This is a genomic window from Streptacidiphilus cavernicola (assembly GCF_042510955.1).
GTDB lineage: Bacteria > Actinomycetota > Actinomycetes > Streptomycetales > Streptomycetaceae > Streptacidiphilus > Streptacidiphilus cavernicola.
Genome location: NZ_JBHFAB010000004.1, coordinates 110,255 through 337,307, shown reverse-complemented (window position 1 = coordinate 337,307; position 227,053 = coordinate 110,255). Strand labels below are relative to the sequence as shown.

The following is a 227,053-nucleotide window of genomic DNA, read 5'->3' as shown; positions in this document are numbered from 1 at the left end:
TTGCCGCCGAGCACGATGGCCGCGCCGACGCCGTCCTCGACCCAGAGCAGGACGAAGTCGGAGACCCCGACCGCCTGGCCGACCCGCTGCTCGGCGACCGCCGCCAGGTTCACGTCGTTCTCCAGCGCGACCGGGACGCCGAGGCCCTCGACCAGCTCCTCCAGCAGCCGGGGCGAGTGCCATCCGGGCAGGTGCGGGGCGTAGCGCAGCTTGCCGGTGGCGCCGTCCAGCGCGCCCGGGGTGCCGATCACGATCTGCCGCAGCGCGGACCGGTCAAGACCGGCCGCCGCGGCGGCGGCGTCCACCGCCTCGCGGACCCGGTCCACGGTGCCGCTGGCCTGCCGCCCCGGGGTGGGGTGCCGGTGCTCGGCGACGACCTGGCCGGTGATGTCCGCGACCGCGACCCGGATCCGGGCCGGGTTGACGTCCAGCCCGGCCACGAAGGCCGCTTCCGGGTTGATCTCGTAGAGCTGGGCGCCGGGGCCGGGGCGTCCGGCGGTGGTGCCGACCGGGACCACCAGCCCCGCGCTCTCCAGCCGGGCCAGCAGCTGCGAGGCGGTGGGCTTGGACAGCCCGGTGAGGCCGCCGAGCTGGCTCCGCGACAGCGGGCCCTGCTCCAGCAGCAGCTCAAGCGCCGCGCGGTCGTTGATGGCCCGAAGGAGTCGTGGCGTGCCGGGCTGCGCCGGGTTACCGTTGCCTGCGGCGGTCATCTGCCTCGTCACTCCTCACGCCGGACTCATGGATGCTGGGACATCATCACGCACGCCCCGCACCTGAACTAATAGGAAAGTTTCCTAACGGTGTGCAGGAACGTACGGCCCCCGCCGAGAAGCTGTCAATGCCCTGATCGCCTTCGCCCGCCCAGGAAACCGAAGCGTTACCTTGCGCACACCAAAACGCCCCACCGCGGATCCGCGATGGGGCGCTTATGTAGGCAAATGTCCTACTCGTGCGGAGCTGCCGCCGCCGGAGGCGCCGGAGCCGCCGCCTCAACCGAAGCCACGACCTCAGCCGGCGCCGCAGCCTCGGTCGCTGCCGCCGCCGGAGGCGAGACCTTGCCGATCTGGACGCCGTCGGCCTCCAGCGCCGCCTTGATCCGCTGCCGCAGCTCCCGGGCCACCGGCACCGCCTTGCCCGGCATGGTCTTCGCGGCGACCTGCACCACCACCGTGTCCGCGCCCAGCGAGTCCACCCCGAGCACCTTGGCCGGCTCCCACAACTGCTCGCTCCACGGCTCGTCCTTGGCCATGTCCTCGGCCGCGCGCAGGATCAGCTCCTGCACCCGGACCAGGTCCTCGTGGTAGCCGAGCGGCACCTCCACCGTCGCGGTGGCCCAGCCCTGGCTCATATTGGCGATCCGCTTCACCTCGCCGTTGCGGATGTACCAGATCTCGCCCCCGGCGCCGCGCAGCTTGGTCACCCGCAGCCCGACCTCCAGCACCTTTCCGGTGGCCACCCCGGTGTCGATCTCGTCGCCGACCCCGTACTGGTCCTCCAGGATCATGAACACCCCGGACAGGAAGTCGGTCACCAGGTTCCGCGCCCCGAAGCCGATGGCGACCCCGGCCACCCCCGCGCTGGCCAGCAGCGGAGCCAGGTTGATGCCCAGCACCGAGAGGACCGTCAGCGCGGCCGTGCCCAGCACCAGGAAGGACGCGACGCTGCGCAGCACCGACCCCATCGCCTGGGAGCGCTGCCTGCGCCGTTCGGCGTTCTCCAGCAGGCCCGATATCAACGCGGGCTGGTTGTGCCCGTTCCCCTGGGCCATCCGGGAGACCATCTTGCTGATCATGCTGCGGATCACCGCGCGCAGGATCAGCGCGATCACCAGGATCAGGACGATCTGGACCAGTCCGGTGACCCAGGACTCCCAGTGGCTGCCGAGATATCCCACGGCCTGGCCCGCGCTCGTGGTGGCGCCGTCGAGCGACGGATCGGGGGCTGGGGTCTGCGCGGTCATTCCGTCACCCTATCGAGACCTGACGGGTGCCCCGGCACGGGAAGTGCAATCAGCCAAGATCGTGGGCATGAACTGTGGGGTAGGACACACCGGTCCTGTTCCCCTGGATTGCTGGCGCTGCGGGGAGGCCTGCGGCGACACTGGGGGAGATCGTCCAGCACGGAACCGCAGGGAACCGCAGCACCGGCGCGAGCCACGCGCCGTCGGCGTAAAGGGAGGCCTCGTGCCCTATGTCCTGGTCCTCAACGCGTCCTACGAGCCACTCGGCGTCGTAACGATGCGCCGCGCCCTCGTTCTGGTCCTCGACAAGAAGGCTGTCAGCCTTGAGGACTCCGGGGTCTATATGCACAGCGCCACCAGCGCCCTCGCGGCGCCTTCCGTCGTCCGCCTGACCCGCTTCGTGCGGGTCCCTTTTCGTGGTCCCGTCCCGCTGACCCGCCGCGCGCTGTTCGCCCGCGACGGGGGACGGTGCGTGTACTGCGGTGGCGTCGCAACCAGCGTCGACCACGTGGTGCCGCGCAGCCGCGGCGGCCAGCACCAGTGGGACAACGTGGTGGCGGCCTGCCGCCGCTGCAACCACGTCAAGGCCGACCGCCACCTCGCCGACCTCGGCTGGCGGATGAAGCGACCACCGGCCCCGCCCAGCGGTCTCGCCTGGCGGATCATCGGCACCGGCCACCGGGACCCCCGCTGGCGCCCCTACCTGGAGCCCTACGGCTCCCGTGAGGAGGTCTCCCACGTCGCCCCCGACGTCCCTCCACGCGAGGCTCCGGCCGAACAGCTGTCCGCCTGACCCGACGACACCCTCCGCCCTGCCCGGCAGGCTCCGGAGGGTGTCCCGCGTTCAGGCCCGGCGGGTCACCCGGGTTCGCCGGGGTTCAACGGTCCGACCGGGTCCGGCGCCGGCGGGGCCGCGGGCGCGCTCGGCAGGCCGCTGGGCAGCCCGGTCGGCAGCCCGGTCGGCGGCGCGCTCGGCAGCACCGGCGGGGGCACGCTGACCGGAGTCCCGACCGGGGCGGTGCCCGCGACGGCGTAGAGCTCGATCCCGTACAGCGAGTAGCCGAAGCGGGTGGCCCGCTGCACCCCCTGCATCCGGACGTACCGCACGTCCGGCGCGTCGAAGTGCACCGTCTCGTCGCCGCCCGCGCCGTTCAGCACGGTCGCCGCGGTGGTCCAGTGCTGCCCGTCGGCCGAGGTCTGGATCAGGTACTGCGCGGCGTAGGCGTCCTGCCAGTGCAGCACCGCCTCGCCGAGCGTGGCCGGCTGCGCCAGCTGCAGCTGGACCCAGGCGTCGTCCTGCGCCGGGGAGGACCAGCGGGTGTCCGCCGAACCGTCGTTGACGGCCGAGGCCGGGAAGTCCGGGGTCTCGTCGCCGGACGAGGTCGCGGTCGCGGTCAGCGCCAGGTCGGGTCCTTCGGTCCGCGGGTAGACGTGCACCTGGACCTGCTGGGTGACGGTGTGCCCGGCGGCGGTGAAGCCCACCGGCACGGTGTACGTCCCCGGCGCGGTGCCGTCGGCGGCCCGGAACACCAGCGGCAGCGCCTGGCTGCCGCCCCGGGACAGCGCCACCGCTCCGGGGGCGCCCACGGTCAGGCCCTTGGCGCCCTTGGGCGGCGCCGCCGCGACCGTCCCGCTGGCGCCGCCGACGCCGAGCGCCTGCAGCTCGCCGGTCAGCGTCACCGGAGCGCTGCCGACCTCCAGGTCCACGCTCTGCTCCGGCAGCCGCAGCGCGGCGGTGGGCGTGTCCGCGTACCAGGGCACGATCTGGTTCACCACCGGCGGCGGGCCGCCCGCCGCCCACACCAGCCGGATCCGGTCCACCGGGGCCTTCGGGTCCACCGGCAGCTCGGTGTAGCCGTCCGCGAGCGCGCCGACCCTGACCCAGCCCTGGCCCGGGGCCGCGCTCGCCGGGTGCACCTCGACCGAGCCCACTGACGCCACGTCAGGATCGGTGAGCACCACCACCCGGTCCATCGGCCGGGCGCTGCCCAGCGTCATCGTCAGCGCGTCCCCGGCCTGCGGCGAGGCCACCGCGCGGTAGGGGGCGGCCAGGTCGCCGTCGGCCACCTGGGCGGCGGAGGCCCCGGGCTGCCCGGCCGGGCCGCCGGTGACGGTCGCGGTGGTGCTGCTCGGCGCGGACACCGAGAACTCGCTCACCGCCACCGCGCTGGTCTGCGTCGCGGTGGCGCGCAGGCGCAGGTAGCGGGCCACCGTACCGGCCGGCAGCACCGCGCTGACGGTCCGCTGCCCGGAGTACGCGCCGACCCGGTGCCAGCCGCCGTCGCCGGAGGAGTACTCCAGCACCGCGTGCTGGAGGTAGTCGCCCGCGGCGGCGCTGCCGTCGTCCGCGCCCATCCGCACGGTGACCGTGCCGACCGGCTGGGCGCTGCCGAGGTCGATCCCGACGGTGTCGTCGACCTGCGGCGGGGCGTCGCTCCAGTAGTAGGTGTCCGGGTCGCCGTCGACCATCTGCGACAGGTCATGGCCCTGGGTCGCGTCCATGCTGCTGCTCGGCACGGCCTGCCCGCCGCCGACCCCGGACCAGCTGTTCGACGCGGCCAGCGCGCGCTTCAGGAACGGGTCGAGCACGCCCTCGCCGACGGTGACCCGGGCCTGGGCCAGCTGGGTCACCAGCCGACGCAGCGTCACCTGGGCCGACCAGGCCCGCGCGCCGTCGCCGGAGCGCTGCGCCGCCAGCATGTCCACCGCGGCCTGCCCGGCCTGGCCGTAGGCCGAGAGCTGGGCCAGCCAGGGCGCGTCCTCCGCGCCGAGCGGGGAGTGCGCGGCGGCCAGCACCTGCGGCGCGGTCGCCATGGTGGTGAACGCGGCCCGCAGCGCGGCGGTGTCGGCTGCACTGCCCTGCCCGAGCCGGAAGGCCGCGACCAACGGCCGCAGATAGGCGGACTCCGGCCCGCCGCCCGCCGCCGCCGACGCACTGTTCCCCGCCAACGCCGAAACCGCAGCCGCGGCCTGCTCCGCCGCACCCTGCGTCTGCGGCTCCGCCGCCGTGCCCTGCACCTGCGGCTCCGCCGCTGCCTCGGCCCGGGTCGCCGCCTGCCAGGACGCCGCCGGGTCGTACGCCGCCGGGTTCCAGGCGTAGTCCGCCGCGGTGGCCAGCGGGATCCGCGAGGCCTCCGGCTGCTGCATCGCGTTGACCAGCAGCGCCGCCGACCCGGTCGCCACCCCGGCCTCCCGGCCCAGGTACGGGCCGAGGTAGAGCCGGTCCGGGGCGGAGTCGTTGACCACGTAGTTGTCCTGGGTCACCAGCGGATGCCCGAACGCCTGCGCCGCGGCCGCGGTCTGCGCCGCGGTGATCGTGCCCGGCTGGACCCCCACCCCGGTCCAGGCGACCTGGACCGACGGGTCGAGCCGCTCGGCCAGCTCGCTCCGGTACGGGGTCGCGCCGTCCTGGTAGAACTCGGTGGGCAGGACCGACAGCGGCGCCGCACCCGGGTGCTTGCCCAGGAACCGCTGCAGCACCAACTGCACCAGATCGCTCTGCGCGTCCGCCGTCGCGGCCGGTCCCAGGCCGTAGCGGTCGTGGTCGGCGTCGCAGTGCCAGTGGGTGAAACTGCTGTCCTGGAACTGCAGTTGGAACGAGCGCACACCGAGACCCCAGAGCTGGTCCAGCTTGGCCAGCAGCGCCAGCTTGTCCTTGGCCGAGGTGAAGCAGACCGAGCCGCCGAGCGCCAGGCCGTAGCCCAGGGTGACGTGGTCCAGCGCCGCCTGCTGGGCCAGCGCCCGCAGCTGCGCCTGCTGGGCGGCCGGGTAGGGGTCGCGCCAGCGGCTGTTCCGGTACGGGTCGTCACCGGGGGCGTAGAGGAAGTAGTTCTGCTTGCTGCGGCCCAGGAAGTCGATCTCCGAGCGGGTCTGCTCGGGCGTCCACGGGGTGCCGTAGAAGCCCTCCTCGGTGCCGCGGACCGGAGTGGTCGGCCAGTCGGTGATCCGGACCCCCGGCAGCGCCGGGCCGTGCGCGGTGCCGACCACCAGCTGCCGCAGCGACTGCGCGGCGTTGAAGGTCCCCGCGGCGTCGACCCCGGCCAGCACCACCGCGCCCGCGCCGTCGGCGCCGGTCCGGCCCGCCGCCAGCACGTAGCCGCCCGAGGGCAGTCCGGACGGGCTCAGCGGGGCGTCCTGGCCCCCGGCGGAGGCCAGGTCGCGCAGCGCCCGGTCGGCCCCGCCGCCGGCGCCCTCGGCAAGACCGCCCAGATACACCGTCAGACTCCCGGCGGCGGGCGCCCCGGAAGGACCGTCGGCGGACTCGTCGATCCGCCGCGCCCCCGCGCCGGTCAGCACCTCGCGCACGGCCTGCACCGCCCCGGGGTCGGCCTTCGCCGCGAGCACCAGGGTCACCTGCGCCGGGACCGCGACCGCGGCCCCGTACGGCTGCTGCGCCTGCGGTCGCGGAAACACCTGAGGCACCGTCACCGCGGCCGGAGCCGCCGACCCGGCCGAAGCCGCCGCCGACCCCGTCGGGCTCCCCGGCACCGCCGCCGCGCCGACCCGTCCCACCGCCGGGACCGCGTACGCGCCCTGGGCCCCGGTCACCATCCCGCCGCCGACCACCGCCGCCACCGTCAGCGCCGCGCTCGCGCGCAGTGCCGCGCTGCGCCGACGGCCCTGCCCCGCGGCCGACCTGGCCCGGTCCAGCAGCGGCCGGGTGCCCTTGAGCTCCGAGATCAGCCGATCCGCGGTCTCCGGCGCCAGCCTGCGCGCCGTCCTGGCGGCGGTCCTGCGGGCACTGAGGACGGGCCCCGAGGACACCATCGACTGCAGTGCGGCGTGCTGCTCCAGCTGCCTGCGCAGTCCGCCGCCGACGGCGGCGGGGAGGGAGGGCCGGTGCTCCACGCGGTCTCCTCACAGCGCTGGTGCTGACGTTCGCTAAGACCATCACAGAGAGTGCGGTGCACTGTCAACGATCGAGCAGACCCCGGTCGTTATGTCCGACCAGCCCATGAATGCCGGGTGAACGGCGCCGGACCGCGGCTCGACCCACCCCAATGGCCGGTGTCAGAGCGGACCGGATCCGGGTAGGAGGATCCGTGCCTGCCGCCCGTCCCCACCGCGCCGAGGAGCCTCCGTGGCCACAACGTCCCAACCGTCCGCCGAAGCCGCGGCCCCGGGCCAGCCCGCGGCCCTCGCCGAGCTCGCCCGCGCGCACGGCGTCGACACCGTCCGCGAGGGCCCGGACGGCCCCGCGCCGATCGCCCCGGACACCCTGGTCGCGGTCCTCGCCGCGCTGGACGTGGACGCCTCCACCCCGGACGCCGCCGCACAGGCGCTGGACCGGCTGCACCGGCGCCGGGCCGACCGGCTGCTGCCGCGGCACCTGGTCACCCGCGCCGGACAGCCGCGCGACCTGACCGTCCCGCTGGACACCGAGCTGTGGATCGAGTTCGAGGACGGCCGCCCGGCCCGCAGCCTGGACCACCACCCGGCCGCCGGGCGGATCCCCGGCGACCTGCCGACCGGACGGCACACCCTCTGCGCCCGCCGCTACGGCCGTGCCTCCGCCGCCCCGCTGCTGGTCGCCCCGGCCCGACTGCCGGGGCTGCCGCGGCGCAGCTGGGGCCTGCTGGCCCAGCTCTACTCGGTGCTGTCGCAACGCTCCTGGGGGATGGGCGACCTGGCCGACCTGGCCGAGCTGGCGCAGTGGGCCGGACGCGCCCACGGGGCCGGCTTCGTCCAGGTCAACCCGCTGCACGCGGGCGTCCCCGCGATGCCGGGGCACGGCTCCGACCCGTCCCCGTACCGGCCCTCGTCGCGCCGCTTCGCCGACCCGGTGCACCTGCGGATCGAGGCCGTGCCCGAGTACCCCTACCTGGAGCCCGCCGCCCGCGAGCAGGTGGCCGCGCTGGGCCGCCGGGGCGCAGCGCTGCGCGACGCGGTGCTGCTGCAGGACGGCCTGATCGACCGTGACGCCACCTGGGCGCTCAAGCAGGAGGCGCTGACGCTGCTGCACGCCGTCCCGCGCGGCCCCGGACGCGAGGCTGCCTACCGGGCCTTCCTGCGGCGCGAGGGCACCGCCCTGGACCGCTACGCCACCTGGTGCGCGCTGGCCGAGGTGCACGGCCCGGCCTGGCACTCCTGGCCGGCCGGGCTGCGCGACCCCGGCTCGGCCGCGGTGCGGCGGGCGGCGGCCGAGCTGGCCGAGCGGGTCGAGTTCCACCGCTGGCTGACCTGGCTGGTCGACGACCAGCTCGCCGCGGCCCAGGCGGCGGCGACCGGGGCCGGGATGGCGGTCGGCCTGATCCACGACCTGGCCGTCGGCTGCCACCCCGAGGGCGCCGACGCCTGGGCGCTCCAGGACTGCCTGGCCACCGGCATCTCGGTCGGCGCGCCCCCGGACGCCTTCAACGCCCACGGCCAGGACTGGGGCCTGCCGCCGTGGCGTCCGGACACCCTCGCCGACGCCGGCTACACCCCGTACGCGGGGCTGCTGCGCGGGGTGGTGCGGCACGCGGGCGCACTGCGGATCGACCATGTGATGGGCCTGTTCCGGCTCTGGTGGGTGCCCGAGGGCCGCCCGCCGACGGAGGGGACCTACGTCCGCTACGACCACGAGGCGATGCTCGGCGTGCTGGCGCTGGAGGCCGAGCGCGCGGGCGCGGCCGTCATCGGCGAGGACCTGGGCACGGTCGAGCCGGGCGTGCGCGAGCAGTTGGCCGAACGCGGCATCCTCGGCACCTCGGTGCTCTGGTTCGAACGGGACTACGCCGACGACGCCAAGGGCACCCCGCTGCCGCCGGAGCGCTGGCGGGCCGAGTGCCTGGCTACGCTGACCACCCACGACCTGCCCAGCACCGCCGCCAGGCTCAGCGGCGAGCACGTCGAACTGCGGCACCGGCTGGGCCTGCTGGCCCGTCCGCTGGCCGAGGAGCAGGCCGAGGCCGAGTCCGACGTCGAGGAGTGGCTCGGCGAGCTGGCCGGCGAGGGGCTGCTCGCGGTCTCCCCGTACGGCGAGGGCCCGGCCGCGGACCTGGCCGAGGCCGCGCCGCCCGGCGCCGCGGCGCTGCCGGACGCGGTCGCGGCGCTGCACCGCTACCTGCTGCGCACCCCGGCCGAACTGGTCGGCGTCTGGCTCCCGGACGCACTCGGCGACCCGCGCCCGCAGAACCTGCCGGGGACCTCGTCCGAGTACCCCAACTGGCGCCTCCCGCTGGCCGATGCCACCGGCCGCCCGGCCTCCCTGGAACAGCTCACCGCGGCCCCCCGCACCGCGGCACTGGCCGCCGTCATGAACGAACCGCAGCAGCCCGAACGGAGCGGCTGAACGGTGCCGCCCCCGCCGGGAAGCCCGGCGGGGGCGGCACCACACTGATGACGACCCGTCAGCCCGCCTACCGTCAGGCAACCCTGCCGTCAGGCAACCTGCCGGGCAGGCAACCCTGCCGGGCAGGCAACCCTGCCCGGCAGGTGGTCTGCCCGCCGGGCGTCAGCCCGGACCCGCGGCAGAGGCGTCAGGCGCCCCGCGCCGCCCCGCGGTCCGCCGCCTGCGCCCGCAGCGCCCGTTCGACGCCCGCGCGGGCCTCGACCACCATCCGCCGCAGCGCCGGAGCCGGCTCGGCCTCGGCCAGCCACGCGTCGGTCGCGTCCAGCGTCGCCTGCTCGACCTGCACCGCGGGGTAGAGACCGACCACGATCTGCTGCCCCATCTCGTGCGAGCGCTCCTCGAAGATCCCCTTGATCGCCGCGAAGTACTTCGCGGTGTAGGGGGCGAGCAGCTCCCGCTGGTCGGTCTGCACGAAGCCGCCGATGACCGCTTCCTGGACGGTGTTGGTCAGCGTCTCCGCCTCCACCACCGAGGCCCAGGCCGACGCCTTGGCGTCGGCGGTCGGGCGCGCCGCCCGGCAGGTTGCCGCGTGCGCCTGCCCGGCCGCGGTGTTGTCGCGCTCCAACTCGGCCAGCACCGCGGCCTCGTCGGCCTGCCCGGTGGCGGACAGCCGGACCAGCAGCGACCAGCGCAGCTCGGTGTCCACGGTCAGGCCGCTGATCGGGGCGCTGCCGTCGAGCAGTCCGGCGACCACGGCCAGGTGCTGGTCGGTGGTCGCGGCCGAGGCGAACGCCCGCGCCCAGGCCAGCTGGTGGTCGCTGCCGGGCGCGGAGGAGCGCAGCAGCCCCAGCGCGGCGTCGGCGTACCGGGTCAGGCCCTCGGCCCGCCAGGCCGGGTCGGCGTAGAGGTCCACCGCCAGCTTGGCCTGCCGCTGCAGCGACTGGACCACGCCGATGTCGGACTCCCGGCCGATGCCGCTGAGCACCAGCGACAGGTAGTCGCGGGCGGCCATCTCGCCGTCCCGGGTCATGTCCCAGGCCGAGGCCCAGCACAGGGCGCGCGGCAGCGACTCGGTGAAGTCGGCGATGTGCGCGGTGACGTTCGCCAGCGACTCGGCGTCCAGCCGGACCTTGGCGTAGGAGAGGTCGTCGTCGTTGAGCAGCACCACGGCGGGCCGCTTGCGCCCGGCCGGTACCGGCACCTCGGTCAGCTCGCCCTCGACGTCCAGCTCGATCCGCTCGCTGCGGACCAGCGCGCCGCTCTCGTCCAGGTCGTACAGGCCGACCGCGATCCGGTGCGGTCGCAGCACCGCCGCGCCCTTGGCGCCGGCCGGCAGCGCCGGGGCCTCCTGGCGGATCGCGAACGAGGTCAGCACGCCGTCGGCACCGGTCTCGATCTCCGGGCGCAGCACGTTGATCCCGGCCGTCTCCAGCCAGGCCGTGGACCAGGCCTTGAGGTCGCGGCCGGAGGTCTCCTCCAGCGCGCCGAGCAGGTCGGACAGCCGGGTGTTGCCCCACGCGTGCCGCTTCATGTAGGCCTGCACGCCGGCGAAGAACGCGTCCTGGCCGACGTACGCCACCAGTTGCTTGAGCACCGAGGCGCCCTTGGCGTAGGTGATGCCGTCAAAGTTGACCTGGACGTCCTCCAGGTCGTTGATCTCCGCCATGATCGGGTGGGTGGACGGCAGCTGGTCCTGCCGGTAGGCCCAGGTCTTCATGGAGTTGGCGAAGGTGGTCCAGGCCTGCGGCCAGCGTCCGCCGGCCACCTCGGACTGGCACAGCACCGAGGTGAAGGTGGCGAACGACTCGTTCAGCCACAGGTCGTTCCACCACTCCATGGTGACCAGGTCGCCGAACCACATGTGCGCGAGCTCGTGCAGCACGGTCTCGGCGCGGCCCTCGTAGGCGGCGTCGGTCACCTTGGAGCGGAACACGTACTGGTCCCGGATGGTGACCGCGCCCGCGTTCTCCATCGCGCCGGCGTTGAACTCGGGCACGAACAGCTGGTCGTACTTGCTGAACGGGTAGACGGTGTCGAACTTCTCCTGGAAGTAGTCGAACCCCTGCTTGGTGACCTCGAAGATCGCCTCGCCGTCCAGGTACTGCGCCAGCGAAGGACGGCAGTAGATGCCCAGCGGCACGTGCTGCCCGTTCGGGCCGTCGTAGCTGTCGAACACGCCGACGTACGGGCCCGCGATCAGCGCGGTGATGTAGGTCGAGATCCGCGGCGTGGCCGCGAAGCGGTGCAGCTCGGTGCCCTCGGCGGGGCCCTGCTCGGGCTCGGGGGAGACCTCGTTGCTGATCACCTTCCACCCGGCCGGGGCGGTCACGGTGAACTGGAACGTCCCCTTGAGGTCCGGCTGCTCGAACGAGGCGAACACGCGGCGCGCGTCCGGCACCTCGAACTGGGTGTAGAGGTAGGTCTGCTGGTCGACCGGGTCGACGAAGCGGTGCAGCCCCTCGCCGGAGTTGGTGTACGCACACTCCGCGACGACCCGCAGTTCGTTCTCCGCCGCCAGGCCCGGCAGCGCGATCCTGCTGTCCGCGAACACCTCGGCCGGGTCCAGCGCGGTGCCGTTCAGCACGACCTCGACGACGGCCGGGGCCACCAGGTCGATGAAGCTGGACGCGCCAGGGGTGGCGGCCGTGAAGCGGACCACGGTGGTGGACCGGAACGTGCCCCCCTCGGTGGCCGTGCTCAGGTCGAGCTCGATCTCGTACGCGTCCACGTGGAGGAGCTCAGCCCGGGTACGGGCCTCCTCACGGGTCAGATTGGTGCCAGGCACGCTGCGTGACTCCTTCGTTGACTCTTGCCGCACGCTTGCTACGCGCTTCTCGGCATCCTCCCACGTCGGCCTGTCGGCGCAGCCGCAGCCCGACTCGCGGCCCGGGGGTCAGAGGTCGTACGGGTGCAGCAGGATCCTCGACGTGCGGAAGGCGACGGAACCGCCCGGGGCGAGGGCGCGCCTGGAGTCGTCGGTCTCGACGAGGAGAATCCCGTCCCCCACCCGTAGTTCCACCACCGGGTCGTCCTCCTCTCCGACACCGATCACCGTGCCGGTGACCGTCACGGTCCCGCCCTCCGGGCCTTCGATCGAGCCCGGTGACGGCGGAGCGACCGTCCAGTCGGTGACCTCCTCCGGGACGTCGATCTCCACGTCGAAGTCCCCTTCCCGGGCAGGCGTGGGTCCGGCCCAGAAACCGGCGGCCTCACTCGTCCCGTAACGGAAGACGACCTTTCCCTCGGCGGGGTCAAGGACCCGGAGGACTCTTACTCGCACTCTTCAATCCTAGGGGGACGCGGACCATCGTGTTGCCGACGATCCATTCGTTGGACGGTGAGACGAAGTCCCAGGTCTCCATGTGGAAGTGGAACTTGGTCGGCTTGCTGTTCATCTCGTGGTTCCCGATCCGGATGCTGCGCCGTCCGTCCGCCGAGACCAGGCGGTTCGGGTCGGGAACGCCGGTACGGGGATGGATGTTGGTGTACGGCCCCGGGCCCAGGAAGTCGGTCATCGCCTGGTCGGCGTCCTGCGGTTTGAGCGGCTTCGGAGCGGTCGTCTCGGGCAGCTCGGTGACCTTCTGGTGCGGCGAGAGGCCGAGCGGGTCGCTCCAGGTGTGCGGGTTGTGGACGTAGGTGTCGGGGTTCGGGGCGGGGACCAGGCCCAGCGGGTCGGGGGTGGTGTAGCGGGCGGTCTCGGGGTCGTAGTAGCGGTAGACGTTGTAGTGGAGCCGGGTCTCCGGGTCGAAGTACTGGCCCGGGAAGCGCAACGGCGTGTACGTGCTGCTGTCGCTGGGCCAGGTGGTGTTGCCCCACAGGGTGGGGGTGGCCCGCCAGGCGATGGCGGCGGTCTCCGGGTCGACCAGTTCGGTGGGGGTGCCGACCAGGTCGGTGACGATGGCGAAGAAGCGGCGGTCCACCTGCTCCTGCGCGGTGTCGTCGGAGCCGCCGGGAACGGTGATCGTCTCGGTCTGCGCGAGCGGGCTCAGCCCCTCGTGGTCCCAGCTGAGCGTGTGCGGTCCCGGCAGGTACGGGGCCAGGGTGGTCTGCTCGGCCAGCGTGGACCCGTCCCAGCTGAAGTCGGTGCGTTCGACCACGGATCCGCCGTCCTCGGACAGCCGCAGCTTGGCGGTGCGTCGGCCCAGCGGGTCGTAGAGGTAGCGCCAGACCGCGCCGTCCGGGGTGGTGACCTCGGTGAGGCGGTCCTCGGCGTCGTAGCGGTAGTGCCAGTTGTCGGGTTTCCGGGAGAGCCGGGTGACCTGGCGCAGCACGGTCCGGCCCGCGCCGTCGTAGCCGTAGCGGACCCGCCCGGCCGCGGCCAGTCGACTCCCGGTGTAGGTGCGGTCGCCGAGCGCGGGGCGGGTGGCGCCGGTGGCGGGCCAGTCCGCTTCGGTGAGGTTGCCCGCCGGGTCGTAGGCGTAGCGCTCGGTCCAGCCCTCGGCGTGCACGGCGGTGACCCGGCCGACCGGGTCGAGGTCGAAGTCCCGGCGCCCGGTCAGCCGGTCGTCCACACCGACCAGGTTGCCGTCGGCGCGGTAGCGGTAGTCGCGCTGCTGCAGCGGTGCCGGTGATCCTTCCGGCCCGCTGACGCTCCGCCCGCTCAGGGTCTGCCCGGTGAGGCGGTGCCTGCTGTCCCAGGAACTGGTCAGCGTCAGCGTGTCGCCGATGCCGCGCCGGAGTTCGCGTCCGAGCGCGTCATAGGCGAAGTCCAGGCTCCCGCCGGGGGTGTGCAGCGCCAGCGGCAGGCCCGCCGCGTCGTACGACCAGGCGCTGATGTGCCCGCCGGGCGTGCTGCGCCGGGTGCGGCGGCCCAGCGGGTCGTAGCTGTTGGCGAGGGTACGGCCGTTGCTGGTCTCGGTGAGCAGGTTGCCGAGGGCGTCGACGGTGCGGACCAGGTCGGTGTCCGGGTCGGTGGCCCGGACCAGGTGTCCGGCCCGGTCGTAGGCGTAGCGGGTGACCCGTCCGTCGGCGTCCTTGCCCACGGTCAGCCCCAGGTCGTCGTGGCTGAACCGGGTCACCTGCCCCAGCGGGTTGGTGACGGAGGTGATCTGCCCCGCCGCGTCGTACTGGTAGCCGACGGTGCGCTGCTGGAAGTCGCTCTCGCCGACCACCCGCCCGGCCGCGTCGTAGTGGTACTCCCAACTGCGGCCGAGCGCGTCGGTGACGGCGGTCAACTGCATCTGCGCGTCGTGGGTGAAGGAGATCCTGGCCCCGTCCGGGCCGGTCCTGGCGGCGAGGGTCTCGAAGTGGGTGTACTCGTAGCAGGTGGTCCGTCCGAGCGCGTCGGTGTGCCCGAGCAGGTTGCCCTCGCCGTCGTAGGTCCAGCGCTCGACGCTGCCGTCCGGCGCGGTGCGGACGGCCGGGTAGCCCTCGACGGTCCAGCCGAGCCGGGTGACCGCGCCGGTGGCGTCGGTGACGGCGACGGCCCGGCCGAAGGCGTCCCGTTCGTAGCGGGTGGTCGCGCCGGTCTGGTCGGTGACCTCGGTCGGCAGCCCGGCCGCGTTCCGGCGGATCCGGGTGGCACCGCCCAGGGCGTCGGTGACGGAGACGAGGTGCCCGGCCGGATCGTAGGCGTAGCGGGTGGTCGCCCCGAGCGGGTCGGTGACCGAGGTGCGGTGTCCGGCCGCGTCGTAGGTCTGCTGCCAGACCGCCCCGCCGGCCTCGGTGACCGTCGACGGGAGACTCGACTCGCCCTCGTAGACGGCGGTGCTCTGCTCCCCGTCCGGACGGGTCACCGCCACCAGGTCGCCCGCGCCGTCGTAGGTGTAGCGGGTGGTGCGGCCCAGCGGGTCGGTCACGGACAGCAGCCGGTCGTAGTCGTCGCGTTCGTAGCGGGTGGTGTTGCCGAGCGGGTCGGTCTGCGCGGTGATCTGGGCGTGTGCGTTGACCTCGTAGCGGGTGGTGTGGCCCAGGGCGTTGGTCTCGCTGTGCACCTTGAGGCCGGTGGCCGGGTCGGGATCGCCGTAGTGGAACCGGAACCGCAGCGAGCCGTCCGCCCCGCCCTCGTCCACCACCCGGCCGAGGTGGTCGTAGCTGTACGTGTAGTGGCTGCCGTTGCGGTCGGTCCAGGAGACCACCCGGCCCTGCTGGTCGTTGGCGAAGCGCATCGGCAGGCCGGAGGAGTTGTAGACCTCGCTCAACTGCCCGTCGGTGTAGCCGTAGCGCAGCAGGGCCAGGTCGCCGCCGTCGTCGGCCGCGCCGGCCAGCAGCAGGGCGGTGATCCGGCCCTCCTCGGTGTCCACCAGCAGCCGGTAGCCGCCGCTGTGCACGATCTCGCGCGGGGTGCCGTCGGCGTCGTAGCGGAAGTCGATGCTGTCGCCGGAGCGGTTCCGCAGCCGGGTCAGCAGCGCGGTCGCCCCGCCCGGACGGACCGTGAACTCCCGTTCCAGGCCGGTGGAGGCCTCGGTCAGGGTGTAGTAGCGCTCATGGGCGTCGACGGACAGGTCGAGCCGCCGTCCGGCGCTCGCCTGGACCGGCGGCTGCCCCGGCTCGGGGTGCGGGTAGGCCTGCGAGACCCGGTCGGCGCGCAGGTGCACCACGCCCTCCGGGTCGACCTCCAACCGCTCGTCGAAGCTGCACACCCAGCGCTGCCCCATCCAGCGCCCGGCCCGGTAGCCGGACTCGAAGCAGCGGGTGAACAGCAGCGGCAGCGTCCCGGGCAGCGAGACGTCGGTCTGGTCGATGAACATCCGCCCGGTGGCCATGTCCACCGGTTCGCCGCCGTCGCAGACCGCGTCGTCGTCGCGGCCCGCCTCGCGCGGGTCGGCGACCTGCTCCCGGCCGGTGCCGGGGCCCTGGTGCCCGTCGCCGCCGGACGGCTCCCGGCCGGGCCGGGGTTCACCGCCTCCGCCTTCGTGCGGGACGTGGGGTTCGTCGTGCTTCCCGTCCTCCATCAGCTTCTTGAGCTCGCCGGCGTGCTTGGCGTCGGCCTCGGCGGTGTTCTCGGCGACCTTCTTGAGGTTGTTCCCGGTCGAGTGGTAGAAGTCCTTGACCGCTTTGCCCGCGTCCTCGCCCAGGGTCTTGCCGAGCTTCCGCGCCCCGTCCTCCAGCGCCTGCACGATCCTGTTGGTCACTCGAAGCTCACCCCCGCGAGCTTGGCCTGGAAGGCCTGTGCGTGGCCGGCCACGGTCTCGGCGTGGCCGTGCATGGTCTGCGCGTAGGTCTGCAGCATCTGCGGGTGGATCGAGAAGCCGTCACCCGCGCCGCCCCCGCCCGCACCCCCGCCCGCGGTGACCCCGAGTGCGCCCTCGGCGGCCTGGAACACCAGCCCGGTGACGGCGTTGCCCACGGTCTCGATCAGCGGGCCCATCGCGGCCTCGATCACCTCGCCGATGATGTACTGCTCCAACTGCTGCTCCAGGAAGTCCATCACCTTCTCCGCGGCCTTGACCACCAGCGCCTCGGCGGCCTCGGCCAGCCCGAACGTCGCCACCGCGGCGGCCTGGTCGGCCACGAACGTGGCGGCCAGCACCACCAGTTCGGCGATCGCCTCCAGCTTCATCGCGACGATCACGTCCGCGGCGGCGTCCAGCGCGGCGGCCACCACCTGGCAGGCGTTCACCAGTTCGGTCATATGGCTGTTCGACAGGGCAGCCCACTTGGCCAGCAGCGCGTCGTAGGAGGCACCCTGGTAGGCGTCGGACATCTGCTGGACGGTCGCTGTGGAGTCCTGGTGCGTACTGTCCACGCTGGTGGCGAACTCGGTGATGTGCGAGGAGAGTTCCCGTACCTTGTCCTCGTTCACCTGGGGCCAGTTGACCCCGATGAACTGAAGGAACGACACCACTTCCCCCGGCAGCTCGATCGCCACAGCGCCCCCCAGGCATCAGCGTGCACATGTCGGGACCAAACCTAGTACAGGCCGCCTCCGACACCAGCGGGATGCCGCGATCTAGGGTCGACCCATGCACACGCTCGTCAGCACACCGGCCGGTGAAGCCCGCTACACCCTGTTCCCGGCGTTCCCGGCGTTCCCGGCAACGAAAGGGGCACGAACCCCGCCCCGCGCCCTGCTCGCGCTCGGCCATGGTGCGGGCGGCGGCATCGAGGCCGCCGACCTGCGGGCGCTCGCCGCCGCCCTGCCGCCGCTGGGGATCACCGTCGCGCTGGTGGAGCAGCCCTGGCGGGTGGCCGGCAAGAAGCTCGCCCCCGCCCCGAAGACCCTGGACGCGGGCTGGCTCCCGGTCGTCGCCGCCCTGCGCGCGGCCCACCCGGCCGGGCTCCCGCTGCTGGTCGGCGGTCGCAGCGCCGGGGCCAGGGTCGCCTGCCGCACCGCGGTCGCGACCGGCGCGGCGGGGGTGCTGGCGCTGGCCTTCCCGCTGCATCCTCCGGGCAAGCCGGAGCGCAGCCGGGCCGCGGAGCTCCTGGACTGTCCGGTGCCGACCCTGGTGGTCCAGGGCGCGAAGGACCCCTTCGGCGGCGGTGACGCCTTCCCGCCGCTGGGCGCGCACCAGCGGCTGCTCGCGCTCCCGTACGGGAACCACTCGTTCGCCGTACTGAAGTCCGCCCCGATGAGCGAGACCGAGTTGCTGGCGCTGATCACCGACGGCGTGGGGGAGTGGGCGACGGAATTGCTCTCCGGCCGCTGAAACCCGCCGACGTTGCGGTGGCCGGAGGCTCCGTACCCGTACTTGTCGTATCGGCAGGTGACGCCGAGGATGGTGGTGAACCGGGAGCCGGTCGAATGAGCACTTGATGTGGTCATTATGATGGCCACGGTTTATATGCCTGCAGGGGCGGCGTCATGGCGGACGCCGAAGGTGGCTGAACGGGGAGCGGATCATGACTGGAACCGGCTACGAGGTCGACCTCGACTACCTGAAGTCGACGATCACCAAGCTGCAGACCGTGGTGGACGGCATGGACGGCGCCTGCACCAAGGTCAACTACAACACGAACCTGACGCGCAAGCAGTTCGGCTCCGAGGCGTTCGCCGAGTCCGGGACGCTCTACTCGGCGCACGAGTCGATGAAGACGCAGATCCTGGGCATGATCACGACGCTGCAGAGCATGGTCCAGGAGTTCACCAACAAGACCGCCGCGGTGCACACCGCGTACTCCGACCACGAGACCACGACGAGCGGGCACTTCAGCGCGTCCTGACGGGGTCGACCGGCAGATTCGGAGAGAAACGGGAGGGCACGACAGTGGCGGGAATCAGTGATGCTGCGGCCTACCAGCAGCAGATCGCGGAACAGCAGAAGCGGCAGAAGGCCGCCGACGCGCAGTGGAAGAAGGTCCAGGCGGCGAACGCCGGCGGGAAGACCGGCACGGACGGTTACACCACGGACTTCGAGGCCGCCGGGGGCCTGGTCAACCTGCAGAACATGATCAAGGATGCGGACCCGGACGCCATCAGCCATGTGGCGACCCAGTGGACCACGATTGGCAACGCCCTCGGTGAGAGCGCGACAGACCTCGGCACGCACGTCAACAATCTGCTGCAGAACTGGACCGGGGCGAGTGCGGACGCGTTCCGGGAGAACGCCACCGCCCTGAATACCAGCCTCAACAACGGTGCGCAGTACGCCCACCAGACGTCGTCCGCGATGACCGACGCCTCGATCGCACTGTCGGCGGCGCAGTCCGAGATGCCGTCGATGCCCAGCCGCTGGGACCGCTTCTCCCGCGCGATGACCAGCGAACAGGGTGACATCCAGTTCAAGCAGGACGCGGCGGCGAAGGGGTTGGACTACGCCGTCCAGCACGACGGCTCCCAGCTCTCGGCGGTCGAACAGGCCCACCAGAAGGCCGTCCTGGTGATGGAGAAGGTGGGGGTCCAGTACAACGCCGCCGCCGCGAAGCTGGACGCGCCGCCGAGTTACACCGGCGGCGACGGCTCCTGGCCTCCTCCGCCTTCTTCGAACCCGGGCTCGCCGGTGACCCAGCCCAAGGGCACGGTTCCCGGATCCCCGGGGCAGGGCGGAGCACCGGGTAACGGCGGCGACAACGGGGGCAAGGTCAAGGCGATCCAGGGCGGGGTCACTCCCGAGCCGCCGCTGAAGCTGACGCCGGTCGACGACCCCAGCGGGGTCAACGGCGGTATCGACGGCGGCAAGACGTCGGGCACCGTGCCGCCGTTCGGCAGCACCCTCGACGGGGTGAAGGGCGGTCCGACCACCGGGATCGGCACCGGCGGCGTGGGTTCCGGCGTCGGCGGTGTGGGCGGTGTCGGCGGTGTGGGTTCCGGCTCCGGCGGTGGGGGCGTCGGCGGCGGAGCCTTCGGGGGCGTCGGCGCCGTCGGCATGGGCAGCGCCTTCGGCGGAGGAGTCGGCGGGGGCGGCGGTCGGCTGGGTGTCGGCCTCAACGGCAAGGGCCTCGGCGGCTCGGCCCTCGGCGAGGGTGGCCTCGCGGGTGAGGGCGCAGCGGGTGAGGTCGGCGCCCTGGGCGAGGGCGAAGGACGCCTCGGTGCTGCGGGCGCCGAGGGCGAGGGCAAGTCCGGGACCGGCATGGGCATGGGTATGGGCGGTGCCGGACGCGGCGGGAACAACAAGAAGAAGCGCAAGGCCCGTGCGGCCTACCTGGTCGAGGACGACGAGACCTGGGCGCAGGACGCCGCGCCGAACCCCCCGGTGATCGGCTGACGCGTACTGGTGGGCGACGATGGCATGACCGAGCGCTGTACCGGTTGCCCTGTGGGTCCTCGTACCCGCAGGGCAACCGGCCTGGAGTGAGTGAGACGGGTGACATGGGCTTCAAGCGGGCATTGAGTGCATTTGGCGGAGCGGTGCTGGCAGGCACCCTGGTGCTGACCTCTGCTCCTCTGGCAAGGGCGGACGTGACACGTGACGCCCAGTGGCCGCTGCAGGCCTACAAGATGTCGACGGATGTCTGGCCGCACTCCGAGGGCAAGGGCGTCGTCGTCGCGGTCATCGACTCCGGGGTCCGGGCGACCCATGTGGACCTCACCGGACAGGTGCTGCCAGGAACGGACCTGGTCAATGGCGGCAACGGACAGACCGACTACGCGGACGACGGCCACGGCACGGGTGTCGCCAGCCTGATCGCGGGTCATGGACACGGGAGCGGCGACGCATCGGGTGTGATGGGGATCGCTCCGGAGTCGAAGATCCTTCCGGTGGGGATCGACCCCGGCAAGGGGGACACCCTGACTGTCATCGCGAAGGCCATCCACTACGCGGTGGACCACGGCGCCAAGGTGATCAACATGTCGTTCGGCTCCCCGACCGGAGACTCCGCCGTCGTGGAGGAGGCGGTCGCCTACGCGGAAGCCCATGACGTCGTCCTGGTCGCGGCCTCCGGGAACGACGCCAGGGCGGTGGACAACTATCCCGCCTCGTTCCCCGGGGTGATCTCGGTGGGCGGCGTGGACCAGAACGGGAAGCTCTGGAACGGCGAGACCACCAGCTCGCATCTGACCGTGGTGGCGCCTGCGTTCAATATCGTCCGGGACGGTGGCAGCAGCGACACCAAGATGTACCAGAGCAAGGGCACCAGTTTCGCCGCGGCCTATGTCTCCGCTTTCGCCGCGCTGATCCGCTCCGCCTACCCCAAGCTGACGCAGGGCCAGGTCGTCAACTTCATCATCAAGGGGGCCGACCACAGTCCGGTCGGGTCCGCCGCTCACAACTCGACCTGGGGATACGGGCTCGCCCGGCCCAACTTCACGCTCTGGGCCTCGATGGCGAAGAACCCCGGTCCGGCCGCGGGCCCGCTGCCGCAGGCGACTCTGGCTTCGGCCGCCACCCCCGCGCCCGGGACCGGCAGCAGCAGCTCCCACCCGGCGACCGGCGTCGCCTCCGGCGGTGGGAAGTCCGGTAGCAGCAGCGGCCTGGTCCTCGCCGTCGTCGGCGTGCTGGTGCTGCTGGTGGTCATCGTCGTGATCGTGCTGATCGCCCGTCGGAAGAAGCAGACCCCGGGCGGCCCCGGTGGCCCCGGCAGCGGCGGCACTCCCGGCTACGGACCGCAGACGCCCCCGCCCTACCAGCAGCAGCCGCAGCAGCCCCAGGCCCCGCAGTACCGGCCGCCGTCGTCGCCGCAGCCGTCGCAGCAGCCGCCGTACTACCAGCCCCAGCAGCCGCAGGCCGGTGGCGGCGGACAGCAGCCTCCGCCGTCGGTCTACCAGAACAACCCCTACGCCCAGCCGACCCAGCCCCAGCAGCAGCCCCCCTACTACGGCGGCAACCCCCAGGGCTGACCCGGCGGGTCTCCCGCACCTGCGCCGACCCCGCTTCTGCGACGGCATCGCACCTGGTCACAGCCGGTATGTCGGCAGTGGCTGCAATGCGTCCGGTCTGCCACCGTGGCCCCATGGAGCAGTCCACGCACGCCCACGAGCACCCCCACCCGCACGGCCACGAGCACCCCCACCCGCACGGCCATGCCCACCCGCACAGCCACCCCCACCCGCACCCCCACGCCGACGGTCGCCCGCACACCCCCGGCCCGCACACCCCCCGCCTCCACAGCCACGACCCGGCCGACCGGATCGACCCCGCGCTGACCGCCTCCGCCGAAGGCCTGCGGACTCTGGCGGTCTCCCTGGCCGCCCTCGCGGCGACCGCCGTCGCCCAGTTCGCCGTGGTCGCCGCGAGCCACTCGGTCGCGCTGCTCGGCGACGCCGTGCACAATGCCGCGGACGCGCTCACCGCGCTGCCGCTCGCGCTGGCCTTCCTCCTCGGCCGCCGCCCGCCGACCCGCCGCTACGGCTACGGCTTCGGGCGCGCCGAGGACCTGGCCGGGCTCGCCGTCGTCGCGGTGATCGCCGCCTCCGCCGGGTTCACCCTGTACGCCGCCGTCGAACGGCTGCTGCACCCGCGCCCGGCCACCCACCTGGTCGCGGTGGCCGCCGCGGCGCTGGTCGGGTTCGTCGGCAACGAGTGTGTCGCCCGCTACCGCATCCGCACCGGACGGCGGATCGGCTCGGCCGCCCTGGTCGCCGACGGCCTGCACGCCCGGACGGACGGCTTCGCCTCCCTCGCCGTACTGCTCGGCGCGACCGGCACCGCCCTCGGCTGGCGTCAGGCCGACCCGCTGGTGGGGCTGCTGATCACCGCTGCCGTGCTGCTGGTGCTGCGTGACGCCGCGCGGGCGGTGTTCCACCGGCTGATGGACGCCGTGGACCCGGCACTCCTGGACCTGGCCGAAGCCGCCCTCGCACACCTCCCCACCGACCCGGCCGCCCCCGCCAACCTCACCGCCCCCGCCGGGCCGGTCGAGGTGGGCGGGGTCCGCCTCCGCTGGGTGGGGCACACCCTCCGCGCCGAGGCGGAGCTCGCGGTCGCCCCCGAGCTCAGCGTCGGCACCGCCCGCGACTTCGCCGACCGCGCCGAGCAGGCGCTGCACGCGGCCCTGCCGCACCTCGCCGCCGCGACCGTCCGCCTCTCGGTCCGCCGCCCGCAGCCGACGGACCGTCAGAGCAACGCCGCCTACTTGGACTTGCTGTAGTACTCGATGGAAGGCGTCGACGGGTTCTGGTAACCCGCGACCAGCGTCAGCAGTCCGCCGTTCGGCAGCGCGTAGAGCACGTCCTCGCTGACGAACCAGTCGTTGGCATCCGAGGGCAGCGCGCCGATGATGGTGGACTTGCCCGTCACCGGGTCGAGTTGGACGAAGTGCGGGGAGCCGCTGTAGGTCCCGGTGGAGATCGCGTACACATTGCTGCCGCTGGTGGTCTGCACCAGCACCGCGCCGTGGTCGCTCTCGCCGTTGTAGCGCCACAGCTGGTCGCCGGTGCCGAGGTCGAACGCGACGACCTGGCCGGCCGTACTGGTCGAGTCGGAGAGGTCCTCGGCGCTCTGCGCCACCAGGGTCTGGCCGAGTTTCACCGACGTCGGACTGTTGTTGTCGAGGGTGAAGTTCGACATGTCCAGCTGCTTGGCCGTGCCTGTGCTGCTGTAGATCGACACCGGGCCCTTGGAGTTCGACGACAGCATGGCGACCAGCGGGGAGCCGTTGAGGAAGTACCCCTCGATGACGCTCTGCGACTCCGTCTTCCGCCACAGCCGCTTGCCGGTGGCCGGGTTCAGCGCGGTGAGGGTCTGCTCCGGGGTGACGTCCGCGCAGAAGTCGTTGACGACGACGGCGCCGGTCGTCCCGAACGCCTCTTCGTTGCAGTACTTGCCGCGGGCCGGATTGAGCCAGATCTCCTTGCCGGTCTTGGTGTCGAAGCCGCCGGCCCGTCCGAGGCTGAGCACGGTCGCGACCGAGCCCTGGACGAAGGTGTCGGCGCTGCTCGCCGTCGGATCGGAGCTGTCGGTGAGGTCGACCTTCCAGAGGATCTGCCCGGTGGCGGTGTCCACCCCGGCGACGTAGCTGCAGGAGTGCGTGTCGGTGCCGAAGCCGATGGTGCCGATGCCCGCGCTGTTGACCGTCGGCGACATGGTGCAGGGCTTGGTCGCGTCGGACGGCGGGGTGAGCGTCCAGAGCTTGTGGCCGGTGGCGAGGTCGTAGGCGACGACTCCGGTCCCGGTCCCGGCGCGGACCAGCTCGGTCGAGGTCACCCAGGAGCCGACCATCTGGTCGCCGCTCCCCATCGAGGCCACGGTCCAGGCCGCGTTGAGCGTGTTGGCGTCCTTCCCGTGGCTGCCGCCGCTGTTGTTGACCACGGCGATCACGGTGCCCACGATGGCCAGCGCGAGGACGCCGCCGATGATCCCGAGAACCGCGCCCTTGCGGATGCCGCGGCGGGGGGCGGGGGCCGCCACCGGGTAGCCCTGCTGGGGGTAGCCCTGGGTCTGCGGGTACCCCTGCATCGGCGGTGGCACCGGCGCCGGGTAGCCCTGACCCTGGCCCGCCGGGTATCCCTGCGCAGGCGGAAACCCCTGCTGCGGTGAGGCCTGCGGCGGCGGATAGGAACCGGGCTGCTGCGGATACCCGCCCTGGCCCTGCGGGGGATACCCACCGCCCTGCTGCACCTGCGGGTAGCCGTAACCACCCCCGTACGACGGCGCGGGCGCCTGCGGCTGCCCCTGCGGCGGGTACCCCTGCGTCGGAGCGTAAGCGGGCCCGCCCTGCGCGGCCGGGTACGCCGCCTGCCCGCCCTGCGGCGGCTGCGACGCCGCCCCAGCGGCCTGCACGGGCGCATACGCCTGCCCGCCCTGCGGAGGTACCCCCTGCGCCTGCGGCGGGACGCCGCCCCCCTGCGCGGGCGGGTAGGCCTGCCCGCCCTGCGGCTGCGGCTGCGGCTGCTGCGCCTGCTGCGCCGCCCCGGGGTACGCCTGCCCACCCTGCAGGGCCTGCCCGCCCTGCGGCGCCTGCGGCTGCCCCGCCTGTGCCTGCGGCCCGCCCTGCGCCTGCGGCTGCCCCGCCTGCGCCTGCGGCCCACCCTGCGGCGCCTGCCCCTGCGGCGGCGTCGCGAGCTGCGTAGGCGTGTACTGCGGCTGCCCGCCCTGCGGCGGCTGCGCGGGGCCCTGCGGCGCTGCTGCCGGAGGCTGGTACAGCTCGGTCGGGGTGTACCCGGGCGGCGGCGCCGCAGACGGGCTGGCCGAAGGCGGGGTGACCGCAGGTGAGTCGGCCGCAGATGAAGTCACCGCAGGCGGGGCGTCCGCAGGCGCGTTCGCCGACGAACCGTCAAGCACCGTCTGCGGGTGGTCCTCCGGCGGCTGCCCACCCTGTCCCGTCGTGTTCTCCGCCATCCCCCGCACGCACCTTTCCCGACTGTCCCGAGCGAATTCCGCCACAACTCGGACGACATCGTAGGCCGCAGCCGCACCGACCCGCGCCACCGCCCAGCTGAACCGGCCCACGACCACCGAGGGGGCGGCGCCCCTTTCGCGCCACCCCCTCAACCCACCGTCACCCCGCGGCCCGCCCGCTGCACCTACCGCTACGCACCACCACCGGGCGACGCGCCACCGCGCCCCGCGCCACCCAGCTACACGCGCCCACCGCGCCCACCGCGCCTACCGCCGTGCGTCGCACTCCTGCGCCCGCAGCGCCCTCGCCAGGTCGTCCCTGGCCTCAAGTACCAGTCGCCGCAAGGCCGGTGCCGCCGTCTCGTGCTCGGTCAGCCAGAGGTCGGTCCGCGCCAGCGTCTCCGGCGTGGTCACCAGCTTCGGGAACAGCCCGCTGACGATCCGCATCGCGATCTCGATCGAGCGCTCGCCCCAGACCTTCTCCAGCACGTCGAAGTACGGCTCCGTGTACGGCGTGAGCAGATCCCGCCGTCCGGCCGACTGGAACCCGCTGATCTGCGCCTCGACCAGCGCGTTCGGCAGCTCGTCCGAGTCCACCACCAGACGCCACACCTTCGCCTTGGCCTCTGCCGTGGGCCGTGCCGCCAGGCACGCGCTCCGCAGCCGCCGACCGCTCGCGGTGTCGTCCCGCAGCAGCTCGGCCGCCAGTTCCTCCTCTCCGGCCTCGCCCGCCGCGACCAGCGTGTGCAGCAGCGTCCAGCGCAGCTCCTGGTCGACGTCCAGGCCGTCGATCCGCGCCGTCCCGGCCAACAGGCCGTGCACCAGCTGCAGTTCGGTCGGCGACGTCGCCGTCTGGGCCAGGAATCGGGCCCAGGCCAACTGGTGGTCGCCGCCCGGCTCCGTCGCCCGCAGCTCGCGCAGCGCACCCTCAGCGAGCAGCCCGGCCCACTCCGCCCGCACCCCGCCGCCAGCCGCACCAACCCCACCAGCAACGCCACCAACACCGACGCCACCATCAGCCACATACACATCCAGCGCCGACTTCGCCTGCAGATGCAGCGACTGCAGCACGCCGATGTCGCTCTCCCGCCCGGCGAACCGCAGCACGATGTCCAGGTAGTCGCGGGCCGGCATCAGCCCGTCCCTGGTCAGGTTCCACAGCGCGGACCAGCACAGCGCTCGGGCGATGGAGCCTCCCCGGCCGGAGGTTGGGGAAGGGTCGGCGATGTCGCCGAGCCCCTCCCGCAGGGTCTCCAGTGACGCCTCGTCGAACCGGATCTTGCAGTACGTCAGGTCGTCGTCGTTGACCAGCACCAGCGCAGGCCGCTCAAGCCCGACCAGCTCCGGCACCTCGGTCCTGGCCCCGGCGACGTCGATCTCGACCCGGTGGGTGCGCACCAGCGCGCCGTCCGCGTCCCGCCCGTACAGGCCGACCGCGATCCGGTGCGGGCGCAGCGTCGGGAAGGCCTCGACGGCGTCCTGCAGCACCGCGAACGAGGTGATCACTCCGGCCGCGTCGGTGACCACCTGCGGGGTCAGCGCGTTCACCCCGGCGGTCTCCAGCCAGGCGCGGGACCACTCCGCCATCGCCTCGGCGCCGCGCCCCGAGGTCTCGGCGAGCACCGCGAGCAGGTCGGCCAGCGTGGTGTTGCCGAACGCATGGCGCTTGAAGTAGCGCCGCGCGCCCTCGAAGAAGGCGTCCCGCCCCACGTACGCCACCAGCTGCTTCAGCACCGACGCGCCCTTGGCGTAGGTGATGCCGTCGAAGTTGAGCTTGGCGTCCTCCAGGTCGCGGATGTCGGCCGTGACCGGGTGGGTGGTCGGCATCTGGTCCTGCCGGTACGCCCAGGCCTTCCTGCGGTTGGCGAAGGTGATCCACCCGGCGCCGTACTTGGTTGCCTCCACCTGCGCGAACGCACCCATGAAGTCGGCGAAGGACTCCTTCAGCCAGAGGTCGTCCCACCACTGCATGGTGACCAGGTCGCCGAACCACATGTGCGCCATCTCGTGCAGGATGACGTTGGCCCGGGCCTCGTAGGCGGCCTCGGTCACCTTGGAGCGGAACACGTACTCCTCGCGGAAGGTCACCAGGCCCGGGTTCTCCATCGCGCCGAGGTTGTACTCGGGGACGAAGGCCTGGTCGTACTTGCCGAACGGGTACGGGTAGTCGAACTCCCGGTGGAAGAAGTCCAGGCCCTGCTTGGTGACGGCGAAGATCTCGTCCGAGTCGAAGTGCTGCGCCAGCGAGGCCCGGCAGAGCGCGCTCAGCGGGATCTCCAGCCGCCGCCCGTCCGCCAGCTCCTGGGTGTGGTGGTCCCTGGCGACGTGGTACGGCCCGGCCACCACCGCGGTGATGTAGCTGGAGATCCGCGGGGTCGGGGTGAAGTTCCAGGTCAGGCCGTCCTGCACCGGCTCGGGGTCGCCGCCGGCAGCGGAGTTGGAGAACACCTGCCAGTGCTCGGGCGCGGTCACCGAGAAGGTGTAGGCGGCCTTCAGGTCGGGCTGCTCGAAGGTGGTGAACACCCGGCGGGCGTCGGCCGGTTCGTACTGGGTGTAGAGGTACGTCTCCTTGTCCACCGGGTCGGTGAACCGGTGCATGCCCTCACCCGTGCGGCTGTACGCGCAGTCGGCCTCGACCACCAGCTCGTTGTCCGCGGCCAGGCCGGGCAGGGCGATCCGCGAGCCGTCGAACACCTCGGCCGGGTCCAGTGCCCGCCCGTTCAGCACCACGCTGCGGACCTCGGGGGCGAGCAGGTCGGCGAAGCTGTCCGCGCCCGGCTCCGAGCAGCGGAACCGCAGCACCGTCCGGGAGTGGAACCGGCCGGCCCCCTCCCCCTCGCGCACCGATTGCACGGCCGAGCGCAGGTCGAGGTGGACCTCGTAGCCGTCCACGCTGAGGATGCGGGCCCGTTCGCGGGCTTCGTCGCGGGTGAGATTGGTCCCGGGCACTGCGGTTCTCCCTACCTGGTGCACTGCGGCTCGGCGCGGCCGGGTGAGGGACCGGCCGTCGTTCGAGTCGTCGTTACCCGCATCTCTATCACGGGCCGCCGCCACGGTGGACGGATCCGCCCTGGCGGGAATGCCCGGAGGCGGTGCCGTGTTCGCCCGGGAGACCGTACGTCCCTCGCCCCGGAGGACTCATGTCCGCACCTTCCGCCACCCCCGTGACCGCCGACTTCTGGTTCGACCCGCTCTGCCCCTGGGCCTGGATGACCTCGCGCTGGATGCTGGAGGTCGAGCAGCAGCGCCCGGTGCGGGTGAAGTGGCATGTGATGAGCCTGGCCGTGCTGAACGCCGACAAGGACATCCCCGAGCAGTACCGCGAGTTCCTCAAGGAGGCCTGGGCCCCGGTCCGGGTCTGCATCGCCGCCGCGCAGGCGCACGGGGACGAGGTCCTCGGCGCGCTCTACACCGCGCTCGGCACCCGCTTCCACAACAACGCCGAGCCGCGCACCCGGGAGACCATCGAGGCCGCGCTGGCCGACGCCGGGCTGCCGGTCGAGCTGGCCGACGCCGCCGACTCCACCGACTTCGACGAGGCGCTGAAGGCCTCCCACAAGGAGGGCATCAGCCTGGTCGGCGAGGACGTCGGCACCCCGGTGATCGCGGTGCCGGGAGCGACCGGCGAGCAGGTCGCCTTCTTCGGCCCGGTGGTCACCCCGACCCCCCGCGGCGAGGCCGCCGCCCGCCTCTGGGACGGCACCCTGCTGGTCGCCTCCACCCCCGGCTTCTACGAGATCAAGCGGACGCGTCAGGCCGGGCCTAGCTTTGAGTGAACGAGTTCATCCTACGTCGCGTCTCGCTGACCAGGAAGAACCCAGGATTTCGTCACACTGAGTAGGCAAGAGCCCCGGCCGTCACCTCTGGCCGGGGCTCACTCGTAGGCCGAATGAATGAAGCCCCGACCAACCGCACGGGGGAGCGGAAGGCCGGGGCCGATCAGTGGCGCTCCCTGAGCCAGGGAGCACGGGTCAAGCTGCCTTGGAACGTCCTGGGCGGCGGATGATCCGGTGGAGTCACCCGGAAGTACGTCCCGCACTTGGGGCACCAGGGCAATCGGTTCTCTGGGTCCTCTGGGCTGTCCGTACCGCACAGTGGGCAGGATTCCACCGGATCACTCCCTCAGGCCGTGTGGTCGTACTCCCCGGCCTTTGCAGCGGCCACGTGGACCGCCCACGACTCCGGGCTCATGGTGACGACGGTATCCGGCCGCTCGCTGTCCCGGAACGCGACGATGCCGGGGACGTTGGTCGCCACCTCCGGGCAGTTCCCAACCTTCTGGTCACGGCACGCTGCCGCGCCGACGAACACGAACTCAGGACTCTCCATGCTGGCGAATCTCCCTGCTCGGTCCTACCCCGGCCACGGACATGGCCGGGGGCTGTAAGGCCCGCCCCGTGAGGGACGGGTGCATGTGGGCTCGGCGCTCAGCCAGGGCCAGGCGGTGGGCTCGGGAGGCGTCGAACGCTATTCGCAGCCGCTCCGCTCGCTGCCAGAGCGGGAGATCGGCTTTCATCCGGCCCTCAGCTCGGCAGGAGCGGCGGCAGGTCGGCACCGAGGGCAGGAGCACGGCGGCAGAGCCAGGGAGCCAGGCACGTGGTAGACGTTCGCGCTGCTCGGCTCGTACTGCTCCACTTTCAGCTCCCGCTCCTCTCCGGTCTCGGCGTTCTTGAGGTACACGCGGAAGGTGATCACTGAGACCTCCGGGAGGCTTCGGAAGCAGGTGCGGGGGCGGCACTGCCATGGGCCGCAGCAAGGTGTCTGGCCTGCATCACGCGGACATCGGCGGCACGGGAGTGGTCCCCGGTGAGGACCGCTGCTTGGCCCTGCTCGGCCAGCCGCTGGCACTCCTGGCAGACCGGCTGCCTCGTCCTCCGGGTCACTGCTCACACCTCGCCCCGACTTCTGACAGGGCAGCGCGCAGCGAGGCAGCGGCAGCGCGGCGGGACACCTCTCCGCTCAAGATCTCGCAGAGCGTCCAGACATGGGATGTGGCCACGGTTCCGAGGCGCACCCCGTCATCGCTTCCGGTCGTCCGTACCGAGGTGATCTCTATCCCGAGATCGCTCAGGACGTCGATCAGCGCCAAGGACGCCGCTTGTGCTCCGCGATCAGCCTGCTCCTGCTCAGCCAACCTCAGACACTCTGCGCGCTCGTCCATGGCATGTCCCTCTGCTCTCCGCCGATGTCTCTACGGCGAGAATGGCGCGGAAGGACGTTGTGCGGAGTGGCCACCCATAGTGGCCAGTTGGCTACGCTGCTTCGATCTCCGCCATGAGCAGGCGGAGCGTCAGGGAGTGCTTCTCGGGCGGCAGGGCGTTGAGCGCGGTCCGGGCGTAGGCCACTCCGCCCGACTGGTCGCCAGCACGGGCCAGCATCAGCCCACGGTGCATCTCAAGGTGCGTGGCGAACCTGGGCAGCGTCGGGGGCAGCAGCCGACGGGCAGTGTCCTGTGCCTGAACGGCCCCCTTCTCGTCGCCGAGCCTGGCCAGGAGCAGGGAGGCAAAGACGTTCATGCGCCATTCCGGAACGGCGTAGTCGGATGCCTCGGCGTCCGGGGAAGCCACCTGCTCAAAAGTCCGCCAGCCCTCGGCCAGCAGGGTGAGCGCTCCACGGCGGTCCCCTCGGATGGCGGCAGTGTGCGCCTTGCCCATGAGGGCGTTCAGGCGTCCCAGAGAGGGTTTTGAGGACAACGCCAGTGCCTGGTCGGCCAGTTGGTCTGCCGTGGACAGCGAGGCACCCTCGTAGCCCAGGGCGATGGCAGCACGGCCACGCACCCAGACCCGCGCCGACGTGTTTTCGGACCGGTCGGCAGTCTCGGCAGCTGTGTAGTACCAGTTGGCTGCCTTGGCTCCATCCGACCCCGGGAACGTCTTGGCGTACAGCGTGGCCAGTCGTGAGGCCACGTCCCACATGCCCGGCCTCTCCAACTGCTGCTGCAGGACGACCAGATCAGCGGCCAGCCGTTTCTGGATCTCCTCGGCTCCGGTGGACATGTAGTCCTGCCCGTAGGTCACCAGCCGCTCTTGCCAGTCGTCCACGGTCGGGCTGGTGCGGAGAGCGGCTGAGAAGCCGTGCCGCAGTAGATCGGAGGCCACCACGGGAGCTATCGCCGTCGCGGCAACGTTCGTCAGAAATGATCTTCTATGCACGTCGTCAGGCTCCAGGTCGTCCATGGGTACCTGCAAGGCAGTGGCCAGATGACGGAGCCAGAACGCTCCCGGCTTGCGCTTCCCGGTCTCCCACCGGCTGACTTCCTCGCGGGTCATGGTCGTGCGACCGGACACCTCGCACAGACGCGCTGCCAGCTTGCCCTGGGACCACCCAAGCGCCTTGCGCAGGCGGGCGATTGACTGCCCTAGCTCATTGCACACGGCATTCAGCGTACGACTCCGCCCCCCGCTGGGGCGGGCTCCAGCTTCGCGTAGCCACCCCGCAGCGCGGCCCCGTATCCACACAGGTACCGGGTCGCTGCCATGTCCAACACACTGACCTGCGGTTTTGTGGGGATCGCCCAACGCGCGGCCGGGGCCGCAGCCGATAGGTTCACAGTCGTTCACATCCCACCGGGCGTACCAGCCCCGTCACCCGCACCACCCACCCTCGCCCCGCCCCACCCTCGCCCCGTTCGAACCCGCGGAGATCCTGATGACCCTCGCCACCGCCGCTGTCGCCCGCCCCGGAATCCCCGGGACCGTCCCCGGCGCCGTCCTGGCCGACCTGCTGCCCGCGTCCACCCGGGCCCGTGGCCGGGTCCGGGACGTGGCCCTGGTCGTCGGCGGGGCCGGCTTCACCGGCGTAGCCGCACAGCTGGCCGTGCACGTCCCCGGGTCACCCGTTCCGGTGACCGGGCAGACCCTGGCCGCGCTGCTGGTCGGCACCGCCCTCGGCACCCGGCGCGGGGTCGCCTCGCTGGCCCTCTACCTGCTGGCCGGTCTGGCCGGGCTGCTCTGGTTCGCGGCCGGCAGCTCCGGCACCGGTGCGACCCTCGGCTACGTCATCGGCTTCGTCCTGGCCGGGGCCCTGGTCGGCGAGCTGGCCCGGCGCGGGGCCGACCGCAGTCCGCTGCGCACCGCCGCCGCGATGGTGCTCGGCAACCTCGCCATCTACGCCGTCGGCGTGCCGTACCTCGCCGTCTCGCTGCACACCGGCCTGGCCAAGGCGGCCTCGCTCGGGCTGTACCCCTACCTGCTGGGCGACGGGCTCAAGATCGTCCTCGCGATGGGACTGCTCCCCGCCGCCTGGAAGCTGGCCGGCCGCCGCGCCTGACCCGCGGCCCCTGCGTCGGCAGCCGCCCCTGAGCCGTCCCCGCCCTGCCGCCCCGCCCCCGCCCCGCCCGCAAGGCCTGGGCGGCGCCCCGCCGCCGCCTCGTGACACACTGGCGGCATGCGCGTGTACCTGGGATCCGACCATGCCGGATACGAACTCAAGCAGCACCTCGTCCAGTGGCTGACCAGCGCCGGGCATGAGCCGGTCGACTGCGGCCCGCACATCTACGACGCGGTCGACGACTACCCCCCGTTCATCCTCCGCGCCGCCGAGCGCACCGCCGCCGACCCGGACGCCCTGGGCATCGTCATCGGCGGCTCCGGGAACGGCGAGGCCATCGCCGCGAACAAGGTCAAGGGCGTCCGCGCGGCGCTGGCCTGGAGCACCGAGACCGCCGAACTGGGCCGGGAGCACAACAACGCCAATGTGATCAGCATCGGCGCCCGGATGCACACCCTGGACGAGGCGGCCAAGTTCGTCGAGGTCTTCGTGGGCACCCCGTTCTCCGAGGACCCCCGGCACATCCGCCGGATCGACATGATCAGCGAGTACGAGACCACTGGCGAGCTGCCTCCGGTCCCGGCGCACCACCCGCAGGGCTAGACCCCGCCGACCATGCCCGAAGGCCACACCCTGCACCGACTCGCCGCCGCCTACCTGTCCGCGTTCGGCGGCGAGTCCGTGCACGTCTCCAGCCCGCAGGGGCCGTTCGCGGCCGGTGCGCTGCGGCTCGACCGCCGTCCGCTGACCGCGGCCGAGGCGCACGGCAAGCACCTCTTCCTGGGCTTCGGCGAGGCCGGGTGGATCCACGTCCACCTCGGCCTGTACGGGAAGGTCCGCTTCGGCGAGGGGCCCGCGCCCGCCCCGGTCGGCCAGCTGCGGCTGCGGCTCGCCAACGACGACCACTACGCCGACCTGCGCGGCCCCACCACCTGCGAGCTGCTCAACGACGCCGCCAAGCGCGCGGTGCAGCGCCGGCTCGGTCCCGATCCGCTCCGCCCCGGCGACACCGGCGACGCCGCCTGGGAGCGGATCAGCCGCAGCGGCACCACCGTCGCCGCGCTGCTGATGGACCAGAAGGTGCTCTCCGGGGTCGGCAACATCTACCGCGCCGAGGTGCTGTTCCGGCAGGGCCTGGACCCGCACCTGCCCGGCCGCGGCCTTAGCCGGGCCGAGTGGGACGCGCTGTGGGCCGACCTGGTCGCGCTGATGGCCACCGGCGTCCGCGACGGCTGGATCGACACCGTCCGCCCCGAGCACATGCCGGAGGCGATGGGCCGACCCGCCCGCGACGACGCGCACGGCGGCGAGGTCTACGTCTACCGCCGGGCCCAACTGCCGTGCCTGGTCTGCGGACATCCGGTCAGCGCCGAGACGCACGGCGGCCGCAACCTGTTCTGGTGCGCCCGCTGCCAGCCGCCCCGCTAGGCCCGGGATCTGATCCGGTGTCAGGCCCCGCGTCCGATCCGACGCCCCGTCCGTTCACCGACCCGACACCCCGTCCGACCGTCGACCGCGTCACCGATCACATCACCGACCGGACGACGGATCCGATCGACGATCCGGTACCCGATCCTCCGGCAACCATCGACGCGCGCCCGGTCCGCTCGGTAGGGTCAGCGGGCATGGCAGTCGGCGCACCCGGGGGATCCCCTCGGGAGACATTCACGGCACGGGGGCGGAGAGCGCTCTTCCGGGCCCGCCGACGACTGCGCCGTTCCGCCGTCGACTACTTCCGCGGCGACGCCTCCGACTGGTTCGCCTTCGCCGGACTGTTCGCCCTGGTCCCGCTGATCACCGTGGTCACCCTGGTCAACGCGGTCTGGTGCCCGCCCACCGCGCTGGTGCTGCCGGTCCTGGCCGGGGCGCTGCTGCTGCGCCCCAGCAGCCTGGTGCTGCTCTACGCCGCCTCGGCGTCCGCGCTGGGCGTCGAGTCCGCGCTGCTCGGCCCGTACCACCTGGGCCCGGGACGGGTGACGCCCGGCAGCGTCCTGGTGGTGGGCGCGGTCGGCGCCGCGGGACTGCTGGTGGCCCAGCTGCGCAGCCGGGTCGGCGTGCCCTGGCGCGGCGGCGGCACCATGCTGTTCGACCTGCGCGAGCGGCTCAAGGTGCAGTCGCAGATCCCGCCGCTGCCGTCCGGCTGGCACGCCGAGATGGCGCTGCGCCCGGCCGGCGGGCAGTCCTTCTCCGGCGACTTCCTGGTCGCCGCCCGTACCGGCGACGGCAAGCGGGTGCTGGAGGCGGTCCTCGCCGACGTCTCCGGCAAGGGCATGGACGCGGGCTCGCGGGCGCTGCTGCTGTCCGGGGCGTTCGGCGGCCTGCTCGGCTCACTGCCCCCGCACGACTTCCTGCCCGCCGCCAACGGCTATCTGCTGCGGCAGGAATGGGAGGAGGGCTTCGCCAGCGCGGTCCACCTGGTGCTGGACCTGGACACCGGCGAGTACGAACTGCTCTCGGCCGGGCACCTGCCCGGCATGCAGCGCTGCATGGGCCAGGGCAACTGGGAGACCAAGGAGGCCGAGGGGCCGCTGCTGGGCATCGTCGACGGTGCCAAGTTCACCGGCCTGCGCGGCCGGCTGGCCCGCGGCGACGTCCTGATGCTGTGCACGGACGGGATGGTCGAGGCGCCGGGACGCGACCTCTCCGAGGGCATGGACCGGCTCATGGGGGAGGCCGACCGGCTGATCGGATCCGCCTTCGCCGGGACCGCCTGGCGGCTCATCGAGACCGTGGCGAAGGACCTCAACGACGACCGGGCCCTGCTGCTGATCTGGCGTGAATAACCGCACCAACGTGCGCAGTTCAGCTCACCTGTACCATCAGTCACAAGATCTCCGGACACTGTTCGGCCAATATCGGCCGGATAGGGATCACCGGGTGACCTTTGTCCCTGAAGTGCTTTACGGAGCCGTTCGCTCCGGAGACACTGTTGGTCGGGCGTGGGGAGGGAGGGGGGCAGTGCCGAGATCGGCGCGGCGGACCGGCCTGCCGGGTGGCCCGGGCCCCGAGCACGTCTTGAACGAGGAAGTGGAACAGAGTGACGACCTTCTCATTCTCCGCCGTGGTGCTGCTCGGCATCCTCCTGATCGTCTTCATCAGGAACAAGAGCGTCAAGCTCAGTTACGCGCTGCTCGCCGCGCTTTTCGGGTTCTTCCTTGAGAAGACCTCGGCGGCCGGGCCGATCCAGGAGTTCCTCAACCAGATCGCCAGTACCATCAACACGTTGACGAAGTAACAGCGGCCACAGCCCGCCACAGCTGACGCATCGTCACCTCTGCTGCAGCCAGCGCCGCAGCAGAGCCGTCCCCGGTGCACCCCGCCGATCCGGCCGGGGCTCCCCGGCCCGCTCGATCCCCGCCAACCGCTCGGGATCCGCGGCCAGCAGAACGAAGCAGCGTACCCAGGCCAGCCGTTCACCCCTCGGCCACGGCAGTGCGCGCAGCGCCGCCGACGCGGCGGCGACCGGTTCGCCGTTCACCCGCACCTCGGCGACCTCGTCGCCCTCCCGGCCGCCGAAGAAGAACTTCACCCCGTTCACGGCCGGGTCGGTGAGGAACGGCAGCACCGCGTCCGCGACCGCGGGGAGCAGCTGGTGCTCGGCCACCCAGTCGCCCAACGGCCCGCTGCGGAAGCCGAAGACGCACGCCGGGCCCTGCACCGCGTGCCAGCCCGCGACACCGCCGGCCGTGCCCGGCGCGAAGTGGTCCCCGTGCAGGCCGCGGCCCTCCAGTAGCTCCACCACGGCGGACGCGGTGGTGGTCCGCCACATCCGCACCGCGTTCTGCAGCTGCTCCTCCTCGGTCCGGCCGAGGCCCACGCTGCAGTCCCAGACGACCGGGCCGTCGCCCTCGCCCAGCCGCAGCGCGTAGCCCAGGTCGACATGCCCCCCGCCGTGCCCGCCGTGCTCCCGCACCGCCACCGCGGTCGTCCCCGGCCCCCGGACGACGCTGCCCTCGACCCGGAACTCCAGCCCCAGGCACGCCATCTCCCGCACCACGCTGCGCTGTATGACCTTCATCCGCTGCGGCCCGCGCAAGGCGTCTCCAAATGTGCAGTCGCGGTGAACGCTTCACCACCCCCGGAGCGTACCGGCGTTCGACCACAACTCCACCACGATTCCCGCACCGGAACCGCCACCCGGCGGAGCCGCGGCGGCCCCCGCGGAAATTCGAACGCACGTAGCCGACGGAATTGATCCGTCCGCAGCGGCGGTACGCCACCATGGGCGGATGGCCGGTATGGGTGACAGTCTGTGGAACAGCGCCGTCGGTCCGTCGAGCGGGGGCACGGCGACGGGCGGGTACGAGAAGGCGGTCCTGGAGCAGTACAAGCTGTGCGTCGAGATGGCTGACCGGGTCAGCGCCCGGCGCAACCTCACCAACACCTTCTTCCTCACCTTCAACAGCGCGGTGGTCACGGCCCTCGCCGCGACGTCCGGGGCGGCCTGGCGCCACGGGTCGGTCGGGCCGCTCCTCGCCGCTCTGGTGATCCTGCTGACGCAGTGCCTGGCCTGGCTGGTGATGATGCGCTCCTACCGCCAGCTGAACGGGGCCAAGTACACCGTGATCAACGCGCTGGAGCTCAGACTCCCGGCGCGCGCGTTCACGGGCGAATGGGACGCCCTGAGAGCCGGGACCGTCTGGCGGCGCTACCTGCCGCTGACCTACGTGGAGCAGAGCATTCCGGCGATCTTCGCCGCGGCCTACCTGGTGGGCTTCTTCGCCGCCGTGCTCTGAGGCCGCCCGTCAACTGTCGAAAGGACGGGAACGATGACCACCGGCGGTAGTGGAGCGGCCTGGCCCGACGGCCTTCCCGTGGCGGCGCCGGCGTTCCCCGGCTGGACGTTCGTGCCCCAGCCCGGCGCCGTGCCGCTGGGTCCGCTCGACGTCAACGACATGGTCCGCGGAGTCTTCACCACCTTCCGGCGCTACTGCCTGCCGCTGTACCTCCCGCTGCTCACCGTCGCGCTCGGCTGCACCGCCGTGGTCAGCGGCTGCGCCTACGCCGCTTGGCGACTGATCGCCTCCCTGCACCTGCGCGGCCACTGGGAGACCACGGGCCGCCTGGTCGAGGTGTCCGCTGCTGCCGCCGTCGTCGTGGTGCCCTCGGTGGTCTGTGCCGCCTTCGCCTACGCGGTGGCCACGACCGTCAGCCTCACGGTCCTCGGCCACCACGCGGTCCTGGGTACGCAGCCGCTGCGGGCCCGTCAGGCCTGGGCAGAGGCCCGCCCCCACCTGCGGCGCACGCTCGCCACCCAGGCGCTGAGCACGCTGGCCGGCTCCGCTGTCCTGCTCGTCTCCCTCCTGCCAGGCATCGCCCTCGGTATCGCCCTGCACAGCGTTGTCGCCGCAGCGTTCGGCCTGCTGCTGCTCGTTCCCGGCCTGGTCGGCACGGCGTACGTGACAGGCCGGCTCTACCTCGCCGGACCCGCCGCGGTACTGGAGGGCCTGCGGCCTTCCGCCGCGATCCACCGCTCCTGGCAGCTGAGCCGCGGTGCCTGGTGGCGCACCTTCGGCATCATGCTCATCCCCACCGTGGTCGGCAGCACGGCGACCCAGGTGGTCAACACCTTGGGCGGAACCGTGGCCTCGCCGTTCGTCCCCTCGGGACTCCTCGACCGGACGCAGCCCGGCCGACCGCTGCACCTGGAGCTCGCCGCCCTCGTGCTCCCGGCCGCCATCGTCGTCCTCGCCGCCATCGCCGCCGCGATCACCAGGGCCCCCCTGAAGCCGCTCACCACGGGACTGCTCTACCTGGACCGCTGCATCCGGAGAGAGGGCCTGCAGATCCCGCTCACCGCGGTGGCGGCGGGCGCCGCGGTCGGCCCAGCCCCCTTCCCGCTCCTGCCCTTCCCGCCGCGGAACCCGCCGCCCAAGCGGCGCCGCGAGCAGGACCGGGAACGGCCCACGGACACGGCGCCCCCGCACAATGACCAGCGACGGGTGACGGGGTACCGGCTGATCGGAATCGGATGGGTGCTCCGGATTGCCGGTACCTGCCTGGGAATGGCCGGCCTGGCAGTGTTCAGAGACTCGCTCGGGAACGAAGTCAGCGGCTCCGGCGGCTTATCGCCCTGGCTGGTCAGGGCGGCCGGGATCCCGGTCTTCTACCTCGGCCTGCGGATGTGGGCGCGCGGCCGGATCATGGTCGCACGCGGGCGCCAGCACACGGTCAAGGTGATCGGCTCCCTCACGAAGCTGGTGTTCTCGCGCTACGTCCTCTATCTGCGCCCGTTCTCCCACGACCGGGAAATGTCGGCCCTGCCGACACAGTTCTCGGGTGGACATTCAGGCCAGCTCGCCTTCTTCCTGTCGGGGCTGACCCAGGAGGAACTCCTGGTGCGCCGCTTCGGGGGCATCGGCCGGGTCATCGCCATCGGCGAACCGGAGGAGTCCCTTCCCCTCCCCGGCGCCATGCGCGGCTACCTTCCGCTCGACGACTGGCAGGGCCCCGTGAGCGGACTGATCCGCAACGCCCACGTCGTCGCGCTCGCCGCCGGAACCGGTCCCGGAACACTGTGGGAATTCACCGAGGCGGTGCGGGTACTGGATTTGCGACGACTGGTCCTGCTGGTCTACTGCGGTCCGGAGATGTACGACGCATTCCGCGAAGCGGTGCGCACCACCTACGACGAGCGAAGCTCCCCTGGGCCGGGGGACCCGGCACACGGGCGGGACGCATGGCCTCCGCTTCCCGAACTCCCGGACTTCCCACCGCTGTTCCGACCGCGCCGGAAGCAGCGGAAGATCATGCGGTACCTCGGCGCCGCGCCCGCGGACTGGGACTTCCCGCTCAAGGGGATCGTGGTCTTCGACGAGGAGGGCCGGGCGAGGTTCATCCGCTTCGATCCCACGGCCCAGGTGCGCACCCCCTGGAATCTCTGGCGCATGGTCAGACGCCAGTTCGCCCCCGTCATCTCCGGGTTGGAAGCGCTGCCCCGCCAGTGGAACGGTTTCTGACCAGGGCCCGCGATACGATCGGAGCCTGCTTGCTGTCCGCTTGCTGATCGCACGCCGCCTGCTCGTCGTCCGGGAGGAGTAGCTGTGACCACCTTGGCCGTGACCGGACACATGGATCTGACCAGTGACTCTGTCTCGCTGGTCCGTGCGGCCCTGCGCAGCCTCCTGACCGAGCGGCTCGCGGCCGGACCGCTCACCGGGTACTCGTGCATCGCTGTTGGGTCGGACAGCCTCTTCGCTGAGGAACTCCTGGCGGCCGGCGGTGACCTCGTGGTCGTCGTGCCGTCGGAGGACTACCGCCGCAACGTGGTCGGTCCGGATCACGCCGCACTCTTCGACAGGCTGAGCACCGAGGCTGCCAAGGTCATCACCCTCCCGTTCGAGAAGGCGGGCCGAAGGGCCTACGAGGCGGCGAACCAACTCCTCCTCGACCGTGCCGACGGCCTGGTAGCCGTGTGGGACGGCCAACCACCGACAGGGGGCGGCGGCACCGGAGACATGGTCCAACGCGCCACAGCAGCAGGCGTCCGGGTCTTCCGCATCTGGCCGGAGGGCACATCCCGGTCCTGACCCGCCCCCTGGCGACCGTCGGAGACCTTCGGATGTGCGGCTCAACGTGGCAGGCCTGACTGGAGACCAGGCAGGCCGCTCGGAACCCGCTGTCGCAGATAGTCGCGTGAACGGTGGTCCGAAACAGTGAGAGCCGGTGTCCGCGTATTGCGGAAACCGGCTCTCACTCGCACGTGCCCAACGGAGCGGGCGACGGGAATCGAACCCGCGTAGTCAGTTTGGAAGAGTCCTAGCCCGGACCCCGGCTGACCTGGCGAACCGCTGACCTGCGGCGCAGCGCTGATCGTACTGGCGTTCCCCCTGATGCCCCGCTGATTCCTCCCCAGCCGGGCACGCAACGGGCACGCCTTTACTCACGGAAGCTCTGCGAGCACTGCTTGCAGATGTCGTCCCGATGCTCCCAGCCCTCCGAGAACGGGATGTCATCAAAGTCAGCTGACTTGCCACAGAGAGTGACCGAATCATTGGCCGAGGTGATGTGCCAGATACCATCGGCAGCGCCAGGCATCGCGCCTTCCTGGCGTTCCATGCGGAGCCGGAATTCCTTGAAGTCCATGCCATCCACAAAATCACTTCTGAGTGATTTTCGCCTGTTAGGGCCTGGTTGCTCTCCTTGTGGTCCGGCGCATCCTTGTCGTCAGCTCCGCAGGAACCACACTCCTCCCCGCTGCCATCCCGTCTGCCGTCGTCCCACACCTCGGTGGAGCGGGCTTGCCCCCTGGTGTCCAGGTGGAGCGCGCCACTGTACGAACGACCTGGACACCAGGGGGCAAGGCTGCTCGGCTCTGCCTGGGACGACGGCAGGCGGGATGGCAGCCCCACCTCAGCCACGTATGGCCCGTAGACGCGCTCGAAGGCCCTATCCCGGAGTCGGAGCGCCCCCGCCGGAGGCATTGGTTTCAGTAGCCTCTGATCGCCGCTATGGCGCCGTGAGGGTTCGCGCTTCATGCCTTCGGGCCTATCTCTTGCGGGCGCGCAGCCGCCACGCCGCGCCAGCGCGGGGCGAAGACAGGAGCGCGGGCGCGAGCGGGGCGAGCGGCGCGTCCGGCGGAGCGTCAGCGACCGCCGGGTGCCTTGATGAAGTAGAGAAAGTCGTCACCGTGTCAATGCGTGGCCCGGCGGCTCACGCCAGTGCCCTGATCTCTTCGACGGCATCCCTGGCAAGGGACGATCCGTGGAACGGCGGATTGGTCAGCATGTCACTGAACCGATCCAGGCGTTTGCCGATCCATGAGATTTTGCGCTCCTCTGGGAGATCAAGGATCGGGCGAATTGCCGACATGCCGCCGTCGAGTTCACCGAGTTGGAGTCGTGCCGTGCCGAGATAGATATGGGCGAGCGCTTCGTCATCGAGTGATCGTGTCTCTGGCGGCTCACCCTCCCACATGGCGATTGCCAGCGAGGCTTCTCGTTCCGCGCGCTCTGCGTCTTCTCGACCGTCAAGCCAAATCAGACTGCTACCGGCGTAGTAGTGCTGTTTCGCCTGAGAGAACTCGAACAGCCCTGGCATGGAATCTGTGTTCCTCGACTCCGCCCGTGCGCTCTCTGCCGCGTTGAGTGCCTTGTTCGCCTCATTGGAGTTGCCTAGGTTCGCCATGCACTGAGCGAGTCCGCAGAGAATTCGCGGTCCGGAAGTTCCGAGTGTCGCGTACTGCTGGCCGCTCTGGATGAACTGAAGCGCTCGTTCGTAGTCGCCCTGGAAGCGCGAAATCAAGCTTTGTGTTCCTCGGGTCCACGCTCGAAGTTCATTATCACCGACGCGATCGGCACACATCCACGCAGCGCGGGCGTGGGCAAGCGCTGCGGTCGGACTGCCAAGGTCAAGTGCCGCGTATGAGAGCACCCCAGAGAGTTGCCCCACGGCTAGGAAAAGATCCTTCTCGTCCCCTGCGTGGACCCCACCCTTCTTGATTCGATCGACCAATCCGGAACGCACTTGGGTGGCCTGCGCAAGTATCGGAGCGGGAGGGGTGCCAAGGTAGGCAACGGCGAGAGCACGCACGGAGTCGCTGACCCCCGCAATGTCCGGCTGGCTGGCACAGAGTAGACCAAGGGCGTCGGACTCCCTTACGGACGCTGCGAGCAAGCGGCGAGTACGCTCTGCTTCGCGCTCCTCTTCCTCAGCCAGCCGCCAGGCGCCGAGAAGTACCCCGTGCCCCTGGAGAGCTTTGTCAGCCAGTTCGGCGAACTGTCGAGTGGGAAACTTCGTCCCATGTTCCACGTTGCCGATGTAGCCCCGGCTGAAGTGGATCGTTCCGGCGAGATCGGCCAGCGACTGACGTCGGCTCGTTCGCAACTCCTGCAGCAGACTGCTGAATGTCGTCCTCATAGGACCGATCGTTCCTGCTGGAGTGCTCATCCGCGGTGCGCCCCCTGTCGCCTACTCGTCGCCGCACTGCCTAGGAGACAGCAGTCCCAGTGTGCACGCTGACTTGTCGTCACATCATGTAAGCAGTCGAACATATGTGGGGGAAGTGGCGATGACATCAACGGACAGGGAACTTACGATCATGACCGCTCGCCTGGATGCCGTGGCTGTCGGGCTGCGGGAGTTGGCCGATCGCACAGCCACTCTCAGTCGCCGGATTGCAGCGCATCCACAGTCTGCTCAAGCTCTCGAACGCGGCCGTCGAGTCGCCCCAGCTCGGCAATCACCTTGTCAAGGCTCGACATGACGGCTGCGAACTCGGCCGATGGCCGCTGGTCGGCGGACTCACCCGGGTTCGCGCTAACGAAGATCCCTCGGCCTTGCTGGGTAATGACCAACCCTTCTTCCCGGAGCAGGCGGATGGCGTTCTGGACGGTCATGATCGCCGCGCCGTACTCCTTCGCGAAGACCTTGGCCGTGGCCAGACGCTCCCCAGGGCCGAACGTGCCGTCCAAGATCTTTCGCCGAAGGTCTCCGGCGATGACGACGTACGGCGGCTGGGATTCACTCTGCATCGGCTCCACCGACTCAGACTAGCTGCACTAGTTGACGCAGGTCATTAGTCAGATCAAGTCGAAGCCTTGCCAAGGTGCATCAACCTAGGTAACCTAGATCTAGGTCAGCCAGTAAAGCTAGGCTGATATTGGCGGCGGAAACCCGCCGACCTGAGGAACAGCGCCACCAACGCACATGCGTTCCGGTCCTCGACTCAAGGAGTGGGCAGATGCCTTCCTTCAAGATTGACCTCTCTACCGCCGTGGCGTTCGTGGCGGTTCCGCCGTCGTACAAGGTCGTGAACCGGGAGACCGGTGAGATCGCGATCGACCGGGAGACCAAGGGCAAGATGATGACGGTCGGGCTGACGATTGCCGACGACGGCACGGCCGACCTGCTGACGGTGAACGTCCCGGAGTCCGGGGTCCCGGCGAACCTGGGTGTCGGGATGCCGGTGGCGGTGACCGGGCTGCGGGCTCGGGACTGGGAGAACGACTTCAACGGGCAGAAGCGGCACGGGATTTCGTTCCGCGCCCTGGCGGTCACCTCGCTGGCTCCCGTTGCGGCGAAGGGCTGATCGTCGTGAACCAGATCTTGGCCCTACTGGAGACGGCCACCCCGTTAGCCGCGGTCGGTGGGGGCGCTGTGTACGCCCGTGAGCGGCACCCGCGGCTGTACTGGTCCACGGTCGGTCTTCCGCTGACGGTGGCTCGGATCCGGCACGACTGGGCGGAGACGATGGAGGCGTGCGGGCTGTCGGCCGAACCTCCGATGTGGAAGGTGTTCGCCGCCCGGCAGGGTCCGGGAACGATCAAGCCCATGCCTCCGACGCTGCGCGGCGTGTCGGCTTCGACCATGGGTCTGCGGCTTCGGCTGCGTCTGCCGCGCGGCCTGGCCACGGAGGACATGGCGAACGCTGCCGAGGGGTTGCGGCATGCCTGGCAGGTGCACGCGGTGCACGTGTCCGAGGTGCGCCCCGGGATCATCGAGCTGCGGATCACCGGCTTCGACGTGCTGCGCCGGGTGGTGCTTCCCTCCCGGGCGACCTCGAAGTCAGCCGGTGTGATGCGGGTCCCGGTGGCGCTGGGTGCCGATGGCCGGGTGGTGGTGCGTGACTACCGGGCCGCGCCGCACGGTCTGACGCTGGGGGCGAACCAGTCGGGCAAGTCGATGTACGCCCGCAACCTGTTCCACGGCCTGGCCACCCAAGACGTCGCCCTGGTGGGGATCGACTGCAAACAGGGTGTCGAACACGCGCCGATGGGGCCGCGCCTGTCGGGCCTGGCAGTGGATCCGGATTCTGCCCTGGACCTGCTGCGGGTCCTGGTGAACGAGGTGATGACCGAGCGGTTCGACCTGATCCGCTCCTACCTTGGGATACCCGGCCGCGTGCCCGGTTCGGACATCACGGTGGACATCTGGGGGCTGCCGGAGAAGATTCGCCCGGTGCCGCTGGTGCTGGTGATCGATGAGGTCGCGGAACTGTTCCTGGCCTCGACCGCGGCGGAGAAGGCCCGGTGCGCGGAGACGATCACCCTGTTGATCCGGTTCGCGCAGATGGCCCGCGCCGCGGGCATGTACCTGGAGGTCATGGGCCAAAGGTTCGGCTCCGAGCTGGGCAAGGGCGCGACGCTGCTGCGCTCCCAGCTCACCAACCGGGTCGTGCACCGGGTCAACGACGTCGAAAGCGCCAAGATGGGCCTGGGGGACGTGTCCGAGCAGGGTGTTTTCGCCGCCACCCGGATCGCCCCGGACCTGCCCGGGATGGCCATCGTCGGCGATACCTCTGGGGCCTGGCAGCGGATCCGCACCCCGTACCGCAAGCTCTCGGACACCGCCGCAGTCTGCGCAGCAACGGCTCACCTGGTCCCGGACCTGCCTGCGCTGGACGCCTTCCGCCCTGTCCCCGCGGTGCGCCCGGCGGCTCCCGAGGATGCCCCGGTCTACGTCACCGACCCGGCTCCCGCGTAGTACCTCATCCCCTGTTCTTCCTGGTCGGCGCGGCCTCCTCGCGCCACGTCCCTACCCGGGCCATGCCCGCAACCGACCCGACAGGAGAAAGCCGTGTCCATGAGCATCGGCGTCACCCTGGAGTCCGACGCCTGGATCACCTGCCACGACTACGGCACCACGCGCACACCGATCCTGGCCGTGCACAGCACCACCGGCGGCCTGACCCTCCACACCGCTCCCGACGCCCCGGCCCGCGAACAGGTCGAGATCGCCCGCCAGTTCGCCAACGCCGCCGCGCAGATGCTCGCGCTCACCGAGAAGTGGGCTGCCGCCCGCACGGTCAGCCTCGTCAAGGACCGGTGAGCGGCGATGGCAACCACGCGCAAGCGCCCCGCCCCGACCCCGCCAGCTCCCGTGGCCTGTGAGCCCTGCGAAGGAACCGGTGTGGTCGAGTTGCCGGTCCGGGTGGGTCGTCGTCGGCGTCACGTCGGTGCCCAGCGAGGGGCCTGTCTGGCCTGCTGGGGCAGCGGCGAAGCCCCCGCACCGAGCCCGCTTGATCCACCCGAACCGCCGGTAGCGGGCGGCAGGCATCACCTCGCCCCGCCCGGTACCGGCCCCAACTCCTGAAGGAAGAAGGAAGTACCCATGTTCTGTGAACACTGCGGTGACGAGAACGGCCAGGAGACCGGTCTCGACCACGACGAACGCGACTGCCCCTGGTACAGCACCAACCCGGACACGGACCCGGACGCGGACTGGGATGAGTGAGCGTCATGCGCCGCTTACTCGCCCGCGTGGACCCGGTGCTCGTGCAGGCCGTGATCGCCGCCGCCCTGTCCTTCGCCCACCTGCACGACATCGCAGACGCCGCCGGACAGACCGGCTGGAAAGCCTGGGCCTACCCCGTCTCCGTGGACCTGCTGCTCGTCGCCGCCTGGCGCCGCCTACGGCAGGGCCGCGCGGCTGGGACCGCGGTCCGCCTGGCCTGGATCTGGTTCACCACGGCCCTGTTCGCCTCACTGGGCGCCAACGTCGCCACCGCCGGACTCCTCGACCTCGGACAGGTTCCGACCTGGCTGCGGATCCTGGTCGCCGGCTGGCCCGCCGCCGCCTTCCTCGGCGGCACCCTCCTCGCCCACACTCCCACCCCGGGACCCGCCGCGCAGGACAACACGACCGGGGAGCCTGCGGAGTCGGTCTACCTCGAACCAGTCGCACCCGCGCCCGCGGCGCCCGCGGCCCCGGCGCTGGTCGAACCGGACCCCGCCCCGGCCCTACCCCCGGCACCGGCCCCGGTCGCCGCGGTGATGGAGGTCCCGGCCGCGCTGCTGGCCCACGCCCGCACCCTCGCCGCAGCCCACACCGCCCGCACCGGATCCGCCCCGGACCCCGGCGCCCTGCGCGCGCTGCTCGGTGTGCCCGAACCCCTCGCCGCGGCCATAGCCGCACAGCTCTGAGAAGGAGACCCCGCTGTGAACGTGACTCTGCCCCTGGTCGTGGTCCTGGGCATCGCCGCCTGGCTGATCGTCAAGTTCTTCCGGCCCAAGCCCTGGGCCGTGATCGCCCTGCTCCTGTTCGGGTTCTACCTCGCCCACACCTTCATGGCCCCCGCCATCGACTCCGGCACCCGCACCGGCGTCCGAATCGTCAACAACCACCACTGACCCGAAAGGACACCACCGCCATGTTCCTGCGACCCACCTACGCCCCCAACCCCACCGAGGTCCACCAGACCACCCCCCTGACCCACCCCCCGGCCGTGTACCTCCCGGCCCCGGTGCTGGCTCAGGGTTGCGGGTGCCAGCACCACGGCCCGGCCGCGGCTCCGGCGTCCTACGCCCCCGCCCCGGCGCCGCGCCCCTCGATCGCCCCCTACGTCGCCGCGGGCATCGGTGCGGTCGGGTCGGTGGTCGTGGTCGGGGTGGTCCTGGTCGGCCTGCTCGTCGCCTTCGCCGCCAGCGCCCTGGCCATCGCCGTCGTGATCGCCACCCTGCGGAGCCTGCTCAACTCCGGTCCACAGCAAGGGCGTTCGCGCCGCTTCTAGCTCTACCTCGGGACGGCCGACTACCGGCCAAGGACACCGGCCGTCCCGAGCACCCGCCCGCCCAACAGACGAGACAGGAGTCTCCATCATGCCCGCCAACAACCCTCCCGCGCACACCATGCGGCTGTGCCCGACCTGCGACGGCTTCCCCGTCGTCGCCGTCACCACCAGCACCCGCCGCCGCCCGGACGGCACCCTGCCCACCCTCGCGGCCACCTGCCCCGACTGCCGCGGCACCGGCCACGCCCCGGCCCGTCCCGCCCGCGTCCTCGTGGCCCGGTGACGTGATGCCCTTGCTGAACTGGCGCGACTCCAAGCACTGGTCCGACACCCCGGCCCCCTGCGTGCTCTGCGACAAGCCCACCAACCTGCGCTCGGACCGCGCCAAGCCGGTCCACAAGGTCTGTGCAGAGGACTGGATCGACTCCCATGCTGCTGCCTCCGCGGAGCCGGGGAACGACCGTGGCTGAGCTACGCACCTTCAGTTGCGTCCAACTCGCCCTGTACGAAGACGACGACGGATGCGACAACGGGTGGTGCCACACATGACCACCCCCACTCTCACCTCAGCCGCTGAACGCGAGCACGCCGCCGCCCTCGACCTCGCCCGGCTCTCAGCACGCGGGGACCTGCCCCAGCTCGTGGACCAGCTCCGCCGCACCTCCGGGTGCGCCAACCCGGTCCACCTACAGGGCTTTCGCACCCTGCTGCACGCCCCGACCGGGCAGATCCTGCACCGCTACGCCACCGACACCGAACCCGGCCACCGCCTCCGCGTGGCCTGCGGCAACCGGCGCGCCTCACGCTGCCCCTCCTGCGCCCACACCTACGCCGGAGACACCTTCCACCTGATCCGCGCTGGCCTGGTCGGCGACACCACCAAAGGCGTCCCGGTCTCCGTCCGCGACCACCCCCGCGTGTTCGCCACCTTGACCGCACCCTCGTTCGGGCCGGTCCACAACCGACCCGACCACGCCCCGTGCCGCTGCGGACACCAACACCAGGTGACAGACCCGCTGCTCGGCACCCCGCTGGACGTCGAGCGGTACGACTACCCGCGGGCGGTGCTGTGGAACAACCACGCCCCCGAACTGTGGCGCCGCTTCACGATCTACCTGCGCCGCGACCTGGCCCAAGCCGCGGGCCTGACGCGCAAGGAGTTCGCTGACCACGCCCGCGTCTCCTTCGGGAAGGTGGCCGAGTACCAGCGCCGCGGAGCCGTCCACTTCCACGCCGTGATCCGCATCGACGGACCCGACGGCCCCACCACCGCGCCCCCGGCCTGGGCCACGGTCGCCCTGCTCGATCGCGCCATCCGCTCAGCCGCGCGCCGCACCTTCGTCCCCCTGGAAGCGGCAGCCGACATGCCCGCCCTGGTGCTGCGCTGGGGCACGCAGGTGGACGTCCGCCCGATCAAAGCATTCGGAGACGGCTCCGCGATCACCGAACAGGCCGTGGCCTCCTACGTGGCCAAGTACGCCACCAAGAGCGCTGAGGCCACCGAAAGCGTGGACCGCCGGATCACCGAGAGGCACGACCTGGCCCGCCTCGGCCTGCCCGAGCACACCCGACGTCTGATCGAAACGTGCTGGGACCTGGACGACCTGTACCCGCACCGGCTGCTCGCGCACTGGTCCCACATGCTCGGCTTCCGCGGCCACTTCTCCTCCAAGTCCCCCTCCTACTCCACCACCCTCGGCGCCCTGCGCCAGGTCCGCGCCGACTTCCGCGCCGAACAAGCCCGCGCCGACCTGCGCGAACGACTGCTGGCGGACGGGCTGCCGGGCCTGGACGACCTGCCCGAAGCCGAAACCCTCGTCCTCGCGCACTGGGCCTACTCCGGCTCCGGCCTGACCCCCGGCGAATCCCTACTCGCCGCGGGCATCGCCGAACAACTCGAACACAACCGCACCACCGCCCGAGAGGAGTCACAACGCCTCGCCCAAGACAAGGAGGAACACCCGTGAACCGCATGCTCACCGTCGCTCAGGTCGCCGAACTTCTCGGCACCACCGAGCGCTTCCCGCGCCGACTGATCGAGGAACGCCGGATCGAGTTCGTCCACGTCGGCCGACACGTCCGGATCGCCGAATCCGCCGTCCACGCCTACCTGGCCGCGAACACGGTCCCGGCCTCGCCGCGTCGTCGGATGGGGGTGGCTGCCTGATGGCCACTCGGAAGCGCGCGTTCGGCCGGGTCCGCAAGCTCACGTCCGGTCGCTGGCAGGCGCGTTACAAGGGACCGGACGGAATCGACCGTCCCGCTCCCAAGACCTTCCGCACCAAGAAGGAGGCAACAGACTGGTTGGCGGACAAGCAGGCGGAGATCGGTTCCGGTGCCTGGATCGACCCGGACGCCGGGAAGATCCCGTTCGGGGTCTACGCCGCCGCGTGGATCAAGCAGCGCCGGTTGGCGGAGACCACGCGGGACCTGTACGAGATGCTGCTCCGGCTCCATCTGATGCCTGGCTTCGGCACGGTGGCGGTCGCCGACATCACCCCGGCGTCGGTGCGGCTGTGGCGCGCCGCCCACCTCGAAGTGGCTGGCGCTCCGACCGTGGCCAAGTCGTACGCGCTGCTGCGGGCCATCATGAATACAGCACTGGAAGACCTGCTCATCGTGCGGAACCCGTGCCGGATCAAGGGCGGCAGCGTCGCCGACACACCCGAGCGTCCGATCGCCACCGTGGCGGAGGTATTCGTCCTCGCCGAGAAGATCCAGCCCCGGTACCGGCTCATGGTCCTGCTCGCTGCGTTCCTCGGCCTGCGCCTGGGCGAGCTGATCGGCCTGCACCGCCAAGACGTGGACCTCGACTCGGGAACCGTCCGGGTGCGCTCCGCCGTGGCCGAACTGAGCAGTGGGAAGCAGATCACCAAGCTGCCCAAGAGCAGGGCGGGCATCCGGACCGTGGCCGTCCCGGACGCCATCGTACCGGCGCTCCGCGACCACATGGCCACCTTCGCCGAAGCAGGCAGGGACGGCCGGGTCTTCCTCGGAGCGAAGGGCGGCACTCCGCGGCAGAACCAGTTCAACCGGGTCTGGCGGAGGGCCTGCCGGGACGCCGGGATCAAGGGACTGCACTTCCACGATCTCCGGCACACCGGCAACAACATGGCGGCCGCAACCGGTGCGAGCACCAGGGAACTGATGTCCCGCTTCGGCCACTCGACCGGCCGTGCCGCACTGATCTACCAGCACTCCACCGAGGAACGGCAGCGCGTGATCGCCGACGGTCTCAACGCACAGATCGTCAACGGCCTGAAACGGGGCTCCGGTCGGATCGGGCACGGAATGGGCACGGCGGGGGAGTAGGACCCGAAACGAAGATCGGCCCCAGTCCAGCGATCATGTCGCTGAGCTGGGGCCGAACTTGTTGGAGCGGGCGACGGGAATCGAACCCGCGTAGTCAGTTTGGAAGACTGGGGCTCTACCATTGAGCTACGCCCGCGGAGCGCGCGCCGGAGCAGCGCGTTCGAGGAACAGAGTACCGGACCGGGGCGGGCGGATGCACACCACTTGATCGCGCGGCGGGTTGCCGCGGTTCGGGGCGGGGCGCGGGGGCTCGGGGGCAGGTCGCGCCCGCCGCCGCGGGTGGTGGAACGGGTGCGGCGGGGGATCAAGCGGTAAAGCGTCCGGGGCTCCGCCGTTCTGCATGTACGCTACGTGTCGTCCAGCCACTGGACGGTACGGGGTGTGGCGCAGTTTGGTAGCGCGTCCGCTTTGGGAGCGGAAGGTCGTCGGTTCGAATCCGGTCACCCCGACCAGGAACACCGGGAATAGCTGAGCTGTCAGATGTTGTTGGGCCGGTCATGCCCGCAGCCCCTTCAGCCCCCGCGGCCAGGATCCAGATCACGCCCAAAGCCGCCGTGGCCGTCGTCTTCGTCGCCGCGCTGTTCATGTCGATCATGGACACCACCATCGTCAACGTCGCACTCCCCGCCATCGGCGACCGCTTCCACGTGGACGCGGCCTCGGTCGGTGTGGTGAACGTCGGCTACCTGGTCAGCCTGGCCGTGTTCGTGCCGCTGTCCGGCTGGGCCGGGGACCGCTTCGGCACCCGCAGGGTGTTCCTGTTCGCGCTGGCGCTGTTCACCGTCGCCTCGCTGCTCTGCGGCACCGCGCAGAGCCTGGACCAGCTCAGCCTCTACCGGATCCTGCAGGGTGCCGGCGGCGGGATGCTGACCCCGGTCGGGATGACCATGCTGTTCCGCGCTTTCCCGCAGCAGGAGCGGATGCGGGCGACCCGGGTGCTGATGGTCCCGACCGCGGTCGCCCCCGCGCTCGGCCCGGTGCTCGGCGGTTGGCTGGTGGACGCCTTCTCCTGGCACTGGGTCTTCATCGTGAACGTCCCGATCGGCATCGCCGCCATGGTCTTCGGCCTGCTGTTCCTCCCCGACTTCCGGTCCGAGCGGGCCGGACGCTTCGACGCCGCCGGCTTCCTGCTCGCCGCGGTCGGCTTCGGCCTGGTGATGTACGCCCTGGCCGAGGGCGCGGGCCGGGGCTGGGGCACGCCGCGGATCGTCTCCGCCGCGGTGCTCGGCGCCGCCGCCGTGGTCGCGCTGGTGCTGGTCGAACTGCGGATCACCGACCCGATGCTGGACCTGCGGCTGTTCCGGGACCGGCTGTTCCGCACCACCAACCTGGTCAGCCTGATCTCCGGCGCGGCCTTCCTCGGCATGCTCTACCTGTTCCCGCTCTACTACCAGGACGCGGTCGGCGCGAGCGCCCTGCAGACCGGCCTGAACACCTTCCCCGAGGCGATCGGGGTGATGATCGCCTCCCAGGTCGCCAGTCGGCTCTACCCGCGCTTCGGCCCCAGCCGGCTGATCGCGGGCGGTGCGGCCGGGGTGGCACTGATGATGGCGCTGATGGCGCTGCTCACCCCGGACACCAGCGTCTGGGCCGCGCGGGCGCTGATGTTCGCCACCGGTTTCTCCATGGCGCATGTGTTCATGCCCGCGCAGACCGCCGCGTTCGCGACGGTGTCGCCCGCCGCGACCGGACGGGCCTCCACCCTGTTCAACGCCCAGCGCCAGCTCGGCTCCGCGATCGGGGTGGCCCTGCTCGGCACGGTCCTGGCCGCGATCGGCACGGTCCGCGCCGCCGCAGCCACCGCGACCGGCGCGCCCGCCGCCACCGCGCCCGTCGCGAACCTCACCGCCTACCACGCCGCCTTCCTGGTGGCCGCGGGGCTGGCGGCGGTCGCCGCGGTCGTCGCCCTGTTCATCTCCGACCGCGACGCCGCGGCGACCATGACCACGCGGTCGGCGGTGGCGGCCGAGGAACCCGCGAAGCGGGAACCCGCACCCGCCCCGGCCGGATAACCGGGGCCCCGGAAGTGCCCTCCCGGCGCCCCCGGGCCGATCCGGGACCAATGCCGTTTGTGGTACCGGTAGGATGGACCGCTGGCGGCTGTCTGCGTGTGCGCGACCTCAGGAAATGCCCAGGGAAACCGGGGGCGGAACCCAGGGGAGTGGCACCGGGGACGCCCGCCCGAGGGCGAGGAGCGAGCTCACCGTCCACCACCCCGGCGGGTGATGTCGCCTCTGACCTATCTCCCGTCTCGCCGTGCGCCCTTGGAAACGGGTGCGCGGCGGACACCCCGACCGCAAAGCCCCCAAGGAGACCCAACCGTGAAGAGCGCCGTGGAGACTCTGAACCCGACCCGGGTTCGACTCACCGTCGAGGTGCCCTTCGAGGAGCTCAAGCCCAGCCTCGACGCGGCGTACAAGAAGATCAACCAGCAGGTCACGGTTCCGGGCTTCCGCAAGGGCAAGATCCCGGCTCGCGTCATCGACCAGCGTTTCGGCCGGGCGGTCGTGCTGGAAGAGGCTGTCAACGACGCCCTGCCGCGCTTCTACACCCAGGCCGTCGACGAGAACAAGGTCGACGTGCTGGGCCAGCCCGACATCGACGGCCTGGAGGGCGTCGAGAAGATCGCCGACGGCGGCGACCTGAAGTTCACCGCCGAGGTGGACGTCCGCCCCGAGATCACCCTCCCCGACTTCACCGGCATCGAGGTCGAGGTCGACCCGATCACGGTGACCGACGAGGACGTCGAGGAGAAGCTCAACGAGCTCCGCGACCGCTTCGCCTCGCTCAAGACCGTCGAGCGCGCCGCCGCCGAGGGCGACGTCGTGGTCGTCGACCTGGAGGCCAAGGTCGACGGTGAGGTCCCGGAGGACGGCACCGCCACCGGCGTCAGCTACGAGATCGGCTCGGGCAAGCTGCTCGACGGCATCGACGAGGCGCTGACCGGCCTGGAGGCCGGCGGCACCGCGACCTTCACCACCGAGCTCAAGGGCGGCTCCGCCGAGGGCAAGGACTCCGAGGTCACGGTCAGCCTGACCACCGTGCAGGAGAAGGAACTCCCGGCCCTGGACGACGACTTCGCCCAGCTCGCAAGCGAGTTCGACACCCTGGACGAGCTCAAGGAGGACTCGCGCAAGCGGCTCGTCCGGATGAAGGAGTTCGACCAGGCCACCCAGGCCCAGGAGCGGGTGCTCGACAAGCTCATGGAGCTGGTCGACATGCCCTACCCGGAGAAGCTGCTCGCGGACGAGGTGGAGACCCGCAAGCACAACCTGGAGCACCACCAGCTGCCGCAGATGGGCATCGACCTGGCCGGGTACCTCACCCTCCAGGGCAAGACCGCCGAGGAGTTCGAGGCGGAGCTGGTCGACCAGGCCAAGAAGGGCATCAAGACCCAGTTCGTCCTGGACGCCATCGCGTCCAAGGAGGAGCTCGCGGTGAACCAGGAGGAGCTCACCGAGCACCTGCTGCGCCGTGCGGCCGGTTCCGGGATGACCCCGGACCAGTTCGCCCAGCAGGTGGTCGAGGGCGGCCAGGTTCCGCTGCTCGTCGGTGAGGTCGTCCGCGGGAAGGCCCTGGCGGCCGTCGTGGAGTCCGCCAAGGTGGTCGACACCGAGGGCAACGTCGTCGACTTCGAGGACGACGAGGACGAGGACGAGGACGGCGAGGAGGCCGCGGTCGAGGCCGCCGCCGAGGCCGACGAGACCGTCGAGGCCTGACCTCCGCGGTCACCGCACGACACCCGCAGGACACCGCGCCCACCAGCGCGGGAAGGGCCCGGACGCATGCCGCGTCCGGGCCCTTCGCCGTCCTCGTCACCCTGCGCTCACAGCGAACAGTTCTGTGTAGGGGATGGCCAGGCCCTGCCTGCGCGTTAGGGTCCTTGGTACGAGGGGCAGGGTGACTGTCGGTCCATCAGGACCCCTCGTAAGAGACGCAGTGACGGCGGACGACTCAGCCGTCCGGACACAATGAGCGGGTGGATTACGTGACGACTCCCCAGTTCCAGATGCCTGGCCTTATGGCGCCCCGTGCCGCCGGTGACATCGGCGGTGGCGGTCTGGGTGACCAGGTCTTCAACCGTCTGCTCAACGAGCGCATCATCTTCCTCGGCCAGCAGGTAGACGACGAGATCGCGAACAAGATCACCGCTCAGCTGCTGCTGCTCGCGGCCGACCCCGATCGCGACATCTTCCTCTACATCAACTCGCCCGGCGGCTCGGTGACCGCCGGCATGGCGATCTACGACACCATGCAGTACATCAAGAACGACGTGGTGACCATCGCCATGGGCATGGCCGCCTCGATGGGCCAGTTCCTGCTCACGGCCGGCGCCAAGGGCAAGCGCTTCGCGCTCCCCAACGCCGAGATCCTGATGCACCAGCCCTCGGCCGGCCTCGGCGGCTCCGCCACCGACATCCGGATCCAGGCCAAGCAGCTGGTCCGGCTGAAGCACCGGATGGCCGAGCTGATCGCCGAGCACAGCGGCCAGACCGTGGACCAGGTCACCAAGGACTCCGACCGGGACCGCTGGTTCCAGCCGCAGGAGGCCATGGAGTACGGCCTGATCGACGCCATCATGCACAGCGCCGCGGACGTCCCCGGCGGCGGCGGCACGGGCGCCTGAACCGCGCCAGTCATCGTCAACGACCACGTTCCGTACGCTTCCGGAGGCATACCGTCATGAACATCCCCAGCCTTTCCAGCGCCGAGCGGCGCCTGGAGGACATGCGCGCCGAGGGGCGCTACATCGTCCCCCGCTTCGTGGAGCGCACCTCGCAGGGCGTCCGCGAGTACGACCCCTACGCCAAGCTGTTCGAGGAGCGCATCATCTTCCTGGGCTCCCAGGTGGACGACGTCTCCGCGAACGACATCATGGCCCAGCTGATCTGCCTGGAGTCGATGGACCCTGACCGGGACATCTCCATGTACATCAACTCGCCCGGCGGCTCCTTCACCGCGCTGACCGCCATCTACGACACCATGCAGTTCGTGAAGCCCGACGTGGCCACGGTCTGCATGGGGCAGGCGGCCTCGGCCGCGGCCGTGCTGCTCGCGGCCGGCGCCCCCGGCAAGCGACTGGCGCTGCCGAACGCCCGCATCCTGATCCACCAGCCGTACACCGAGACCGGCCGCGGCCAGGTGTCCGACCTGGAGATCCAGGCGAACGAGATCCAGCGGATGCGCGAGCAACTGGAGGAGATGCTCTCCAAGCACTCCAACCAGACTCCGCAGCAGGTCAGCGAGGACATCGAGCGCGACAAGATCCTCACCGCGGCCGAGGCGCTGGAGTACGGGCTGATCGACCAGATCACCTCGACCCGCAAGAGCTCGCTCTCCGACTGAGACCCGACCGGGGCTCGACTGAGACGAGCACCACCCGGACTGGCGGCCCCCGGCTCTTGGAGCCGGGGCCGCAGCCTGGCACCATCGGGTAGTACCACCCGTGCACCGCCCACCCTGAGAGCCGACGCGGATTCGCGCTACGCCCAGGGCGGAAGAGGCAAGACCGCCGAACACGGCGGATCGGGGGTCCTGACGGAGTACCGTCGGAAACCAAGCACCAGGCTCCTGTCCCCACGGAGCCATTGGCGAAGGGGAAGCACCTCGTGGCACGCATCGGTGACGGTGGCGACCTGCTCAAGTGCTCGTTCTGCGGTAAGAGCCAGAAGCAGGTGAAGAAGCTCATTGCCGGGCCCGGCGTGTACATCTGCGACGAGTGCATCGACCTGTGCAACGAGATCATCGAAGAGGAGCTCGCGGAGACCTCGGAGGTGAGGTTCGAGGAGCTGCCCAAGCCGCGCGAGATCTACGAGTTCCTCGACGGCTACGTGGTGGGCCAGGAGGCGGCCAAGAAGTCGCTCTCGGTGGCCGTCTACAACCACTACAAGCGGGTCCAGGCCGGTGAGAACGGCGGCGCCAAGCACGGCCGCGACGAGGGCATCGAGCTCGCCAAGTCGAACATCCTGCTGCTGGGCCCGACCGGCTCCGGCAAGACCCTGCTGGCGCAGACCCTGGCCCGGATGCTGAACGTGCCGTTCGCCATCGCCGACGCCACGGCGCTGACCGAGGCCGGGTACGTCGGCGAGGACGTCGAGAACATCCTGCTGAAGCTGATCCAGGCGGCGGACTACGACGTCAAGAAGGCCGAGACCGGGATCATCTACATCGACGAGATCGACAAGGTCGCCCGCAAGAGCGAGAACCCGTCGATCACCCGCGACGTCTCCGGCGAGGGCGTGCAGCAGGCGCTGCTGAAGATCCTGGAGGGGACCACCGCCTCGGTGCCTCCGCAGGGCGGCCGCAAGCACCCGCACCAGGAGTTCATCCAGATCGACACGACGAACGTGCTGTTCATCGTGGGCGGCGCGTTCTCCGGCCTGGAGCGGATCATCGAGTCCCGGGCCGGCAAGAAGGGCATCGGCTTCGGCGCGACCATCCGCTCCAAGCACGAGATCGAGTCCAGCGACCAGTTCCGCTCGGTGATGCCCGAGGACCTGGTGAAGTTCGGGATGATCCCGGAGTTCATCGGCCGGCTCCCGGTGATCACCAGCGTCCACAACCTGGACCGGGACGCCCTGCTGCAGATCCTCACCGAGCCGAAGAACGCCCTGGTCAAGCAGTACCGGCGGCTGTTCGAGCTGGACGGCGTGGAGCTGGAGTTCACCGACACCGCACTGGACGCCATCGCCGACCAGGCGATCAAGCGCACCACCGGGGCGCGCGGGCTGCGCGCCATCATGGAGGAGGTGCTGATGTCGGTGATGTACGAGGTGCCCTCGCGCAAGGACGTCGCCCGCGTGGTGGTCACCGAGGACGTCGTGCTGGAGCACGTCAACCCGACCCTGGTGCCGCGCGACCTGCGCACCCAGCGTGAGCGCCGGGAGAAGTCGGCGTAGCGGAGAGACTGCGAAGGGCCCCGGTACCGCAAGGTACCGGGGCCCTTTGACGTTCCGTCAGCTGCAAGGGTCTACTTCTTGACCTCCATGACCAGCCGTAGCGCCCGCACCTCGGCGGCCAGGGCGGTCAGGTCGGGATGGGTGCTGGTGATGTGCGCGGTGTCCATCACCCCGGTGAAGGTGCTGTTGTCGGCCCAGACGCAGGTCGGGAAGTAGACGGTGTCCTCCTTCACCAGCGCGCACTGCATGGTGCCCTTGAGCGGTCCGGCGTCCTCGTTCTCCTTGAGCGTCACCGTGTTGCCGGAGCCGGCCCCGGTGATCCCGCTCCAGAACTGGCTGAGCTGCAGGCTGGCCAGCGGGAGCTTGCCGTAGCCGCCGATCACCAGCAGGCTCGGCAGCTTGGCGGTGGGCGAGGTGACATAGCTGGTGACCAGGGGAGTGGCCCCGTCCTTGGCCATGCTGTCTGAGGCGCCCTGCATGGACTTGGTGATCGAGTTGTCGTCCTGCCGGCTCAGGCCCTGGAACGTGGCCGGGGCGACCAGCTTGTAGTCGCCCATCCCGGCGGTGGCCCGGCTCACCGCGTAGGCGATGCCGCCGCCGACGACGAGGATCACCACGGCGACGATGCTGAGCGCGATCTTCAGGCCCTTGCGGCGCTTCGGCGGCGCCGAGAAGTTGTTGAAGTTCTCCCAGGCGGCGTCCGGCACCTCGTACCCGCCGGCCTGCGGTGGGGCCGGCTGGTACGGCGGGGCCTGTTCGTACGACTGCTGCTCGTACGGGGCCTGCGGGGCCTGCTCGTATTGCTGTTCGTACTGCTGCGGCTGCTGCTGCTGCCCGTAGTCGGCCTGCGGGTAGGGCTGCTGGCCGTACTGCGGCGGCGCGTACTGCTGCTGCCCGTACTGCTGCTGCGGCTGGCCGTACGGCTGCTGCTGCGGCTGCTGGCCGTACTCCGGCTGCCCGTACGGGGGTTGCTGGCCGTATTCCGGCTGACCGTACTGCGGCGGCCGGTACGGTTGCTGCGGCTGCCCGTAAGGCGGCTGCTGACCGTAGGGCTGCTCGGGGGGCGGCGGGTACGTCATAGTCGATAATCAGACCAGTGTCATCAGCGCCTGTCCATCACGTTCTGCTGTGACCCTTCTTTTCGTCCGCTTTACCCCTGCTTGGCCACCGGCACGCTGTTGATCACCACGGTGTCCTTGGGTGCACCGTCCCCGCCGCCGTCGGCGGTGCCGTCCGCGGCGATCCGGGTGAGGATGTCCAGCCCGCCGGTGATCGTGCCGAAGGGCGTGTACGAGGGCGGGAGCTGGGTGTCCTTGTAGACCAGGAAGAACTGCGACCCGTTGGTGTTCGGGCCGGAGTTGGCCATGGCCACCGTTCCGGCCGGGTAGGTCGCCCCCGTGAGGTTCTCGTCGGGGAAGGAGTAGCCGGGGGTGCCGCTGCCGGTCCCGGTCGGGTCGCCGCACTGCAGCACGTAGAGGCCGCTGGTGGTCAGCCGGTGGCACTTGGTGTGGTCGAAGTAGTCCTGCCCGGCCAGGAACACGAAGCTGTTGACGGTGACCGGCGCGGCCTTGGCGTTCAGCTTGAGGGTGACGTCGCCGCAGGAGGTCTTCAGCGTCGCGGTGTAGGTCGCCGCGGTGTCGATGCTCATCGCCGGAGCGGTCTTCCACTGCTTGCCGTTGGGGCTCCCTGACACCACGTCGCCGCAGAAGCCGGACGCGGTCTTGGTGGAGGAGCCAGAGCCGGAGTCGGAGTCGCTCACCGCCCAGGCGATGCCGCCCGCCACCAGCGCCGCCAGCACGACCGCGCCGATCACCGCGTAGGTCCGCCGCTGCCTGGCCTTGGCCTGCTCGGCCGCCCGCAACTCCGCGATCCTGGCCCGCCGCGCCGAGTTCCGCTCGTCGCCGCTGCCGTCGCCGCTGCCCGTGCTGCCGCTGCTCACCTGGTGCCTCCATCGTCCCTCGCCGCGGCCGCCCCACCGGAAAGCCGTTCGTGACCATGCTCGCGGCCTCGTAAACTGTGTGCCGTGACCGACACGAACCAGCGCCCCGATCAGACCGGGGACCACGGCGCCCACGAGACCCTGCCGACCCAGTACTCGCCGGCGGAGGTAGAGGGCCCGCTGTACGAGCGCTGGGTCGAGCGTGGTTACTTCGAGGCCGACGCCAAGAGCGACAGGCCCCCGTACACCATCGTCATCCCGCCCCCGAACGTCACCGGCGCCCTGCACCTGGGCCACGCGTTCCAGCACACCCTGATGGACGCGCTGACCCGGCGCAAGCGGATGCAGGGCTACGAGGCGCTGTGGCTGCCGGGCATGGACCACGCGGGCATCGCCACCCAGAACAAGGTGGAGCAGCAGCTCGCCGAGTCCGGCCTGTCCCGGCACGACCTGGGCCGGGAGGCCTTCACCGCCAAGGTCTGGGAGTGGAAGGAGCAGTACGGCGGCCGGATCCTCGGCCAGATGCGCCGCCTCGGCGACGGCGTCGACTGGTCCCGTGAGCGCTTCACCATGGACGAGGGCCTGTCCCAGGCCGTCCAGACCATCTTCAAGAAGCTCTTCGACGACGGCCTGATCTACCGCGCCGAACGCATCATCAACTGGTGCCCGCGCTGCCTCACCGCGCTCTCCGACATCGAGGTCGAGCACGAGGAGCTGCCCGGCGAGCTGGTCTCGATCCGCTACGGCGACGGCGACGACTCGATCGTGGTGGCCACCACCCGGGCGGAGACCCTGCTCGGCGACACCGCCGTCGCGGTCCACCCGGACGACGCCCGCTACGCGCACCTGGTCGGCCGCACCGTCGCGCTGCCGCTGACGGACCGTCGGATCCCGGTGGTCGCGGACGAGCACGTCGACCCGGAGTTCGGCACCGGCGCGGTCAAGGTCACCCCGGCCCACGACCCCAACGACTTCGCCATCGGCCAGCGGCACGGCCTGCCCAACATCACCGTCATGGACGAGCACGGCGTGATCACCGTGCACGGCCCGTTCCTCGGCCTGGACCGGTTCGAGGCCCGCTCGGCGGTCGTCGGCGCGCTGCGCGAGCAGGGCCGGATCGTCGCCGAGAAGCGCCCGTACATGCACGCCGTCGGCCACTGCTCGCGCTGCCGCACCGTGGTCGAGCCGCGGCTGTCGCTGCAGTGGTGGGTCAAGGTCGCCCCGCTGGCCGCCGAGGCCGGGACCGCGGTCCGCGACGGCCGGGTGAAGATCCACCCGGAGGAGCTGGAGGGCCGCTACTTCAGCTGGGTCGACAACATGCACGACTGGTGCATCTCGCGGCAGCTGTGGTGGGGCCACCGGATCCCGGTCTGGTACGGCCCGGACGGCGAGGTGGTCTGCGTCGGCCCGGACGACGCCGCGCCCAGCGGCGAGGGCTGGCACCAGGACCCGGACGTCCTGGACACCTGGTTCTCCAGCGCGCTCTGGCCGTTCTCCACCCTCGGCTGGCCCGAGCAGACCCCGGACCTGGAGAAGTTCTACCCCACCGACGTCCTGCTGACCGGCCACGACATCATCTTCTTCTGGGTCGCCCGGATGATGATGTTCGGCCTCTACGCGATGGACGGCCGGGCGCCGTTCCACACCATCGCGCTGACCGGCCTGGTCCGCGACCAGTTCGGCAAGAAGATGTCCAAGTCCTCCGGCACCGCGGTCGATCCGCTGGACTGGATGAACGAGTTCGGCGCCGACGCGGTCCGGTTCACCCTGGCCAGCGGTGCCAACCCGGGCGCGGACGTGCCGATCGGCGAGGACTGGGTCAAGGCCTCGGGCAAGTTCTGCAACAAGGTCTGGAACGCCACCCGGTTCGCGCTGATGAACGGCGCGACCCTGGACGGACCGCTCCCGGCCGCGGAGCAGCTGACCGCCGCGGACCGGTGGATCCTGTCCCGGCTGAACGCCGTGGTCGCCGAGACCGACGCGTTCTACGACGATTACCAGTTCGCCAAGCTCAGCGACGCGCTCTACCACTTCGCCTGGGACGAGGTCTTCGACTGGTACCTGGAGCTGTCCAAGACCACGCTGCTCGCGGGCGGCCCGCAGGCCGACGCCAGCCGCCGGGTGCTGGGCGAGGTGCTGGAGGTCACCCTGCGGCTGCTGCACCCGGTCATCCCGTTCGTCACCGACACCCTGTGGACGGCGCTGACCGGTCGGGAGTCCGTGGTCGTGGCCGCGTGGCCGACGGTGGACCCGGGGCGGGCCGACGCCGCGGCGGAGGCGGAGATCGCCCAGCTGCAGCAGGTGATCACCGAGGTCCGCCGGTTCGGGGCGGACCAGGGCCTCAGTCCGAGCCAGAAGGTCCCGGCCCGGCTGGACCTGTCCGGGACCGGCCTGGCCGCGCACGAGGACGCGCTGCGCGCCATGGCCAAGCTGCAGCCCGCCGGGGCCGACTTCAGCGCGACGGCCACCCTGTCGGTGGCCGGGGCGACGGTGGCGCTGGACCTGTCCGGCACGATCGACGTCCCGGCGGAGCGGAAGCGGCTGGCGAAGGACCTGGCGTCGGCGGAGAAGGAGCTGGCGCAGGCCGAGACCAAGCTCGGGAACGAGGCGTTCCTGGCGAAGGCGGCGCCGGTGGCGGTGGAGAAGATCCACGGGCGCAAGGCCAAGGCGGAGGCGGACATCAGCCGGCTGACGGCGCAGCTTGCGGCGTTGCCCGAGGGGTAGGCAGCTGCGGGGAGCTGTCTGCTGAGCGTGCACGGAGGTGCGTGGTCGGCAGCGCAGTTCCCCGCGCCCCTGGGGGGCTGCCGGGCTGGGCGCGGGCGGTGTGCGGGCGTCCGTAGACTGGGGGTGTGAGCGACGCAGCCAGCAGCACCCCGCAGTCCGACCTCTCTCCCGCCGAGCAGCTCCGTGCCGTCGAGGTGGAGCTCGGCGCGCGGTGGCCGGAGACCAAGCTGGAACCCTCGCTGGACCGGATCACCGCGCTGCTGGACATCCTCGGCCAGCCGCAGCGCGCCTACCCGTCGATCCACATCACCGGGACCAACGGCAAGACCAGCACCGCGCGGATGATCGAGCAGCTGCTGCGCCACTTCGAGCTGCGCACCGGCCGCTACACCAGCCCGCACGTGGAGTCGGTGACCGAGCGGATCAGCCTGGACGGCGAGCCGGTCAGCCCCGAGCTGTTCGTCGAGACCTACCGCGACATCGAGCCGTACCTGGCGATGACCGACGCAGGCCAGCCGATCCCGCTGTCCTTCTTCGAGATCATGACCGCCATGGCCTATGCCGCCTTTGCCGAGGCGCCGGTGGACGTGGCCGTGGTCGAGGTCGGCATGGGTGGTTCCTGGGACGCCACCAACGTCATCGACGCCCCGGTGGCGGTGATCGCCCCGATCTCGCTGGACCACACCGACAAGCTCGGCGACACGCCGGGCGAGATCGCGGTGGAGAAGTCCGGGATCATCAAGAAGGGCGCCCTGGCCGTCGTCGCGCACCAGCCCGCCGACGCCGCCGAGGTGATCCTGCGCCGCGCGGTGGAGCAGGACGCGGTGGTGGCCCGGGAGGGCCTGGAGTTCGGCGTGGTGCACCGGGACATGGCCATCGGCGGCCAGCTGCTGACCCTGCGCGGGATCTCCGGCCACGAGTACACCGACGTCTTCGTCCCGCTGCACGGCGCGCACCAGGCGCAGAACGCGGCGCTGGCGCTGGCCGCGGTCGAGGGCTTCTTCGGCGTGGGCACCGCGCGGGAGGAGCCGCTGGACATCGGCAAGGTCCGCGGCGCCTTCTCCGGCGTCAGCTCGCCGGGCCGGCTGGAGGTGGTCCGGCGCAGCCCCACCATCGTGCTGGACGCCGCGCACAACCCGGCCGGGGCCCGCGCCACCGCCGAGGCGATCGGCGAGTCGTTCGGCTTCACCCGGCTGGTCGGGGTGATCGGCACCAGCGGCGACAAGGACTCCTCCGGGCTGCTGGAGGCGCTGGAACCGGTGCTGGCCGAGGTGGTCATCTCGCGGAACTCCACCCAGCGCGCCACCGACATCGACAAGCTGGCCGAGGCCGCGGTGGAGATCTTCGGCCCGGACCGGGTGCTGGTCGAGCCGCGGCTCGACGACGCCATCGACGCCGCGGTCGCCCTGGCCGAGGAGGTCGGCGACCTCGGCGGCTCGGGCGTGCTGATCACCGGCTCCATCATCACCGTGGGCGAGGCCCGCATCCTGCTCAGCCCCCGCTGAACCCCTGCTTCCGCCCCCTCCTCCGGTCCCACCCCGAGTCCCGCCCCGAAAGGCACCCGCCGTGCGTACGCTCTGCTCGTCCACGCTGATCGCCGAGGCGATGGTGGTCGGCTTCGCCGCCCTCGTCGCCATGCACCTCTCCGACGTCTCCTCGACGACCCTGTGGACGGTCTGCGGCATCGCCATGGCGGTCTGCGTGCTGCTCTGCGGCGTCATCACCCGTCCGGGCGCGGTCGCGGTCGGCTGGGTGCTGCAGGCGGCCCTGATCGCGTCCGGCGTCGTGGTCGGGATGATGTACGGGCTGGGCGTGGTCTTCGCCGCGCTCTGGTGGGCCTCGGTGCACTACGGCCGCAAGATCGACACCATCAAGGCCGCCCGCGCGCAGACGGCCTGACGTTCGAACGAGTCACCCGCTCGGGTAGGCTCACATCCCAATCCCCACCCCGTTCCCAGCTGCCGTGTCCGACCCACCCCGGAGCCGCTCCATGTCCCAGCGCACCCTTGTCCTCCTGAAGCCCGACGCCACCCGCCGCGGCCTCATCGGCGAGATCATCAGCCGGATCGAGCGCAAGGCGAACTGGACCGTCGCGGCGATGGAGCTGCGCACCCTGGACACCGCCACCCTGGAGAAGCACTACGGCGAGCACGTCGGCAAGCCGTTCTACGGGCCGCTGATGGAGTTCATGGCCTCGGGCCCGGTGGTGGCGCTGATCGTCGAGGGCGAGAGCGTGATCGAGGGCGTCCGCGCGCTGGCCGGGAAGACCGATCCGCTGGCGGCGGGCCCCGGCACCATCCGCGGCGACTACGCCACCATCACCCGGGAGAACCTGATCCACGCCTCGGACTCGGAGGAGTCGGCGGCCCGTGAGATCTCCATCTTCTTCCCGGGATTTTCGCTCGTTTGACGATGTGTCGAACGGGTAGCCGGTTTACTGGAACGTACCATTCCGGAGAACCGCGCAGCCGACATGAGCGTCCCAATAACGGGAAATGTGATCGTCTGCCATGACAATGGCAGTGGCCCGTGGAAGCCTCGACGGTAACCCTCGGTGCCTGCATGGCTACGATGGTGGCCTGTCCTGCGTGTCCCGCCTCCACCCTCGACCTCGGGAAGGCCCCCTATACCCATGGCGAACAACATGTCGTTCATCGGTCGTGACATGGCTGTCGACCTCGGCACCGCCAACACGCTCGTGTACGTCAGGGGTCGCGGGATCGTCCTCAACGAGCCGTCGGTGGTCGCGGTGAACACCCACACCGGCGGCATCCTCGCGGTCGGCTCCGAGGCCAAGAAGATGATCGGCCGCACGCCCGGCAACATCGTCGCCATCCGCCCGCTCAAGGACGGCGTGATCGCCGACTTCGAGATCACCGAGCGGATGCTCCGCTACTTCATCCTCAAGATCCACCGCCGCCGCTACATGGCCCGTCCGCGGGTCGTGGTCTGCGTGCCCAGCGGCATCACCGGGGTCGAGCGCCGCGCCGTGATCGAGGCCTCGCGGCAGGCCGGCGCACGCCAGGTGCACATCATCGAGGAGCCGATGGCCGCCGCCATCGGCGCCGGGCTGCCGGTGCACGAGGCCACCGGCAACATGGTGGTGGACATCGGCGGGGGCACCACCGAGGTCGCCGTGATCTCGCTCGGCGGCATCGTCACCGCGCAGTCCATCCGGGTGGCCGGGGACGAGCTCGACAACGCGATCATCCAGCACATCAAGAAGGAGTACTCACTCCTGCTGGGCGAGCGCAGCGCCGAGAACATCAAGATGACCGTCGGCTCGGCCTACCCGGTCGAGGGCGACGCCGAGGAGCACAGCGAACTCCGCGGGAGGGACCTGGTCAGCGGCCTGCCGAAGACCATCGTGATCTCCGCGGCCGAGGTCCGCCAGGCCATCGAGGAGCCGGTGAACCAGATCATCGACGCCGTCAAGACCACGCTGGACCAGTGCCCGCCGGAACTCGCCGGTGACATCATGGACCGCGGCATCGTTCTCACCGGGGGCGGCGCACTGCTCCGCGGCCTGGACGAGCGGCTCCGCCGGGAGACCGGGATGCCGGTCCACATCGCCGAGGACCCGCTCGACTCGGTCGCCCTCGGCTCCGGCAAGTGCGTCGAGGAGTTCGAGGCGCTGCAGCAGGTCCTGGACTCCCAACCCCGCCGCTGACCCGCCGTCAGGCGCCAAGACCGAAGGGCTCTGCCGAGGACCGTGAGGGACACACGAGAGAGCCGGCTGCTGCTGGTCCTGCTGGTCGCGATCGCTTTCGCGCTGATCACCGTGGACATCCGCGGTGGCGACGACTCCCCGCTGAACGGGCCGAGAAACGTCGCCGCCTCGGTCTTCGGTCCGGTCGAGAGCGGCGTGTCCGGCATGGTCAACCCGGTCGCCGACGCCATGCGCACGCTCCGCGAGTCCGGCACCAGCGGTGACCGGATCCGCTCGCTGGAGCAGCAGAACGCCCAGCTCAAGCAGCAGTTGTCCAGCTCCGACCTGGCCACGGGCCGGGAGGCCGAGCTGGACAAAATGCTCGGCGCCGCCGGGGCCGGCCGCTACACCGTCAAGGCCGCCCAGGTGGTCGCGATCGGCGCGGCCCAGGGCTTCTCCTGGACCGTCACCATCGACATCGGCAGCAACGACGGCATCCAGCGCGACATGACCGTCATCAACGGCGACGGCCTGGTCGGCCGGATCACCACGGTCGGCCCCGGCACCTCCACCGTGCTGCTCGCCAGCGACCCCGGCTTCACGGTCGGGACCCGGATGGAGGGCGACGGCGAGATCGGCTTCGCCACCGGCCAGGGCACCGAGCCGATGCGGGTGGAACTGCTGAACGGCCAGGCCGCGGTCAAGGCGGGGGACCGGATGGTCACCTTCGGCTCGGAGAACGACCGCCCGTTCGTCCCCGGCGTCCCGGTCGGCACGGTGACCAAGGTCGAGGACACGCCGGGCCAGCTGACCCGGACCGTGCTGGTCCGACCCTTCGTCAGCTTCACCCGGCTCGACCTGGTCGGCGTGGTGGTCCAGCCCCCGGCGACCGACCCCCGGTTCGCGCTGCTGCCGCCGCGGCCGACGCCCGCGCCGGCCGCCAAGGCCCCGGCGAAGCCCGCCGCCAAGCCGAAGAAGCCCACGCCCACGGCGACTCCCACGAAGGGGCACTGACATGAGGCTGCACCGCGTCCTGCTCTCGGCCGTCCTGGTCGTGGTCGCCCTGGTGGTCCAGGTCAGCGTGCTGTCCCGGCTCGGCCTGCCCGGCGCGGTGCCGGACCTGCTGCTGCTCGTGGTGATAGGGCTGGCCCTGGTCTACGGGCCGGTCGGCGGCTGCCTGGTCGGCTTCTGCGCCGGGCTGCTGGCCGACCTGGCCCCGCCGTCCGACCACGCGGTGGGCCGGTACGCGCTGGTGCTCTGCGTGCTCGGCTACGGCGCGGGGATGCTGCGCCCCGAGGGCGGCCAGATCCGCTCGGTGCTGCGCCCGCTGCTGGTGGTCGCCGCCGCGGCCTTCACCGCCACCCTGCTGTACGCCGGGGTGGGCGCGCTGGTCGGCGACACCGCGGCCCGGCACGTCGGCATCGTCAGCCTGCTGCTGACCGCCGTGCTCTACGACGTGCTGCTGGCGCCGTTCGTGGTGCCCGCGGTGATGGCGATGGCACGCCGCTCGGTGGCCGAGCCGGTGAGCAGCGGCGGCACCGGCGGCGCCCCGCGCAAGCAGGCCCGTATCCGCGGCGGGCTGAACCGCCGCGGCTCGATCTTCGGTGAGGGCGGCAGCCGCAGCGGGGGAGCGGCCGGGCTCGGCACCGTCCCCGGCTTCGGTCCGCGCGCCAAGGCCGGCAGCAGCGCCAAGAACTGACCCACCTTCATCCCAGACCCCAGGGGCGGGAAGCGATATTCCATGACCAACATCCCGCCGACCGGGCGCAACAGCCGGGTCACCGGACGACTGATCATTCTCCAGGTCCTCGTGCTGTCGCTGCTGGCGACCCTCGGCGGGCGGCTGTGGTACCTGCAGATCCGCGAGGGCCAGCACTACGTGAACCAGGCCTCGTCCAACCACATCAGAACCGTGCTGGTCCCGGCCGTGCGCGGGGAGATCCTGGACGCCAACGGGGTCGCCCTCGCCGACAACGCCACCAAACTGGTGGTCTCGGTCAGCCGCACCTCGCTGCTGCAGCAGAAGGACGGCGGCACGGCGGTGCTGGACCGCCTCGCCCAGGTGCTCGGGCTGCCCGCGACCGAGGTGCACGACAAGGTCCGGCTGTGCGACGCGAAGACCCCGCAGCCGTGCTGGAACGGTTCGCCGTACCAGCCGATCCCGGTGACCGACAAGGCCACCACGCAGCAGGCGATGCAGATCATGGAGCGCAGCGAGGACTTCCCCGGGGTCACCGCCGACCCCACCGCGGTCCGCCAGTACCCGGGCCCGGACGGCGTCAACGCGGCCCAGGAGCTGGGCTACCTCTCCCCGGTCACCCAGGACGAGATCGACGCCGCCACCGGCCCTGACGGCAAGTCGGCCTACGCCCCGGCCGACCAGATCGGCCGCTCCGGCCTGGAGTCGGTGTACGACAGCGCGCTGCGCGGCAAGCCGGGCACCACCGACCTGGAGGTGGACAACCTCGGCCGGGTGATGGGCACCGCCGGCGGCACCGCGGAGGTCCCCGGCGACGACGTGGTGACCAGCATCGACGCCAGGATCCAGGGCATCGCCGAGAAGCAGCTGCAGCAGGCGATGCTGACCCTGCGGAAGAGCTACGACCCGGTCAGCCACGAGAACTTCAAGGCCGACTCCGGCGCGGTGGTGGTCATGGACGTGCACACCGGCCGGGTGATCGCCATGGCCAGCGCCCCGACCTTCGACCCCAACGTCTGGACCGGCGGGATCTCCTCCAAGGACTACGCGGCGCTGACCAGCACCAAGTCCGACTACCCGCTGCTGAACCGGGCCATACAGGGTCAGAGCGCCCCGGGTTCGACGTTCAAGGTGGTCACCACCTCCGGCGCGATCAACGCGGGCTACACCTACAGCGACACCTTCCCCTGCACCTCGGCGATGACCATCGGCGGGCGGGTGTTCAAGAACTTCGAGGGCGAGAACTACGGCATGATCGACATCTCCAAGGCGTTGGAGGTGTCCTGCGACACGGTCTTCTACAACATCGCCTACCAGCAGTGGCTCAAGGACGGCGGCACCAAGCCGAAGAAGCCCAACGACTGGCTCTACAAGGCGGCGCACGCCTTCGGCCTGGGCCAGAAGACCGGGATCGACCTGCCCAGCGAGGTGCCCGGACGGGTCCCGGACCGGGCCTGGCACCAGGCGTACTACGACGCCATGAAGGACACCTGGTGCAAGCAGGCCAAGAGCGGCAAGAACGACTACGCCACCGAGATCGCCAAGGAGGACTGCGTCGACTTCGCCACCCTGCGCGCCGGTGACGAGGTCAACTACGCCATCGGGCAGGGCGACACCCTGGTCACCCCGATCCAGATGGCCCGGATCTACTCCGCCCTGGCCAACGGCGGCACCCTCTACCAGCCGCAGATCGCCAAGGCCGTGGTCTCCCCGTCCGGAAAGGTCGTCAAGGACATGGCCCCGGTGGTCCAGGGCAAGCTCCCGGACAGCCAGCGGACGCTGCAGTACATCGACCAGGCCACCGCCAACGTCATCACCCAGGGCACCGCCGCCTGGAAGTTCGAGGGCTGGCCGCAGAACCAGGTCCAGCTGCACGCCAAGACCGGTACCGCCGAGGTCGTCGGCAAGCAGAGCACGTCCTGGTTCGACACCTACACCAAGGACTACGCGATCGTGATGACCATCTCCCAGGGCGGCACCGGCTCCGGCGGCTCGGGACCGGCCGTCCGCAACATCTACAACGCGCTCTACGGCATCCAGGCGAACAACACCATCGACCCCAAGAAGGCGCTGCTGCCGACCCCGCAGAAGTCGCTGCCGGCCTTCAACCCGGACGGCTCGGTGGTCCAGCGGGCCGGCTTCGACGGGACCGTGGCCGGGCCGGTGCTTGCCGCCCCGGTGCAGCCCGCGGCGCTGCTGACCGCCCCCGCGGCGCCGGGCGCCGCGCTCGCGCCGGTGACCGCCTTCGCCCTCGCCCCGGAGCAGCGGAGGTTCATCGCATGACCGGCTACACCGGGATCGGCGCCCAGTACCGCGCACCCCGCTACGCCCCGCAGCGCAGCACCCTCGGGCGGCTGTTCTCCCGGGAGTCGCCGCTGCGCCGGATGGACTGGCTGCTGGTGCTGGCCGCGCTCGCGCTGTCCGGCGTGGGCTCGCTGCTGGTCTGGTCGGCCACCCGCAGCCGCACCGAGATCAACCACGGCGACCCGCAGTACTTCCTGGTCCGGCACCTGCTGAACCTGGCGATCGGGGTCGGCCTGTGCGTCGCGGTGGTGCTGACCGGGCACCACCGGCTGCGCACCGCCGCGCCGTTCCTGTACATCCTGGCCGTGCTCGGCGTGCTGGCCGTGCTCAGCCCGCTGGGCTCGACCGTCAACGGCGCGCACTCCTGGATCGTGCTCGGCGGCGGCTTCTCGGTGCAGCCGTCCGAGTTCTGCAAGATCGCGATCATCCTCGGCATGGCGACCATGCTGTCGGCCCGGGTGGACGCGGGGGAGCTGACCCATCCGGACAACCGCTCCATCGCCCGGTCGCTGGCCCTGGCCGCGGTGCCGATCGGGATCATCCTGCTGATGCCGGACCTCGGCTCCACCATGGTCATGGTGGTGATCATCCTGGCCGTGCTGATGGCCTCGGGCGCCCCGAAGCGCTGGCTGTTCGGGCTGATCGTGGTCGGCACCGCGGGCGCCTTCGCGGTGGTCCAGCTGCACCTGCTGAAGCAGTACCAGATCGCCCGCTTCGCGGCCTTCGCCGACCCGGGCCTGGACCCGGCCGGGGTCGGCTACAACACCGCCCAGGCCCGGATCGCCATCGGCTCCGGCGGCCTGCTCGGCAAGGGCCTGTTCCACGGCACGCAGACCACCGGCCAGTTCGTCCCCGAGCAGCAGACCGACTTCGTCTTCACCGTCGCGGGCGAGGAGCTGGGCTTCGTCGGCGCGGCCCTGATCATCCTGCTGCTCGGCGTCATCCTCTGGCGTGCCTGCCGGATCGCCCGGCTGGCCTCCGACCTCTACAGCACCGTCGTCGCGGCCGGGGTGGTCGCCTGGTTCGGCTTCCAGGCCTTCGAGAACATCGGGATGACCCTCGGCATCATGCCGGTGGCCGGCATCCCGCTGCCCTTCGTCAGCTACGGCGGCTCCTCGATGTTCGCCATCTGGATCGGCATCGGCCTGCTCCAGTCGGTGAAGATGCAACGCACCCTCGGCGCCTGAGCGGTCGGAGGTCCGACCCGGGGCGCGTTATCCTGAGGGGTCCGACCTGCGTCCACACCGAAAGTCCTCCTCTATGTCTGTCGAGTCGGTCTTCCCGCGCCTGGAGGCCCTCCTCCCGCACGTCCAGAAGCCGATCCAGTACGTCGGCGGCGAGCTGAACTCCACCGTCAAGGACTGGGACGCCTGCGACGTCCGCTGGGCCCTGATGTACCCGGACGCCTACGAGGTCGGGCTGCCCAACCAGGGCGTCATGATCCTCTACGAGGTGCTGAACGAGCGCGAGGGCGTCCTCGCCGAGCGCACCTACAGCGTCTGGCCGGACCTGGAGGCGCTGATGCGGGAGCACGGCGTCCCGCAGTTCACCGTGGACGCGCACCGCCCGGTGAAGGCCTTCGACGTGTTCGGGCTGAGCTTCTCCACCGAGCTGGGCTACACCAACATGCTCACCGCGCTGGACCTGGCCGGCATCCCGCTGATGGCCGCGGACCGCACCGTCGACGACCCGATCGTGCTGGCCGGCGGCCACGCCGCGTTCAACCCGGAGCCGATCGCGGACTTCCTGGACGCGGCCGTGGTCGGCGACGGCGAGCAGGCCGTGCTGGACATGACCGAGATCATCCGGGCCTGGAAGGCCGAGGGCCGCCCCGGCCTGGACGGCCGCACCCCGCGCGACGAGCTGCTGTTCCGGCTGGCCCGGACCGGCGGCTTCTACGTGCCCAAGTTCTACGACGTCGAGTACCTGCCGGACGGCCGGATCGGCCGGGTCGTGCCCAACCTCTCCGGCGTGCCGTGGCGGGTGTCCAAGCACACCGTGATGGACCTGGACGAGTGGCCCTACCCCAAGCAGCCGCTGGTCCCGCTGGCCGAGACGGTGCACGAGCGGATGTCGGTGGAGATCTTCCGCGGCTGCACCCGCGGCTGCCGCTTCTGCCAGGCCGGGATGATCACCCGTCCGGTCCGCGAGCGCAGCATCACCGGCATCGGCGAGATGGTCGACCGCGGGCTGAAGGCCACCGGCTTCGAGGAGGTCGGCCTGCTGTCGCTGTCCTCCGCCGACCACACCGAGATCGCCGACATCGCCAAGGGCCTCGCCGACCGTTACCAGGAGGACAAGGTCGGCCTGTCGCTGCCGTCCACCCGGGTCGACGCCTTCAACATCGACCTGGCCAACGAGCTGACCCGGAACGGCCGCCGCTCCGGGCTGACCTTCGCCCCCGAGGGCGGCAGCGAGCGGATCCGCAAGGTGATCAACAAGATGGTGTCCGAGGAGGACCTCATCCGCACCGTCGCCGCCGCGTACGGCAACGGCTGGCGGCAGGTGAAGCTGTACTTCATGGTCGGCCTCCCCACCGAGACCGACGAGGACGTGCTGCAGATCGCCACCATGGCGAAGAACGTGATCCAGAAGGGCCGCGAGGTCACCGGCCAGAACGACATCCGCTGCACGGTGTCCATCGGCGGCTTCGTGCCCAAGCCGCACACCCCGTTCCAGTGGGCCCCGCAGCTCGGCGTCGAGGAGACCGACGCCCGGCTGCTGAAGCTGCGCGACGCCATCCGCAACGACAAGAAGTACGGCCGCAACATCGGCTACCGCTACCACGACGGCAAGCCCGGCATCGTCGAGGGCCTGCTGTCCCGCGGCGACCGCCGGATCGGCAAGGTCATCCGCGCGGTCTACGAGGACGGCGGACGCTTCGACGGCTGGCGTGAGCACTTCTCCTACGACCGCTGGATGCGCGCCGCGGAGAAGGGCCTGGCCGGCACCGGCGTCGACGTCGCCTGGTACACCACCCGCGAACGCCAGTACGAGGAGGTCCTGCCCTGGGACCACCTGGACTCCGGCCTGGACAAGGACTGGCTCTGGGAGGACTGGCAGGACTCGCTGGAGGAGGTCGAGGTGGACGACTGCCGCTGGACCCCCTGCTTCGACTGCGGCGTCTGCCCGCAGATGGACACCCAGATCCAGATCGGCCCGACCGGCGTCAAGCTGCTGCCGCTGACCGTCGTCAAGTAGCCGACACCGCGTCAGACCTGGCTCTGCCGCCCGGAATACCGGGCGGCAGAGCCGTGTTGCAAGCACAGCCGTGTTCCCACTGGTGCCCTAGCAGGCGCAGAGGCAGAACGGGTGCCCGTCCGGGTCGGCGAAGACCCGCCAGGTCTTGCTGCCGGACCAGTCCTCCAGCAGGGTCGCGCCCAGCGCCAGCACCCGGCGCTGGCCTTCGTCCAGGTCGGTGACGCCGATGTCCAGGTGGGCCTGCTGCGGCTGGTCTGGGTTCGGCCAGGTCGGCGCGCGGTAGTCGTCCACCCGCTGGAAGGCCAGGCCGGGGCTGGAGTCGCCGACCAGGTCCACCCACTCGTTGCTGCCGTCCTCGTCCTCCACCTTGCCGCCGACCAGTTCGGCGTAGAACCCGGCCAGCGCGGTCGGGTCGGGACAGTCCAGTGCGAACGTCTTCAGCGTGCCGATCATGCCTCTGCCTCCGTTGTGTGCGTTCGTGGCCCCATCGGACCCGCGTACCCTGGGAGCAGTACCGCTACACACCCCTACTCCCTAAGGACTGAGCGCCCTGGCACGCCGCACGCCCGACGGTCCTCCCCCCGCCCCGGTGGTCCAGCGCATCCGACTGCGCTACACCAAGCGCGGCCGTCTGCGCTTCACCAGCCACCGCGACTTCCAGCGGGCCCTGGAGCGCGCCCTGCGCCGCTCCGCCGTCCCCATGGCGTACTCGGCGGGCTTCTCGCCGCACCCCAGGATCAGCTTCGCCAACGCCGCCCCCACCGGCTCCGCCAGCGAGGCCGAGTACGTCGAGCTGGCCCTCAGCGCCCCGCGCGACCCCGAGCTGCTGCGGGCGCAGCTGGACGAGTCGCTGCCGCCCGGCCTCGACGTGGTCGACGCGGTCGAGGTGCGCACCCCCAACTTCGTGGAGCGGCTGGAGGCCTCGGTCTGGGAGCTGCGGCTGAGCGGTGTGGAGCCGGCCGCGGCGTCCGCCGCGGTGGCCGCGTTCCTCGCCGCCGAGGCGGTCGAGGTCCAGCGGGAGACCAAGAACGGCGTGCGCACATTCGACGCGCGCGGGGCCGTGGTGGCTCTTGAGGTGGTCGAATCGCAGGTCGCCGCAGGTGCGGACGGCCCCGTCGAAAGTAGTACCGATATCGCCGCAGGCCGCGCTTGTGCGATACTGCGGCTGGTTGTTCGGCACGCCACACCCGCCGTCCGACCCGATGACGTCCTGTCCGGTCTCCTGGTGACGGCCGACCTGGCGCTGCCGGTCCCCGCTGGGGCGACCAGGCTGGCGCAGGGGCCGCTAGACCAGGAGTCCGGTGCGGTGACCGACCCGTTCGCGCCCGACCGCGGCGCGGCACCGGCCCTCCCATCCGAGGCGGCCGAGCCGCAGCCCGTGTAGGCAGCGGCGGCCGGTCAGGCCCGCGCCCTGCACCACCGGTGCATCGCGGCTCCGTCGTCGGCGCCCGTCCAGGGCCCCTGGGAGCCACCCGGGGCCCGGACAAGACTGGCTCGAAAACCCAAGACTTTTCGGCGTACCGCGCAGCGGAGCGTCGATCGACATACGCAAGCCCCTGTGCGGCGCCCGCTGAGAAGCGCGGCGCCCGGGGGCATGAACGGGAGAAACCCCCGGATGCCCGATATCAACGAACAGAACGAACAGAGCAGCGCGCAGGGCGCCGAGGCGCCCGCGGAGGGTGCGGCCCCCAAGGCCGCCCCGCGCCGCCGCCGCGCCGCGAGCCGTCCCGCGGGGCCCCCGCAGGGCGAGGACGCCGCGGGCTCGCCTGCGGCTGAGGCCGCTGCCGCGGTCGCGCCCGCCGCTGAGGCCGCCCCTGCCGTTGAGGCGGTTGCGGCCGAGCCGGTGAAGCGCGCTCGCCGTACCCGCAAGAAGGCCGAGCCGGTCGCCGAGAGCGCGGTCGTGGAGACGCCCGCCGCGGAGGCCCCGGCTGCGGCCCCGGTCGCCGAGGTCCAGGCTGTCGAGGCCCCGGCCGCTGCCGAGCCCGCCGCTGAGGCGGTTGCCGCCGAGCCGGTGAAGCGCGCTCGCCGTACCCGTAAGAAGGCCGAGCCGGTGCAGACCGCGATCGAGCTGCCCGAGCCGCCCGCCCCGGTGGAGCCGCAGGTCGAGGAGGAGCCGGAGGAGGAGACCCCGGTCGCCGCCGAGCCCGCTCCGGCCGCCGAGCCCGCCCCGGTCGTCGCCGAGGAGCCCGCGCCGCGGTCCCGCCGCCGCGCGGTCCGGCCGTCCACCGCCGTGTTCCAGGCGCCGGTGTTCCAGGAGCCGGCCGAGATCGTGGTCGCCTCCCGTTCCGCCGCCCCGGCCGCGGCGTTCACCCCGCCGGCCGCGTTCACCCCGCCGAGCAACACCCCGGCGGCCGAGCAGGGCGAGCCCGAGGACGGCCGCCGCCGCAACCGCCGCCGGGCCACCGCGCCGGTCGCGGCCCCGGCCGCGGACAGCGCCCCGGCCGTCGTCGCCGAGCCGCCCGCGACCGAGTCGGCCCCCGCCCGCCGCACCCGGTCCTCCGCGCCCGCCGCGCCGACCGCGCCCGCGGTGTTCCAGCTCTCCACCGGCCGCGCGCCGCTCGGCACCGAGCCGCCGGCCCCGGTCCGGGCCGCCGCCCCGGCCCCGGCCGAGCCCGCCGCCGACGTCCCGGACGAGGACGACGCGCCCACCGGCCGCCGCCGCAACCGCCGCCGCGCGGTCTCCCAGGCCCCCGCCTTCACCGCCCCGCAGCCGGTCGAGCCGGAGGAACTGGACGAGGAGCTCGACGACGCCGCCGACGAGGCCGACGGCACGCAGCACGCCCAGGACGGCTACGCCGACGACGAGGGCCGTCCCTCGCGCCGCCGCCGCCGCGGTGGCCGCCGTCGCCGCCGTGGCGAGGGCGACGACGCCGAGGCCCCCGCCGAGCAGGCCGCCCAGTCGGCCGAGGCAGCCGGGGCCGATGAGGACGACGAGGAGGAGGACGACGACCTCGGCGAGGCGCTGTCCGCGTCCAGCCGTCGGCGTCGCCGCCGTCGCCGTCGCAGCGGTGACGGCGGGTCCGAGGGCGAGGCCGCCGCGTCGACCGACGACCCCGAGCGCACCGTGGTGAAGGTCCGCGAGCCGCGCCGCCGTGCCTCCGGCGGCGGCGCCGCGGCTGACGCCCCGTTCGATCCGGACGAGGTGCAGTCGATCAAGGGCTCCACCCGTCTTGAGGCGAAGAAGCAGCGCCGCCGCGAGGGCCGCGAGCAGGGCCGCCGCCGGGTCCCGATCATCACCGAGGCCGAGTTCCTGGCCCGCCGCGAGGCGGTGGAGCGGGTCATGGTGGTGCGTCAGCAGGGCGAGCGCACCCAGATCGGCGTGCTTGAGGACAACGTGCTGGTCGAGCACTACGTCAACAAGGAGCAGGCCACCTCGTACGTCGGCAACGTCTACCTGGGCAAGGTCCAGAACGTGCTGCCGTCGATGGAGGCCGCCTTCATCGACATCGGCAAGGGCCGCAACGCGGTGCTCTACGCCGGTGAGGTCAACTTCGCCTCGTTCGGCTCCAAGGGCGGCGCGCGCCGGATCGAGTCGGTGCTGAAGTCCGGCCAGTCCGTGCTGGTGCAGGTCTCCAAGGACCCGATCGGCCACAAGGGCGCCCGGCTGACCAGCCAGATCTCACTGCCCGGCCGCTACCTGGTGTACGTGCCCGAGGGCTCGATGACCGGGATCAGCCGCAAGCTGCCGGACACCGAGCGGGCCCGGCTGAAGAACATCCTCAAGAAGATCGTCCCGGACGACGCGGGCGTGATCGTGCGCACCGCCGCCGAGGGCGCGTCCGAGGAGGAGCTGACCCGCGACGTCCAGCGGCTGCAGCAGCAGTGGGAGGACATCCAGAAGAAGGTCAGCAGCGGCAACGCGCCGACCCTGCTCTACGGCGAGCCGGACATGACCGTCCGGGTGGTCCGCGACATCTTCAACGAGGACTTCACCAAGGTCGTCGTCTCCGGCGACACCGCCTGGTCGACCATCCAGGAGTACGTGGCCGGGGTCGCCCCCGACCTGGTGCCCCGGCTCACCCGGTGGACCTCCGAGGTGGACGTCTTCGCCACCTACCGGATCGACGAGCAGCTGATGAAGGCGCTGGACCGCAAGGTCTGGCTGCCCAGCGGCGGTTCGCTGGTGATCGACAAGACCGAGGCCATGATCGTGGTCGACGTCAACACCGGGAAGTTCACCGGCCAGGGCGGCAACCTGGAGGAGACGGTCACCCGGAACAACATCGAGGCGGCCGAGGAGATCGTGCGCCAGCTGCGGCTGCGCGACCTCGGCGGCATCATCGTGATCGACTTCATCGACATGGTGCTGGAGTCCAACCGGGACCTGGTGCTGCGCCGGCTGCTGGAGTGCCTGGGCCGGGACCGGACCAAGCACCAGGTGGCCGAGGTCACCTCGCTCGGCCTGGTGCAGATGACCCGCAAGCGGGTCGGCCAGGGCCTGCTGGAGTCCTTCTCGGAGACCTGCGTGCACTGCAACGGGCGCGGCGTCATCGTGCACATGGAGCAGGCCCCGCCGGTGCCCAAGGGCTTCTCCGGGCCGATGGGCGAGGAGTCCTTCGCCGGGGAGGCGGTCGAGGGCGGCGGCGGTGGCGGGAGCAAGCGCCGTCGTCGCGGTCGCGGCGGCGACGCCCAGGCCGAGTCGCACACCCACGAGCACGACCACGGCGGCGAGGAGAGCCTGGACGAGTTGGCGCAGCAGGTCGTCTCGCACGGGCTGACCGCGGAGGAGGTCGAGGACCTGGAGATCACCGGTCCGGAGACCCCGGTCGAGGCCGTCACCGCCGAGGCCGTCGTGGTCGCGGAGCCGGTCGCCGCCCCGGCCGCCCCGGCTCCGCTGGACGCCGCGGTGCAGGCCGAGGCCGAGGAACTGGCCGAGGCCATGATCGAGTCCTCGGCCCGTCCGGCGCGGACGCGCCGTCGCGCGGTCCGCAAGGCCACCTCGCCCGCGGGCCCGCCCGCGGCGCAGGAGGCCGCGGTGCTGGTCGTCCCGTCCACCGCACCGGCCGCCGCCGAGGCCCCGGTGGCCGAGGCTGTCGCCGCCGAGGCCCCCGCCGCCGAGGTCGCGCCGACCGAGCCGGTCACCGCCGAGCCTGTCGCCGCCGAGGCCGAGGCCCCGGTCGAGGAGGCCGCCCCGGCGAAGGCTCCGCGCAAGCGGGCTCCGCGCAAGACCGCTGCCAAGAAGGCCACCGCCGCGCAGCCGGAGGGCGAGCCCGCCGCTGCCGAGGCGACCGGTGCAGCGACCGGCGAGGCGGCTGCCGAGGCTCCGGCCCCGGCGAAGAAGGCCGCTGCCAAGAAGACCGCGACCAAGAAGGCCGCGGCGAAGAAGGCCCCGGCCAAGCGGGTCGCCAAGAAGGCCGCAGCCACCGAGGCCGCGGCCGAGTAGCACAGGCCGAGCAGTACCGGCCGCGCAGCAGCCGCAGGCGCCGTCCACGGCGGCCCGTCCCGCACCGTGCGGGGCGGGCCGCCGTGCTTTCCTGCCGGTCGGGCCGGTGCGACCCGTCCCACCTGGGCTGGTTTGACCCGCAGGCCGTGCTTCCGTAGCCTTGACCCTCGGTGCAAATTTGCATTCTGCAATGTCGCACTTGCTCCTGAGCACACACCCTCCCGGTTCGAGGCGTCAGCCTCACCTCACCGGGGGAGGCCGCCCGCCGTTTTCGCTGCGGGAAGGCTGGCGTCAGGAGTTCCGTCCTAGTGGAGAGTGGGTTCGCGGTGTACGCGATCGTGCGTAGCGGCGGTCGGCAGCACAAGGTTGCCGTCGGCGATGTTTTCGAGTCCGACAAGGTCGACGCCAAGGTCGGCGAGACCGTCGAGCTTTCGACGATCCTGATCGTCGACGGTGAGGCCGTCACCAGCGACCCCTGGGTCCTGGCCGGTGTGAAGGTTCGCGCCGAGGTGGTCGACCACCACAAGGGCGAGAAGATCAACATCATGAAGTACAAGAACAAGACCGGTTACCGCAAGCGCATGGGCCACCGTCAGCGCCACACCGCGCTCCGCGTGACCAGCATCGACTCGGCGAAGTAAGGGGAGGCGGAAATGGCTCACAAGAAGGGCGCAAGCTCTACTCGTAACGGTCGTGACTCGAACGCTCAGCGCCTCGGCGTGAAGCGCTTCGGCGGCCAGAAGGTCAACGCCGGCGAGATCCTCGTCCGCCAGCGCGGCACCCACTTCCACCCGGGTTCCGGCGTCGGCCGTGGCGGCGACGACACCCTGTTCGCGCTCAACGCCGGTGCGGTCGAGTTCGGCACGCACCGCGGCCGTCGCGTCGTGAACATCGTGCCGGTTGCCTGATCCAGGCAAAAGCTCACATACGAGGGTGGATCGGAACATTCCGGTCCACCCTCGGTGTTTGCACCACTGCATTCCTTCCCCTGCTCAGAGAGGCACCCATCACCATGACCACCTTCGTGGACCGCGTCGAGCTGCACGTCAGCGCGGGTAACGGGGGCCATGGCTGCGCCTCCGTGCACCGGGAGAAGTTCAAGCCGCTGGGCGGTCCCGACGGCGGCTCCGGCGGCCGTGGCGGTGACGTCACCCTGGTGGTCGACCCGCAGGTGACCACCCTGATCGACTACCACCACTCGCCGCACCGCAGCGCCACCAACGGCAAGCCGGGCGCGGGCGACCACCGCACCGGCGGCGAGGGCCACGACCTGGTCCTGCCGGTGCCGGACGGCACCGTGGTGATGGACAAGCGCGGCAATGTGCTGGCCGACCTGGTCGGCAACGGCACCAGCTTCGTGGTCGCCGCGGGCGGTCGCGGCGGTCTCGGCAACGCCGCGCTGGCGTCGGCCCGCCGCAAGGCCCCCGGCTTCGCGCTGCTCGGCGAGCCCGGCGACAGCATGGACATCGTGCTGGAGCTCAAGTCGGTCGCCGACGTGGCGCTGGTGGGCTACCCCAGCGCCGGCAAGTCCTCGCTGATCTCGGTGCTCTCGGCGGCCAAGCCGAAGATCGCGGACTACCCGTTCACCACCCTGGTCCCCAACCTGGGCGTGGTCACCGCGGGCGACAACGTCTACACCATCGCCGACGTCCCCGGGCTGATCCCCGGCGCCAGCCAGGGCAAGGGCCTCGGCCTGGAGTTCCTGCGCCACGTCGAGCGCTGCGAGGTGCTGGTGCACGTGCTGGACTGCGCCACCCTGGAGACCGACCGCGACCCGCTGGCCGACCTGGACACGATCGAGGCCGAGCTGGCCCAGTACGGCGGCCTGGACGACCGGCCCCGGCTGGTCGCACTGAACAAGATCGACGTGCCGGACGGGCAGGACCTGGCCGACCTCACCCGCGCCTCGCTGGAGGAGCGCGGCTACGAGGTGTTCGAGGTCTCCGCCGTCTCCCGCAAGGGCCTGCGCGAGCTGAGCTTCGCCCTGGCCCGGATCGTCGCCGCGGCCCGCGCCGCCCGCCCGGTGCAGGAGGCCACCCGGGTGGTGCTGCGCCCGGTCGCCGTGGACGACGCCGGCTTCACCGTCACCTACGACGCCGCCGAGGACCTCTACCGCATCGTCGGCAGCAAGCCGGAGCGCTGGATCAAGCAGACCGACTTCTCCAACGACGAGGCGGTCGGCTACCTCGCCGACCGGTTGGCCCGGCTCGGCGCCGAGGTCGCGCTGGCCAAGGCGGGCGCCAAGGAGGGCGACACCGTCGTCATCGGCGAGTCCGACAACGCGGTGGTGTTCGACTGGGAGCCCAGCATGGCCGCCGGCGCCGAGATGCTCGGCCGCCGCGGCGAGGACCACCGGATGGAGTCCCCGCGCGACGCGGTCACCCGCAAGCGCGAGCGGGAGGCCATCCGCGACGACGCCGCCTCGGAGTTCGCCCGGTTCGACCCGCTGCCCAGGCGCGAGGTCGAGCCCGCGCCCGAGGAGTACGAGATCGACGACGAGGAAATCTGAGCATGCTCCCCCCTCTGCCCAAGGCGGAACTGCACCTGCACATCGAGGGCACGCTCGAACCCGAACTGGCCTTCGCCCTGGCCGAGCGCAACGGCATCGACCTGCCGTACGCCACGCCGGAGGAGCTGCGCAGCGCGTACGCGTTCAGCGACCTGCAGTCGTTCCTCGACCTGTACTACCGGCTCACCGACGTGCTGCGGACCGAGCAGGACTTCACCGACCTGGCCGAGGCGTACCTGGTCCGCGCCGCCGCGCAGGGGGTGCGGCACGCGGAGGTCTTCTTCGACCCGCAGGCGCACACCGCGCGCGGGATCGAGCTGGGCACCGTGGTCCGCGGCCTGTCCAGGGCGCTGGACCGCAGCCGGGAGCGGCACGGCGTCTCCACCGGGCTGATCCTCAGCTTCCTGCGGGACCTCTCCGCCGAGGACGCGCTGCGCACCCTCGCCGACGCCGGTCCCTACCTGGACCGGATCACCGCGGTCGGCCTGGACTCGGCCGAGGTGGGCCACCCGCCGGCCAAGTTCACCGAGGTCTACGCCGAGGCCAAGCGGCTCGGCCTGCGGCTGGTCGCGCACGCCGGCGAGGAGGGCCCGCCCGCGTACATCACCGAGGCGCTGGACCTGCTCGGGGTGGAGCGGATCGACCACGGCATCCGCTGCATGGAGGACGACGCCCTGGTCGCCCGGCTGGTCGCGGAGCGGATCCCGCTCACCGTCTGCCCGTTCTCCAACGTCCGGCTGCGCTGCGTGGACACCCTGGAGCAGCACCCGCTGCCGGCCATGCTGGCGGCCGGGCTGCTGGTCACCGTCAACTCGGACGACCCGTCGTACTTCGGCGGCTACGTCGAGGACAACTACCGGGGCCTGCAACGGGCGCTGGGGCTGACGGACGGTCAACTGCGGCTGCTGGCACGGAACTCCTTCCTGGCGTCGTTCGTCGACGAGGAGCGCAGGGCCGAGTTGCTGGCCGAGCTGGACGCGCACCCTTCCAGCAGCTGATATCCAGGTGAGCACCGGCTTCCGGTTCGCGTAGATTGCTGCGCGGCGGACGGCAACCACTCGAATCCGGGAGCGACGGCGTGACAGGCACCCTGCGGGAAGACGTGCTCGGCGCACGCAGGATCGTCGTGAAGGTCGGCTCCTCCTCGCTGACCACCGCCGCCGGCGGCCTCGACGCGGACCGGGTGGACGCCCTGGTCGACGTGCTGGCGAAGACCAGGGACGCGGACACCGAGATCCTGCTGGTCTCCTCCGGCGCCATCGCGGCCGGGCTGGCCCCGCTGGGCCTGGAACGGCGCCCCCGGGACCTGGCCCGGCAGCAGGCCGCCGCGAGCGTCGGCCAGGGCCTGCTGATGGCCCGCTACACCGCCTCCTTCGCCCGGTACGGGCTGCGGGCCGGGCAGGTGCTGCTCACCGCCGAGGACGCCAGCCGCCGGGAGCACTACCGCAACGCCTTCCGCACCCTGGAGCAGCTGCTGGTGATGGGCGCGGTGCCGGTGGTCAACGAGAACGACACGGTCGCCACCGCCGAGATCAAGTTCGGCGACAACGACCGGCTGGCCGCGATCGTGGCCCACCTGGTCCGGGCCGACCTGCTGGTGCTGCTCTCCGACGTGGACGGCCTCTACGACGGCGATCCGAGCAAGCCGGGCAGCCGCAGGATCGCCGAGGTGCGCGGCCCGCAGGACCTGGCCGGGGTGGAGATCGGCAGCGCCGGCAAGGCCGGGGTCGGCACCGGCGGCATGGTGACCAAGGTCGACGCGGCCAGGATCGCCACCGGCGCGGGCATCCCGGTGGTGCTGACCGCGGCCCGGTTCGCCGCCGACGCCCTGTCCGGACGCGACACCGGCACCCTGTTCCACCGCACCGGACGCCGCTCCGCGGACCGGCTGCTCTGGCTGGAGCACGCGAGCGCGCCGCGAGGCGCGGTCCGGCTGGACCCGGGCGCCGTACGAGCCGTGGTCGAACGCCGGACGTCGCTGCTGGCCGCCGGGGTGACCGGGGTCGAGGGTGATTTCGCCGCCGGAGATCCGGTCGACCTTCTTGATGAAAACGGCTGCATCGTGGCCCGGGGGCTGGTCAACTTTGATGTGAGGGAGCTTCCCCGGCTGCTCGGACGGTCCACGCCCGAGCTGGCGCGGGAGCTCGGTCCTGCGTATGAGCGCGAGGTGGTGCACCGTGATGACCTGGTGGTTCTCCCCGTGCCGCTGGGCAGGGCCTGAGCGCTACTGAGAGCGCCGAGAGGAGGCCGCAGGGTGGCACGCAGGCGTCAGGGCACGCAGGGCACGAGATCTGCGGATACGGTGCTCACCAGCATCGAAGGGGGCGCGTCGCACACGGCGCGCGCCGACCGCACGATTCAAGCGCCCCCGGGCGCGGTCCGGGCCGCGGCGTCGCCCGGGGGAGACGAGGACGCCGGCCGCTCCCGGCTCTGGCACGTGGTGCTCAGCGTCGCCGGCCGACCGACCCCGCTCACCGAGCTGAAGCGCGGGCTCGAACAACTGGCCCATGACCACACCCCGTTCATGACCGCGCGGTACGCCGTCGACCACGGCGAGATCCGCTACTGGGAGCAGGCCGAGGACCTCCAGGACGCGGCGGCGATGGCGCTGCGGCTCTGGGGCGAGCACAAGGCCAGCGCGCAGCTGCCGCCCTGGGAGATCGTCGGCCTCGAAGTCGTCGACCGGCCGACCTACCACAAGCGGATAGCGGAGGGGTACGGCGAGTCCCGGGCCTTCCTGAGCGGCGTGCACCCGTACTGAGCGAGTCTTCTCAGTCCCTGGAAGGGCGGGGCCCGGTCCCGGCCCGGACGATTACGCTTGCCGCCATGAGCAGCAGCAGCCCCGAGCACGACTTCGAACTCACCGCGTTCCCCTCTCCCGACCTGCCGTCGCCGATGCCGCAGTCGCCGGTGCTGCAGGCCGCGTACCGGGCCAAGGCGGCGGCCACCGACCTCGCGCCGCTGCCGCGTACGCCGAAGGACGAGGCGCTGCTCGCCATCGCCGACGCCCTGGTGGTCAGGACCAGGGAGATCCTGGAGGCCAACGCCGAGGACGTGGCCAGGGCCCGCGAGGCCGGGACGGCCGAGTCGGTGGTGGACCGCCTCGCGCTGACCCGGGAGCGGGTGGCCGCCATCGCCGCCGACGTCCGGCACGTGGCCGGGCTGCCCGACCCGGTGGGCGAGCTGGTCCGCGGCTCGACCCTGCCGAACGGCCTGGACCTGCGCCAGGTGCGGGTGCCGCTCGGGGTGGTCGGGATCATCTACGAGGCCCGTCCCAATGTCACGGTGGACGCCGCCGCGCTCTGTCTGAAGTCCGGCAACGCGGTGCTGCTGCGCGGTTCGGCCTCGGCCTACGCCTCCAACCGCAAGCTGGTCGAGGTGCTGCGCGACGCGGTCGGCGGCGCGGGGCTGCCGGCCGACTGCATCCAGCTGGTGCCGGGGGAGTCCCGGGAGTCGGTGAACGAGCTGATGCGGGCCCGGGGCATGGTCGACGTGCTGATCCCGCGCGGCGGCGCGGCGCTGATCCGCACCGTGGTGGAGAACTCCACCGTCCCGGTGATCGAGACCGGCACCGGCAACTGCCATGTCTACGTGGACGCGGACACCGACCTGGCGATGGCGGTGCGGATCCTGGTCGACTCCAAGGCCTCCCGCCCCAGCGTCTGCAACGCCGCCGAGACGCTGCTGGTGCACCGGGACGTGGCCGGGTCCTTCCTGCCGCTCGCCCTGGACGCGCTGGCCGAGGCCGGGGTGACCGTGCACGGCGACGAGACCGTGCTGGAGTACGCCGAGGGCTCCAAGGCCACCGTGCTGGAGGCGACGGTGGACGACTGGGAGACCGAGTACCTCTCCTACGACATCGCGGTCCGGGTGGTGGACTCGCTGGACGCCGCGGTCGCGCACATCCGGCTCTGGTCCAGCGGCCACACCGAGGCGATCGTGACCACCTCGCAGGCCGCCGCCCGCCGCTTCACCCAGTTGGTGGACGCCACCACGGTCGCGGTCAACGCCTCCACCCGGTTCACCGACGGCGGCCAGTTCGGCTTCGGCGCCGAGATCGGGATCAGCACCCAGAAGCTGCACGCCCGCGGCCCGATGGGGCTTCCCGAGCTGACCTCGACCAAGTACGTCGTCACCGGTGACGGGCACGTCCGCGGCTGACCGCGCCGCCCGGGGCGGGCGGGGCTGCCACCCGTGCGGGTGCGGCCCTGCCCAAGCCGGAGACAAGCGGGGATCCCGGCGCTACGCTGCTGAGAAGTGGTGCGAACAGGCTGTGGTCCTGCAGATACCGGGGGGTGCCGTGAATCCCGATGGCTTCGACACGGGTGCCGGGGACGCGGTGCCCGGAGAACCGGAGACGTCCGAGGCGGGTACGCCGGACATCTTCGCCGGACTGGTCCTTGACGAGGCGTTCGTCCTCGCCGCGCTGATACACGAGCCCACCGCCGACGAGCGGCTGCGGGCGCTGCGGGCCGGGGCCAAGCGGCGCGGGCGCGCGGTGGCCGGTCCGGCCCGGCACGCCGATCCGGAGGTCGGCCGGTCGGCCGGGATCATCACCCGGCGGGGCCGCTACCAGGCCGCCCCCGGGCGCTGGCAGCGGGTGGTGGCCCGGATGATGCTGGTGGTGATCGGCATGCTCGCGGTGCTGGTCGCGGCGGCGGCGGTGTACCGCGGGGCGGCTCCCGGCAGCCAGCCGGTGCCGGGTCCGAGTAGCGGGGTCGGCAGCAGTTCCAGCGGAAGCGCGGCGGCCGGAGTTCCGCGCTGAGTGAACTTGGTCTCATTTCGTTCGGCCATTGCGGCGTTATGTCTGCTTTGCCGGTAAACGTCCGCGTGCGGCCATGACGGATTGAGAACGTGACCCCTGAGGGCCTTTCACTCCCGCCGACGCGACATACCCTTGCTTCATGGGTGGCCGGGCAGAGCCTCCGGAGGGCACGCCCGAGGGCGGTCCCGGGGGCGAGGACGAGTTCCGATCCGTCGTGTTCGACGAGTCGTTCGTGAGGGCTGCACGCATCCAGGAACTCTCGGCGCAAGAGCGGATGTCCTCCGGCACCCGGCCGATCCGCCGCCGCGGACTGCGCGGGAACGGGCTCTCCCGCCAGGCGCTGGCGCTGATGCTGCTGGTCTCGATGGCCTTCGCCGCCGCGGTCTACCTGGGCACCAAGCACCCCTACCCGCCGGTGCGCGGCAACGCGGCCGAGCTGAGCGTCTCGCTGATCCCGCTGACGGCGGGCCCCGCCGGGGTCCCCACCCTGGTGCCGGTCGCGGCCGACCCCAGCGCGTCGCCGTCCGCGTCCGGCTCGGCCTCGCCCGCCGCCTCCGGTTCGGCGTCGGCGTCGCCCTCCGCCGGGGCCTCGCCCACCGCGGAGATCCAGCCGGGGGACTACCCGTCCGGCGTCAGCGGCCTGGTGCTGCCGAGCCCGCACCACACCGACAACTTCAGTACCGGCCAGGTGATCGCCGCGCTCAAGCTGGTGCAGAACTACCTCACCGTGTCCTCGCTCAACCCCAAGGTGCTGACCGGGGGCGACACCGACGCGGTGCGGGCGCTGCTGGCGTCGGGCCAGTACGCCCAGTTCGACCAGAGCATCTCCAAGCCGACCGACGACCGCAGGCACGAGACCACCGGCTGGATGGTGCGCTTCGACCCGCGGCAGGTGCGGCTCGCGCCCGGCGAGCCGATCCGGGTCCAGGGCACCATGGGCTTCACCGAGGTGGGCTCCAACACCCTCCAGCTGACCAGTGACTACACCTTCATCTACGCGCTGATCCAGACCCCGTCGGCGATAGCCTCCGCCTCCGCGTCCGAGGCGGCGTCCTCCTCGGCGTCGAGCACGGCCAAGGCCGGCGGGGTGCCCGCGCCGCGTCCGACCGTGCTGTTCACGGTCCGCCGGGCGATCACCTACCAGGTCACCGCGGCCGACATAGACGACGGCCACCTGGAGCTCTCCGACTCGGTGGCCCAGCTCGGCGCGACCAGCTGCGGCGCCGACCAGAGCCGCTTCCTGCAGCCGGTCTTCCCGAAGCCGGGCACCCCGGCCTCGGCCTTCGCCCCGTCCACCGCGCACCACGGCGCGAGCGCCACAGACTCCCCGTCGCCGACGGCCACCGCGACCGCCTCGCCGACCCCGGGCACCGGGACCGACCCGTTCGACCAGAGCCTGCCCGCCTGGGACGTGTGCGGGGTGATGACCGGGCCGACGGCCCTGAGCCCGCAGCAGTAGCGCTGCGGGGCGGAGGGACCGTCGGCCCGGGGTCGGTCGCGGTGCGCGGTGACCTGGTGTCAGGCCTGCGCGGGCGGCGGCTCCTCGGCGCCGCCGGCCGGGGCGGAGTTGCGGTTCCCGGCGAAGACGTCCCGGAGCTTGCCGCCGAGGTCCCCGGCGCCGCCGGCGACGTCCCGGATCAGGCCCATCAGCGGGTCCTTGGTCTCCTTGAAGGACTGCGCGTAGGAGTCCGCGGCGGCCTTGAACTGCTCGCCGACGCCGGCCTCGCCGTCCTGGTCCCGGCGCGGGTAGGCGCCGGCCATGATCGAGCTGTACTCGTCGCTCTCGGCCCACTTCTTCAGCTTCTGCACCCGGACCGCGACGAACGGGTGCGTCTGCGGCAGCACCTGCAGCAGCTTTATCACGCCGTCCCGCAGGTCCCCGGCCCGGTCGTACTCCTCGGCCTGCTCCAGGAAGGCGTCGGTGTTCATCTCGTGCAGGTGGTGGCCGCCGGCCAGCTTCATCAGGCCGCGCATGGACGCCTGCAGGTCCTGGCCGACCAGCAGCCCGGCCCGGTCGCAGGACAGCTCGGCCTTGCGGAACCACTCCTTGAGCGCGGTGATGATGGCCAGGATGGCGAGGTTGCCCAGCGGGATCCAGGCGATCTTGGTGGCCAGGTTGGTCAGGATCAGCAGCATGGTCCGGTAGACGGCGTGGCCGGACATGGCGTGGCCGACCTCGTGGCCGATCACCGCCCGCATCTCCTCCTCGTCGAGCAGGTCGACCAGGCCGGTGGTCACCATGATCACCGGGGTGTCCATGCCGATGCAGTAGGCGTTGGGCTCCGGGTCCTGGCTGACGTAGAGCGGCGGGACCTTCTCCAGGTCCAGGGTGTAGGCGGCGTCCCGCACCATGTCGTACAGGTGCGCGAACTGACGCTCCGAGGTGCGCACGGCGGAGGCCAGGAACAGCAGCCGGACCGAGCGCTCGGAGACCAGGCCGCCGAGCTTCTTCAGGATGTCGTCGAAGCCGCTGAGCTTGCGCAGCGAGACCAGCGCGGAGCGGTCCGCGGGGTGCTCCCAGGCGCGGGTGGAGATGCCGGGGAAGCGCTTGCGGGTGCGGCTCGGCACGGCGCCGCTGTCATTGGGTTGGGTCATCGTCCTGCGTCCTCCCGATCGACGGCGGACCCCGGCCTGGCGCCGGCCCCCGCCGTCCTGTTGTCCGTCCTCTGCTGCCCTGCGTACTGCCGCGCTCGTCCCCACAGCGACTGACTCTGTCCGACACCCTACGCGCGGGCGGTGACACCGAGCGGCGATCCCGCCGACAATTCACGCGGGCGCCCGGTCTAACCTGAGTTGTCCGGCCGTCCCCCGAGGGAGTCACACCCGATGCGTACCACCACCGCCCTGCAGCAGCTGGCCGCCATCTCCGACGGCGCCGGCCCGGGGATGTTCCTGCGGATCATCGTCATCGTCGCGATCGTCGGGGTGGTCCTCCTCGCCTTCGTGCTGCTGCGCGGCTACCGCGAATGAGCGCACACGGAGTCAGACGCGTGGAGCCGCTGAGCGGTTGCCCCGGGGGTGCCCGTACCATGAGCACGATCCAACCGCCCCCGGTACGTCCCCGAGCCAGAAGGTCCAGCCACCGATGAGCCTCAACGCCGCCGCACCCGCTCTCGCCCAGCTCGCCGAGGGGAACGGCAACCACAACAGCCTGAACCCGGTCATCACGGGCGGCGGCGCGCTGCTGATCCTGCTGATCCTGCTGTTCCTGACCACGCGCTTCAACAAGGACCGCTAGACCGCCGGCACCGCGACCCGCCCGTGCACCCCGGCCGTTCCGGAGCCGTCCGGTCCGCGCCGGGACCGGGCCCCCGACGAATCACGTAGGGTGAGCGCTCATGGAGCAGCCTCAGCCCGGTGACGGACCGGTGAAGAAGCGCCTGGGCGTGATGGGCGGCACGTTCGATCCCATCCACCACGGGCACCTCGTCGCGGCCAGCGAGGTCGCGAGCCTCTTCGCGCTGGACGAAGTGGTCTTCGTCCCCACAGGTGAGCCGTGGCAGAAGGACGGCCGGCCGGTCTCCGCCGCCGAGGACCGCTATCTGATGACGGTCATCGCCACCGCCTCCAACCCGCAGTTCTCGGTGAGCCGGATCGACGTCGACCGCGAGGGCCCGACGTACACCACCGACACCCTGCGTGACCTCCGGGCCGCACACGCGGACGCCGACCTCTTCTTCATCACCGGGGCCGACGCCCTGGAGCAGATCTTCTCCTGGCGCGACGCCGAGGAACTGTTCGACCTCGCCCACTTCATCGGAGTGACCCGCCCGGGGCACACTTTGACGGACCCCGGGCTTCCGGCCGGCGGCGTGTCCCTGGTCGAGGTGCCCGCGCTGGCGATCTCCTCCACCGACTGCCGCCTGCGGGTCGCCCGGGGCGAGCCGGTCTGGTACCTGGTGCCGGACGGCGTGGTGCGCTACATCGACAAGCGCAGGCTCTACCTCGAAGACCAGGACGACCACCGCGAGGGCACAGGGACAGGGGCGGCGTGACCGGGACCGGAGACGGCAGCCAGCCGCAGCAGCAGTACGACGAGTGGGGCCGGCCGATACCGCCGTACCCGGAGATCCCGCAGCAGTACGGCTACCAGCAGCAGCCCCAGCAGTACGAGCAGGCGCAGCAGTACCAGCAGGCCCCCTACGAGCAGGCCCCGTACGGCTACGACGCCTACGGGCAGCCGCTCCCGCAGCCCCGGCAACAGCAGCAGTACGCCGATCCCGGCTACGGCTACCAGCAGCCGCAGCAGTACGACTACGGCCAGCAGCAGTACCAGCAGCCGGCCGGCTACGGGCAGCAGCAGGGCTACCAGGAGCCGCAGCAGTTCGCCCCGCCCCCCGCGTCCGCCCCCGCGCCGGAGCAGCGCCCCCGGTCGGTCTACACGCCCCCCGCGCCCGCCCCGTCCCCGGTCGTCCCCGGCCCCGCCCGCCCCTCCGAGCGGGTCGGCGGCGACCGCAGGCCGACCCAGCCGGAGCCCGGTGAGCCGGGTTACGGCACCGAGGAGTTCACCTTCGTCGACGACGCCGAGGAGTCGGCCGACGTCATCGACTGGATGAAGTTCAGCGAGACCCGCGGCGAGCGCCGCGACGAGCGGCGCAAGCGGCTGCGCCACCGTGCGGTGTCGCTGCTGGTGGTGCTGGTCCTGATCGGCGGCGGCGCGGGCGGCTACCTCTGGGCCAAGGGGCGGCTGTTCGACAAGGCGGCGGCCCCGGTGGCCGCGTCCACCGAGCGCACCGTGGTGGCCGTGCACCTGCACGACCTGAACCAGAACATCCTCACCGCGCTGCTGGTCTCCGACCCGAGCGGGGGCCAGGGCGCGACCGTGCTGATCCCGGGCGCGCTCGGGGTGCCCACCGACGGCGGGGGAGCCCCGGAGCCGCTCGGCTCGTCGTCCAGCGGCAAGGGCTCGGTCGACGTCCAGGGCAACGCCGCGACCAGGGACGGGCTGAACACCCTGCTCGGCGCGAACATCAGCTCGACCTGGGGCCTCTACACCCCGTTCCTGCAGAAGCTGTGGGACATCGTCCAGCCCGCCGGGATCGTGGTGGACGCCAACACCACCATCACCGTCGGCGGCAAGACCCTGGTCAGCCCCGGCAAGGCGGCCCTGCACGGGGACGCCGCCACCGCCTATGCCACCTACCGGGCCAAGGGCGAGAGCCCGGGAGCCCAACTGGCCCGCTTCGGACAGGTGCTGACGGCCCTGGTGGCGGCGATGCCGCAGGACGCCGCCACCGCCTCCAGCGACATCACCCAGATGGGCGCGGTGCCCGACCCCTCGCTCCCGGACAGCACCCTGGGCGCGGTGCTGGCCGCCCTGTCCACGGACGCCAAGGCCGGGAAGCTCTCCACCCGGACGCTCGCGGTGAAAGGCGACGGCACGCTCGGCCCCGGCGCCGGAGACCTGGTGAAGCAGCTGCTCGGCGGCAAGGTCAGCGACAGCGGCAGCACCGCCACGGTGGCCCGGGTGGCGATCCAGGACGCCACCGGCAGCGCCAACCTGGCCAACCTGGCCGACGCGGACATGGTCAACGGCGGCTTCACCCTGGTCCCGGGCACGGCCAAGGCGGCCACCCGCGCGGCGAGCACGGTGAGCTACTCCGATCCGGCCCGCGCGGCGGACGCCAAGCAGGTCGCCCAGGACCTGGGCCTGCCGGACTCGGCCGTGAGGAAGGTCACCACGACCCAGTCCGTCGACGTGATGGTGGTGCTCGGCCAGGACTTCAAGGGCTGACCCGGCGCCGCCCGCCACCGCCCGCTCCGGAGCCGCAGGGAACTCCGGAGCGGGTTGCCGGCCGTCCATGAGATCCTGGAGGGTACCTGTGCCCCCGAACCGAGAGCATCCTGTGACCGCGACAGACCGCGCCGTAGAACTCGTCACCACCGCCGCCCAGGCCGCGGCGGACAAGCTGGCCCACAACATCATCGCCTTCGACGTCAGCGACGTGCTGGCGATCACCGACGCCTTCGTGCTGGCCTCCGCGCCCAACGACCGGCAGGTCAAGGCCATCGCGGACGGCATCGAGGAGGCGCTGCGGGAGCAGTGCGACACCAAGCCGGTGCGCCGCGAGGGCGAGCGCGAGGGCCGCTGGATCCTGCTCGACTTCCTGGACGTCGTGGTGCACGTGCAGCACTCCGAGGAGCGCTCCTACTACGGCCTGGAGCGGCTCTGGAAGGACTGCCCGGAGATCGAGCTGCCCGAGGACGCCAAGGCCAGCCGCAACCGCCCGGACGCGGACGAGTACATCCGCGAGCCCAACGAGTTCGACCACGTGGAGGCCGTGCTGGCGGCCGAGGCCGATCGGGACCTGCGCTGAACGGCAGCCCAGCCGTCCGCCGGGTGGTCTTCTGGCGGCACGGCCAGACCGCCTGGAACCTGGAGGGGCGGTTCCAGGGCACCACGGACATCCCGCTGACCGAGACCGGCACCGCCCAGGCCCGCCGCGCCGCCCGGCGGCTCGCCGCGCTGTGCCCGGACGCGCTGATCTCCTCCGACCTGCGCCGCGCCGCCGCCACCGCAGCCGAGCTGGCCGCGGTGACCGGCCTGGAGCCGGTCCACGACGCGGGCCTGCAGGAGACCTACGCCGGCTCCTGGCAGGGCCTGACCAACGAGGAGATCCAGGCCGCGTACGGCGAGGAGTACCGGGCCTGGAAGCTGGGCGAGCCGGTCCGCAGGGGCGGCGGCGAGCTGGGCACCGAGGTCGCCGACCGGGCCGTCCCGGTGGTCCTGGACGGGGTGAAGAACCTCCCCGACCGGGGCACGCTGGTGGTGGTCAGCCACGGCGGCACGATCAGGATGGCGATCGGCCGGATGCTCGGGCTCGACCCGTCGCACTGGGAGGCGCTGGGCGGCCTGTCCAACTGCTGCTGGTCCGTGCTGGGCGAGGGCGCGCGCGGCTGGCGCCTGCTGGAGCACAACGCGGGGACCCTCCCGGAGCCGGTGATCGGGGACGACACCTGAGCGGTAGCCGGGGGAAGGGGCCGGATTTCGCAGTTCGGCCCCCCTGCCGCTAAAGTCTTCCTCGTTCGGACCGCGCGAAATCCGGTGCCGGGCAGCGGGGCTGTAGCTCAGTTGGTAGAGCGCTTGCATGGCATGCAAGAGGTCCGGGGTTCAATTCCCCGTAGCTCCACGCGGTAAAAGCGGTAAAGGCACAGATGAAGTTGCACGGGGCTGTAGCTCAGTTGGTAGAGCGCTTGCATGGCATGCAAGAGGTCCGGGGTTCAATTCCCCGTAGCTCCACAGAAGAACGAACCCACTCAGTGGGTGTGGTCGACCACCGGGAGTCCCGGGTGGTCCATCAGCCAGGCGATGCGGTCCCTGCTCTGCTGGTCCATCGGTGAGTAGACCACCATCCGTGCCTCCGGCACCCCGGTCACGCCCAGGTTGGTCGCCGTCAGGCGTACCTCGCCGACCGCCGCGTGCCGGAACACCTTCTGCCGGGCGGAGTGCGCGGCCACGTCCTGCTGGGCCCACAGCCGGGCGAACTCGGGGCTGGCGGCCAGCAGGTCGCGGATGAACTCCTCCCAGTACGGTTCGCCGAGGTGCTGCCCGTAGCCGGAGCGCAGCACCGCGACCATCCGCGGCAGCTCCTGGTCGCGGTTGAGGAAGGCGTTGCAGCAGGCCGGGGTGGTCGCGGTGGCCCACATGCTGTTGCGTCGGGACTTCTCACCCAGCATCAGCCCGGGGAACAGCGCCTCGTAGGCGGAGTTCCAGCGCAGGATGTCGTAGCGGGAGTTGCTCACCGCCGTGGGCAGCGGGTCGAGCGCGTCCAGGACCGTCTGCAGCTCCTCGGGGAACGGGCACTCGATCGCGGGCGGGCGGCCCGGCTCGTGGCCGGCCAGGCGGTAGAGGTGGGCCCGTTCGACGGTGTCCAGCTTCAGGGTGCGGGCGATGGCCCCGAGCACCTGCTCGCTGGCGTTGATCGGCCGCCCCTGCTCCAGCCAGGTGTACCAGGTCACGCCGACCCCGGAGAGCTGCGCCACCTCCTCCCGCCGCAGCCCCGGGGTGCGGCGGCGCAGGCCGGGCGGCATGCCCACGTCCTCCGGGGTGACCCGGCCCCTGCGGGCCTTGAGGAAGGCGGCGAGCTCGGTCCGCCGCGGCGCGGCCCGCGGCCCGGCGTCGACGGGCCGGGCTGAGGGGGTCGGCGTCGGCTCGATCAGGCTCATGCTGCCATCGTGCCGCAGATCCGGACCGGCTGACAGGTGCTGCCGGTACCAGGATCAGCAGGCTCTCACTTCCGGTACCGGAAGCGCCCCAGGATGGTTCCATGACCGCCACCGAGACCCCGCAGAGCATCCCAACCACCGTACCCACCACAACAGTTCACCAGAACGGATCAGGTGCCGCACCCCCGCCGCCGGCCCGCCCCGGGCTGCTCCTCGGCCTGCTGCTGACCGGCCAGTTCATGGCGGTGCTCGACGTCTTCATCGTCAATGTCGCCGCCCCGGTGATCCGGACCGACCTGCACACCTCGGGCTCGGCGCTGCAACTGGTCATCGCCGGGTACACCGTCGCCTACGCGGTGCTGCTGATCACCGGGGCCAGGCTCGGCGAGCGGCACGGCTTCAGCCGGGTGTTCCAGCTCGGCGTGGCCGGGTTCACGCTGTCCTCGCTGGCCTGCGGGCTCGCGCCGGACTCGGGGGCGCTGATCGGCTTCCGGGTGCTCCAGGGCATCTGCGCCGCGCTGATGGTGCCGCAGGTGATCAGCCTGATCCAGCGGACCTTCAGCGGCGCGGCCAGGATCCGGGCCCTCGGCGCCTACACCGCGGTGCTGGCCGGGGGCGGGGCCGTCGGCCAGGTCCTCGGCGGGGCGCTGGTCAGCGCCGACCTGTTCGGCTCCGGCTGGCGGCCGGTGTTCCTGGTGAACGTGCCGATCGGGACCGCCCTGCTGCTCGCCGGACGGCGGCTGCTGCCGGTGCTGCCGGGCAACCGCGAGCGCGGCCTCGACCTGCCCGGCCTGTTGGTGCTCGCGGCCGGGCTCGGGCTGCTGGTGGTGCCGCTGGTGCTCGGCCACGAGGAGCACTGGCCGCTCTGGGGCTGGCTGGCGCTCGGCGCCGGGGTGCTGATGTTCGGACTGTTCGGCCTGGTGGAGCGGCGGGTCGCGGCCCGCGGCGGCAGCCCGCTGATCCGCGGCCGGGTGCTGCGCGCCCCCGGCCTGCTCACCGCCGGCGGCGGGCTGCTGCTGACCATGGGCAGCTTCGGCGGCTTCATGTTCGCCATGGCGCTGCACGTCCAGGCGGGTCTCGGGCTGAGTCCGCTGCGGGCCGGGCTGGTCTTCCTGCCGATGACGGTGGGCTTCGGCCTCTCCGGGATGCACTGGCAGCGGCTGCCGAAGCGGTTCCACCCGGTCCTGCCGGCCGTGGCGCTGGCGGTCTCCGGGCTCGGCTACCTCGGGGTCGGCCTGATGCTGCGGGAGGGCGAGCGGATCGGCGTCGGCGTCGAGGCGCTGATGCTGCCGCTCGGCCTGATCGCGGGCAGTGCCTACGGTCCGCTGATGGGCCGCGCCCTGGCCCGGGTCGCCCCGGCCGACGCGGCGGACGCCAGCGGGGTGGTGATCACGATGATCCAGCTGGGCAGCGTGGTCGGGGTGGCCGTGCTGGGCACCCTGTTCCTCAGCGGGGTGAGCTACCCGGCCGCCGCCGCGGTCTCCGGCCGCTCGCTGTTCGCCACGGCGGTCGGCACCTGCGTCGCGCTGCTCGCCGCCGCCGTGCTGGCGGCCCGGGTCCGCCGGGTGGGCTAGCCCCTGCCCTGCCGCCTCCCATCGGCGCGGCGGCGCAGGTGGGAGGCCCGGAAAGGGATTGGTAAGCGGGGTGCGCCGACGTGTAGAGTGGGCACATCGCCAGGGGCTGTAGCTCAGTTGGTAGAGCGCTTGCATGGCATGCAAGAGGTCCGGGGTTCAATTCCCCGTAGCTCCACAGCGCAGGGCGATCCCGCCCGGTCGAGTCGACCGGGCGGGATTTTTTTTTATGGGCCGCCCTGCTTCAGCCGCAGTGCCAGCGCCGGGCACTGGCTGACCGCGCGGCGCGCGCCGTGGGCGAGCCAGGGGGCGATCGGGGTGCCGCCCAGCACCGGGTAGCCGTGCGGACCGAGGGTGATCAGCTCGGGCGCTATCGCCGCGCACAGCCCGTGCCCGTCGCAGCGGGACCAGTCGACCTCCAGCACCGGCGCGCCCTCGGCCGGGGCCGGAAGCGCCGAGGCCTGGTCCCCCGGCAGCGGCAGCATGCCGCGGACCGGGCGTCCGCAGCCGCGCCCGGTCTCGTGCAGGGCCAGGTCCTCGGCGAACACGGTCAGCGCGGAGAGCACGAACCTGGCGGTCCCGTCCGGGTGGGCGCAGGCGCCCCGGCCGCGCACCGCGGAGACGGTGCGCCGGGCCTGGTCCAGCGCGGACGGCCCGCCGCCGCCGGTGGCGAGCTGGGCCAGCGCGCCCGCGGTGTCGGGCAGGCCCAACCGGCAGGGGCCGCACTGCCCGGCGGACTCCGCCGGGCAGCCAGGCCGCGATCCGGGCCACCTCGCCGATCGGGCAGGTGTCCTGGGGCAGCGCCGCCACCGCGCCCGCGCCCAGGGTGCCGCCGACCGCGGCCAGCCCGGCCCGGGAGACGGCGGCGTGCGCGGCGTCCTCGGGCCTGAGCCAGGCCCCGTGGTAGCCGCCGACCAGCAGGCCCTGCCCCGGCCGCACCCCGCAGGCGTCCAGCACCCGGCCGAGCACCGCGCCCGCCGGGACCTCGACCACCAGCGGGGCCCGGCCCGGACGGGTCACCGTGAGCAGCACCGTCCCGGGTTCGGCCGGGGTGCCGACGACGGCGTACGCGTCCGGGCCGAGCCGTGCGGCGACCGCGAGTTGGGCGTAGGTCTCGGCGTTGGAGAGCAGCGTGGGACGGCCGCGGACGCCCCCGGGGCCGCCGTCGGTGGCCCGGGTCTTCCGGGCGGGCGGGACGGCGGGCAGGCCGGAGAGGCCGCGGATCAGCGCCCCTGACTCGCCCGAGACGAACCGCTCCGGCAGGCAGACGGTCCGGATCGGGCAGGGCAGCGGCGCGGCCGAGTCGGCGCCGCCGCCGCGCTCGCGCTCGGCGACCGCCCGGGGGACCGAGGCCTCGCCGGGGCCTCCCATGGCCACGCCGACCACGATCTCCTCCGCGCCGAAGGCCGCGGCGGCCAGGCAGGCGCCGTCCAGGACCAGGTGCGGCGTCCGGCCGAGCAGCATCCGGTCCTTGGCGCTGGCCGGTTCGCCCTCGGTGGCGTTGACCACCACCACCAGCGGCTGCCCGGTGCGCCCGGCGGTGGCCAGCGCGGCGCGGGCCTTCCGGGCGAACGGGAAGCCGGCCCCGCCGCGCCCGCGCAGGTCGAGCCGTTCCACCAGGTCGAGCAGCGCGGCCCGGCCGAACCGGGGGAGCGGCCCGTGCGCGGCCCGGTGTCGGGGCAGGTCGAGCCGGGCGTCCTGGTCGAGTCCGGCGGTGAGCCGGGCCGGGCCGAGCCGCAGCACGTCAGGGGCGGTCACCAGCCGCCGCCGTGCTCGTGCGGTGCGCGTTCGGGCCGGGTGGTCCAGGCGCCCTGGTAGACGCTGCCGACCGGGGCCGGTTCGAACACCGGGGCGTCGCCGTACGGCGGGGCGCCGTAGGGAGCGGTGCCGTAGGGCGGGGCCTCCCAGGTGAGGGCGCTCCAGGCGGCCCAGGCGCCGCTGTCGTCCAGCCAGTCGGGCACGGCGGGGGCCGGGGAGGGCGCGGGGGCGTAGGGGGTGGCGAACAGGTCGCCGGGCACGGAGAAGCCGTGCGGCGGGGTCTCGGTGAGAGTCGGATGCGGCCGGGCCGTGCCCTCCCCCGACCAGGGCGACGGACCGGGCGCGGGGTAGCCGTAGCCACCGCCGTGCGCGTCGTACCCGCCGTGCGCGTCGTACCCGCCGGGCGCGCTGAACCCGCCGTATCCGCTGTGTGCGCTGTACCCGCTGTGCACGGGCTCGCGGTACTGCGGCTGGTAGGCGGGCTGGTACGGGTACGCCCCGTGCGGAGCACGGTCGTGCTGCGGACCCGGTAGCGGGCTGTCCTCCGCCGGGCCTGCCGGGGCCGTCGGCTCCTCGGCGACCGAGTAGCGGCCGTGCACGGCCAGCGACACCGGCTCCTCCGCGGCCTCGGCCACCCTTGCCCCCGCCACCCTCGCCCGAGCCGCCCCCACCCTCACCCTCGCCCGCGCCGCTCCCGCCCGCGCCGCTCCCGCCCGCGCCGCTCCCGCCCGCGCCGCTCCCGCCCGAGCCGCCCCCACTCCCGCGACCCCCGCGGCCCGCGGCCTCCCGCCGTGCAGGGCGCGGAGCGCTCGGCGGCGGGCCGAGCCGCGTCCCGCCGCGCCCAGCAGGCGGACCAGCAGGGCCAGGCCGACCGCGGCCACGCACAGCCCGTAGCTCCACAGCACCCACACCGCCGCCGCCCGACCCGCCGTCAGACCGTGGGCCAGCGCGATCGGCCAGCAGGCGTACGCGCCGCTGTGCAGCAGCCGCCACAGCCACGGGCGGCGGCTGCCGGCGAACCGGCCGCGCACCGCGCCGGTGGCCGCGGTCAGCACCAGCAGGTCCGCGGCCAGGGTGCCGAGCCCGACCGCGAAGGTCGCGCCCCCGCCGAACGGCAGCAGCGCCGCCAGCGGCGTGGCGTGCTGCTCGGCGACCTTGACCGCGATGTGGACGGCGAGGAACCCCAGCGCCGCCACCGCGGTGGCCCGGTGCACCGACTGGATGGCGACCCGCTGCCGCGGGCTCAGCACCAGCCGGTCGGTGGCGGCGAGGCCGCAGACCACCGCCGCGGTCAGCGAGAGCAGGGTGAAGACCCCGGCGAAGTAGTCCATGAAGGCCATCAGCCGCCCGGCGGTGCCGACCAGCGCGCCGCTCACGCCGGGTCCGCCGGGGCCGCCGCCGAGCGCCCTGACCGAGGTCGCCCCGATGGTCACGGCGGCGCAGACCATGAGGAGGAAGACCGGGAAGGGGAGGGCACGCGGGTGCGCACCGCGCCCGGTGCGCCGGATGTGCCTGGTACGGGCGGTCATCGTCAGCCTCCGACTCGTCCTACGTCCCCCGAATCGTGATGTGGCCGTGATGCTAGCGGGACCCGGGGCCGTCGCCGCCCGGTCCGTGGAAACCCCGTACGGAAATGAGTGCGACGCCGTACGGTCCGCGCACACGGACAACCCGAACTGATGAATATTCAGCTGACGATCCGTCTATTGGCCGCACCAGGCCTCCGGGACGCACCCTCCGCCGCGCACTCTTCATACTACATATGCCGATATGAGGAGATCGTCCATGCGTGGAACCCGCCCCCCGTCCCGCCTCGGCCCGAGGGCCCGTACCGGCGGCACCGCCGCCCTGCTGACGATTCCGCTGCTGCTCGGCGGCCTGGTCGCGGGCGCCCCCGCCGGGGCCGAACCGGCGCGGGTCGCGCTGCCGGGCACCGTCCCGGCCTGGGCCGCGCCCGCGGCGGACCGGGGCGAACTCGCGGGCAGCGTCCCGGTCACCGTGCGCGTCTATCTGGCGGGCCGGGACCGGGCCGGACTGGCGGCGCTGGCGACGGCGGTCTCCGACCCGCGCTCGCCCTCGTACGGCCACTTCCTGACCCCGGCTCAGGTCAGCGCCCGGTTCGGCTCGACCCCGGCGCAGGCCTCGGCGGTCCGCGGCTGGCTCGCCTCGGCCGGGTTCCGGGTGCTGTCGGCCGACCCGCGCTTCCTCACCGTCAGCGGGGACGCCGCCGCCGTGCGCAAGGCCTTCGGCACCCCGCTGCACAGCTACCGCAAGGACGGCAAGACCTACCGGGCGCCGGCCGTCGCGGCCACCGTCCCGGCGTCGATCGCCTCGGCGGTGCTCTCGGTCACCGGCCTGGACGACGCCCCCCACTTCGCCCGCCCCGGCAGCACCGGCCCCGCCGCGAACCCCGCGCCCGCATCCGCCCGTCCCGCGCCCGCCGCGACCCGGCGCGACCTGCTGCCTCCGCCGGGCGCCGCGCTGGCCGTCTCCGGGCCGTTCTCGGCCACCTTCGGCGCCAACCCGGCCACCGGCACTCCCAAGGCGTACGGCAAGGTCCAGCCGTACGCGCTCAGCGGCTACACCGGCGCCCAGCTGCGCCGCGCCTACGGCGCCGACGGCACCGGTCTGGTCGGCACCGGGGTCACCGTCGCCGTGGTGGACGCCTACGACTCGCCGACGCTCGGCGACGACACCGCCGCCTACTCCGCGGCCCACCACGAGGCCCGCTACCGCCCCGGCCAGCTGACCCGGATCGGGCCCGGCGACTGGACCAACACCTATCCCTACGACGCGGACCGGACCCCGGACGGCTGCGGCGCCGCCGACTGGTACGGCGAGCAGACGCTGGACGTGGAGGCGGTGCACGGGATCGCCCCCGACGCCGACATCGTCTACTCCGCCGCGGCCTCCTGCACCGACGACGACCTGGCCGACGCGCTCAGCCGGATCGTGGACCACCGGCTCGCCGACATCGTCAGCAACTCCTGGGGCGAGGCCGAGGACAGCCAGAGCGACCCGGCGGTCGACCCGGTCTACGACGACATCTTCATGCGCGGCGCGGTCGAGGGCATCGGCTTCTACGTGGCCACCGGCGACGACGGCGACTACGCGGCGGCCGAGGGCGCGGGCCGGCAGACCAGCATGCCGGCCTCGCTGCCCTGGGTCACCGCGGTCGGCGGCACCTCGCTGGCCACCACCGCGAACGGCGACTACCGCTTCGAGACCGGCTGGGGCACCGACTCCTCGCCGCTGTCCAAGGACGGGAAGTCCTGGGGCAAGCTGCCCGGGACCTTCTCCTCCGGCGGCGGCGGTGGCACCAGCCGGCGCGTCCCGGAACCGGCGTACCAGCAGGGCGTGGTCCCGACCGCGCTGTCCGGGGCCGACGGCGGGCAGCACAGGGTGCTCCCGGACGTCGCCGCGGTGGGCGACCCCGGCACCGGCTTCCTGGTCGGCCAGACCCAGACCTGGCCGGACGGCACGGTCCACTACGGCGAGTACCGGATCGGCGGCACCTCGCTGGCCACCCCGGTGTTCGCGGCGGTCCAGGCGCTGGCCCAGCAGGCCCAGGGCGGCCGGCCGCTGGGCTTCGCCAACCCCGCGCTCTACCAGCGGCACGGCACCGCCGCGTTCCACGACGTCACCGACAGCCCGCTGGGCGCCGGGACCACCCTGGCGATGGTCCGCACCGACTTCCGCAACGGCTCCGACGCGCACAACGGGCTGCAGACCACCCTGCGGACGATGGGTCATGACAGCTCGCTGCACGCCGTTCCCGGCTTCGACGACGTGACCGGCCTCGGCTCGCCCGCGCCCGGCTACCTGGCCTCCTACCGCCCCGCCCCGGCCGCGCCCACCGGCCCCGGCCGACTCAACGGCGAGCCGGTGCGCTAGCGGGCTGCCCGGCGCGGCGTCGCGCCGGAAGCGGCAGGCGTACGGTCCTGGCACTGCGGTACCCTGTGCCCATGCGATCCGTGCGCCTGCTTCTTAGCCGGCCGCGCTGACCAGTACCGGCAATCGAGCCGGAGTCAGCGTGGCGACCCCTCATGTGAGGGGTCTTTCTGTTTTTCGGAGCAGTCGTCGGCAGCGAGAGCAACCCATGATGGAGTCTGAGGACCGATGAGCGAGACCACACCCGAGGCGCCCGAGGCGTTCCGCTACACCCCCGCGCTGGCCGCGCGGATCGAGGCCGAGTGGCAGGACCGCTGGGAGCGTGAGCGCGTCTTCGACGCCCCCAACCCGGTCGGTTCGCTGGCCGAGGCGGGCACCGACCTGGCCGGTCGTCCGCACGCGTTCATCATGGACATGTTCCCGTACCCCTCCGGCACCGGCCTGCACGTCGGGCACCCGCTGGGCTTCATCGCCACCGACGTCTACGCCCGGCACATGCGGATGACCGGCCACAACGTGCTGCACACCATGGGCTTCGACGCCTTCGGCCTGCCGGCCGAGCAGTACGCGGTGCAGACCGGGACGCACCCCCGGGTGTCCACCGAGGCCGCGATGACGCAGTACCGCAAGCAGCTGCGGCACCTGGGCCTGGGCCACGACTCGCGGCGCTCGATCGCCACCATCGACCCGTCGTACTACAAGTGGACCCAGTGGATCTTCCTGCAGATCTTCAACTCCTGGTACGACCCCGAGGCCGGGGAGCAGGGCGCGGCCCGTCCGATCGGCGAGCTGGTCGCCCGGTTCGAGCGCGGCGAGCAGGCCACCCCGGACGGCCGCCCCTGGTCCGCGCTGAGCGCCTCCGAGCGGGACGAGGTGCTGAGCGACCACCGGCTGGCCTACATCAAGATGGCCCCGGTCAACTGGTGCCCCGGCCTGGGTACCGTGCTGGCCAACGAGGAGGTCACCGCGGACGGCCGCTCCGAGCGCGGCAACTTCCCGGTGTTCAAGGCCAACCTGCGGCAGTGGATGATGCGGATCACCGCCTACGGCGACCGGCTGATCGAGGACCTGGACCTGCTGGACTGGCCCGAGGCGATCAAGCTGCAGCAGCGCAACTGGATCGGCCGCAGCGAGGGCGCCAAGGTCGACTTCGCGGTCACCGGGCACCCGGGCGCCGCGATCACGGTGTTCACCACCCGTCCTGACACCCTGTTCGGCGCCACCTACATGGTGCTGGCGCCGGAGCACGAGCTGGTCGACACCGTGGTCCCGGCCGCCTGGCCGTCGGCCGGGCTGCCGGAGGAGTGGACCGGCGGGCAGGCCACCCCGGCCGAGGCCGTCGCCGCCTACCGCAAGCTGGCCGCGAGCAAGTCCGACATCGAGCGGCAGGCCGACGCCAAGACCAAGACCGGCGTCTTCACCGGCGCCTACGCGACCAACCCGGTCAGCGGCGAGCAGGTCCCGGTGTTCATCGCCGACTACGTGCTGATGGGCTACGGCACCGGCGCGATCATGGCCGTCCCGGCGCACGACGTCCGCGACTTCGCCTTCGCGCGGGCCTTCCGGCTGCCGATCCGCTGCGTGGTCCAGCCCGCCGACGACCGCGGCACCGACACCTCGGCCTGGGACGACGCCTTCGTCTCCTACGACGCGGCGATCGTCAACTCCGCCAACGACAGCGTCTCGCTGGACGGCCTGGGCGTGGTCGACGCCAAGAAGGCGATCACCGACTGGTTGGCCGAGCAGGGCATCGGCGAGGGCACCGTCAACTTCAAGCTGCGCGACTGGCTGTTCAGCCGCCAGCGCTACTGGGGCGAGCCGTTCCCGATCGTCTACGACGAGGACGGCGTGGCGCACCCGCTGCCCGAGTCGATGCTGCCGGTCGAGCTGCCCGAGATCGACGACTACTCGCCGCGCACCTTCGACCCGGAGGACGCGAACACCTCGCCGGAGACCCCGCTGTCCCGCAACGAGGACTGGGTCACCGTCGAGCTGGACCTGGGCCGCGGCGACGGCGTCCGGACTTACCGGCGCGAGACCAACACCATGCCCAACTGGGCCGGCTCCTGCTGGTACGAGCTGCGCTACGTCGACCCGGACAACACCGAGCAGGTGGTCGACCCGGTCAACGAGCGTTACTGGATGGGCCCCGACGCCGCCAAGCCGGCCGGCGGCGTGGACCTGTACGTCGGCGGCGCCGAGCACGCGGTGCTGCACCTGCTGTACGCGCGGTTCTGGCAGAAGGTGCTGTTCGACCTGGGCCACGTCAGCTCCAAGGAGCCGTTCCACCGGCTGTTCAACCAGGGCATGATCCAGGGCCACGTCTACCGCGACGCCCGCGGCATCGCGGTCCCGGCCGCCGAGACCGAGGAGCGGGACGGCGTCTGGTACTACCAGGACCAGCCGGTCAGCCGCGAGCTGGGCAAGATCGGCAAGTCGCTGAAGAACGCGGTCGCCCCCGAGGACGTCACCAGCGAGTACAGCGCCGACACACTGCGGCTGTACGAGATGGCGATGGGCCCGCTGGACGTCTCCCGCCCCTGGGACACCCGCGCGGTGGTCGGCTCGTTCCGCTTCCTGCAGCGGCTGTGGCGCACCATCGTGGACGAGGAGACCGGGGCCGTCGTGGTCACCGACGAGGAGCCGGACGAGGCCACGCTGCGGGCGCTGAACAAGGCGATCGACGGCATCAGGACCGACATGGCCGGGCTGAAGTTCAACACCGCCGTGGCCAAGGCCACCGAGCTGAACAACTTCCTGGTCAAGCGCGGCAGCACGCCCCGGGTGGTGGCCGAGCAGGCGGTGCTGCTGGTCGCGCCGCTGGCCCCGCACATCGCCGAGGAGCTGTGGCAGCGGCTGGGCCACACCGGTTCGCTGACCCACGAGCTGCTGCCCGAGGCCGACCCGGCGTACCTGGTGGACGACACGGTGACCTGCGTGGTCCAGGTCAAGGGCAAGGTCAAGGCGCGGCTGGAGGTGCCGCCGTCGATCGCCGACGCGGAGCTGGAGACGCTGGCGCTGGGCGAGGCAGCGGTGGTCGCGGCGATCGCCGGGGCCGAGGTGCGCAAGGTGATCGTCCGGGCGCCGAAGCTGGTCAACATCGTCGTCTGAGCCCTGAGCTTTCCCTGATCTGTGCCGGATGACCGGTTGTGGCGGTCGGACTGCCGTTCCATGGCGATACCGTGGGACGACGGTCCGACCGTTCGTCGTGTGGTGAGTCGTGTGTGGAGAGGAGAGCCGACGTGGAGGCACTGGCCATCATCCTGGGCATCCTGGTGATCTTCTTCGGCGGCGTGGCGGCGGTCACCGCGCTGGTCGTGGTGAAGACCAAGCGGGCGCTGAACCGGGCCGCGCCGCAGGCCAGGCGGGCCGTGGAGGACGTCGGCATCAAGGCCCGCTCGCTGACCAGGGGCGGTGTGCACGGCAGGGTCGCCGCGCTGCGCAACGAGGTGCGCGGGGCGCTGGCGGCGTCCCGGCGGGTACTGGAGGCCGGAGCCCCCGGCGACCCGCAGCTGGTCGAGGCGCTGAACCTGCTCAACCGGCTCGACGCGCACGCCAACGAGCTGGACGCGGAACTGCGGCTGCTGGAGCGCGAGCCGGACACGTCCAGGGTGGAGTCCCGCTTCGCGCACGCCAAGGAGCGCGGCGAGCGGATCGTGCACCTGGCCTCGTCGCTGCGCTGGGCCGCGCAGGACCGGCAGCACCGTTTCAGCGACGACGACCTGGCCAGGCTCGGCGAGGAGTGCGAGGCGGAGGCGGGCGCGCTGCGGCACTGGACGCCCGCCGCGGTGGAGTCCGACCCGCTGCGCAAGGGCTGACACCCAGCGTTGTTCGCGGTGTCACCTGGGCTTTGTCCCCCTGTCCCTCACCTTCCCCGACAGGTAATCTCCCGGACATGCCCGTCATGCTGGTCACCGACTCCACCGCCTATCTCTCCGACGAGGCGGTCGCCCGCCACGGGGTGGACGTGGTGCCGCTGAGCGTGGTGATGGGCGACCAGGACCTGGAGGAGGGCGTCGCGGTGACGCCGCAGGACGTCGCCGCCGCCCTGCAGCGCAAGGTGCACCTCACCACCTCGCGCCCGAGCCCCGAGGCCTTCGCCGCCGCCTACCGCGCGGCGGCCGGCCGGGGGGCCACCGGGATCGTCTCGCTGCACCTCTCGTCCGAACTGTCCGGGACGTACGAGGCGGCGCTGCTCGCGGCCGAGGACGCGCCGGTGCCGGTGCGGGTGGTGGACACCAGGATGGTCGCCATGGCGCTGGGCTACCCGGTGCTGACGGCGGCTCGGACCGCCCAGGCGGGCGGCAGCCTGGACGAGGTGGTGGCCGCCGCCGAGAAGCGGGCCGCCGCCACCGCCGGCTTCTTCTACGTCGACACCCTGGAGTACCTGCGCCGGGGCGGCCGGATCGGCGCGGCACGGGCGATGCTGGGCTCCGCGCTCGCGGTGAAGCCGCTGCTGCACCTGGCCGAGGGCCGGATCCAGCCGCTGGAGAAGGTGCGGACCTCCAGCCGGGCCATCGCCCGGCTGGAGGAGCTCGCCATCGCGCAGGCCGGAACGGGCGAGGTGGACCTCGCGGTGCACCACCTGGCGGCGGAGGAGGGCGCGCTGCTGCTCGCCGAGCGGCTCCGCGAGCGGGTCCCGGGGCTGGGGGAGCTGTACGTGGGGGAGGTGGGCGCGGTGATCGGCGCACACGTCGGACCCGGGCTGCTGGCGGTCGTGGTGTCACCGCGCTGACGTGGTGCCACGTGGTGCCACGTGATACCACGTGGTACCGACTCTTTCGGGTGACGGAGTTGTGCACACCCTCTGAGTTCTCCACAGGGCGTCAGATGCCGCTCGGAGCAGGGGTTTCCCGGGTCTAGCGTCGGCGGCATGAGAACAGTGCAGCCCGGCCCGCCCCGGGATTCCATGGACGACCTGGTCCGCCGCCGAATGGACACGCTGTTCGGCCCGGAACCCCCGCACCCGTCGCCGTTCCCTCCGGCGCAGCCGGAGCACCCGTCTCCTCCGGCCTACCCGGAGGCCGCCCACGCGCCCGTGTACCTGGAACGCGCCCACCCGCCCGGGTACCCGGAGACCGCTTACGCGCCCCCGTACCCGGAACGGCCCTACGGGCGGGACCGCGCCGACGCTTTCGCCCGCCCCGAGCCGGATACCCCCGTCCCCGCGCTGCCCCGGCAGGTGCGGGTGGCCCCGCCTGCCCCGCCGTCCCCGCCCCGGGCCGACCCGGCACCGCCGGACCCGGTCGAGCCGGGTCCCGGGGCGCTCGATCGTGCCCATCTCCATCCCCGGCCCCGGCCCCACCCCCGCTCCCGCCGCTCGCTGGTCGACCGCCTCCGCGCGCTGCTGCCGCTGGCCGTGCAGGAGCGGTTCGACCTGGACCGGCGGGCGGTCACGGGCCTGTCGGTACTGCTGGTGCTCGCGCTCGGCTACGGCGTCCAGCACTTCTGGGCCGGACGCCCGGTCCCGGTCGCCGTACCCGCGGCCGAGGCGGCCGGGAGCATCGGTACCGCCGGTACCGCCGGGATGGCGGTGTCGTCGGCCGTCACCGCAGGCCCGACCGTACGCGCGGTCGGAACCGCCGCGGCCGTTGGTGGGACGGCCGGGCCGACCGGGCCCGCCGTGGTGGTCGATGTCGCGGGCCGGGTGCACGCTCCCGGCGTGCGGACGCTGCGCCCCGGTTCGCGGGTCCAGGACGCGCTGCGGGCCGCCGGGGGAGCGCTGAAGGGCACTGACCTGACCGGGCTCAACCTGGCCAGGATCGTCAACGACGGCGAGGAGATCGTCGTCGGCGCCCCGGCCGTCGCTGCCGTTCCCGGCGCCGCGCCCGGTTCCTCCGGCGGCTCGGCCGGGGGCAGCCCGCTGAGCCTGAACTCCGCCACCGCCGAGCAGCTCGACGCGCTGCCGGGGTTGGGACCGGTCCTGGTCCAGCGCATCATCCAGTACCGGGAGCAGCACGGCGGATTCCAGTCGGTCGACCAACTCGGCCAGATCAGCGGGTTCGGCGCACGCCGACTCAAGGACCTGCACCCCCTCCTCCGCCCATGACGCCCCGCCCCTCAGCCGCAGGCCCGAGCCCGGCCGACCGGCACAGCAACGCCCCTGCCCCCGTCCCCACCTCCGCCGCGCCGGTTCCTGCCCCTGCCTCCGCCGCGCCCACCACCCCTGCCCCTGTCTCCACCATCTCTGCCAGCTCCGTCCACACGCCTGCCCCTGCCACCTCCACCTCCACCCCCGTCCCCGTCCCCGCCCCTGCCGCTCCCGCGGCCCACCCGCCGAAGGACCTGCGCCTGGTCGCCCCCGCCGTCACCGTCTGGGCCGTCTCCGCCGCGCTGCTGGGCCTCGGCCCGGCCCGTACGCCCTGGGTGTGGTTCGGTGCGGCCCTCGCCCTGGCCGTCGCCCTGCCGCTGTTCGCCCGAGGTCGCCGCCCGCTGCACCGCTCGCTGGCCGGGCTCCTGCTGAGCGCCGGTGCCGCGGCGGCCGCGACCACCCTGGCCGGGGCCGACCTGCACCGCGGTCCGCTGCCCGGTCTGGCGCGTCGTCAGGCCACGGTCACCGTCGAACTGACCGTCAGCGGCGACCCCCGTCCCGGCCACCCGGGCACGGTGGCCTACGCGGTCCTCCGGGCCGTCGTCGACCGGGTGGACGCGACCGCGGTGCGGACCCCGGTGACGGTGATCGCACAGGGCCCGGCTGCCGCGCGCTGGCTCACCCTGCTGCCCTCGACCAGGCTCAGCGTGCAGGGCCGGCTGCGCGCCGCCGATCCCGGCGGCGACATCGCGGCGCTGCTGCTGACCCGTGGTCCGCCGGAGCTGCTGGCCCCGCCCGGCCTGGCCCAGCGGGCCGCAGGAGCGCTGCGGGAGGGGCTGCGGCAGGCCACCGACCCCCTGCCCGCGGACTCCAGGGCGCTGCTGCCGGGGCTGGTGGTGGGCGACACCAGCCGGATGCCCAGCGACTTGGAGGAGGCCTTCCTCGCCACCGACCTGGCGCATGTGACGGCAGTCTCCGGGGCGAACCTGAGCGTGGTCCTGGTCCTGCTGATCGGCGCGGCCTCGCGCTCCCGCACCCCGGAGCGCGGCGGTCTCGCCGCCGGCCTCGGGCTGCCGCTGCGGCTCACCGCGGTCGCCGGGGCGCTGCTGACCGTCGGCTTCGTGGTGCTCTGCCGACCCGATCCCAGCGTGCTGCGGGCGGCGGGCACCGGGCTGGTGATACTGCTGGCGCTGGCCACCGGGCGGCGGGCCGCGGCCCTGTCCGCGCTCAGCGGGGCCACCCTGCTGCTGATGCTGGTCGATCCCTGGCTGGCCCGTTCCTACGGCTTCGCGCTGTCCGCGCTCGCCACCGCGGGCATCCTGCTGCTCGGCCCGCGCTGGGCCGAGGCCCTGGCGGCCCGGGGCTGGCCGGAACGGATCGCCGAGGCGGTCGGCTGCGCGGCGTCCGCCCAGGCCATGTGCGGTCCGCTGCTGGTGTTCAAGGCGGCCAGGGTCAGCCTGGTCGCGATCCCCTGCAATCTGCTGGCCGAGGCCGCGGTGGCCCCGGCCACCCTGCTCGGCTTCGCCGCGCTGGCGGCGGCGCAGCTGTCGATGCCGGTCGCGGTGCTGCTGGCCCGGCTGGCGGCGGTGCCGACCGGCTGGCTGATCCTGCTCGCCCGCCGGGCCGCGGACCTGCCGGGGGCGGAGCTGGCCTGGCCCGGCGGGCTGGGCGGCGCGCTGCTGCTGATCGCGGTGACCTGCGCCGCGGTGGCCTGCCTGCCGGTGCTGCGGCACCGCTTCGTCGCGGTCGGCCTGGTCCTGGCACTGCTCGCGCTGCTGCTGCGACCGGCCCCGCTGACCCGTCTGGTCACCGGCTGGCCGCCGCCGCACTGGCGGGTGGTCGCCTGCGACGTGGGCCAGGGCGACGCCCTGGTCGTCTCCTCGGGCACGGACCCCGGCACCGCCCTGGTGATCGACGCCGGGCCCGACCCGCACACCGTCGACCAGTGCCTGCGCCGCCTGGGGGTGACCAGGATCCCGCTGCTCCTGCTGACGCACGATCACGCCGACCACGCCGAGGGCCTGCCCGGCGTGCTGCACGACCGGGAGGTCGGAGCCGTCGAGACCACCCCGGACCAGGACCCGCCGGGGGAGTGGGCCAGGATCCGGCGCTGGGCGGGCGAGGCGCACGTGCCGCTGCTGCAGGCCGTCCCCGGCGAGCGCCGCAGCCTGGGCGACCTGCACTGGCAGGTGCTCTGGCCGGAGGCGCCGCTGGACGACACCACCCCCGGCCCCAACAACGCCAGCGTTGCTCTGCTGATCACCACCCCGCAGCTGCGGATGGCCTTCCTCGGCGACCTGGAACCACCGGCCCAGGCCCGGCTGCTGGCACACCTCGACGACTATCCCGGGCTGCGCCGGGTGGACGTGCTCAAGGTCGCCCACCACGGCTCGGCCAACCAGGACGCCGACCTGGTCCGAGCGCTGGCCCCGCGCCTGGCGCTGATCTCCTGCGGCCTGGGCAACAGCTACGGCCACCCGGCCGCGGTGACGCTCCGTCTGCTCCGCTCGGTCGGCAGCACCGTGCTGCGCACCGACCAGCAGGGCGACCTCGCCGTCCTCGACAACGCCGGCCGCATCTCCTTCGCCACTCGTCCCCGCTGACCCACCGTCCCCGATAATGCTGAGGTGCACGATCATGCTGACGACCCCTACGTCCTCGTCCTCCCCGACCGCGACGCCGCCGAGGCGTCCGCCGAGCAGCTCGCGCGGGAGCACCGCGCCCTCCCCGAGCCGGAGCTGCACCGGGAGGCGCTGGCCGGCGAGGACGACGCCGAGGACGCGCAGTGGCTGCTGGTGCTGCACCCCCCGCTGCCGCCCGGCCTCACCCCGGCCGCGCTGGACGCGCTCGCCGCCGACCACGACGGCTGGCTCGAAGGCTTCACCCCCTCGGACGCCTGAGCCGAGCACCGTCCCGGCCTGTCACTCCCGGCCGATACCCTGGCCCCGATGGCTAAGAAACCGACCGAAGACCTGCTCTCCCCGCTGACCGTCGTGGTCGGCCAGGAGGAGCTGCTGCTCGACCGCGCCGTGGCGGAGGCCACCACCGCGGCCAAGCACGCCGACCCGGACACCGACGTCCGCGACCTGCAGCCCGGCGTCCTGCAGCCGGGCATGCTCAGCGAGCTGACCAGCCCGTCGCTGTTCTCCGAGCGCAAGGTCATCGTGGTCCGCGCCGCCCAGGACCTGGCCGCCGACACCGTCAAGGAGGTCAAGGCCTACCTGGACGACCCGGCCCCCGACACCATGCTGGTCCTGGTGCACGCGGGCGGGGCCAAGGGCAAGGGCCTGCTGGACGCGGCGAAGAAGGCCGGGGCGCGCGAGGTCGTCTGCCCCAAGCTGACCAAGCCGGCCGAGAAGCTGGCCTTCGTCCGCGCCGAGTTCCGGGTCACCGGCCGCTCCGCGACCGAGGACGCCTGCCGGGCGCTGCTCGACTCCGTCGGCAGCGACCTGCGCGAGCTGGCCTCGGCCTGCAGCCAGCTGGCCGCCGACACCGAGGGCACCATCGACGAGACCGTGGTCGCCCGCTACTACACCGGTCGGGCCGAGTCCTCCGGCTTCCAGGTCGCCGACCTCGCGGTGACCGGCCGGACCGCCGAGGCGCTGGGCCAGCTGCGCTGGGCCCTGGCGGTGGGGGAGAAGCCCACCGGCATCGTCTTCGCGCTGGCCTCCGGCGTCCGCTCGATCGGCAGGGTCGCCACCGCCGACCGCGGGATGCGCCCCGGCGACCTGGCCCGTGAGCTGGGCATGCCGCCCTGGAAGATCGACCGGGTCCGGCAGCAGCTGCGCGGCTGGACCGGCGACGGGGTGGCCCTCGCGCTGCGCGCCGTCGCCGAGGCCGACGCCGCGGTCAAGGGCGGCTCCGGCGACCCCGCCTACGCGCTGGAGCAGTGCGTCGTCACGGTCTCCCGCGCCGCCCGCTCCCAACGCTGACCCACCTGCTGCCCTGCGCAAACGCCAAAGCCCCGGAAACGCCAAAGCCCCCGGGGTGAACCGGGGGCTTCTGAGGCTCTGCCTTGAGAGCACCGTCGCGACCTTGGGTCTGCCGTCCGGGGACGGCAGGCGTGGCGAACGCAGATCGCGTACGGCGCGGGGTTTCCGTGCGGCGTCCGGGTAGAGGGCCGGGCGTTGGTCCGCGCGGACTGTCACTTCAAGCGCTTCAGAGGACTTCCGGGGAAGCCGCTGAAAGAGGCCTGAGGCGAGGGGTCAGGCCTGGTGGCCGGCAACCTTGGCGCTGAGCGCCGACTTCTTGTTGGCGGCCTGGTTCTTGTGGATGACACCCTTGCTGGCGGCCTTGTCGAGCTTCTTGTTGGCCTCGCGGGTCAGCACGACGGCCTTCTCGAAGTCGCCCGCCTCCACGGCCTCACGGGCCTTGCGGATGGCGGTCTTCAGCGAGGACTTGACAGCCTTGTTGCGCTGACGAGCCTTCTCGTTGGTCTTGATGCGCTTGATCTGGGACTTGATGTTCGCCACGAAAGAGCCTCAGTCTGATTGGTTGGAACTTGGAACAGAGAGTGCGCCTGCTCCGCCACCCGCCCGAGGGCATGAGGCATCGCAGACACGGTGGCCCAGGCTACCAGCGCCGCACGGCCTACCCCAAACCGGGCGCAGGCTGCTCAAGGACCGGCTCCCCGTAGTGCTCGACCAGCGGGAACGGGTCGTAGTAGGGGTGCAGCAGCTCACCCCAGCGCGGGTACTCGGCGGAGCGGCGGAAGCCCTCGGTGTGGTCCTCCAGCCGCCGCCACTCCACCTGCAGCAGGAACCGTGACTCGTGCCCCGGGTCCAGGCAGGGCAGCAGCCGCAGTCCGAGGAAGCCGGGCTGGGCGGCGATCAGCGGGCGGGCGAGGCCGAAGGCGGCGAGGAACTCCGCCCGCCGGTCGGGGCGGACGTCGAGGACCGCGGATTCCAGGATCATGGCCTGTGATCCTCCCCGCTCCTCTCCCCCGGCACCACTCCGCTGTGCCAGGGTGGGCGGATGATCCCCGCACTGACCCGCCTGCACGCCAAGGTCTCCGGCGACCGCTCCGCCCTGCTGCTGTCCGGGCTGCTGGCCGGGGCCGGGGTGCTGCACTTCGCTGTCCCCGGTCCTTTCGACGCGATCGTGCCCAAGCTGCTTCCGGGCAGCCCGCGGACCTGGACCAAGGCCAGCGGGGCCGCCGAGCTGGCCGTTGCCGCGGCGGTGGCGCTGCCGCCGACCCGCCGGGCGGGCGGGCTGGCCGCCGCCGGGCTGTTCGCCGCGGTCTACCCGGCCAATGTGCAGATGGCCTACGACTACCGCAACGCCTCGCCGCTGAAGCGGGCCGTCGCGTACGGGCGGCTGCCGCTGCAGGCGCCGCTGATCGGCTGGGCCCTGGTGGTCCGCGGCGGCCGGGGCCGGAAGCCCGCCCGCGGCTCCGTCGGAAGCGCCTGAGCGGCGAGGCCCCTGCTCGTGGGACGATAGGCGTACCTTCCCGGTCGCGCCCCCGCAGGACGTCGCACGGACCCCCGCACGGACGCCGCGTGGAAGGAGCCTGCTCCAGCCACTCGACACCATTGGACCCTGAGTGCCCGCCATCCCCGTCAACGTTCCGCAGCCCAGCCGCACCGACCCGGCGCTGATCCGCAACTTCTGCATCATCGCCCACATCGACCACGGCAAGTCCACGCTCGCCGACCGGATGCTGCAGATCACCGGCGTGGTCGACCCGAGGCAGATGCGCGCCCAGTACCTCGACCGCATGGACATCGAGCGCGAGCGCGGCATCACCATCAAGTCGCAGGCGGTCCGGCTGCCCTGGGCTCCGCTCAGCGGCGACCAGCAGGGCACCACGCACATCCTGAACATGATCGACACCCCCGGCCACGTCGACTTCACCTACGAGGTCTCCCGCTCGCTGGCCGCCTGCGAGGGCACCCTGCTGGTGGTGGACGCGGCCCAGGGGATCGAGGCGCAGACCCTCGCCAACCTCTACCTGGCGCTGGAGAACGACCTCACCATCATCCCGGTGCTCAACAAGATCGACCTGCCGGCCGCCCAGCCGGAGAAGTACTCCGAGGAGCTGGCCCGGATCATCGGCTGCGAGCCCGAGGACGTGCTGCTGGCCAGCGCCAAGAGCGGCCTCGGCGTCGAGGCGATCCTGGACGAGGTGGTGAAGCGGATCCCGGCCCCGGTCGGCGTCAAGGACGCCCCGGCCCGCGCGATGATCTTCGACTCGGTCTACGACACCTACCGCGGCGTGGTCACCTACGTCCGGGTGGTCGACGGCGAGCTGACCAAGCGCGAGCGCATCGCGATGATGTCCACCGGCGCCACCCACGAGCTGCTGGAGATCGGTGTCATCTCGCCCGAGCCCAAGGTCGCGGACGGCCTGGGCGTCGGCGAGGTCGGCTACATCATCACCGGGGTGAAGGACGTCCGGCAGTCCAAGGTGGGTGACACCATCACCTCGATGCACAAGGGCGCGACCGAGCCGCTGGGCGGCTACAAGGACCCGCGGCCGATGGTGTTCTCCGGCCTCTACCCGCTGGACGGCTCCGACTACCCGCTGCTCCGCGACGCGCTGGACAAGCTGCGGCTGAACGACGCCGCGCTGGTCTACGAGCCGGAGACGTCGGTGGCACTGGGCTTCGGCTACCGCTGCGGCTTCCTCGGGCTGCTGCACCTGGAGATCATCCGGGAGCGGCTGGAGCGCGAGTTCAACCTCGACCTGATCTCCACCGCGCCCAACGTGGTCTACCGGGTGGTGATGGAGGACGGCAGCGAGATCACCGTCACCAACCCCAGCGAGTTCCCCGGCGGCAAGATCACCGAGGTGAACGAGCCGGTGGTGCGCGGCACCATCCTCGCCCCGAACGAGTTCGTCGGCGCGATCATGGAGCTGTGCCAGGCCCGCCGCGGCGCGCTCCAGGGCATGGACTACCTCTCCGAGGACCGGGTGGAGCTCCGCTACACCCTGCCCCTCGCCGAGATCGTGTTCGACTTCTTCGACCACCTGAAGTCCAAGACCCGCGGCTACGGCTCCTTCGACTACGAGCCGATCGGCGAGCAGAGCGCGGACCTGGTGAAGGTCGACATCCTGCTGCACGGCGACGCGGTGGACGCCTTCTCCGCCGTGGTGCACAAGGACAAGGCCTACAACTACGGCGTGATGATGGCAGGGAAGCTGCAGAAGCTGATCCCGCGTCAGCAGTTCGAGGTGCCGATCCAGGCCGCCATCGGCTCGCGCGTCATCGCCCGCGAGACCGTCCGCGCGATTCGCAAGGACGTGCTCGCCAAGTGCTACGGCGGTGACATCTCCCGTAAGCGGAAGCTGCTGGAGAAGCAGAAGGAGGGCAAGAAGCGGATGAAGATGGTGGGCCGGGTGGAGGTCCCGCAGGAGGCCTTCATCGCCGCGCTGTCGACGGACGCCGACGCCCCGTCGGACAAGAAGAAGTAGCCCGGGGCCGGGCCGTCGGCCGGGTCGAACGGGCAGGTGGGAGGGCGCCTCCGGAACTCCGGGGGCGCCCTCCCCGCCGTTGGCCGCCGTCTCCCGCGGTCCGCCCGCCGGCTGCGCCCGCCCCGGGGCCCGCCGGCGCTGTGTCAGCGGCCCTCACCCCGCTGCGGTACCCTCCCGCTGCCAGCTGCTGTCGCGCGAGGAAGCCGGGACGTTCGATGCCGGACCACAGTCAGCCCCTCTCCGACCCGCGGGTCTTCGCCGGACTGGGCCTGGACCGCCTCGGGATGACGCCCCTGCGCGGCGTCGACCCGGTCCGGGTCGGCCCGTTCCTCCTGGCCGCGCTGCTCGGCAGCGGCGGCATGGGGAGGATCTACCTCGGCCGTGACGCCGCGGACCCGCACCGCGGCCTGGCCGCGGTCAAGGTGATCCGGCCCGAGTACGCCGAGGACCCCCAGTTCCGCCGGCGGTTCGCGCGCGAGGCGGAGTCGTTGGCCCGGGTCCAGGGCGGGCAGACCGCGGTGCTGCTGGGCAGCGGCTTCGACGACGACCTGCTGTGGATGGCCACCGAGTACATCCCCGGCCTCAGCCTCTCCGCGGTCATCGCCGACCACGGCGTGCTCGACCTCGCGGCGGCCTGGCGGCTGGCTGCGGACCTGGGCCGCGCGGTCGAGGCGATGGCCGAGGCGGACGTGGTGCACCGGGACATCAAGCCGTCCAACGTCATCCTCGGCCCGGACGGCTGCCGGGTGATCGACTTCGGGATATCCCAGGCGGGAGACACCAGTTCGATCACCATGACCGGGCAGCAGGTCGGCACCCCCGCGTACATGTCCCCGGAGCAGGTGCGGGGGCTGGCGGTGGGCCCGGCGTCGGACGTCTTCGCGATCGGCTCGGTGCTGGCGTACGCGGTCGCCGGGAACGCCCCCTTCGGGGACGGCACCAGCGTGGACGTGCTGCACCGGGTCGCCTTCGACCCGCCGAAGGACGAGATCCTGGCCCGGGTCGGCGCGCTCGACCCCGGACTGGCCGGGCTGGTGGCGTCCTGCCTGGACAAGGACCAGACCCGGCGGCCCACGCCGGGGGCGGTGATCGCCGCCGCGCTGACCCGCCAGGTCCCGGCCCCCTGGCCGCAGGCCCTGAACGAGGCCGTGATGCTGCGCCTCCAGGTCGCCGACAGCGTCCGCCAGGTGCCGCTGCCGCAGCCCCCCGAGCCGGGAGCGGCGGTCCCGCGGGGAGCGGGGGCCCCGCTCGGGGCGGGCGGCCCGCTCGGGGCAGCCTCGGCGGAGCGGACTCCTGCGCACCAGACCGGGGCTGACGCCCCGTTCGCTGCGCTGCTCGGCTCCGCTACCTCGGCGGAGCAAACTCCCGTGCACCCGGCGGGGGCTGACGCCCCGTTGCCCGCACCGCCCGGCCTTGCCGCCTCGGCGGAGCAGACTCCCGCGCACCCAGCCGGCGCTGCCGCCCCGTTCCCGGCCCCGCCGGGCTTCGACGCCCCGCACCCACCGCCGACCGGAACCCCCCACCCCCCTCAGGGGCGCGGGGAACTGCGCGACAAGCCAGGCGCCGTCCCGCACCCTCAATCCCCGCCGCACCCCCACCCACCCGGCACCCCCACCCACGCCGACACCTGGCCGCCGCAGGGCGCGACGCCACCGACCGTCGCGGCGCTCTCCGCGCCGTTGGCGCCGTCCGCGCCGTCCGCGCCGTACGTGCTGCACGCTGCGACCGCCGGATCCGGGCCGGAGCCGAGCGCCCCGACCGGCGGCCCGGGATACCCGTCGCTGCCGCTTCGGCAGGAGCCGGAGCAGCGCGCGTCCCGCCGTCGGGCCGCGCTGCTGGTGGGCGCGGCGGTGGTGGCGGTCGCCGCGATCGCGGTCACGGCCCTGCTGGTGACCTCCCCCTCCGGTTCGCACGCGGTCACCGCGACCGGCACCAAGGGCACCACAGGCACTGCGGGCAGCACAGGCAGCACCGGCACGTTGGGCCTCCCCGGCCCGTCCGGAGGGCCCGGAGGATCCGCCTCCGCGCAGGGCAGCACCGCCCCGGCGGCTGGAGGCCGCGCCTCGGCCAAGCCCGGCAGCATCACTGCTGCCGCTGCTCCGACGCACGGCGCCGGTACGGCCGCCGGGGCGGGAGCCCCCGCCTCGCCGCCGTCAGGCACCGCCCCCGCCCAGCCGAAGACCACCGCGCCCGCGCCGCCCCCGCCTCCACGCAGCACGACCCCCGCCGCACCACCCGTCCCGCCGTGGATCAAGAACTGCACCTACTACTCCGGCAGCGCCGAGACCGACCCCGGAGCCAAGGGCAACGCGGTCAAGGAGATCCAGTGCATCCTGGTCAACCGCGGCTACAGCGTCGGCCCCTCCGGCGTGGACGGTGACTTCGGCGCGGACACCAAGGCAGCGGTGATCGCGTTCCAGAAGGCCAAGGGCCTGTCCGCCGACGGCGGGGTCGGCCCGCAGACCTGGCCCGCCCTACGCAGCAAGAGCTAGCAGCGCCGAGCACCAAAGCGCCGAGCACCGACCGCCGACGCTACGAACCGGCCGGGGACCACCCCCGGTCGCGCCCGGACAGCGCCAGCGCGCGGTCGAACGGGGTGGCGTCGGCCGGAACCGGGAGCGCCTCGGCGAAGCCCTGGTACTGCCGGTACATCTCGGCGTACTCCTCGACCAGGCCGACGGTCGCCGCCTCTGCGCTGTTCGGGAGCTGGAAGTCCTGGCCGGTGGCGACCGCCAACTCCCAGCTGTGCAGCACCAGTTCCAGCAGGATCATCCCGGCCACGGCCGCGGCGGGCATGGACGCGTCGCCCATCTTCACCTCGCCCTCCCACACGGCCGGGTCCGACCAGGCGGCCAGCGCGCGGTCCAACTGCTCCGCGTAGGCGTCGGCCCAGCCCAGTTCGGCGGTGAAGTCGCGCTGCTGCCAGTCGTCGGGGACGGACTCGCCGCGGGCGCGGAGTTCGAAGTTGTAGGAGGTCCAGAGCACCAGATGGTTGGCAAGAGTCCGGACATCCCATTCAGTGTCCGGAGTGCGGTCGGAGAGCTGGTCGGCGGTGACGCCCCGGACGATCCGGGAGGCCTCGGCGGACGCGGCGGTGAGCTGCGGCAGAAGATTCGTCATGGCTTCACGCTAGGCCGAGCCCGCCCACCTGTCTTGAAGAAACGCGACACCCTACGCTGGGGAGATGACCACCGGGGGCAGTACCGATCCCGACGAAACCGGCGTGGCCGGCGTGCGCGGCGTGCTGCATCCGCAGGGGGCGGTCGGACGGCTGACCCTCGACCGGATCCCGCCCGCCGCCGCGCTCGCGTCGCTGGTGGAGTTCCACTGGCGGGTCCGCTGGGATCTGCGCGGGCAGGCCCCGCACGAGCAGAAGGTGCTGGCGCACCCCAACGTCCATCTGGTGTTCGAGGCGCCGTGCGCCGCCGTGTACGGGGTCGACCGCGGCCTGTTCGTACGGCGGTTGGAGGGGGCGGGGCAGGTGCTCGGGGTGAAGTTCCGTCCGGGCGGGTTCCGGGCGTTCTGGCGGCGGCCGGTCCAGGAACTGGTCGACCTGGTGCTCCCGGCGGCCGAGGTCTTCGGCGCGGAGGTGGAGGAGACCGGCCGCCGGATCCTGGCCCTGGACGACCCCGCCGCGATGGCCGCTGCCGCGGACGCCTTCCTGCTCGACCGGCTCCCGGCGGAGCGGACCGAGGACCCGCAGGCGGAGTTGGCCGCCGCGATGGTGGAGACCGCGATCGCCGACCGCGGGCTGCTCCGGGTCGAACAGCTCGCCGAGCGGCACGGGGTGTCGGTCCGCACCTTGCAGCGGCTGTTCGCCGAGTACGTCGGAGTCGGGCCCAAGTGGGTACTGCGCCGGGCCCGGCTGCACGAGGCGGCGCAGCGGGCCGAGGAGACCACGGTCGACTGGTCCGCCCTGGCCGGGGACCTCGGCTACGCCGACCAGTCGCACCTGACCCGTGACTTCACCGCGGTGGTCGGTCTGCCGCCCGACCGGTACGCCCACATATGAGCGAGCCTCGGCAACCGTGGGGGCGCGGCATGCTGCTGAGCCCTGAGCTGGCCGGAGCCGGCGGCCTGCTGATCGCGGGGGCGGCGGTGGCCGCAGTGGTGGCGCACCTGCAGGCGCAGCCCAGCGCGGGAGCGCACCCGGGTGGCGGGAACGGACTGGCGGGCGACTACCGGGTCACCGCCGCGGCGGCCACCGGCTGGACGGTGGACGGAGCCTTCACCGTCCGGGTGGACAGCGTTCGCTGCGCCGAGGGCGGGGCCACTCCGGGCGGGGCCGCCGCGCCACCGGTGACCTGCACCGTGCGGGTGGATGCGCGGACCGGGTCAGGGCCGCTCGGCTACCTGCCGCCGCAGCTCCGGGCCGGGGACGGCACTGCGTTGACGCCGGTCGGCGGTGCCGCCGCCGCGGTCGCGGTGCCGAGCGGACGTACCGTCAGCCTGACCTACCGCTTCAGCGCCGCCGCGGGGCAGGCGGACCGCCCGCTGTCCCGGCTGCTGCTCGGCAACGGTGCGGCGGGCGACGCGCTCAGCGTCCGGCGGCAGTGAGCAGGGTCCAAGTGGCGTGGTCCGGGCCGTCCTGGGCCGGGACCGAGACCGGGTTGCCCCGCAGCCAGCGGGCGACCGCCGCGCGGACCTCGTCGGTGCCATAGGCGGCCTCCGGCAGGGCAATCAGATGACGCACCAGCGAACGGGCGCGCATCACCACCGGGTCCTCCAGCGCACAACGCATCGGCGGCGGCACGGCCTGCGCCGGTCCGGGGCTCGCGGCGGCGGGGTCTGCGGGGCCAACCGGGTCTACGGGGTCGCCAGGGCTGACGGAGCCGCCGGGGCTGCCCGCGAACGCTGCGCGCAGGCGGGCGTCGTTGGCCGCGTCCAGCGTCAGCTGCTGGTCGAACCACGGCTTGACGGTCCGTACCGCCCACGCGTGGTGGGCCAGGGCGAAGCCGACCGGGTCGGTCACCGCCGTGGCCGCGGTCCGGGCGAGCCTCCGCGCCGTCCACAGGGCGTGCGGGACGCCCTGGCCCTGGGTGGGGTTGGTGTGGCTGGCGCTGTCGCCGACCAGGGCCAGCCCGGTGGCGACCGGGCCGAGCCGGTCCACCAGGCCGGTCCAGCGGTTGTCGAGACCGGCCATCGCCCGGACCCCGCTGATCGGCTCCGGGTCGAGCGCCAGCCACCGGGCGGTGGCCGGGAAGGTCCTCGCCGCGGCCTCGAAGACGGCCGGGTCGCGCAGCGCCCTGCGGCCCGGGTCGCTGCTGCTCGCGGTGACGGCCAGGGCGAAGACATCGCCGTCGGCCGGGAACACCAGGCCCACCGCGAACGGCGAGACCGAGCCGCGGAGCACCCGTCCGGGCGGCGGCGGGCCGTCCTGGCGGTGCCGGTACCAGCGGCAGTAGTAGTCCACGCCGACCCGCTGCGACTCCACCGCCGGAGGCCGGCACCCGGCCGCGACCAGCCACCCGGGCACCGGTGAGCGCCGTCCGGCGGCGTCCAGCACCAGGTCGGCCCGGTGCTCCCCGGAGTCGGCGACCACCCCGCGAACCCCCGGTACGGACCCGTCCTGATCGACCGTCAGCCCCCGCACCCCGTCGCCGACCCGCCGTTCCAGCCCCGGCTGCCGCTCGGCGGCCTCGCTCAGCGCGGTCTCCAGCACGATCCGCCGGGCCTCGACGGTGACCAGCCGTTCGTCCCCCGGCCGGTACGGCGGGTGCTGGTCGAACCAGTCGAACTCATGCCGCTCGCGCGCGCCGAGCTCCAGCATCCGGGCGTACACCTCGGGCGCCTCGGCCAGCAGCACGTCGCGGACCGGGGCGAGGAACGAGTGCGGTTGCGCCGCCTGCGGGACCCGTGGCCGGCGCTGCTCCAGGAAGTCCCACCCGGGGTCGCCGCTCGGCAGCTCGCGCTCCCGCTCGAACAGGGTCACCCGGTGCCCGCGCCGTGCCAGGAACAGCCCGCAGGCCGTTCCGGCGATGCCCGCCCCCACCATCGCGATGTCCGCCATCCGCAGAGTATGCCGACACCGGGAGGCCGGGTGCGAACCGCACCCGGCCTCCCGTGCCCTGCCCTGCAAGCCGCTTGGCGGACCGTCAGTCCACCTCGGCCACGGCCTGGGAGAACTGCGCCGTGTACAGCCGGGCGTAAGCCCCCTCCGCGGCGAGCAGCTCGCTGTGGCTGCCCTGCTCGACGATCGCGCCGTCCTCCATCACCAGGATGGTGTCGGCGTCGCGGATGGTCGACAGCCGGTGCGCGATCACGAACGCGGTGCGCCCGCTGCGCAGCGTGGCCATGGCCCGCTGGATGAGCACCTCGGTACGGGTGTCGACCGAGCTGGTGGCCTCGTCCAGGACCAGGATGGACGGGTTCGCCAGGAACGCGCGGGCGATGGTGATCAGCTGCTTCTCGCCCGCGCTGACCCCGGTGCCCTCGTCGTCGATGACGGTGTCGTAGCCCTCCGGCAGGGTGCGGACGAAGCGGTCGACGTGCGCGGCGCGCGCCGCCTCGACCACCTCCTCCCGGCTGGCCCCCGCCCGCCCGTAGGCGATGTTCTCGGCGATGGAGCCGCCGAACAGCCAGGTGTCCTGCAGCACCATGCCGATGCCGGAGCGCAGTTCCTCGCGGGACATCCGGGCCACGTCCACCCCGTCCAGGGTGATCCGGCCGCCGGTCACCTCGTAGAACCGCATCAGCAGGTTGACCAGGGTGGTCTTGCCCGCTCCGGTGGGGCCGACGATGGCGACGGTGTGGCCGGGCTCCGCGGTCAGCGAGAGGTCCTCGATCAGCGGCTTGGCCGGGTCGTAGCGGAAGGCCACGTGCTCGAAGGCGACCCGTCCGCGCAGCTCGCTGGGGCGCAGCGGCTCGACCGGGTCCGGGGCCTGCTCCTCGGCGTCCAGCAGCTCGAACACCCGCTCGGCGGAGGCGACGCCGGACTGCACCAGGTTGGCCATACTGGCCACCTGGGTCAGCGGCTGGCTGAACTGCCGCGAGTACTGGATGAACGCCTGCACGTCGCCGATGGACAGCGCGCCGGAGGCGACCCGCAGCCCGCCGACCACCGCGACCAGCACGTAGTTGATGTTGCCGATGAACATCATGCAGGGCTGGATCAGGCCGGAGATGAACTGCGCCTTGAAGCTGGTGGCGTAGAGCTTCTCGTTCTGCTCGCGGAACAGCTCCGCGGACTCCTCCTGCCGGCCGAACACCTTGACCAGGGCGTGCCCGCTGTACATCTCCTCGATGTGGGCGTTGAGCTTGCCGGTGGTCTTCCACTGGGCGATGAACTGCGGCTGGGCCCGCTTGCCGACCTTGGTGGCGACCACGATCGAGGCCGGGACGCTGATCAGGGCGATCAGCGCGAGCAGCCAGGAGATGTAGAACATCATGGTCAGCACGCCGACGATGGTCAGCAGCGAGGTCAGGATCTGACTGAGCGTCTGCTGCAGCGTCTGGCCGATGTTGTCGATGTCGTTGGTGACCCGGCTCAGCACCTCGCCGCGCGGCTGCTGGTCGAAGTAGCTCAGCGGCAGCCGGGCGATCTTGTGCTCGACGTCGCCGCGCAGCCGCTTGACGGCGCGCTGGAGTGAACGGTTCATCAGCCGGGCCTGGACGATGCCGCACAGCCCGGCCAGCAGGTAGATGCCGAGCACCCACAGCAGCACGCCGCCGACGGCGTTGAAGTCGATGCCCTGGCCGGGGCGGACGTGCTGCATGTTGGCCAGCAGGTCGGCCTGGCTGCCGTGTCCCGACTGGCGCAGGTGCGCGACCGCGTCGGCCTGGGTGGCGCCGTGGGTCAGGGTCCGGCCGAAGACGCCGGCCAGGATCAGGTCGGTGGCGTGGCCGAGGATCTTCGGGCCGACCACCGAGAGCGTGACGCTGGCCAGGGCCAGCAGCAGGGCGATGGTCAGCAGCCCGCGCTCGGGGCGCAGCAGCCCGAGCACCCGCTTGCCGGAGGCCTTGAAGTTCATCGACTTCTCGACCGGGCCGCCGCCCATCATCCGGCCGGGTCCTGGCATCGGGCGGGGGCCGCGGCGCTTGGCCGCCGCTTCCTCTTCGGAGCTCATGCCGCCTCCTCCTCGGTCAGCTGGGAGAGGACGATCTCTCGGTAGGTCTCGTTGCTGTCCATCAACTCGTGGTGGGTTCCGGTGCCGACGACGGTGCCCTCGTCCAGGACGATGATCCGGTCGGCGTCGCGAATGGTGCTGACACGCTGGGCGACGATGACGACGGTGGCGTCGGCGGTCTCCCGGGAGAGGGCCGCGCGCAGCCGGGCGTCGGTGGCGTAGTCCAGGGCGGAGAAGGAGTCGTCGAAGAGGTAGATCTCCGGACGGCGGACCAGCACCCGGGCGATGGCCAGGCGCTGGCGCTGGCCGCCGGAGACGTTGGTGCCGCCCTGGGCGATCGGGGCGTCCAGGCCCTCTGCCAGCTTCTCGACGAAGTCCTTGGCCTGCGCGGTCTCCAGCGCGGCCCACAGCTCCTGGTCGGTGGCGTCCGGGTTGCCGTAGCGGAGGTTGCTGGCGACGGTGCCGGAGAAGAGGTAGGGCTTCTGCGGGACCAGGCCGACGGTCTTGGCCAGCAGCGCCGGGTCGAGGTCGCGCACGTCCACGCCGTCGACCAGGACGCTGCCGTCGGTGGCGTCGGAGAGCCGGGGGATCAGGGTCAGCAGGGTGGTCTTGCCGGAGCCGGTGCTGCCGATGATCGCGGTGGTCTCGCCGGGACGGGCGTCCAGGGTGACGTCGCGCAGCACCGCGGACTCGGCGCCGGGGTAGCGGAACTCGGCCCCGCGCAGCTCCAGGTAGCCGGCCCGCTTCAGCTCGCGGACCGGGGCCAGCGGCGGGACCACGGTGCTCTCGGTGTCCAGCACCTCCTGGATCCGCTCGGCGCAGACCTCGGCGCGCGGCACCATCATGAACATGAAGGTCGCCATCATCACCGACATCAGGATCTGCATCAGGTAGCTGAGGAACGCGGTGAGCGCCCCGATCTGCATCCCGCCGCTGTCGATCCGGTGCGCGCCGAACCACAGCACGGCCACGCTGGAGACGTTGACCACCATCATGACCAGCGGGAACATCAGCGCCAGCAGCTTGCCGACGCGGATCGCGTTGTCGGTCAGCTCGTCGTTGGCGACGGCGAAGCGGTCGCGCTCGTGGGTGTCCTTGACGAAGGCCCGGATCACCCGGAGGCCGGTGATCTGCTCGCGCAGGATCCGGTTGATGCCGTCGATGCGGACCTGCATGGAGCGGAACAGCGGGCGCAGCCGGGTGACGATCAGTCCGATCACCACGCCGAGCAGCGGCACGATCGCCACCAGCAGCAGCGACAGCTGGACGTCCTGGTTCAGCGCCATGATGATGCCGCCGACGCACATGATCGGCGCGGCGACCATCAGCGTGAAGGTCATCAGCACCAGCATCTGGACCTGCTGGACGTCGTTGGTGCTGCGGGTGATCAGCGAGGGGGCGCCGAAGTGGCCGACCTCGCGGCTGGAGAAGGTCTGCACCCGGTTGAAGACCGAGGCGCGGATGTCGCGGCCGAGCGCCATCGCGGTGCGGGCGCCGTAGTACACCGCGCCGATGGCGCAGACCACCTGGGCCAGGGTCACCCCGAGCATGATCCCGCCGGTCTGCAGGATGTAGCCGGTGTCGCCCTTGATCACCCCGTCGTCGATGATGTCGGCGTTGAGGGTGGGCAGGTAGAGGGTCGCGATGGTCTGGATCAGCTGCAGCAGCACCAGCAGCCCGATGGGCTTGGTGTAGGGGCGGAGGTGGGCCCGCAGGAGTCGGATCAGCACACGGTTCTCGCAGGAGGTCGCAGGGGGTCGGGGAGGTGATCTGCGTACACCGTACTCGGTTTTGCCGGGACCGGGGAGGGCATCGCATCAGGACGGCCATCGTAGGTAGCTTGCTTGTCGACCGGCAAGCTGATTTGGCGGCGCCCGGCACGACCCCTCTTACGTTCCCGGTCCGAACGTCCTACCCTGAGCGTTGCCAGCTAGTTACTCGTGAGTTAACAAACGTCTCGGCCCCTGAACTGGGCCCCGGAGGTAGCCGTGAATTCCGCAGCACCGCTGATCGACAGCCGTCCCGCCTCGGTGGCGCAGCTGTTCCTCTCCCGGGTCGCCGAGACGCCCGACCGCGAGGCCTACCGCTACCCGGTACCGGTGGACGAGCACGCCGCGGACGGCGCGCCCGGCGCCGAGCAGTGGCGCTCGCTCACCTGGGGCCAGGCCGCCGAGCGGGTCTACGCCATCGCCGGCGGCCTCGCCGCGCTGGGCATCGCGCCCGAGGAGCGGGTCGCCATCTCCTGTTCCACCCGGATCGAGTGGATCCTCGCCGACCTCGGCGTGATGTGCGCGGGCGCGGCCGTCACCGCCGTCTACCCCAGCACCAACGCCGACGAGACCGCCTACATCATGGGCGACTCCGGCAGCCGCGCGGTGATCGCCGAGGACGGCGCGCAGCTCGCCAAGATCCTCGGCGTGATCGGCGAGCTGCCCGAGCTCAAGCACATCGTCACCGTCGACGGCAGCCTCCCGGACGCCCCGGTCGAGGGGGTCGAGGTGCTGTCGCTGGCCGAGCTGGAGGAGCGCGGCGCGGCCTACCTCAAGGAGCACCCGGACGCGGTGGCGACCACCGTCGCCGCCATCGACCGGGAGCAGCTGGCCACCCTGATCTACACCTCCGGCACCACCGGCCGCCCCAAGGGCGTCCGGCTGGTCCACGACTGCTGGTCCTACCAGGCCGCCGCGCAGTCCAGCACCGGGCTGCTCAGCGCCGACGACGTGCAGTACCTCTGGCTGCCGCTGTCGCACGTCTTCGGCAAGACGCTGACCTCGGGTCACATCCAGCTCGGCTCGGTCACCGCGGTGGACGGCCGGGTGGACCGGATCATCCACAACCTGCCGGTGGTCAAGCCGACCTACATGGCCTCCGCGCCGCGGGTGTTCGAGAAGGTCTACAACGGCATCGCCGGGAAGGCGCGGGCCGAGGGCGGGGCCAAGTACCGGATCTTCCTCTGGGCCGCCAAGGTCGCCCGCGACTACGCCCGCGCCGGGCAGGAGAGCCTGGTCGCCACCGGCACCCGCAGCGTCCCGTTCGGGCTGAGGGCGCAGCACGCGGTCGCCGACAAGCTGGTCTACGCCAAGATCCGGGCGGCCTTCGGCGGCCGGATGCGCGCCTGCGTCTCCGGCAGCGCCGCGCTGGCCCCGGAGATCGGCTACTTCTTCTCCGGCGCCGGGGTGCACATCCTGGAGGGCTATGGCCTGACCGAGACCAGCGCCGGATCCACCGTCAACCCCGGCGAGGACTACCGGATCGGCACCGTCGGCACCCCGCTGCCCGGCACCGAGGTGCGGATCGCCGAGGACGGCGAGATCCTGCTGCGCGGCCCGGCGGTGATGCGCGGCTACCACAACCAGCCGGAGAAGACCGCCGAGGTGCTGGAGAGCGACGGCTGGTTCCACACCGGCGACATCGGCGAGGTCGACAAGGACGGCTTCGTCAGGATCACCGACCGCAAGAAGGACATGTTCAAGACCTCCGGCGGCAAGTACGTCGCCCCCAGCGAGGTCGAGGGCCGGTTCAAGGCGGTCTGCCCGTTCGTCAGCAACATCCTGGTGATCGGTAACGGCCGCAACTACTGCTCGGCGTTGATCACCCTGGACGAACCGACCATCATGCAGTGGGCCGGGGCGCACGGCATGGCCGGGAAGTCCTACGCCGAGGTCTGCTCCTCGGCCGAGGTGCACGAGCTGATCGGCGGCTTCGTCCAGCGCCTCAACGCCGACCTGCAGCGCTGGCAGACCGTCAAGAAGTTCACCGTGCTGCCGCGCGACCTGGACATCGAGCACGGCGAGCTGACCCCCAGCCTCAAGGTCAAGCGCCCGGTGGTGGAGCGGGAGAACGCCGCCGCGATCGAGGCGATGTACGCGGGGGCGAACGAGGCCTGAGCCGCAGGGCTGTGACCGGGCCGCCGCCGTAGCGGCGGCCCGGTCCTGCTCACTGCGTCGCGGAACGGCGCCGCCGCCGGCGCCACCAGATCGTCGCCGGCACCGCCGCGACCACCGCGGCCAGGCCGCCGAGCGCGTACGGGGTGGCGCTGACCGGCGGCTGGGACAGGCCGGACTGCCCGAAGGTGGCCGGGATCGGCAGGGTGGACCAGTGGGTCAGCGGCCAGGCCACCACGACCGCCCGGCCGACCACGTCGCTGACCGGCACGAAGCCGCCGCCGTTGTCGTGCACCCGCTGGTAGCGGGAGTCCTCGGAGTCGTTGCGGTGGTCGCCCATCACCCAGAGGTAGCCCTTGGGCACCTTCACCGTGCCGACCGCGAAGTCGTCGCAGGGGGTCGCCCCCGGATAGATGTAGGGCTCGCTCAGAGTCACCCCGTTCACCTCGACCGGGGCCCCCGCGTTGCAGGTCACGGTGTCGCCGCCGACCGCGATCACCCGCTTGATCAGGTCCTTCTCGGTCGCCGACGGCATCAGTCCGACCGTGCTCAGCGCCGACTGGATGTGCCGGACGGTCGCGCTGCCGCTCTGCGGCGGCAGCTCCGAGGCGTCCAGCCAGTTGCCCGGGTCGTGGAAGACCACGACCTCGCCGCGGTGCGGGACGGCCCCCAGCCAGGGGCTGAACTTGTCGACCAGCACCCGGTCGTTCTTCATCAGCGTGTTGTTCATCGAGTCCGAGGGGATCGAGAACGCCTGCAGGAAGAAGGTCTTGATCAGCACCGCCAGCACCAGCGCGACCAGGACCAGCAGCGGCAGCTCCTTCCACAGCGGCCGGGGCGGCCGCTGCTTGGCCCCGGTGTCCTCCTCCGCGCCGACCGGTGCCCCGTCCGCGACGTGCTGTTCCATCCCTACGTCCCCTCCCACACAGATCAAGCCCACCAACCCAACGAGTGGGAGTTCCCCGCCCCGACAATGCCGGACAATGGGCCCATGCCCTCCGCACTCCCCGACGGCGAAGCCGTCCCCGCCGACGGGGCCCTGCCCGAGACCGCGCTCAGCGGGCTCGGCCGGCGGCCCTTCGGCTTCTACGTCCACGTGCCGTACTGCGCGACCCGCTGCGGCTACTGCGACTTCAACACCTACACCGCGACCGAGCTGCGCTCCTCCGGGGCCGTCGCCTCGCAGGAGACCTACGCCGACAACCTGGTCGCCGAGATCCGGCAGGCCCGGCGGGTGCTCGGCGACGCCGAGCTGCCGGTCCGCACGGTCTTCCTCGGCGGCGGCACACCGACCCTGCTCCCGGCCCGCGACCTGGTCCGGATGCTGGCCGCGATCCGGGACGAGTTCGGCCTCGCCGACGACGCCGAGGTGACCACCGAGGCCAACCCGGAGTCGGTCGACCCGGCCTACCTGGCCGAGCTGCGCGAGGGCGGTTTCAACCGACTCAGCTTCGGCATGCAGAGCGTCCGCCCGCACGTCCTGGAACTGCTGGACCGGCGGCACACCCCGGGCCGGCCGCAGGCCTGCGTCGCCGAGGCCCGCGCGGCCGGCTTCGAGCACGTCAACCTGGACCTGATCTACGGCACCCCGGGGGAGAGCGACGACGACTGGCGCGCCTCGCTGGAGGCGGCGCTGGCGGCCGGTCCCGACCACGTCTCGGCCTACGCCCTGATCGTGGAGGAGGGGACGAAGCTGGCCGCGCGGATCCGCCGCGGCGAGCTCCCGATGACCGACGACGACGTCCACGCCGACCGCTACCTGATCGCCGAGGAGCTGCTCGGCGCGGCCGGGCTGCACTGGTACGAGGTCTCCAACTGGGCCACCGGCCCGGCCGCCCGCTGCCGCCACAACGAGCTGTACTGGACCGGCGCGGACTGGTGGGGCGCCGGCCCCGGCGCGCACAGCCACGTCGGCGGCGTCCGCTGGTGGAACGCCAAGCACCCGGCCGCGTACGCGCAGGCGCTGGCCGAGGGCCGTACCCCCGCCCAGGGGCGCGAGCGGCTGTCGGCGGAGGACCGCAGGGTCGAGCGCATCCTGCTGGAACTGCGGCTGGCCGACGGCTGCCCGCTGGAACTGCTGCACGAGACCGGCCGCAAGGCCGCGGACCGGGCCCTGGCCGACGGCCTGCTCGACCCCGGGCCCTACGCCGCGGGCCGGGCGGTGCTGACGCTGCGCGGCCGGCTGCTGGCCGACGCGGTGGTCCGCGACCTGGTCGACTAGCCGGGCCCCGTCGGCTTCGCCGGCCCGGACCCGCTAGCCCGGTGCGGTGACGAAGTCGATCAGTTCCTCGACCCGGCCGAGCAGCGCCGGGTCGAGGTCCTTGAAGGAGTCCACCGAGGCCAGGATGCGCTTCCAGGCGGCGGGAGTGTCCACCGGCCAGCCCAGCCTGCGGCAGACCCCCTCCTTCCACTCCTCGCCGCGCGGCACCTCCGGCCAGCCGGGGATGCCGACCGAGGACGGCTTCACCGCCGCCCAGACGTCGATGTAGGGGTGCCCGACCACCAGCACGTCCGCGCCGCCGACCTGCGCCGCGATCCGCGACTCCTTGGAGCCGGGGACCAGGTGGTCCACCAGCACCCCGAGCCGCCGTCCCGGCTCCGGCGCGAAGTCCTTCACGATCGCCGGGAGGTCGTCGATCCCCTCCAGGTACTCCACCACCACGCCCTCGATCCGCAGGTCGTCCCCCCAGACCCGCTCCACCAGCTCGGCGTCGTGCCGGCCCTCGACGTAGATCCGGCTGGGCAGCGCGACCCGGGCCCGCACGCCCTGCACCGCGACCGAGCCCGAGGCGGTGCGGGTGCGGGCGACCGGGACCGGCGGGGCGACCGAGCCGGGGCGGACCAGGGTGACCGGCTTGCCGTCCAGCAGGAAGCCGCTCGGGGTCATCGGAAAGACCCGGTGCCGACGGTGCCGGTCCTCCAACGTGACGGTGAAGCCCTCGGCGGTCTTCTCGCAGCGCACCACCGCGCCGCAGAATCCGGTGCCGACCTCCTCCACCACCAGATCCCGCTCGGCGGGCACCTCGGGCGCGGGAACCGAGCGCTTCCAGGGCGGGGTGAGGTCGGGGCCGTAGGAACGGGTCACAGGCCGGGCGCTCCCCAGACCGGGAACCAGCGGGTCAGGTCCTGCTCGACCCGCAGGTCGTTCCCGAGCATCGCCTTGATCTGCAGCTCCAGCGCGTTGTCACGCTTCTCGCCCGCGCCCGGTACCGGGGCGAACGGGTAGAAGGTGCCCCGCTTGTAGAGGTAGACCAGGGCCAGCGCCCGCCCCTGGTGGTCGCTGAAGTTGACCAGGGAGCACAGCAGTTGCGGGCCGAAGCCGGTGCTCTCCAGGGCCGAGTTCACCGCGTGCACGTCGTTGACCAGGGAGACGATGTCCTCGGCCGGCTGACGGGCGGTCAGCCAGGTGTAGCCGTAGGAGTCGCGGCTCGACTCGATCGGCACGCCCGCGCGTCCGGCGTCCGCGTCCAGCAGTGCCTGGACGTCCTGCTGGACCTGGGCGAAGGCGCCGCCCTCGACGGCGGAGAAGCAGACCGAGCCGGTGCCGGTCGGCCTGAAGTCGGCGGCGGCCTCCAGCGTGACCGCCGCCGAGGGCAGCCCGAACAGCTGGTCGAGGTCGGGTTTGACCGGCTTGGTGTGGCCGAGCAGGGCGTCCAGGAACCCCATGGGGTCACTCCTCGGTAGGCGTCGAACGGAGGAAGAGTCGAACGGAAGAAGAGAGGACGGAAGACTACGGGCCGGAGCCTACGGGCGGCCCAGCTCGGCGGAGATCCGGCCCAGCTGGTCCAGCCGCTGCTGCAGCGACGGGTGGGTGGACAGCATCTGGCTGGCCGCGGCCCGCGCGGAGACCGCAGGGGCGAAGTAGAAGGCGTTGAACGGCTGCGCCCGGCGCAGGTCCTCGGTCGGGATCGAGGCCATCTGCCCGCTCACCTTGGTCAGCGCCGAGGCCAGCGCCGAGGGGCGCCCGGTCAGCAGCGCGGCCGAGCGGTCGGCGGACAGCTCGCGGTAGCGGGACAGCAGCCGGGTCAGCAGGAAGCTGATGGTGTAGGCGACGGCGCTGACCGCGATCACGACCAGCAGCATCATCCCGGTGTTGTCGCCGTCCCGGTTGTCCCGGCTGCTGAAGCCGCCGAACAGGCCGGCCTGCAGCCCGACCCGGGTCAGCACACCGGTCAGCACGCCGAGGAAGCCGGCGATGGTCATCACCATCACGTCCCGGTGCGCCACGTGCGACAGCTCGTGCGCCAGGACGCCCTCCAGCTCCTCCGGCTCCAGCCGCCGCAGCAGCCCGGTGGTGACGCAGACCACGGCGTTCTTCTCGTTGCGGCCGGTGGCGAAGGCGTTGGGAATGTCACTCTGGGCGACCGCCACCTTGGGCTTCTGCATGTCGGCGAGGGCGCACAGCCGGTCGACCGTGCCGTGCAGCTCCGGATAGTCCTGGGCGGAGACCTCCCTGGCGCCCATGCTGAAGGCGGCGATCCGGTCGCTGAACCAGAACTGCGCGACGAACAGGCCGCCCGCGATGATCACGATGATCAGCCAGGCCCCCTTCAGGAACACCAGCAGCGCGCCCACGAAGACGACGTAGAGGAGGCCGATGAAGAACATCGTCAGCAGCATCCGGCTGGTGAGACCGCGGTCGGGTGCGAAGCGTGTTCGGGGCATGGTGCCACTCCTCAAGAAAGGACCTGTCCTGCAATTCTGCCTTGTAAGGCCTACCAACAGGTACGTACGGGACGGCTCCGGCGTTCCGGTGGCGTAGCCTCGCGGCTTACACTGGCCGAACAGGCGTTGGCACTCGTTCGGCCGGAGTGCCAGTCCGGATGCCAGTCCCAGTGCCAGTCCCCGAGGCAGGAGGTGCGTGGCCCGTGCATGAGGAGCGCAAGCTCGACGACCGCAAGCTGGCGGTGCTGCGCGCCATCGTCCAGGACTACGTCGGGACGGAGGAGCCGGTCGGTTCCAAGGCCCTGGTGGAACGGCACAACCTCGGCGTGTCGCCGGCCACGGTGCGTAACGACATGGCGACGCTGGAGGACGAGGGCTACATCCACCAGCCGCACACCAGCGCCGGGCGGGTGCCCACCGACAAGGGCTACCGGCTGTTCGTGGACCGGCTGACCGAGGTCAAGCCGTTGTCCGCGCCCGAGCGCCGGGCCATCGGCAGCTTCCTGGACCACGCGGTGGACCTGGACGACGTGGTGGCCCGCACGGTGCGGCTGCTGGCGCAGCTGACCCGGCAGGTCGCGGTAGTGCAGTACCCCTCGCTCTCCCGTTCGACCGTGCGGCACGTGGAGCTCGTCGCGTTGACGCCGACCCGGGTGATGCTGGTGCTGATCACCGACACCGGCCGGGTCGAGCAGCGGCTGATCGACTGCCCGGCCCCGGTCGGCGAGACGGTGCTCGCCGACCTCCGCAGCAGGCTCAACTCCCGGGCCGCGAACCAGCGGTTCGCCGAGGTGCCGACGCTGGTGCAGGACCTGCCCGAGGCGTTCGAACGCGAGGACCGGGGCTCCGTCACGGCGGTGCTGACCACGCTGTTCGAGGCGCTCGCGGAGCAGACCGAGGAGCGGATCGTGATCGGCGGCTCGGCCAACCTGACCCGCTTCCCGCACGACTTCCCGCTCACCATCGCCCCCGTGCTGGAGGCCCTGGAGGAGCAGGTGGTCCTGCTGAAGCTGCTCGGGGAGACCGCCGACGCGGGCATGATGGTCCGCATCGGCCACGAGAACGCCTACGAGGGGCTCAATTCCACGTCGGTCGTGTCGGTGGGCTACGGTTCGGGCGACGAGACCGTCGCCAAACTGGGGGTGCTCGGGCCGACGCGGATGGACTACCCGGGAACGATGGGCGCGGTCCGGGCGGTTGCACGGTACGTCGGCCAGATCCTGGCCGCGTCTTAGCCTTACAGCGGTGTCGGGAACGTCGGCGCGAATAGAAACAAGCGGAGCATTTTGGTGGCCACGGACTACTACGCGGTACTCGGCGTCCGGCGTGACGCGGGTCAGGACGAGATCAAGAAGGCGTTCCGCCGGCTGGCGAGAGAACTCCACCCTGATGTGAACCCCGACCCGAAGACCCAGGAGCGGTTCAAGGAGATCAACGCCGCCTACGAGGTCCTCTCCGACCCCAACAAGCGGCAGGTCTACGACCTCGGCGGCGATCCGCTGTCGGCGAACGGCGGCGGGGCGGGCCCCGGCGGCTTCGGCACCGGCGCGGGCTTCGGCTTCAGCGACATCATGGACGCCTTCTTCGGCGCGGCCGGCGGCGGGCAGCGCGGTCCGCGCTCGCGGACCCGGCGCGGCCAGGACGCGATGATCCGGATCGACATCGACCTCGAAGAGGCCGCGTTCGGCACCACCAAGGACATCCAGGTCGACACCGCCGTCGTCTGCACCACCTGCAACGGCGAGGGCGCGGCCCCCGGCACCTCCGCGCAGACCTGCGACATGTGCCGCGGACGCGGCGAGGTGTCCCAGGTCACCCGGTCCTTCCTGGGCCAGGTGATGACCTCGCGCCCGTGCCCGCAGTGCCAGGGCTTCGGCACGGTCGTGCCCACCCCCTGCCCGGAGTGCGCCGGCGACGGCCGGGTCCGCGCCCGGCGCACGCTGACCGTGAAGATCCCGGCCGGCGTGGACAACGGCACCCGGATCCAGCTCGCGGGCGAGGGCGAGGTCGGCCCCGGCGGTGGCCCGGCCGGCGACCTCTACGTCGAGATCAGCGAGAACCCGCACAAGGTGTTCCAGCGCCGCGGCGACGACCTGCACTGCACGGTGACCCTGCCGATGACGGCGGCGGCGCTGGGCACCAAGGTCCCGCTGGAGACCCTGGACGGGCAGGTCGAGATCGACGTCCGCCCCGGCACCCAGTCCGGGCAGTCCATCCCGCTGCACGGGCGCGGCATCACCCACCTGCGCGGCGGCGGTCGCGGCGACCTGATAGTGCACGTCGAGGTGCAGACGCCCGGGAAGCTCGACCCGGAGCAGGAGGAGCTGCTGCGGCGGCTCGCCGCGCTGCGCGGCGAGGAGCGTCCCAAGGGCACCTTCGAGCCGGGGCAGCAGGGGCTGTTCTCCCGGCTCAAGGACGCCTTCAACGGCCGCACATGACCGCGCCGGTCTTCGTGGCCGGTACGGCGGCGCTGGCCGCCGCCGTACCCGGCGCGCTGGTCCGGCTGGACGGCGCCGAGGGGCGGCACGCGGTCGCGGTGCGGCGGCTGGCCGTGGGCGAGCAGCTGGTGCTGACCGACGGCGAGGGGCTCGGGGTCTCCGGGACCGTCGCCGAGGTGGTCGGCAAGGAGGCGCTGGAGGTCCGGGTCGCCGAGGCGCTGGCCGAACCGGAGCCCACGCTGCGGGTGGTGGTGGTGCAGGCGCTGCCCAAGGGCGACCGCGGCGAGCTGGCGGTCGAGCTGATGACCGAGGTCGGCGTGGACCAGGTGGTCCCCTGGGCGGCCTCGCGCTGCATCACCCAGTGGAAGGGCGACCGGGGCCAGAAGGCGCTGGGCAAGTGGCGGGCCACCGCCCGGGAGGCCGGCAAGCAGTCCAGGCGGCTGCGCTTCCCGGTGGTCCGCGAGCCGATGAGCACCCGGCAGGTCGCCGAGCTGCTCTCCGGCGCGGCGCTGGGCGCGGTGCTGCACGAGGAGGGCGCGCTGCCGCTGGCCTCCGCCGGGCTGCCGGAGCAGGGCGAGCTGGTGCTGGTGGTCGGCCCCGAGGGCGGGGTCTCCCCGGACGAGCTGGCCCGCTTCGCCGAGGCCGGCGCGGCCCCGTACCGGCTCGGCTCCACGGTGCTGCGGACCTCCACCGCGGGGGTCGCCGCCGGGGCGCTGCTGCTGGGCCGGACCGGGCGCTGGGGCTAGCCGCCTACCAGCCGTCCGCTCCGGATCTGCTGCGAGCGGAATGGTGTGTCGCGCCGTCCGGGGTGGCGGCTAGGGTTGCCGGGTGACTGAAGCCGACAGCTACCTCCGGTACCCGCACATCCATGCTGACCTGGTCACCTTCGTGGCCGAGAACGATGTCTGGCTGGCCCCCGTGGAGGGCGGCCGGGCCTGGCGGGTGAGTGCGGACCAGGTGCCGGCGACCCGCCCGCGGATCTCCCCGGACGGCGCCCTGATCGCCTGGACCTCCACCCGTGACGGCGCCCCCGAGGTCCATGTCGCCCCGGTGGACGGCGGCCAGTCGCGCCGGCTGACGTACTGGGGCAGCGCGCAGACGGCGGTGCTCGGCTGGACCGCCGACGGCGAGGTGCTGGCGCTCAGCTCGGTCGGCCGGATGTCGCGGGCGCACCCCTGGGCCTTCGCGGTCCCGCTGGACGGCGGCCCGGCCCGGCGGCTGCCGTACGGCAGGGTCGGCGGGGTGGCGGCGGAGCCGGGCGGCGCCCGGGTGCTGCTCTCCAGCGCGGGGATGAGCCGCGAGCCGGCCTACTGGAAGCGCTACCGCGGCGGCACCGCGGGCAAGCTCTGGATCGGCGTCGAGGGCGACTTCGCCCGGGTGCACGCCGACGTGGACGGCAACATCGACTCGCCGATGTGGGTCGGGGGCGGGTCGGGCGGCAGGATCGCCTTCCTGAGCGACCACGACGGCGTCGGACGGCTCTGGTCCAGCCTGCCGGACGGCTCCGACCTGCGCCGGCACAGTGGGCAGGAGTTCTACGCCCGCAACGCGAGCACCGACGGCGCCCGGGTGGTCTACCACAGCGGCGGCGACCTGTTCCTGGTCGAGGACCTGGCCGGGGCCGAGCCGCGCCGGCTGGACGTCCGGCTCGGCGGCCCCCGGGTGAACCGGCAGCCGCGCCCGGTCCCGGCCGGACGCCACCTGGGCGCGGTCTCCCCGGACGAGGACGCCCGCTCCAGCGTGGTCGAGGTCCGCGGCACCATCCACCGGGTCACCCACCGGGACGGCCCCGTGCGCGCCCTCGCGGCCGTGCCCGGGGTGCGCAACCGGCTGCCGCTGGCGCTTCCTGACGGTGCGTCGGTGTGGGTCACCGACGCCGAGGGCGAGGACGGCCTGGAGTTCGCCGACGGCCGCCGGGTCGCCTTGGGGCGGCTGGGCCGGGTCGAGGAACTGGTCGCCTCCCCGGACGGCGCGCACCTCGCCGTGGCCAACCGGGACGGCCTGGTGCTGCTGGTCGCGGCTGCGGACGGCGCCGTCCGCGAGCTCGACCGCGGAACCAGCTCGCACGCCACCGACCTGGCCTTCTCCCCGGACTCGCAGTGGCTGGCCTGGTCGCACGCGCTGAGCGTCGAGGAGGTGCCGCGGCAGCTCCGGCTGGCCAGGATCGCCGACGGCACGGTCACCGAGCTGACCCCGCCGCGGTTCACCGACTACGCGCCGACCTTCACCGCCGACGGCAAGCACCTCGCCTTCCTGTCCATGCGCGACTTCGACCCGGTCTACGACGCGCATGTGTTCGACCTGTCGTTCCCGGTCGCCTGCCGCCCCTACCTGCTGACCCTGGCGGCGGACACCCTCTCGCCGTTCGGCCCGCAGCCGCAGGGCCGGGCCCTGGGCAAGGGCGACGACGACGCCAAGGACGACCCCAAGAAGGCCGACGACGACGCCGAGAAGGCCGAAGAGGGCGCCGACGGCGCCGAGGAGGCCCCGCGCACCCGGCTCGACCTGGACGGCCTGGCCGACCGGATCGTCCCGTTCCCGGTGCCCAGCGGCAACTACAGCAGCCTGCGCGCGGTCAAGGGCGGGGTGGTCTGGCTGGAGCACCCGACCGGCGGCGAGCTGGGCACCAGCAGGGCCACCCCGGAGGACGACGCCGAGCGCAGCAGCCTGGAGCGGTTCGACTTCGCCACCCGCAGGGCCGAGACCCTGGTGGACGAGCTGGACCGGTTCGAGGTCTCCGGCGACGGCTCCCGGCTGGCCGTGGTGGACCACGGCGAGCTGCGGATCGTCCCGGCCGACCACCGGGTCGGCAAGGACGAGCGGGACGACGCGGTCACCGTGGACCTCTCCCGGGTCCGGGTCACCGTGGACCCCGCCGCCGAGTGGCGGCAGATGTTCGACGAGACCGCCCGGCTGATGCGGGACAACTTCTGGCGCACCGACCTGGGCGGCCTGGACTGGCCCGCCGTGCAGCGCCGCTACCGCCCGCTGGTGGAGCGGCTCGGCAGCTACAGCGACCTGGTGGACCTGCTCTGGGAGCTCCAGGGCGAGCCCGGCACCTCGCACGCCTACGTCCAGCCGTCCGGCTACGGCGCGCCCGCCGCCCGCAGGCAGGGCATGCTCGGCGCGGACCTGGTCCGGGACGAGGCCGGGGTCTGGCGGGTGGCCCGGGTGCTGCCCGGCGAGTCCTCCGACCCGGCCGCCCGCTCGCCGCTGGGCGCCCCCGGGGTCGGGGTCAGGGCCGGCGAGTCGATCGTCGAGGTGGACGGCCACCCGGTCGACACCGTGTCAGGACCCGCGCCGCTGCTGGTCGGCACGGCCGGCAAGCCGGTCGAGCTGACCGTCGGCGCGGCCGACGACCCGTCCGCGCGCCGCACGGTGGTGGTGGTGCCGCTGGCCGACGAGGAGTCGCTGCGCTACCACGCCTGGGTCGCCGACCGCCGGGCCTATGTGCACGAGCGGTCCGCCGGGGCGCTCGGCTACCTGCACGTGCCGGACATGGTGGCCAACGGCTGGGCCCAGGTGCACCGCGACCTGCGCACCGAGATGGCCCGGGAGGGCCTGGTGGTGGACGTCCGGGAGAACCGCGGCGGGCACACCTCGCAGCTGATCATCGAGAAGCTGAACCGCCGGGTCATCGGCTGGGGCGTGGTCCGCGACTTCACCCCGCACAGCTACCCGGAGATCGCCCCGCGCGGCCCGCTGGTCTCGGTCGCCGACGAGTACTCCGGCTCGGACGGCGACATCGTCAACGCCGCGTTCCAGGCACTGAAGCTCGGCCCGGTGGTCGGCGTCAGGACCTGGGGCGGGGTGGTCGGCATCGACGGCCACTACTCCCTGGTGGACGGGACCGGGGTGACCCAGCCCCGCTTCTCGACCTGGATGGAGGGCTACGGCTGGGGCCTGGAGAACCACGGCGTCGACCCCGACGTGGTGGTGGTCTGCACCCCGCAGGACTGGGCCGCGGGCCGCGACCCGCAGCTGGACGAGGCGATCAGGATCGCCCTGGCCGCCCTGGCGGAGACCCCGGCGGCCAGTCCGCCGCCGGTCCCGCCGCTGTAACTGAGCGAATCGACGGGGCGGGTTGTCGCCGGGATCACACCTTCGCAACCCGCCCCGCACGGACCGCGTCCGGGCGGTTAGGGTCTGCCCATGGCAGATGAATCCCCGCTGATCCGCAGCCTCCGCGCCGCCGTCGAGGCGAGCCCGACCGATGTCACCCTGAGACTGCACCTGGCCGGACAGCTGCTGGAGGCGGGCGAGCCGCAGCAGGCGGTGGCGCAGGTCGCGGTGGCGCTGCAGTACGAGCCGGGGAGCACCGCCGCCCGCGAACTGATGCTCCGTTCGATGGGCCTGCCCACCGGCCCGACCGCCGAGCCGGGCCCCTTCGGCGAGCCCACCGGCTTCGGCGGGCCCGGGGCCTTCGGCGAGCCCACCGGCTTCGGCGAGCCCGCGGACGCCGCCGAGGAGGTCCCCGCCTCCGCTCCGCCGTTCGACTGGCGCAGCGCCGAGGAGCAGCTCAGCGACATCGCGCTGCCCCGCTTCGTCGAGCCCGCCACCGCCGACAGCGAGGACGACCCGGGCGACGCCTTCGTCTGGGACGTGGAGAGCAGCCACGTCGGCCTGGCCGACGTCGGCGGCATGACCGAGGTCAAGCAGCGGCTGGAGGCCGCCTTCCTGGCCCCGATGCGCAACCCCGAACTGCGGCGCCTCTACGGCAAGTCGCTCCGCGGCGGCCTGCTCCTGTACGGGCCGCCCGGCTGCGGCAAGACCTTCATCGCCCGTGCCGTCGCCGGGGAACTGGGCGCCAAGTTCCTCTCGGTCAGCCTCAGCGACGTGCTGGACATGTACATCGGCCAGTCCGAGCGCAATCTGCACGAGGTCTTCGCCGCCGCCCGCCGCAACTCCCCGTGCGTGGTCTTCCTGGACGAGATCGACGCCCTCGGCGGCAAGCGGCAGAGCATGCGCCACAACGCCATGCGCGGCACCGTGAACCAGCTGCTGACCGAGCTGGACGGGGCGCAGTCGGAGAACGAGGGCGTGTTCGTCCTCGCCGCCACCAACGCCCCCTGGGACGTGGACGCCGCGCTGCGCCGCCCCGGCCGCCTCGACCGGACCCTGCTGGTGCTGCCGCCGGACCTGGAGGCCCGCGCGGCGGTGCTGAAGTACCACCTGAGGGACCGTCCGATCGAGGGGGTGGACCTCGCCAAGCTGGCCAAGAAGACCGACGGCTACTCCGGCGCGGACCTGGCCCACCTCTGCGAGACCGCGGCCGAGGCCGCGCTGCTGGACTCGGCCGCCAGCGGGCAGGTCCGGATGATCGGCATGGCCGATCTGCTGACCGCCGCCAAGGAGGTCAAGCCCTCCATCGAGACCTGGTTCACCGCGGCCCGCAACGTCGCGCTGTTCGCCAACGACGGCGGCAGCTACGACGACCTGGTCGCCTACCTGAAGCGGACCCGGCGCCTGTGACGACCGACCACGACCCCACCGTCCGGGTCCGCCGCGCCCGCGCGCTGATGGACCTGGACCGGCACGCCCAGGCCAAGGCGCTGCTGGCGGAGGCCATCGCCGAGGACCCGTCCGACGCCGACGCCTGGTGCGCGCTGTCCCGCTGCTGCCACGGCCTGGACGACTACTCCGGCGCCCTGGACGCCGCCGAGCACGCCCTCACCGCGGCCCCGGAGCGGGCCCTGGGCTGGAGGATGCGCTCGCTCGCGCTGCTCGGGCTGAAGCGGCACGCCGAGGCCCGGGTCAGCGCGATGGAGTCGGTCCGGCTGGAACCCTGGTTCTGGTACGGCCACCTGCTGGTGGCCCAGGTCGAGGTGGCCGACACCGGCCCCGCGTTCAACGGCCCGACCGCCCGCGAGGCGGCCCGGCGGACCCTGCAGCTGGCCCCGGAGCGGGCCGCCTCGCACTACATCGCCGGCTGCGTGGCCGAGCGGCTGGACCAGGCCGCCGAGGCCGAGGCGGGCTACCGGGAGGCGCTGCGGATCGACCCGGAGCACCTCGGCGCCCGCAACAACCTGGCCCGGCTCGACATGGACCGGGGCAACCACCGCTCCGCCGCCGAGGGCTTCGCCGCCGTCGCCGCGGCCGACCGCGGCACCGGCGTCGGCACCCACAACCTGACCGTGGTGGCGACCCAGCTGATCTCCAAGGCCCGCTGGGTCTCGGTCGCGGTGCTGCTGCTGACCGACCTCGGCATCGTCTCCACCGACGCCGGGATCGGCCCGTACGCCCGGATCGGCCTGCTGGTGCTGCTGGTGCTGGGCTGGGGCGCCTGGCTGCTCTGGGCCGCCCGGCAGCTCCCGGCCCGGCTGCGGATGCCGCTGCTGCGGACCGTACGGGGCAGCCTGGCGGTGCGCTTCTCCTTCCTCGGCGTGGCCGCGTTCACCCTGGCCGCGTTGGCGCTGCTGCTGGTCCCGCCGCTGGACCGGCACCTCAACCTGGTGGTGGTCACCGCCTTCGTGCTGCAGATCGGCGCGTTCCAGGCGGCCCAGTCCGCCTCCCGGCGTGCCTCCAGGGAGACCTAGGATGGTGCTGGTAGGCCGTCCAGCAGCGAGGAGATGACGACGTGTCGGGTGAACCGCAGGCTGACTGCCTGTTCTGCAGGATCGTGGCGGGGGAGATCCCGGCGACGGTGGTCCGGGAGACCGGGACCACCCTGGCCTTCCGCGACATCGCCCCGCAGGCCCCGACCCACGTCCTGGTGGTGCCCAAGGCGCACTACCCGGACGCCGCCGCCCTGGCCGGCGCCGACCCGGCGCTGGCCGGCGCGCTGCTGGCCGAGGCCGGACGGGTCGCCGAGGACGAGAAGGTGGCCGAGTCGGCCGGGGGCGCCGGCTACCGGTTGATCTTCAACACCGGCGCGGGGGCCGGGCAGACCGTGTTCCACGCCCATGTGCACGTCCTCGGCGGCGGGCACGGGCTGCGCGAGAAGCTGGTCTGAGCTCCGGCCGTGCAACGCGAACTGGTGGTGCTCGGGACGGCCAGCCAGGTGCCGACCCGGCACCGCAACCACAACGGCTACCTGCTGCTCTGGGACGGCGAGGGGCTGCTGTTCGACCCGGGCGAGGGCACCCAGCGGCAGCTGCTGCACGCGGGCGTCAGCGCGTCCGCGATCACCCGGATCTGCGTCACCCACTTCCACGGCGACCACTGCCTGGGCCTGCCCGGCGTCATCCAGCGGATCAACCTGGACCGGCCGCCGCACCCGGTGAGCGCCTACTACCCGGCCTCCGGCCAGGAGTTCTTCGACCGGCTGCACCACGCCAGCGTCTTCCACGAGACGGTGGAGCTGCGCCCCGAGCCGGTCACCGGGACCGGTGAGCTCAAGACCGCGGGCGCGCCGTTCACGCTGACCGCGGCCCGGCTCTCGCACCCGGTCGAGTCCTTCGGCTACCGGCTCACCGAGCCGGACGGCCGCCGGCTCCGCCCCGACCTGCTGGCCGCCCGCGGCATCGCCGGACCGGCCGTCGGCCTGCTCCAGCGCGAGGGGGCGCTGACCCTGGACGACGGCTCCACGGTGACCCTGGAGCAGGTCAGCGATCCGCGTCCGGGCCAGAGCGCGGCCTTCGTGATGGACACCCGGCTCTGCGAGGGCGTGGCGCGGCTCGCCGAAGGGGTGGACCTGCTGGTCATCGAGGCGACCTTCCTGGAGGCGGACGCGCACCTGGCCCGCGACCACGGCCACCTCACCGCCGCCGAGGCCGCCCGTACCGCCGCCGAGGCCGGGGTGCGGAAGCTGGTGCTCACCCACTTCTCGCAGCGCTACCCGGACACCGCGGCGCACCTGGCCGAGGCCCGGCGGCACTTCGACGGCGAGACCGTCGCCGCCGCGGACCTGGCCCGGATCCCGGTACCGGCCAGGGCCGCCCCCGCCGGAAATTGACTGGCGGCACGGCCCGCACTGGCGGAGCATCATGCATTCCAGCACCACCGTCCGTCGTACCCTTGTCTCACCACGGACCCGACAGTGATTGGGAAGAGGCAGGCCACAGAGCCGACCCATGACATCCACGAAACCGCGCGCCGAGCAGGTGCCCGCACAGCCCCAGGCGAAGATCGTCATTCCGGAGAAGCACCCCATGGTGACCGTCCTGGGCACCGGGGACTCACTGCTGAAGGTGATCGAGAAGGCGTTCCCCAACCTGGACATCCACGCCAGGGGCAACGAGATCACCGCCACCGGCGACCGCGTCGCCATCGCCCTGGTGCAGCGCCTGTTCGACGAGATGATGCTGGTGCTGCGCACCGGCCAGCCCCTGACCGAGGACTCCGTGGAGCGTTCCATCGCCATGCTGCGCAAGGCCGCCGAGGACCCGACCAGCCCCGAGGGCTCGCAGAGCCCCTCGTCGGTGTTCACCGCCAACATCCTGTCCAGCCGGGGCCGCTCGATCCGCCCCAAGACGCTGAACCAGCAGACCTACGTCGACGCCATCGACCGGCACACCATCGTCTTCGGCATCGGCCCGGCCGGCACCGGCAAGACCTACCTGGCGATGGCCAAGGCGGTCCAGGCGCTGCAGTCCAAGCAGGTCTCCCGGATCATCCTGACCCGCCCCGCGGTCGAGGCGGGCGAACGCCTGGGCTTCCTCCCCGGCACCCTCTACGAGAAGATCGACCCCTACCTGCGCCCGCTCTACGACGCCCTGCACGACATGATCGACCCCGACTCCATCCCCCGCCTGATGGCCGCGGGCACCATCGAGGTCGCCCCGCTGGCTTATATGCGGGGCCGCGCCCAACCGGTCTTCACCAAGGTGCTGACACCCGAGGGCTTCCGCCCGATCGGCGACCTCCAGGTCGGCGACCTGGTCATCGGCTCCAACGGTGAGCCGACCCCGGTGCTGGGTGTCTACCCGCAGGGCGAGAAGGACATCTACCGGGTCACCGCCCAGGACGGCTCCTGGACGCTGTGCTGCGGCGAGCACCTGTGGACGGTGCGCACCGCCTCCGACCGCCGCCGGAACAAGCCGTGGCGGGTCCTGGAGACCAAGGAGATGATCGGGAACCTCCGCGCCGCCCATGCCCGGCGCTACGAGCTGCCGATGCTGACCGGCCCGGTCTGCCACCCGGAGCGCGAGGTCCCGATGGACCCCTACGCCCTGGGCCTGCTGCTCGGCGACGGTTGCCTGACCGGCCGCACCACGCCCGCCTTCGCCACCGCCGACCCGGAGTTGGCGATGGCGCTGGAGGCGGCCCTGCCGGGGATCGAGGTGCGCTGGAAGAGCGGCCCCGACTACACCCTGGGCCGGACCAGGACGGCCGGCAGCCCGGTGACGACGGTCAACCCGGTCACCGCGGTGATGCGTTCGCTCGACCTCCACGGCGCGCGCTCGCACACCAAGTTCGTGCCCGAGGAGTACCTGAACAACTCCGCCGACGTCCGGCTGGCCGTCCTCCAGGGACTGCTGGACTCGGACGGCGGCCCGGTCACCCAGGCCGACCGCAGCTGTCGGATCCAGTACACGACCACGTCGATCCTGCTCCGGGACGACGTCGTCGCGCTGGTCCAGTCGCTGGGCGGGGTCGCCTACACCCGCCGCCGGGCGGCGCTGGGACGGAAGCCGGGGCTGGCCAAGGGCCGCCCGGTCTACCACCGCCGGGACGCGCACACCATCGACATCCGGCTCCCGGAGGGCGTCGAGCCGTTCCGGCTCCGGCGGAAGCTCGACACCTACCGCGCCGCCGGCGGCGGTGGCCGGCCGATGCGCTTCATCGACAGCATCGAACCGGCCGGGCGGGAGGAGGCGGTGTGCATCCAGGTCGCCGCCGCGGACTCGCTCTACGTCACCGAGAACTACCTGCTGACGCACAACACGCTCAATGACGCGTTCATCATTCTGGACGAGGCGCAGAACACCAGTGCCGAGCAGATGAAGATGTTCCTGACCCGGCTCGGGTTCAACTCGAAGATCGTGGTCACCGGTGACGTCACCCAGATCGACCTGCCGGGCGGCACGGTCAGCGGGCTGAAGATCGTCCAGGAGATTCTGGCCGACGTCGAGGACATCAATTTCAGCCGTCTGACCAGCCAGGACGTGGTCCGCCACAAGCTGGTCGGCCGCATTGTGGACGCCTACGGGCAGTACGATGCCGCGCACGAGGCAGCCAAGCCCGGCAAGCCCCGACGTACCGAAAGCTGAGAACCACACCCCTCATGTCGATCGACATCAACAACGAGTCCGGCACGGAGGTGGACGAGCAGGCGATCCTGGACATCGCCCGCTTCGCCCTGGACCGGATGCGCATCCACCCGCTCTCCGAGCTGTCCGTGATCGTCGTGGACGCGGAGGCGATGGAGGCGCTGCACCTCCAGTGGATGGACGAGCCCGGACCGACCGACGTGATGTCCTTCCCGATGGACGAGCTGCGTCCCGGCAAGGAGGACGAGGAGCTGCCGCAGGGCCTGCTCGGCGACATCGTGCTCTGCCCCGAGGTCGCCGAGCGCCAGGGCAGGGCCAACGGCCACTCCATGGACGCCGAGCTGCAGCTGCTCACCGTGCACGGGGTGCTGCACGTGCTCGGGTACGACCACGAGGACCCGGACGAGGAGCGTGCGATGTTCGGGCTGCAGAAGCGGATCCTGGACGACTGGCGGGCCGCGCGCGGCGATACCGGGCCCTCACCGGCCCCCACCACCCGATGAGCGGCAGTAGTACCGGCTTCCTCGTCCTCGCCGTCCTGCTCGTGATCATCGCGTGGCTGGCGGCGTGTGCGGAGGCGGGCATCTCCCGGGTGTCCCGCTTCCGCGCCGAGGAGGCCGTCCGGCACGGCCGGCGCGGGGCGCAGCGGATGCTGACCCTGGCCGAGGACCCGATCCGCTACCTCAACCTGGCCACGCTGATCCGGGTGACCTGCGAGATGGCCTCGGCCGTCCTGGTGACCGTGGTCAGCATGCGCTCGTTCCAGGAGACCTGGGCCGCGCTGCTGGTCGCCATCGGCGCGATGGTGCTGGTCTCGTACGTGGCCGTGGGCGTCTCGCCGCGGACCATCGGCCGCCAGCATCCGATGAACGTGTCCACCGCCGCGTCGGTGGTGCTGCTGCCGCTGAACCGGATCCTCGGCCCGATCCCGCGGCTGCTGATCCTGCTGGGCAACGCGCTGACCCCGGGCAAGGGCTTCCGCGAGGGCCCGTTCGCGTCCGAGGCGGAGCTGCGCGCGCTGGTCGACCTGGCCGAGAAGGACTCGCTGATCGAGGACGACGAGCGCCGGATGGTGCACTCGGTGTTCGAGCTGGGCGACACCATCGTCCGCGAGGTGATGGTGCCGCGCACCGACCTGGTGATGGTCGAGCGGGAGAAGACGGTCCGTCAGGCGCTGACGCTGGCGCTGCGCAGCGGCTTCTCCCGGATGCCGGTGGTCGGCGACAACGAGGACGACGTGGTCGGCATCGTCTACCTGAAGGACCTGGTCCGGCGCACCCATGTGAACCGCGAGGCGGAGGCCGACCCGGTCGGCGGGGTGATGCGGCAGGCGACCTACGTCCCGGACAGCAAGCCGGTGGCCGACCTGCTGCGGGAGATGCAGCGGGACCGGATCCACGTCGCCGTGGTCATCGACGAGTACGGCGGCACGGCCGGACTGGTCACCATCGAGGACATCCTGGAGGAGATCGTCGGCGAGATCACCGACGAGTACGACCGGGAGTCCCCGCCGGTGGAGCCGCTGGGCGACGGCTCGTTCCGGATCACCGCGCGGCTGCCGGTGGGGGAGCTGGGCGAGCTGTTCGGCATCGAGCTGGAGGACGAGGACGTCGAGACCGCCGGCGGGCTGCTGGCGAAGGCCCTGGGCCGGGTGCCGATCCCCGGCTCGGACATCGAGGTCCCGGTCGCCGAGGAGGAGGAGCTGCCGCTGCGGGCGATCCGGCTCACCGCGGAGAGCACGGCGGGGCGCCGCAACCGGATCGGCACCCTGCTGGCCGAGCCGGTGCTGCGCCGCCGCCGCGGCGAGGACGAGGACGAGCCGGAACGCCCGGAGTCGGACTGAGGGCAGCCCGCCGCGCGACGTCGTGGCGGGCGCGGTGGGCGGCGCGGCGCGGGCGGTGGACGACGGGCCGCGGGCGGCGGGACGCCGGAGGTGGCGGATCCCTGCGGCGGCGGGCTCCGGGTGGTCCGATCCTTGCAGCGACCGGCGGACCGGGCGGGTGCGAGCGAGGATGGAACTCCCTTCCGGATTCCGGACGTCCGGATGCTTGAGGAGACCCGATGACCGACGCCGCAGCCCTGTCCCGCCTCCGCGACTCCGCCGCCCTGCTGCAACCCGACCTGGTCGCCCTGCGCCGGGCGCTGCACCGGGAGCCGGAGATCGGCCTGGAACTGCCGCAGACCCAGGCGAAGGTGCTGGCCGCACTGGAGGGCCTCCCGCTGGAGATCACCCTGGGCAAGCAGCTCAGCTCGGTCACGGCGGTGCTGCGCGGCGCCCGGCCCGGCCCGACCGTCCTGCTGCGGGCCGACCTGGACGCGCTGCCGGTGCAGGAGGCCGACGGCCTGGAGTACGCCTCCGCCGTCCCCGGCACGATGCACGCCTGCGGGCACGACCTGCACACGGCCGGTCTGGTCGGCGCGGCCCGGCTGCTCTGCGAGCGGCAGGCCGAGCTGGCCGGGAGCGTGGTGTTCATGTTCCAGCCCGGCGAGGAGGGCGACGGCGGCGCCCGGCTGATGATCGAGGAGGGCGTGCTCGACGCCTCCGGCGAGCGTCCGGTCGCCGCGTACGCGCTGCACGTCGGCGCGTCGGTGCTGCCGCACGGCTGGGTGGCCACCCGGCCGGGGCCGGTCATGGCGGCGGCCGACGTCCTCGCCGTCACCATGCACGGCCGCGGCGGCCACGGCTCCAGCCCGCACCTGGCCCTGGACCCGGTCCCGGCCGCGTGCGAGGCGGTCACCGCGCTGCAGACGATGGTGACCCGCCGCTTCGACGCGTTCGACCCGGTGGTGATCACGGTCGGCAACTTCCACGCGGGCACGGCCGACAACGTGATCCCGGACGACGCGGTGTTCCAGGCGACCGTCCGCTCGTTCTCGCCGGAGGCGCGGACCCGGGTGCTGGAGCTGGCCCCGCAACTGGTGCGCGGCATCGGCGAGGCGCACGGGCTGACCGTCGAGGCGGTGGTCGAGGAGGGCTACCCGGTGACCGTCAACGACCCGGCCGAGGCCGGCTACGCCGCCGAGACGGCCCGTCAACTGCTGGGCGCGGACCGGTACATCGAGATGCCGCGACCGGTCGCCGGGTCGGAGGACTTCGCCGTGATCGGCGAGCAGGTGCCCTCGGCCTACCTGATGCTCGGCGCCTGCCCGCCCGACCTCGACCCCTTCACCGCCGCCTACAACCACTCGCCCGAGGCCCGCTTCGACGACGCCGTCCTCGCCGACGGCGCGGCCCTGCTGGCGGCCCTGGCCCTGGGCCGCCTGACGGCTGCCTCCTGACGGACGAGCCGGGTCGGCGGGCCACCGCCTGACGGCCCGGCCGGGCCGTCAGGTCACTCCGGCCAGGGGGACCAGGGGTCGATGGGGACGTAGCCGGTGGCGCGGCCCTCGTCGTCCAGCAGGCGGCCGACCAGTTTGACCGCGCGGAGCGTCAGCTGCCGGTCCCGGACCCCGGCGCCCGGGAAGCGGCGGGCCAACTCCTCCTCCAGCCGCCGCAGCTCCGAAAGCTGACGTGCCATCAGATAGGTGACCAGGTTCGCCGGGCCCACCGTCACCGCGCACATCCGGGCCTGCGGCAGGGTGGCGAACCAGGCGGCGGCCGACTCCAGCCGGTCGGCCGGCAGGTCCAGCCACAGGAACAGGCCGACCGGATGCCCGGTCAGCCGGGGCGACGCGTCGCAGCGCAGCACCAGCCGTCCGGAGTCGCGCAGCTCCGCCAGCCTGCGCCGGACCGTGGTCGCGGGCAGGCCGGTGCGCTGCGCCAGCTCGGCGTAGGGCATCCGGCCGTCCTCGCCGAGCGCCAGCAGCAGCGAGCGGTCCTCGATGATCTGCCGCCCCGGGCCCCGGGCCGCGCCCACCTGAGCCCCCGCGCCCGCAGGGCCCTCCACTCCTGCCCTGCCCACCCGGGCCGCCCGAGCCCCCGCGCCCGCTGGGCCTATGCCGCCCGCAGGGCCCCCCGCCGCCGGGACCGCCGCGATGGCCTCGCGTTGCTCCGGGTCCAGCGCGCCGTCGTGCCAGCGGCTGCCCTCCCGTACCGTGCGCTCGACCAGCGCGGTACGGGTCCGCAGCACGCCGGGGACGGCGCCGACCCGGTCCAGGACGTAGCGGGTGAGCAGCGCGGGCTCGGTCGCCCCCACCGTGAGCAGCAGGTCCGCGCTACCGGTGACCAGCTCGATCGACGCCGTCTGCGGGTCCCGCGCCAGCCGGGCGGCCACGGCGGCGACCCGGTCCGCCGCGCACTCCACCTCGACCAGCGCGGTCAGCCCGTAGCCGAGCCGGTCGGTCGAGGGGTAGCAGGTCACCCAGGCGTCCCCGACCGCGGTCAGCCGGGCCCAGCGGCGGGAGAAAGTGGCCGGATCCACCCCCAGCGGGGCGGCTAGCCGGGACCAGGGCGCACGCGGGTCCACGCGCAGGGCGTCGACCAGAGCGAGGTCCAGCTCGTCGATCATGGCTGATCCGTGCGCGGGGACGGCTGCGGCAGCGGATTCATGCGGTGCGGGGTCATCGTGGCCCAGGTTAGCGATCCTTTCGGCCACCCGCCCCACCTGCCCGCCCCGCCCTACCTGCCCCCGCCCTGCCCCACCTGCCCCGACCCCCGACGGCGGCCCCCCACAGCCCCCACCCCCACCCCCACCCTGCGGATCCTAGGACGTGCCCGTGAACCGACCGCCCGCCCCCGACCGCGGCCCCCGCGGCCCCCGCCCGCCCCGCGGCTCGCGACCGCTCCGGCGCACCGCGCCCTCCGTGGTGACCCTGCTGGTCCTGGTCGAGTTCTGCAGCGGCGTGCTGCAGGGCGGCTTCCCGATCCTGCTGCCGCACCTCGGCGACACCCTGCACCTCGGCGCCGGTGCCGTCAGCCTCACGCTGGGGGTGGAGTTCCTGGTCGCCGGGGTCGCCCTGCCGCTCAGCTCCCGCCTGGGCGACCTCTACGGGCACCGACAGCTGCTCCGGGCGACCCTGCTGCTCACCCTGCTCGGCTACCTGGTCACCGCCGTGGCCGGTTCGCTCCCGCTGCTGCTGCTCGGCCGCGCGCTGGCCGGATTCCTCTCCTGCTGGCTGCCGCTGGAGTTCGCCATCGTCCGGGACAGCCTGGGCGAGCACCGCGGCGGGCGCGCGGTCGGCCTGCTGGTCGGCTCGCTCACGGTGGGCAGCACCCTGGGCGCGCTGGTGGTCGGCGGCCTCAGCGGAGCCGGGACCGCCCCCGCGCCCCTGCTCTGGGGCCTGGCCGCGTTGGCCGCGCTGCCGCTGCCGGTGGTCTGGTTCCTGGTGCCCGAGTCCGCCGTCCGGGCGCCGGGACGGATCGACTGGCCCGGCGCGGTGCTGCTCTCGCTCGGGCTGACCCTGGTCCTGGCCGCCCTGGCCGGCGGCTCGGCAGCCGCGGTCCGGTTGGCGCTGCTGGTGGTCGGCGTGGTCTTGCTCGCGCTGTTCGTCCGGCAGGAACTCCGCAGTGCCGAGCCGATGGTGGACGTCCGGCTGCTGGCCCGCAGGGCCACCGCGCCGGTCTTCGCGCTCAGCTTCCTGCTCGGCTGCGCCCTCTACGGCGCGCAGGGCCCGATGCTGACCTTCGAGGCGGCCGACCCGCGTGCGGACGGCTACGGCCTCGGCGTCTCCACCCTCGGCCTGGGCCTGCTGGCGCTCCCGCCGACCCTGGGCGCGCTGCTCGGAGCGGTCACCGCGGACCGCCTCGGCCGCCGCTTCGGCCCCCGCGCGGTGCTGGCCGCGGCGTACGGGTGCTGCGCCCTGGGGTACACCGCGATCACACTGGCGCACACCGCGGCCTGGCAGGTCGCCACCGCCGCGGCGGTGTCCGGCTACGGTGCCGGGATCGGTCTCAGCCTGCTGCCCAGCCTGCTGATGCGACGGCTCCCGGCCGACCGGACCGGGATCGGCACCGGCGTCTACAACACCCTGAAGTCGCTGGCGGGAGCGGTCGCCGGGGCCGCCGCGGCGGCGGTGCTGGACAGCTGGCTGCTGCGGCACGGGGTGCCGACCGAGGGCGCGTACCTGGCGGTGTGGGTGGGCTGCGCCCTGCTCTGCGGCCTGGGTGTGCCGGTCGCGCTGGCGCTGCGCGGAGCGGCGCGGCCGGGGGCGGATGCGGTCGGCGCGACGGAGGCGGTGATGACCGGAGCCGCCGCGCGGTGATAGGGCTGTCCCTGACCCGCACGCCACGCACCGCCACGCACCGCCCGCCGTGGTCCCCAGCCGCTCGCCCACCCGGCGTCCGCCCGCCCCTCCGTCCCGTCCCGTCCCGTCCAGTCCAGGAGACCCGCCCATGGCCGTCGCGCCGACCGTCACCGCCCTCCGTGAGTCCGCCGCCGCACTCCAGCCGGAGCTGACCGCGCTGCGCCACGCCCTGCACCGGGAGCCCGAGTTGGGCCTCGACCTGCCGCTGACCCAGGCGAAGGTGCTGGCCGCGCTGGAGGGCCTCCCGCTGGAGATCGCCCTCGGCGAGAAGCTCAGCTCGGTGACGGTGGTGCTGCGCGGCGGCCTGCCCGGCCCGACCGTGCTGCTCCGTGGCGACATGGACGCGCTGCCGGTGCAGGAGACCAGCGGTCTCCCGTTCGCCTCGGAGATCACCGGCGCGATGCACGCCTGCGGCCACGACCTGCACGTCACCGCGCTGGTCGGCGCGGCCCGGCTGCTCTGCGAGCGGCGGGCGCAGCTGGCCGGGGACGTGGTGTTCATGTTCCAGCCGGGCGAGGAGGGACGCGGCGGGGCCCGGGTGATGATCGACGAGGGCGTGCTGGACGCGTCCGGATCGCGTCCGGTCGCCGCCTACGCCCTGCACGTCGCCTCGTCGATGCCGCAGGGGCAGGTGCTCGGCCGTCCCGGTTCGATCATGGCCGCGGCCGACACCCTGGTGGTCACCCTGCGCGGACGCGGCGGCCACGGCTCGGCCCCGCACGCCGCGCTGGACCCGGTCCCGGCCGCCTGCGAGGCGGTGCTCGCGCTGCAGACGATGGTGACCCGGCGCTTCGACGCCTTCGACCCGGTCGTGGTCACCACCGGGCTGCTCCGAGCCGGGACGATCAACAACGTGATCCCGGACGACGCCTACTTCGAGGCCACCGTCCGCTCGTTCTCGCCGGAGGCGCGGGCCCGGGTGCGCGAGGAGTCGGTCCGGGTGGTCCGCGGCGTCGCCGCCGCCCACGGCCTCGACGCCGACGTGGAGTTCGTCGAGGTCTACCCGGTCACCGTGAACGACCCGGTCGAGGCCGCGTTCGCCGCCGAGACCGCGCGCGAGCTGCTCGGCCGCGACCGCTGGACCACGCTGGCCCAGCCGCTGGCCGGGGCCGAGGACTTCTCCTTCGTCGCCGAGCGGGTCCCGGCCGCCTTCTTCTTCCTCGGCGCCTGCGTGGACGGGCTCGATCCGGCCACCGCGCCGTACAACCACTCGCCGGAGGCCGCCTTCGCGGACGCGGTGCTGGCCGACGGCGCCGCGCTGCTGGCCGCGCTGGCCCTGGGACGGCTGGACCGGGACGGCGCGTCCGGAACCGCCTAACTCCATAACTCCGGGCCGATCCTCCGTCATACCGCGCGCCACGGCACCGGAACCTGTAAGGATTTCCCCGGTTGGTCGACCTACTGAGGAGTTTGGGTGGCGGAGCAGGACCAGGCCCAGCGGTTGCAGTGGAACGAGCAGGTCATCGAGGAGTTCAGGGCGAACAAGGGGGTGGTCGGCGGCCCGTTCGAGGGGGCGACGCTGCTGCTGCTCACCACCAGGGGCGCGCACACCGGGCTGCGGCGGACCATGCCGCTGGCCGCGCTTCCGGCGGGGGAGGGGCGCTGGGCGGTGTTCGCCGCCAACGGCGGCCGGCCGCACCGTCCCGGCTGGTACTACAACCTGGTGGCCGAGCCGGAGGTGACGGTGGAGCTGGGGACCGAGCGGTTCCGGGCCGTGGCCGCCGACGCGGCGGGGGAGGAGCGGGAGCGGCTCTGGGCAGCCCAACTGGCGGTGCTGCCCGCGCTGGCGGACTTCCAGGCCACCGCGCCGGGGCCGATCCCGGTGGTCGTGCTGACCCGCCAGGGCCGGGACGTATCCTCGGACGCATGAGCGACGCGGCGACCGGGATTCACCCGGAGGACAAGAAGATCATCACTCTGGCCCGCTCGGTGCGCGCCCGCAACGGCGTGGCCGAGGGGGCGGCGGTCCGGGACGAGACCGGCCGTACCTACGTCGCCGGGACGGTCGAGCTGGAGTCGCTGCGGCTGAGCGCGCTGCAGACCGCCGTGGCCATGGCGGTGGCCAGCGGCGCCAAGGGCCTGGAGGCCGCGGCCGTGGTCAGCAAGGCCGAGGAGGTCGCCGCGGCCGACCTCGCCGCCGTCCGCGACCTGGGCGGTCCCGGTACGCCGGTGCTGCTGGCCGGGCTGGACGGCTCGCTCCGGGTGACGGTCGAGGCGGGCTGAGCGGCAGCCGCCCGTCTTTCGAACGCACGTCTTGCCGTCAGCCCCGCTCCCGCTAGGGTCGGGGCTGACGCCGTGGTGACGGCGTTCGGAAGGGGAGGATGCCGTGGGGGGCATAGGGTTTGTCGCCGGGGTGCTGTTCGTGCTGATGGGCATGGGCCACTGGCAGGAGGACGGGAACCCGGGCTGGCTCGCGGCCTCGATCATCGTGGCCATGTTCACCGTCGTCGGCGGTCTGGGGGCACTCTTCAAACGGGGGAAGTAACCCGGCTGCCTGCCGTGGACACTGCGGCTCCGCCGCATGGGGGAGAATGGTGCGCATGAGCTCTCGCCCCACCCAGCAGTCCGCCGGGCCCGCCACCGACGCCGCCGACGACGCCCCGCAGGGGGCCCGCCCGCACCGGTCGGGCTTCGCCTGCTTCGTCGGGCGCCCCAACGCGGGCAAGTCGACCCTCACCAACGCCCTGGTCGGGATCAAGGTCGCGATCACCTCCGACCGCCCGCAGACCACCCGGCACACCGTCCGCGGCATCGTGCACCGGCCGGACGCGCAGCTGATCCTGGTGGACACCCCCGGCCTGCACAAGCCGCGCACCCTGCTCGGCGAGCGGCTCAACGACGTGGTCCGGGCCACCTGGAACGAGGTGGACGTGATCGGCTTCTGCCTCCCCGCGGACCAGAAGCTGGGCCCCGGCGACAAGTTCATCGCCAAGGAGCTGGCCGGGATCAAGCGCACCCCCAAGGTCGCCGTGGTCACCAAGACCGACCTGGTGACCTCCAAGCAGCTGGCCGAGCAGCTGATCGCGATCTCCCAGCTGGGCGCGGAGCTGGGCATCGAGTGGGCCGAGATCGTCCCGGTGTCGGCGAAGCTGGGGGCGGAGCGAAGCGACTCGGACAAGGGTGGTGGTGGGCGGGGGGCCGGCCAGGTGGAACTGCTGGCGGACCTGCTGGTGCCGCTGCTGCCGGAGGGCCCGCTGCTCTACCCGGAGGGCGACCTCACCGACGAGCCCGAGCAGGTCATGGTCGCCGAGCTGATCCGCGAGGCCGCGCTGGAGGGCGTGCGGGACGAACTGCCGCACTCGCTGGCCGTGGTGGTGGAGGAGATGCTGCCGCGCGAGGGCCGCCCCGAGGGCAAGCCGCTGCTGGACATCCACGCCAACGTCTACATCGAGCGGCAGAGCCAGAAGGCCATCGTGATCGGCGCCAAGGGCTCCCGGCTGAAGCACGTGGGGACGGTGGCCCGGCAGCAGATCGAGGCGCTGCTCGGCACGCCGGTCTACCTGGACCTGCACGTCAAGGTCGCCAAGGACTGGCAGCGCGACCCCAAGCAGCTCCGCAAGCTCGGCTTCTGACACCGTTTCGGGTGTCGCCGACGCCCGGCTGGAACTGCCGCCGCGCGCCTTCCGGACCTGGGACGACGCAGGGGGGACACTGCGTCCTGGCACCTGTCCTCGACGTGCCTGTCGGGGGCCGATCCGAGGGGCCGCCGCCCCGGGGAGTGCCTTCCCCGGCGGCGGTCACTGTCCCTGGGCCATCACCAGGGCGATCAGACTCTTCTGACTGTCGGTCAGCTTGGGGTCCGAGCAGTGCCCCGGGCTCCGGTCGTCCACGCTGATCGCGTAGTGGAAGCCGTCCGGCACCCCGAAGTCGGGCGTGCGGGCGCAGGAGCCCAGGGCCTCCCTGGCCAGGGCGTGGATGTGCGGGGCATCCGGACGGCCTTCGGTGTCGAGGACGGAGCGGCGCTCGGCGCCGAGGATCCCGCCGGAGCGGGTCACCTGGATACGCATAGTCGTCAGTGTGCACCGTTGAGTAGCCAGGGGACCAGTGCGAAGAGATCACAATCGCTCAACTCTGTTCAGCAATCACCAAGCCCACACGTCACATCCACCTCTTCCCTCACTCCGCCACCGGCTGGACCCTCGGCCGGGCCGCTGCCCGGACCCCCACCCGGCTCCAGGCGTCGCGGACCGCCGCCGACTCCGGCCCCGGGCCGTAGCGGGCCTCGGCGGCGGCCTCCGTCGCCGCGGCGAAGGCCGCGAAGTCGGCCGAGGCGGCCAGTCGCCCGCCGGTCAGCACGTCGTACCAGATCTGCCCGGCCCGCTCCCAGGCGTGGCCGCCGATCGCGGTCGCGGCCAGGTAGAAGGCGTGGTTGGGGATGCCGGAGTTGAGGTGCACCCCGCCGTTGTCGCTGTCGCCCGCCACATAGCCGGCCATGGTCGCGGGCTGCGGGTCGGCGCCCAGGTCGGGGTCGTCGTAGGCGGTTCCCGGGGCCTTCATCGAGCGCAGCGCGACCCCGTGCACGCCGGGCGCCAGCAGCCCGGCGCCGATCAGCCAGTCCGCCTGCGCGGCGGTCTGGCCCAGCGCGTACTGCTTGACCAGCGAGCCGAAGACGTCCGAGAGCGACTCGTTCAGCGCCCCGGACTGGCCCTGGTAGTCCAGGTTCGCGCTGTACTGGGTGACGCCGTGGGTCAGTTCGTGGCCGATCACGTCCACCGAGACGGTGAAGTCGTTGAAGAGGACCCCGTCCCCGTCGCCGAAGATCATGCGCGAGCCGTTCCAGAAGGCGTTGTCGTACGTCCGCCCGTAGTGGACGGTGGCGTCCAGCGGCAGCCCGCGGCCGTCGATGGAGTGCCGTCCGTAGGCGGCGAGGTAGAACCCGAAGGTCGCGCCGAGCCCGTCGTAGGCGCGGTCGACGGTGCCGTCGGCCACCGGCGGCGCGCCCTCGGTGCGCACGGTGCGGCCGGGCAGGGTCTGGGTGTGCCGGTCGTCGCTGATGGTCCGGACCGGGGTGTCGAGCAGGGCGGCGGCCCGGTCGGAGCTGCTGGAGCGCAGCCCGCGCGGCGGCGGGAGCAGCGTCCGCCGTTCGCGGTGCCGTTCGTCCAGGGCCAGCGAGCGGGCGGCGGCGGTGCGGACCGCCGGGTCCTCGGCGTGGCTGCGCAGGTGTTCCAGGATGTGCGGCGGGACGATGCCGCAGAAGGGGGAGTGAGTGCTCACTGACCAAAAGTGACATAGATCTCACTCTGTGTCACTCCCACGATGTGGGCACGGCGTTGTGACGGTCCGCCGGGCTGGGCTAGGGTGGTTCGCATCATGCGTACCGGGCTGCTCCTTCTTAGCTGCCGCGGCGAGGGCCTGTAGTTCTTCTGAGGCCGACTCCCTCGTCGCGGGGACTCGTGCTGTGCGCGCTCTTCTCTGTTTGCGCAGTCCGTCTGTCGGTCGGCTCCGTCCTGTACGTATCCGATCAGGGAGCATGAGACCCATGTCTGTCACGCCTTTCAACGAGCGGCCCACGCCTGTCACCGCCGGCACCGTCCGCCAGCAGCCGTCCGGGATGCCGTTCCAGCGCTACGTACCCTTCGGCGCGGTCGACCTGCCGGACCGGACCTGGCCGTCCAAGGTCATCAGCAAGGCCCCGCGCTGGCTGTCCACCGACCTGCGGGACGGCAACCAGGCACTGATCGACCCGATGTCGCCGGCCCGCAAGCGGGCGATGTTCGACCTGCTGGTGAAGATGGGCTACAAGGAGATCGAGGTCGGCTTCCCCTCCTCGGGGGCCACCGACTTCGACTTCGTGCGCTCGATCATCGAGGAGGGCGCGATCCCCGAGGACGTCACCATCAGCGTGCTGACCCAGGCCCGCGAGGACCTGATCGCCCGCACGGTGGAGTCCCTGGTCGGCGCGCCGCGGGCGACGGTCCACCTCTACAACGCCACCTCGCCGCTGTTCCGCCGGGTGGTCTTCAAGGGCTCCAAGGACGACATCAAGAACATCGCGGTGGACGGCACCCGGCTGGTGATGGACTACGCCGAGAAGCTGCTCGACACCAGCACGGTCTTCGGCTATCAGTACTCGCCGGAGATCTTCATCGACACCGAACTGGACTTCGCGCTGGAGGTCTGCGAGGCGGTGATGGACGTCTGGCAGCCCGCCGAGGGCCGCGAGATCATCCTCAACCTGCCGACCACGGTGGAGCGCTGCACCCCCAACGTCTACGCCGACATGATCGAGTGGATGTCGCGGAACCTGTCCCGCCGCGCCTTCGTCGCGCTGTCCACGCACCCGCACAACGACCGCGGCACCGGCGTCGCCTCCGCCGAGCTGGCCGTGATGGCCGGCGCCGACCGGGTCGAGGGCTGCCTGTTCGGGCAGGGCGAGCGGACCGGCAACCTGGACCTGGTCAACGTCGGGATGAACCTGTTCTCCCAGGGCGTGGACCCGATGATCGACTTCTCGAACATCGACGAGATCCGTCGCACGTACGAGTACTGCAACCAGATGAGCGTCCCCGAGCGCCACCCCTACGCCGGCGACCTGGTCTACACGTCCTTCTCCGGCTCGCACCAGGACGCCATCAAGAAGGGCTTCGACGCGCTGGAGGCCGACGCCGCGGCGGCCGGGCACCCGGTCGGCGAGCACACCTGGGGCGTCCCGTACCTGCCGATCGACCCCAAGGACGTCGGCCGCTCCTACGAGGCCGTGATCCGGGTCAACAGCCAGTCCGGCAAGGGCGGCATCGCCTACGTCCTGAAGAACGACCACAAGCTGGACCTGCCGCGCCGGATGCAGATCGAGTTCTCGAAGATCATCCAGGCGAAGACCGAGACCGACGGCGGCGAGGTCACCCCGGCCGCGATCTGGGCCGCCTTCGAGGACGAGTACCTGCCCACCCCGGACGCCCCCTGGGGCCGGATCCAGCTCGGCGCGTACAGCCTGAGCAGCACCCCGTCCGGCAAGGACGCGATCACCGTCCAGGCCGCGGTGGACGGCGCCCCGGTCGAGCTGTCCGGGGTCGGCGACGGCCCGATCGACGCCTTCTTCACCGCGCTGGCCTCGATCGGCGTGGACGCCCGGCTGCTGGACTACGTCGAGCACACCATGAGCCAGGGCTCCGGCGCCCAGGCGGCCTCCTACTGGGAGTGCGCCGTCGACGGGAAGGTGCTCTGGGGCGTCGGCATCGACACCAGCATCGTGCTCGCCTCGATCAAGGCCGTGGTCAGTGCCGTCAACCGGGCGCAGCGCGGCTGACACCCGCGGTTCCGGATCCGTTCCGGGCCTGTTCCGCCCCTGGCTCCCCGCTGTTCCGGCGGGGAGCCAGTGTGTTCTCGGCCACAAATTTCTGATCCACTGGCCGCCGGAGGTACTGACAGCGCATCACCGCCATGGCAGCATCGAGTGCGACCGACACCGGTGTCGGTCCGCAGTCAGGTGGGAGTGCGCCGTGGCACAGTTGGCAGGTGTCCGAGCCCGGTGGCGTACCGAGGCGCTCGGAGAGTTCTTCTGTCCCGCCTGCGGCGGCGACCGCAACTACCGCCGCCAGGGCGGGCGGAGATGGCTGCGCCTGCTCGGACTGCCGCTGCTGCCGCTCGGCGACGCCGGGACCACGCTGCAGTGCACCGCCTGCCGGGCCCGCTACGGCCTGGACGCGCTGGGGATCCCCACCTCCGGCACCCTGCTCGGGATGCTGCGCACCGCGCAGTTCACCGTCGTGCTCGCGGTGCTGGCCGCGGGCGGGGCCTGCCGGGCCGCCCGCGAGGCCGCCGTCACCGCCGTCCACGAGGCCGGCCACAGCGACCTGGACGAGCCACAGCTGCTGGCCGCACTGGCCGCACTGACCGACGGCGACGAGGAGTTGGGCGAGCTGTACGGCTGCGGCAGCGGCCTCGCGGTGGAGCTGCACACCGCGCTGGAACCGCTGGTCCCGCACCTGGCCGAGCCGGGCCGGGAGCGGCTGCTCACCCTGGGCGCGTGGATCGCGCTCGCCGACGGCCCGTACCGGCCGGACGAGCGGGAGGCACTCCGGGCCGCCGGGCGCTGCCTGGAGCTCAGTTCCGAGCGGATCGAGGCGGCGCTGCTGGCCGCGACCCGGCTGCCGCACTCCTGACCCTGCTTCCGGTGACACTCCGGAGCCGGGCCGTGCGCTGAACCGGGCCGTACGGCCGCCCGGGTAGGCGACAATGGCGGGCATGAGTCTGTTCCGCGACGACGGGGTGGTGCTCCGCACCCAGAAGCTGGGCGAGGCGGACCGGATCATCACCCTGCTCACCCGGCAGCACGGCCGGGTGCGCGCGGTCGCCCGCGGCGTGCGCCGGACCAAGTCCAAGTTCGGCGCCCGGCTGGAGCCGTTCTCCCATGTCGACGTGCAGTTCTTCTCCCGGGGCGAGGAGCTGGTCGGACGGCACCTGGCGCTGTGCACCCAGGTCGAGACGATCAACCCGTACGGCAGCCGGATAGTGGACGACTACGGCCGCTACACCGCCGCCACCGCGATGCTGGAGACCGCCGAGCGCTTCACCGAGAACGAGGGCGAGCCGGCCGTCCAGCAGTACCTGCTGCTGATCGGGGCGCTGCGGACGCTCGCCGCGAGCGAGCACGCCGCCCCGCTGGTGCTGGACGCCTTCCTGCTGCGGTCGTTGTCGGTGAACGGTTACTCACCCTCGTTCGACGACTGCGCCAAGTGCGGGCTGCCGGGCCCCAACCGCTTCTTCTCGGTGCAGACCGGCGGCTCGCTCTGCCCGGACTGCCGGGTCCCGGGCAGTGTCGTACCCTCCCCTGAGACACTGGAACTGCTGGGCGCGCTGCTGTCCGGCGACTGGGGCACGGCGGACGCCGCCGAACCGCGCCACGCCCGCGAGGGCAGCGGCCTGGTCGCCGCCTACCTCCAGTGGCACTTGGAGCGCGGCCTGCGCTCGCTCCGCCACGTAGACCGCTGACGACCGTCGACATCCGGGAGAACTGAAAGCCCATGGCAACTGCACGACGCGGACTCTTCAGCGGTCGGCAGCGGGAGTACCTCGCCCCGCCCCCGCACCCCAGCGGTGCGCGACCGCCCAAGATCCCGGGTGAGCTGGTCCCCGAGCACGTGGCCATCGTCATGGACGGCAACGGCCGCTGGGCCAAGGAGCGCGGGCTGCCGCGGACGGAGGGGCACAAGGTCGGCGAGGGCGTCGTCCTGGACGTGCTCAAGGGCTGCATCGAGCTGGGCGTGAAGAACCTCTCCCTCTACGCCTTCTCCACCGAGAACTGGAAGCGCTCGCCCGAGGAGGTGCGCTTCCTGATGAACTTCAACCGGGACGTGATCCACCGCCGCCGGGACGAGATGCACGCGATGGGCATCCGGGTCCGCTGGGCCGGGCGGATGCCCAAGCTGTGGAAGAGCGTGGTGCAGGAGCTGCAGGTCGCGGAGGAGATGACCCGCGACAACGACGTGATGACGCTCTACATGTGCGTGAACTACGGCGGCCGGGCCGAGATCGCCGACGCGGCGGCGGCGCTGGCGGCCGACGTCGCGGCCGGGAAGCTGGACCCGAAGAAGGTCAACGAGAAGACCCTGGCCAAGTACATGTACCACCACGACATGCCGGACGTGGACCTGTTCATCCGCCCCAGCGGGGAGCAGCGGACCTCCAACTTCCTGCTGTGGCAGTCGGCGTACGCGGAGATGGTGTTCCAGGACGTGCTGTGGCCGGACTTCGACCGGCGCGACCTGTGGCGTGCCTGCGAGGAGTTCGCCTCGCGGGACCGGCGTTACGGCGGAGCGCTTCCCAACGAGGCCGCGGTACCGGAGCAGGCGCAGCGGTGAGCTGAGCGTTGGTGGTGCTTGCTGTTCGCGCAGTTCCCCGCGCCCCTGGGTAGGCAGGTGCTCAGCCCCGTTGCTACCTGGGGGGCGCGGGGAACCGCGCGAACAGAAACCCCCGCCGACGTGCCACCCCGGTTCGACCGCGAGCACCCCGAGGCGGGGGCCCGGCGCTACCGCCCCACGCACTCCGTGCAGGTCCCGAAGATCTCCAGGGTATGGGCCACGTCCACGAACCCGTTGTCGCGGGCGACCCCCTCCGCCCAGCGTTCCACCGCGGGCCCCTCCACCTCGACCGTGCGCCCGCACCTGCGGCAGACCAGGTGGTGGTGGTGCCCGCTGCTGCACCGCCGGTAGACCGCTTCGCCGTCGTCGGTCCGCAGGACGTCGATCTCGCCGGCGTCGGCGAGCGACTGCAGCGTCCGGTAGACGGTGGTGAGGCCGACCGAGTCGCCCCGGTGCTTCAGCAGATCATGCAGTTCCTGGGCGCTGCGGAAGTCGTCGACCTCGGCCAGCAGGGAGGCGACGGCGGTGCGCTGGCGGGTCGACCGTGCGGGGGACGACTGGTTCGCTGACGGCGGCGTCACCTGTTTGTCTCCTCGGGCTGATGCGTGCGGGCTGATGCGGGTGGGACCGCGGCCATTGTGCCAGTCGGGCACCGGTTCCCGGGCACCGCCGACGGCCGCGTCTATAGCTTATGATAACCATGTTCGTCAAGAAGCGGAATCCGGGCCCGCCCGCCCGTTCCCGGCAATCGATTTGAATCGTCCGCCTCCTGGGCCGGTAACCTGAGGTATTCGGTCGCGCCCCGGGCCCCCGTTCGAGCGGTCCCGGCGCGTCCCGCGTGCAATGAAATCCATCACTGACCGCATTCGTCGTACTGAAGAGAGCACTGTGGCCGCCGACAAGATCGACACCATCGTCAGCCTGAGCAAGCGCCGTGGCTTCGTCTATCCCTGCAGCGAGATCTACGGCGGCCAGAAGGCCGCCTGGGACTACGGACCGCTGGGTGTCGAGCTGAAGGAGAACATCAAGCGGCAGTGGTGGCGCAACATGGTCACCTCCCGTGAGGACGTGGTCGGGCTCGACTCGTCCGTCATCCTCGCCCGCGAGGTCTGGGAGGCCAGCGGCCACGTCGCGACCTTCAGCGACCCGCTGACCGAGTGCGTCTCCTGTCACAAGCGCTACCGGGCCGACCACCTGGAGGAGGCGTACGAGGCCAAGCACGGCCACGTCCCCGCCAACGGGCTCGCCGACATCAACTGCCCCAACTGCGGCAACAAGGGCGGCTTCACCGAGCCCAAGCCGATGTCCGGCATGCTGCAGACGCACCTCGGCGCGTTCAACGCGGGCGACCCGGCCGGGCTGGCCTACCTGCGCCCGGAGACCGCGCAGGGCATCTTCGTCAACTTCGCCGCCGTGCAGCAGACCTCGCGCAAGAAGCCGCCGTTCGGCATCGCCCAGACCGGCAAGAGCTTCCGCAACGAGATCACCCCCGGCAACTTCATCTTCCGCACCCGCGAGTTCGAGCAGATGGAGATGGAGTTCTTCGTCAAGCCCGGCGAGGACGACCAGTGGTTCGACTACTGGAAGCAGGAGCGCTGGAACTGGTACACGGACCTCGGGCTGCGCGAGGAGAACATGCGCTTCTTCGAGCACGCCAAGGAGAAGCTCTCGCACTACTCCAAGGCCACCGTGGACATCGAGTACCGCTTCCAGTTCGGCGGCAACGAGTTCGGCGAGCTGGAGGGCATCGCCAACCGCACCGACTACGACCTGACCCAGCACTCGGAGCACTCCGGCCAGGACCTCAAGTACTTCGACCAGGAGTCCGGCGAGCGCTGGTTCCCCTACGTCATCGAGCCCGCGGCGGGCGTCAACCGCGCCATGCTGGCGTTCATGCTGGACGCCTACCGCGAGGACGAGGCCCCCAACGCCAAGGGCGTGATGGAGAAGCGCGTGGTCATGCGGCTCGACCCGCGGCTCGCGCCGGTCAAGGTCGCCGTGCTGCCGCTGTCGCGCAACGCCGCGCTCTCGCCGAAGGCCCGCGGCCTGGCCGCGGACCTGCGCAAGCACTGGAACGTCGAGTTCGACGACGCCGGTGCGATCGGCCGCCGCTACCGCCGCCAGGACGAGATCGGCACCCCGTTCTGCATCACCGTCGACTTCGACACCCTCGACGACAACGCGGTGACGGTGCGCGAGCGCGACAGCATGGAGCAGCAGCGGATCTCGCTCGACCAGGTCGAGGCCTTCCTGGCCGGCAAGCTCATCGGCTGCTAGCAGGACTGCCCCGGCCCGGCCCGTCCCGTCTCGTCGCACAGCGGAGCGCGCCGCCGTCCCCCCACAGTAGGAGGGGGACGGCGGCGCGCTCCGTGCGTTCGCGTTCGCCGCTCAGGCGGAGCCCGCGCGCACCCGTAGCCGCCGGCTCGCCGTCCCGTCGTGCAGGGTCGCGGTGACCCGGTCGTAGCAGCCGTGGGCGGTGGCGATCCAGAACGCCCCGGCCCCGACCGACGCCTGGACCGGGCGCCGCACCCGGCGTCCCCTGCCGAGCACCACCTCGGGGACGGCCCCGTCCGCGGGCAGGTGCCCCCAGGCCAGCACCGAGGGCGGGCCGTCGCCGCTCCGGCGCGCACCGCGCAGCAGGTCCGGTGCGAGCGGCTGGGCCACCAGCACGTCCAGCAGCAGGCCGTCGTGGTAGACCTCCAGCGCCACCCGGCCCCGGGTGCCGTGGGTGAAGCGGACGGACCAGGGGGAGCCGAGCAGCGGCAGGCCGTCGAGAGCGGGGTGGTCGAGCGTTCGATGCTGCATGGGGATCAGGGTCGCTCCCCGATCTGTGAATCTCCTGAATGCCGCCCTGCGTGGACGCCGCCTGCGGGATTGCCGCCCCGGGGGGCTGCCCGTCCCTGCGGCTGCTCAGCCCTGGGCGAGGAGCCGGGCCCTGGCCTCCATCAGGCTGAAGCCGAGCAGGTTCGCCCCGCGCCAGCGGGACGGGTCCGTCGCGGCCTCGTTGGCTGCGCCCATGCCGATGCCCCAGATCCGGTCGCGCGGGCTGGCCTCGACCAGGACCCGGTTCGCCGTCCCGAGCAGGTAGTCGCGCAGCGCGGGGTCCTGGCCGAACTTGGCCGTGTTCCCGGCCACCACCAGCTCGAACCGGGCCGCGACCCAGCGCGCCTCGTCGAATCCGCGGACCAGGCGGCCGAGATTCTTCGCCTCGGCGGGCGTCCGCGCCGCCAGGATCGCCGGTATCGCGGCGTCGTCCCCGAACAGCCGGGCCTTCCCGGCCATCATCCAGTGCTCGGCACTGGCGTACGCCACTCCGTCCACGGTGAACCGCGAGGGCCACCACTGGCTCAGGCAGCCCGCCCCCACGGACCCGTCCTGACGCGGCCGGTGCCCCCAGAACATCAGCCACTTGGGCTGCGCCCCGGCGGCGATCAGCGCCGCCAACTCCTTTCGGCTGCGCGCCTGCACCGGGTTTTGCAACTCGCTCGCTTCGCTCGTCCCCATGCGCCGCATCCTCGCAGCCGCCACTGACAGTCCGGAGGCCGGACAGGTTCAGGGGAGCTTGACCGCCGGCAGATCCGTCCGGTGGACCTCCGGGGTGGCCGCGAACATCCTCGGGTCCGAGCGTGCGTCGATCTCACCCGAGGGGGCGCACCGGCTTCCCCCCAGGCAGCACATCGCGCAGCTGCTCCAGCGCCTCCCGCAGCATCTCCTCGTGCCGGTCCGAGCCGACCCGGTCAGGCTCCTGGGGACTCCACCGGCAGGCCGCGCTCGGCCGCCGCCGCGAGCAGGCGCTTGTCGTAGCTGACGAAAGCGGTGAGTGCCTGCTCCAGGAACTCCGCGCTGGCCAGGTGGATCGCGTCGAGGCTGCGGAGGTGGGGCATCGGCAGCCGGCCCGCGGCGCGGAGCACGGGATCGGTGACGCGGATCCGGAGAATCCGACTGAGCAGGTCGTCCGCGCTCTCCAACAGGTCCTGGTCGGCGCCGTGGCGGAGCAGCGTGCGGTCCACCTCGGTCTGTGCGAGCGCACTGCTGGCGTGGCCCTCGGCGGCCCTTGAGCCGAGGAAGGAGCGCAGGGCCGGGGTCTCCCGCTCCGGGAGCAGCAGCTTCAGCAGGGCACAGGAGTCGAGGTAGATCACCTGTCCTCCTCGTCCCGGAGTTCCTGGAGCGTTTCCGAGAGCGGCTTCGCCCCGGGGCGGCCCGGCAGCGGCTCCCAGTCCGCCAGTCCGGTCGCCTGCCGCACATTGCGCGGGTCGAGCGTGCCGTCGCGGACGAGGTCCTCGAGGACGCGCTGCTCCGGCGGCGGTGGTGCCAGCACGGCCACCAGGCGACCGTTGCGGGTGATCTCGATCCGCTCGCCGGCCGCCACCCGGTCCATGAGTTCGCTTGCGTGCTGTTGCAGCTGTCGAATCGGCACCCGTGCGGTCATGGATCCACCATAGGTCCGAGCGTGCGTCGATTCCACGCACCGTGCGTCGATCTCACCCGATGGGGGCGTACCGGGCAAGCCGGTGCCCCGCTCGGCAGGCGAGCGGGGCACCGGTTCGGTAGACCACGGGTGGGTGGGCAGGGCGTCGGGGATGTCAGCCCACGCGCTTGGGGAGGCGGGTGGACAGGGCGATGACGGCCAGGGTCAGCACCGTCTGGACGGCCAGCACCAGGGTCAGCGCCTGGTGCATCCCCCAGCTGGGGGAGAGGCTGAGGAACAGCGTGCCCAGGGTGGCGACGCCGAGGGCGAGGCTCGACTGCTGGGTGGTGGCGAGGATGCCGCCGCCCACCCCGGCCCGTGCCGACGGGATCTCGGACAGCACCAGCCGGATCAGCGGGGGCATCACCAGGCCCTGCCCGGTGCCCGCGACGGCCATGCCGGGCAGCAGCACCAGCGGGCTGAGGCCGGACCAGTCGGTAAGCACGGTGACGGTGAGCACCAGCAGGCCCACCGCCTGGATCACGGTGCCGGTGCGGATCACCTTGCTGCCGTAGCGGGTCAGCAGCCGCGGCCCGGCCAGCGAGGCGGCGAAGAAGCCGACCGCCATCGGGACCATGGCCAGGCCGGAGGCGATCGGGCCCTCGTTCAGGCCCTGCTGCAGCGCCACCGCCATCACCAGCATGAAGCCGCCGAAGCCGGTGAAGAAGGGCACGGCCATGGTCAGCCCGGTCCGCAGCCCGTCGATCCGCAGCAGCGACAGCGGGATCAGCGGGATCGCGCCGCCCCGCTCGGCCCGGCGCTCGACCGCGACGAACGCGGCGGCCAGGAACGGGAAGGCGGCGAGCAGGGTCCAGGTCCACCAAGCCCAGCCGACCGCGCGGCCCTCCATCAGCGGGACCAGCAGCGCCAGCAGCGCCGCGGCAAGCAGCCCGGTGCCGGGCAGGTCCACCTTGGCCGGGTTGGCCGAACGGGTCTCCGGGACGGAGCGCAGCGCCAGCACCGCGGCGACCAGCGCGACCGGGACGTTGACCAGGAAGATGAAGCGCCAGCCGGTGCCGAAGAGGTTCGCCGAGAGCAGCACCCCGCCGACGACCTGGCCGATCACCACCGAGATGCCGCCGACCGCGCCGTAGATGCCCATGGCGCGGGCCTTGCGCTCGCCCTCGGTCGCGGACTGGATGGTGGCCAGGGCCTGCGGCAGCATCAGTGCCGCCGCCGCGCCCTGGGCGACCCGGGCGCCGACCAGCGCCAGCGCGGTCGGGGCCAGGCCGCAGGCCAGCGAGGCCAGGCCGAAGGCGAGCGATCCGGCGATGAACAGGCGGCGCCGTCCGAACAGGTCGCCGAGGCGTCCGCCGAGGACCAGCAGCACGGCGTAGGCGATGCCGTAGCCGGCCACGAAGAGTTCCAGCGTGGCCGGTCCTGCGACCAGGTCGCGGTCGATGGTCGGCAGCGCGACGTTGACGATGAAGAAGTCCAGCATCGGCAGGAACGCGCCGAGCAGGACGGTGAACAGGCCGAGGGTGCTGAGCCGCGGTGGAGCGGCGGGCGGGGCCGAAGGGGAGGGTGCGGTGCCCAGGCGGGTTACGCGGGGCAGGACGTTCGCCCGGGTTGCGGGAGTCACCTGTGTGGTCATGACCGCTACGATCCGCCGATCCGTAGCCTGGTACCAGTGTCTGCTTATCCAGGTATCACGACTACCTGGAACAGGGATGCCGGATGGGGCATCCTGGTAGGCATGGCCACTGCACCAGCTCCGCTCGCCCTTGTCCACTCCACCCAGCAGCCCGACGAGGTGCGCCGCCGCGAGCTGGCCGCGTTCCTGCGCAGCCGCCGCGAGCGGATCTCGCCGGAGCAGGTCGGCCTGCCCGCGGTCGGCCGCCGCCGCACGCCGGGGCTGCGCCGGGAGGAGGTGGCGCTGCTCGCCGCGGTCGGGGTGACCTGGTACACCTGGCTGGAGCAGGCCCGCGACATCCAGGTCTCACCGCAGGTGCTGGACGCCATCGCGCGCGGCCTGCTGTTGGACGCCAACGAGCGCGAGCACCTGTTCACCCTGGCCGGCACGCCCGACCCGGCGCCGCCCGCGGTCTGCCCCACCATCACGCCCTCGGTGGCGCTGGTCATCGAGCAGCTGGAGCCGCTGCCCTGCGTGGCGGTGAACCGCCGCTACGACATCCTGGCCTACAACCGCACCTACGGCCGGATGATCGGGGACCTGGACGCCGTCGCCCCCGAGGACCGCAACATGCTGCTGCTCGGCTTCACCCACCCGGCCTGGAAGCGGGCCCTGGTCGACTACGAGGCGGCCACCTCGATGATGGTCGCCAAGTTCCGCAGCGCGATGGCCGACCACGTCGCCGAGCCCGCCTGGAAGGCCCTGCTCAAGCGGCTGATCCTGGCCTCGCCCGAGTTCGAGGCGAAGTGGCAGCAGCACGAGGTCCGCAACGTCGCCAACGGCGAGAAGCGCTTCCTGAACGAGCAGGTCGGGCTGCTGCACTTCGACTTCACCACGCTCTGGCTCGGCCCCCGCGAGGGCACCCGGCTGATCAGCTACACCCCGGCCGACGAGGAGACCCGCGAGCGGGTGGAGCGGCTGCACCGGCTGATCACCGCCGAGGGGTGACCCGGGGCCGCACCGTGCAGGCGGCCGGGAGTGGGACACTGGATGGTCTGCCCACCGATCGGAAAGAACCGAGATGACCACGACCGCCGCCGCCCCCGCCGCCGAGACCGCCGTCGCGCCGCTGCGCCTCGGCACGTCGATCGAGGTGTGGCCGCCGGTGGTGCTGGCGCCGATGGCCGGGATCACCAACGCCCCGTTCCGCAGCCTGTGCCGGGAGCAGTCCGGCGGTAAGGGCCTGTTCGTCTCGGAGATGATCACCACCAGGGCGCTGGTCGAGCGGGACCACAAGACCATGCGGCTGATCCGCTTCGACGCCTCCGAGCAGCCCCGCTCGATCCAGCTGTACGGGGTGGACCCGGCCATCGTCGGCCGCGCCGCCCGCATGATCGCGGACGAGGGCCTGGCCGACCACATCGACCTCAACTTCGGCTGCCCGGTGCCCAAGGTGACCCGCCGCGGCGGCGGCTCCGCGCTGCCGTACAAGCGGAACCTGCTGCAGCGGATCCTGCGCGAGGCGGTCGCGGGCGCGCAGGGCATGCCGGTGACCATGAAGATGCGCAAGGGCATCGACGACGACCACATGACCTACCTGGACGCCGGCCGGATCGGCGCCGAGGAGGGCGTCAGCGCCATCGCGCTGCACGGCCGCACCGCGATCCAGCACTACAGCGGCACCGCCGACTGGTCCGCCATCGCCCGGCTGCGCGAGGCCGTCCCGGCGCACGTCCCGGTGCTGGGCAACGGCGACATCTGGTCCGCCGACGACGCGGTCCGGATGGTCCGGGAGACCGGCTGCGACGGCGTGGTGGTGGGGCGCGGCTGCCTGGGCCGCCCGTGGCTGTTCAAGGAGCTGGTCAGCGTCTTCGAGGGGGAGACCCAGTATGCGCGGCCCGACTTCTCCTACGTCGCCCGGGTGATGTACCGGCACGCCCAGCTGCTGGGCGAGTGGATCGGCGACGAGAAGCACGGCGTGGTCGACTTCCGCAAGCACGTCGCCTGGTACACCAAGGGCTTCTCGGTCGGCTCCGAGCTGCGCCGCGCGCTCGCCCTGGCCTCGTCCCTGGACGAGCTGGCCGAGCACCTGGCCGCGGTGGACCAGGACCAGCGCTGGCCGGAGAGCGCGGACGGCCCCCGCGGCCGTACCTCGGGGGCGAACCGGGTGGTGCTGCCCGAGGGCTGGTTGGACGACCCGTACGACTGCGCCGTGCCCAGCGCCGACGCCGAACTGGACACCAGCGGCGGCTGAGCCCGGTCGGCCTACGCACGAGGGGTGAGACGGGGCGCCCCGGCGGACGTGACTCTGGACACACCGCCGCTCACTTTGCGTCAGTTGGACGCAAAAGCGCAGGTGGCCCGGCAGGTGGAACGGCTTCTTAACGTGCACGTGTCAGCGGGCCGGGTTTTCCTCCATCTGATCAAGCCAGGGCAACAGGACCGATACCGGTGATGAACGCTGGGTGATGGTCCGGTGATCGCACCGTTTCGCTGCCTTCAACCTTTGAACGCGGGCTAGCGTCAGGGCGACGATTGAGGGTTCACAGGTGAAGCTCGATTGTGCGCTTTCGATCTAGTGGGTTACCGGTGGGTACATGCCACTGACGGCCCAACGGGGGAGTCGAACGGCCTTTGATCTGGGTATGTTCTCCGGCGTCAGGGCAACCGTGCGGCAGGAGAACAGACCCGTGTCGGCAGAGCAGAAATTCGTCTACGACTTCACCGAGGGCAACAAGGATCTGAAGGACCTGCTCGGCGGGAAGGGTGCGAACCTCGCCGAGATGACCAACCTCGGGCTTCCCGTCCCTCCGGGATTCACCATCACCACCGAGGCCTGCAAGGTCTACCTGGACACCGGCAGCGAGCCGGCCCCGCTCCGCGACGAGGTGAGTGCGCACCTCGACGCGCTGGAGCAGAAGATGGGCAAGCGGCTCGGCGACGCGGCCGACCCGCTGCTGGTGTCGGTGCGCTCCGGGGCCAAGTTCTCGATGCCCGGGATGATGGACACCGTCCTCAACATCGGGCTCTCCGACGCCTCGGTCGGCGGCCTGGCGAACCAGGCCGGGAACGAGCGGTTCGCCTGGGACTCCTACCGCCGGCTGATCCAGATGTTCGGCAAGACCGTGCTGGGCGTCGACGGCGAGCTGTTCGAGGAGGCCCTGGAGGCGGCCAAGGACGCCAAGGGCACCGGCGACGACCTGGACCTGGACGCCGCCGACCTCAAGGCGATCGTCGAGCGGTTCAAGGGCATCGTCCGGGACCGCACCGGCCGCGACTTCCCGCAGGACCCGCGCGAGCAGATGGACCTCGCCGTGCACGCCGTCTTCGACAGCTGGAACAGCGACCGGGCCAAGCTCTACCGCCGCCAGGAGCGGATCCCCGGCGACCTGGCCACCGCCGTCAACATCTGCTCCATGGTGTTCGGCAACCTCGGCGCCGACTCCGGCACCGGCGTCGCCTTCACCCGCGACCCGGCCAGCGGCTACCAGGGCGTCTACGGCGACTACCTGCAGAACGCGCAGGGCGAGGACGTGGTCGCGGGCATCCGCAACACCGTGCCGCTGGCCGACCTGGAGGGCCTGGACCAGGCCAGCTACGACCAGCTGATGTCGATCATGACCACCCTGGAGAACCACTACCGGGACCTCTGCGACATCGAGTTCACCATCGAGCGCGGCAAGCTGTGGATGCTGCAGACCCGGGTCGGCAAGCGCACCGCCGCCGCCGCCTTCCGGATCGCGGTCCAGCTGGTCGACCAGGGCCTGATCGACCTGGACGAGGCGCTGCACCGGGTCAACGGCGCGCAGCTGGCGCAGCTGATGTTCCCCCGCTTCGACGAGTCCACCAAGGCCGAGCGCGTCGCCTGGGGCATCGCCGCCTCGCCGGGCGCGGCGGTCGGCAAGGCGGTCTTCGACTCCTACACCGCGGTCAAGTGGTCCCGCTCCGGCGAGCAGGTCATCCTGGTCCGCCGGGAGACCAACCCGGACGACCTGGACGGCATGATCGCCGCCGAGGGCATCCTCACCTCCCGCGGCGGCAAGACCTCGCACGCCGCCGTGGTCGCCCGCGGCATGGGCAAGACCTGCGTCTGCGGCGCGGAGGAGCTGGAGGTCGACACCAAGAAGCGCCGCTTCACCACCGCCGACGGCAAGGTGGTGGAGGAGGGCGACCTGATCTCCATCGACGGCTCCACCGGCAAGGTCTACCTGGGCGAGGTGCCGGTCGTCCCGTCCCCGGTGGTCGAGTACTTCGAGGGGACCCTGCACGCCGGCGCCGACGAGCAGGGTGGCCTGGTCCAGGCGGTGCACCGGATCATGGCCCACGCCGACGTCCGCCGCAGCCTGCGGGTCCGGGCCAACGCCGACAACGCGGACGACGCCAACCGCGCCCGCCGCTTCGGCGCCCAGGGCATCGGGCTGTGCCGGACCGAGCACATGTTCCTCGGCGAGGAGCGCCGCCGCGAGGTCGAGCAGCTGATCCTGGCCGACAACGACAAGGACCGCGAAGCCGCTCTGGCGACGCTGATGCCGCTGCAGAAGGCCGACTTCGTCGAGCTGTTCCAGGCGATGGACGGACTGCCGGTCACGGTGCGGCTGCTGGACCCGCCGCTGCACGAGTTCCTGCCCGACATCACCGAGCTGTCGGTCCGGGTCGCCCTCGCCGAGGCCCGCAAGGACCCCAACGAGAACGACCTGCGGCTGCTCCAGGCGGTGCACAAGCTGCACGAGGCCAACCCGATGCTGGGGCTGCGCGGGGTGCGGCTCGGCCTGGTCATCCCCGGGCTGTTCGGGATGCAGGTCCGGGCCATCGCCGAGGCCGCGGCGGAGCGGCGCAGGGGCGGCGGGGACCCGCGGCCCGAGGTGATGATCCCGCTGGTCGGCACGGTGCAGGAGCTGGAGATCGTCCGGGACGAGTGCGAGCAGGTGCTCGCCGAGGTCACCGCGGCCACCGGGGTGAAGCTCGACATCAAGCTCGGCACGATGATCGAGCTGCCGCGGGCGGCGCTGACGGCGGGTCAGATCGCGGAGGCGGCCGAGTTCTTCTCCTTCGGGACGAACGACCTGACCCAGACCGTGTGGGGCTTCTCCCGGGACGACGTGGAGGCCTCCTTCTTCACCGCCTACCTGGAGAAGGGCATCTTCGGGGTCTCCCCGTTCGAGACCATCGACCGCGACGGAGTCGGCGCCCTGGTCAAACACGCGGTGACGGAGGGCCGGGCGACCCGTCCCGACCTGAAGCTCGGCGTGTGCGGCGAGCACGGCGGCGACCCCGACTCGGTCCACTTCTTCCACCAGGCCGGGCTGGACTACGTGTCCTGCTCGCCCTTCCGGATCCCCGTGGCGCGGCTGGAAGCGGGCCGCGCCGCGATCGAGACCGCGGGCAGCGACTCGCGCTGACGTCCCCTCACCGGTGCCCCCCTCCCTCAGGGGGCGTGCCCACCGGTGTCAGCGCGAGGCATTCCCCCTCCCGGTGCAACCCCCGTCCCCGACCAAGGATGAGGGCGGGAGGGGGAGCTGCCCGCCCACCCGTCGCGTTCGCGCGCGACACCCCTGAACTACGGCGGCGCTCGGCGCAGAGCAACCGCCGTACCGCCGGGGCGGGCCACTTCCGGACAACGGCGTCCGGCGGTGACCCGCCCCGGCTTTTCTCGTCCTCCGGCGGGCTACGCCGAGATCAGCGGGCGTTCGGGCGCCGCCGCCGGCCGTTCGGCGCCGACCCGGTGCTCCAGGGCGATCCGCGCCGCGGGCCACTCCTCGTCCAGGATCGAGTAGAAGGCCGTGCCGCGGACCAGACCGTCCAGGCCCCTGGTGTGCGCGCGGTGCACCCCCTCCAGCACCGCGCCCAGGCGCTCGATCGCCGCGCGCGACCGCGCGTTGCGGGCGTCGGCGCGCATCGAGACCCGGCGCACGCCCCAGCTCTCGAAGGCGTGTCGCAGCATCAGCAGCTTCGCCTCGGTGTTGATCCCGGTGCCCTGCGCCCGCGCGGAGAGCCAGGTCGCGCCGATCTCCGCGGCGTCCGGCACCGCGTCGAGCGGGTCGCCCACCGGACCGCGCGGGGCCGGCGGCCAGATCACCGGGCCCTGCCAGTAGTCGAGCTCGCAGAACCGGGTGGAGCCGACCACCGTGCCGTCGGCGACCCGCACCGTCGCGAACGGCAGGGCCCGGCCCGCCTCCTGCGCGGCCAGCGCGTCGGCGACGTAGCGGGCGGTCGCGTCGAGTCCGTGCGGGACGGGGGTGAACGCGTAACTGCTGCGATCCTCCGCGGCAGCCGTGGTCAGCGCCTCGATGTGGCGCTCCGCGAGGGGTTCCAGCCGCACGGTGCGGCCATGGAGGTAGACAGGAAGAGGCACGGCCTTGTGTCCTTCTGGCGGCGGGGCAGGGGGGTGCGCCCTGGCCTGTTCCGGGTACGGCGACGGAGCGCGTCAGCCGTGGCGGGGCAGGGAGCGAGGGGACAGTGTGTGTCCGCGAGATGGCCGAGGAAGGAACGAGAGCGCGAATGACAGCGGGCGGCCAGGTGAAGGCAGGGGTGCGATGCGGGGGTACGTCTGGTCGTGCGAGGGTGGAGCGGTACCCATGGCGTGCTGTACGGCAGCGATGCGGTACAGCGAGAGGACCATACCGGCCGCGGGCGGTCAAGTCATCCCGCGCCGCGCCCGAGTTTCCCGCACGTTCGGGAATGCGGGCCGTGCCGGACGCGCTGGTGATGAAATAGTGGAGTCTGCGCGCGGTCAGGGCGCGGACCTCGGGAGATTGGGTTCACCGTGCTTGATCCGCAGGGGCTGTACGCATTCGAGCCGGAGGCGCCGGCAGCCGTCGAGGCGGCCTTCGGCAGCTCCGGCGGCGAAGCCGTCCCCGGGCTGGACGGGGGGTCGGCCAAGGGGCCGGTGCTGCTGCACTTCTTCGAGGGCTTCATGGACGCCGGAGAGGTCGGCGAGCAGGTCGTCGACCACCTGCTGGACGACCCGGCGCGCAAGCTGCTGGTGCGCTTCGACGCCGACCGCCTGGTGGACTACCGGGCGCGTCGCCCGCAGATGGTCTTCGACCGCGACCGCTGGGATTCCTACCAGGCTCCGACCATCGACCTGTACCTGCTGCACGACTCCGCCGGAGCACCGTTCCTGCTGCTCAGCGGCCCGGAGCCGGACGTCGAGTGGGAGCGCTTCGCCAAGGCGGTGCTGGAGGTGGTGGACCGGCTCGGGGTGCGGCTCGCGGTGAACTTCCACGGCATCCCGATGGGCGTGCCGCACACCCGCCCGGTCGGGCTGACCCCGCACGGCAACCGGGAGGACCTGCTCGGGCTCTACCCGCGCTGGTTCGACAAGGTCCAGGTCCCGGCGAGCGTCGCGGCGATGCTGGAGTTCCGGCTCGCCGAGGCCGGGCACGACGTCCTGGGCTTCGCCGCGCACGTCCCGCACTACCTCGCCCGCACGCCCTACCCGCAGGCCGCCGTGGCCGTGCTGGAGGCCGTGCAGGCGGCGACCGGACTGGTGCTGCCCGGGGTGCCGCTGCGGTCCAAGCTGGACGAGGTCCGCACCGACATCGACCAGCAGCTCGCCGACGGCGACGATGAACTGCGCAGCGCGGTCGGCGGCCTGGAGCAGCAGTACGACGCGGTGGCGGGCGCGGCGGGCCGGGAGAACCTGATGGCCGAACCGGCCGACCTGCCGTCCGCGGACGAGCTGGGCCGGGCCTTCGAGGAGTTCCTCGCGGAGCAGGGCGACAGCCCCAACGAGGGCACCACCGGAATGAGCTGACGCCGCGGCGGCTGCCCCGGGGCCACCGGTTCGGCACCGGTTCGACCCCGGTTCGGCCCAAGGCCGTCCGACCGGTGTTCGAGCGTCGTTCGGGCGGCTTGCGACCGCCGGTCCAGCCGTTCGACCAGGGCCGTCGGGGCGACCGCGGGGACGACTCCGGGCGGGCCTGCCGTGTACGGGGGTGCCGCTGATGCCTATCATTCCTCGCGGGGCCGTTCGGCCCGCTCGGCGACTCCGGCCCGGAAGGAGCACCCCCGGCGTGACCCGTTCGCAGGTGCGTGTGACGTCCCGGCTGATCGGAGCCGTGCTCATCGGCGTCTGCTGCGTGCTGGCGATGCAGTGGGCCAAGGCGGGCAGCAGCGGCGCCCGCTCCTCGCCGCCCCCGCCGACCGTCCGCTCCGGCACGGTCCCCGTCCTCCCGGCCGCGTTCGCCGCGCCGGACGCCCCGCTGTCCGGCCGGAGCACGGTCTTCGACGGCCTGCCGAGCGTCGGGGCGCTGTTCGCGACCGACGCCGACGGCCACTCGACCCACCACCACAGCTGCACCGCCACCGCGGTGGCCAGCCCGGTCGGCAGCATCGTGGTGACCGCCGCGCACTGCCTGTCCGACCCGGCGAACGGCGTGCCCGCGACCCCGACCGCGCCGGTCCTCTTCGTCCCCGGCTACCACGACGGGGTCGAGCCCTACGGCGAGTGGGCGGCCGACCAGGTCCTGGTGGACCCGCACTGGGCGGCCGACTCCGACCCCGACTACGACGTGGCGTTCGTGCTGGTGCACCGGGTCGGCGAGCCCGCCGAGCGGCTGGCGGACGTGGTCGGCGCGCAGAAGCTCGGCTTCGGCCGGGCCCGCCCGGTCGCGGTCGGGTCGGTCGGCTACCCGATCGACACCGAGAAGCCGGTCTCCTGCCACAACACCCTGACCGCCCGCTCGGCGACCCAGTCCGAGTTCGACTGCACCGGGTTCCAGGCCGGCAGCAGCGGCGGCCCGATGCTGGCGGACGTGGACCCGGCGACCGGCCTGGGCACCCTGGTCGGCGTCATCGGCGGCTACCAGCAGGGCGGCGACACCCCGGACGTCTCCTACGCCTGCGCCTTCGGCAGCGCGGTCCAGGCCCTCTACGCGCAGGCTGTCGCCGCGGCGTCGTGAGCCCGGCCGGGCAAGCCCCGGGAGCCTCGCCGGCGCTGCGGCCTCTCCGGGGCCGGAGCGGGCGGTGAGGCCGGGGAAACGGCCTGTGACGGCTGGGCAACCGGCGGGAAACACCGGTGCGGCAGGCTTGACCGTATGACGCCGACCGACCGCACCCCCGCAGGCGTTCCGCTCGGCAGCAGCCACGCCGAGCTGATAGCCGAGATCGCCCACCGCTTCTCCCCGCGCCCGGCCGCCGCCGGCCGCCGCCGCGCCCGAGCGGGCGGGCGGCGGGGCCCGGCCGATCCACGGCCCACCCTGGTCGCGGTGGCCCACGGCTCCCGCGACCCGGCCGCCCGGGAGACGGTCCACCGGCTGCTGGACCGGGTCCGCGCGCTGCGCCCCGGCCTGGACGTGCGGCCTGCCTTCCTCGGGCTGAACCAGCCGCTGCTGGACGACGTGCTGGAGGAACTGGGCGACGGCACGGCCGTCCTGGTCCCGCTGCTGCTCGGCCGGGGCTTCCACGTCCGGCACGACGTCCCCGGGGCGATCGCCCGGCACCCCCGGCTGGACGCCCGCACCGCCGCGCCGCTCGGCCCGCACCCGCTGCTCACCGAGGCGCTGCGGCTGCGGCTGGCCGAGGCGGGCTGGGACGACCCGGAGCAGGTCCGGATCCGCCGCCGGGACGCCAGGGACGCCGTGCTGCTGGCGGCGTCCGGCTCCAGGGACCCGGCCTCGGCCAGGGACGCGCAGACCCAGGCGCTGCTGCTGGCGGCCCGGCTGCACGTCCCGGTGGTGCCCGGGTACGTCTCCGCCGCCGCGCCGACGGTGCCGCAGGCGCTGGCCGCGCTGCGCGAGAGGGGCTACCGGCGGATCGCGCTCTCGTCCTACTTCACCGCCCCCGGCGACTTCGCCAGGACCGCGGCGGCGGACGCCCCCTGGCTGGTCGCCGCCCCGCTCGGGGCGCAGCAGGCGATGGCCGCGCTGCTGCTGGAGCGCTACGACGCGGCGGTCCCGTCCCGCACCGGCTTCGCGGTGCCGACAGCGGTCTGACGCCCGGTCGGCCGCGGTTGCTGCTGGTGTGTCAGGTACGGGCTGTCACCGGCGCCGGATACGGTTGCCGGATATGGACGACACGGAGCAGGTCAGCACCGACTACAGCGCCGCCGCCCAGGCCCGTTGGGTGGACGAGCCGGACAAGCGTCCGGGCCGGACCGCCTTCCAGCGGGACCGGGCCCGGGTGCTGCACTCCGCCGCGCTGCGCCGACTGGCCGGGACCACCCAGGTGGTCGCCCCGCTGGCCAGCGACTTCCCCAGGACCAGGCTCACCCACTCGCTGGAGTGCGCCCAGATCGGCCGGGAGCTGGGCGCCGCCCTGGGCTGCGACCCGGACCTGATGGAGACCGCCTGCCTCTCCCACGACATCGGCCACCCGCCGTTCGGCCACACCGGTGAGGAGGCCCTGGACCTGGCCGCGGCGGCCTGCGGCGGCTTCGAGGGCAACGCGCAGAGCCTGCGCATCCTGACCCGGCTGGAACCCAAGCGCTTCTCCGAGGGCGCGGGCGCGCGCAGCGTGGGCCTCAACCTGACCAGGGCCGCGCTGGACGCCGCCACCAAGTACCCGTGGACCAGGGGCGAGCACCCGGACTACCCGCAGAAGTACGGCGTCTACGCCGATGACGCGGCCGTGTTCGACTGGCTCCGGCAGGACCTGCCGAGCGGCCGGGACCGGTTCGAACGCTGCTTCGAGGCCCAGGTGATGGACTGGTCCGACGACGTCGCCTACTCGGTCCACGACGTCGAGGACGGGCTGCACGCCGGGCACGTCTCCCCGGCCGCGCTGCGCTCCCCGCGCGAGCGGGCCGAGCTGTTCGCCGTCGCCCGGCGCTACGCGCCCACCGCCGAGGAGGGCGAGCTGGCCGAGGCGCTGGACCGGCTCCAGGCCGAGGAGTGGTGGCCCGGCGGCTACGACGCCTCGGCCCGTGCCAGGGCCGCGCTCAAGGACACCACCAGCCAGCTGATCGGCCGGTTCTGCACCGCGGCCGAACGGGCGACCAGGGAGCGCCACGGCCCCGGGCCGCTCACCCGCTACGGCGCCGACCTGATCGTCCCGCGCGCCGAGCGGCTGGAGTGCGCGGTGCTCAAGGCCGTCGCCGACCGCTATGTGATGCAGCGTGACGACCAGGAGCAGCTGCGGGCCTGGCAGCGCACCGTGATCGGCGAGCTGGCCCAGGCGCTGGTGGCGTCCGCGCCGGTCGGCCTGGACCCGGTCTTCGGCGCCCTCTACGAGGAGGCCGCGGACGACGCGGGCCGGTTGCGCGCGGTGGTCGACCAGATCGCCACGCTCACCGACTCCTCGGCGGCGACGCTGCACCGGCTGCTCGTCAGCAGCAGATGACCGACCGGCGGCGCCCCCGCGGACGACCGCCCGGCGGTAACCGAGCGTGCCGATGGTCTTCACCGTGCCCCGCTGTTGCGGCAGGCTGCAGTGACGACTTCACGCTGTGACCCGTTCCACATGTCACGACCTGACAGGAGACCACCCGTGGTGGACGCGCACGAGACCCATGTCATCGTCGGAGCCGGACTCGCCGGCGCCAAGGCCGCGGAGACCCTGCGCGCCGAGGGCTTCACCGGCCGGGTCATCCTGGTCGGGGAGGAGCGCGAACCCCCGTACGAGCGGCCCAACCTGTCCAAGGGCTACCTGGCCGGGTCCACGCCCCGCGACGACCTCTTCGTGCACGAGTCGCCCTGGTACGCCGCGCACGAGATCGAACTGCGGCTGGGCTCGCCGGCCACCCGGCTGGACCGCGAGGCCCGTGCGCTGCACCTCGGCGACGGGACGGTGCTGACCTACGACCGGCTGCTGTTCGCCACCGGCTCCGCCCCGCGCACCCTGGACGTCCCCGGGGCCGAGTTGGGCGGCGTGCACTACCTGCGGAAGCTGCACGACTCCGAGCGGCTGCGGGCCGCGCTGCAGACCCTGGGCCGGGAGAACGGACGGCTGCTGCTGGTCGGCGCGGGCTGGATCGGGCTGGAGGTCGCCGCCGCCGCCCGCGGCTACGGGGCGGAGGTCACCGTCGTCGAGCCGCAGCCCACCCCGCTGTTCGGAGTGCTGGGCCCGGAGCTGGGCGGCTTCTTCGCCCATCTGCACGAGGACCGCGGGGTCCGGTTCCACTTCGGCGCCTCGGTCACCGCGATCGAGGGCGAGGACGGCATGGTGCTGGCCGCGCACACCGACGACGGCGACGAGCACCCGGCGCACGCCGTGGTGGTCGGCATCGGCGCCGCGCCGCAGACCGCGCTGGCGCAGGCCGCCGGACTGGCCGTGGCCGGGCCGGAGGAGGGCGGCGGCATCGCCGTGGACGCCGCCTTGCGCAGCTCCGACCCGGCGGTCTTCGCGGCCGGGGACGTCGCCTCGGCCGAGCACCCGCTGTTCGGCCGGCGGCTGCGGGTCGAGCACTGGGCCAACGCGCTGAACGGCGGCCCGGCGGCGGCCAGGTCGATGCTGGGCCGGCCGGTGGTCTACGACCGGGTGCCCTACTTCTTCTCGGACCAGTACGACGTCGGCCTGGAGTACTCCGGCCACGCCGCTCCCGGCTCCTACGACCACGTGGTGCTGCGCGGCGACGCGGGCAAGCGCGAGTTCATCGCCTTCTGGCAGGGGGCCGACGGCCGGGTGCTGGCCGGGATGAACGTCAACGTCTGGGACGTGGCGGGCGCGATCCAGCAGCTGGTGCGCTCCGGCCGCCCGGTCGACCCGGACCGGCTGGCCGACCCGTCGGTCCCGCTCGCCGAGCTGTAGCCGCCGGACCGTCGGCTGCTGTCCGCCCCCAGGCATACACTGCACGACGTGGCAGGACGGATCAAAGACGAGGACGTGGACGCGGTCAGGGCCGCCGTCCGGATCGACCACGTCGTCGGCGAGTACGTCCAGCTCACCAACGGCGGCGGCGGGCAGCTCAAGGGGCTGTGCCCGTTCCACGACGAGAAGTCCGCCTCCTTCTACGTGAACCCGAGCAAGGGCGTCTTCAGCTGCTTCGGCTGCCAGGAGAGCGGGGACACCCTCGGCTTCGTGATGAAGATCGAACACCTGTCGTTCGTGGAGACGGTCGAGCGGCTGGCGCCCCAGGTCGGCATCACCCTGCGCTACGAGGGCGGCGGCTACCAGCCGGGCCAGCAGAAGGGCGAGCGGACCAGGCTGCTGGAGATCAACAGGATCGCCGCGGCCTGGTTCACCGAGCAGCTGGGCAGCCCGGAGGCCGACATCGCCCGGCGCTTCCTCAAGGAGCGCGGTTTCGAGGCCGAGGCCGCCGCCCGCTTCAGCCTGGGCTACGCCCCCGGCGGCTTCGAGAACCTCACCCGCTTCCTGCGCGGGCGCGGCTTCAGCGACCGCGAACTACTGGTCTCCGGCATCTGCTCGGAGGGCCAGCGCGGGGCGATGGACCGGTTCCGGGGGCGGCTGGTCTGGCCGATCCGGGACATCACCGGCGAGGTGGTCGGCTTCGGCGCGCGCAAGCTGCGCGAGGACGACAACGGGCCCAAGTACCTGAACACCCCGGAGACCCCGCTCTACAAGAAGTCCAACGTCCTCTACGGCATCGACCTGGCCAAGAAGGACATCGCCAAGACCGGCCGGGCGGTGGTCGTCGAGGGCTACACCGATGTGATGGCCTGTCACCTCGCGGGCGTCACCACGGCGGTGGCCACCTGCGGCACCGCCTTCGCCGAGGACCACATCAAGATCCTGCGCCGGCTGCTGATGGACACCTCGCAGTACCGGGGCGAGGTGGTGTTCACCTTCGACGGCGACGCGGCCGGGCAGAAGGCCGCGCTGCGGGCCTTCGAGGACGACCAGAAGTTCGCCGCCAAGACCTCCATCGCGGTCAGCCCCGGCGGGATGGACCCGTGCGAACTGCGGCTGGCCCAGGGCGACGAGGCGGTCCGGGCGCTGATCGAGAACCCGGTCCCGCTGTTCCTGTTCGCGATCAGGGCCGCCGTCGCCACGCACAACCTGGAGACGGCGGAAGGCCGTTCGGCCGCGCTGGAGCAGTCCGCGCCGATCGTGGCCCGGATCAAGGACGGCTCGATCCAGCACGACTACGCGGTGCAGCTGGCCGGGATGATCGGCATCCTGGACGAGCAGTTCGTGGTCCGCCGGGTCTCCCAACTGGCCCGCTGGCAGCGGGAACGGGACCAGCAGAAGGACCGCGGCGGCAACCGCCCCGGCGGCGCGGGCGGGCCAGGCGGTTCTTTCGGTCCGGGCGGCGCGGGCGGCTCCGGCGGCTCGGGTGGGGAGCGCCGGGGGTACGGGGCGCCGGTCCCGGTGGCCGCCGCGCCGATGCGGCCCGCGTACCGGCTGAACCCGCGCGACCCGGCCCAGTTCGTCGAGCGGGAGCTGCTGAAGCTCGCCCTCCAGCACCCGGTGCTGGTCGCCCCCACCTTCGACTTCTACGCCGAGGACGAGTTCCCGACCCCGCCGTACGCCCAGGTCCGCGCGGCCATCGCGGCGGCGGGCGGGGTGGCCGCCGGTGCGTCCAGGCCTGACGCCTGGTCAGGCCTGGTACGGGCGGCGGCTCCTGACGACGGGGTGCGCGGACTGATCACCGAACTGACGGTGGAGCCGGTACGCACCCGGCGGGCCGCCGACGCCCTCTACGCGGGGGAGTTCCTGGTCAAACTGCGGCTGCAGGCGGTGGACCGCAGGGTCGCCGACTGCCGGGCCCACCTGCAGCGGCTCGGCCCGCGCGCCACCCCTGATCAACTGTCGTCTGTCCAGGGCGAGTTGTGGGCACTCCAGCAGTACGGCCAAGGCCTGCGCGAACGCGGCGCCGCGGCGCTCTGACCCGGTCCGGGCGGGGCCGGTCGTTGCGGAACCGGGGGAGAAAGTCCGCGCACACGTCTCTGCCTGAGCGTCAGCGGGGGAGCACACTGGGTTGCGGTGCCCGACTCAACCGAGCGCGGGGCCGCCGGTCCCGACGGCCTCCCGCCCATCGCGTTCCGGACGGAGGGCGGCGCGGCCCCTCCCGTCCCGATGCCGCGCGCTCCGCACCGCCCCGACCCGGAGCCGTTCCTTCTCGACGGCCCCCCGCCGGAGGCGCTCGCGCTCGGGGAGGAGGCCGACGACGAACCGGACGACGGGGACGACCCCGCCGAGCCTCCCGGCCACCGGGCCGGCGATCGGGTCGAAGACCACCCGTCCCCCGCTCTCGACGACACCTCGGGCCCGTCCGCCGACCTGTTCCGCCAGTACCTGCGCGAGATCGGCCGGATCCCCCTGCTCACCGCCGTCCAGGAGGTCGAGCTGGCGCGTGAGGTCGAGGCCGGACTCTTCGCCGAGGAGTACCTGAACGCCCACCCCGGTCTGGCCGAAGAACCCCTGGCCTCCGACCTGGACCGGCTGATCGTGCTGGGCCGGATCGCCAAGCGCCGCCTGATCGAGGCCAACCTCCGCCTGGTCGTCTCCGTCGCGAAGCGCTATGTGGGCCGCGGACTGACCATGCTGGACCTGGTCCAGGAGGGCAACCTCGGGTTGATCCGCGCGGTCGAGAAGTTCGACTACGCCCGCGGCTACAAGTTCTCCACCTACGCCACCTGGTGGATCCGCCAGGCGATGAGCCGGGCCCTGGCCGACCAGGCCAGGACCATCCGAGTGCCGGTGCACGTGGTGGAGCTGATCAACCGGGTGGTCCGGGTGCAGCGGCGGCTGCTCCAGGAACGCGGCTGCGAACCCACCGCGGCGGAGGTGGCCGAGGTGCTGGAGATCCTCCCGGCCCGGGTCAGCGAGGTGCTGCGGCTGGCCCAGGAGCCGGTCTCACTCCACGCGCCGGTCGGCGACGAGGACGACGTCGCCCTCGGCGACCTGATCGAGGACGGCGACGCGGCCTCCCCGGTCGAGTCCGCCGCGTTCATCCTGCTGCGGCAGCACCTGGAGGCGGTGCTCTCCACCCTCGGCGAGCGCGAGCGCCGGGTGGTCCAGCTCCGCTACGGCCTGGTGGACGGCCGCCCGCGCACCCTGGAGGAGATCGGCCGACTGTTCGGCGTCACCCGCGAACGGATCCGCCAGATCGAGTCCAAGACCCTCAGCAAACTCCGCGACCACGCCTTCGCCGACCAACTCCGCGGCTACCTCGACTGACCGACGCGGCCCGCATCGGCCCGACGCCGCCAACGCCGGCCCCGCTCAGCCCAACTCCGGGTGCGCCTGAGCGCGAACCGCCGCGAACTGCTGCCGCACCGCCCGTCCCACGGCCACGTCCTCCCCCGGGTCGACGGTGACCGAGTCCCGCAGCGGCCACTGCGGTGGCGTCGTGCTGCCCGCCAGGGCCCATGCGGCCTGGCGCGCAGCGCCGATCGCGGCGTAGTCGGCCGGCGCCGGGATCACCACCGGCACGCCCAGCAGCAGCGGCGCGATGGCCTGCACCGCGGGCAGCCGCCCGGCCGAGCCGGTCAGGAACACCCGGCGGACCGCGACCCCCCGGTCGCGCAGCACGTCCAACGCGTCCGCCAGCCCGCACAGCATCCCCTCGACCGCGGCCCTGGCCAGGTGCTCGGGCCGCATCGAGTCGACCCGCAGCCCGGCCAGCGTCCCGGCCGCGTGCGGCAGCGCGGGCGTGTGCTCGCCGTCCAGGTAGGGCAGCAGCACCAGCCCGTACGAGCCGGGGGTGCTGCGCAGCGCCAGCTCGCTCAGCCCGGCCGCGTCGGTGCGCAGCAGCTCGGCGGTGGCCTGCAGCACCCGGGCCGCGTTCAACGTGGTCACCTGCGGCAGGTGCCGTCCGGTGGCGTCGGCGAGCGCGGTGATCGTGCCGTCCGGGTCGACCAGCGGCTTGTCGTGGACGGCGTGGACGGTGCCGTTGCTGCCCAGCGACACCACGGCGTCGCCCTGGTCCAGGCCCAGGCCGAGCGCGGTGGCCATGGCGGCGCCGGTCCCGGCGGAGATCAGCAGGCCCTCGGGGCTGTGCCCGGCGGCCTCGGCCGGGCCGAGCACGCTCGGTACGGCGGGCTCGTGGCCGAGCGCGAGGGCGAGCAGGTCGCCGCGGTAGCGGCCGGTCGCGGGGGACCAGTAGCCGGTGCTGGAGGCGTCGCCGCGGTCGGTGGTGCGGCGGGCCGGGTGGCCCAGCAGCTGCCAGACCAGCCAGTCGTGCGGCAGCAGCACCTCGGCGACGCGCTTGGCGTTCTGCGGCTCGGCCTCGGCCAGCCAGCGCAGCTTGGCGACGGTGGAACCGGCCGTGGGCACCGAGCCGACCGCCTCGGTCCAGGCGCCGGGCCCGCCCAGCTCGGCCAGCAGCTGCGCGGCGGCGCGACCGGCCCGCGGGTCGTGCCGCAGCAGCGCGGGGCGGACCAGCACGCCGCCGGCGTCCTGGGCGATCAGGCCCTGCTGCTGGGCGCTGACCCCGATCGCGCGGACGCCTTCGAGGATCCCGCCCTCGGCGGCGGCGCCGAGCGAGCGGAGCCAGGACTGCGGGTCGATCTCGGCGGTCGCGCTTCCGGCGGCGGTCGCGCCGGGGTGCGGTGCGCGGTTCTCCCGGAGGATCGCGCCGGTGTCGCTGTCACAGACAACGATCTTGGTGTTCTGGGACGAGCAGTCGATGCCAGCCGAAATCGCCATGTTACGAGATCATGCCGCACCGGCCCGCCGTGTGTGCTGCCCGGCACCGGATTCCGCTGCGCCCGGCACGATTTCCCTCAGCGGGAGGCTTTCCCGGGCGTCCCGCCCTGCCCCGGCGAGGCCTTCCCGGGCACCCGTCCCGCCCCTGCGTCCTATCGGGTGCTGCTGCCCCAGGCGTCGGTGCTCTCGGCGCCGACCCGGTCCCGCAGGTAGGGGACGCGGTCGGTGACGGAGGAGGGGATCCGGTCGCCGACCTTGCCGACCACCGCGTCCGCGGCCTTCCCGGCCGCGGTCCCGGCCGCCTGCTTGGCGTTCCTGGTGGCCGACTGCACCGTGGGGGCCTGCGCGAGGTCGTGGGCGGCCTTGCTGAGCTGCTCGTAGCGCTCCCGCCCGGCGCGGGTGCCGAGCACGTAGCCGAGTGCCAGTCCGGCGATGAACGTGAGCTTGCGCATGAGCGCCTCCATGTCGTGGTCCTGCTGCGGAGCCTAGGGCGGTCGGCTCGCGGTCGCGCGGCTGCCGCGCCGGACCGGCCCGGGGTCCGGCCCTGTTCGCGGGACGCCTACCCTGCCCCGGACCGCCCGAACCGGCGCCCGCGGGGCGGCCGGGGACCGGTGGATCTATGGATTGGCGGAACACCCCCCTGGGTGCGCTAATGTATGACCCGCAGCTAGCGCCGCCCACAGCTCGACGGAGCCGGGTCCGCGAAGCCGCACCTTCCCCCATAGCTCAATTGGCAGAGCAGCCGACTGTTAATCGGCAGGTTATTGGTTCGAGTCCAATTGGGGGAGCTGCCGGGCATCGTCCCGGCTGGTGAACGATCCTCCATAGCTCAATTGGCAGAGCAGCCGACTGTTAATCGGCAGGTTATTGGTTCGAGTCCAATTGGAGGAGCTCCGCACAAGGGCCCCGACCTAGGTCGGGGCCCTTGTCGTCGTACGGTGTGTTTTACGGGATCGGGGAGGGGCGCGGGAGATGACGCAGGCTCAGCTGATCGAGGCGGCGCTGGCACTGGTGGTGCTGGTGGCCGGCGCCCTGGGAGTGGACCGCAGACGCCGGGGCGGCTCCTCACGCCGTCCCACCGGCGGCGACCGCACCGGCGGTCGGCCGCGGGGCTCCCGTCCCGGCTCGGGTCCGCGGCCCGGAAGCCGTTCGGGGCCCCGTCCCGGACCGCGCCCCGGCGGGCGGGGGAGCCGTCCGGCCGCGGAGCCGAACCGCCGGGACCGCCGGGCCCCGTCCCGGCTGCCCGAGCCGCGCGAGATCTGGTGGGCCGAGGTGCCGTTCGAGGACGGCCCCGGCGCCAAGGACCGGCCCTGCCTGGTGCTGCACCGGGGCGCGGACACGGTGACCGTCCTGAAGATCACCAGCAAGCACCACGCCGAGCGTCCCGGCGTGCTCCCGCTGCCGCCCGGCACGGTCGGCGACCGCGAGCACCGGGCCAGCTGGCTGGAGACCGACGAGGCCCGCGAGGTCCCGCTGGACGGCTTCCGCCGCCGCGTGGGCACAGTGGACGCGGGCCTCTGGACCCGGGTCCAGAAGTCCCTGACCTGAGCTGACCCGCTGCCTTGACCTGGAGCGCGCTCCAGCCAGCAGACTCCTTCGCACGGCCCCCGGAACGGCGGCCGGAAACGGAGGAACCAGCATGGAATACCGCATGATCGGAACGGCTCCGGCGACCCGTCGCGAGGTCAGCGTGCTCAGCCTGGGCGCGATGCTGTTCGGGACCTACACCGACGAGCGGACCTCGTTCGCGATCCTCGACCGCTACGTCGAGGCCGGCGGCACCTTCATCGACACGTCGGACAACTACGCCTTCTGGTACGACGACAGCCAGGGCGGCGCGAGCGAGGAACTCCTCGGCCGCTGGCGCCGCAGCCGCGGCGTCGGGGACGAGATCGTCATCGCCACCAAGCTGGGCGCCCGTCCGCTCGCCCCCGGCACCGGCTTCGTGGACAACCCCGAGGGGCTGTCCGCGAAGGTGATCCGCGAGTCGGCCGAACGCAGCCGCGAGCGCCTCGGCCTGGACCGGCTGCCGCTGCTCTACGCGCACATCGAGGACCCGACCGTCCCGCTCCAGGAGACCGTCGAGGGCTTCGCCGCGCTGGTCGAGGAGGGCACGGTGGGCCTGCTCGGGGCAAGCAACCACTGGTCCTGGCGGGTCGAACGGGCCCGCAACCTGGCCGCCGCGGCCGGTCTGCCCGGCTACGAGGTGCTGCAGTACCGCCACAGCTACCTCCGCCCGCGCGGCGACCGGCCGGGCATGCTCTCGGTGGACGGCGACCAGGGCCTGGTCGGCGCCGAGCTGCTCAGCTACGTCCGTGACGACCCGTCACTGGCGCTGGTCGCCTACTCCCCGCTGCTGGGCGGCGGCTACACCCGCACCGACAAGCCGCTCGGCGCGGGCTACGACCACCCGGGCACCCCGGCCCGGCTGGCCGCCCTGCGCGAGGTCGCGGCCGAGACCGGGGCGACCGTCAACCAGGTCGTCCTGTCCTGGCTGATCGGGGCGGACGTCCCGTCCGTCCCGCTGGTGGGCGCCTCTTCGGTGGCCCAACTGGACGAGAGCCTGGCCGCCGTGGAGCTGAAGCTGACCCCCGACCAGCGCACCCGCCTCGACGCGGCGGGCTGAGCAGCCCGCGGCGGGCTGAGCAGCCGGAGCGGGCTGAGCAACCGGAGCGCGGGGTGGGACCGTCACCAGGCGACGGTCTCACCCAGGTAGTCGAGGAACTGGAGCCCGCCCCGGCCGTGCCGGGCGTCGATGACGCCGACGAGCTTGGGGATGCTCTCCTCGACGGTGAGCCGCGCGTTCGGTCCGCCGAGCTCGGTCTTCACCCAGCCCGGGGCCATCAGCAGCAGCGTCCGCGGGTCGTCGCGGTGCCGGGCGGCGTAGCTGCGCATCAGCTGGTTGAGTGCGGACTTGCTGGCGCGGTAGATCTCGAAGCCGCCGCGTTCGTTGTTGGCGACGCTGCCCTGACCGGAGGACATGATCGCGATCGTGCCGGCGGGCCGGACCAGGTCCTCGAACGCCTCGATGACGCGCATCGGGCTGAGCGCGTTGGTGACCATGATCCGGGAGAACTGGTCGGTGCTGACGTCGGCGGGGGTCTCGTGCTCGGCGTTGGTGACGCCCGCGACGACGAACAGCAGGTCGAACCGGCGTCCGCCCAGCCGCTCGTGAAGGCCGGCGACCTGCTCCGGGACGGTGATGTCGACGGTCTCGATCTCCAGCCGGTCGGCGAGCGGGCCCGAGAGATCGTGCAGAGCGGTGCGTCCGGGCCCGCGCACGGTGGCGACGACCTGCGCCCCCGCGGCGAGGTACTCCTCGGCGATCGCGAGGCCGAGGCCCCGCGACGCACCGATCAGCAGGACGGTGTTGTGCGGCGTGGTCGATGCGGTCGATGCCATGAGGGTGTCTGAATCCTTTGCTGCGGCACGGTTCTGTTCGGTCCGGCTCGGTTCGAGGTGGCTGAGGGACTCGCTGCCCCCGGAGAACCTCCCCCGTCCCTCCCTCGTCAACACGCAGCCCGGCACCCAGCCGCGGCATCGGTCAGCCACTGGTCGACGGCGGGTCAGATACCTTCGACGGGTTGGCTGCGGAGCATGCTCGCTGATCCGATCAACTGGGATCGCTCCAATTGATCCAGCACATCGTCGATCGTGGCGGCCATCTTGCGCCGACTGTTGACGATCTCAACGACACACCCGTAAACGACACGGCCGTTCATATCGATCAGATCCATGACGAAGTCGTCAGCAGTCTTCCGTTCGATCCCCCACTCGGCCAGGTAGTCGGGCGGGAAGTGCTTGCCGTTGTCGGTGACGATCACCTGCGCGCTTGCCTTGATCGCTGCCGCCAGGACGTGCCTGTCGTCCGGATCGGGGAGCTTGAGCCCTTCGATCAACGGCTCGTAGTTGGTGACGGTGCAGTCGCGCACGGCTGCGTTCATGAGGCGCCGCAACCTCGCCCGCTTCTCGTCGTCCGCGATCCCGTTACGGCGGAGTGCGGCTTCCACCTCGTCCAGGATCTGCTCGGTCCACTTGGCTTGGACGATCCCCTGCTGAGCCAAGCGGATGAGCAGATCCCGCACCGTGTTCGGGTAGAGCACGTTCGAGTCGTACAGGACGACGAAGGCCATGTCAGAGCAGCCCCATGTCCTCGTCGAAGGCGGCGAGGGAGTCGGCTGCGTCCTTGCGCTCGCTGTCATCCCGCCGCTTGTATCCCATGACGTCGTTGAACTTGATGCGGCGATGACGCCCGACCAGTTCGAAGGGGATCTCCCCCTTCTCCAGCAGATTGATCAGGTAGGGCCGGGAAACGTTGAGCATGTCAGCGGCGACCTGTGTGGAAACGATGGCGTTGACGGGCATGATCTGCACGCCTTGGCCGTTGGCGAGGGTGGCGAGCATCGCCGCGAACATCTCTACGGTGGGGCGTGGCAGAACGAGGGGATCGTGGGAGCCGACCTCTCCAAGGATGGAGATGTCCGTGGTGGTGTCCGTGGTGTGCGCGAGGTAGTCACGGATCCTACGCAGGGCACGTTCGGCGCTCTGGGCGTCGACGGTGCCTGGTGCGATCTTGCGGCCTTCCGTGGCGGTTGCCATGGTGATGCCTCCTTGGCTTCCCAGTATAGTCGCAGTATCCGAAGCATTCGCATTATTCGCAACGCCTTCCCGGGTAACGATCGCGGGACGCGCTCCGACGCCTCGTCCCACCCGATCGCATGAAGGGCTCGACCGCTGATCCAGGGCTGTTCCGCCTGATTGCACGCCGACTCGGGACAGGCCCGCAGGACTGCCTCTACGTTGGCGACGGCGGCGGTGGCGAACTCACCGGCGCATCCGACTGCGGCATGCGGGCGTTCGTGCTGCGGGCCGCTGACTGGGCCGTGAACGAAGCCCACGCACGCGAGGACGACTGGGCCGGCCCCGCCCTATTCCCACTGACTGACGTTCTGTCTCTCATCCCCGTCGGCGCAGACGGCCCCTGACCCGTCCTGACGGACGAGTGTTGTACGGGGCTCCGCAGTGAAGCGGTGCGGGGGAGTGCGGCCAGTGCAGGGCGTCACTTCTCCGGCACGGTCCATTCCTCGGGCACGGTCATCCCGCCGGGCGTGTAGTCGATCAAGACGGGGCGTGCCGCGGCCGGAACCGGAAACACGATCTTCCCTCGCAGGCAGCGGCCGGGCTGGACGGTCGAGTCGCCCATGGGGAACGCGGGCTTGGGGAAGTTGTCGTAGCCGGTGCCGGAGGGCTTGATCCGGGTGCCGTCGGAGTAGGTGAGGGTCCAGTCGGTGTCGGCCACGGGGATGGGCGCGGTGGACTGCGGGTTGCTGCACACCTTCACGTCGAGCGAGGCCCATATGTCGCCGCGGGACGACGGGCCGAAGGCGTCTTCCGGGGTGGGTCCGTCGACGGCGATGTGCTGTTGGTAGCTCAGGACCGTGGTGGCGCCGCTGACGGTGCCGGTGTCGCCCTGCTGCCAGGGCCAGGCGGTGCCGATCTTCATCAGCGGATCGGCGGCTGCCGCTGACGCGGGTGTGTCCGAGGTGGGGGCCGCGGGTCCGGCGGGGACGCCCGGCGGTCGGCTGCTGGCGTGGTCGCCGTTGCTGACCGCCCGGTGCGGGCCGGTGCAGCCCGCCAGCGCCAGCGCGAGCAGAGCCAGGACCGTGGCTGCGGTGGTGCCGGCTCGCATACGCGTCCCCTTGGAGTACTTGAGCCGCCAGCCTTCCAGGCTCGCAACGGTGACGTGCCCGGTGTTGCCAAACGGTTACCGCACGGACCAGACCCCGGCTCCCGGCCGTAGAACAGGCACCCCGATGACACGGCTCGGCCGGTCTCCATTCAGAGCCCGTCCCCTGCACCTGCAGGCGGCGGGGCTTCCGTCGCCTGCAGCACGTTGGGGTCGCAAGTTTCCGCATACCCATGGCACGGACGACAACGGAGCGTGCAAGCTCGGTCACAGCACTCCTCCCGACGAGAGAGGCACAGCCATGGCACTGCACAAGCTCGGCAAGGACCCCGAGAGCCCCAACAACGGCAGCCCCACCGTCTACCTCGACGACGTGACCGACACCTACCTACTGCAGGGCGGGAAGGTCACGGACCCCGAGCGGCTTGCCCAGCTCGCCATCCCCGACCACGAGACCGTGATCGAATTCCCCCGACGCATGATGCAGTTCTTCCCGGAGGTCAACGGTGGCGGCGGCGTTTGAAGATCTGTTCCGCTCAGCACGGCTGACTGCCGTGCACCTGGAGATGCGTGACGGCTACGGTCGTGACGCGGACTTCGAGGAGTGGAACAGCGGGCATCGTTTCGACCCGGCTGAGCGGTGGCATTCGTGGTTCGACCTCATGGTGCAGACCACGATCCGAGGCGTTGAGGTACGCAGGGCCAGGATCGTCTCCGAGCCGATCAGCGACTACATCCGCTTCGAGTACGACGTCACCAGCGGCCACAACGTCAAGTCGGGTGAGCAGGTGCGGTGGCTGCCTCGGCGTCAGGCCTCCGATCTGGCGCTGCCGGGTAACGACTACTGGCTGTTCGACGGCGAGACGGTGCTGTTCAACCACTTCGCCGGTGACGGCACGATGACGGGCGAGGAACTGGTCACCGACGCCAGGACCGTAGCGCTGTGCACAGAGGCGTTCGAGGCTGTCTGGCAACGCGCGATCCCCCACGAGGACTTCCGTCCCGCCTGAGAATCGGCAAGCTGATCACGTGTCATCCTCCAGTGTTACCCGTGCACGGGAAGCTCTCGGCCAGCGCCTGCGCGAGATCCGGAAGGACTCGGGTCTGACCGCGCGGGCGCTGGCTGAGTTGTGTTCCTGGCACGAGTCGAAGTGCTCCCGCATCGAGCACGGCAGGGTGACCCCCTCCGACGCCGACCTGCGGGCCTGGGCGCTGAACTGCGGCGTCGCGGGCCAGGCCGCCGATCTGATCGCCACCGCCCGCGGCATCGACGGCATGTACGTCGAGTGGCGGCGGATGGAGAGCTCGGGTCTCAAGCGCGCTCAGGAGTCCGTGCTGCCGCTCTGGGAACGCACCCGGCGGTTCCGGGCCTACTCCTCCTGGCTGATCCCGGGACCATTGCAGACCAGGCCCTACATCGAGGCGCTGCTGTCCGCGATCCGCGACCGGCGCGAGGTCCCTGACGACCTGGACGCCGCGGTTCAGGTCCGCATCGACAAGCAGCAGATTCTTCGCCGGGGCGGGCACCGCTTCGCTCTGCTGCTGGAGGAGAGCGTGCTCCGGCACCGGATCGGGACTGAGGCCGCTATGGCCGAACAACTGGGCCACCTGCTGTCGGTGGCGTCACTGCCGGCCGTAAGCCTGGGCATTGTCCCGTTCGCTGCGGACCGGTCTGCGTTGTGGCCCGTTGAAGACTTCTGGATCTTCGACGATACGCAGGTGAACGTCGAGCTGGTTTCCGCGTACCTCACGATCTCTCAGCCCCACGAGATCAGGATGTACGTCGACACCTTCGCGGCGTTGTCCCGGCAAGCCGTGTTCGGGGGCGACGCACGACGGCTGATCGGTGGGGCGATCCAGGCCCTCGGATGAACGCGCGCAAGTTCTCGCACACTCGTTGAGGCCGGAAACCGCCGCTCCCTACCGTCGGTGACATGGCGGACACAGCATCAGGCGACGCTCTCGCCTTACCCGTTGACGGTCAACTCCTGGCCCGGCTTCGCGGCGTGGCCTGCATCACCTGCGGCAGCACCGACGGCCCGCTGGCTCCGGCCGGGCACCGGTACACCACCACCTGCCTGGGCGGCCGTCTCGGCTGGGCCGTGGTCGCCTGCCCTGCGCACACCGAGGCTGCGGCGTGAGCGTGGATGGGGCCGGGCTCGACGCCGCTCTGATGCCCGGCCGCCCGTTCGCACGCACCGTGCCGACCCACGCCCTGCAGATCCTCGGGAGCGTTGCCGAGGTGCCACGGTGATGCCGGTGTCCGCCGCCCACGGCTACCCGGCGGACTACCTGCAGTCCGAATGCCTGGTCGGCCACAAGGACCCCGGCTTCGTCCACGGGTGCCGCACCTGCCCCTACCCCGGCTACCAGCACCCGGTGCTCGGATGGCAGCCGAGGCCCTGCGCCTGCCCGCACCACGACCACACCACGGAGGAGGCAACGACATGATCGAGATCCCGCCCCCTGAAGGCGCCACCAAGGCCGGGTACTGCGGCGGCTGCGACCGCTGGACGCCGAACGCGCGCGTGGTGGCCGAGATCCACGGCGACACCGGCTGCGGCGGCACCGTCCTGCGCTGCACCGACTGCGACACCAAGGCAAAGGCCCGACTCGCGAAGTAGCGCCCCCCGCCCGCCCGGCCGCCGGCGCTGTGGAAGACCAGCAGCCAGGCGGGACACCACCGTCCGGGTGGGTCACGCGCTCCCCCCAGCGCACCCGGACGGTGCCCAACCGCCGTCCGCGCCCGTGAAGCGAACGCCTGCGGAGGCCACGGGCACGGGCGGCAGCCGGACCCTAACGAGGTCCCGGCACCCTGGCCCCGCCGACGGGCTCGCATGCGTCGGCGGGGCCAGTGGAAGCTACTTCAGCGCCCATCGACAACCTTCCTCGGCGTCCATCTGGGCGAGGAGCACGATGGCTCGGATGTAGGCCTGGGCGAAGTCGTCCGTGGCGCTCATGCGGGTCATGCGGTCTCCCTGCCGCTCGATAGATGCTGGAGTGCTACCCAGGGAGTTCCGAGGGAGTCACGTCACCCAACCGTGGGCGTGGCGACGCCCGCAATCGAGGCCCTGGTCACCGTTCGGCAACATTCATCACATTGCTTTCACATCCCTGGAACGCTGAGCAACCCAACCAGCACCCAGGGAGACCAGCGCTATGAACTACCCGCCCCAGCAAGGACCGCCTACCGCCTACATGCCCCCGCCACCCGAGCCGAAGAAGAGCAAGAAGGCCGCCGGGTGCCTCGGCATCGGCTGCGGCGGATTAGTCCTCATCGCCGTCATCGGAGGCATCGCAGCAGCCGTCAGCGGAGGCGGGAAGAGCGGCAGCAGCAGTACCACCGTCGCGGCCGGCCCGGCGCAAGCCACCACCGAGGCAGCCGCACCGGCCGCAAGCAAAGCCGCCGCCCCCAAGAAGGCCGCCACCCCGGACACCGTGACGTACATCGTCACCGGCACCAGCAACGCCGACGTCCAATACGGGACGGCCGGGTCCACAACCCAGGGCCACGTGCCACTGAAGGTCACGAAGAAGCTCGGCAACCCCCTCTACTACTCGATCTCCGCCCAGCTTCAGGGCTCCGGCAAGGTCACCTGCAAGATCGAGGTGAACGGGAAGGCGATCAGCACCGCGACCGCGTCCGGCGGCTACAACATCGCGATGTGCGAGATGTCGAAGGACCCGCTCAGCGGCGACTGGACAGACACCAACCAAGGCTGACCCGCCCCACGGCCCCGTACTGGTGCGACCGGGCGGGGCCGAGGTGCGTCCTGGTGCGTCCGGTCGCTATCAGGCCGAGTTCGCGTCGATGACTGCTTTCGCCTTGCCGAACACCGTCACCTCGTTCGACGGGACGCCATGGACACCGAGGAGGGGGGTCAACTGCTGCCCGAAGCCCTGGCCCGACTCGAAGAGCTGAAGCTCGGCGACATGACCCGCATCGGCCGACTCCGCTTCATGGGCGCCTGTCGGCTGTACGGCTTCCTGGAGGGCAACGTGTTCCACGTCCTGTGGTGGGACCCGAATCACGAGATCTGGCCCTACGAGAAGGAGCACAGCTGATCGGCGCCCGCCCTCCTCCTCATGCCGAAAGTTAACGTCGAGAGCCCCCGCTGCCTGCAACCGCAGGTGGCGGGGGCTTCTTGTCGTGGATCAGCATTCCGGGGTCGCAATCTGGCCACTGTGGCCGAGTGACGATGTCTTGACGGGGAGTCACCAAATGGGGAGGGTGTGCAAGAACGCGAAAGAGCCTTGATCAAGGAGGGCACCATGGCGCTACTGTTCATTGGCGTTGACCCGAGCACTGGTGACGGCGACTCGCCCACCGTCTGGGTCGACCCGGACACCAAGCGGATCTTCGTTCAGGGGTGGAAGCCCAGCACCGAGGACCGACAGAAGGTGTACGAGAACCCCGCACCCCGGCACGCTCCCGGGATTCCCGACCATGAGGACGTCATCTGTATCCCGGCCCGCATGGTGCCGATCCTCCGAAAGGCATGTGATGTCGCAGAAGGACTGGACTGAGCCGTTCCGGCAGGCCCGGTACTCCGCTGTCCACTTGGAGATGCGCGACTCCTACGCTGTTGCTGCCGAGGCCGAGCGTTTCGCCGCCTGGCGCGAGACCGGCACGGTCGACGTAGAGGCGGATGCGGTAGAGCACCGGCAGGTATGGATGGCCCTGGTGCGGGAGATGGTCGCCCGCGGGGTGATCGTGCGCCGAGCCCGGATCATCTCCGAGCCGGTCACGGACTACATCCGCTGGGAGCACGCCATCACAGCCGCCAACCTCGGAGCCGGCGAGCAGGTCAGCTGGCTGCCGCGCCGTAGCGCCGCCGACCTGGCGCTGCCCGGCACCGACTTCTGGCTGTTCGACGATGACCTGGTCCGATTCGGGCACTTCACCGGCGATGGTGACCTAGCCGGCCATGAGGTTCGGACTGAGTCCCACGTCCTGAAGCTCTGCCGGGAGTCGTTCGACCAGGTCTGGGACCGGGCGACACCCCATGAGGACTACGAGATCCACTGAACCGGTACTGAGCGCGAGCCCATGTCCAGATCACCTTTCTCCAGCGCTCAGCAGGCCCGCGAGCGGGTTGCGGCACGGCTCCGTGAACTGCGACTCGACGCAGGCCTGACTGGCGATGCCCTGTCCGTCAAATGCGGGTGGAGCCCGGCGAAGTCCTCGCGGGTGGAGCACGCCAAGGCAGCCCCGTCCGACGCAGACATCCGGGCCTGGTGCACGGCCTGTGGCCAACCTGAGCAGGCCGAAGACCTGATCGCCGCGAACCGTCAGGTCGACCACCTGTACGTCGAGTGGCGGCGCCAGCAGCGCACCGGCCTGAGCCGCCTCCAGGATGCCCTGCTGCCGGTCTACGAGCAGTCCCGCGTCCTGCGCGCCTACTCCTCCAGCATGGTCCCCGGGCTGCTGCAGACCCCGGAGTACGCCACGGCGCTGCTCACCGCGATCACGGCGTTCCGGGACATCCCGAACGACGTCGAGCAGGCCGTCGCCTCCCGCGCGAAGCGGGCCCGGATCCTGTACGAGGGCAGCCACCGAGTAGTCATCCTGATCGACGAGGCGGTACTGAGGCGCACGTTCGGCGGCCGGGAAGCAATGACTGGCCAGCTCGCTCACCTGCTCGACCTACTGAGGCTGCCTTCGCTGGCCCTGGGCATCATCCCGCTCGGATCGGTCTGGGAGACCGTCTGGCTCCTGGAGACCTTCCACATCTTCGACTCGTCACTGGTCTCCATCGAGACGCTGTCCGCGTACATCCGCATCACGGAGCAGAACGAGATCGAGCTCTACGAGAAGGCGTTCGTTGAGATGGGCCGCATGGCCGTCTACGGGCCACCGGCGCGAGCCTTGATCGAGAGCGCAATCGACGCCCTACAGTGATTCGCGCGCAAGAAAGCGTAAGAACGTAGAGGCCGAATCCCGGTCGTCCCTACCGTCGGTGACATGGCGGATACGGCGACAGCATCGACGCTCACCCTGCCGGTGGACGACGCATTACTGGTCCGCCTGCACGGCACGGCGTGCATCACCTGCGGCACCACCACCGGGCCCCTGTACGGCGCCGGCCATGTGTACACCGCGGTCGCCGCCGGCCAGGACGGCTGCCTCGGCTGGGCTGTCGTCGCCTGCCCCGAGCACCTGGCGGCGGCATGAACGGGGAGACGGCCAAGATCGAGGGCAGCGCCAAGATGACGACCGCCTACGTCACCCCGGAGTGCCGTGTCGGCCATGAGCACCCCGGCTTCCGGCATGGCTGCCCGTCCTGCCGCGCCCCCGGCTACCAGCACCCGGTGTTGGGCTGGATGCCCGTGCCGTGCGCCTGCACCTGCCACACCGAGGAGGCTGCGTCGTGACGCCCGAGGAGATCCCGCTGGGCGCTACCGCTCCCGGGTCGTGTTGCCGTTGCGGGGCGTGGTCGGCGGTGGCCCAGGTCGTGGTCGAGATCCATGGCGACTCCGGACCCGGTGCGACGGTCGTGCGATGCCCGGACGGGTGCGCCAAGTCCGTAGTGCCCCGTGGGGAACGTACCCGCACGTATCCCCGCTGAGACTCCCGCCCGGCCGCTGCCAGTGCCGCCCCGGCCGGGCGGGGCACCACGCCGTCTGGGTGTCCCTGCCCCCCAGGCCTCCCGGACGGTGCCAGACCACCGCCCGCACCTGTGAATCCTGGGGAGGCCGCCGGTGCGGGCGGTACCGAACAGGCCCTGACGGGGTGAGGGGGCGCCGTCAGGGCCTTCCCCTTGCGCGAGGAGAGCCGTGGACTTCGACGAGACCGACGAGGAACTGCTCGACGGGTGGCCCGAGCCATTGCCCGCAGCCCTGGACGTTCTCGGCCCGTGCCCGCCGTGGTGCGCTGGCCGGCCCCACCTGGAGAACACCTCCGAGTATGCCTGCGACCAGGCCCACGAGTCCGAGCGGCTGAAGTTCCAGGCCGAGCTGGCAAGCGGTCAGGTGGCGATCTCGGGTGACGCGCAGATCGTCTGGGTGCCGTTCTCGGAGCTACCCGGCGGGGATGTGCCCTATGTGGGCCTGCGGTGGGATGAAGGCTTCGACCGTCTGGGGCCCGGTGACGTCCTCGCGGTCGCCGACGGCATCGAGGCGTGGGCCGGGCAGCTCCGGGTGATCGCCGAACGGCTGCGCGGGATCCGTGCGGGAGAGCTACCCGATCAGGGAACCTCGTCTCCCAGAGTTGACCCACCGTAAGCCGTGCGGAGGGAGTGGTGACCATGATCGCTCAGCACTCGGTCCAGCAGAGCCCGTTTTTCACCCTCGTCGCCGAAATCAAAAGGCCCAGCTCACATACCATGAGCTGGGCCTTGACCAGGTGGGGCGGGTGGGACTCGAACCCACGACCAAGGGATTATGAGTCCCCTGCTCTAACCGGCTGAGCTACCGCCCCGGGTTATTCGCACACAGTACCGACTGCACGGACGATCATTCCAGCTGATCGTCGTACATCAGGACGAGCGGCCTGCTCGCTGGCCGCTCGCCGCAGCATAGCTGGTGAGACGCGTGGGCCGCGCGTGAGGTTCCGTCGTTCGGATCTTTCCCGCCGCGGCCCCGGCCCGGTTCCTGCGGATCACTCGGATCAGGGCCGCCCCCAGCAGCAGGAGACCGAGGACCGGGTACGGCGAGGAGAACGGCTGCTGCCACAGCGCCGTCGCCAGGCTGTGGGTGGGGCTGTGCGGGGTGAGCCACATGGAGTACCCGAGGAAGGCGGCCAGCCCGCCGCCGAGGAGCAGCCGCCAGCGCAGATGCCGTGCGCCCCGCGGTCGCTGCTGCTCCGTCACCGCCTCAGCGGCCAGCAGCACCAGCAGCGGGACGCACCAGACCCAGTGGTGGGTCCAGCTGATCGGGGAGATCAGCAGCGCGGTGACCCCGGCGCAGACCACGCCCCAGGCCTCGGCGTGCGGGACGTGCCGGTCGCTGCGGGTGGCGTAGGCGGCGACGGCGAGGCCGCCCACCGCGGTGGCGCCGGCCAGCAGGGTCCAGGAGAGGCCGGGGTCGGGCTCGTGCAGCAGCCGGGCCAGGGCGCCGCGGAGTGACTGGTTGTCAGGGATGCTGGTCACCCCGACCCGGTGCGAGTCGTAGAGGTAGTGGGTCCAGAAGCGCTCGGACGCGTGGGGCAGGGCGATCCAGCCGAGCAGCGCGGTGCCCAGGAAGCCGGCGAAGGAGACCAGCGCGGCCCGCGGGCGGCCGGTCAGCAGCAGGTAGACGCCGAACACCCCGGGGGTCAGCTTCAGCCCGGCGGCGATGCCGATCAGCAGGCCCTTGCCGCGGGCGTGGTCCGGGCGGGTGAGGTCGGCCAGTATCAGGCAGATGATCAGCAGGTTGATCTGGCCGTACTTGAGGGTGGTCCACACCGGCTCCAGCCAGACGCCCGCGCCGACGACCGCGATCGCGGCGATCGGCCGGACCGGCCGCCGGGGCCAGCCGACCAGCTGGAAGCTGAGCCGCGCCAGCACCCCCAGCAGGGCCAGGTTGGTCCCGGTCACCAGCAGCCGCAGCACGCCGACCGGGACGTAGGTGGTCGGCACGAACAGCATCGCGGCGAAGGGGGGGTAGGTCGCGACCAGATGGAACTGCGGCACGACCATGGTGTAGAGGTTCGTGCCGTGCCGGACGGTGTCGCCCTCGTCCCGGTAGACCACCATGTCGACCATGCCGAAGTGCAGCGCGTGCCGGACGACCGCGTAGATCCCGAGGGATATCAGGGCGCCGGCCACGATCAGGAGCCGGGTGCCGAGGGGCGGCGGTCCGGTACGGGGTCCGCTGCGCGGGGCGGTCCGGGGGCCGCGGGGCGGGCCGCCGAGCGCGCGGTCGGGGCCGGGTCGGCCGCCGACTGCGCGGTCGGTCCGGGCGCGGTTGGTCTCGGTGCGACCGCGAACGGCCGCTCTGTCCCGCAGTGCTTCCCCCGCCACGTCCCCACCCTCGACCGTCGTCGGCACCGGGCGGGAGCCGTCGCCGACCGTGCCCTACGTCCGCGTGGAGCCTAGCGGGGTTGATCTGACGGTGGCGTCCCCGGGACGGCTGAGGAATCTCATCCTTGGGGACTACGGGGACGGGACGGGGAGTAGGGGAGGGAGCGGCCCGTGCGGCTGCGACGGCCGGACGGGACGGGGCGGGACACGGCTGGACGGTGCCGACGACGGTCGAGGGCGGGGCGGGGCGGGGTTGGACCGGACGGCCGTAGGGGGCTGGCCGCAAGGCCCCACCCCCCTACGGCGTCCGCTCCGCGCCGTCGACGATCCGTTGCAGCAGGTCGCGGAGTTGGCCGCGCTGGTCCGGGGCCAGTGCGGCCAGCGGCGCGCGGGCGAAGTGCAGCGACTCGCGGAGTTCCGCGGAGGCGGCGCTGCCGGCCGCCGTCGCGGCGACCAGTTTGACCCGGCGGTCGTCCGGGGCCGCCTGCCGTTCGACCAGGCCCCTGGCCTCCAGTCGGTCGACGATGCCGGTGATGTTGGACGGCTCGCAGGCGAGCGTCTGCGCGATCCGGCGCATCGGCATCGGGCCGTGCCGCAGCAGGGCCAGGACCTTGGCCTGGGCGCCGGTCAGCGAGCGCGCGGCGGCGGCCTCCTCGTACTCCTTGTGGAAGAGCGAGACGAGGTTGGCCATCAGGTCGACCACCTCAAGGGTGAGCGGGTCCTGGGGGTCCTGTGCTGGTTGCGGCATACCGAGAGGCTAACTGAATATTTGACATGGTGAAGCTTTTGGAGGCAGGGTTACTTGACACCCTCAATGAACGAATAAGTAAAGGAATCCCCTCATGACTGAGCAGACCCTGCCCGCGACCGGCCGTGAGTGGCACCTGGCCGCACGGCCCGACGGCTGGCCGACGCCGGGGGACTTCGCGCTGGTCGAGGCGCCGGTGCAGGCACCGGGGGCGGGGCAGATCGTGGTCCGCAACGAGTACCTCTCGGTCGACCCGTACATGCGCGGCCGGATGAACGACGTGAAGTCGTACGTGCCCCCGTTCCGGCTCGGCGCGGTGATGGAGGGCGGCGCGGTCGGCCGGGTGGTCGCCTCCGCGGCCGAGGGCTTCGCCGTCGGCGACGCGGTGCTGCACGGGCTCGGCTGGCGCGAGTACACGACCCTGGACGCCGCGAAGGGGGTCAAGGTCGACGACGCGCTGCCGCTGCGGTCCTACCTCGGGGTGCTCGGGATGACCGGCCTCACCGCCTACGCCGGGCTGCTGGAGGTCGGCTCCTTCCAGGAGGGCGAGGCGGTCTTCGTCTCCGGTGCGGCCGGTGCGGTCGGCAGCGTCGTCGGCCAGATCGCCAAGCTGCGCGGGGCCTCGCTGGTGGTCGGCAGCGCCGGGTCGCCGGAGAAGGTCCGCAGGCTGACCGAGGAGTTCGGCTTCGACGCCGCGTTCGACTACAAGGCGGGACCGGTCGCCGAGCAGCTGGCCGAGGCCGCTCCCGACGGGATCGACGTCTACTTCGACAACGTCGGCGGCGAGCACCTGGAGGCGGCGATCGGCGCGCTCAACCTGCGCGGCCGTGCGGTGCTGTGCGGGGCCATCGCCCAGTACAACGACACCAGGCCACCGACCGGCCCGCGGAACCTGGCGCTGGCCATCGGAAAGCGGCTGCGGCTGCAGGGGATGCTGGTGGGCGACCACTACGCGCTGCAGCCGCAGTTCGTCGCCGAGGTCGGCGGCTGGCTGCGCGAGGGGAAGCTGGTGGTCGAGGACACCGTGGTGGACGGCTTCGAGAACACGGTGGACGCGTTCATCGGGATGCTGCGCGGCGCGAACACCGGAAAGATGCTGGTCCGCGTCGCGGGCTGACAGACTCTCGGACGCTGCCCGCGGTCCCGGGCAGCCGCCCTGCGAACCACGGGAGTCGCGCTGTGCCTGTCGGTAGTCCTGTCGGTCCTCTGCACGGTCCTCCGGTCGTCGTCGGTGTCGACTTCGGCACCCTGTCCGGTCGCGCCGTCGTCGTCTCGGTCGCCGACGGCGCCCAACTCGCGGACGCGGTGCACGAGTACCGGCACGGGGTGCTGGACCGGACGCTCCCGGACGGCCGCACCGCGCTGCCGCCGGACTGGGCGCTGCAAGTGCCCGAGGACTGGCGGGAGGTGCTGCGCACGGCCGTCCCCGAGGCGTTGGCGCGGTCCGGGGCGGCCCCGGGGCAGGTGGTCGGCATCGGCGTCGACGCCACCGCCTGCACCGTGCTGCCGACCGACGCCGAGGGCACCCCGCTCTGCGAGCTGCCGGGGCTGGCCGGGAGGCCGCACGCGTACCCCAAGCTGTGGCGGCACCACGCGGCGCAGCCGCAGGCCGACCGGATCAACGCGCTGGCCGCTGAGCTCGGCGAGCCCTGGCTCGCCAGGTACGGGGGGAGGGTGTCCAGCGAGTGGCAGTACGCCAAGGCGCTGGAGCTGCTGGAGCAGGACCCGGAGCTGTACGCGGCGGCGGAGCGTTGGATCGAGGCCGCCGACTGGATCGTCTGGCAGCTCACCGGCGGCGAGACCCGCGGGTCGGCTGCGGCCGGCTACAAGGGCATGTACCAGCCGGACCTGGCCACGCCGCCGGGGCTGGCCGTACCGCTGGACCTGGCCACGCCGCCGGATCCGGCCGTACCGCCGGACTCGGCCGCAGCGCCGGGCGCCGCCGCCGGCCGTCCCGCCGCGGCGTTCCTGGCGCGGCTGGACCCCGGCTTCGCCGGGTTCGGGGCGAAGGTGGAGCACCCGCTGCTGCCGCCCGGCGCCCGCGCGGGCGGGCTGACCGCCCGCGCCGCGGCGCTGACCGGGCTGCCGGAGGGGACGGCGGTGGCGGTGGGCCACATCGACGCGCATGTCACCAGCGCCGCGGCGCAGGCGTTGGAGCCCGGCCACCTGCTCACGATCATGGGCACCAGCGCCTGCCACATCGTCAACTCCGAGGCGCTGGCCGAGGTCCCCGGGATGTGTGGGGTGGTCAAGGACGGGGTGGCGCCGGGGCTCTGGGGTTACGAGGCCGGGCAGAGCGGGGTCGGCGACGTGCTGGCCTGGGCGGCGCGCACCGCCGCGCCCGAGGCGTACGCGGTGCGGGCGCGCGCCCGCGGGATCGGCATGCACGAGCTGCTGACCGAGCTGGCCGCGGCCCAACCCGTGGGCAGCCACGGGCTGGTGGCGTTGGACTGGCACAGCGGCAACCGCTCCACCCTGGTCGACCACCGGCTCTCCGGGCTGGTCCTCGGGCTCACCCTGGACACCGCGCCTGAGGACCTCTACCGGGCGTTGATGGAGGCCACCGCCTTCGGCAGCCGCATGATCGTCGAGGCGTTCGAGCAGTCCGGCGTCCCGGTCACCGAGATCACCGTGGCCGGCGGATTGGCCCGGAACCCGTTTCTGATGCAGCTCTCCAGCGATGTGCTGCGCCGGCCGCTGAACGTGGTGGGCTCCCGGCAGGGACCGGCGCTGGGCGCGGCGATCCATGCGGTGGTGGCCGCCGGGGCGTATCCGGACCTGGTCGCGGCGTCGGCGGCGATGGGACGGGTCGACCGCGCGGTGTACCGGCCGGACCGGCGTCGGGCCGACGACTACGAGCTGCTGTTCGCCGAGTACCGCGAGTTGTACGACCACTTCGGCCGCGGGGCGGGACCGGGCGGAGCGGCTGGAGCGGCTGGAGCGATGCACCGGCTGCGGGCGATGCGGGATCGGGGGCATGCCCAACTCGGAAGATCCGTTTGAACGATGAGCCGATGACCATGCGTATTCCACTCGTCCGTGGAGGGAAGACGCGTGCTTTCGGGTGGTTCACCTTGAGCACGGCCCATGGCGGGCTCCGGCGCGGTACCGTTTCCTCAGCATTCCGGTGAGAGTTCAACTTCCTTCCGGAGTGACCAAGTCGGCCTGCTTTTGGCCACTCTGAGTGAGAGTTAGTCCGTTTTGTTGAGATTATTGATCGCGTAGTGTTTACAGAAAGTCACCTCGGGTAGTCATAGCCACGGTGACGTACGGACACCAGGAGCACGCAGACGTGGGACCGAGGCCGCTGGGGAAGGCGCCCCTCGCACCACACTGGAGGTCCCGGTGACGACTCGTGGAGTTCTCTACCTGCACTCCGCGCCGCGCGCGCTCTGCCCCCACGTCGAGTGGGCGGCGGCAGGCGTGCTCGGCGTGCGCGTGAGCCTCGACTGGATCCGCCAGCCCGTCGCTCCCGGTACCTGGCGTGCCGAGGTCTCCTGGCAGGGGGAGCCCGGGACCGCTTCCCGGCTGGCATCCGCGCTGCGCGGTTGGCAGTTGCTGCGCTTCGAGGTGACCGCCGACCCCTGTGCGGGCTTCGAGGGCGAGCGCTACAGCAGCACGCCCGACCTCGGCATCTACCACGCGGTGACCGGGGCCCACGGCGACATCATGATCCCGGAGGACCGGCTGCGCGCGGCGCTGCTGCGGTCCCGTTCCGGCGAGGTCGATCTGGAGGCCGAGGTCTCCCGGCTGCTCGGCAAGCCGTGGGACGACGAACTCGAACCGTTCCGCCACGCCGGCGAGGGCGCGCCGGTGCGCTGGCTGCACCAGGTGGTCTGACGGCAGGTGCTCTGAGCAGCGGGTGTCCTGAGCGGCAGGTGCCCTGAGCAGCGGGTCTGATCCCCCGTTAGGCCCTGTCGCAGGGCGTAGGGGTGGCGCACTTCCGATAATCGGATCATGCCGTCCGCAGGGCGGACGCCTCCTGCATCCACGGCCAGTGGTGGCAGTTTTCCATCTGTTAACCGCTACCCCTTGCGCTGCAATTCTTCACGCGTGTACACATCAGGGTGGCGCTTCGAACACGCGCCCTTACAGTTCCATGCGGGAAAAGTCCTGACGGGCCCTCACCTCTGGAGTTCCGATTACCGATCACCAGTCATCACGCGGACGGCGTACGCGCATAGCCACCGCCGCCGTCGCTTCTCTGGCTCTCGCCACCGGCGCCCTCGTCCTCGCTTCGCCGTCGCAGGCCGACCCGGTCGCCGCCCAGGCCAAGGTCCTGACCGGGACGCGTCCGTCCTGGGCCACCCCCTCGGCGGACCAGGGCACGCTCGCGGCCGGCGCCGTGACCACGGCCACGGTGTACCTCAACGCCCAGGACCCGGCCGCGCTCGCGGCCTACGCCAAGGCCGTCTCCTCCCCGGGGAACGCGTCCTACGGCAAGTTCCTGACGGCCGCCCAGGCCAAGTCGAAGTTCCTGGCCACCCCGGCCCAGGTCAAGGCCGTCCAGGCCTGGCTCACCGGTGCGGGCCTGAAGATCGGCAGCACCTCCCAGCACGCGATCACGGTCAGCGGCAACACCGCGGCCATCAAGCGCGCGTTCGGCACGTCGCTGCACTCGTACAAGGTCAAGGGCGCCACGGTGCACGCGCCGTCCGCCAACGCGGTGATCCCGGCGAGCGTCGCCTCGTCGGTGCTCGGCGTGGTCGGACTCGCGTCCACCACCCCGGCCACCAAGCCGCAGGCCGTCCCGGTCAACCCGGCGGTCAAGGGCGCGGGCGTCGCCCCCGGCAAGGCCACCCTGCCGACGGTCGCCACCTGCTCCGACTACTGGGGCCAGAAGGCCGCCAAGGGCGCGCCGGTCGGCTACACCGCCAAGATGGACTTCGACCAGTGCTCCTTCTACCCGTCGCAGCTGCGGCAGGCGTACGGGATCACCGCGTCGGGTCTGACCGGCAAGGGCGCCACCGTCGCCATCATCGACGCCTACGCGTCGAGCACCATGCTGGCGGACGCCAACCAGTACGCCACCAACCACGGTGACAAGGCCTTCAAGGCCGGCCAGTACACCGAGGTCGTCACCCCGTCCCAGTGGAACAACCAGGACGCCTGCGGCGGTCCCGAGGGCTGGGCCCCCGAGGAGGCCCTCGACGTCGAGATGGTGCACGGGCTCGCGCCCGACGCCAAGGTCGTCTACGTCGGCGCCAACTCCTGCACCGACGACGACCTGGGCGCCGCGCTGGCGAACGTGGTCGACAACCACCTGGCTGATGTCGTCTCCAACTCCTGGGGCGAGATCATGCACAGCTACACCAACGGGGACTACCCGCAGGCGCTGATCGCGTCCTACGAGCAGACCTTCGAGCAGGGCGCGATCGAGGGCATCGGGTTCGACTTCTCCGCGGGCGACTGCGGCGACAGCTCCCCGGGCGCTGCGGCGACCGGTGCGAACTGCGACCCGAGCACCACCGAGGCCCAGGCCAACTGGCCCGACTCCGACCCCTGGGTGACCAGTGTCGGCGGCACCGCGCTGGCCATCTCCAACAAGAAGGGCGCCTACGGTTTCGAGACCGACATGGGCACCCTGCGCTCGTCGCTCTCGGCCGACCAGAAGGGCTGGAATCCGCTTCCGGGCTCCTTCTACTTCGGTGGTGGCGGCGGCGTCAGCGACGAGTTCGCCCAGCCGTGGTACCAGGGTCCGGTCGTGCCGAGCGCCACGGCGCACACCCTGCCGACCGGCGCCACCGTCGACACGGCGATGCGTGCCACCCCGGACGTCTCCATGAACGGTGACCTCTACACCTCGGTCCTGGTCGGCATCTCCGACGGTGCGGCCTACAGCGAGGGCGGCTACGGCGGCACCAGCGTCTCGGCGCCGGAGTTCTCCGCGGTCCAGGCCGACGCGATCCAGGCCCACGGCGGCCGTGCGCTCGGCTTCGCCAACCCGGCGATCTACTCGCGCGCCGGCGGCAAGTCCTACACCGACGTCGTGAACAAGGACGCCGCGCAGGGCAAGCCCCCGCTCAGCGCCGTGTTCGACGCCGGCACCATCGACGGCGCCCTCCGGGTCCGCCTGGTGGCCTTCGGCCGCGACTACGGTCTGACCGCGGTCAAGGGCTACGACGTCGCCACCGGCGTCGGCTCGCCCACCGAGGCCTACCTGAAGTCGTTCAAGAACGGCTGACGGTTCCTCAAGCACTGAACCGGAGCCCGGCGGGACCACCCGCCGGGCTCCGGCGCGTCCGGTCCCGCCGGGCCTGCCGCCGCAGCAGCAGGAACAGCACCACCCCGGCCGCCAGCAGCACCGAGCCCGCGACCAGGAACGGCACCGGGTCCCAGGCGTCGGTGCAGCTCCCGCCGCCGGAGCCGGACGAGGCGCTGACCGTGCCGGAGCAGCTCTGCACGCCGCCGCTGCTGGTGCAGACCTCGGTGGCGTCGGTGCCCCGGCAGACCGGGCCGGGGCCGCCGCGGTTGAGCCAGCCGACGTAGAGCAGCAGCAGGGACGGGCCGGACAGCAGCCCCGGCAGCCCCGCTGCGGAGCCGCGGCGGAGGCCGAGCAGCAGCAGCGCGGTCAGCAGCAGCGCCACCGGCGCCACGAAGATCCCGATGGTCAGCGCGCCCAGCAGGGCCAGCGCCCAGCTCGCGCCGACCACCGCCCACGCGCCGAACCACAGCCAGGACCGGTCCGCTTCGGGTCTCATCGACGTCCTCGTCTCTTGAAGATGTCGAGCAGGGAGGCGATCTTCCCGGCCCGGTCGAACAGGGCCAGCGCGGGAGCGCGCTCGCCCTCCAGGTTGGCGAGCATCTCCAGGCCCAGGTACATCGCCACCACGGCGTGGGCCAGTTCCTCCGGCGGCAGCATCCGGGCGGCGGGGGAGCCCCTGAGGGCGTCCCGCACCGAGTCGGCGGCGAAGTCGCGCCAGGGGCGGATCCGGGCGGCGACCTCGGGCCGCAGCTCCGGGGTGAACTGGGCGGCGGCGATCATCTCCACCAGGACGGTGACGTGCCCCTGGTCCAGGTCCTCGTCGAACACCGACCTGGCTGCCTGCACCAGGGCGGCCAGGCTGTGCGACTCCTCGACCATGGCCCGGTAGCGGGTGTCGCGGGCGCTGCTGACCGCGTCCAGCGCGGCCAGGTGCAGCGCGGACACGGTGCCGAAGTGATAGAAGATCAGCGCCTGGTTGCAGCCGGAGCGCTGGGCGATCTCGCGTGCGCTGGCCCCGGCGAAGCCGTTCTCGCGCAGGGCGGCGACGGCCGCCCGCACCAGGGCGGCCCTGGTCTCCTCCGAGCTGCGGCCCTTGGCCATGCTTCTCCCGCTGCTTCCCGGACTTTTGAGCAGTTGCTCAAATTGAGCGACTGCTCAAATAGTAGGGAGTGCCGGGCGCGGCCCGCAAGGGAAACGCAGATGCCCGGCACAGGGAGCTGTGCCGGGCATCTGCTGGGGTTCTGTCGGGGTGTCAGCCCTTGCGGAAGGCCAGCACCACGTTGTGGCCGCCGAAGCCGAAGGAGTTGTTCAGTGCCGCGATCGGGCCCTCGGGCAGCTTGCGGGCCTCGCCGGTGACGATGTCGGCGTCGACCTCCGGGTCCAGGTCGTCCACGTTGACCGTGGGCGGGGCCAGCCGGTGGTGCAGCGCCAGCACGGTGGCGACGGTCTCGATGCCGCCGGCGCCGCCGAGCAGGTGGCCGGTCATCGACTTGGTCGCGGACACCGCGATGTGGTCGACGTGGTCGCCCAGCTCCTTGCGCAGCGCCTTGATCTCGGCGACGTCGCCCTGCGGGGTCGAGGTGGCGTGCGCGTTGAGGTGCACCACCTCGGCCTTGTCCAGGCCGGTCGACTCGAACAGGTGGGCCAGCGCGCGGGCGATACCGGCCCCGGTCGGCTCCGGCTGCGCGATGTGGTGGGCGTCCGAGGACAGGCCCTGGCCCACCGCCTCGCAGTAGACCCGGGCGCCGCGGGCGGCGGCGTGCTCGGCCGACTCCAGCACCACGATGCCGGCGCCCTCGCCCAGCACGAAGCCGTCGCGGGCCTTGTCGTAGGGGCGCGAGGCGGCGGTCGGGTGCTCGTTGTTCTTGGACATCGCCATCATGTTGGAGAAGGCGACGATGGGCAGCGGGTGGATGGCCGCCTCGGTGCCGCCGGCGACCACGACGTCGGCGCGGCCGGTGCGGATCATCTCGATGGCGTAGCCGATGGCCTCCGCGCCGGAGGCGCAGGCGCTGACCGGGGTGTGTACACCGGCCCGCGCGCCGATCTCCAGGCCGACGTTGGCCGCCGGGCTGTTCGGCATCAGCATCGGCACGGTGTGCGGGGAGACGCTGCGGACTCCCTTGTCCTTGAGCACGTCGTACTGGTCGAGCAGGGTGGTCACGCCGCCGATGCCGGAGGCGACCACGGCGCCGAGGCGGTCCGGGTCCACCGGGGAGCCCTCGGTGGTGGCCGGGGCCGGGAAGCCCGCGTCGGTCCAGGCCTCGCGGGCCGCGATCAGCGCGAACTGCGCGGACCGGTCCAGCTTGCGGGCCTGGTGCTTGGGGATGATCTCGCCGGGGTCGACGGCGGTGCGGGCGGCGATCCGGACCGGGATGTCGGCGGCCCACTCCTCCGTCAGGAGCCGTACGCCGGAACGCCCGTTGACCAGGCCCTCCCAGGTGGACGCGGCGTCGCCGCCGAGCGGCGTGAAAGCGCCGATCCCTGTGACGACCACGGTGCGGTTGTCGTTGGTCACTGCAAATCTCCCACGGTTACGTCTACTTGGATGCGGAGGCTGGGGGCGGTTCGAGGGTGGGGCACGCCCTCCGGCCGCTGCCGCGGCGGCGGCCGGAGGGACGGGTCCCGGCGAGCGGGGTCGCTCAGCTGTTGGCGAGGATGAAGTCCACGGCGTCGCCGACGGTCTTCAGGTTCTTGACCTCGTCGTCCGGGATCTTCACGCCGAAGCGCTCCTCGGCCGCGACGACGACCTCGACCATGGACAGCGAGTCGACGTCCAGGTCGTCGGTGAACGACTTGTCCAGCTCGACGTCCTCGGCCGGGATCCCGGCGATCTCGTTGACGATCTCCGCGAGACCGGAAAGGACCTCGTCCTTGGTGGCCATGTCGGCACTCCTTCGTGTTGTGCACTCTCCGTGTCCCGCCGGAATGCGGGCCACGGTCGTCTGGTTCGAACCGGTTGGTCCTGGTTGGTACGTGTTGGTACTAGGGCAGGGTAACCACTGCCGCCGCGTACACGAGCCCCGCCCCGAAGCCGATGATCAGGGCCAGGTCGCCGCTCTTGGCCTCACCGGTCTGGAGCATCCGCTCCATCGCCAGCGGGATCGAGGCGGCCGAGGTGTTGCCGGTCTCCGCGATGTCGCGGGCGACCGGGATGTGGTCGGGAAGCTTCAGCGCCTTGATCATCGCATCGATGATCCGCATGTTGGCCTGGTGCGGGATGAACGCGCCGAGCTGGTCGGCGGTGATCCCGGCGGCGTCCAGCGCCCGCTGCGCGGCCTTGGCCATGTCCCAGACCGCCCAGCGGAAGACCGCCTGGCCCTCCATCCGCAGGGCCGGCCACTTCACCTCGTCGCCGCTGCCGTTGACGGCGTCCGGCTTGGCGAAGGCGGTGTCCCAGGCCTGGGTCTGGCTGATGACGTCCTTCTGTGAACCGTCGGAGCCCCAGATCACCTTGCCGATGCCGGGGGTCTCGGACGGGCCGACCACGACCGCGCCGGCCCCGTCGCCGAAGATGAAGGCGGTGGAGCGGTCGCTCTTGTCGGTCAGGTCGGAGAGCCGCTCGACGCCGATGACCACGACGTACTCGGCGCTGCCGCTGCGGATCATGCCGTCGGCCAGGCTCAGGCCGTAGCCGAAGCCGGCGCAGGCGGCCGAGATGTCGAAGGCGGGCGCGGTGCCGCAGCCGAGGCGCTGGGCGATCTCGGTGGCGATGGCCGGGGTCTGCTTGAGGTGCGAGACGGTCGCCACGATCACCCCGCCGATCAGCTCCGGCGCGATCCCGGACTGGGCGATGGCCTTGGCCGCCGCCTGCACCGACATCTCCGCGACCGACTCCTCGACCCCGGCCCAGCGGCGCTCGGTGATGCCGCTGCGGGTGCGGATCCACTCGTCGGACGAGTCGATCCAGTTCAGCACCTCGGCGTTGGGGATCACCCGGACCGGGCGGTAGCCGCCCACGCCCAGGATGCGAGAGAACGCGGCACCGGTGCTGGCCTTGATGCGTGCTGGCTGTGTCATGACGGGGTCCCCTCGGGTGCGGCGTGCTCAGCGATCAACTCGCGGGCCTTGTCGAGGTCGTCCGGAGTCTTCAGAGCGAGGGTAGCCACCCCCTTGAGGTTGCGCTTCACCAGGTTGGTCAGCGTCCCAGCAGGTGGGACCTCGATCACGCAGGTGGCGCCGAGACGCTCCAGCGCGTCCATGCAGAGGTCCCAGCGGACCGGGTTGGCGACCTGCGACACCAGTCGGCTGACCACCTCGGCCCCGCCGTCGACGGTCTTGCCGTCGGCGTTGGAGACGTAGGCGATCTGCGGGTCGCACACCGAGATGCCGGGGACCAGCCGGGACAGCCGGTCCACCCCGGCTGCCATGTGCGGGGTGTGGAAGGCCCCGGCCACCGCGAGCGAGATGATCCTGGCCTTGGCGGGCGGGTCCGCCTTGAACGCGTCCAGCTGCTCCAGCGTGCCGGCCGCGACGATCTGGCCGCCGCCGTTGTTGTTGGCCGCGGTCAGGCCGTGCTCGGCGATCTTCGCGGCCACCTCGTCCGGGTCGCCGCCGAGGACGGCGCACATCCCGGTCGCGGTCTCGGCCGCGGCGCCGGCCATGGCCAGGCCGCGCTGCCGGACGAACGCCATCGCCTGCTCGGGCTTCAGCACCCCGGCGAAGGCGGCGGCGGTGATCTCGCCGACGCTGTGCCCGGCCACCGCGCCGACCCGGTGCCGCTGGGCGCCCGGGTGCGCGTGCAGCGCCCCGGCAGCGGCCATTCCGGCGGCCACCAGCAGCGGCTGGGCCACCGCGGTGTCCTTGATGGTGTCGGCGTCGGCCTCGGTGCCGTAGTGCACCAGGTCGAGCCCGGCCACGGCGGACCACCAGTGCAGCCTGTCGGCCACACCGTCGACCTCGAGCCACGGGGCGAGGAATCCTGGCGTCTGGGCGCCCTGTCCGGGAGCAACGATTACGAGCACAGAAACAACCTTCTCTCGCTGGGGCCACCCGGCGCGGGTGGGGACGGAGACCAAGAACCGCACCCCTGGTTGTGGGTTCCCTACAGTGCGGCATCGTCGCGGCCCGTGCAGGTCAGGTGGCCTGCAGTCGTCCCAGGGCGAGGGCGATGCGCAGGGTGAACGCGGAGCGGACGTCGCTGGGCGCGTAGCCGGTGACATCGGTCACACGACGTAGGCGGTAGCGGACGGTGTTGGGGTGTACGAACAGCATGCGGGCCGCGCCCTCCAGCGAGGAAGCCTGCTCCAGGTAGACGGAGAGCGTGTCGAGCAGCGCTGAACCGGCCTCGTCAAGCGGGGTGTAGATCTCCTCCACCAACTGCTGCCGGGCGGCCGGGTCGCCGGCCAGCGCGCGCTCCGGCAGCAGGTCGTCGGCGAGGACCGGACGCGGGGCGTCCGGCCAGGCCGCGCAGGCCCGCAGCCCGGCCGCGGCGGCCTGGGCGGAGCGGGTCGCCGAGAGCAGGTCGCCGACGATCGGGCCGATCACCACCGGGCCCGCGGCGAACTGGCCGATCAGCGAGCGGGCGGCCGGGACCGGGTCGAAGACCCGGTCCGGGTTCTTGCCGCCGTCGCCGACCACCACGACCAGGCGGGCGCCGAGCACCCCGGTCAGCACGTGCAGCTTGGCGTGCCGGGCGGCCCGGCGGATCGCCTCCACCACCAGCTCGCTGTCCCCGGCCGGGGCGCTGCCCATCACCACCATCACCCGGTCCGGCGAGCCCCAGCCGAGGGCCGCGGCGCGGGACAGCACGCCCTCGTCGGCGTCGCCGGACAGCAGCGAGTTCACCACCAGGGCTTCCAGCCGGGCATCCCAGGCCCCGCGGGCCTCGGCGGCCTGCGCGTACACCTGGGCGGTGGCGAAGGCGATCTCCCGGGCGTAGACCAGGACCGCCTCGCGCAGGCCGTCCTCGCCGCCGGGGGAGGCGACCTCGTCGATGGCCTCCTCGACCACCTCGATGGTGGTGCGGATCATCTCCACGGTCTGACGCAGCGTCACCGCCCGGGTCAGCTCGCGCGGGGCGGTGCCGAAGACGTCGGTGCTGATCGCCTGCGGCGCCTCGGGGTGGCGGAACCACTCGGTGAACGCGGCGATGCCGGCCTGGGCCACCAGGCCGATCCAGGAGCGGTGCTCCGGCGGCATGTTGCGGTACCAGGACAGCTGCTCGTCCATCCGGGCGATGGCCGCGGTGGAGAGTTTGCCGGAGGCGCGTTCCAGCCGCTTCAGCGTGGCGGCGTGCCGCTCGGCGCGTTCGGCGGCGGTCCTGCGCTCTATGGCCGTGCCGCGGGGGGAGCCCCGGCGGACGGGAGTGTCGCCCGCGGGCTCGCCTGCGGCGGGCGGCGCGGCGGCCTTCTTCGCTGACGCGGTGGTCGCGGCGGACGCCGCGGTCGCGGACGCGGCGGCGGCGGACCTGGCGGGCTTCTTGGCAGGGGCGGCTGGCACAGGCACAAGACTGCCCTACCGACAGCACGATCCGCGCCGACCAGGCCCCGCGGACCGCGTGGCAACAGTCACAACGGAGGTGTGCGCTCCGCGCGGGGTGGCCGTTCCGGGGGGTGTGCGCTCCGCGCGGGGTGGCCGTCCCGGCGGGGTGCGCTCCGCGCGGGGTGTTCGCCCCGGCGGGGTGCTTTCCGCGCAGCGGCTTCGGCGGATCGGCCCACCGCTAACCCACACCCCCGCGCGGAGCGGACCCCCGCGGGGCGCGGGTGCTCGGTGGGGGCCGGGCGGTAACGTCCTGTCTCATGGCTGAGCTGGACGGTGTGCGGGTGGGTCGGGCGGGGGAGCGGTACCGCTCCACCCCGGCAGCGGGGATCGAGACGTGGCACGCGTTCTCCTTCGCCGGGCACTACGACCCCGCGAACACCCACTTCGGCGCGCTGCTGGCGTGCAACGAGGAGACCCTCGCGCCGGGCGCGGGCTTCACCCCGCACCCGCACCGGGACACCGGGATCGTCAGCTGGGTGGTCCAGGGCGCGCTGGCGCACCGGGACGACCACGGCCACGCCGCCGTGGTCCGGCCCGGCCAGGTGCAGTACCTGGGCGCGGGGGCGGGCGTGGTGCACAGCGAGGCCAACGCGGCAGGCGCGGACCAGCCGGTCCGCTTCCTGCAGTTCTGGCTGCAGCCGGACGCCTTCGGGGCTCCGCCCCGGTACGGGCTCCGCGCCGCCCCCGACGGCACCGGCCTGCTGCTGCTCGCCGACGGGGCGGAGCTGGGCCGCGCCGACGCCGCGCTGCACCTGCTGCGGCTCGGCCCGTACACCGCGCTGCCGCCGCTGCCCGCCGCGGCGTACCGCTATCTGCACCTGGTCCGCGGCGGTCTCGGCTTCCGGACCGCGGGCGGGCCGCGCGGGGTGGGTCAGGAGCTGGAGCCGGGCGACAGCCTGCGGCTCAGCGGCGCCGCCGAGCCGGTGGACCCGGTCGCGGGCCCGGACGGCGTCGAGGCCCTGCTGTGGACGATGGACTCGGCGCTGCGCTACGGCTGAAGCTCCCGCAGCACCGCGTCGGTGAACGGCGGCCACAGCTCGGCCGCCCAGGCGCCGAACGCGCGGTCGGTGAGCGCGACGCAGGCCGCCCCCGCCGCCGGGTCGACCCACAGGAACGTGCCGGTCTGGCCGAAGTGGCCGAAGGCGGTGGGGGCGCTGGTCGCGCCCATCCAGTGCGGGTCCTTGTGGTCGCGCAGGTCGAAGCCGAGGCCCCAGTCGTTGGGCCGCTGGTGGCCGAACCCGGGCAGCACCCCGTCCAGTCCGGGGAAGGCCACCGAGGCGGCCTCGGCCAGGGTGGTCGGGTGCAGCACCCGCGGCGCCAGCAGCTCCGCGGCGAAGCGGGACAGGTCGGCCGCGGTGGAGACGCCGCCCGCGCCGGCCGGACTCTTCGAGGCCGGGTCGATCGAGGTGGCGGCCATCTCCAGCGGCTCGAACACGGCCTCGGCCGCGTACCGGGCGAAGGGGATGCCGGTGGCCTTCTCCACGGTCTCGGCCAGCACGTCGAAGCCGGCGTTGGAGTAGAGCCTGCGGGTGCCGGGCGCGGCCATCTGCCGGTGCTCGTCGAAGCCGAGGCCCGAGGTGTGCGCCAGCAGGTGCCGGACGGTCGAGCCCTCGGGTCCGGCCGGCTGGTCCAGGTCGAGCGCGCCCTCCTCGACCGCGACCAGCACCGCGTAGGCGGTCAGCGGCTTGGTCACCGAGGCCAGCGGAAAGGGGTGCTGCTGCGGCCCGCGGGCCCCGGCGAGCGTGCCGTCCGCCCGTACCACCGCGGTCGCCGCGGTCGGCACCGGCCACTTGTCGATCATCAGCAGGCTGTCCATGGTGAACACCCTAGCGAGGGTCCCGGCCGCGCTTGCTTGGAGTGCACTCCAACTCGGTAGGTTCGAAGCATGTCACTGGCGATCGCAGTCGAACCACCGGAGCCCGACGACGGCGGACCCGACGACACCCCGCGCTACACCATCGGCGAGGTCGTCGCCAGGACCGGCCTGACCGCGCACACCCTGCGCTGGTACGAGCGGATCGGCCTGCTGGAGCACCCGGCCAGGTCGCACTCCGGGCAGCGCCGCTTCAGTGACCGCGACCTGATCTGGCTGGACTTCCTGGGCAAGCTCAGGCTGACCGCGATGCCGGTCGCCGACATGGTGCGCTACGCGGACCTGCGCCGGGAGGGCGAGCACACCGCCGCCGCCCGGCAGCAGCTGCTGATCGCGCACCGGGACGAGGTGCGCCAGCGGATCGCCGATCTGCAGGCCACCCTCCTGATCATCGACCACAAGATCGACTTCTATGCCGAAGGGCAGCAGACATGAGCAGCGAGAGCACCATCCCCACCACCGTGCTGGGCACGGACGGCCCGGTCGTCGGCCTGCAGGGCCTCGGCTGCATGGGCATGAGCGACTTCTACGGCGACACCGACACCGCGGAGGCGCTGGCCACCCTGGACCGCGCCCTGGAGCTGGGGGTCACCCTCTACGACACCGCCGACATGTACGGCTTCGGCGAGAACGAGAAGCTGATCGGCCCGTTCGTCCTGGCCAACCGGGACCGGGTGGTGCTGGCCACCAAGTTCGCCATCGAGCGCCGCGCCGACGACCCGACCCACCGGGCGGTCCGCAACGACCCGGCCTACATCCGGCAGGCCGTGGACGCCAGCCTGAGCCGGCTCGGCGTGGACGTGATCGACCTGTACTACATGCACCGGTACAACCCCGAGGTGCCGTTCGCCGAGTCGGTCGGCGCGATGGCGGAGCTGGTCCAGGCGGGCAAGGTGAAGTACCTCGGCCTCTCCGAGGTCACCGGCGCGGAGCTGCGCGAGGCGCACGCGGTGCACCCGATCACCGCCGTGCAGTCGGAGTGGTCGCTGTTCTCCCGCGACGTGGAGAGCACCGCGGTTCCGGCCGCGGCCGAGCTGGGGGTGGCCTTCGTGCCGTACTCGCCGCTCGGGCGCGGCTTCCTGACCGGGGCCTTCGCCAACGCGGCCGAGCTGGGCAGCGGCGACTTCCGGCACCACCAGCCCCGGTTCACCGGCGACAACGCCGCGCACAACGCGGCGCTGCTGGCCCCGGTGCTGAAGATCGCCGCCGCGCACGGGGCGAGCCCGGCGCAGGTGGCGCTGGCCTGGGTGCAGCAGCAGGCCGAGGTGCACGGGCTGACCGTGGTGCCGATCCCGGGCACCCGCAAGCGCAGCCGGCTGGAGGAGAACACCGCGGCGACCGCGCTGCGGCTGACCGAGGAGGAGCTGGCCGCGCTGGAGCCGATCGCCGGGCAGGTCGCCGGCGAGCGCTACCCGGACATGTCCAGCACCTCGGCCGCCCGCGAGTAGCGGGTCACAGCCCGCTGACGCAGCCGCCGTTGTTGTTGGAGCAGACCACGTCGGTGTAGCGGTCCAGCGCGATGTCGGCGAAGTTCCGCAGGCTGGCGGTCCCGGCGGTGAGGTAGCCGTTGTGGCCCTCGGCCCCGGTCGAGGCGATCACGTGCGCGCCGAAGGCCGGGTCGGTCGGGTCCGCGCCGTGGCCGAGCCCGGCGACCTCCAGGTAGGGGACGTTGCCGATCCAGTCGCCGGGGTTGCGGGCGGTGGCCCAGAGCCGGACGCGGTCGCCGAGCGCGGCGGCGTCCGGCACGTCCATGCCGGGGCTGCCGAAAACCACCATGTCGGTGACCCCCTGCGGGGCGTGCACGTGCGGCGCGGTGAGGCCGCAGACCACCGAGCCGTAGGAGTGGCAGAACAGGGCCGGCGCGGTGGTCGGGTGCGAGGTCAGCGCCAGGCCGTCGAGCAGCCTGGCCAGCCGCGGCGCGGCGGCCTGGGCCAGCCGGGCGGTGGCCGCGTCCGCGCCCAGGCCGACCGGGGTGACGTAGCCGGACCACGCTATGACCGCGGTGCTGGTGCCGGGGGAGACCCGCTGCTCCTCGGCGCGCAGCGCCTGGCCCATCCCGGCCGCGCCCTTGAGCGGGTCGGTGGTGTCGCTGCGGTCGAAGTGCTGCAGGTCCATGTCCGAGCCGGGGACCAGCACCGACACCCGCTGGGCGGTGCCCAGGTCGCCGTACACCTCGGCGACCAGGCCGCGTCCGCGCGGGTCGAAGACCAGGAACTGGCGGCCGGGGATCAGCAGCTTGGTGAGCGTCGCGGCCTGCCCGGCCGCGATCGAGCGCTCGGTGCCGCTGAGCGCGGGATTGCCCGCCCGGTCCTGCTGCTTGGCCAGCTCCTGCTCCATCGCCAGTGCGTTCGCCTGGTAGCGCAGGGCCACCGGCGCGCCGTCGAAGTTGCCGACCACCAGCGGGTACGTCCGGACCAGCCGCTGCTGCTGGGCCGGGGTGAGCGAGGCGAAGAACGCGGCGACCTCGTCGGCGGTGGCGTGCGCCGGGTCCGGCATGGCCCGGCCGAGCGAGTCGTCGTGGCTCCAGGCGGCGCTGCCCGCGGGCGGGGTGGTGATCGCGATCTGCTCGTCCGAGACCGCGGCGCCCGCAGCCGCGGCCCCGGTGCCTGCGAGCACGGTGAAGGAGACCATCGCCGCTATCAGGGTGCGCCTGAACCGCATACGCGTGTTTCTCCTTGGACTTCCGGCGACCGTCGTACGGGACTGGCCCGGAGGTCTGGCGAGAGAGCTTCCGCGTCAGCCTAAGCGCTCGACCGGGGTGCGTACGGCGTACGCAATGTACTGAAACTGCGACAACCGTCACAACCAGCACCATTCGGCCTAGAGATTCACGGCTGCTTCACACGAACGGGCCGCCGTCCCGAGGGAGGGACGGCGGCCCGTTCGCGGTCGTGGCCCGGAGGCGTCAGCCGAACGGCGTCAGCTGTGCTTCCAGGTCACCGAGAAGGCGTTCCCGCCGGACAGGCCGGAGGTGGTGGCCTTGGTGGTGGAGCCGGAGGCCATGGTGATGTTGTCGGGCGAGAAGTTCCCGATCGGCTGGCCGTTGGCGGTGGCGCTGGTGAAGGACGCGGTGCCGAAGTTGGTCAGCGGCAGCACGCCGGAGCTGCTGGACGGGGCCTCGGCGATCACCTCGGCCGAGGCCAGCGCGGCGTTGCGCAGGGTCTTGGTGACGGTCTTGCTCCAGCCCTGGGTGGTGTCCGAGAGCTTCAGGGTGAAGGAGCCGCTGCCGCTCTCGGTGACCGAGGAGGTGAAGTGGTCGCCGGGGCGGACCTTGCCGGGGAAGTTCACCGGGTAGGCCGGGTACATCTCGTACCAGGCGTAGTACTGCGGGGAGCCGCCGGAGCAGTCCACCTCGCTGCCGGTCTGCTCGACCGAGTTGCTGCCGTCGCCGTCCAGGCCGATCCAGAAGCTGGAGTAGGTGGTGGCGCTGGTGCAGTGGCCGGTCGGCTGGACCCAGCTGGCGCTGACGCTGGTGAACTTGGCGCCGGTGGCGGCGTAGCCGGACCAGTTGGAGCTGGTGCTGTTCCGGATTCCGCCGCCCTGCGCCAGCATGTGGTGGCTGCCGGCCGCGGAGACCTGCATCGGCGCGTTGACGAAGGCGGGCGCGGCGGCGGCGACGCCGGGGGCGGCGCTGCCGAGGACGGCGAACAGGGTGGCGGACAGAGCGGTGACTCGACGGGTCGTCGACATGGTGCTCCTTGTCGCGGTGGGGGTTCCCCAAGATTGTCGGAGTTCCGTCAACCTAGCGCCCCTGTGACACCCCGCAGAGTGGTTTCTCGGTAAAGACTTCTGAATGGCCGAAAACCGCCGCCCGGCGACTGGAGCAGTCGCCGGGCGGCGGTTCGGTCACCTCAGTTGACGGAGGCTCAGGCGTCGCCGCCGGCCGCGCCGGGGTGGGCCGCCGAGACGTCCAGCAGCTGGTAGCGGTCGATCGCCGCCTTCAGCGCCGAGCGGTCGATCCGGCCCTGCTTGGCCAGCTCGGTGAGCACGGCCAGGACCACCGACTGGGCGTCGATGTGGAAGAACCGACGGGCCGCGCCACGGGTGTCGGCGAAGCCGAAACCGTCCGCGCCCAGCGACTGCCACTGGCCCGGGACCCAGCGCGAGATCTGGTCCGGCACCGCGCGCATCCAGTCCGAGACGGCCACGATCGGGCCCTCGGCGCCGGTCAGCTTGCTGGTGACGTACGGGACCCGCTGCTCCTCCTCCGGGTGGAGCAGGTTGAACTCCTCCGCTTCGACCGCGTCGCGGCGCAGCTCGTTCCAGGAGGTCGCCGACCAGACGTCCGCCCTGACGTTCCACTCCTCGGCCAGCAGCCGCTGCGCCTCCAGTGCCCACGGCACGCCCACACCGGACGCGATGATCTGCGCCGGGACCTGGCCGCCGGTGGCCGGGGCCACCTTGTGCAGACCCTTGAGGATGCCCTCGACGTCGACGTCCGCGGGCTCCGCGGGCATCAGCATCGGCTCGTTGTAGACCGTCATGTAGTAGAAGACGTCCTCGCCGTGCGGGTGCTCGGCGCTGCTGCCGTACATCCGCCGCAGACCGTCCTGGACGATGTGGGCGATCTCGTACCCGTAGGCCGGGTCGTAGGCCACCACGGCCGGGTTGGTCGAGGCCAGCAGCTGGCTGTGGCCGTCGGCGTGCTGCAGGCCCTCGCCGGTCAGCGTGGTCCGGCCGGCCGTGGCGCCGAGCACGAAGCCGCGGGCCAGCTGGTCCGCCATCTGCCAGAACTGGTCGCCGGTGCGCTGGAACCCGAACATCGAGTAGAAGACGTAGACCGGGATCAGCGGCTCGCCGTGGGTCGCGTAGGAGGACCCGGCGGCGATCAGCGAGGCGGTGCAGCCGGCCTCGGAGATGCCGTCGTGCAGCATCTGCCCGCTCGGCGACTCCTTGTAGGCGAGCAGCAGCTCGCGGTCCACCGACTCGTACTGCTGGCCCTGCGGGTTGTAGATCTTCGCCGAGGGGAACAGCGAGTCCATGCCGAAGGTGCGGTACTCGTCGGGGGCGATCGGCACGAAGCGCTTGCCGATCTCCTTGTCCCGCATCAGGTCCTTGAGCAGCCGGACGAAGGCCATGGTGGTGGCCATCTCCTGCTTGCCGGAGCCCTTCTTGAGCAGCTTGTACGTGTCGTCGCCGGGCAGCTCCAGCTTGACCGGGCGCACCTTGCGGGTCGGCATGTAGCCGCCCAGCTCGTTGCGCCGGTCGTGCATGTACTGGATCTCCTCCGAGTCGCGGCCCGGGTGGTAGTAGGGCGGGTAGCCCTCGTCCAGCTGCTTGTCGGTGATCGGCAGGTGCAGCCGGTCACGGAAGCGCTTGAGGTCCTCGGTGGTGAGCTTCTTCATCTGGTGGGTCGCGTTGCGGCCCTCGAAGTTCGGGCCCAGGGTCCAGCCCTTGACCGTCTGCGCCAGGATCACGGTCGGCTGGCCGACGTGCTCGCGGGCGGCCTTGAACGCTGCGTACACCTTGGCGTGGTCGTGGCCGCCGCGGCCCAGGTGCTGGATCTGCTGGTCGGTCAGGTCCTCGACCATCTTGCGCAGCCGCAGGTCGCCGCCGAAGAAGTTCTCCCTGATGTACGCGCCGGACTCGGTGGCGTACGTCTGGAACTGGCCGTCCGGGGTGCTGTTCAGCTTGTTCACCAGCACGCCGTCGCGGTCCTGCGCCAGCAGCGGGTCCCAGCTGCGGTCCCAGATCAGCTTGATGACGTTCCAGCCGGCGCCGCGGAACTGCGACTCCAGCTCCTGGATGATCTTGCCGTTGCCGCGGACCGGGCCGTCCAGGCGCTGCAGGTTGCAGTTGACCACGAAGGTCAGGTTGTCCAGGTTCTCGCGCGCGGCCAGGGACAGCTGGCCCAGCGACTCCGGCTCGTCCATCTCGCCGTCGCCGAGGAAGGCGTAGACGTGCGACTGCGAGGTGTCCTTGATGCCGCGGTCCTGCAGGTAGCGGTTCATCCGGGCCTGGTAGATCGCGCCCAGCGGGCCGAGGCCCATGGAGACGGTCGGGAACTCCCAGAAGTCCGGCATCAGCCGCGGGTGCGGGTAGCTGGACAGGCCGTACGGCGCCTTGGACTTCTCCTGCCGGAAGGAGTCGAGCTGCTGCTCGCTCAGCCGGTCCAGCAGGAAGGCGCGGGCGTAGATGCCGGGGGAGGCGTGGCCCTGGAAGAAGATCTGGTCGCCGGACTCGCCGTCGGCGTCCTTGCCCCGGAAGAAGTAGTTGAAGCCGACGTCGTAGAGCGACGCCGACGAGGCGAAGGTGGCGATGTGGCCGCCCACGCCGATGCCGGGGCGCTGCGCCCGGGACACCATCACGGCCGCGTTCCAGCGGGTCGCGTTGAGGACCTTGCGCTCGATCTCCTCGTTGCCGGGGAAGAACGGCTCGTTCTTGGTCGCGATGGTGTTGATGTAGTCCGTGCTGCGCATCTCGGGGACGGCGACACGCTTCTCGCGGGCGCGCTCGATCAGCCGCAGCATCAGGTAGCGGGCGCGTTCACGGCCCCGCTCGTCGATGGCGGCATCGAGCGATTCCAGCCACTCGCTGGTCTCCTCGGGATCGAAGTCCGGGACCTGGCTGGGCAGGCCGCCAATGATGATCGGGTTGCGATCGGATCCGGAAGCCACGCTGTTCCTTCACTGTCGGTCGAAGCTGGAGGTGGTGTCGCGCCGCCTCCATCGTGGACCGCAGGTCGAGAAACGTCATCTCTACCCATGGGTAACCGATTCCCGCGCCGGGACGTTTCCGTCCTTGAGCGCCCCTTTCGGGTGAAACCGGCATCCGTCCTGCACGCGGCGCCGTGGTGGGGCACCGAACGTACGACGAGGTGGCCCGACCTGAGCCACGTCATTGTGGTGGTGGTGGGCTGGGGGAGGGCCGATCTGAACTCTACGCCCGGTGGAGCCGTGCTCCGGTACGCTCCGCCGACCCGGCGCGGGGGGCGGCTCGGGGAGTGAGTCGGAGATCTATCGGGTAGGTGAGTCGGCAACCCGAGGTGCGAACCCGCCGCACCGGCTGATACTGGGGCAAATAGGCGTGATGTGTGTCACGCTCGACGGCGTGTCGCGCTGCGGCGCATCGTCGGAAGCGCGGGAACGGGCATCGGGTACTTGCGCTGAGCGCCCCGCCCGTGTGGACTACGGCCACAGCCCTGGCTTCAGTGGACAGGGTCGGATATAGGAGGCAATTCCCGTGAGCGCGACCGCGGACCCCGCGGAGGACAGGTCCAACCCGGCGAATCGCCTGGGTTTCCAGCCCGGACAGGTGGTCCAGGAGCTCGGCTACGACGACGACGTCGACCAGGATCTGCGTGAGGCCGTGGAGGACCTCACCGGAACAGAGCTCGTCGACGAGGACTACGACGACGTCGCTGACGCCGTGCTGATGTGGTTCCGTGAGGACAGCGAGGACGGCGACCTCACCGACGCCCTCGTCGACGCCCAGGAGTACTTGGTGGAGGGCGGCCTGGTCTGGCTGCTCAGCCCCAAGACCGGGCGTACCGGGCACGTCGAGGCGAGCGACATCGCCGAGGCCGCGCAGACCGCGGGCCTCTCCCAGACCAGCACCGTCGCCGTCAGCAAGGACTGGTCGGCCGTCCGGCTGGCCACGCCCAAGGCGGCCAATGCCAGGGCAGGCCAGCGCTGACGGGCTGACGGCGAGACTTCACGCGGCCCGTCCCGACGGGCAGCTGACCGCCCGGTCGGGGTTCGGACCTGTCCGGACGCCGACCGGGCGGTCGTGCGTCCGGGGCCGGGGATGCGGGCAGAATGCGGGGATGGACCGTCACCGCGGAGTCGCCACCGAACCGCTGCCGCCGCTGCGCAGCCGGCTGCTCGGGGCCTGGGACGCGCTGCTGGTGTTCGCCGGGGACGCGCCGCCGGAGCGGCTGGCCGAGCTGGCCGAGCTGGGCTCCTGGCCGGAGCGCCCGGTGCTGGCCCGGCTGATGGCGCAGGCGGCCGGTGAGCGGCCCGGCCCCGAGCCGGAGCGGCTGGACCACCGCGCGGACCGGCCCGCCGCGCTGCTGGCCGCCCTGGCCGAGGCGCGGACCCGCACCGCCGAGGCGCTGGAGCGGATCGCCGAGCGGCCCGAGCTGGCGCTGGTGTCGGCGGACTCGGCGCTGGGACCGCTGCCGCTGCTCACCCAGGTGCACGCGATGGGGCACGAACTGGCGCTGGCCGCGATCCGCTGCGGTTCCGGCGGCGGTTCCGGCGGGCGGGGGGTCGCGCCGGCGCCGGTGCCCGCGGCGGTCACCGACGCCGGGGTGGCCGCGATGGTCGACGTGGTCGGCGCGCTGGCCTGCCGGCAGGGCCTGCGGGTCGCCGCCGGGATCTGGGGCGAAGGAACCGGGGGCTGGAGCTTCCGGGCCGGGCCGGACGGCTGGCGCACCCTCCCCGGCCGACCGGACGACGTCCCCGGCGTCGAGGGCGCGGCGGCGACCGTGCTGGGCGTCCCGGCCGGGCGCGGCGCGCTGCCCGCGCTGCTGGCCAGGGGCGAGCTGAGACTGCACCGGATCGGCGGGCTGATGGCGCTGGCGCCGCTGGTGGAGCAGGTTCCCGGGCTGCCCGGAGGGGCCCTGCTACGGCGCGCGGTGGGCATGGTCGGCCTGCTCGGGCGGCTCCCCGGGGTGCGCTGACGGCCTGGTCGGGGCCGGTGCCGACCCCGTGGTGACGGACTGTCGGCGCGGAGTGGCAGGATGGCTCCGGGCACGACGTCCGCACGCATGATGAGAGGTACACATGGCTATCGAGGTCGGCACCGAGGCTCCGGACTTCGAGCTGAAGAACCAGCACGGCGAGCTGGTCAGGCTCTCCGACTTCCGCGGCGAGAAGAACGTCGTGGTGGTCTTCTACCCGTTCGCCTTCACCGGCGTCTGCACCGGCGAGCTGTGCAGCCTGGAGAAGGAGCTCCCGCGGTTCCAGAACGACGACGTGCAGATCCTGGCCGTCTCCAATGACTCGCCGTTCACGCTGCGCGTGTTCGCCGAGAAGGAGGGGCTGGAGTACCCGCTGCTGTCCGACTTCTGGCCGCACGGCGCGGCCTCCCGCGCCTACGGCGTGTTCGACGAGGAGAAGGGCTGCGCGGTCCGCGGCACCTTCGTGGTCGACAAGGGCGGGGTGGTCCGCTGGTCCGTCGTCAACGGCCTGCCGGACGCCCGTGACCAGCAGGAATACCTGAAGGCCCTGGCCGCGCTCTGACCCGTCGGCGCCCCGGTTCCGACCCGGCGGCGCGATTCGGCAAGACGCTCGTGCGGTGCGGCTGCGGTATCCGGGAACCGGCCACTACGATCGATCCGTTGGCTGGACAGGAACCGCAACCGCACCAACGGGGGCACGGCGAAGTGCTCCCCCTGCAACTGGAGGACTCGTGGGTGTCAGCCTCAGCAAGGGTGGCAATGTCTCGCTCAGCAAGGAGGCGCCCGGCCTGACCGCGGTCCTCGTAGGTCTTGGCTGGGAGGCCCGTACCACCACGGGCGCCGATTTCGACCTCGACGCCAGCGCGATCCTGACGTCCGAAACCGGCAAGGTCGTCTCGGACAAGGGTTTTGTGTTCTACAACAACCTCAAGTCCGACGACGGCTCGGTCGAGCACACCGGTGACAACACCACCGGTGAGGGCGAGGGCGACGACGAGGTCATCAAGGTGAACCTGGCCGCCGTCCCGGCGACGGTCCAGAAGATCGTCTTCCCGGTCTCGATCTACGACGCCGAGGCCCGCGCGCAGAGCTTCGGCCAGGTCCGGGATGCCTACATCCGGATCGTCAACCAGGCGGGCGGCCAGGAGATCGCGCGCTACGACCTCTCCGAGGACGCCTCCACCGAGACCGCCATGGTCTTCGGCGAGCTGTACCGGAACGGCGCGGAGTGGAAGTTCCGCGCCATCGGCCAGGGCTACGCCTCGGGCCTGCGCGGCATCGCGCAGGACTTCGGCGTCAACGTCTGACCCGCTCTCAGCTGGGCACTGTTTCACCTGAGGCACCGTTCGACCGGTTTTTGGGATCAGCAGTTCGGGATCGCAGACGGGCCGCCGGCGCCGCGGCCCGCGGGGGCCGCCGCGTCGGCGGCCTGTTTCCCTAGGGAGGGAACAGATTCATGGGTGTCACACTCGCCAAGGGCGGCAACGTCTCGCTGTCCAAGGCCGCGCCCAACCTCACCGCCGTGCAGATCGGGCTGGGCTGGGAGGCGAGGGCGACCACCGGCGCGGCCTTCGACCTCGACGCCAGCGCGCTGCTCTGCGCCAACGGCCGGGTGCTCGGTGACGAGTACTTCGTCTTCTACAACAACCTCAAGAGCCCGGACGGCTCGGTCGAGCACATGGGCGACGAGCTGGTCGGCGGCACCGGGGCGGACGACGACGAGGTGGTCAAGGTCCACCTGGCGCAGGTCCCGCCGCAGGTCGACAAGATCGTCTTCCCGGTCTCCATCTACGAGGCCGAGGCCCGCGGGCAGAACTTCGGCCAGGTTCGCAACGCCTACATCCGGGTGCTGAACCAGGCCGACGGAACCGAACTGGCCCGTTACGACCTCTCCGAGGACGCGTCCAACGAAACCGCGATGATCTTCGGTGAGCTGTACCGCTACAACGGCGAGTGGAAGTTCCGCGCGGTAGGGCAGGGGTACGCGTCCGGGCTCCGGGGCATCGCCCTAGACTTCGGGGTTAACGTTCAGTAAGAAAATCTTGCGGGCAGGGCGGGGAACGTCGGGGATCGCTTCCACGGGCGTGGAGGGCGGTCCCCGCAACTGTGGCTGCCGCACCTGACAGAAAGGTTCAGGCACCCAGTGCTCCTCCGTACTTTCGGGTGGTCCTTCGGGATCACCCTGATCGGCCTCGCGGCAGCCGCGTACTTCTGGGGGGCGGACGGCTTCGGCGTCGTCCTGATCCTCTCGGTACTCGAGATCTCGCTGTCGTTCGACAATGCCGTCATCAACGCCACCATCCTCAAGCGGATGACGCCGTTCTGGCAGAAGATCTTCCTCACCGTCGGTGTGCTGATCGCCGTCTTCGGGATGCGGCTGATCTTCCCGCTGCTGGTCGTCGCGCTGACCGCGCACATCAACCCGGTCGCGGTGGTCCAGCTGGCGCTGGACTCCACCAAGACCCAGAACGGGATGACCTACGCCCAGCACCTGGACGCCGCACACCCAGCGATCGCCGCGTTCGGCGGGATGTTCCTGCTGATGATCTTCCTGGACTTCATCCTGGGCGAGAAGGAGGTCCAGTGGCTGCACTGGATCGAGCGCCCGCTGGAGAAGATCGGCAAGCTGGACCAGCTGTCGGTGGTCGTGGCGATGATCGTGCTGATGCTCTCCGCCCGCTTCTTCGCCGGGGGCGGCGCGGAGACCGTGCTGCTCGCCGGGGTCGCCGGACTCACCACCTACCTGCTGGTCGGCGGGCTCTCCAACCTCTTCGAGGAGGCGGGCGACGAGGACGAGGAGTCCGAAGAGGCCGAGGACGGCGCGGAGGCCGCGGCGCCTGCCGCCAAGAACGGCAAGCCCGCCATCCTGGTGGCCGGCAAGGCCGCGTTCTTCCTGTTCCTCTACCTTGAGGTGCTCGACGCCTCGTTCTCCTTCGACGGCGTCGTCGGCGCGTTCGCGATCAGCCAGGACATCTTCCAGATCACCCTGGGCCTGGGCATCGGCGCCATGTACATCCGCTCGCTGACGGTCTACCTGGTCCGCCAGGGCACCCTGGACGACTACGTCTACCTGGAGCACGGCGCCCACTACGCCATCGGCGCGCTGGCGGTCATCCTGATGGTCTCCATCAAGTACACCATCCCGGAGATCGTCACCGGCCTGATCGGCGTGGCCTTCATCGGCCTCGCCCTGATCGCCTCGCTGCTGCGCAACAAACGCCTGGCAGCGGCGGGGGACGTACCGGAGCTGTAGGTCTTGCCCTTCCCGGGAGCCCCGCCGCCCTCGTGCGGCGGGGCTCCCGGCAGGTTGGGGGCAAGCGGACCGGCGGACGCGGCGCGGAGAGGCGGGCACGGTGGGTGAAGCGGAGTGGGTACGCGGGTTCTGGCGGGAGCTGGGGCTGCCGGGGCTGGTGGACGTGCACACGCACTTCATGCCGGAACGGGTGCTGGCCAAGGTGTGGGCCTACTTCGACGCCGCCGGGCCGCTGGTCGGGCGTGAGTGGCCGATCACCTACCGGGCCGAGGAGGACGAGCGGATCGCCACCCTGCGGTCGTTCGGGGTCCGGACCTTCACCGCGATGCTGTATCCGCACAAGCCCGCGATGGCGGCCTGGCTGAACGCCTGGGCCCGGGAGTTCGCCGCCCGCACCCCCGACTGCCTGCACACCGCCACCTTCTTCGCCGAGCCCGAGGCCGCCGGGTACGTACGGCAGGCGGTCGAGGACGGTGCGCGGGTGTTCAAGGCGCACCTCCAGGTCGGCGGCTACGACCCCAACGACGCACTGCTGGAGCCGGTCTGGGGCCTGCTCGCCGAGGCCGGGATCCCGGTGGTGGCGCACTGCGGTTCGGGGCCGGTCCCGGGGAAGCACACCGGGCCCGAGCCGATCGCCCGGCTGCTCGGTCGGCACCCCGGCCTCCGGCTGATCGTCGCGCACATGGGGATGCCCGAGTACGGCGACTTCCTCGACCTCGCCGCCCGCCACCCCGGCGTGCACCTGGACACCACCATGGCCTTCACGGACTTCAGCGAGGCCATGGCGCCCTTCCCGCCGGACCAGCGCCCACGGCTGGCGGAGGCCGGCGACCGGATCCTGCTGGGCACCGACTTCCCCAACATCCCCTACCCGTACCGGCACGCGCTGGAGTCGCTGGCCCGGCTCGACCTGGGCCCGGACTGGCTCCGTGCCGTCTGCCACGACAACGCCGCCCGGCTGTTCGGGCTCTGACGCCCCATCAAGACTGACGCCTGATCAAGACTGACGCCCGGTGCAGGACTGACGCCCGGTCAGGGCCGCCGGTGCCCGGAGGGGGCGAAGCGGAGGGTCAGGATCTGCTCCAGCGCGGCCCGGGTGGCGACCGAGACCGCGCCGGTCAGCACCGCGGCGTCGCCCAGCGCGGAGACCTCGACCCGGGGCGGGTAGGGCAGCCGGGCCGCCAGCCGTTCGCGGACCCGGTCCAGCAGCAGGTCGCCGTTGAGGCCGATGCCGCCGCCGAGCACCACCAGCTCCACGTCCACCACCGCCGCCACCGGGGCCAGGTAGCCGGTGATCCGGCGGGCCTCCTCGTCCAGCACCGCTGCCGCGCCCGGGTGGCCCTCCCGGGCCAGTGCGAAGACCTGCTCGGTGGTCAGCGGGCCCGCGGCTGCCTCCTCCGGCAGCAGCTCCACCGCGAAGTGCAGCAGCGAGGCGGCGCAGGGGTCCTGATCTTCGAACCGGTCCGGGTCCACCGCGCTGTCCAGCTCCCCGGCCGCCCCGGCGAAGCCGCGGTGCAGCTCGCCGTGCAGCACCAGGCCCGCGCCCACGCCGGTGCCGACCGAGAGGAAGGTGAAGCTCTCGGCGTCGGTGCCGGTGCCGTGCCGCTGCTCGCCCAGGGCGGCGAGGTGGATGTCGTTCTCGATGGTGACCGGGAGCCCGAGCGCGGTCTCGAACGCCTGCTGGGCGGTGAAGCCGTCCAGCGAGGGGATGTTGGCGGCCTGCCAGATCCGGCCGTCGCGGCGGTCCACCACCCCGGGGACGCCCACGGCGGCGTGCGCCAGGGCCGAGCGGCCGATCCCGGCCTCGGTGCACAGCTCGTCGGCCAGCTCGCCCGCGGCCAGCACTATCCGCGGCGCGTCCAGGCCCTCGACGGTCACGTCGCGGCGGATCCGCACCGTCCCGTCCAGGTCGGCGACCGCGCCGCGGAGCCGGCGCGCGCCGACGTCCAGCGCCAGCACGTAGGCGGCCTCGGGGCGCGGGGCGAAGAACAGCGCGCCGTAGGTGGGGCCGAGCTCGGCCCGGACCGTCTCGGAGACCAGGCCCATCTCCAGGAGGTCCTGGAGCAGCGCCGAGACGGTCGGCTTGGAGATGCCGGTCCGCCGGGCGATCTCCGCGCGGGAGACCGGGGGAACGGCTCGGATCACGTCGAGGACGGTCCGGAGGTTGATCTCCTTGAGCGTGGAGGAGGTCGCGGGCCTGGCAATCATGAACACACTTTAGTGCTCTTGCCAGGCCCGGCCGTCAGGACCCTTCAAAAGCGGCCGGTGGTAGTACTAGCCGAACTGCTGCTCCAGGTCCTTGAGCTTCTTCTCCAGCGAGTCCAGCCGCGGCAGCGGCTCCTCCTCGCCCCCGGTGGAGTAGCCGGCCGAGGAGGACGGCGCCTCCAGCGCGTCGGTGCGGCGGCGCCGGGACGGCAGCCCCCGGGGCTCGGCGGGCTCCAGCGCGGCGGCGGCCTCGCTGTTGCCGGAGGCCTCCAGCGTGGTCAGCTCGCGCAGCGGGGCCGAGCGCGAGATCGCCTTCAACTCGGCCCGCTCACGCCGGTTCTCGCTGCGCTGACGGGCGGCGTTGGCCTCCCGCTCGCGCTTGTCCTCGCGGACCTCCTCGACCGCGTCGTCCAGGGTGCGGACATTCTCCAGCAGCATCAGCGACCAGGCCTGGTAGGTCTCGATCGGCGCGCGCAGCCAGCGGACCATCCGGATCTGCGGCAGCGGGCGGGGCACCAGGCCCTGTTCGCGCAGCGCGGCCCGGCGGGTCTGCTT

203 protein-coding genes, 8 tRNA genes and 1 pseudogene (2 of these 212 cut by a window edge) are annotated in these 227,053 nt (G+C 72.2%); 145 read left to right on the top strand and 67 right to left on the bottom strand.

Features of this window, described 5'->3' with window-relative positions:
- Together ACEZDE_RS07865 and ACEZDE_RS07860 are read right to left on the bottom strand one after the other, a co-directional pair.
- Positions 1-710, bottom strand: partial view of an ROK family transcriptional regulator gene (locus ACEZDE_RS07865; protein WP_380533863.1) — the 5' portion only. The gene continues 490 nt to the left of window position 1, outside the view; the window shows 710 of its 1,200 coding nt (coding positions 1-710); its start codon is at positions 708-710; its stop codon lies off the left edge, out of view.
- 233 nt (positions 711-943) lie between these two features.
- Positions 944-1,960 (bottom strand): mechanosensitive ion channel family protein, encoded by a 1,017-nt coding sequence (locus tag ACEZDE_RS07860; protein WP_380533861.1) that lies wholly within the window; start codon positions 1,958-1,960, stop codon positions 944-946.
- Between the two features lie 223 nt (positions 1,961-2,183).
- Between ACEZDE_RS07860 and ACEZDE_RS07855 the strand changes: the two genes are divergently transcribed.
- On the top strand, positions 2,184-2,753 hold the full coding sequence (locus ACEZDE_RS07855; protein WP_380533860.1) for an HNH endonuclease: 570 nt from the start codon (positions 2,184-2,186) through the stop codon (positions 2,751-2,753).
- Between the two features lie 65 nt (positions 2,754-2,818).
- Here the strand turns inward: ACEZDE_RS07855 and ACEZDE_RS07850 are convergent, their stop codons facing one another.
- On the bottom strand, positions 2,819-6,808 hold the full coding sequence (locus tag ACEZDE_RS07850; RefSeq protein ID WP_380533859.1) for a beta-N-acetylglucosaminidase domain-containing protein: 3,990 nt from the start codon (positions 6,806-6,808) through the stop codon (positions 2,819-2,821).
- A 232-nt stretch (positions 6,809-7,040) separates the two neighbouring features.
- On the opposite strand from ACEZDE_RS07850, the gene malQ reads away from it, so the two are divergent.
- Positions 7,041-9,233 (top strand): 4-alpha-glucanotransferase, encoded by a 2,193-nt coding sequence (gene malQ, locus ACEZDE_RS07845; RefSeq protein ID WP_380533858.1) that lies wholly within the window; start codon positions 7,041-7,043, stop codon positions 9,231-9,233.
- A 187-nt stretch (positions 9,234-9,420) separates the two neighbouring features.
- On the opposite strand, the gene pepN (ACEZDE_RS07840) is transcribed toward malQ, so the two are convergent.
- From pepN (ACEZDE_RS07840) to ACEZDE_RS07825, 4 genes are all read right to left on the bottom strand, one after another.
- Positions 9,421-12,018: an aminopeptidase N gene (gene pepN, locus ACEZDE_RS07840; RefSeq protein ID WP_380533856.1), complete on the bottom strand. Its 2,598-nt coding sequence runs from the start codon at positions 12,016-12,018 to the stop codon at positions 9,421-9,423.
- Positions 12,019-12,126: 108 nt separating this feature from the next.
- A complete protein-coding gene (locus ACEZDE_RS07835; RefSeq protein ID WP_380533854.1) occupies positions 12,127-12,390 on the bottom strand; it encodes a hypothetical protein in 264 nt (87 codons plus the stop codon).
- Positions 12,391-12,484: 94 nt separating this feature from the next.
- Positions 12,485-16,306 carry a DUF6531 domain-containing protein gene (locus ACEZDE_RS07830; RefSeq protein ID WP_380533852.1) on the bottom strand — a complete coding sequence of 1,274 codons (3,822 nt, stop codon included), beginning with the start codon at positions 16,304-16,306 and terminating at the stop codon, positions 12,485-12,487.
- The gene (locus ACEZDE_RS07825) at positions 16,303-17,016 is read right to left on the bottom strand and encodes a WXG100-like domain-containing protein (RefSeq protein WP_380533850.1); all 714 of its coding nucleotides are present in this window, start codon (positions 17,014-17,016) and stop codon (positions 16,303-16,305) included. Before ACEZDE_RS07825 ends, ACEZDE_RS07830 begins: the two co-directional genes overlap by 4 nt.
- Positions 17,017-17,137: 121 nt before the next feature.
- Between ACEZDE_RS07825 and ACEZDE_RS07820 the strand changes: the two genes are divergently transcribed.
- The 5 genes from ACEZDE_RS07820 (at position 17,138) to ACEZDE_RS07800 (ending at position 22,640) form a co-directional block, all read left to right on the top strand.
- Positions 17,138-17,821: an alpha/beta hydrolase family protein gene (locus ACEZDE_RS07820; RefSeq protein WP_380533848.1), complete on the top strand. Its 684-nt coding sequence runs from the start codon at positions 17,138-17,140 to the stop codon at positions 17,819-17,821.
- 193 nt (positions 17,822-18,014) lie between these two features.
- Positions 18,015-18,335, top strand: coding sequence for a hypothetical protein (locus tag ACEZDE_RS07815; RefSeq protein WP_380533846.1), 321 nt, complete (start codon positions 18,015-18,017; stop codon positions 18,333-18,335).
- 44 nt (positions 18,336-18,379) lie between these two features.
- The gene (locus tag ACEZDE_RS07810; protein ID WP_380533844.1) at positions 18,380-19,816 is read left to right on the top strand and encodes a WXG100 family type VII secretion target; all 1,437 of its coding nucleotides are present in this window, start codon (positions 18,380-18,382) and stop codon (positions 19,814-19,816) included.
- Positions 19,817-20,010: 194 nt separating this feature from the next.
- Positions 20,011-21,390, top strand: a complete 1,380-nt coding sequence (locus ACEZDE_RS07805) for a S8 family serine peptidase (RefSeq protein ID WP_380533843.1) — start codon at positions 20,011-20,013, stop codon at positions 21,388-21,390.
- 113 nt (positions 21,391-21,503) lie between these two features.
- Positions 21,504-22,640 carry a cation diffusion facilitator family transporter gene (locus ACEZDE_RS07800; protein WP_380533841.1) on the top strand — a complete coding sequence of 379 codons (1,137 nt, stop codon included), beginning with the start codon at positions 21,504-21,506 and terminating at the stop codon, positions 22,638-22,640.
- On the opposite strand, the gene ACEZDE_RS07795 is transcribed toward ACEZDE_RS07800, so the two are convergent.
- Together ACEZDE_RS07795 and pepN (ACEZDE_RS07790) are read right to left on the bottom strand one after the other, a co-directional pair.
- On the bottom strand, positions 22,622-24,829 hold the full coding sequence (locus ACEZDE_RS07795; protein ID WP_380533839.1) for an outer membrane protein assembly factor BamB family protein: 2,208 nt from the start codon (positions 24,827-24,829) through the stop codon (positions 22,622-22,624). The two genes, ACEZDE_RS07800 and ACEZDE_RS07795, sit on opposite strands and share 19 nt — an antisense overlap.
- Positions 24,830-25,096: 267 nt before the next feature.
- The gene (pepN, locus tag ACEZDE_RS07790; protein ID WP_380533837.1) at positions 25,097-27,778 is read right to left on the bottom strand and encodes an aminopeptidase N; all 2,682 of its coding nucleotides are present in this window, start codon (positions 27,776-27,778) and stop codon (positions 25,097-25,099) included.
- A 191-nt stretch (positions 27,779-27,969) separates the two neighbouring features.
- On the opposite strand from pepN (ACEZDE_RS07790), the gene ACEZDE_RS07785 reads away from it, so the two are divergent.
- Positions 27,970-28,605, top strand: a complete 636-nt coding sequence (locus ACEZDE_RS07785; RefSeq protein WP_380533835.1) for a DsbA family oxidoreductase — start codon at positions 27,970-27,972, stop codon at positions 28,603-28,605.
- A gap of 346 nt (positions 28,606-28,951) precedes the next feature.
- Here the strand turns inward: ACEZDE_RS07785 and ACEZDE_RS07780 are convergent, their stop codons facing one another.
- The 3 genes from ACEZDE_RS07780 to ACEZDE_RS07770 all read right to left on the bottom strand — a co-directional run bounded on the left by ACEZDE_RS07780 (position 28,952) and on the right by ACEZDE_RS07770 (position 31,203).
- A complete protein-coding gene (locus ACEZDE_RS07780) occupies positions 28,952-29,158 on the bottom strand; it encodes a DUF397 domain-containing protein (protein WP_380533833.1) in 207 nt (68 codons plus the stop codon).
- Positions 29,159-29,708: 550 nt separating this feature from the next.
- Positions 29,709-29,990 carry a hypothetical protein gene (locus ACEZDE_RS07775; protein ID WP_380533831.1) on the bottom strand — a complete coding sequence of 94 codons (282 nt, stop codon included), beginning with the start codon at positions 29,988-29,990 and terminating at the stop codon, positions 29,709-29,711.
- Between the two features lie 91 nt (positions 29,991-30,081).
- Positions 30,082-31,203 carry a helix-turn-helix domain-containing protein gene (locus ACEZDE_RS07770; RefSeq protein WP_380533829.1) on the bottom strand — a complete coding sequence of 374 codons (1,122 nt, stop codon included), beginning with the start codon at positions 31,201-31,203 and terminating at the stop codon, positions 30,082-30,084.
- A 274-nt stretch (positions 31,204-31,477) separates the two neighbouring features.
- Here ACEZDE_RS07770 and ACEZDE_RS07765 point away from each other — a divergent pair, with 274 nt between their 5' ends.
- The 5 genes from ACEZDE_RS07765 (at position 31,478) to ACEZDE_RS07745 (ending at position 35,333) form a co-directional block, all read left to right on the top strand.
- Positions 31,478-32,098: a biotin transporter BioY gene (locus ACEZDE_RS07765; protein ID WP_380533827.1), complete on the top strand. Its 621-nt coding sequence runs from the start codon at positions 31,478-31,480 to the stop codon at positions 32,096-32,098.
- Positions 32,099-32,215: 117 nt separating this feature from the next.
- On the top strand, positions 32,216-32,701 hold the full coding sequence (locus tag ACEZDE_RS07760; protein WP_380533825.1) for a ribose-5-phosphate isomerase: 486 nt from the start codon (positions 32,216-32,218) through the stop codon (positions 32,699-32,701).
- 12 nt (positions 32,702-32,713) lie between these two features.
- A complete protein-coding gene (locus ACEZDE_RS07755; RefSeq protein ID WP_380533823.1) occupies positions 32,714-33,526 on the top strand; it encodes an Fpg/Nei family DNA glycosylase in 813 nt (270 codons plus the stop codon).
- A gap of 197 nt (positions 33,527-33,723) precedes the next feature.
- The gene (locus tag ACEZDE_RS07750) at positions 33,724-34,881 is read left to right on the top strand and encodes a PP2C family protein-serine/threonine phosphatase (protein ID WP_380533822.1); all 1,158 of its coding nucleotides are present in this window, start codon (positions 33,724-33,726) and stop codon (positions 34,879-34,881) included.
- 254 nt (positions 34,882-35,135) lie between these two features.
- The gene (locus ACEZDE_RS07745; RefSeq protein WP_380533820.1) at positions 35,136-35,333 is read left to right on the top strand and encodes a hypothetical protein; all 198 of its coding nucleotides are present in this window, start codon (positions 35,136-35,138) and stop codon (positions 35,331-35,333) included.
- Positions 35,334-35,366: 33 nt separating this feature from the next.
- On the opposite strand, the gene ACEZDE_RS07740 is transcribed toward ACEZDE_RS07745, so the two are convergent.
- Positions 35,367-36,116, bottom strand: a complete 750-nt coding sequence (locus ACEZDE_RS07740; protein ID WP_380533818.1) for a DUF6348 family protein — start codon at positions 36,114-36,116, stop codon at positions 35,367-35,369.
- Between the two features lie 220 nt (positions 36,117-36,336).
- Between ACEZDE_RS07740 and ACEZDE_RS07735 the strand changes: the two genes are divergently transcribed.
- From ACEZDE_RS07735 to ACEZDE_RS07725, 3 genes are all read left to right on the top strand, one after another.
- Entirely contained in the window at positions 36,337-36,834 is a 498-nt protein-coding gene (locus tag ACEZDE_RS07735) for a RipA family octameric membrane protein (protein WP_380533816.1), read from the top strand.
- Positions 36,835-36,867: 33 nt separating this feature from the next.
- Positions 36,868-39,057, top strand: a complete 2,190-nt coding sequence (locus tag ACEZDE_RS07730) for a hypothetical protein (RefSeq protein WP_380533814.1) — start codon at positions 36,868-36,870, stop codon at positions 39,055-39,057.
- Positions 39,058-39,141: 84 nt separating this feature from the next.
- On the top strand, positions 39,142-39,627 hold the full coding sequence (locus ACEZDE_RS07725) for a hypothetical protein (RefSeq protein ID WP_380533812.1): 486 nt from the start codon (positions 39,142-39,144) through the stop codon (positions 39,625-39,627).
- A gap of 349 nt (positions 39,628-39,976) precedes the next feature.
- On the opposite strand, the gene ACEZDE_RS07720 is transcribed toward ACEZDE_RS07725, so the two are convergent.
- The 3 genes from ACEZDE_RS07720 to ACEZDE_RS07710 all read right to left on the bottom strand — a co-directional run bounded on the left by ACEZDE_RS07720 (position 39,977) and on the right by ACEZDE_RS07710 (position 42,570).
- Positions 39,977-40,183 carry a hypothetical protein gene (locus ACEZDE_RS07720; protein ID WP_380533811.1) on the bottom strand — a complete coding sequence of 69 codons (207 nt, stop codon included), beginning with the start codon at positions 40,181-40,183 and terminating at the stop codon, positions 39,977-39,979.
- A gap of 567 nt (positions 40,184-40,750) precedes the next feature.
- Positions 40,751-41,956 carry a helix-turn-helix domain-containing protein gene (locus ACEZDE_RS07715; RefSeq protein ID WP_380533809.1) on the bottom strand — a complete coding sequence of 402 codons (1,206 nt, stop codon included), beginning with the start codon at positions 41,954-41,956 and terminating at the stop codon, positions 40,751-40,753.
- A gap of 245 nt (positions 41,957-42,201) precedes the next feature.
- Positions 42,202-42,570: a GntR family transcriptional regulator gene (locus ACEZDE_RS07710; protein ID WP_380533990.1), complete on the bottom strand. Its 369-nt coding sequence runs from the start codon at positions 42,568-42,570 to the stop codon at positions 42,202-42,204.
- Positions 42,571-42,779: 209 nt separating this feature from the next.
- Here ACEZDE_RS07710 and ACEZDE_RS07705 point away from each other — a divergent pair, with 209 nt between their 5' ends.
- The 12 genes from ACEZDE_RS07705 (at position 42,780) to ACEZDE_RS07650 (ending at position 49,859) form a co-directional block, all read left to right on the top strand.
- On the top strand, positions 42,780-43,127 hold the full coding sequence (locus ACEZDE_RS07705) for an SCO3933 family regulatory protein (RefSeq protein ID WP_380533807.1): 348 nt from the start codon (positions 42,780-42,782) through the stop codon (positions 43,125-43,127).
- 5 nt (positions 43,128-43,132) lie between these two features.
- Positions 43,133-44,521, top strand: coding sequence for an FtsK/SpoIIIE domain-containing protein (locus ACEZDE_RS07700; RefSeq protein ID WP_380533805.1), 1,389 nt, complete (start codon positions 43,133-43,135; stop codon positions 44,519-44,521).
- A 93-nt stretch (positions 44,522-44,614) separates the two neighbouring features.
- A complete protein-coding gene (locus ACEZDE_RS07695) occupies positions 44,615-44,866 on the top strand; it encodes a hypothetical protein (RefSeq protein ID WP_380533803.1) in 252 nt (83 codons plus the stop codon).
- Between the two features lie 282 nt (positions 44,867-45,148).
- Entirely contained in the window at positions 45,149-45,271 is a 123-nt protein-coding gene (locus ACEZDE_RS07690; protein WP_380533801.1) for a hypothetical protein, read from the top strand.
- Positions 45,272-45,276: 5 nt separating this feature from the next.
- Positions 45,277-45,960 (top strand): DUF2637 domain-containing protein, encoded by a 684-nt coding sequence (locus ACEZDE_RS07685; RefSeq protein ID WP_380533799.1) that lies wholly within the window; start codon positions 45,277-45,279, stop codon positions 45,958-45,960.
- A gap of 15 nt (positions 45,961-45,975) precedes the next feature.
- Positions 45,976-46,167: a hypothetical protein gene (locus tag ACEZDE_RS07680; RefSeq protein ID WP_380533797.1), complete on the top strand. Its 192-nt coding sequence runs from the start codon at positions 45,976-45,978 to the stop codon at positions 46,165-46,167.
- A 20-nt stretch (positions 46,168-46,187) separates the two neighbouring features.
- Positions 46,188-46,547 (top strand): hypothetical protein, encoded by a 360-nt coding sequence (locus ACEZDE_RS07675; RefSeq protein WP_380533795.1) that lies wholly within the window; start codon positions 46,188-46,190, stop codon positions 46,545-46,547.
- 88 nt (positions 46,548-46,635) lie between these two features.
- Positions 46,636-46,830 (top strand): hypothetical protein, encoded by a 195-nt coding sequence (locus ACEZDE_RS07670; RefSeq protein ID WP_380533794.1) that lies wholly within the window; start codon positions 46,636-46,638, stop codon positions 46,828-46,830.
- 4 nt (positions 46,831-46,834) lie between these two features.
- Positions 46,835-47,017 carry a hypothetical protein gene (locus ACEZDE_RS07665; protein ID WP_380533792.1) on the top strand — a complete coding sequence of 61 codons (183 nt, stop codon included), beginning with the start codon at positions 46,835-46,837 and terminating at the stop codon, positions 47,015-47,017.
- 75 nt (positions 47,018-47,092) lie between these two features.
- Complete coding sequence (gene repSA, locus ACEZDE_RS07660; protein ID WP_380533790.1) at positions 47,093-48,514, top strand: replication initiator protein RepSA; 1,422 nt, start codon at positions 47,093-47,095, stop codon at positions 48,512-48,514.
- A gap of 5 nt (positions 48,515-48,519) precedes the next feature.
- Positions 48,520-48,714 carry an excisionase family DNA-binding protein gene (locus ACEZDE_RS07655; RefSeq protein WP_380533988.1) on the top strand — a complete coding sequence of 65 codons (195 nt, stop codon included), beginning with the start codon at positions 48,520-48,522 and terminating at the stop codon, positions 48,712-48,714.
- Entirely contained in the window at positions 48,714-49,859 is a 1,146-nt protein-coding gene (locus tag ACEZDE_RS07650; protein ID WP_380533788.1) for a tyrosine-type recombinase/integrase, read from the top strand. Before ACEZDE_RS07655 ends, ACEZDE_RS07650 begins: the two co-directional genes overlap by 1 nt.
- A 62-nt stretch (positions 49,860-49,921) precedes the next feature.
- Here ACEZDE_RS07650 and ACEZDE_RS07645 read toward each other — a convergent pair.
- Positions 49,922-49,995: transfer RNA gene (locus ACEZDE_RS07645), tRNA-Gly, on the bottom strand.
- 239 nt (positions 49,996-50,234) lie between these two features.
- Between ACEZDE_RS07645 and ACEZDE_RS07640 the strand changes: the two genes are divergently transcribed.
- The 6 genes from ACEZDE_RS07640 (at position 50,235) to clpX (ending at position 56,758) form a co-directional block, all read left to right on the top strand.
- Positions 50,235-50,311: transfer RNA gene (locus ACEZDE_RS07640), tRNA-Pro, on the top strand.
- Positions 50,312-50,356: 45 nt separating this feature from the next.
- The gene (locus ACEZDE_RS07635; RefSeq protein WP_380533786.1) at positions 50,357-51,871 is read left to right on the top strand and encodes an MDR family MFS transporter; all 1,515 of its coding nucleotides are present in this window, start codon (positions 50,357-50,359) and stop codon (positions 51,869-51,871) included.
- A gap of 309 nt (positions 51,872-52,180) precedes the next feature.
- Positions 52,181-53,578, top strand: coding sequence for a trigger factor (tig, locus tag ACEZDE_RS07630; RefSeq protein WP_380533785.1), 1,398 nt, complete (start codon positions 52,181-52,183; stop codon positions 53,576-53,578).
- Positions 53,579-53,868: 290 nt separating this feature from the next.
- A complete protein-coding gene (locus ACEZDE_RS07625; RefSeq protein ID WP_380533986.1) occupies positions 53,869-54,486 on the top strand; it encodes an ATP-dependent Clp protease proteolytic subunit in 618 nt (205 codons plus the stop codon).
- Between the two features lie 56 nt (positions 54,487-54,542).
- Complete coding sequence (locus ACEZDE_RS07620; protein ID WP_380533783.1) at positions 54,543-55,205, top strand: ATP-dependent Clp protease proteolytic subunit; 663 nt, start codon at positions 54,543-54,545, stop codon at positions 55,203-55,205.
- 263 nt (positions 55,206-55,468) lie between these two features.
- A complete protein-coding gene (gene clpX, locus ACEZDE_RS07615) occupies positions 55,469-56,758 on the top strand; it encodes an ATP-dependent Clp protease ATP-binding subunit ClpX (RefSeq protein ID WP_380533781.1) in 1,290 nt (429 codons plus the stop codon).
- A 71-nt stretch (positions 56,759-56,829) separates the two neighbouring features.
- Here the strand turns inward: clpX and ACEZDE_RS07610 are convergent, their stop codons facing one another.
- On the bottom strand, positions 56,830-57,837 hold the full coding sequence (locus ACEZDE_RS07610; protein WP_380533780.1) for a hypothetical protein: 1,008 nt from the start codon (positions 57,835-57,837) through the stop codon (positions 56,830-56,832).
- Positions 57,838-57,908: 71 nt separating this feature from the next.
- Positions 57,909-58,697, bottom strand: coding sequence for a peptidylprolyl isomerase (locus ACEZDE_RS07605; protein WP_380533778.1), 789 nt, complete (start codon positions 58,695-58,697; stop codon positions 57,909-57,911).
- An 84-nt stretch (positions 58,698-58,781) separates the two neighbouring features.
- Here ACEZDE_RS07605 and ACEZDE_RS07600 point away from each other — a divergent pair, with 84 nt between their 5' ends.
- From ACEZDE_RS07600 to ACEZDE_RS07555, 10 genes are all read left to right on the top strand, one after another.
- On the top strand, positions 58,782-61,421 hold the full coding sequence (locus tag ACEZDE_RS07600; protein ID WP_380533776.1) for a valine--tRNA ligase: 2,640 nt from the start codon (positions 58,782-58,784) through the stop codon (positions 61,419-61,421).
- 125 nt (positions 61,422-61,546) lie between these two features.
- The gene (gene folC, locus ACEZDE_RS07595) at positions 61,547-62,926 is read left to right on the top strand and encodes a bifunctional tetrahydrofolate synthase/dihydrofolate synthase (RefSeq protein WP_380533775.1); all 1,380 of its coding nucleotides are present in this window, start codon (positions 61,547-61,549) and stop codon (positions 62,924-62,926) included.
- A 61-nt stretch (positions 62,927-62,987) separates the two neighbouring features.
- Entirely contained in the window at positions 62,988-63,320 is a 333-nt protein-coding gene (locus ACEZDE_RS07590; RefSeq protein WP_380533773.1) for a DUF4233 domain-containing protein, read from the top strand.
- 91 nt (positions 63,321-63,411) lie between these two features.
- A complete protein-coding gene (gene ndk / locus ACEZDE_RS07585) occupies positions 63,412-63,831 on the top strand; it encodes a nucleoside-diphosphate kinase (RefSeq protein ID WP_380533771.1) in 420 nt (139 codons plus the stop codon).
- 234 nt (positions 63,832-64,065) lie between these two features.
- The gene (locus ACEZDE_RS07580; protein ID WP_380533984.1) at positions 64,066-65,091 is read left to right on the top strand and encodes a rod shape-determining protein; all 1,026 of its coding nucleotides are present in this window, start codon (positions 64,066-64,068) and stop codon (positions 65,089-65,091) included.
- 42 nt (positions 65,092-65,133) lie between these two features.
- Entirely contained in the window at positions 65,134-66,084 is a 951-nt protein-coding gene (gene mreC / locus ACEZDE_RS07575; RefSeq protein ID WP_380533769.1) for a rod shape-determining protein MreC, read from the top strand.
- Position 66,085: 1 nt separating this feature from the next.
- Positions 66,086-66,769: a rod shape-determining protein MreD gene (gene mreD / locus ACEZDE_RS07570; protein ID WP_380533767.1), complete on the top strand. Its 684-nt coding sequence runs from the start codon at positions 66,086-66,088 to the stop codon at positions 66,767-66,769.
- A 42-nt stretch (positions 66,770-66,811) separates the two neighbouring features.
- Positions 66,812-69,052, top strand: coding sequence for a penicillin-binding protein 2 (gene mrdA / locus ACEZDE_RS07565; RefSeq protein ID WP_380533765.1), 2,241 nt, complete (start codon positions 66,812-66,814; stop codon positions 69,050-69,052).
- On the top strand, positions 69,049-70,260 hold the full coding sequence (gene rodA, locus ACEZDE_RS07560; protein WP_380533763.1) for a rod shape-determining protein RodA: 1,212 nt from the start codon (positions 69,049-69,051) through the stop codon (positions 70,258-70,260). The genes mrdA and rodA overlap by 4 nt, the downstream gene beginning before the upstream one ends.
- A 73-nt stretch (positions 70,261-70,333) precedes the next feature.
- Positions 70,334-72,274 carry a TIGR03960 family B12-binding radical SAM protein gene (locus ACEZDE_RS07555; protein ID WP_380533761.1) on the top strand — a complete coding sequence of 647 codons (1,941 nt, stop codon included), beginning with the start codon at positions 70,334-70,336 and terminating at the stop codon, positions 72,272-72,274.
- Positions 72,275-72,361: 87 nt separating this feature from the next.
- Here the strand turns inward: ACEZDE_RS07555 and ACEZDE_RS07550 are convergent, their stop codons facing one another.
- Positions 72,362-72,727, bottom strand: a complete 366-nt coding sequence (locus ACEZDE_RS07550) for a VOC family protein (RefSeq protein WP_380533759.1) — start codon at positions 72,725-72,727, stop codon at positions 72,362-72,364.
- Positions 72,728-72,863: 136 nt separating this feature from the next.
- Between ACEZDE_RS07550 and ACEZDE_RS07545 the strand changes: the two genes are divergently transcribed.
- The 11 genes from ACEZDE_RS07545 (at position 72,864) to ACEZDE_RS07495 (ending at position 86,390) form a co-directional block, all read left to right on the top strand.
- Complete coding sequence (locus ACEZDE_RS07545) at positions 72,864-73,658, top strand: TIGR03936 family radical SAM-associated protein (protein WP_380533757.1); 795 nt, start codon at positions 72,864-72,866, stop codon at positions 73,656-73,658.
- A gap of 231 nt (positions 73,659-73,889) precedes the next feature.
- Positions 73,890-77,657, top strand: a complete 3,768-nt coding sequence (locus tag ACEZDE_RS07540) for an Rne/Rng family ribonuclease (RefSeq protein WP_380533755.1) — start codon at positions 73,890-73,892, stop codon at positions 77,655-77,657.
- A 326-nt stretch (positions 77,658-77,983) separates the two neighbouring features.
- Entirely contained in the window at positions 77,984-78,298 is a 315-nt protein-coding gene (gene rplU, locus ACEZDE_RS07535) for a 50S ribosomal protein L21 (protein ID WP_380506924.1), read from the top strand.
- 12 nt (positions 78,299-78,310) lie between these two features.
- Positions 78,311-78,565 carry a 50S ribosomal protein L27 gene (gene rpmA / locus ACEZDE_RS07530; protein ID WP_030250668.1) on the top strand — a complete coding sequence of 85 codons (255 nt, stop codon included), beginning with the start codon at positions 78,311-78,313 and terminating at the stop codon, positions 78,563-78,565.
- Positions 78,566-78,669: 104 nt separating this feature from the next.
- Positions 78,670-80,166, top strand: coding sequence for a GTPase ObgE (obgE, locus tag ACEZDE_RS07525; protein WP_380533753.1), 1,497 nt, complete (start codon positions 78,670-78,672; stop codon positions 80,164-80,166).
- A 2-nt stretch (positions 80,167-80,168) separates the two neighbouring features.
- A complete protein-coding gene (locus ACEZDE_RS07520) occupies positions 80,169-81,164 on the top strand; it encodes an adenosine deaminase (protein WP_380533751.1) in 996 nt (331 codons plus the stop codon).
- 104 nt (positions 81,165-81,268) lie between these two features.
- Positions 81,269-82,387 (top strand): glutamate 5-kinase, encoded by a 1,119-nt coding sequence (gene proB / locus ACEZDE_RS07515; RefSeq protein ID WP_380533982.1) that lies wholly within the window; start codon positions 81,269-81,271, stop codon positions 82,385-82,387.
- A gap of 33 nt (positions 82,388-82,420) precedes the next feature.
- Positions 82,421-82,927, top strand: coding sequence for a hypothetical protein (locus tag ACEZDE_RS07510; protein WP_380533749.1), 507 nt, complete (start codon positions 82,421-82,423; stop codon positions 82,925-82,927).
- Positions 82,928-83,061: 134 nt separating this feature from the next.
- The gene (locus ACEZDE_RS07505; protein WP_380533980.1) at positions 83,062-84,327 is read left to right on the top strand and encodes a glutamate-5-semialdehyde dehydrogenase; all 1,266 of its coding nucleotides are present in this window, start codon (positions 83,062-83,064) and stop codon (positions 84,325-84,327) included.
- A gap of 178 nt (positions 84,328-84,505) precedes the next feature.
- On the top strand, positions 84,506-84,931 hold the full coding sequence (locus ACEZDE_RS07500) for an SCO2583/SCO2584 N-terminal domain-containing protein (protein ID WP_380533747.1): 426 nt from the start codon (positions 84,506-84,508) through the stop codon (positions 84,929-84,931).
- A gap of 139 nt (positions 84,932-85,070) precedes the next feature.
- The gene (locus ACEZDE_RS07495) at positions 85,071-86,390 is read left to right on the top strand and encodes an SCO2583 family membrane protein (RefSeq protein WP_380533745.1); all 1,320 of its coding nucleotides are present in this window, start codon (positions 85,071-85,073) and stop codon (positions 86,388-86,390) included.
- A 59-nt stretch (positions 86,391-86,449) separates the two neighbouring features.
- Here ACEZDE_RS07495 and ACEZDE_RS07490 read toward each other — a convergent pair whose 3' ends face one another.
- Positions 86,450-87,526 (bottom strand): M48 family metallopeptidase, encoded by a 1,077-nt coding sequence (locus tag ACEZDE_RS07490; RefSeq protein ID WP_380533743.1) that lies wholly within the window; start codon positions 87,524-87,526, stop codon positions 86,450-86,452.
- A gap of 231 nt (positions 87,527-87,757) precedes the next feature.
- Between ACEZDE_RS07490 and ACEZDE_RS07485 the strand changes: the two genes are divergently transcribed.
- From ACEZDE_RS07485 to ACEZDE_RS07450, 8 genes are all read left to right on the top strand, one after another.
- Positions 87,758-87,901, top strand: a complete 144-nt coding sequence (locus tag ACEZDE_RS07485) for a hypothetical protein (RefSeq protein WP_380533741.1) — start codon at positions 87,758-87,760, stop codon at positions 87,899-87,901.
- Positions 87,902-88,016: 115 nt separating this feature from the next.
- Positions 88,017-88,169 carry a hypothetical protein gene (locus ACEZDE_RS07480; protein ID WP_380533740.1) on the top strand — a complete coding sequence of 51 codons (153 nt, stop codon included), beginning with the start codon at positions 88,017-88,019 and terminating at the stop codon, positions 88,167-88,169.
- A 100-nt stretch (positions 88,170-88,269) separates the two neighbouring features.
- A complete protein-coding gene (nadD, locus tag ACEZDE_RS07475; protein ID WP_380533738.1) occupies positions 88,270-88,926 on the top strand; it encodes a nicotinate-nucleotide adenylyltransferase in 657 nt (218 codons plus the stop codon).
- Positions 88,923-90,665 carry a LytR C-terminal domain-containing protein gene (locus tag ACEZDE_RS07470; RefSeq protein ID WP_380533736.1) on the top strand — a complete coding sequence of 581 codons (1,743 nt, stop codon included), beginning with the start codon at positions 88,923-88,925 and terminating at the stop codon, positions 90,663-90,665. Before nadD ends, ACEZDE_RS07470 begins: the two co-directional genes overlap by 4 nt.
- Before the next feature lie 112 nt (positions 90,666-90,777).
- Positions 90,778-91,248 carry a ribosome silencing factor gene (rsfS, locus tag ACEZDE_RS07465; RefSeq protein WP_380533734.1) on the top strand — a complete coding sequence of 157 codons (471 nt, stop codon included), beginning with the start codon at positions 90,778-90,780 and terminating at the stop codon, positions 91,246-91,248.
- Positions 91,245-91,892: a histidine phosphatase family protein gene (locus ACEZDE_RS07460; RefSeq protein ID WP_380533978.1), complete on the top strand. Its 648-nt coding sequence runs from the start codon at positions 91,245-91,247 to the stop codon at positions 91,890-91,892. The genes rsfS and ACEZDE_RS07460 overlap by 4 nt, the downstream gene beginning before the upstream one ends.
- A gap of 96 nt (positions 91,893-91,988) precedes the next feature.
- Positions 91,989-92,061: transfer RNA gene (locus ACEZDE_RS07455), tRNA-Ala, on the top strand.
- A gap of 37 nt (positions 92,062-92,098) precedes the next feature.
- Positions 92,099-92,171 (top strand) — tRNA-Ala (locus ACEZDE_RS07450).
- A 17-nt stretch (positions 92,172-92,188) separates the two neighbouring features.
- On the opposite strand, the gene ACEZDE_RS07445 is transcribed toward ACEZDE_RS07450, so the two are convergent.
- A complete protein-coding gene (locus ACEZDE_RS07445; protein ID WP_380533732.1) occupies positions 92,189-93,097 on the bottom strand; it encodes a helix-turn-helix transcriptional regulator in 909 nt (302 codons plus the stop codon).
- 101 nt (positions 93,098-93,198) lie between these two features.
- Here ACEZDE_RS07445 and ACEZDE_RS07440 point away from each other — a divergent pair, with 101 nt between their 5' ends.
- A complete protein-coding gene (locus ACEZDE_RS07440; protein ID WP_380533730.1) occupies positions 93,199-94,671 on the top strand; it encodes an MFS transporter in 1,473 nt (490 codons plus the stop codon).
- Positions 94,672-94,773: 102 nt separating this feature from the next.
- Positions 94,774-94,846: transfer RNA gene (locus ACEZDE_RS07435), tRNA-Ala, on the top strand.
- Positions 94,847-94,895: 49 nt separating this feature from the next.
- On the opposite strand, the gene ACEZDE_RS07430 is transcribed toward ACEZDE_RS07435, so the two are convergent.
- From ACEZDE_RS07430 to ACEZDE_RS07420, 3 genes and pseudogenes are all read right to left on the bottom strand, one after another.
- Positions 94,896-95,378 (bottom strand): ferredoxin, encoded by a 483-nt coding sequence (locus ACEZDE_RS07430; protein WP_380533728.1) that lies wholly within the window; start codon positions 95,376-95,378, stop codon positions 94,896-94,898.
- A gap of 448 nt (positions 95,379-95,826) precedes the next feature.
- A pseudogene (locus ACEZDE_RS07425) lies at positions 95,827-96,285 on the bottom strand (oxidoreductase); the annotation flags it as partial.
- A gap of 137 nt (positions 96,286-96,422) precedes the next feature.
- Positions 96,423-97,955 (bottom strand): hypothetical protein, encoded by a 1,533-nt coding sequence (locus ACEZDE_RS07420; protein WP_380533727.1) that lies wholly within the window; start codon positions 97,953-97,955, stop codon positions 96,423-96,425.
- Positions 97,956-98,211: 256 nt separating this feature from the next.
- Between ACEZDE_RS07420 and ACEZDE_RS07415 the strand changes: the two genes are divergently transcribed.
- The 8 genes from ACEZDE_RS07415 to holA all read left to right on the top strand — a co-directional run bounded on the left by ACEZDE_RS07415 (position 98,212) and on the right by holA (position 110,280).
- The gene (locus ACEZDE_RS07415) at positions 98,212-100,320 is read left to right on the top strand and encodes a S53 family peptidase (RefSeq protein WP_380533725.1); all 2,109 of its coding nucleotides are present in this window, start codon (positions 98,212-98,214) and stop codon (positions 100,318-100,320) included.
- 225 nt (positions 100,321-100,545) lie between these two features.
- Positions 100,546-103,428 (top strand): leucine--tRNA ligase, encoded by a 2,883-nt coding sequence (gene leuS, locus ACEZDE_RS07410; protein WP_380533723.1) that lies wholly within the window; start codon positions 100,546-100,548, stop codon positions 103,426-103,428.
- A gap of 131 nt (positions 103,429-103,559) precedes the next feature.
- The gene (locus ACEZDE_RS07405; RefSeq protein ID WP_380533722.1) at positions 103,560-104,135 is read left to right on the top strand and encodes a hypothetical protein; all 576 of its coding nucleotides are present in this window, start codon (positions 103,560-103,562) and stop codon (positions 104,133-104,135) included.
- A 77-nt stretch (positions 104,136-104,212) separates the two neighbouring features.
- A complete protein-coding gene (locus ACEZDE_RS07400) occupies positions 104,213-105,052 on the top strand; it encodes a DegV family protein (protein ID WP_380533720.1) in 840 nt (279 codons plus the stop codon).
- 138 nt (positions 105,053-105,190) lie between these two features.
- Positions 105,191-106,366, top strand: coding sequence for a helix-hairpin-helix domain-containing protein (locus ACEZDE_RS07395; protein WP_380533718.1), 1,176 nt, complete (start codon positions 105,191-105,193; stop codon positions 106,364-106,366).
- Complete coding sequence (locus ACEZDE_RS07390) at positions 106,363-108,951, top strand: ComEC/Rec2 family competence protein (RefSeq protein WP_380533717.1); 2,589 nt, start codon at positions 106,363-106,365, stop codon at positions 108,949-108,951. Before ACEZDE_RS07395 ends, ACEZDE_RS07390 begins: the two co-directional genes overlap by 4 nt.
- A 24-nt stretch (positions 108,952-108,975) precedes the next feature.
- Positions 108,976-109,248 (top strand): hypothetical protein, encoded by a 273-nt coding sequence (locus ACEZDE_RS07385; protein WP_380533716.1) that lies wholly within the window; start codon positions 108,976-108,978, stop codon positions 109,246-109,248.
- Positions 109,249-109,296: 48 nt separating this feature from the next.
- Positions 109,297-110,280, top strand: coding sequence for a DNA polymerase III subunit delta (gene holA, locus ACEZDE_RS07380; RefSeq protein ID WP_380533714.1), 984 nt, complete (start codon positions 109,297-109,299; stop codon positions 110,278-110,280).
- Between the two features lie 273 nt (positions 110,281-110,553).
- On the opposite strand, the gene rpsT is transcribed toward holA, so the two are convergent.
- Positions 110,554-110,820 (bottom strand): 30S ribosomal protein S20, encoded by a 267-nt coding sequence (rpsT, locus tag ACEZDE_RS07375; RefSeq protein ID WP_380533712.1) that lies wholly within the window; start codon positions 110,818-110,820, stop codon positions 110,554-110,556.
- A 118-nt stretch (positions 110,821-110,938) separates the two neighbouring features.
- Complete coding sequence (locus ACEZDE_RS07370; RefSeq protein WP_380533711.1) at positions 110,939-111,262, bottom strand: antibiotic biosynthesis monooxygenase family protein; 324 nt, start codon at positions 111,260-111,262, stop codon at positions 110,939-110,941.
- Between the two features lie 60 nt (positions 111,263-111,322).
- Here ACEZDE_RS07370 and ACEZDE_RS07365 point away from each other — a divergent pair, with 60 nt between their 5' ends.
- The 3 genes from ACEZDE_RS07365 (at position 111,323) to ACEZDE_RS07355 (ending at position 116,254) form a co-directional block, all read left to right on the top strand.
- Entirely contained in the window at positions 111,323-111,757 is a 435-nt protein-coding gene (locus ACEZDE_RS07365) for a DoxX family protein (protein ID WP_380533710.1), read from the top strand.
- A gap of 133 nt (positions 111,758-111,890) precedes the next feature.
- Entirely contained in the window at positions 111,891-113,762 is a 1,872-nt protein-coding gene (gene lepA / locus ACEZDE_RS07360; protein WP_380533708.1) for a translation elongation factor 4, read from the top strand.
- Positions 113,763-113,977: 215 nt separating this feature from the next.
- Positions 113,978-116,254 carry a protein kinase domain-containing protein gene (locus tag ACEZDE_RS07355; RefSeq protein ID WP_380533706.1) on the top strand — a complete coding sequence of 759 codons (2,277 nt, stop codon included), beginning with the start codon at positions 113,978-113,980 and terminating at the stop codon, positions 116,252-116,254.
- A 40-nt stretch (positions 116,255-116,294) separates the two neighbouring features.
- On the opposite strand, the gene ACEZDE_RS07350 is transcribed toward ACEZDE_RS07355, so the two are convergent.
- A complete protein-coding gene (locus tag ACEZDE_RS07350; RefSeq protein ID WP_380533704.1) occupies positions 116,295-116,882 on the bottom strand; it encodes a TIGR03086 family metal-binding protein in 588 nt (195 codons plus the stop codon).
- A gap of 64 nt (positions 116,883-116,946) precedes the next feature.
- Here ACEZDE_RS07350 and ACEZDE_RS07345 point away from each other — a divergent pair, with 64 nt between their 5' ends.
- Positions 116,947-117,774 (top strand): DUF6597 domain-containing transcriptional factor, encoded by an 828-nt coding sequence (locus tag ACEZDE_RS07345; RefSeq protein WP_380533702.1) that lies wholly within the window; start codon positions 116,947-116,949, stop codon positions 117,772-117,774.
- Positions 117,775-117,803: 29 nt separating this feature from the next.
- Positions 117,804-118,319 (top strand): hypothetical protein, encoded by a 516-nt coding sequence (locus ACEZDE_RS07340; protein WP_380533701.1) that lies wholly within the window; start codon positions 117,804-117,806, stop codon positions 118,317-118,319.
- On the opposite strand, the gene ACEZDE_RS07335 is transcribed toward ACEZDE_RS07340, so the two are convergent.
- From ACEZDE_RS07335 to ACEZDE_RS07325, 3 genes are all read right to left on the bottom strand, one after another.
- On the bottom strand, positions 118,300-119,772 hold the full coding sequence (locus ACEZDE_RS07335) for an NAD(P)/FAD-dependent oxidoreductase (RefSeq protein WP_380533699.1): 1,473 nt from the start codon (positions 119,770-119,772) through the stop codon (positions 118,300-118,302). The genes ACEZDE_RS07340 and ACEZDE_RS07335 overlap by 20 nt on opposite strands.
- Positions 119,773-119,857: 85 nt before the next feature.
- Complete coding sequence (locus tag ACEZDE_RS07330; protein ID WP_380533697.1) at positions 119,858-121,828, bottom strand: ABC transporter ATP-binding protein; 1,971 nt, start codon at positions 121,826-121,828, stop codon at positions 119,858-119,860.
- On the bottom strand, positions 121,825-123,558 hold the full coding sequence (locus tag ACEZDE_RS07325; protein WP_380533695.1) for an ABC transporter ATP-binding protein: 1,734 nt from the start codon (positions 123,556-123,558) through the stop codon (positions 121,825-121,827). Before ACEZDE_RS07325 ends, ACEZDE_RS07330 begins: the two co-directional genes overlap by 4 nt.
- A 258-nt stretch (positions 123,559-123,816) precedes the next feature.
- Here ACEZDE_RS07325 and ACEZDE_RS07320 point away from each other — a divergent pair, with 258 nt between their 5' ends.
- On the top strand, positions 123,817-125,715 hold the full coding sequence (locus tag ACEZDE_RS07320; protein WP_380533694.1) for an AMP-dependent synthetase/ligase: 1,899 nt from the start codon (positions 123,817-123,819) through the stop codon (positions 125,713-125,715).
- Between the two features lie 49 nt (positions 125,716-125,764).
- Here ACEZDE_RS07320 and lepB read toward each other — a convergent pair whose 3' ends face one another.
- Complete coding sequence (lepB, locus tag ACEZDE_RS07315) at positions 125,765-126,619, bottom strand: signal peptidase I (protein ID WP_380533692.1); 855 nt, start codon at positions 126,617-126,619, stop codon at positions 125,765-125,767.
- A gap of 84 nt (positions 126,620-126,703) precedes the next feature.
- On the opposite strand from lepB, the gene hemW reads away from it, so the two are divergent.
- Positions 126,704-127,933 carry a radical SAM family heme chaperone HemW gene (gene hemW, locus ACEZDE_RS07310; RefSeq protein ID WP_380533690.1) on the top strand — a complete coding sequence of 410 codons (1,230 nt, stop codon included), beginning with the start codon at positions 126,704-126,706 and terminating at the stop codon, positions 127,931-127,933.
- A 33-nt stretch (positions 127,934-127,966) separates the two neighbouring features.
- Here the strand turns inward: hemW and ACEZDE_RS07305 are convergent, their stop codons facing one another.
- The 3 genes from ACEZDE_RS07305 to htpX all read right to left on the bottom strand — a co-directional run bounded on the left by ACEZDE_RS07305 (position 127,967) and on the right by htpX (position 130,377).
- Positions 127,967-128,797 (bottom strand): DUF3097 domain-containing protein, encoded by an 831-nt coding sequence (locus tag ACEZDE_RS07305; protein ID WP_380533689.1) that lies wholly within the window; start codon positions 128,795-128,797, stop codon positions 127,967-127,969.
- Positions 128,794-129,378 carry a PspA-associated protein PspAB gene (gene pspAB, locus ACEZDE_RS07300; RefSeq protein ID WP_380533687.1) on the bottom strand — a complete coding sequence of 195 codons (585 nt, stop codon included), beginning with the start codon at positions 129,376-129,378 and terminating at the stop codon, positions 128,794-128,796. Before pspAB ends, ACEZDE_RS07305 begins: the two co-directional genes overlap by 4 nt.
- Positions 129,379-129,456: 78 nt before the next feature.
- Entirely contained in the window at positions 129,457-130,377 is a 921-nt protein-coding gene (gene htpX, locus ACEZDE_RS07295; protein WP_380533686.1) for a zinc metalloprotease HtpX, read from the bottom strand.
- Between the two features lie 203 nt (positions 130,378-130,580).
- Between htpX and hrcA the strand changes: the two genes are divergently transcribed.
- The 12 genes from hrcA (at position 130,581) to ACEZDE_RS07235 (ending at position 146,245) form a co-directional block, all read left to right on the top strand.
- Positions 130,581-131,612 carry a heat-inducible transcriptional repressor HrcA gene (hrcA, locus tag ACEZDE_RS07290; RefSeq protein ID WP_380533684.1) on the top strand — a complete coding sequence of 344 codons (1,032 nt, stop codon included), beginning with the start codon at positions 130,581-130,583 and terminating at the stop codon, positions 131,610-131,612.
- A 54-nt stretch (positions 131,613-131,666) separates the two neighbouring features.
- The gene (dnaJ, locus tag ACEZDE_RS07285; protein ID WP_380533682.1) at positions 131,667-132,815 is read left to right on the top strand and encodes a molecular chaperone DnaJ; all 1,149 of its coding nucleotides are present in this window, start codon (positions 131,667-131,669) and stop codon (positions 132,813-132,815) included.
- A complete protein-coding gene (locus ACEZDE_RS07280; RefSeq protein WP_380533681.1) occupies positions 132,812-133,561 on the top strand; it encodes a 16S rRNA (uracil(1498)-N(3))-methyltransferase in 750 nt (249 codons plus the stop codon). The genes dnaJ and ACEZDE_RS07280 overlap by 4 nt, the downstream gene beginning before the upstream one ends.
- 82 nt (positions 133,562-133,643) lie before the next feature.
- Positions 133,644-136,877 (top strand): S41 family peptidase, encoded by a 3,234-nt coding sequence (locus ACEZDE_RS07275; RefSeq protein WP_380533679.1) that lies wholly within the window; start codon positions 133,644-133,646, stop codon positions 136,875-136,877.
- 90 nt (positions 136,878-136,967) lie between these two features.
- Positions 136,968-138,287 (top strand): ATP-binding protein, encoded by a 1,320-nt coding sequence (locus tag ACEZDE_RS07270; protein ID WP_380533678.1) that lies wholly within the window; start codon positions 136,968-136,970, stop codon positions 138,285-138,287.
- On the top strand, positions 138,284-139,351 hold the full coding sequence (locus ACEZDE_RS07265; protein ID WP_380533676.1) for a tetratricopeptide repeat protein: 1,068 nt from the start codon (positions 138,284-138,286) through the stop codon (positions 139,349-139,351). Before ACEZDE_RS07270 ends, ACEZDE_RS07265 begins: the two co-directional genes overlap by 4 nt.
- Before the next feature lie 41 nt (positions 139,352-139,392).
- On the top strand, positions 139,393-139,767 hold the full coding sequence (locus ACEZDE_RS07260; protein ID WP_380533674.1) for an HIT domain-containing protein: 375 nt from the start codon (positions 139,393-139,395) through the stop codon (positions 139,765-139,767).
- A 9-nt stretch (positions 139,768-139,776) separates the two neighbouring features.
- Positions 139,777-140,709 (top strand): ribonuclease Z, encoded by a 933-nt coding sequence (locus ACEZDE_RS07255; protein ID WP_380533672.1) that lies wholly within the window; start codon positions 139,777-139,779, stop codon positions 140,707-140,709.
- Positions 140,710-140,905: 196 nt separating this feature from the next.
- Positions 140,906-142,966, top strand: coding sequence for a PhoH family protein (locus tag ACEZDE_RS07250; protein ID WP_380533977.1), 2,061 nt, complete (start codon positions 140,906-140,908; stop codon positions 142,964-142,966).
- A 14-nt stretch (positions 142,967-142,980) separates the two neighbouring features.
- Positions 142,981-143,469, top strand: coding sequence for an rRNA maturation RNase YbeY (ybeY, locus tag ACEZDE_RS07245; RefSeq protein ID WP_380533670.1), 489 nt, complete (start codon positions 142,981-142,983; stop codon positions 143,467-143,469).
- Positions 143,466-144,809, top strand: a complete 1,344-nt coding sequence (locus ACEZDE_RS07240; protein ID WP_380533668.1) for a hemolysin family protein — start codon at positions 143,466-143,468, stop codon at positions 144,807-144,809. The genes ybeY and ACEZDE_RS07240 overlap by 4 nt, the downstream gene beginning before the upstream one ends.
- A 218-nt stretch (positions 144,810-145,027) precedes the next feature.
- The gene (locus ACEZDE_RS07235) at positions 145,028-146,245 is read left to right on the top strand and encodes a M20 metallopeptidase family protein (RefSeq protein WP_380533667.1); all 1,218 of its coding nucleotides are present in this window, start codon (positions 145,028-145,030) and stop codon (positions 146,243-146,245) included.
- 53 nt (positions 146,246-146,298) lie between these two features.
- Here the strand turns inward: ACEZDE_RS07235 and ACEZDE_RS07230 are convergent, their stop codons facing one another.
- Positions 146,299-147,414, bottom strand: a complete 1,116-nt coding sequence (locus ACEZDE_RS07230) for an Lrp/AsnC family transcriptional regulator (RefSeq protein ID WP_380533665.1) — start codon at positions 147,412-147,414, stop codon at positions 146,299-146,301.
- A gap of 208 nt (positions 147,415-147,622) precedes the next feature.
- Between ACEZDE_RS07230 and ACEZDE_RS07225 the strand changes: the two genes are divergently transcribed.
- The 6 genes from ACEZDE_RS07225 (at position 147,623) to era (ending at position 152,721) form a co-directional block, all read left to right on the top strand.
- The gene (locus ACEZDE_RS07225) at positions 147,623-149,107 is read left to right on the top strand and encodes an MFS transporter (protein WP_380533663.1); all 1,485 of its coding nucleotides are present in this window, start codon (positions 147,623-147,625) and stop codon (positions 149,105-149,107) included.
- A 130-nt stretch (positions 149,108-149,237) separates the two neighbouring features.
- A complete protein-coding gene (locus ACEZDE_RS07220) occupies positions 149,238-150,467 on the top strand; it encodes a M20 metallopeptidase family protein (protein ID WP_380533661.1) in 1,230 nt (409 codons plus the stop codon).
- A 96-nt stretch (positions 150,468-150,563) separates the two neighbouring features.
- Positions 150,564-151,019, top strand: a complete 456-nt coding sequence (locus tag ACEZDE_RS07215; protein WP_380533659.1) for a nitroreductase/quinone reductase family protein — start codon at positions 150,564-150,566, stop codon at positions 151,017-151,019.
- Positions 151,016-151,372 (top strand): cytidine deaminase, encoded by a 357-nt coding sequence (locus tag ACEZDE_RS07210; protein WP_380533657.1) that lies wholly within the window; start codon positions 151,016-151,018, stop codon positions 151,370-151,372. The genes ACEZDE_RS07215 and ACEZDE_RS07210 overlap by 4 nt, the downstream gene beginning before the upstream one ends.
- Positions 151,373-151,475: 103 nt before the next feature.
- Positions 151,476-151,634 carry a hypothetical protein gene (locus ACEZDE_RS07205; protein WP_380533655.1) on the top strand — a complete coding sequence of 53 codons (159 nt, stop codon included), beginning with the start codon at positions 151,476-151,478 and terminating at the stop codon, positions 151,632-151,634.
- Between the two features lie 46 nt (positions 151,635-151,680).
- A complete protein-coding gene (era, locus tag ACEZDE_RS07200) occupies positions 151,681-152,721 on the top strand; it encodes a GTPase Era (protein ID WP_380533653.1) in 1,041 nt (346 codons plus the stop codon).
- 165 nt (positions 152,722-152,886) lie between these two features.
- Here era and ACEZDE_RS07195 read toward each other — a convergent pair whose 3' ends face one another.
- Positions 152,887-153,156, bottom strand: coding sequence for a protealysin inhibitor emfourin (locus ACEZDE_RS07195; protein ID WP_380533651.1), 270 nt, complete (start codon positions 153,154-153,156; stop codon positions 152,887-152,889).
- 109 nt (positions 153,157-153,265) lie between these two features.
- Positions 153,266-154,363, bottom strand: a complete 1,098-nt coding sequence (locus ACEZDE_RS07190) for a M4 family metallopeptidase (RefSeq protein WP_380533649.1) — start codon at positions 154,361-154,363, stop codon at positions 153,266-153,268.
- Between the two features lie 265 nt (positions 154,364-154,628).
- Here ACEZDE_RS07190 and leuA point away from each other — a divergent pair, with 265 nt between their 5' ends.
- From leuA to ACEZDE_RS07170, 4 genes are all read left to right on the top strand, one after another.
- Positions 154,629-156,395: a 2-isopropylmalate synthase gene (gene leuA, locus ACEZDE_RS07185; protein WP_380533647.1), complete on the top strand. Its 1,767-nt coding sequence runs from the start codon at positions 154,629-154,631 to the stop codon at positions 156,393-156,395.
- Positions 156,396-156,588: 193 nt separating this feature from the next.
- On the top strand, positions 156,589-157,251 hold the full coding sequence (locus tag ACEZDE_RS07180; RefSeq protein ID WP_380533646.1) for a TerB family tellurite resistance protein: 663 nt from the start codon (positions 156,589-156,591) through the stop codon (positions 157,249-157,251).
- 82 nt (positions 157,252-157,333) lie between these two features.
- Positions 157,334-158,080: a DNA repair protein RecO gene (recO, locus tag ACEZDE_RS07175; protein ID WP_380533644.1), complete on the top strand. Its 747-nt coding sequence runs from the start codon at positions 157,334-157,336 to the stop codon at positions 158,078-158,080.
- A 32-nt stretch (positions 158,081-158,112) separates the two neighbouring features.
- Positions 158,113-158,949: an isoprenyl transferase gene (locus ACEZDE_RS07170; protein ID WP_380533642.1), complete on the top strand. Its 837-nt coding sequence runs from the start codon at positions 158,113-158,115 to the stop codon at positions 158,947-158,949.
- A gap of 167 nt (positions 158,950-159,116) precedes the next feature.
- On the opposite strand, the gene ACEZDE_RS07165 is transcribed toward ACEZDE_RS07170, so the two are convergent.
- Positions 159,117-159,530, bottom strand: coding sequence for a Fur family transcriptional regulator (locus tag ACEZDE_RS07165; RefSeq protein WP_380533640.1), 414 nt, complete (start codon positions 159,528-159,530; stop codon positions 159,117-159,119).
- A gap of 307 nt (positions 159,531-159,837) precedes the next feature.
- Between ACEZDE_RS07165 and ACEZDE_RS07160 the strand changes: the two genes are divergently transcribed.
- Complete coding sequence (locus tag ACEZDE_RS07160) at positions 159,838-161,226, top strand: glycine--tRNA ligase (RefSeq protein ID WP_380533638.1); 1,389 nt, start codon at positions 159,838-159,840, stop codon at positions 161,224-161,226.
- Positions 161,227-161,337: 111 nt separating this feature from the next.
- Here ACEZDE_RS07160 and ACEZDE_RS07155 read toward each other — a convergent pair whose 3' ends face one another.
- The 5 genes from ACEZDE_RS07155 to ACEZDE_RS07135 form a co-directional block, all read right to left on the bottom strand.
- Positions 161,338-161,754: a hypothetical protein gene (locus ACEZDE_RS07155; RefSeq protein WP_380533636.1), complete on the bottom strand. Its 417-nt coding sequence runs from the start codon at positions 161,752-161,754 to the stop codon at positions 161,338-161,340.
- A 105-nt stretch (positions 161,755-161,859) separates the two neighbouring features.
- Complete coding sequence (locus ACEZDE_RS07150; protein WP_380533635.1) at positions 161,860-162,453, bottom strand: NADAR family protein; 594 nt, start codon at positions 162,451-162,453, stop codon at positions 161,860-161,862.
- 233 nt (positions 162,454-162,686) lie between these two features.
- On the bottom strand, positions 162,687-163,088 hold the full coding sequence (locus ACEZDE_RS07145) for a type II toxin-antitoxin system VapC family toxin (protein WP_380533633.1): 402 nt from the start codon (positions 163,086-163,088) through the stop codon (positions 162,687-162,689).
- Positions 163,085-163,378 carry a type II toxin-antitoxin system Phd/YefM family antitoxin gene (locus ACEZDE_RS07140; protein ID WP_380533632.1) on the bottom strand — a complete coding sequence of 98 codons (294 nt, stop codon included), beginning with the start codon at positions 163,376-163,378 and terminating at the stop codon, positions 163,085-163,087. Before ACEZDE_RS07140 ends, ACEZDE_RS07145 begins: the two co-directional genes overlap by 4 nt.
- 154 nt (positions 163,379-163,532) lie before the next feature.
- On the bottom strand, positions 163,533-165,011 hold the full coding sequence (locus ACEZDE_RS07135) for an MFS transporter (RefSeq protein WP_380533630.1): 1,479 nt from the start codon (positions 165,009-165,011) through the stop codon (positions 163,533-163,535).
- 102 nt (positions 165,012-165,113) lie between these two features.
- Between ACEZDE_RS07135 and ACEZDE_RS07130 the strand changes: the two genes are divergently transcribed.
- The 3 genes from ACEZDE_RS07130 (at position 165,114) to ppdK (ending at position 170,389) form a co-directional block, all read left to right on the top strand.
- Positions 165,114-165,998, top strand: coding sequence for a helix-turn-helix transcriptional regulator (locus ACEZDE_RS07130; RefSeq protein WP_380533628.1), 885 nt, complete (start codon positions 165,114-165,116; stop codon positions 165,996-165,998).
- 73 nt (positions 165,999-166,071) lie between these two features.
- Positions 166,072-167,244 carry a tRNA dihydrouridine synthase DusB gene (gene dusB, locus ACEZDE_RS07125; RefSeq protein WP_380533626.1) on the top strand — a complete coding sequence of 391 codons (1,173 nt, stop codon included), beginning with the start codon at positions 166,072-166,074 and terminating at the stop codon, positions 167,242-167,244.
- Between the two features lie 391 nt (positions 167,245-167,635).
- Positions 167,636-170,389, top strand: coding sequence for a pyruvate, phosphate dikinase (gene ppdK / locus ACEZDE_RS07120; RefSeq protein WP_380533625.1), 2,754 nt, complete (start codon positions 167,636-167,638; stop codon positions 170,387-170,389).
- A 266-nt stretch (positions 170,390-170,655) separates the two neighbouring features.
- Here the strand turns inward: ppdK and ACEZDE_RS07115 are convergent, their stop codons facing one another.
- Positions 170,656-171,342 (bottom strand): GNAT family N-acetyltransferase, encoded by a 687-nt coding sequence (locus ACEZDE_RS07115; RefSeq protein WP_380533623.1) that lies wholly within the window; start codon positions 171,340-171,342, stop codon positions 170,656-170,658.
- Positions 171,343-171,753: 411 nt separating this feature from the next.
- Between ACEZDE_RS07115 and ACEZDE_RS07110 the strand changes: the two genes are divergently transcribed.
- The 7 genes from ACEZDE_RS07110 to ACEZDE_RS07080 all read left to right on the top strand — a co-directional run bounded on the left by ACEZDE_RS07110 (position 171,754) and on the right by ACEZDE_RS07080 (position 181,010).
- Positions 171,754-172,746, top strand: a complete 993-nt coding sequence (locus tag ACEZDE_RS07110; RefSeq protein ID WP_380533621.1) for a proteasome assembly chaperone family protein — start codon at positions 171,754-171,756, stop codon at positions 172,744-172,746.
- A gap of 259 nt (positions 172,747-173,005) precedes the next feature.
- Positions 173,006-173,893 (top strand): trypsin-like serine peptidase, encoded by an 888-nt coding sequence (locus ACEZDE_RS07105; RefSeq protein WP_380533620.1) that lies wholly within the window; start codon positions 173,006-173,008, stop codon positions 173,891-173,893.
- A gap of 135 nt (positions 173,894-174,028) precedes the next feature.
- Positions 174,029-174,925, top strand: a complete 897-nt coding sequence (locus ACEZDE_RS07100) for a sirohydrochlorin chelatase (protein ID WP_380533618.1) — start codon at positions 174,029-174,031, stop codon at positions 174,923-174,925.
- A gap of 73 nt (positions 174,926-174,998) precedes the next feature.
- Positions 174,999-176,270, top strand: a complete 1,272-nt coding sequence (locus tag ACEZDE_RS07095) for a deoxyguanosinetriphosphate triphosphohydrolase (protein WP_380533616.1) — start codon at positions 174,999-175,001, stop codon at positions 176,268-176,270.
- Between the two features lie 147 nt (positions 176,271-176,417).
- Positions 176,418-177,677, top strand: a complete 1,260-nt coding sequence (locus tag ACEZDE_RS07090) for an NAD(P)/FAD-dependent oxidoreductase (protein ID WP_380533614.1) — start codon at positions 176,418-176,420, stop codon at positions 177,675-177,677.
- Positions 177,678-177,725: 48 nt separating this feature from the next.
- Positions 177,726-179,717: a DNA primase gene (dnaG, locus tag ACEZDE_RS07085; protein ID WP_380533613.1), complete on the top strand. Its 1,992-nt coding sequence runs from the start codon at positions 177,726-177,728 to the stop codon at positions 179,715-179,717.
- 96 nt (positions 179,718-179,813) lie between these two features.
- Complete coding sequence (locus ACEZDE_RS07080; RefSeq protein ID WP_380533611.1) at positions 179,814-181,010, top strand: RNA polymerase sigma factor; 1,197 nt, start codon at positions 179,814-179,816, stop codon at positions 181,008-181,010.
- Between the two features lie 45 nt (positions 181,011-181,055).
- Here ACEZDE_RS07080 and ACEZDE_RS07075 read toward each other — a convergent pair whose 3' ends face one another.
- Positions 181,056-182,480: an FGGY family carbohydrate kinase gene (locus ACEZDE_RS07075; protein WP_380533609.1), complete on the bottom strand. Its 1,425-nt coding sequence runs from the start codon at positions 182,478-182,480 to the stop codon at positions 181,056-181,058.
- 152 nt (positions 182,481-182,632) lie between these two features.
- On the bottom strand, positions 182,633-182,932 hold the full coding sequence (locus ACEZDE_RS07070; protein ID WP_380533607.1) for a YtxH domain-containing protein: 300 nt from the start codon (positions 182,930-182,932) through the stop codon (positions 182,633-182,635).
- 263 nt (positions 182,933-183,195) lie between these two features.
- Here ACEZDE_RS07070 and ACEZDE_RS07065 point away from each other — a divergent pair.
- The 4 genes from ACEZDE_RS07065 (at position 183,196) to ACEZDE_RS07050 (ending at position 185,106) form a co-directional block, all read left to right on the top strand.
- A tRNA-Asn gene (locus tag ACEZDE_RS07065) sits at positions 183,196-183,268 on the top strand.
- 30 nt (positions 183,269-183,298) lie between these two features.
- A tRNA-Asn gene (locus ACEZDE_RS07060) sits at positions 183,299-183,371 on the top strand.
- An 81-nt stretch (positions 183,372-183,452) separates the two neighbouring features.
- Complete coding sequence (locus ACEZDE_RS07055) at positions 183,453-184,028, top strand: type II toxin-antitoxin system PemK/MazF family toxin (RefSeq protein WP_380533605.1); 576 nt, start codon at positions 183,453-183,455, stop codon at positions 184,026-184,028.
- 91 nt (positions 184,029-184,119) lie between these two features.
- The gene (locus ACEZDE_RS07050; RefSeq protein WP_380533603.1) at positions 184,120-185,106 is read left to right on the top strand and encodes an aldo/keto reductase; all 987 of its coding nucleotides are present in this window, start codon (positions 184,120-184,122) and stop codon (positions 185,104-185,106) included.
- Between the two features lie 62 nt (positions 185,107-185,168).
- Here ACEZDE_RS07050 and ACEZDE_RS07045 read toward each other — a convergent pair whose 3' ends face one another.
- The 4 genes from ACEZDE_RS07045 to ACEZDE_RS07030 all read right to left on the bottom strand — a co-directional run bounded on the left by ACEZDE_RS07045 (position 185,169) and on the right by ACEZDE_RS07030 (position 188,169).
- Positions 185,169-185,882 (bottom strand): SDR family oxidoreductase, encoded by a 714-nt coding sequence (locus ACEZDE_RS07045; RefSeq protein ID WP_380533601.1) that lies wholly within the window; start codon positions 185,880-185,882, stop codon positions 185,169-185,171.
- A gap of 164 nt (positions 185,883-186,046) precedes the next feature.
- Entirely contained in the window at positions 186,047-186,613 is a 567-nt protein-coding gene (locus ACEZDE_RS07040) for a PIN domain-containing protein (protein WP_380533599.1), read from the bottom strand.
- 1 nt (position 186,614) lies between these two features.
- Positions 186,615-187,079: an excisionase family DNA-binding protein gene (locus ACEZDE_RS07035; protein ID WP_380533597.1), complete on the bottom strand. Its 465-nt coding sequence runs from the start codon at positions 187,077-187,079 to the stop codon at positions 186,615-186,617.
- Positions 187,080-187,539: 460 nt separating this feature from the next.
- Complete coding sequence (locus ACEZDE_RS07030; protein WP_380533595.1) at positions 187,540-188,169, bottom strand: hypothetical protein; 630 nt, start codon at positions 188,167-188,169, stop codon at positions 187,540-187,542.
- 298 nt (positions 188,170-188,467) lie between these two features.
- Between ACEZDE_RS07030 and ACEZDE_RS07025 the strand changes: the two genes are divergently transcribed.
- The 14 genes from ACEZDE_RS07025 (at position 188,468) to ACEZDE_RS06960 (ending at position 195,390) form a co-directional block, all read left to right on the top strand.
- Entirely contained in the window at positions 188,468-188,689 is a 222-nt protein-coding gene (locus ACEZDE_RS07025) for a hypothetical protein (RefSeq protein ID WP_380533593.1), read from the top strand.
- The gene (locus ACEZDE_RS07020; RefSeq protein ID WP_380533591.1) at positions 188,673-189,176 is read left to right on the top strand and encodes a DUF6879 family protein; all 504 of its coding nucleotides are present in this window, start codon (positions 188,673-188,675) and stop codon (positions 189,174-189,176) included. Before ACEZDE_RS07025 ends, ACEZDE_RS07020 begins: the two co-directional genes overlap by 17 nt.
- 19 nt (positions 189,177-189,195) lie before the next feature.
- Positions 189,196-190,038, top strand: coding sequence for a helix-turn-helix domain-containing protein (locus ACEZDE_RS07015; RefSeq protein WP_380533589.1), 843 nt, complete (start codon positions 189,196-189,198; stop codon positions 190,036-190,038).
- A 62-nt stretch (positions 190,039-190,100) separates the two neighbouring features.
- The gene (locus ACEZDE_RS07010; protein WP_380533587.1) at positions 190,101-190,307 is read left to right on the top strand and encodes a hypothetical protein; all 207 of its coding nucleotides are present in this window, start codon (positions 190,101-190,103) and stop codon (positions 190,305-190,307) included.
- Positions 190,308-190,419: 112 nt separating this feature from the next.
- A complete protein-coding gene (locus ACEZDE_RS07005) occupies positions 190,420-190,617 on the top strand; it encodes a hypothetical protein (protein WP_380533585.1) in 198 nt (65 codons plus the stop codon).
- Positions 190,614-190,790: a hypothetical protein gene (locus ACEZDE_RS07000; protein WP_380533583.1), complete on the top strand. Its 177-nt coding sequence runs from the start codon at positions 190,614-190,616 to the stop codon at positions 190,788-190,790. Before ACEZDE_RS07005 ends, ACEZDE_RS07000 begins: the two co-directional genes overlap by 4 nt.
- 535 nt (positions 190,791-191,325) lie before the next feature.
- The gene (locus ACEZDE_RS06995) at positions 191,326-191,889 is read left to right on the top strand and encodes a hypothetical protein (protein WP_380533582.1); all 564 of its coding nucleotides are present in this window, start codon (positions 191,326-191,328) and stop codon (positions 191,887-191,889) included.
- A gap of 138 nt (positions 191,890-192,027) precedes the next feature.
- Positions 192,028-192,231, top strand: coding sequence for a hypothetical protein (locus tag ACEZDE_RS06990; RefSeq protein WP_380533581.1), 204 nt, complete (start codon positions 192,028-192,030; stop codon positions 192,229-192,231).
- Between the two features lie 207 nt (positions 192,232-192,438).
- On the top strand, positions 192,439-192,693 hold the full coding sequence (locus tag ACEZDE_RS06985) for a hypothetical protein (RefSeq protein WP_380533579.1): 255 nt from the start codon (positions 192,439-192,441) through the stop codon (positions 192,691-192,693).
- Positions 192,671-193,195, top strand: coding sequence for a DUF6879 family protein (locus ACEZDE_RS06980; RefSeq protein WP_380533578.1), 525 nt, complete (start codon positions 192,671-192,673; stop codon positions 193,193-193,195). The genes ACEZDE_RS06985 and ACEZDE_RS06980 overlap by 23 nt, the downstream gene beginning before the upstream one ends.
- 21 nt (positions 193,196-193,216) lie before the next feature.
- Entirely contained in the window at positions 193,217-194,068 is an 852-nt protein-coding gene (locus tag ACEZDE_RS06975; protein WP_380533576.1) for a helix-turn-helix domain-containing protein, read from the top strand.
- Positions 194,069-194,131: 63 nt separating this feature from the next.
- Entirely contained in the window at positions 194,132-194,341 is a 210-nt protein-coding gene (locus tag ACEZDE_RS06970; RefSeq protein ID WP_380533574.1) for a hypothetical protein, read from the top strand.
- Positions 194,338-194,541, top strand: coding sequence for a hypothetical protein (locus ACEZDE_RS06965; protein WP_380533573.1), 204 nt, complete (start codon positions 194,338-194,340; stop codon positions 194,539-194,541). The genes ACEZDE_RS06970 and ACEZDE_RS06965 overlap by 4 nt, the downstream gene beginning before the upstream one ends.
- A gap of 402 nt (positions 194,542-194,943) precedes the next feature.
- On the top strand, positions 194,944-195,390 hold the full coding sequence (locus ACEZDE_RS06960) for a DUF6907 domain-containing protein (protein WP_380533571.1): 447 nt from the start codon (positions 194,944-194,946) through the stop codon (positions 195,388-195,390).
- A 122-nt stretch (positions 195,391-195,512) separates the two neighbouring features.
- On the opposite strand, the gene ACEZDE_RS06955 is transcribed toward ACEZDE_RS06960, so the two are convergent.
- The 3 genes from ACEZDE_RS06955 to ACEZDE_RS06945 form a co-directional block, all read right to left on the bottom strand.
- A tRNA-Ile gene (locus tag ACEZDE_RS06955) sits at positions 195,513-195,586 on the bottom strand.
- Positions 195,587-195,644: 58 nt separating this feature from the next.
- Positions 195,645-197,108, bottom strand: a complete 1,464-nt coding sequence (locus ACEZDE_RS06950; protein WP_380533569.1) for a glycosyltransferase 87 family protein — start codon at positions 197,106-197,108, stop codon at positions 195,645-195,647.
- A 298-nt stretch (positions 197,109-197,406) separates the two neighbouring features.
- Complete coding sequence (locus tag ACEZDE_RS06945) at positions 197,407-197,856, bottom strand: MarR family winged helix-turn-helix transcriptional regulator (RefSeq protein ID WP_380533567.1); 450 nt, start codon at positions 197,854-197,856, stop codon at positions 197,407-197,409.
- Between the two features lie 94 nt (positions 197,857-197,950).
- Here ACEZDE_RS06945 and ACEZDE_RS06940 point away from each other — a divergent pair, with 94 nt between their 5' ends.
- The 4 genes from ACEZDE_RS06940 to ACEZDE_RS06925 all read left to right on the top strand — a co-directional run bounded on the left by ACEZDE_RS06940 (position 197,951) and on the right by ACEZDE_RS06925 (position 204,040).
- The gene (locus ACEZDE_RS06940) at positions 197,951-198,973 is read left to right on the top strand and encodes an NADP-dependent oxidoreductase (RefSeq protein WP_380533565.1); all 1,023 of its coding nucleotides are present in this window, start codon (positions 197,951-197,953) and stop codon (positions 198,971-198,973) included.
- Positions 198,974-199,035: 62 nt separating this feature from the next.
- Positions 199,036-200,859 (top strand): ribulokinase, encoded by a 1,824-nt coding sequence (locus tag ACEZDE_RS06935; RefSeq protein WP_380533563.1) that lies wholly within the window; start codon positions 199,036-199,038, stop codon positions 200,857-200,859.
- A gap of 342 nt (positions 200,860-201,201) precedes the next feature.
- On the top strand, positions 201,202-201,696 hold the full coding sequence (locus ACEZDE_RS06930) for a DUF3145 domain-containing protein (protein ID WP_380533562.1): 495 nt from the start codon (positions 201,202-201,204) through the stop codon (positions 201,694-201,696).
- 301 nt (positions 201,697-201,997) lie between these two features.
- The gene (locus ACEZDE_RS06925; protein WP_380533975.1) at positions 201,998-204,040 is read left to right on the top strand and encodes a S53 family peptidase; all 2,043 of its coding nucleotides are present in this window, start codon (positions 201,998-202,000) and stop codon (positions 204,038-204,040) included.
- Between the two features lie 7 nt (positions 204,041-204,047).
- On the opposite strand, the gene ACEZDE_RS06920 is transcribed toward ACEZDE_RS06925, so the two are convergent.
- From ACEZDE_RS06920 to ACEZDE_RS06890, 7 genes are all read right to left on the bottom strand, one after another.
- Positions 204,048-204,557, bottom strand: coding sequence for a hypothetical protein (locus tag ACEZDE_RS06920; RefSeq protein ID WP_380533561.1), 510 nt, complete (start codon positions 204,555-204,557; stop codon positions 204,048-204,050).
- Positions 204,554-205,162 carry a TetR/AcrR family transcriptional regulator gene (locus ACEZDE_RS06915; RefSeq protein ID WP_380533559.1) on the bottom strand — a complete coding sequence of 203 codons (609 nt, stop codon included), beginning with the start codon at positions 205,160-205,162 and terminating at the stop codon, positions 204,554-204,556. The genes ACEZDE_RS06920 and ACEZDE_RS06915 overlap by 4 nt, the downstream gene beginning before the upstream one ends.
- Before the next feature lie 151 nt (positions 205,163-205,313).
- Complete coding sequence (fabF, locus tag ACEZDE_RS06910; protein WP_380533558.1) at positions 205,314-206,579, bottom strand: beta-ketoacyl-ACP synthase II; 1,266 nt, start codon at positions 206,577-206,579, stop codon at positions 205,314-205,316.
- A gap of 124 nt (positions 206,580-206,703) precedes the next feature.
- Positions 206,704-206,946, bottom strand: coding sequence for an acyl carrier protein (locus ACEZDE_RS06905; RefSeq protein ID WP_030251060.1), 243 nt, complete (start codon positions 206,944-206,946; stop codon positions 206,704-206,706).
- Positions 206,947-207,046: 100 nt separating this feature from the next.
- Positions 207,047-208,081, bottom strand: coding sequence for a beta-ketoacyl-ACP synthase III (locus ACEZDE_RS06900; protein ID WP_380533556.1), 1,035 nt, complete (start codon positions 208,079-208,081; stop codon positions 207,047-207,049).
- A complete protein-coding gene (locus tag ACEZDE_RS06895; RefSeq protein WP_380533555.1) occupies positions 208,078-209,025 on the bottom strand; it encodes an ACP S-malonyltransferase in 948 nt (315 codons plus the stop codon). The genes ACEZDE_RS06900 and ACEZDE_RS06895 overlap by 4 nt, the downstream gene beginning before the upstream one ends.
- Positions 209,026-209,137: 112 nt before the next feature.
- Entirely contained in the window at positions 209,138-210,334 is a 1,197-nt protein-coding gene (locus tag ACEZDE_RS06890) for a PucR family transcriptional regulator (protein WP_380533974.1), read from the bottom strand.
- A 467-nt stretch (positions 210,335-210,801) separates the two neighbouring features.
- On the opposite strand from ACEZDE_RS06890, the gene ACEZDE_RS06885 reads away from it, so the two are divergent.
- Positions 210,802-211,542: a pirin family protein gene (locus tag ACEZDE_RS06885; protein ID WP_380533553.1), complete on the top strand. Its 741-nt coding sequence runs from the start codon at positions 210,802-210,804 to the stop codon at positions 211,540-211,542.
- Here ACEZDE_RS06885 and ACEZDE_RS06880 read toward each other — a convergent pair.
- The gene (locus ACEZDE_RS06880; protein ID WP_380533551.1) at positions 211,533-212,360 is read right to left on the bottom strand and encodes a serine hydrolase domain-containing protein; all 828 of its coding nucleotides are present in this window, start codon (positions 212,358-212,360) and stop codon (positions 211,533-211,535) included. The genes ACEZDE_RS06885 and ACEZDE_RS06880 overlap by 10 nt on opposite strands.
- Positions 212,361-212,429: 69 nt before the next feature.
- Here ACEZDE_RS06880 and ACEZDE_RS06875 point away from each other — a divergent pair, with 69 nt between their 5' ends.
- Both ACEZDE_RS06875 and ACEZDE_RS06870 read left to right on the top strand, forming a co-directional pair.
- Positions 212,430-212,852: a MerR family transcriptional regulator gene (locus ACEZDE_RS06875; protein WP_380533550.1), complete on the top strand. Its 423-nt coding sequence runs from the start codon at positions 212,430-212,432 to the stop codon at positions 212,850-212,852.
- Positions 212,849-213,865, top strand: coding sequence for an aldo/keto reductase (locus ACEZDE_RS06870; RefSeq protein ID WP_380533548.1), 1,017 nt, complete (start codon positions 212,849-212,851; stop codon positions 213,863-213,865). The genes ACEZDE_RS06875 and ACEZDE_RS06870 overlap by 4 nt, the downstream gene beginning before the upstream one ends.
- A 4-nt stretch (positions 213,866-213,869) precedes the next feature.
- On the opposite strand, the gene ACEZDE_RS06865 is transcribed toward ACEZDE_RS06870, so the two are convergent.
- From ACEZDE_RS06865 to aceE, 3 genes are all read right to left on the bottom strand, one after another.
- Complete coding sequence (locus ACEZDE_RS06865; protein ID WP_380533546.1) at positions 213,870-215,078, bottom strand: alpha/beta hydrolase; 1,209 nt, start codon at positions 215,076-215,078, stop codon at positions 213,870-213,872.
- A 258-nt stretch (positions 215,079-215,336) separates the two neighbouring features.
- Entirely contained in the window at positions 215,337-216,107 is a 771-nt protein-coding gene (locus ACEZDE_RS06860; RefSeq protein ID WP_380533544.1) for a G1 family glutamic endopeptidase, read from the bottom strand.
- Between the two features lie 176 nt (positions 216,108-216,283).
- Entirely contained in the window at positions 216,284-219,034 is a 2,751-nt protein-coding gene (aceE, locus tag ACEZDE_RS06855; protein ID WP_380533542.1) for a pyruvate dehydrogenase (acetyl-transferring), homodimeric type, read from the bottom strand.
- Positions 219,035-219,599: 565 nt separating this feature from the next.
- Between aceE and ACEZDE_RS06850 the strand changes: the two genes are divergently transcribed.
- From ACEZDE_RS06850 to ACEZDE_RS06820, 7 genes are all read left to right on the top strand, one after another.
- Positions 219,600-220,052 (top strand): DUF3052 domain-containing protein, encoded by a 453-nt coding sequence (locus tag ACEZDE_RS06850; protein ID WP_380533540.1) that lies wholly within the window; start codon positions 219,600-219,602, stop codon positions 220,050-220,052.
- A 130-nt stretch (positions 220,053-220,182) separates the two neighbouring features.
- The gene (locus ACEZDE_RS06845) at positions 220,183-221,040 is read left to right on the top strand and encodes a hypothetical protein (RefSeq protein ID WP_380533538.1); all 858 of its coding nucleotides are present in this window, start codon (positions 220,183-220,185) and stop codon (positions 221,038-221,040) included.
- Positions 221,041-221,143: 103 nt separating this feature from the next.
- Complete coding sequence (locus ACEZDE_RS06840; protein ID WP_380533536.1) at positions 221,144-221,602, top strand: peroxiredoxin; 459 nt, start codon at positions 221,144-221,146, stop codon at positions 221,600-221,602.
- 169 nt (positions 221,603-221,771) lie between these two features.
- Positions 221,772-222,347 (top strand): TerD family protein, encoded by a 576-nt coding sequence (locus tag ACEZDE_RS06835; protein WP_380533535.1) that lies wholly within the window; start codon positions 221,772-221,774, stop codon positions 222,345-222,347.
- A 149-nt stretch (positions 222,348-222,496) separates the two neighbouring features.
- On the top strand, positions 222,497-223,075 hold the full coding sequence (locus tag ACEZDE_RS06830; RefSeq protein ID WP_380533533.1) for a TerD family protein: 579 nt from the start codon (positions 222,497-222,499) through the stop codon (positions 223,073-223,075).
- A 108-nt stretch (positions 223,076-223,183) separates the two neighbouring features.
- Complete coding sequence (locus ACEZDE_RS06825) at positions 223,184-224,293, top strand: DUF475 domain-containing protein (protein WP_380533532.1); 1,110 nt, start codon at positions 223,184-223,186, stop codon at positions 224,291-224,293.
- A 100-nt stretch (positions 224,294-224,393) separates the two neighbouring features.
- The gene (locus ACEZDE_RS06820; protein WP_380533530.1) at positions 224,394-225,266 is read left to right on the top strand and encodes an amidohydrolase family protein; all 873 of its coding nucleotides are present in this window, start codon (positions 224,394-224,396) and stop codon (positions 225,264-225,266) included.
- 59 nt (positions 225,267-225,325) lie between these two features.
- On the opposite strand, the gene ACEZDE_RS06815 is transcribed toward ACEZDE_RS06820, so the two are convergent.
- Positions 225,326-226,501, bottom strand: coding sequence for an ROK family transcriptional regulator (locus ACEZDE_RS06815; protein WP_380533528.1), 1,176 nt, complete (start codon positions 226,499-226,501; stop codon positions 225,326-225,328).
- A 66-nt stretch (positions 226,502-226,567) separates the two neighbouring features.
- On the bottom strand, positions 226,568-227,053 hold the 3' end of the coding sequence (locus ACEZDE_RS06810) for a DUF2637 domain-containing protein (protein WP_380533527.1). Its footprint extends 519 nt past the window's final position; only the last 486 of its 1,005 coding nucleotides appear in the window; its start codon lies off the right edge, out of view; it ends in the stop codon at positions 226,568-226,570.

What these genes read in the sequence shown, in the direction of transcription:
- ACEZDE_RS07625 (WP_380533986.1), top strand. Translation starts at nt 53,869, where the DNA reads ATGCCTGGCCTTATGGCGCCCCGTGCCGCCGGTGACATCGGCGGTGGC.
- dusB (WP_380533626.1), top strand. Translation starts at nt 166,072, where the DNA reads ATGACCACGACCGCCGCCGCCCCCGCCGCCGAGACCGCCGTCGCGCCG.
- ACEZDE_RS06985 (WP_380533579.1), top strand. Translation starts at nt 192,439, where the DNA reads ATGGCGCTACTGTTCATTGGCGTTGACCCGAGCACTGGTGACGGCGAC.
- ACEZDE_RS07860 (WP_380533861.1), bottom strand. Translation starts at nt 1,960, where the DNA reads ATGACCGCGCAGACCCCAGCCCCCGATCCGTCGCTCGACGGCGCCACC.
- recO (WP_380533644.1), top strand. Translation starts at nt 157,334, where the DNA reads ATGAGTCTGTTCCGCGACGACGGGGTGGTGCTCCGCACCCAGAAGCTG.
- ACEZDE_RS07775 (WP_380533831.1), bottom strand. Translation starts at nt 29,990, where the DNA reads ATGGACGAGCGCGCAGAGTGTCTGAGGTTGGCTGAGCAGGAGCAGGCT.
- ACEZDE_RS07655 (WP_380533988.1), top strand. Translation starts at nt 48,520, where the DNA reads ATGCTCACCGTCGCTCAGGTCGCCGAACTTCTCGGCACCACCGAGCGC.
- ACEZDE_RS07520 (WP_380533751.1), top strand. Translation starts at nt 80,169, where the DNA reads ATGCTCCCCCCTCTGCCCAAGGCGGAACTGCACCTGCACATCGAGGGC.
- ACEZDE_RS06945 (WP_380533567.1), bottom strand. Translation starts at nt 197,856, where the DNA reads ATGCCGCAACCAGCACAGGACCCCCAGGACCCGCTCACCCTTGAGGTG.
- ACEZDE_RS06845 (WP_380533538.1), top strand. Translation starts at nt 220,183, where the DNA reads ATGGACCGTCACCGCGGAGTCGCCACCGAACCGCTGCCGCCGCTGCGC.
- ACEZDE_RS07230 (WP_380533665.1), bottom strand. Translation starts at nt 147,414, where the DNA reads ATGATCGACGAGCTGGACCTCGCTCTGGTCGACGCCCTGCGCGTGGAC.
- ACEZDE_RS07800 (WP_380533841.1), top strand. Translation starts at nt 21,504, where the DNA reads ATGGAGCAGTCCACGCACGCCCACGAGCACCCCCACCCGCACGGCCAC.
- ACEZDE_RS07580 (WP_380533984.1), top strand. Translation starts at nt 64,066, where the DNA reads ATGTCGTTCATCGGTCGTGACATGGCTGTCGACCTCGGCACCGCCAAC.
- era (WP_380533653.1), top strand. Translation starts at nt 151,681, where the DNA reads ATGGTGCGCATGAGCTCTCGCCCCACCCAGCAGTCCGCCGGGCCCGCC.
- ndk (WP_380533771.1), top strand. Translation starts at nt 63,412, where the DNA reads ATGTCCCAGCGCACCCTTGTCCTCCTGAAGCCCGACGCCACCCGCCGC.
- htpX (WP_380533686.1), bottom strand. Translation starts at nt 130,377, where the DNA reads ATGCCCCGAACACGCTTCGCACCCGACCGCGGTCTCACCAGCCGGATG.
- ACEZDE_RS06870 (WP_380533548.1), top strand. Translation starts at nt 212,849, where the DNA reads ATGAGCAGCGAGAGCACCATCCCCACCACCGTGCTGGGCACGGACGGC.
- ACEZDE_RS06900 (WP_380533556.1), bottom strand. Translation starts at nt 208,081, where the DNA reads ATGACACAGCCAGCACGCATCAAGGCCAGCACCGGTGCCGCGTTCTCT.
- ACEZDE_RS07505 (WP_380533980.1), top strand. Translation starts at nt 83,062, where the DNA reads ATGCCGCAGTCGCCGGTGCTGCAGGCCGCGTACCGGGCCAAGGCGGCG.
- ACEZDE_RS07685 (WP_380533799.1), top strand. Translation starts at nt 45,277, where the DNA reads ATGCGCCGCTTACTCGCCCGCGTGGACCCGGTGCTCGTGCAGGCCGTG.
- ACEZDE_RS06905 (WP_030251060.1), bottom strand. Translation starts at nt 206,946, where the DNA reads ATGGCCACCAAGGACGAGGTCCTTTCCGGTCTCGCGGAGATCGTCAAC.
- lepB (WP_380533692.1), bottom strand. Translation starts at nt 126,619, where the DNA reads ATGGAACAGCACGTCGCGGACGGGGCACCGGTCGGCGCGGAGGAGGAC.
- ACEZDE_RS07620 (WP_380533783.1), top strand. Translation starts at nt 54,543, where the DNA reads ATGAACATCCCCAGCCTTTCCAGCGCCGAGCGGCGCCTGGAGGACATG.
- ACEZDE_RS07755 (WP_380533823.1), top strand. Translation starts at nt 32,714, where the DNA reads ATGCCCGAAGGCCACACCCTGCACCGACTCGCCGCCGCCTACCTGTCC.
- ACEZDE_RS07150 (WP_380533635.1), bottom strand. Translation starts at nt 162,453, where the DNA reads ATGGGGACGAGCGAAGCGAGCGAGTTGCAAAACCCGGTGCAGGCGCGC.
- ACEZDE_RS06980 (WP_380533578.1), top strand. Translation starts at nt 192,671, where the DNA reads ATGTCGCAGAAGGACTGGACTGAGCCGTTCCGGCAGGCCCGGTACTCC.
- ACEZDE_RS06880 (WP_380533551.1), bottom strand. Translation starts at nt 212,360, where the DNA reads ATGGACAGCCTGCTGATGATCGACAAGTGGCCGGTGCCGACCGCGGCG.
- ACEZDE_RS07395 (WP_380533718.1), top strand. Translation starts at nt 105,191, where the DNA reads ATGAGAACAGTGCAGCCCGGCCCGCCCCGGGATTCCATGGACGACCTG.
- ACEZDE_RS07390 (WP_380533717.1), top strand. Translation starts at nt 106,363, where the DNA reads ATGACGCCCCGCCCCTCAGCCGCAGGCCCGAGCCCGGCCGACCGGCAC.
- leuA (WP_380533647.1), top strand. Translation starts at nt 154,629, where the DNA reads ATGTCTGTCACGCCTTTCAACGAGCGGCCCACGCCTGTCACCGCCGGC.
- ACEZDE_RS07240 (WP_380533668.1), top strand. Translation starts at nt 143,466, where the DNA reads ATGAGCGGCAGTAGTACCGGCTTCCTCGTCCTCGCCGTCCTGCTCGTG.
- ACEZDE_RS07355 (WP_380533706.1), top strand. Translation starts at nt 113,978, where the DNA reads ATGCCGGACCACAGTCAGCCCCTCTCCGACCCGCGGGTCTTCGCCGGA.
- ACEZDE_RS07135 (WP_380533630.1), bottom strand. Translation starts at nt 165,011, where the DNA reads ATGACCACACAGGTGACTCCCGCAACCCGGGCGAACGTCCTGCCCCGC.
- ACEZDE_RS07035 (WP_380533597.1), bottom strand. Translation starts at nt 187,079, where the DNA reads ATGGCAACCGCCACGGAAGGCCGCAAGATCGCACCAGGCACCGTCGAC.
- ACEZDE_RS07000 (WP_380533583.1), top strand. Translation starts at nt 190,614, where the DNA reads ATGATCGAGATCCCGCCCCCTGAAGGCGCCACCAAGGCCGGGTACTGC.
- ACEZDE_RS07050 (WP_380533603.1), top strand. Translation starts at nt 184,120, where the DNA reads ATGGAATACCGCATGATCGGAACGGCTCCGGCGACCCGTCGCGAGGTC.
- ACEZDE_RS07635 (WP_380533786.1), top strand. Translation starts at nt 50,357, where the DNA reads ATGCCCGCAGCCCCTTCAGCCCCCGCGGCCAGGATCCAGATCACGCCC.
- ACEZDE_RS07675 (WP_380533795.1), top strand. Translation starts at nt 46,188, where the DNA reads ATGTTCCTGCGACCCACCTACGCCCCCAACCCCACCGAGGTCCACCAG.
- ACEZDE_RS07055 (WP_380533605.1), top strand. Translation starts at nt 183,453, where the DNA reads ATGACGCAGGCTCAGCTGATCGAGGCGGCGCTGGCACTGGTGGTGCTG.
- ACEZDE_RS07250 (WP_380533977.1), top strand. Translation starts at nt 140,906, where the DNA reads ATGGTGACCGTCCTGGGCACCGGGGACTCACTGCTGAAGGTGATCGAG.
- ACEZDE_RS06875 (WP_380533550.1), top strand. Translation starts at nt 212,430, where the DNA reads ATGTCACTGGCGATCGCAGTCGAACCACCGGAGCCCGACGACGGCGGA.
- ACEZDE_RS06940 (WP_380533565.1), top strand. Translation starts at nt 197,951, where the DNA reads ATGACTGAGCAGACCCTGCCCGCGACCGGCCGTGAGTGGCACCTGGCC.
- ACEZDE_RS07030 (WP_380533595.1), bottom strand. Translation starts at nt 188,169, where the DNA reads ATGCGAGCCGGCACCACCGCAGCCACGGTCCTGGCTCTGCTCGCGCTG.
- ACEZDE_RS07710 (WP_380533990.1), bottom strand. Translation starts at nt 42,570, where the DNA reads ATGCAGAGTGAATCCCAGCCGCCGTACGTCGTCATCGCCGGAGACCTT.
- ACEZDE_RS07415 (WP_380533725.1), top strand. Translation starts at nt 98,212, where the DNA reads ATGCGTGGAACCCGCCCCCCGTCCCGCCTCGGCCCGAGGGCCCGTACC.
- ACEZDE_RS07270 (WP_380533678.1), top strand. Translation starts at nt 136,968, where the DNA reads ATGGCAGATGAATCCCCGCTGATCCGCAGCCTCCGCGCCGCCGTCGAG.
- ACEZDE_RS07610 (WP_380533780.1), bottom strand. Translation starts at nt 57,837, where the DNA reads ATGACGTACCCGCCGCCCCCCGAGCAGCCCTACGGTCAGCAGCCGCCT.
- ACEZDE_RS07720 (WP_380533811.1), bottom strand. Translation starts at nt 40,183, where the DNA reads ATGGACTTCAAGGAATTCCGGCTCCGCATGGAACGCCAGGAAGGCGCG.
- ACEZDE_RS07100 (WP_380533618.1), top strand. Translation starts at nt 174,029, where the DNA reads ATGACGCCGACCGACCGCACCCCCGCAGGCGTTCCGCTCGGCAGCAGC.
- ACEZDE_RS07335 (WP_380533699.1), bottom strand. Translation starts at nt 119,772, where the DNA reads ATGGCGGACATCGCGATGGTGGGGGCGGGCATCGCCGGAACGGCCTGC.
- ACEZDE_RS07550 (WP_380533759.1), bottom strand. Translation starts at nt 72,727, where the DNA reads ATGATCGGCACGCTGAAGACGTTCGCACTGGACTGTCCCGACCCGACC.
- ACEZDE_RS07365 (WP_380533710.1), top strand. Translation starts at nt 111,323, where the DNA reads ATGATCCCCGCACTGACCCGCCTGCACGCCAAGGTCTCCGGCGACCGC.
- ACEZDE_RS07795 (WP_380533839.1), bottom strand. Translation starts at nt 24,829, where the DNA reads ATGGCGGAGAACACGACGGGACAGGGTGGGCAGCCGCCGGAGGACCAC.
- ACEZDE_RS06865 (WP_380533546.1), bottom strand. Translation starts at nt 215,078, where the DNA reads ATGCGGTTCAGGCGCACCCTGATAGCGGCGATGGTCTCCTTCACCGTG.
- ACEZDE_RS06815 (WP_380533528.1), bottom strand. Translation starts at nt 226,501, where the DNA reads ATGATTGCCAGGCCCGCGACCTCCTCCACGCTCAAGGAGATCAACCTC.
- mreD (WP_380533767.1), top strand. Translation starts at nt 66,086, where the DNA reads ATGAGGCTGCACCGCGTCCTGCTCTCGGCCGTCCTGGTCGTGGTCGCC.
- ACEZDE_RS07650 (WP_380533788.1), top strand. Translation starts at nt 48,714, where the DNA reads ATGGCCACTCGGAAGCGCGCGTTCGGCCGGGTCCGCAAGCTCACGTCC.
- ACEZDE_RS07025 (WP_380533593.1), top strand. Translation starts at nt 188,468, where the DNA reads ATGGCACTGCACAAGCTCGGCAAGGACCCCGAGAGCCCCAACAACGGC.
- ACEZDE_RS06975 (WP_380533576.1), top strand. Translation starts at nt 193,217, where the DNA reads ATGTCCAGATCACCTTTCTCCAGCGCTCAGCAGGCCCGCGAGCGGGTT.
- ACEZDE_RS07665 (WP_380533792.1), top strand. Translation starts at nt 46,835, where the DNA reads ATGCCCTTGCTGAACTGGCGCGACTCCAAGCACTGGTCCGACACCCCG.
- holA (WP_380533714.1), top strand. Translation starts at nt 109,297, where the DNA reads ATGGCTAAGAAACCGACCGAAGACCTGCTCTCCCCGCTGACCGTCGTG.
- ACEZDE_RS07010 (WP_380533587.1), top strand. Translation starts at nt 190,101, where the DNA reads ATGGCGGACACAGCATCAGGCGACGCTCTCGCCTTACCCGTTGACGGT.
- leuS (WP_380533723.1), top strand. Translation starts at nt 100,546, where the DNA reads ATGAGCGAGACCACACCCGAGGCGCCCGAGGCGTTCCGCTACACCCCC.
- ACEZDE_RS06885 (WP_380533553.1), top strand. Translation starts at nt 210,802, where the DNA reads ATGGCTGAGCTGGACGGTGTGCGGGTGGGTCGGGCGGGGGAGCGGTAC.
- ACEZDE_RS07005 (WP_380533585.1), top strand. Translation starts at nt 190,420, where the DNA reads ATGCCGGTGTCCGCCGCCCACGGCTACCCGGCGGACTACCTGCAGTCC.
- ACEZDE_RS06860 (WP_380533544.1), bottom strand. Translation starts at nt 216,107, where the DNA reads ATGTCGACGACCCGTCGAGTCACCGCTCTGTCCGCCACCCTGTTCGCC.
- pspAB (WP_380533687.1), bottom strand. Translation starts at nt 129,378, where the DNA reads ATGGGGTTCCTGGACGCCCTGCTCGGCCACACCAAGCCGGTCAAACCC.
- ACEZDE_RS07130 (WP_380533628.1), top strand. Translation starts at nt 165,114, where the DNA reads ATGGCCACTGCACCAGCTCCGCTCGCCCTTGTCCACTCCACCCAGCAG.
- ACEZDE_RS07740 (WP_380533818.1), bottom strand. Translation starts at nt 36,116, where the DNA reads ATGAAGGTCATACAGCGCAGCGTGGTGCGGGAGATGGCGTGCCTGGGG.
- ACEZDE_RS07440 (WP_380533730.1), top strand. Translation starts at nt 93,199, where the DNA reads ATGACCGCCACCGAGACCCCGCAGAGCATCCCAACCACCGTACCCACC.
- ACEZDE_RS06830 (WP_380533533.1), top strand. Translation starts at nt 222,497, where the DNA reads ATGGGTGTCACACTCGCCAAGGGCGGCAACGTCTCGCTGTCCAAGGCC.
- ACEZDE_RS07715 (WP_380533809.1), bottom strand. Translation starts at nt 41,956, where the DNA reads ATGAGGACGACATTCAGCAGTCTGCTGCAGGAGTTGCGAACGAGCCGA.
- ACEZDE_RS07075 (WP_380533609.1), bottom strand. Translation starts at nt 182,480, where the DNA reads ATGGCGATTTCGGCTGGCATCGACTGCTCGTCCCAGAACACCAAGATC.
- ACEZDE_RS07400 (WP_380533720.1), top strand. Translation starts at nt 104,213, where the DNA reads ATGCCCGTCATGCTGGTCACCGACTCCACCGCCTATCTCTCCGACGAG.
- ACEZDE_RS07705 (WP_380533807.1), top strand. Translation starts at nt 42,780, where the DNA reads ATGCCTTCCTTCAAGATTGACCTCTCTACCGCCGTGGCGTTCGTGGCG.
- ACEZDE_RS07070 (WP_380533607.1), bottom strand. Translation starts at nt 182,932, where the DNA reads ATGCGCAAGCTCACGTTCATCGCCGGACTGGCACTCGGCTACGTGCTC.
- ACEZDE_RS07170 (WP_380533642.1), top strand. Translation starts at nt 158,113, where the DNA reads ATGGCAACTGCACGACGCGGACTCTTCAGCGGTCGGCAGCGGGAGTAC.
- ACEZDE_RS07670 (WP_380533794.1), top strand. Translation starts at nt 46,636, where the DNA reads ATGCCCGCCAACAACCCTCCCGCGCACACCATGCGGCTGTGCCCGACC.
- ACEZDE_RS07485 (WP_380533741.1), top strand. Translation starts at nt 87,758, where the DNA reads ATGCGTACCACCACCGCCCTGCAGCAGCTGGCCGCCATCTCCGACGGC.
- ACEZDE_RS07730 (WP_380533814.1), top strand. Translation starts at nt 36,868, where the DNA reads ATGACCACCGGCGGTAGTGGAGCGGCCTGGCCCGACGGCCTTCCCGTG.
- ACEZDE_RS07045 (WP_380533601.1), bottom strand. Translation starts at nt 185,882, where the DNA reads ATGGCATCGACCGCATCGACCACGCCGCACAACACCGTCCTGCTGATC.
- ACEZDE_RS06995 (WP_380533582.1), top strand. Translation starts at nt 191,326, where the DNA reads ATGAACTACCCGCCCCAGCAAGGACCGCCTACCGCCTACATGCCCCCG.
- ACEZDE_RS07760 (WP_380533825.1), top strand. Translation starts at nt 32,216, where the DNA reads ATGCGCGTGTACCTGGGATCCGACCATGCCGGATACGAACTCAAGCAG.
- ACEZDE_RS06970 (WP_380533574.1), top strand. Translation starts at nt 194,132, where the DNA reads ATGGCGGATACGGCGACAGCATCGACGCTCACCCTGCCGGTGGACGAC.
- ACEZDE_RS07815 (WP_380533846.1), top strand. Translation starts at nt 18,015, where the DNA reads ATGACTGGAACCGGCTACGAGGTCGACCTCGACTACCTGAAGTCGACG.
- ACEZDE_RS06990 (WP_380533581.1), top strand. Translation starts at nt 192,028, where the DNA reads ATGGACACCGAGGAGGGGGGTCAACTGCTGCCCGAAGCCCTGGCCCGA.
- ACEZDE_RS07780 (WP_380533833.1), bottom strand. Translation starts at nt 29,158, where the DNA reads ATGGAGAGTCCTGAGTTCGTGTTCGTCGGCGCGGCAGCGTGCCGTGAC.
- mrdA (WP_380533765.1), top strand. Translation starts at nt 66,812, where the DNA reads ATGACCAACATCCCGCCGACCGGGCGCAACAGCCGGGTCACCGGACGA.
- ACEZDE_RS07750 (WP_380533822.1), top strand. Translation starts at nt 33,724, where the DNA reads ATGGCAGTCGGCGCACCCGGGGGATCCCCTCGGGAGACATTCACGGCA.
- ACEZDE_RS07280 (WP_380533681.1), top strand. Translation starts at nt 132,812, where the DNA reads ATGACCGCGCCGGTCTTCGTGGCCGGTACGGCGGCGCTGGCCGCCGCC.
- ACEZDE_RS07330 (WP_380533697.1), bottom strand. Translation starts at nt 121,828, where the DNA reads ATGAGCTCCGAAGAGGAAGCGGCGGCCAAGCGCCGCGGCCCCCGCCCG.
- ACEZDE_RS07735 (WP_380533816.1), top strand. Translation starts at nt 36,337, where the DNA reads ATGGGTGACAGTCTGTGGAACAGCGCCGTCGGTCCGTCGAGCGGGGGC.
- ACEZDE_RS07820 (WP_380533848.1), top strand. Translation starts at nt 17,138, where the DNA reads ATGCACACGCTCGTCAGCACACCGGCCGGTGAAGCCCGCTACACCCTG.
- ACEZDE_RS07495 (WP_380533745.1), top strand. Translation starts at nt 85,071, where the DNA reads ATGGGTGGCCGGGCAGAGCCTCCGGAGGGCACGCCCGAGGGCGGTCCC.
- ACEZDE_RS06920 (WP_380533561.1), bottom strand. Translation starts at nt 204,557, where the DNA reads ATGAGACCCGAAGCGGACCGGTCCTGGCTGTGGTTCGGCGCGTGGGCG.
- ACEZDE_RS07690 (WP_380533801.1), top strand. Translation starts at nt 45,149, where the DNA reads ATGTTCTGTGAACACTGCGGTGACGAGAACGGCCAGGAGACCGGTCTC.
- repSA (WP_380533790.1), top strand. Translation starts at nt 47,093, where the DNA reads ATGACCACCCCCACTCTCACCTCAGCCGCTGAACGCGAGCACGCCGCC.
- nadD (WP_380533738.1), top strand. Translation starts at nt 88,270, where the DNA reads ATGGAGCAGCCTCAGCCCGGTGACGGACCGGTGAAGAAGCGCCTGGGC.
- obgE (WP_380533753.1), top strand. Translation starts at nt 78,670, where the DNA reads ATGACCACCTTCGTGGACCGCGTCGAGCTGCACGTCAGCGCGGGTAAC.
- hemW (WP_380533690.1), top strand. Translation starts at nt 126,704, where the DNA reads ATGCCCTCCGCACTCCCCGACGGCGAAGCCGTCCCCGCCGACGGGGCC.
- ACEZDE_RS07555 (WP_380533761.1), top strand. Translation starts at nt 70,334, where the DNA reads ATGTCTGTCGAGTCGGTCTTCCCGCGCCTGGAGGCCCTCCTCCCGCAC.
- ACEZDE_RS07140 (WP_380533632.1), bottom strand. Translation starts at nt 163,378, where the DNA reads ATGACCGCACGGGTGCCGATTCGACAGCTGCAACAGCACGCAAGCGAA.
- ACEZDE_RS07340 (WP_380533701.1), top strand. Translation starts at nt 117,804, where the DNA reads ATGCTGCTGAGCCCTGAGCTGGCCGGAGCCGGCGGCCTGCTGATCGCG.
- ybeY (WP_380533670.1), top strand. Translation starts at nt 142,981, where the DNA reads ATGTCGATCGACATCAACAACGAGTCCGGCACGGAGGTGGACGAGCAG.
- ACEZDE_RS07235 (WP_380533667.1), top strand. Translation starts at nt 145,028, where the DNA reads ATGACCGACGCCGCAGCCCTGTCCCGCCTCCGCGACTCCGCCGCCCTG.
- rpmA (WP_030250668.1), top strand. Translation starts at nt 78,311, where the DNA reads ATGGCTCACAAGAAGGGCGCAAGCTCTACTCGTAACGGTCGTGACTCG.
- ACEZDE_RS07345 (WP_380533702.1), top strand. Translation starts at nt 116,947, where the DNA reads ATGACCACCGGGGGCAGTACCGATCCCGACGAAACCGGCGTGGCCGGC.
- ACEZDE_RS07765 (WP_380533827.1), top strand. Translation starts at nt 31,478, where the DNA reads ATGACCCTCGCCACCGCCGCTGTCGCCCGCCCCGGAATCCCCGGGACC.
- ACEZDE_RS06915 (WP_380533559.1), bottom strand. Translation starts at nt 205,162, where the DNA reads ATGGCCAAGGGCCGCAGCTCGGAGGAGACCAGGGCCGCCCTGGTGCGG.
- ACEZDE_RS07210 (WP_380533657.1), top strand. Translation starts at nt 151,016, where the DNA reads ATGAGCGACGCGGCGACCGGGATTCACCCGGAGGACAAGAAGATCATC.
- ACEZDE_RS06840 (WP_380533536.1), top strand. Translation starts at nt 221,144, where the DNA reads ATGGCTATCGAGGTCGGCACCGAGGCTCCGGACTTCGAGCTGAAGAAC.
- ACEZDE_RS07220 (WP_380533661.1), top strand. Translation starts at nt 149,238, where the DNA reads ATGGCCGTCGCGCCGACCGTCACCGCCCTCCGTGAGTCCGCCGCCGCA.
- ACEZDE_RS07350 (WP_380533704.1), bottom strand. Translation starts at nt 116,882, where the DNA reads ATGACGAATCTTCTGCCGCAGCTCACCGCCGCGTCCGCCGAGGCCTCC.
- ACEZDE_RS07420 (WP_380533727.1), bottom strand. Translation starts at nt 97,955, where the DNA reads ATGACCGCCCGTACCAGGCACATCCGGCGCACCGGGCGCGGTGCGCAC.
- ACEZDE_RS07490 (WP_380533743.1), bottom strand. Translation starts at nt 87,526, where the DNA reads ATGACCCAACCCAATGACAGCGGCGCCGTGCCGAGCCGCACCCGCAAG.
- ACEZDE_RS07155 (WP_380533636.1), bottom strand. Translation starts at nt 161,754, where the DNA reads ATGCAGCATCGAACGCTCGACCACCCCGCTCTCGACGGCCTGCCGCTG.
- ACEZDE_RS07445 (WP_380533732.1), bottom strand. Translation starts at nt 93,097, where the DNA reads ATGAGCCTGATCGAGCCGACGCCGACCCCCTCAGCCCGGCCCGTCGAC.
- ACEZDE_RS07370 (WP_380533711.1), bottom strand. Translation starts at nt 111,262, where the DNA reads ATGATCCTGGAATCCGCGGTCCTCGACGTCCGCCCCGACCGGCGGGCG.
- ACEZDE_RS07195 (WP_380533651.1), bottom strand. Translation starts at nt 153,156, where the DNA reads ATGCGTATCCAGGTGACCCGCTCCGGCGGGATCCTCGGCGCCGAGCGC.
- ACEZDE_RS06965 (WP_380533573.1), top strand. Translation starts at nt 194,338, where the DNA reads ATGAACGGGGAGACGGCCAAGATCGAGGGCAGCGCCAAGATGACGACC.
- rodA (WP_380533763.1), top strand. Translation starts at nt 69,049, where the DNA reads ATGACCGGCTACACCGGGATCGGCGCCCAGTACCGCGCACCCCGCTAC.
- ACEZDE_RS07095 (WP_380533616.1), top strand. Translation starts at nt 174,999, where the DNA reads ATGGACGACACGGAGCAGGTCAGCACCGACTACAGCGCCGCCGCCCAG.
- ACEZDE_RS07040 (WP_380533599.1), bottom strand. Translation starts at nt 186,613, where the DNA reads ATGGCCTTCGTCGTCCTGTACGACTCGAACGTGCTCTACCCGAACACG.
- ACEZDE_RS07480 (WP_380533740.1), top strand. Translation starts at nt 88,017, where the DNA reads ATGAGCCTCAACGCCGCCGCACCCGCTCTCGCCCAGCTCGCCGAGGGG.
- ACEZDE_RS07540 (WP_380533755.1), top strand. Translation starts at nt 73,890, where the DNA reads ATGCCCGATATCAACGAACAGAACGAACAGAGCAGCGCGCAGGGCGCC.
- ACEZDE_RS07785 (WP_380533835.1), top strand. Translation starts at nt 27,970, where the DNA reads ATGTCCGCACCTTCCGCCACCCCCGTGACCGCCGACTTCTGGTTCGAC.
- ppdK (WP_380533625.1), top strand. Translation starts at nt 167,636, where the DNA reads ATGTTCTCCGGCGTCAGGGCAACCGTGCGGCAGGAGAACAGACCCGTG.